This window comes from uncultured Fibrella sp. (assembly GCF_964250085.1).
In the GTDB taxonomy this organism is placed as follows: Bacteria; Bacteroidota; Bacteroidia; order Cytophagales; family Spirosomataceae; genus Fibrella.
This window is the reverse complement of record NZ_CAXUEC010000002.1, coordinates 576,715-807,400: the sequence shown is the minus strand read 5'-3', so window position 1 is coordinate 807,400 and position 230,686 is coordinate 576,715. Positions and strand designations below refer to the sequence as shown.

The window sequence follows — 230,686 nt, the reverse complement described above, 5'->3', positions numbered from 1 at the left end:
CAAGTGAATGTACGCTGAAGGATATACGACAGGAAATAGAGAATAAGCTGGCCGATACGACCTCACCCGGTACGATGCTCGGGCGGTAAAATCTGCAACGGGAACGTAGTGCTTGCAGGCTAGAATCAGGGTGCGGAGTGATACGTCAGCCCCTCTGAATCATAGGTATACAAATATAAAACAATCCGACAGATTAATCACGTAACAAGAAAAAAGTGAAAAGGTTTCCCTTATCCAACGGGACAGTGGGGCAATTTTATCAGGTACGTACATTTTTTATCCTGAAAAAAGAAAAGCGCAGGTTTTTCAACCTACGCCTTCCAAACTTACCTCACAACACAAGGTCTTATTTGACAGCCAGAATTTTAAACTCTGTCCGCCGGTTTTGCTGGTGCTCGCTTTCGGCGCAGTCTACACCGTCGGTGCAGCCATTCACAATTTCACTCTCGCCATAGCCGCGGGCAGTCAGTCGGCCTGGGTTGATGCCCCGTGAAGCAATGTAATCAACGGCGGCCCGCGCCCGGCTTTCCGAGAGGCGCATGTTATAGGCATCGCCCGACCGCGCATCGGTGTGCGACCGTAACTCGATTTTCATCGTTGGGTACTCTTTCAGGATCGCTACTACGTGATCAAGTTCGCGGGCCGCGTCGGGGCGGATGAAGAACTTGTTCAGGTCGTAATAAATGTTTTTGAGCTGAAAGATGTCGCCCTCACCATACAGGCCAAGCGAGTCGACTTCTGTGCGTTGTGTTTTCTTGCCTTTGATCACTTTACTCTGGGTACGTTTGGTGGCATACCGGTCTTTCTGGGCTGTAATTGTGAACGGCGAGTTGGGTTTGACCGCAAATTCGTAGCCACCATCGGGGCCGGTTACCACCGTTTTCTCCGATTTATCCTTCTCGTTGCGCAACGTCACCTTCACGCCTTCGGCTGGCTTCTGGTTTACTTCCGTTTTCACCACACCGCGAACAATGGTGTTTTCGCTCTTTTCCAGGTAAATCGACACGTTCATCTGCGGCTTGTTCGACTGTGTCAGGGTCGAGAAACGGATGCTGTTGGGCGCATAGCCATCTTTCACTGCCTTGAACTCATATTCGGTGTTTACATCAAGGCAAAGGTCTGTTTTACCTTCGTTGTTGGTCACCTTCAAATCCTGGTTTGAGCCATTGCGAACAATGCGAACGTCGGCAGCACTCAGCGGCGCCCCACTTTTGGCATCGAACACCAGGATGTTCAACTGCTTACACGACCGTCGGAATGAGTAAATATCGTCGTCGCTGATGCCCTTGCGCCGGTTGCTGCTGAAATAGCCCGAGGTACGTCCTTTGTCGGTAATCAGGCCAAAGTCATCCTTCTCCGAGTTGATTGGGTAACCTACGTTCTGTACATCGCGATACGGAACGCCATCCTTCATTTCGGCATAAAACACATCGAGCCCACCCAGCCCGGCGTGACCATCCGACGCGAAGTAGAGGTTGCCGGCCGAATCAACGTAGGGGAACATCTCATTTCCTTCGGTGTTCAACTCCTTACCCATGTTGACGGGGGTGCCCCATTCGCCGTTTTTGAACTCAACGACATACAGGTCCGTACCGCCATAACCGCCCGGCATGTCTGATACGAAATAAAGCCGTTGATCGTCGGGCGCGAAAGCAGGATGCCCTACCGAATATTCACTGCTGTTGAAGGGTAACTCCGTGATGTCGTGCCATTTGTTGCCCCGAAATACGGCCGAGTAAAGCTTCAGCTTACGCACACCGTCGCTGCTTTTCGCCGATTTACCTTTACTGCCGTTGTTGCGGGTAAACACAATGAAATTCTGGTCCTGCGTAAACGTGACTGGCCCTTCGTGGTATTTGCTATTCAGGGTGCGGCTAAACTTCTCTGATTTAGAAATCGGTTTGTTTTCGGCTTCGACCTCAACCGACTGATCGGCCGCTGGCCCGCCGCCACCCAAAACAGCCGTTGAGGCGGGTCTGGCTACCGGGTCGAAACCGGGAATACGAAGCTGGTTCGTATCGGGAAACGAATAAAGGTCGAGAAAAGGAGTCTGGTTCCAGGAGAAAACGCGTTTGATCACGCCGCCCTCATCGCGCGAGGAAACGAAGACAAGGCCCTTTTTATAGTACATCGGGCTGAAATCGGCCTGACGGGAGTTGATCGGTAGGTTCTGAATGCGATAAGATGAGGAGTCCAGATAGAAGCGACTAAGGTCCATGTACGTAATGGTACCGGTGCGGCCGCGCAAATCGTTACTCTGGCGCTGACCATACTGGCTATACATTTTCTGGGCTTCCCGGCTTTTTCCGTTCGAGGCGAGTGCCTGCGCATAATACAGGTAAACCTCGCTCTCCAGATCGGGGTAACTTGCAATCAATTCACCATAGACGCGTTCTGCATTCCGGGTATCCTGAAGTTTACGGTAGCTGAAACCGAGCTTGGTCATGGCTTCCCGGGCTTCGGTAGCATCAGCGGGTTTGCCGCGTAAAAACTCTTCATACAGTCGAACGGCGGCCAGGTAGCTGTAGTTATCGTACTGCTTATTAGCGGCCTTCAGTCGCCCGCTCTGCGCATGCAGGGTCAGCGACGTTATCAGCAGCCCCGCTATCAATAGCAGAACCCGTGTTGATCGGTTCATGAGGTAATCTGTTTAACTATGGGTTTCCCCAATCTCTATTAACAAAATAAGTGCCAAACTGAATGAAGGCACGGCGAGGAAACCTAAACAAACCATAGATCTGATGGTTGCGACGTGCCTTTATTACCCTAGTTGGTTATAGACTAAATCTCCCTGACTGCCAGTGCAGAACCGCAATACGGCGGGTCGCTCTGGTAATCCGGGAGGCCTGCGCCACGCGTAGACCGACCAGCCACATAATCTGACCATCTGCCTCCAGCACCCATACGCGTTCTCGCTGACGGATAGGTAGTTTGGCGTCGGCCAGCACATCGCTGATCAGCCTGGTGCCGGTCATACCTAATGGGCTGAAGCGATCCCCCTCCCGCCACGGGCGCAACACCCAGGGAAACGGTAGCGCATCGGCATCCAGCAGTGCCACCGACGAATCGGCGGGCCAGCGACCATCCCACTCATCGACGCTGATCACCTCAACAGATAAATCACCGGCTGTGCTAACCTTTAGAAGCGAAATGGGCCAATCGGTCAACTGCAGCGGCAAGTTTGGCACAGACTCACGGGGAAGCAGCCAGAGTTTGCCCCGGTCGTGCAACAGCCGGTGGGCGAGAGCCAGAAATACCTGCCCGTTACGGCCAGGTACGTTGCCGGCCCGTGAAACCGCCGCCCAGCATTGGGCCAGCACGTCGGGTGTAAACCCGAAAGGACGCAGCCACTCGCCCAGCCGGAACAGGGGTTCGGAATGGCGCATCAGGGCGTTAAGGTCGATAATAAATCCTTCATCGGTGGGTTTAGTACACTGATGAAATGAGGCGTCGAGGTCTTGTTGAAGAATGGCTTCGGCGGCCCGTAACTGACTCAGCGAACGGGGCAGCGTTTGCATAAGCCCGGGATTGATCGTTTCGAGCACAGGTACCACATGATGCCGAATCTGGTTACGGCTGTAGTTGTCCGATTCGTTGGAGGCGTCTTCCCGCCACTGAATGGCTTGTATCTGCGCGTATGCTTCGATGGCGGCGCGCGTGGCAAACCAGAGCGGACGAACCACCCGCGGTCTGGTGTCGGTAAGCTCCGATTGAATAGGCATCCCGCGCAAACCAGCCAGGCCTGTTCCCCGCGATAAATTTAGTAACACAGTTTCCAGTACGTCGTTCAGATGGTGGGCCGTTGTGAGAGCAACGTACCCATGCTGTAGCTGAAGGTGCCGAAACCACTCGTAGCGCAGTTGGCGGGCCGTTACCTGGATCGATTCCCGCCGATGGGCTGCCTCGGCAACGGTGTCGAATCGGGTCAGGTGGAACGGAACCCCGTACGAAAGGGCCATGTTCTGCACAAAGGCGGCATCAGCATCGGAAGCATCTTCGCGCAGGCCAAAGTTGACATGAGCCACTCCAAACGAGAACCCGCCCTGATGTAGTAACGCCGCCAGCACCATTGAGTCGAGGCCACCGCTGACGGCCACGAGCAACCGGTCTGTTTTGGTGAAGAGCTGGTGTTCGTTAATAAAAGCTAAAAAGCCGTCGGGTAGCACGCAGGTACGTTAGATTTGCATGTTGAAGGTACATGAACTTGATTACACAAAAATATACCCTTTCGCGGCCAATAGCCGTTTTTTTCGGATTCCTGACCCTACTATTCCTGTCAGGTACGTTGGCGTGGGCGCAGGTTGGCCGTCCGGCGGTGCCAGGTACGTCGTCGGGGACTACCGAGCAGGTTCAGATCTTAAACGCTGATAGCCTGGAGGTTAGTCAGGTGCCGGGTAGCGCCACAAGACGGCTGGTAGGCCATGTTCGGTTGAAGCACAAAGGGGCATTGATGTTCTGTGACCTGGCCATTCAGAACGCCAGTGCCAACGTGGTGGAAGCTTACGGAAACGTTCGCATTTTGCAGGGCGACACGATCACCGTGAAAGGGGATACCATGTATTACTACGGCAACACGCGTTCGTCTACATTGCTGAGTCGCGTTTCGCTGCGCGATACCAAAATGACGCTGACCACCTCGCGCCTGGATTACGACATGGCTAACGGCATTGCCCACTACCCCAGCAAAGGCCGTATTGTTGATAAAGACAATGTATTGACCAGCGAGGAGGGCTATTACGATACCCGTTTCAAACAGTTCACCTTCATCCGAAACGTTAAACTGGTGAACCCCAAAACAACGCTTACCGCCGATTCGCTGCTGTATAACAGTGCTACTAAGATGGCTACGTTTCAGGGACCGACCAAGATCGTGAACAAAGACGGTACGCTGGTAGCCCGTGAGGGTACGTATAATACGGTGACACGGGTCTCTAACTTTAGAAAGCGAGCGACTGCCTATGCCGAAAAATATACGCTCACCGGTGATACCCTCGACTTCGATAACCAGACCGAACTGGGCATTGCCAAGGGAAATGTGGTGCTGGTTGGCAAAGAAAATAACACCATCATTACCGGCGATAATGGGCGGTACAATGGCAAAGCCGGTATCTCGCGAGTGACCGGTAATGCGGTGGTGCGTTCGCTCGTCAGCAAAGACACGCTATATATGCGGGCCGACACACTTTTTTCGTACGATACACCTAGTGGTAGTACCGAAAAAAAACCGCGTAAACTGGTAGGTCAGAAAAATGTATGGGTCTATAAGTCTGACTTGCAAAGTCGTTGCGATTCGTTGGTTTATGCCGTATCGGATTCTACTATTTACTTCTACAAAAAACCAATTGTCTGGAGCGATGGCTATCAGATGGAGGCCGACACGCTGACGGCGAAATTGAAAAATAACCGGATCAATACGCTGCTTCTGCGTGGGCGATCTTTTGTTATTTCACAAGATTCACTCCAATATTTCAACCAGATAAAAGGCCGTTCGATCACCGCTTCGTTTAAGAACGTGCTGGATACAATTCGCCCAAAACCGGCTGCTACAGCCCGTACGCGTACAAAAACGGCCCGAACTGCTACTGCCAAGACTACAACTCCGCCGCGTACGACAACCGCCGTAGCCGGTCCGTTCAAGGTAGAAGATAAAACGGAATTGAATCGGGTGGTAGTAGAGGGCAACGGTCAGAGCATTTATTACGTAGTGGATGATAAGAATGTCTTTACGGGAATGAACCGCGTTGATTGCAGCAAAATGACCATCGATTTCAAGAAAGGCAGAGTGGGTAATATTCGGTTTTATGGCAGCCCGGATGGCGCATTGACACCACCTAAACTGATCACCGATGAGAAGAAAAAGCTGGACGGTTTTCGCTGGCGTGTTGCCGAAAAACCAACGAAAGAGCAGGTAATAAATGGCGCAAAAGCGGTGGGGAATAAGCCTGTAGCAACAACTTCATTGCCTCTGCCGGTAACAACAGTACCGGCTGCTACAACCGCCGTTTTAAAACAACAGCTTCTTTCAACGGGGTTAAACCCACCATTGGATAAAAGCGGCATTAAATTTGACGCTAATTTTAAACCAATACCCTCTAAACCGGGTCAGAAGAAGTAAATAGCAGCAGAATTAACAATTTTTTACTTTTTATCACGTTGACTTTGTCTTTCAACATACCTACGTTTGTGTTAGTCACAGTCAAAGCATTGATTTTCAGGAATGGGAAAATGTTTACATGTATATGGGTGTTTAATCGGCCTGCTGTTGGCCACTTCGGTTCAGGCACAGGTGCCTGGTCGGAGTCGGCTTGAGCTTGGTCGTAAAGCCACCCCATCAGCACCAGCGGTAACCAGCAGCAAGACCCAGCGGGTACTTCTGCCTGTGTCGCGGCCTATGTCGACGATGGATTATCTGCTGTCTCAAGGCAAAAACTCAGCCATGCGCGACTATTACCGGTCGTTGCTCATTGCCTCGCCTGTGTCGAGTACAAAAACGACCGCTACCCGTCCGGTGAGCGTAGTCGAAGGGTCGATTGGTAGCCTGTCAGCCGAGCGTTCTGCCGAGGAGACCATGCGAATCGATGAGCGGATGTATAGCAGCGACCGCCTGACTGTGTCCAACATCTATCCAAATCCGGCTCATGATGTGGCGGAGATCGATTACGTCATGAATAGCAACGTGGGTAATGCATCTATTACGTTGCTGAGCATACTGGGGGCACCCGTGGCCGAGTATACGTTGGACCGTAACGAGCGTAAGGTTCGGTTACAAACCCGCGACCTGCCTACTGGCTACTATTTCTATCAGCTATCTATTGAAGGCGTGAAAGTAGCGACCAAGAAACTGCTGGTGAAGCATCAGTAATAAGTCGGAAAAAGTTGACTTTCCCCGACTTTGTGTATAGACTCTTAAGATTTGTTAAGTGGCGCACCATATTGGCTACCTCCTCGTTTAAAGGGTGTAGCCATTATTTTTGTATATTTGCGACCTTATGCGAAACCGTCGTTTTTTTGCCTTAGTTGTTGGACTCCTTGTACTTGGGCTTTCGTCGTGTAGTGATTTTGCCAAACTTCAGAAAAGTGGCACCGACGACCAGAAATACAAAGCCGCCCTGAAGTACTTTGAAAAGAAAGACTGGTATCGGGCTGGCCTGCTGTTTGAAGAGATCATTCCTAAGTTGAAGGGTAGTTCTGAGCAGGAGATTTCGCAATTCAACTACGCCTATACGCAGTATAATCAAGGCTTATACGAGCCTGCCGCACAGCTCTTTAAGCGTTTCTACGAGACGTTTGCCCGGTCTGAATCTGCCCCTGAGGCCATGTACCTGTACGCGCTCTCGCTCTACAAAGCCACGCCCGGTTTTAACCTTGATCAGTCTAATACCATCACGGCTATGTCGGCTTTACAGGATTTTGTGAATACCAATCCCGACAGTGAGCATGTAAAAGATTGTACGGATCTGATTCTAAATCTGCGAAAAAAGCTGGAGCGGAAAGCCTATGAGCGTGCCAAGCAGTATTATAAAGTGAGTGGCTTCAGCATCGCCAACTACCGGTCATCGGTTGTAGCGATCAACAACTTTCAGCGCGAATTTCCTGACTCTGAGTTCAACGAAGAGTTGGCCTACCTTAAGGTAGACGCCGAGTACAATCTGGCCATGAATTCGATTGCCGAAAAGCAGAAGGAACGTTTTCAGGATGCTGTGGCGTTTTATAAGGCGTTTCAGGAGAAATTCCCGACCAGTAAATACGTAAAGCAGGCTGAAAAAATGTTTGATGGCAGCAAGAAAGAACTGGATCGCATCGCCAAAGAAGAAAAAGCCCGCGAAGAACTTAAAAAGCAACTACAGCCAAATCCCAACGCGCCAGCGAAGGTGACTTCGGCAAATTGATAAAACTATGGCATCAAATCCTTCGATTATCACGCGCGACACCGACAAAATCGCGGCAATGACCGGCAATCTGTACGAATCAGTTTCGATCATCTCGAAACGTGCCCGTCAGATTTCGACCAAGAATAAAGAAGAACTCAGCAACAAACTGTCAGAATTCGTTTCGGCGGTTGATAATCTGGAAGAGGTATTTGAGAACCGCGAGCAAATCGAAATCTCGAAGTTCTACGAGCGGATGCCCAAGCCTACGACGCTGGCAACCGACGAATTCCTGGCTGGTAAAGTCTATTTCCGGTACCCGGAAGAAGGCGAAGAGAAATAAGTCAACGCATTAATACATAATCCCACGTGAAGCCACGGAGGCACGGAGTTTAGACGAACTCTGTACATCTTTGCGTTTCACGTGGGATTTTTGCTGCTTATGGAGGCCCTTCGAGGTAAACGAATTATAGTGGGTGTATCGGGCAGTATCGCGGCGTATAAGTCGGCGTTGCTGGTTCGCTTGCTGGTGAAAGCTGGTGCCGATGTGCAGGTCATCATGACCGAGTCGGCCAAGGCATTCATCACCCCTTTGACGCTGGCTACGCTGGCTAAACGCCCCGCCCTGTCGACCTTTGTAGCCGATACGAACGGGGTTTGGCATAACCACGTCGAACTGGGTTTATGGGCCGATGCACTGGTTGTTGCGCCTGCCTCGGCGCGCACTCTGGCCCGCTGCGCTACTGCACTTTGCGACGATTTACTATCCGCAACGTACCTGTCGGCCAAATGCCCGGTTTTTTTTGCCCCCGCTATGGATCTGGACATGTACCGGCACCCAGCTACGCTCGAAAACCTGGATCGGCTGCGTCGGTTTGGGAACCACATCATTCAGGCAGAGCATGGTGAACTGGCGAGTGGTCTGGTAGGTGAGGGGCGGCTGGCCGAGCCCGAAACGATTGTCCAAACGCTCGAACGTCATTTCAGTCGGCAGGAGTTGCTGGTTGGTAAGTCGATCCTGATTACGGCCGGACCCACTCAGGAAGCGATCGACCCCGTGCGATACATCAGTAATCACTCGACCGGTAAAATGGGCTTTGCTATTGCCCGTGCTTTTGCGCTGGCTGGCGCCGACGTGACGCTGGTATGCGGACCAACGTACCTGGCCACGCCCGAGCCGACTATTAAACGGATAAACGTGCATTCGGCGCAGGACATGTATGAGGCAACGGCTCTGGCCTTCTCTACAGCCCACGTCACGATTCTAAACGCGGCCGTTGCTGATTATACGCCCGCACATCCGGCTACGGAAAAAATAAAAAAGAAAGAGCCTACGTTTGCCGTTGAACTTACAAAAACCGTTGATATTGCCGCCACGCTGGGAGCCCGGAAACGAACCGATCAGTTGATGATGGGCTTTGCGCTGGAAACAAATAACGAACGTGAAAACGCGTTGGGTAAGCTCCATCGGAAGAATCTGGACTGGATCGTGTTAAATTCACTACGCGATGCTGGCGCCGGGTTCGGGCACGACACCAATAAAATAACCGTTATAAACAGGCAGGAGGTGGTGACGGAATTTGACTTGAAAACCAAGGATGAGGTGGCCGCTGACCTGCTGTTGATCATCGCACAAAAACTATAAGTAACGCGCCCAAAGATGACACGTATATTGCTTTTGATCAGTTTGTTACTAGCTACGGTAGGGGGCACACAGGCGCAGGAACTGAACTGTACCGTTACACTGAATACCGATCAGTTGGCCGCTGCCCAGAAAGCTGATCTAACGTACTTCAACCAGTTGAAGGGGGTGATTTCCGATTTCATAAATAACCGACGCTGGTCGACGGATCAGTTTGCTCCGGCGGAGAAAATCAACTGCACGCTGACCATCAATCTGATTCAGTCAACGGCTATTGGCGTGTTTAAGGGAAACGCCCAGTTGAGTGTTACCCGCCCGGTGTATGGGTCAAACTACCAGACAACGACGCTCAGTTTTGTCGATCGTAATTTTGATTTCAGTTGGTTGCCCTCGCAACCATTTTTCTACCGCGAAAATCAGTATTCGGATGAGCTGACGCAATCACTGGCATTTTATGCCAACGTAATCCTGGCGATCGATTATGATTCATTTTCCCGGCAGGGCGGTAATGTCTACATTCAGCGGGCTTTCCAGATCGCAAACGTGGCCCAGACCGTATCGGATAATAGTGCCTGGTCGGCGCAGGACAACAGTCGACGCAATCGGTATTGGCTGGTTGAGAACCTTCAAAATCAACAGGTCACCCCATTTCGGGAGGGTTTCTACGCCTACCATCGGTTGGGCCTCGACGCGTTTTCGAGCAACCCTGTTCAGGCTCGAAAGTACACGATGGATTTGCTGACGAGCATTCGGCAGATTACCTTGCAAAAGCCCGGAGCCGTGTTGCTCAACTCGTTTTTCGATGCTAAATCTGACGAACTGCTGAATATAATGGCCGAAGGTACCCGCGACGAACGGAAGCGAGCCTTTGACTTACTCTCATTTTTAGATCCTGGGAAAACAGAGAATTACAGACGACTGTTGAATTGATGGGTACTGTTTTCAGACGACACACTGAAAACAGTACCCATCAAAATCTTTCTTCCCGGCTGATTGTTTCCTATTCGTATGCTATCGCACTTATTGATCAAGAATTACGCGCTTATTGACCAATTGGAAATGACCCCCGATCACGCCCTGAACATCATTACGGGCGAGACTGGAGCGGGTAAATCCATTATGCTTGGGGCCATTGGTCTGCTGTTGGGCAATCGGGCCGACACCCGCGTTTTGTATGACCCATCGGTGAAATGTATCATTGAAGGGTCTTTTGACGTGTCTGGGTACGTTATCGAAACCATTTTCGAGGAGGAAGAACTCGACTTTGCGCCAACGTGCATCGTTCGGCGCGAAATCAGCCCCGCTGGTAAATCGAGGGCCTTCGTGAACGATACACCCGTAAATCTGGAAACCATGCGGCGGGTTACAAGCCAGCTCATGGACATTCACTCGCAGCATGATTCTGTGTTGCTGGGTTCGAATGAGTACCAGTTACAAATTGTGGATACCTACGCTCAGGATGACGACCGGCTCAGAGCCTACCGGGCCGATTACCAGACATATCGGGAGCGGCAAACGGTTTACGACCATCTGATGAACGAGGCGGGTGCCATGCGCCGGGAGTTTGATTATAACAACTTTCTGTACGAAGAACTGGCCAAGGCCAACTTGCAGGCCGATGAGCAGGAGTCGCTGGAGCAGGAGTTGAACGTTCTGGAAAACGCAGGGGAGATCAAAGAACGCTTACAGATGGCGTCTGAATACCTTGATAACCCCGAGCAGTCGGTGGTGGCGTTGCTGAAAAGTGCGGTTGGCTGTCTTAATCAGGTGAGTAAAGTCGCTGATCAGTATCGGCCCTTGCAGGAACGGGCACAAAGTGCGCTGATCGAGTTACGCGACCTGTCGGATGAAATTTCTACGGAGCAGGAAGCCGTAGAGATGGACGATACCCGGACTGAGGCCGTGCGCGAACGATTGAATCTGATCTACCAGTTGCAGACCAAACACCAGGCGAAAGACGTGGCGACGTTGATTGCCTTGCGGAATGAACTGGAACAGAAAGTAAGCAAAGTGCTTAATCTTGACGAAGAGATCGACAAAGCGAAAGCCAAAGCCGACGCTGCTCAGAAGAAAATGAATGCCAGCGCCGAAGCATTATCGAAGAGTCGACTGGCGGCGCTGAAGCCAATCGAAAAAGAGATAAAAGGTTTGCTCAACGATTTGGGCATGCCAAATGCCTCTCTGCAGATTCACGCCGAGCGTGGCCGACCTACGCCCACGGGTATCGATACGGTTTCGTTCCTGTTCAGTGCCAATAAGGGTGTGAAGCCCCAACAACTCAAAAATGTAGCGTCGGGTGGTGAGTTTTCGCGTTTGATGATGGCGATCAAATACATCCTGGCCAGCAAACGATCATTGCCAACAATCATCTTTGATGAGATCGACACGGGCGTGTCGGGCGAGATTGCGATCAAAATGGGGCAGATGATGCGCGATATGGCGCATACGCACCAGCTTATCTCCATCACGCACCTGCCCCAGATTGCTGCACAGGGTATGGCTCATTATTTCGTCTATAAAGATCATTCGGCTGCCAAAACGGTGAGCCGGGTACGTAAGCTCACCTTTGAAGAGCGGGTGCAGGAAATTGCGCAGATGATTGGCGGTAAATCACCATCGCCGAGTGCCGTAAGCAGCGCTCGTGAAATCCTGGAACAGAACGCAGTTGCTTAAGCCTCCGTGCGGTAATGTAGCGGGTCAACCTGCTCGGTCTTTACATTGCCGCTAAAGCTAAAAAAGCTCATTAACTAGTTGATAATAAATTAAAAATCAATGAAATACGTAATACCCGCCATCGCATTAGCCTTAGCCCTCACTGCCTGCGGTACTAAAGAAAAAACGGGTCACGAAGGGCATGATATGTCCATGAGCGAAGCAAGTACGCCGATTGATAAAGCGGAGAAGGAAGTCTTTGCCGTACATGATGAGGTGATGCCCAGGATCGACAATATCATGAAGCTAAAGAAGGAACTGAACGGGAAACTGTCGGCTTTAGATAGTATGCAGGGTACACCCAGCGAGACCGTCCGGGTCGACGAGCAAAAAGCCCAGGTACGTCAGTTGGTTCGCCGCCTTACCGAGGCCGACAGCCTGATGATGGACTGGATGAGCCGTTATAATGGCGACACGCTGAAGAAACTGCCCGAAGCCGATGCCTTGCGGTATCTGGCTGAACAGAAGCAACTTATCAACAATGCAAAAGCAAAGATTAACCAGAGCATCGGGCAGGCGCAGACGTACCTCAAACAGTAGTCTTATCGCTCGTCTGGTCAGCTTGGCGCCAGCTATCATGCTGTTTTTCGGCATGGCTGGATGCACCCAAACGGACAAACTTCCCATCCTGGGCGAACGCGAAGCAGTAACGAAAGAGGTGGACGGTAAGACCGTAACTGATTCCGTCTATCATACCATTCCCGATTTCAAATTTGTTAGTCAGAATGGGGATACGGTAACAGCAGCAACGGTAAAGAACAAAATCTACGTGGCTGACTTTTTCTTTACCTCCTGCCCAACGATCTGCCCGAAAATGAAAACGCAGTTGAAGCGTGTTTACGAGCGTTTTAAGGCTAACCCAGACGTACTCTTGCTATCGCACACCATCGATCCTGCTCACGATTCGGTGCCGGTGCTGAAAGAGTTTGCGCAGGAACTGGGCGTAACCGGCAAAAACTGGTTGTTTGTCACCGGCGACCGTGATAAAATTTATGACATCGGTCAGAACAGCTATATGGTTACGGCCCAAGAAGACTCGTCGGCACCCGGCGGTGTAGTGCACAGTGGCGCGTTTATTCTCGTCGATAAAGACCGTCATATCCGTGGAATTTACGACGGTACGACCGAGACCGGCGTCGACAAACTAATGGCGGATATGGACAAGCTGTTGAATGAGAAATGAGTAATGGATCTGCGCCGCAGTTGACAAATTATGCCCCAATTTTATAAGAAACGAATAGTCTGTTACGCTGTATTCAGCTTATTTCTCGTGGTGGCTTTCTCTTCCTGCCAGAGCGATGAAGAGACAAAGCGGCAGAAATACATCACCGAAGGCATTTTGCTGTACCGGAAAAACTGCGCGAATTGCCATCAGGCCGACGGGGCTGGCCTGGCCGGTTTATACCCACCGTTAGTCAACTCCGACTACCTGCGAGCCAACAAGAATGCGGTGATCTGCTCGATTCGATACGGGCAACAGGGGCCAATTAAGGTAAACGGAAAGACCTATAACCGGGTGATGCCGCCGCAGTTGCAGTTGAGCAACCTGGAAGTAGCCGAAATCACGACCTACATTTATAGTCAATGGGGCAACGATAAACGGCTGATAACGGGTAAAGCAGCGGAAGCCTTACTAGCGAAATGCGCCGAATAGTTTAGTAACCAGTAACTAGATACCTCCTTCCAGGTTAAAGACACCGGTTGGTTTGCGGATTGAATAGCGCGAAAAATCCTGGTTCGCGTCGAGACCGAGGCCGTACAGTTTTTCGCCGGTTAGTTGGCTGGAAACGATAACCCGTCTGTCCGTAAATACCTTCTTGGTGTTGGGATTCCAGTTTAACAGGTTGGTTTGTAACTTCTCCTGTTTGGCCTTGTTGATGACGACTACGTGCCCCATCACCGTGTAGAGGTCTTTTGCCTTGTCGTACTTCCCTGAGTCGGAACGTAACGTAGTAACTACCTGTGATCCAGTCGGGTCGTAAAAATCGATGAAGACTTCTTTCGGGTATTTCCGGTCCTCGTTGATGAAACGCAACTGACGGGCCGTGGTCAGTTTCACGCGCATCAGTGCAGATTCACTGTATAACAGTTTTACATTATTGATCTCTTCGATGGGTCCCTTGTAGGCTACTGATTGAACAGGTTTCTTATCCTCTTCACAGGCCAGAAGCAGGGCCAGAAAAGGCAGTACAACACCAAGTTGAAGCAGACGTGGCGTCTGGGCGATTACAGAGCGCAGTTGGCTACACAACGGGTGGGGGAGGAGCGATGTCAGGGCGAAACCACGGTTCATGTTGGTACAAACAGCCTTACCTGTTTCCTAATCGATCACCGTTTTGCGGAACCACCAGTCATTGAGCGAGAAGCCGACGGCTACTTTAAAATAGCGTTCACGAATCTGGGCGCCTGTCAATACACCCCGCTGACCAGCTACGAAAGCCAGATTGATGTGGTTTACGAAATAGGCACCCACCGGAATGGAGAAACCAAGGCTCCCGTTTACATCTTTCAACTGAACGCCTTGAACCTGATAAGGCAGTTGATTGTATTGGAAACCAGCGCGGTAGGTAATCAGGTCGCGGTAGCGGGTCGAGGTGGGTTTGGGCGTGAATTCAACGCCAACCGATGAATGGAACGCATCGCGAAGGTTGCCCGGCTGATCGGTGATTGTTCTAAACTGGCTCCACGATTGCATACCAGCCTCTACGCCGATCGCCAATTGATTATTCTTTTCGAGCGTAATACCGAACTGGATATGCTGTGGAAGGGGCACACGGCCATCGCTGTTGGAACGAAGCGTATCACTGCCCGACACAACCGAGCCACCACTGGCCGTTAACTGTTGATACACATCGGTTTCAGTGCCACTCAGGTTTGATTTTGGGGCGAACGTAGCACCGATGTTCAATGCATAGTTCTTGCCGAGTGTCGGACGCCAGGCAGCCCCCAGGTTCCAGACAATGTCGCTGTAGTTTACCCGGTTTACCCGCGAGGTGACCAGGTCAGATGAGGAATTGATCAATACCTGTGCATCGGAGCTGGACGAGATATTGCCAAATATGAACGAAGCGTCGGCACCCAGATAAATGTTTTTACCTAGCCGGACTCCATTGCTGATCGAGGCACGGTTGAGAGCCCCTTTGCCTGAATAGTCGAACTGGGTTTCGTAGATCGTGCCCGGAATCTTGCCGTAGGTGCGTGTCTTATAGTCAACATAGCTGTAGGGCCGAAGACTAATCGCCGTATTCCAGCGCGATGACAGCGGAAAAGCCAGTGCCAGGTAGCTCAGGTTAGCCCCAAAGTCGCGCTGGGTCAGTGGCTCGTTCTGAACCAGTTGGCTGATGGTTTTCTGCTGACCCAGCAAGCCGATCTCGAAGATGGTGAAGCGGGTGCGGCGAGCCAGTAGCGCCGGGTTCTGACTGTTTAGGTAGAAAGGGCTGGCATAACTCACGCCAACGCCACCCATACCGATGTTGGCAACGTTTGTGGCAGGCAAAATTTCACCAAGGCCAAGGGCCGAATAAGGCGAGTTGCCAAGGCCCTGCGCCCGAAGTGTGGAGGTGGTCAGCAGACTAAGGCCAGCGGCCAGAAGAATTAAATTTTTCACAAAAAAACGTGTCAGATGCCGGTCGGTTTCGGTCAGATGATAAAAACGGCGGCATTACGGTTGCACATGAGTCAACAGAATGCGATTTAAGCCTTGCAATACCAACTCCGGTACTGCAAATATACCCGGTTTCAGGCGGTTTATGAACAATGAACTATCGCCTCCGCATACGATGACCCGAAGATTAGGATGAAGGTTGGTGTATTCGTCGATAATTCCCGCCAGTTCAAGCGCCATGCCGTTGAGCGCACCACTCAACATCGCCTCCTTCGTAGAGCGGGCGGTCAGCGGTGGCCAGGCGTCCTCGTCAGGTACGTTGTCGATCAGCGGCAGGCGGGCTGTAAAGGTGTGCATGGCCTGTAACCGCATGCGTAAACCGGGTGAAATAAGGCCACCCCGAAACGTGTTGTCGGCAGAGACAAAATCGGCGGTAATACACGTACCCAGGTCCAGGATCAGGCAATTCTGAGCGGGAAATAAAGCCGATGCCCCCACTGCCGCCGCCAGGCGATCGGCTCCCAGGGTGTGCGGCGTTCCGTACGCGTTTTGAATTGGAATAGCTAACAGGCTGCTCATTAACAGCCAGTTAGCACCACCGTCGAACGCATCCAGTAGCTGCCGAAGCTCATCGGCCGGGCGGCTGGTCGACGACGCGATAACGTACCTGGGCGGCGTTGCCAGCAGGGCCAGGCCCAATGCTTCGGCAGAGACGTACCTGGCCGTTTCAACCAGGCGATCTCCGGTGAACCAGCCCGCTTTAATGCGTGTATTTCCCCAGTCGATGACTAGATTCATAAGGGTGAAGATGATTTTTTCAGGCAGGATCAACAGGATAATAACGTGAGGCCAAAGGCGCAACGCATCTGCTTAAGACTAGACATCCTGTCAGAAAACTTAAACGGTTAGCGGCCGGTTCATGAGGGCGGACGATGTCGGTTACCGGCATTTTTAACAAACTTTGTGAAATCCTATGCCGACTCTTTACCTCATTCCAACGCCGCTGGCTCCCGATACGGCCGCAGCGGTGTTAACCTTGCCCATCACCGAGGCCATAGCTCGCCTCGATTGCTTCTTTGTGGAAGAAGTACGCACGGCCCGTCGGTTCATCAGTGGCCTGCGTACCGGTCGTGTCATCGACGAAACTACGTTTTTCGACCTGCATAAAGATACGCCTGAAGCCGACACCAAACGGCAACTGACCGACCTGCTGGCCCAAAACCGGGATGCGGGCGTGCTGTCGGAGGCGGGTTGCCCTGGTGTGGCCGACCCTGGTGCCGTGGCGGTCAGGCTGGCGCATCAGCTTGGCTTTCGGGTCGAGCCGCTGGTCGGTCCTTCATCCATTCTGCTGGCCTTGATGGCGTCGGGGATGAGTGGCCAATCGTTTGTGTTTCACGGGTATCTGCCCATCGAGAAGGCCGACCGAAGCCGGACGTTGAAGCAACTGGAGACCGATGCCCGAAAGCGACAGCAGACGCAGATTTTCATGGAAACGCCCTACCGGAATAATGCCCTGCTGGCCGACCTGCTGGCCATCGGGCTACCCGATACGCGCCTGTGCATTGCCGCCAACGTGACGGCTACCGATGCACTGATCCAGACGAAAACGATAAAGCAATGGAAAATAAGTCCACCTGATCTGCATAAAAAGCCTACTATCTTTTTGCTATTTTGAGATGAATTATTGTTTTCTGTCGCTCACTCATGCTTTTTCGACTCATTTGGGCAGTAGGCCTTTTAGTGATTACGTTGCCGCTTCAGGCCCAGACAACCCGGCAGGATTCGCTGCGAATTGTGAAAATCACCAAAGATTCGGCCCGAATTATGGAATTTGCCCGGCTTGGCCTGGTCATTATGTACGACCGGTCGGGTAAGTACAAAGAAGCCCTGCCGTATCTGGAACGGGCTGAAGCTGAAGTCCGCGAAACCAGGTCGCCACTCCTGATAAACCATGTGAGGCAAAAACGGGCCGAATTGGAATGGGTAGCCGGTCACTGGCCAAAGGCGCTGACGCTGTTTCTGGAAGCCGAACGTACCTACAGCCAGTTAGTGGCCGGTAAGACGCCCAACGCTGCGTCGTTACGGAATCATGTCTTACTGATGAAGCTTCGGATCGGTCAGGTCCAGACAGACAACATTGATTACGTTCATGCTCATTCGTCGCTGATGGGTGCGCTGCAATATGCCCGTGATCAGCAACTGACCGCCCCCAAAGAGCAGCGCCTAGTTGCCAATATTTACAACAGCTTATCGATTCTGGAGGGTAAGCTCAATCATCAGGAAAAATCGCTGGCCTATGCCGATACGGCGGCCTTACGTTCGCGGGCGGCAGGCGACGAATATGGCTACTTTTCGGCGTTGCTCAACACGGCCATCACCCGCAAGAATCTGAAGCAGTATGCCGCCTCGGTTCGGCAATACGAAGCCTGCGCCCGGTATTTTGCCAGTCAGCGCGACAGTTTTGCGCTGATGTTGGTGTATGATAACATTCCCCGCGCCCTGCTCGGCCTGAACCGGGTCGATGAGGGAATAACCTATGCCCGGAAAGCCCTGGCGATGTCGAATCAAACCTCTGACCGGATGGTACTTCAGGCAGACATCCACGACGCTCTGTCGACACTCTACGAAGCCAAAGGCAACACGCGGCTGGCGCTGGCCGAGTTTAAACTGGCGAAAGCACAGCAGGATACCCTCTTCAAGAAAGACAGGGAGAAACAGATGCAGGAACTGTCGGCGAAATATGAGGATGAAAAGAAAGAAGCGGCCATTCTGGAGTTGAGCCGGGAAAAGGAACAACGTACCCGGCAATTGACTGGTCTGGGCGGTGGGGCCGTGCTGTTATCGTTGCTGCTGGGCTTAAGCCTCCACCAGTCGAAGCGATTGCGGGCGGGGAGTAAACGCATTCAGCGACAGGCGGAACAGTTGCAGTTGCTGATGAAAGAACTGCACCACCGCGCCAAAAACAACCTGGCCATTGTGTCGGGTCTGCTTGAACTACAGGCCAACCGCACCCAGGATGTGCATACCCGGCAGGCGTTTCGCGAGGGGCAGCAGCGCATCCAGGCCATGTCGCTGATTCACCAGCGGCTGTACCAAACCAGTGAATTGACCGCCGTCGACCTTCGCGAATACATCAGTCACCTGGTGCAGTCGCTGATGAATACCTATGGCTACACAACCGATACGATCGAGCTGAGGCTATCGCTCTCCGCCGATGCCGTTGACGCCGATGTAGCCATTCCTTTAGGGTTGATTATCAACGAGGTATTGACCAATTCGTTTAAATATGCGTTTCAGGAAGCGCCAAATCCTACGCTAGGCGTAACGTTGAAAACTACGGCTGACACCCTGTTGCTGGAAATGGCAGACAACGGTCCGGGTATTGATCTGGCGGTGTGGGAGTCGGCCAGAGGGTCATTCGGCAAGCAATTGATTCGGAGCTTAAGCCAGCAACTGGACGCCGATCTGACCGTTGAGAACCGGCAGGGTACGTATGTGGGGCTTCGGGTGCCCATGAGTAACCCCAACCAGGAACTCGCTGCAGAGCGAAACAACAGAGAGGCTACGTTGCTCCGCCGCTAGGTAGTCAAGGTAGTTCGCAATTTCGTACTTTTGTACGCTCATTATGGTAAACTCATTCGTATTCTCGCCTTTCCAGGAAAACACCTACGTCATCGCCGACGACATAACCCGCGAAGCCGTAGTCATTGATCCCGGTTGCTACGAGCAGGCTGAGAAAGAACAGTTAGCTGCTTTTATCGCCAGTCAGAATCTGACAATCCGCTACCTGTTGCTCACCCACGCCCACCTCGACCACGTGTTTGGCGCCGCTTATGTGAAGCGGAAATACGGCGTCGAGATGTACCTCAACGAGAAGGATATCCCCATCCTCAACGACGTACCTACCCGCTGCCAGTTGTTTGGGCTGCGTGGGTACGAACACGCCGACCGTGACCATAACCTGGCCGAAGGAGACATTATTCGGTTCGGGAGCATAGAACTGGCCGTGGTGGAAACGCCGGGCCATGCACCGGGGCATGTGGCTTTTATCAACTATGCCGACAGGTACGTTATCGGCGGCGATGTGCTGTTTCAGAACAGCGTTGGCCGCACCGATCTGCCCTATGGCAACCATGCGATTTTGCTCCAGAGCATTCAGACCAAGTTTTACACCCTACCCGACGACTATATCGTGTATGCCGGTCATATGGAGCCAACCACCATTGGGCGGGAGAAACGCACGAACCCCTACACAAAGGAAATTACAAAGTAGCCGCTATGCTCAAACACGTACCCAACGCCATGACCTGCGGCAACCTGCTGTGCGGATGTATTGGTATTCTAATGGCTACCGAAGGTGATCTGGTAACAGCCGCCTGGTTGATTATTCTGGCGGGAGTACTCGACTTTGGCGATGGCTTTGTGGCTCGTATGGTTGGCGCATCCGGCCCGTTTGGCAAAGAACTTGACTCACTTGCCGATGTGGTGACGTTTGGCGTGTTGCCTTCTTTTATACTTCTTGAACTCCTTCGGGGAAATGCTTCACAAGCTAACGGGTTGCACACCGCATCATACGCGGCATTTGCTATTGCCGTTTTTGGTGCCCTGCGCCTGGCTCGTTTCAACATCGATACCCGCCAGACCGATCAATTTCTGGGGGTTCCTATTCCGGCCAATGCGCTGGTTGTTGCGTCGTTGCCGTTAATGGCCGCTTCGGCGGGAACCGTTGGAAAGCCACTCGCCGATTTTTTCCTGTCTGTCCCCTTTTTGTTCGGCTACATCCTGATTATGTCCTGGCTGATGGTGTCGGAATTGCCGTTAATGGCGTTCAAGTTCAAAAGCTTTAGCTGGCAGGCCAACCAGGTCAAATACAGCTTTCTGATCGCTTCGGTCGTGTTGCTGATTGTGTTGCAGTTCGCTGCCATTCCACTGATAATCCTGTTGTATATTCTTCTTTCCATCTTAACAAACCAGCGAAAGAACGAAAGCATGACCGAGTGAAAACGTTGCCTACTGTCCAGTAAGATCAGTTAGTCGTTCGTTTTAGTCGTTATCTCTTTTATTCTTACACTAATTATTCCCCATGAAGTACCTCGCCGAAATCGACATTATGCCCCAGAAGGAAATTCTGGACCCCCAGGGTAAAGCCGTGAAACTGGGCCTGCACAACCTCAATATGGATACCATCGACAATGTGCGGATTGGCAAGCATATTCGGCTGGAAGTAGAGGCCGAGAGCGAAGCACAGGCCCACGAAACCGTTGATGCCGCCTGCCGCCAGCTACTGGCCAATCTGATCATGGAAGAGTACAGCATTACGCTGAAGACGGCCTGGTCGAACGTTACTGGTTGACCATCAACGTTCATTCCTATTATGACACCAACTTATTCAACAATAACCGGACTGGGTTTCTACGTACCTGACAACATCGTGATGAACGATGATCTGAAACAGTATATGGAAACATCCGACACCTGGATTCAGGAACGAACGGGGATTAAGCAGCGCCGGTATTTTACCTACGGCAAAGATACCAATGCCAGTATGGGGGCTGCTGCCAGCCGGATGGCGCTTGAACGGGCTGGTGTTGCTACCGCCGATGTTGACCTGATTGTGTACGCCACTATTACGCCGGATTACTATTTTCCCGGCTCTGCTTTCTTGATGCAGCGCGAACTGGGCCTGGAAGGAACGGCCGTTATCGACGTACGGCAGCAGTGTTCAGGTTTTGTCTATGCGCTGTCGATCGCTGATCAGTTCATTAAAGGCGGTACTTACAAAACAGTGCTGGTGGTAGGGTCCGAAATTCAGTCGTCGCTCCTCAACAAGTCGACGGAGGGGCGTAATGTGGCCGTTATCTTTGGCGATGGGGCGGGGGCCGCCGTGGTGCAGGCCACGACCGATCCCGCCCATCGGATTCTGAGTACCCACCTTCATGCCGACGGCCGGTATGCCGAAGACCTAATGGTGAAAGACCCCGGTAGCAGCCGTGATGGCCGCTGGCTTACGGAAGAGACACTGGCGGCGGGCGATTACAACGTAGCCATGAATGGCAATGCGGTGTTCAAGCATGCCGTAGTGCGCTTTATGGAGGTTATCAACGAGGCGCTCGACGCCAATGGCTATTCGGCCAGCGACCTGGATCTGCTGGTGCCGCACCAGGCCAATATTCGCATTTCTGAATACGTCCGGCAGCAAATGAACTTGCCCACCGAAAAAGTTTACAGCAACATTGAGCGGTACGGCAATACAACGGCCGCCTCTATTCCGATTGCCATGACAGAAGCCTATGATGAAGGGCTCATCAAACCGGGCGATCTAATCTGCCTCGCCGCATTCGGCAGTGGATTCACCTGGGCCTCTGCCCTGATTCGCTGGTAGCTAAAGCGTAAAAGAGGTAAATAGTGAGCGAGTGAAAGGTTGTTTACGCCGGTTCTTTGCTCGGGCGTAAGCAACCTTTCACTCGCTCACTATTTACCTCTTTTACGCTTTAGCTCTGTCTAGTAATTTCCAATCGACAGCATAACCAGGGTGCACGCTTCGATTGGCTCTATCCCTTCCTGTTTAAGCTGCCGGGATAGGTCCGGGTTTTCAGCGCCGGGATTGAAAATAACCCGCCGCGGCTTCAATTGCTTCAGGTAGTCGACGTACCCAGCCTGATTACGAGCACCCACATACAGTGTTACCGTGTCAATATCGGTAAGTGCAGGCAAACCCGTCTGAATGGGATGGCCCTGAATTTGCCCGGTTCGTAAACCAACCAGCTCAATAGTATGACCGTGTTGCAGCAGACTGCGGGCTGCCCGGTTTGCGTACCGGTCTGTATTTTCTGAGGCACCGATCACTAAGGTCTTCATCTGTATAAACAATTATTGAGGCTCGATATAAGGACAAAATTGCCGGGCTTGTTGTTCATCTCCACGCTTTTTTCTAATTTACCTGTTTAGCTTAAGTTAAACAAAATGCCTCCGATCGGGTGAAGGGTGGGCGTGTGAAAATCTAAGTATTTCCTGTAATTGACTGATTACCACTAAAAAATTATATTGCATTGCCCTGATAAACGAGGCCTGTGTTTGTTTAACTTTAGCTATACAAGAGTTAACAGGGTTAGTCCAACAATCCACAAACAGCGTAAGCCATGACCAATAAAATACCAGCAACGTTCTGGAACGAGCAATGGGTGCCTATTGTGTTCAAGGATATTGATAATCCGCCTGTATATCAGGTTTCTAGCTATGGCCGACTGCGTAGTTTCCAGTCAGATAGCCAGGGAAGCATTATCAGAGGGTCTGTCATTCAGGGCTACCGGTCACTCAATATCCGTAAAAAAGGAAAGATAGTTAACCGGTATATACATAAACTGGTTGCTGAGTATTTTCTGGAAGCCGGCCGTCCTGATCAGACCTACGTTCTGCATCTCGACCACGATAAATTAAATAATCGGGTACAGAATCTGCGCTGGGCAACGCAGGAAGAAATGATCGAGCATAACCGTACCAATCCGAATGTACTGAACCGGCCGCTTCCTAAACGTACCCGTAATTATAAGCTGACGGAGAGTAAGGTGAGGATGATCAAGAAGCTGCTCAGAAATGAGAAAAATCGCCTGAAAACCATTGCCCGTCAGTTTGGCATCACGCATACGCAACTGAACCGGATTCGGTCTGGCGAGAACTGGAAACACGTTGTGTTGGAAGAGGATCAGCGTCACCAGATGCAACCCGCCATGACCTCCTATGCTATGTCATCTAACAATGGGTAGCCCGTAGAGGGCTACCTTTTTTATGGCAGCGTGGAGTGAATTAATTATTACCCGACCGGGCGGGGCCGGTTAGGGGCAAGGCAATGAAGAACGACGTACCTACATCGACCGATGTTTCGAACCAGATGCTTCCCCCGGCATGCTCGATTCCCCGTTTTGAGATAGCCAGGCCAATTCCCGTACCGCCCTGTTTGGTACTGAAATTGGGCAGGAATACTTTTGAGCGGATCGACTCCGCAATGCCAAGTCCATTGTCGTGAATCTCAATGTTGGCGTTACCGTCAGTGGTGAAAAGCCGAATATCAATGATTGGCTTCACTTCAGTAGACACAGACTGAATACCGTTGATAATCAGGTTCGTCATGATGCGCATGAGCAACTGACGGTCGCCCATAATCCAGACGGGGCCAGTTTCGATCTGACGGCGAATGGCTACCCGTTTGTCATCCGCGTACAGATCAGCCGCTTTATGCACCACGGAGGTAAGCTCGACCAGCTCATTCTGCGGCATTGGCATGTTGGCGAAATCAGAGAAAGACGTGGCAATGTCGCTGATGTTATCAATCTGGTCGAGCAACGAATCAAGGGTTCGGCTTACGGCTTTGTCGGTAACAGGGTTGGTGCCGGGCAACGTACGCTGTAATTGCTGCAACGTAAGTTTCATGGGCGTGAGGGGGTTCTTTATTTCGTGCGCAACCTGCTTGGCCATCTCCCGCCAGGCCGATTGTTTTTCGCTCTGCGCCAGCGAGAACTTACTCTCTTCCAGCTTGGTCAGCATCCGGTTATATTCTTTCACTAGTGCGCCAATCTCATCGTCTGAATGCCACTCGATTGTTTGGTTGAGCCGGTCGAGGCTAGTACGCCGAATCTTCTGAGTCATGATCCGAAGTGGCTTTGTAATGCTGCTGGAGGCAAAATAAGACAAGATCAGGAACAGCAGGAATAGCGCCGTGAAGACACTCAGCGCCGATGAAATCACCTCGAGCAACTGTCGGTCAAGTTCGGGGCGGGCATCGAAATAGGGTACGCTCAGGATGCCCATCAACTGCCCATTGAACGATTTGATGCCCGCATAAGCCGTACTGAACTGCTTCGTTCCCAGCGATTCGTTTAAGAGTACCTGGTTTTCTTTGTCTTCGGCAATGTGAATAAAAGCCGTGGGATTGATGTATGGCGACAGATGCCCGCTTTCGTACATCAACTTGCGGGTAGTGCTGTAGAGTCGGCCAGCCGTGTCAAACAGGTTAATGTCAATATCGGCGTCGCGGGCAATCGTTTCCAACTCCTGCTCCATCGCTTCTTTGCTGCGCACCTTCCGTACATGCTCATCGAGATAGGCCTGAAAGTTGGCCGCGATATTTTTCGTATTACTGACGTAGCTCGCTTCCTGGTTGCTGACGTAGTTGCCACTTATAACCCCCAGAATGATGACAACCACAAGCAAAAGGGGCAGAAAGAACGCCAGGTTCAATAAGATTTGAATACGGGTTGAGTAGTTGATGCTGAACCGCGAAAAGCCGTACTGAACCGAATAAAGAATGATGACTATAATGACCGACAGCACCAGAATAAGGTACAGAAAGGAGAAATTAGGGAATACGCTGCCATAGGTATAGGCTGGCGACGATACAACGAGTGTGCGCCCGTTAGTGCCCCGTATGCCTAAATGACTAAACCCTTCTTTGATAATGCCGGTCTCGTAAAGGATAGGGTTTGACAGATCACTGTTCGGCATTTTTCGCTCGTAGTTATACGCCCCGGTAATATGCGTCAACTGCGGAGCGCGTGAGCCAGAAGCCCGTTCATAGACCGCGTGGCTATATTGCTGCATCTTGGGCGACTGTACCAGTCGGTCATTGACCAGCAAGGCAGGATACACCGAACTAGGTGGTTCTTTCCGAAGCTTCAGATCCAGTACCACATAGCCTACAATGGTGCTATCAATATCACGGATATCAATAAAATCGACATATTCTTTGACAAACTTATTACCGACCTCATTGATGAAGAAGAGATTGTTATACTTCGTCTTAAACTTAGCTTGTTGGAAATTAGCTACATAGCCGCTTAGTGATGCCGGATTTTCACTGGCGTCGAGCGGCGTTCCCCCCAAGTCGAAGGAAGATACTTCGGTATCATATTTATCGAAATACTTGTCGAGATGAAGGTGCTTTATCCGTTCCTGAATTCGCTCACGACGAAATGGAAGCGTATTGGTTTGAAAGGCTCGCCGAATATCAGGATCATTATTAATGAACCCCTGGGCTTTATGGAGTAATAGTTCGCCGTACTCGTCGTTTTCGGCCAGCAGCGTTTTTCCCACCTCCTGTTTAGCGAGCAGGTCTTCGCGTATCTGTTGGCGATATACCACACTAGCTGCTGTGAAGGCGCAGACAAAGCTTCCAAGGAAAAAGTACAGCGATGTCTTGTAGCGAAATGTGTAGAGAAATCGGGGAAACCGGCTTAGGTAGAGGGCCAGAAAATAAACGCTATTCAACAGGTATAGCGGCTCAAATCTGGTATTGATGAAAACGGTGACCAGGCCAACACTCAGTAACGTGCCGACCAGGAATAAGATTACTCCGTACAAAAACCGCTGATTGAACCGGATAAAGAGGCTGGCCAAAATATGCTGAACCAGAAAATAGATCATCGACAGCGTGATGAAGAAAAACAGGCTCGCAATCTTCAACAGAGAAAACTCGATGCTTAAAGCCAGATCAAGGGTATACTGCGACTTTTCATACAGCGCATTCAACTGGCTGAAACAGGCAAAATAAACCGAGTGACTTAAAACAACCAGTATGATAGAGAGCACCGCCCAGGACCAGGCAGGCAGGTGAATGAGGCGGTTATAGGTCCGGGAACGGTAAAAATTGTTGACGATATAGAAGGCGACAATCAACAGGGCTATGCCATTGAGCATCAGGTCGCCGAGTGAGGGTGCTACTTCCGATGAGGCGTAATACTTGGCGCTGAAAAGGTCATTCTCAATGAATAGGTAAGGCACCCCTACGTAAAGCATTACGCCTCTAAGCAACAATAGGTAACCTGATAGCCACAGAAAGCCCACTTCGTACTGACGTACCCGAGCCGCCCACCTTAATCGACGAATCACATAAAGACCCAGAAACAGGACGGCAAGCGTGGCCAGAATTACCGTGTTAACTGGCGTTGACCGGTTCCGAAATGGATCTACTCTAGGCGGCGTGACCGAAAACAGGAAGACGGGTGTCGAATCGTATACGTTCTGGTACGCGGCTCCTTTTTTTGTGGTTAATGATAGCGGATCGAGTGAAAAAAGGCTGGGGTTGTAGCCCGATTGCAAAAACGGGTTCGTCGTGGTGTATTGCCGGTACACCATAATCAGCGAGAACACATCGAGGGTGTCGCGTTTTCGATACGTGCGCTCATGACTAACGATAAACCGACCCTGGTCAAAATCAACTAGCCTGGGATAACGAACAGCGGCAATTCGCGCATAATCAGGAATAAACCGGTTGTCGGCCCAGTACAGCAGGCGTTTATTCCTGAAGATAAAATAAGGATATTTCGTAGGCTGGCTTAGCGAATTAAAGGTATAATTTGGCGCATTTGCCACTCGTTCTTTAAGCTGGTTCAGCTCGTTGGCACTCTGTTTTGTTTCGCTTTTGATACGCTCCTGAATGGAGGTAACATATTGCTCGTCAGTAGCTCCAGGTGCATTGCTTTCCAGAAAAGTATAACACAAAACCGACGCGCAACAGGCGACGATCGCTAACAACAAAAAGATATGACGTTCTATAAAAACCACAGGCGCGTACGAAATCAAATAGGTACTTATCGGGCATTGTGACCTAAAATCGTGCCATTATTTAAGGTCACTGCCACGATCCACAACAAACCCGTTCCCCGCCTCTGTTTGTTCGAACCCAATGGTGGCGTCCAGAACGTACAGTAAATGACGTTTGTCGATGATTACACGGACTCCGTCAATGGCGTAAATCTCGTCGGTCGGGCCAGGCAAATCAAAGCCTAACAGCCACGATGCACCACAACCACCTCCCTTTACCCCGACTCGTAGACCATACTCAGCCGGAATTTTTTGCGTTGTAAGCGTGTCAATAATCCGGGCACGTGCTTCGGGAAGAATCTGAACAGGGGCAACTACCATAAATGGGTCGGCGAGCGGTGGCTCTGCCAGTTAATTAACGACTAAACTACGAAAAAATGACCGTCCTGAGCGATCTAATCAAACTTCTTGTCCCGGCAGCGCTGGTGTTATACGGTATGTATCTAACCGTTAAATTGCTGCTGGAGCGTGAGGCCGCCCGTCATCAGAATGAAGTGAAACAGCGATACAGCGAAAATGTAATTCCCATTCGCCTACAAGCCTACGAGCGAATGGTACTTTTCCTGGAACGCATCAGCCCGAATAACATGCTCCTGCGCCTCGGTGGTTCAGCCGACTCGGCCCTCGAACTGCAACAACTCCTCCTGCGCGATATTCGGGATGAATACAACCACAACCTCTCGCAGCAGGTATACATGAGCCAGACCGTCTGGGATCAGGTGCAAAACGCGATGAATGATGTGACAACGCTGATCAACCAGGCCAGCGGCGACATTCACCCCGACGCGCCCGCCATCGACCTGTCGAAGCGAATTTTTGAACGGATCATCCAGCGTGACCGCCAGCCAACAGCCGACGCGCTTCGGGCGGTGAAAGAAGAGATTCAGACTATGTTCATGTAAGCCGACATAATGCCTTGCTTCTTCCTGAATCAGGTAGGAAACGAGCCTACATGATGTCGCGGGATAGTTGGATCGCCCTCGAAAACGCCGCCATATCAAGTCCCGTTTCGATGCCCAACGTACCCAGTGTGGCCACAATCTCTTCCGTTGGCAGGTTTCCCGTCAGCGTATCAGCGGCCATCGGGCAGCCTCCCAGTCCGCCTATCGCGCCATCAAGTCGCTTCACTCCAGCCCGCACGGCTGCACGCACTTTAGCGGGTGCTTCGCCGGGAAGGGCGTGCAAATGAGCGCCGAATGAATACAACGGAAACGCATCAGCAAGCGAGTCGAACAGGAGCGTAATGGTCTCCGGGGTAGCCGTACCAACCGTGTCAGACGGAACGATGTGGCGGATGCCCAGATCGGCAAGTCGGCTGGTGAAGTCGATCACCAACTCGGGGCTATACAAATCACCGTAGGGATTGCCAAAGCCCATTGACAGGTAAACGACCAATTCTTTATCGGCCTGCTGGCAAAGAGCGTGTATCGCCGCCACATCGACAAGAGCTTCCTGAATCGATTTGTTGGTATTACGCTGCTGAAAGGTTTCGGACACCGACAGCGGGAAACCAACGTACCTGATGGCCTCGTAGCCTACGGCCTGCTCGGCCCCGCGCTGATTGGCAACGATCGCCAGCAGTTTCGTTTGGGTAGTGCTCAGGTCGAGCCCGGCCAGCACGTCGGCGGTGTCCTGCATTTGAGGAACCGCTTTAGGCGACACAAACGACCCAAAATCAAGCGTATCGAAGCCCACCTGCAGCAGGGCATTCAAATAGCGAATCTTGTCTGCCGTCGGAATAAAGTGCGTCAGTCCCTGCATCGCATCGCGCGGGCATTCGGTAAGGAGCATAGTAGGAAATGAGTGAAGGAGAGAATGCGTGAAAGAGTGAAAGGTTGCTTACGCCCGATCAAAAACCGGCGTAAGCAACCTTTCACTCTTTCACGCATTCTCTCTTTCACTCTTTAATTTTGGTTGAAACTCTTCATGATCCAGCCGCCGCCAACAACATCATCGCCTTCGTAGAAAACGGCGGCCTGACCCGGCGCAATCGCCGAAACACCTTCATCGAAACGCACTTCGATCTGATCGGTACCCGTTTGCGTAATCGTGGCCGACGTACCCGGGTCTTTGTAGCGAACCTTCGTCACGGTTTGTAGCGGCTCGTCGAGGGTGGCGTATTTTTGAAGGTTCAGTTTGCTCACCATCATGCCGTTGCGGTACAGGTCTTTATCCAACCCAAGAATCACTTCGTTGGTGTCTTTCCGAATCTCCGTCACGAACACCGGATGGCCCAGCGCAATGCCTAGTCCTTTCCGCTGCCCGATGGTATAGAACGGATAGCCTTCATGCTTGCCAACCACCTTGCCGGTACTTTCCATAATGAAATTACCACCCGCTACTTCGGCTTCCAGCGTGGGAACACGGCGTTTCAGGAAGCCCCGATAGTCATTGTCAGGCACAAAGCAAATCTCGTACGACTCCGACTTAGTAACAAGTTCTATGAACCCGCGGTCGGTTGCCATTTGCCGGATCTCCGATTTTTTCAGATTACCCAGCGGCAGTTTTGTCCGGGCAAGGCTCTCCTGCGAAACCCCCCAAAGGACATACGACTGATCTTTCAGCGTGTCAACTCCCTTCGAAATAACGTACCTGCCGTTCGATGCCCCTTCGGTCTGGTCTTGCCGGATGTGCGCATAGTGGCCCGTAGCAATGTGCTCACAGTCAAGGCGGTCGGCGCGGCGGAGCAGGGCGTCCCACTTGATGTGCGTGTTACAAAGAACACAGGGGTTCGGTGTCCGTCCTTCCAGGTATTCGCCCGTGAAATGGTCGATGACGGCATCGCCGAATTCGTTGCGGATATCGAGAATGTAGTGCGGGAAACCCAGGCTCACCGAGATGTTGCGGGCATCGTTGATCGAGTCGAGGCTACAGCAGCCGGTCTCTTTTTTGGTCCCGCCCGACGAGGCGTAGTCCCAGGTTTTCATGGTCATGCCGATGACCTCGTAGCCTTCTTCGTGCAGCATTACCGCTGCCAGCGAAGAGTCGATCCCGCCGCTCATCGCGACCAGGATTCGTCCGTGTTTGCTCATGGTATCTGACCGGGTTCAAAGCCCGGCGATGGTAACTGTTTAATGGGTGTCTGCCCGGTGAACGTCAGCCAGACAGATGATTACTGGTACAAAGTTAGGTAACGAGCCCGGAACCCCGAATAGTTTCGGTGCCGGGGTAGATGAGTATGTCAGCGCCGAATCGGACCTTTGCGAGTGAACTCAGTTGCATACGCCTCCTTTATTTACCCATGAGAATATACCGCACCGCCAACGGCATCGTCCTTGAATCGGAAGGGCAGTTTAAACAGATCCGTCCAACCGATTGGGACGCCTACATCAACCGGGATACCCTCTTTGAAGAAGCAACGGCCGATTTCAACAGCGACGATGCCGAACTGAAAAACACCGATTGGCTAACCAACATCCAGCCTATTCTGCCGCCCATCCAGAGTCAGGAAGTGTGGGCTTCGGGGGTAACGTACCTGCGCAGCCGCGACGCCCGCATGGACGAGTCGAAAGAATCGGGCGGGGATACCTTCTACGATAAAGTGTACGATGCCGAACGCCCGGAGCTATTTTTCAAAGCATCGGCGCAGCGCACGGTCGGTACCAACGACTCCGTCCGGATCCGGCGCGACTCCACCTGGGACGTACCTGAGCCTGAGTTGACGTTGTTTATCACCTCATCGGGTAAGATTGTGGGCTACACGGCGGGCAACGATATGAGTTCACGGAGTATTGAAGGCGAAAACCCGCTCTATCTGCCACAGGCGAAGAGCTACGACCGTTGTGCCAGCCTGGGGCCCTGCCTGTACGTACCTGGGCAACCCATCGCGCCCGAAACATGGATAAGCCTGCAAATCGAACGGGCGGGCGAAGTTGTTTTTTCGCAGCGTATCCAGCTTAATCAGATGAAGCGGAGCCATACTGAGCTGGTGTCGTTCCTGTTCCGGGAATGTAGTTTTCCGGCGGGTGTTTTCCTCATGACTGGTACGGGCATTGTTCCACCGAATACCTTTACACTTCAGTCGGCTGATCACATCACGATTGCCATCGAAGGAATTGGATCACTCGTCAACTGGGTCGAATAAACAAAACGTCATTTGTGGTCATTGTGTGGTCATTGGTAGTCATTTATTGTCTTACAACCAATGACCACCAATGACCACCAATGACAATGAATGACTAAGAAATATGCAACTTACTGGAAAACAATGGATTGGCGGTGAAAGCTCGTGGGAAGGCCTGGAGCAGTTTCAGGCATACACACCACATAACAACCAGCCCACGAGCACGGTGTTTTACGAGGCAACCGGGTCTGAAATTGAGCAGGCGGTTAAACTGGCCGACGAAGCATTCTGGACGTATCGCAAAACATCGGGCGCGCAACGGGCCGATTTCCTGGAAGCCATTGCCGAAGGTATCCTGGCATTGGGACCACAACTCATCGAGACCGCTTCGCAGGAGTCGGCCCTGCCAATTGCCCGCCTCGAAGGGGAGCGCGGCCGCACTGTGGGGCAACTTCGCCTATTCGCCGAGTTTATCCGCAACGACGCCTGGATTAACCCGATCAGCAGCCCATTGCAGGCGGTGAAGCAAGCGAACGGAGAGCCAGCCATGCTCCATCAGATGCAGATCGCGCTGGGGCCAGTGGCCGTTTTTGGGGCCAGTAATTTTCCGCTGGCGTTTTCCGTGGCCGGGGGCGATACCGTTTCGGCTCTGGCGGCGGGTTGCCCCGTAGTCTTCAAGGCACATCCGGCGCACCCCGCCACCTGCGAACTGGTTGGTCGTACGATTGCGGAAGCTTTGGAAAAATCGGGCTTGCCTGCCGGGGTTTTTTCGCTGTTGCAGGGAGCTACCCACCGCGTTGGCGAAAGTCTGGTGCAGCATCCGCTCATCAAAGCGGTTGGTTTCACCGGCTCGTATCGGGGCGGGAAAGCCCTGTATGATCTGGCCGTTCGTCGTCCCGAGCCGATTCCGGTATATGCCGAAATGGGCAGTACAAACCCCGTTTTCTTTCTGCCGGGTGCCCTCGAGCAGAACAAAACCGCGTTAGCCACTGGCTTTGCTGCTTCGGTGACGCAGGGAGTCGGGCAGTTTTGCACCAATCCCGGCCTGTTTGTACTGGAAAGCGGCCATACCGATTTTACGGATGAACTCGACCGTCAGTTGGCGGCTATTACCTGCGGAGCCATGCTGACGGAAGGCATCAAACAAGCCTATCAGAAAGGAATTACGCGCCTGAGGGCTATTGCGGGCACGCAGGCCACAGCCCAATGGACTGGCGACGGTGTACAACCGCATCTGCTGTTGACCAACGTACCCAGCGCCTTACAACATCCCGAACTATCAGAAGAAGTGTTTGGCCCGTCGACGGTGGGTGTTGTGGCTGAATCGAAGGCGGAGATACTGGCGTTTGCCCGAAATCTGCAAGGCCACCTCACCGCTACCATCCACGGCACCGAAGCCGACCTCGCCGAATACGCCGACCTGATCGACATACTGACGATGAAAGTAGGCCGACTGGTGTTCAACGGCTTTCCTACTGGTGTTGAAGTAAACCATGCGATGGTCCACGGCGGCCCATTCCCCGCCACCACCGACAGCCGGAGCACCTCGGTCGGGACCGGTGCAATTTACCGGTTCACGCGCCCCATCTGTTTCCAGGCCTTCCCCGAATCGGCCCTGCCAGGTACGTTGCTCAACGCCATGACCTCATAGTAAACACAGGATTTATTCGTGGACGCCCAATCTGTATTTCACTGAAACAGATACAGATTGGGCGTCCACGAATAAATCCTGTGTTTATGCAGCACGCTTACGGCTCTAGGGTCAGCGTTATTAGATCGTCGTCACCCTCACGAATGAAAAGGTCGACGCTTTTGTCGTGAATGTTATCAATTTTAGTACGCCAGTCCAGCAGCTTTTTAAAATCGGCTGTTTCTGACACGATAAGCTCGTTTGTCTTATCGTCTATTCTGTAGAAAAGTGCTGTGGGTTGAGCGTCGCCCAGTAGCTGAACCTCAAACCGGTTTTCGGGTAGAAACCGGAGCCATTCGACCTCCATATCAACCTCGCCAACCTGCTGAACACCGCGCTGGTAATACACGCTGTTATTTTGGCTGGCTTTGGCAACAACCCATTTGGGCTGGGCTGTTAACCACTGGCGTGCCTGACGTACCTGAGCGGTTTCGGTTGGAACCGTAGGGTCAACGGTAGTTTTGGTGCAGGCCGATAGGAGTGTAATCAGCGCGAAGCAGAAAGGAAGCAGCAACTTAGTCATGGCGTTGGTTTGGTTTAACGTTCAGGACAACGTGCAGCCAGGACCGCAAAAGGTTGGAATGCAGCTTAACTAATTCACAGACTAGCCGACCGGGACGCCGCGGGTAGGAGACGCCTCCTGAGCCGCTTTTACGTATCTTGCGTAGCGTATACTAAGGAGTAGTATGCTCACCTGATCTCGAACTTCATGCGTTTCTTGTTTTTCGCTGCCTGTCTGGCGGCAGGGTTAGCCGCTCACGCTCAGCGTCCTGTTCACCTCATTCCGAACCCTGTTTTGGTGCAGATACAGACGGGCCAGTTTGCACTGAATAAGGCCACGGTTATTACCTACACCAAACCCGAATCGGCCACGGTGGCGGCGCTGCTGGCGAACCAGTTAGCCGCGCAAACCAGCTTTTCATTGGTGAGTAAACCGGCGAAAAGTACGCCCGCCAATGTCATCGCCCTGGTGCTGAATACCTCGCCCGACGCAACGCTGGGCCGTGAAGGATACCGGCTCAGTAGCAGCCCCAGAGGCGTTGTAATCGCCGCCAATCAGCCAGCCGGGCTGTTTTATGGTACCCAAACGCTGTTGCAACTACTCCCGCTGGAACGTACCCAGCCAACCGCCGCGCCGCCCGCTCTACTACAGGTGCCAGCCGTACAGATTATGGATCGTCCGCGCTTTGGCTGGCGGGGGGTGATGCTCGACGTGAGCCGGTCATTCTTCACAAAAGAAGAGGTCATGCGCTACATCGATCAACTGGCGCAGTTCAAAATCAATACGTTACACTGGCACCTGACCGACGATAACGGCTGGCGCATCGAGATTAAGTCGTTACCCCGCCTGACCAGCGTTGGTGCCTGGCGCGTCCCGCGTGACGGGCATTACGGCGATCGGCCCAACCCAAAACCGGGCGAGCCAGCTACGTATGGTGGGTTCTACACGCAGGACGAGATTCGGGAGGTAGTACGCTATGCCCAGGACCGCCACGTTACGATCGTGCCCGAAATCGACGTACCTGGCCATAGCATGGCTATGCTGGCGGCTTATCCCGAACTGTCGTGTACCAAAGACACATCCATCCGTGTGAACCCCGGCACCCAGTTTTCAGAGTGGTACGGCAACGGGACGTTCAAGATGCTGGTCGACAATACATTGAATCCATCAGACGAAAAGGTATACGCTGTTTTGGATAAGGTATTTGGGGAAGTGGCTGCGTTATTTCCCGGTCAGTACATCCATGCGGGCGGTGACGAATGTTACCACGGTTACTGGGCAAAAGACGCTGGCTGTCAGGCGTTGATGCAGAAGGAAGGCATGACCAAAGTAGAGGAGTTGCAGGGCTATTTCATGAAGCGCATTGAGCAGATCATCAATGCCAAAGGCAAAAAGTTTCTGGGTTGGGACGAGATTCTGGAAGGTGGCGTGTCGCCGAGTGCGACCGTAATGAGCTGGCGCGGGATGAAAGGCGGCATCGAAGCGGCGAAAAATGGCCATGATGTTGTCATGACGCCAAGTACCTTCGCCTACCTCGATTACATGCAGAGCGACCCTACGCTGGAACCTCGCATCTACGCCAGCCTGCGCCTGAAAACCTGCTACAGCTTTGAACCCGTTCCCGCAGGCGTTGATTCTACCCGGATTCTGGGCGGGCAGGGAAACCTATGGAGCGAGCAGGCCCCCACGATGAGCCACATTGAGTACATGACGTACCCACGCGCCTGGGCATTGGCTGAAGTATTCTGGACGCCCCGCAATCGCCGCGACTGGGCAGGTTTTATTCCCCGGCTGGAGGCACAGATGGAACGCGCTGAACACGCCAATATCAATTATTCCCGCGCTGCCTACGACCCCATCGTAACCACCGCACTGGCCGACAATAAACTGACTGCCATGCTCGATAGTGAACTCCCCGGCACCGATACCTACTACTCGATCGACGATACCATGCCCGGCCGATATAGCCCCCGTTACACCAAACCGCTGCTGATTCCCGAGGGAAATGTGACCCTTCGCGTGATTACCTATCGCAATGGTAAACCCGCCGGTCGCCAACTGACGCTCAAGCGCGACGAACTGGTGAAGCGGGCACCGAAATGAGCGATTATGGGCTTTGATGAGTTGAAAAATACAACGTTAGCGTTTTTAAAATAGTCATAAATGATCATTGATAGACAGCCCGTCAACTGGGTGAATTGGCTTCGCGCTTGCCTGGTTCTGCTACTGCCGGGTACGTTGCCGACGCCATCGAGCGGGCAGGGGCGCGTACCACTCACCGCCGATTCCATTGCGCTCTATCAACGGCATATTGGCCAAACGCCGGGCGTATATCGGTATGAACGCCATTATGTGGGCGACGTGAACAACGATAAGCGGCCCGATGTGGTGCTGGTGGCGCAACGTACCCAGCATCAGCCCGGCGATCCGCCCGGTGGCCTTGCCCGGCGGGTCATTCTGCTTCTGTATCAACCAAACGGTCAACTGCGTAATGCGGTGTATAACGATCAGGTGCTGCGCTGCACAACCTGCGGCGGTGGTTCGCTCGTCGATCCGTTCGTTAAAGTGGTCTTCAACAGCAATCTGTTTTCGTTCGTAAGCACCTACGGCCTTGGCGAAAAAACGACACAGGTCATCACCTTCGAGTTCGACCCGAAACGGCCCGACTGGTGGTTACACACTATTTCGCTCCAGAAGTTTGATTATGATGCACCGGGGCAGGCTACCAAATTAAGGCCGTATAAACTATTGACTAAAAAGGAGTTAGGTGATGTTCGTTTTCAGGATTTTGCCAGTAAACTGATCCCGGCCAAATGAAGCTCTCGTTACTTCCCCGAATCGGATTGCGCCCCTTCGGCGGTGGCAACGTCTTCGGCAACTTTTGGCCGAAGCTTTTCCCAGTGAAAACGAAGTTTGTCGTTTTGGGCTGGCGTGCCACTTTTCTGTTCGCTCAGGTGTACCAGTGGCATGTCATTGTACAACGGGCGGGTTATGGCAACCACCTCGTCCCAGTACCGGAGGGCCAGTTTCAGGTGTTGAACTGCCGCCCGTTTTGAGGCTTCTTTGCCGGTAGTACGGTAGGTTTGCAGGGCTACGGCTCCCCGCAGTTTCTCGGCCAGATGCAGCCCCAGATTAGCCCACGCTTTCACGTCGGCCACTTCATACTGTAACGACCGGTTACCGGTTGTCTGGATAGGCTTCACCAGTTCCAATGCCTTGCGGCAATCGGCTTCCAGCTTGCCGGCCAGCAGGGGCGGGGTCATTTTTGTGTCTGCAAACGTGCCGTTGGCCAGCATCGCTTTCACGTAATCGATGACCGATACATAATCCGGGTCGAGCGTGGGTTGGGTAATCTGCTGGTTGACAGAGATATAAGAAACGTTCTTTGCCTCGTCGTGTGCCATCATACCTTCGCTGTAGAGCGAGAAATCCCAGGTGAAATCAAACGCCGAGGCCAGCCGCAGGGGCGTTGCCGAAGCCAGCGCGTAGGCTTCCAGCAACCGACTGGCCGACGGCCCGTACCGCCTGAGAAATTCGGCGTTAAAGACCGCATCGGGCGTTTCGGGATTGTAGAGTATTCGGCCCCAGAGCTTGTAAAACAGCCACTGCCGTTCAAAAGCGTATTTCCACGCGACCGGACCACCAGGTTTGGTGAAGTAATCTTTAGCAGGAATGTAGGTTTCGGATCCTAAAAAATACCCACCCACATATGCCTGATTATTGGTCATAATGTGCGTTCTGACAAAATCGGGAACGCCCCAGCGCAGGCAGAAAAAATCTTCGTTTCGAGCCGTCCACGTAATCTTGTAGGCAGTGGGGTTGGGGCTGAAATAGGTGTCGTACAATTTGCCGCCATGTACTTTCACCAGCGTAGGCGTAGAATGGGCGTGCGACCAGTTGTACTTCAAATCGGCCCAGACTGGCCCGTCGATAAAATCCAGGCCTCCTTCGCGTTCAATTGATTTCCGGGTCAGCTTTTCGGTATCGACGCTCGTAATCCCCAACGAACCCGTGGTGCTCGAAAACGGGATGCGGTGAATAAGTTTAGTTTTTCGATTTGCCAGCCGCATCCCTTCGATGATGGTGGCCGTCATCCAGTCTTCGCGTTGCTGGGGCGTCATGCCGCCCATGCCTTCGCCCAGCGTCAGCCCGAAACCGGTCAGGTCGGGGTATTCGTTGAGCACCTGCGTTACACATTCCCGCGTGTAGCGTTTGACAATGGCCGAGGTATCCCCATCGATAAAATGCCGGTGTTCCAGGTTGTTCACCGCCGGGTTGACGTTGTAGGCCTTCGAAAATTCAGGGCTGGTAAAAATATTGAACGGAATCAGGTACGTGTCGATCGCCCGTTCTTTCGCCATCCTGAAAATGCTTCTGAACAGCGTTTGCCACTCAGCCAGTTGCTGCTCATTGAACGGCGTGGCTGCTGGGAAATTCGTAGGCCTGATCATGAACGTGTACGGGTGTAGATTCCAGAGGCTCAGGGCGTTGAACCGGTTGGTGGCCATCATGTCCAGAAATGCTTTCCAGTATAGGGTATCCCGGCATGTGTCGTAGTGCAGATCCAGGGCGTAGCTATGGCGGTAGGTGTCCCACGGCAAATCGAACTTAATGGCCCTAAGCGCCAGATGGGGCCGCTCACGCCGGGCGGTAATCTTCTGGGGCGCAACGCCATTCTGAATGTCTTCGGCTACCGACAGGCTTCCATAGATCAGGCCACGAGCGTCGCCACCGGTGATGGTAAGCTGATTTTTTGCCACGTCGATGGTGTACGCTTCCGCACCCAACTGTGGGTTGACGGGGGCCAGTTGAATGACGAAATCGGCAGGTACGTTGGCCGTGGCCAGGGTGTAATGGCTACCGATCAGGGCGTTGGCAAGCTGTTTGCCCGCAAATTCGGTTTGTGGCGAACGCGCTGCCGTCTGGATAAGCACACGTTGGGCAGCAGCCATTTTACAAAGTCCCAGCAGAATCAGGAGCAGGCTCAGGCGGATCATCAAAGTGGCGGGTTTAAATCGGGTGTCAGGTAGTAGACAAGTGCTTCCCTCAAGAAGGCGATAACCAGCCGGGTCTCCTTGTTTCGGTCGGTGAACTCATAGAAAACGATTGGCTGCCTGTCCGAATCCCTTTTTACAGGCACAAAATGGCCTGGCTACGAGTTATCCATGCAGACCTGATTTTGTATGCTTGAACTGCTCACGGTGCTCTCTTTTACGGGCTACATCATTTACCTTAAGTACTACGCTGACCAGCGCAGCACTGCCGAAAAACAGGCTGATCAGCTCCGCGAAGGCATCACGCTGTTTGAAAACGACCAGTTTGCGGCGGCGCTGGCCTACTTTAATCACGCCATCGAATCGCAGCCAAAGTTGGGGGTAGCGTACCTCTACCGGGCCCGGATTTACCGCAAGCTGGGCGACACAGAGGCCGCCCTGACGAACCTGGACCTGGCGAAGAGCTATGATGATACAATTGCCGACCTGCATCTGGAAACGGGTCAGATTCACTATGAACGCGGCGATTATTCAACGGCTTTTCAGGACTTCGACAAAGCTATTTTCCACGGAGGCAGTGCCGAAGCCTATCACTGGCGCGGGCTAACCCGGCAACAAACCGGCCAACCTACCGAAGCGGAACAGGACCTGGCCAAGGCTGATTCGATGGTGGCGGCAGCGCAGGTGATGCTGGGTACGCCCGCGCCGGTTCAAACCGGGTTTGTCAATCGGTCGTCGCTGATCCATGCCGGGTTAACGCTTGTCAACGCGCTGGTACTTTTATACGTGATCAAACATAGTCCCGTTATTCACTGGCCCTACCTGCTGGCGGCGTTTTCGGCAGGGGCCATCGGCTTTGCCGAGCCGCGTAAAGGCTGGGTGCTGGCTATGTTGCAGGTCCTGCTGATCTGGATTGGCTATACCTTCGTGGTTGGCCCGGCCGAGTCGAGTGTGGATCGGGAAGTAGAAGCGTTTAGTCTGTATGGAACGCTGGGCCTGACTTTCGTGGGTAGCTTCCTGGGTAGTATACTGAAGCGGGCACAGGCGGGATGAGTCCACATTACCTAATTCCCCCAGTCTTCAATGACCCAATTTACAGCTACGTGTGCTACTTTCGCCCCTCCAAATTAAGTTAGCACAGGTACGTATGGCCCTTCAGACAACCGTCAAAATATCGAACATTACCAACCTCAGCGATGCCCGCTATTGCGCGGGCATGGGCGTCGATCTGCTTGGTTTCTCCATGGATAGCACCAGCCCTGATTATATCGAGCCGGCTCGGTTCAATGAAATCAGGGGGTGGGTGGCTGGTGTTCAGATTGTTGGCGAAACGGCGAGTGCCGATCCCGAACAGATCGAGCAACTGCTGGCTGAGTACCAACCCGATGTGTTGCAGGTGGATGAGGTAGCCCTGTTGCCCTATCTCAGCACAATGGGTAAACCCCTCATGTTACGTGTTGATCTGACAGGAATGTCGCTGGAGCAACTCGACGCGGTGGCTGGTACGGCCCTGCCCGGAATCGACTATCTGCTACTCGAAAGCCAGTCGATCATTCATATCGACGATGAGTTACAGGCTGCCCTCAAACAAGTGGCGAGCCGTCATGCGGTGCTGTTGGGCATTGGCTTTGAAGCTGCTACCATTCAGACGATCCTGGCCGAGTTGCCCATTGCGGGCATTGCGCTGGCTGGTGGAAACGAAGAACGCCCCGGAAGCCGTGACTTCGGGGCGTTGATGGATATTCTGGAGGTATTGGAAGTGGAGTAAGTGTCAAGTTTCAGGTCTGAGAGGTTTCAGACCTGAAACCTTTATTCCTCATCTACGCTACCACGATATCGCTTTTCCCGGCATCCCAGGTAACGCGCTTGCCCGTATGTAACGCCTTGGTCGCCATGATGTTGGCTACCGAGTGGTTGAAGCCGACGCGAGCAGGTGCATTTGGCTCTTTCCGACTGCGAACACATTCCATCCAATTCCGCATGTGAAACGACGTCATAGGGTCGCCGCCGGTATTGGCGCTGGTCTCGATTTTTGGGCCCTGCGATAGTGTCTGCGAGGCCAGTAAGTTTGGCTGCATCCCCATCTCTTTGGCAAAATTAGCCTGTAAACCGCCTTCCGAGGTGATTTTGTTGGTGTCGAGGTTAATCATGCCACCATTCGAGTAGTAGTACTCTTTAGTGCCACCTGCCTCGTTGTGCATCCTCGACGAATACATCACCTGGAAGCCCTTGTTCTTGTCGTTGTCCGGGCCGTAGTCGAATACTGCCGTGAACGTATCGGGGTTAACCCGGCCATCTTTCCAGACATATACACCACCATTGGCTACCACCGACCGGGGGTGATCCAATCCGCTGAACCAGTGAACGGTATCGATTTGGTGCGACATCCACTGACCCGGAATGCCCGACGAGTAGGGGTAGAATAACCGGTATTCCAGGTATTTACGTGGGTCCCACGCTTCGGCAGGTCGGTTTAACAGGAAGCGTTTCCAGTCGGTATCTTCCTGACGGATTTCTGATACCAATTTGGGCCGGCGCCAGCGACCCGGCTGATTTACATTCCAGGTCATCTCCACCATCGTTACATCACCGAATTTGCCGGATTTGATGAAGTCGTTGGCGGCATGGTAGTTCGGGGCTGACCGGCGCTGCGAACCAACCTGAACAATTTTCTTCGATTTTTCAACGGCTTTCAACGCTTTGCGCGCATCCTCCATCGATTCGGCAAAGGGTTTCTCCACGTATACATCCCGGCCCGATTCTACGGCATCGGCGCAGTGAATCGCGTGCTGGAAGTCGGCGGTACTGATGATAACAGCGTCGATATCTTTCCGATCGAGCAGTTCGTCATTGTTGCGGCACATGGCGAAGTTGTTGGCATCGGCCCAACCTTTACCGGTGAGGTACGCCTTGGCTTCGTCGCGGCGGCGGCTCCAGAGGTCAGAAACGCCAACAAAGGAGAAGTTAAGCTCTTTCGCATGGTCGGCAAAAGCGGGCGAAAGGGATTGACGGAACCGGTCTGAGAAGCCAATTACGCCAACGCGCACCCGCTCGTTTGAGCCAAGAATACGTGCGTAGCTGCTGGCTGAAAAGCTCGTGCCCAAGCCTGCCAAACCGACGGCTCCGGCTGATGTTTTAAGAAAATCGCGTCTGTTAGTCATACACTATGAACTAGTTTAAATCGGGAATTTGAGGGTCTGTGTGATGTATTCTTTATTGGTTTGTGCGCACTGTAAGGCGGTGCGGCCTGGGTCGGGTATGCCGTCTAATTCAATGATGCCCCATCCGTTAAACTTAATGGTTTTGAGGGCTTTAAACACCGCAGGTACGTTCACGTTGCCTCGGCCAAGTTCCACGAACTTATACGCGTTGGGCGTGCCTGGCCGATCGGACAGGGGCGACATGGTGTCTTTTAAGTGCAGCGAATGAAGGATATCCTGATACTGCACAATGGCCAGTTCGGGTTGCCCACCGCCCTGTTTGTAGTGAGCAATGTCTAAAAGCAGGCGAATGGCTTTCGGGTTCATGGCCTGAACAATCACATCGACTTCGGCGGGTGTTTCGCCCAACTGGTGCATATGGTTGTGGTAAACGGCCTGCACACCCAGATCAGCCGTTTGTTTGCCAATCTCATTCATCACCGTAGCCAGCCGTTTCAACTCGTCGGTGGTCGGAAGCCGGTCTTTAGGCCGGGCTGAGTTGGTAAGCTGAATGGCCGAACCGCCCAGTGCTTTCACAAAACTGGCGTGGGCCACGTGCTGATCGATCGTGCTCTGGAACTTGGCCGGATCGATTTCAACATTACCACTCGAAAACATGGCAAGTTGTAAACCGTGCTGGTCCAGCATGGCCTTCAATTCGGAGGGTTTTGCGCGGTAGGGGCCAAACGAATTGGCCCGTAACTGGATACCCTTGAAGCCCGTCGCGGCAATGTCGGTAATGGCCTGTGCATCGTTGCCGCCCCAGGTAATGGCTGAATAGGCAATGCGAAGCCCCGACTTTGGCGGAGCCCCGATACGAGCCATACTTTCGGCACCAGCCGCCAGCACGAGGGCCGACGCACCAGCCGCCTGAAGAAACTGCCTGCGGTTTATGGCCGTTTGCCCCTGAGAATCAGGAAGAGCGGCTGCCACACAGTCGTGCGACCGCTGGCGTGAAAGAATTGATACTAGCTGTTGCTTCATGTACAGCCAAAGAACCATTACCGGGGTTTCTACTAAATGCATTTCATTCAGTAACAGGACGGGCTATAAACAGACGTACCCGTTACTGCCGGGCAATAACGGGTACATGTAAAGGATCAGACGGCTATTTTGTGATAACCTTAACGTTAATTTTCTTCTGCGGCTGTTTGCCCAGTTCTCCCACTTTAACGCCCGTACCCAATCCAATAGCATCAACGCGCAGGTAATTAATGCCCGCGCCAACGAGTTGCTGTTTGATGGAGTTGACCCGTTTGAACGACAAAGCCTTATTGGTCAGTCCTGCTGCCGGGCCGGGGGCATCGTTGGCATAACCCTGCAACTGAATCTGTAGGGTAGGCCGTGCTTTCAGGAGGGTAATCAACTCATTAATCTGACCCTGCGAAGCCGAGGTCATACTGAGCGATGAAGGCTCGAACGTAACACCCGTTAGGGCAAACACACGGCCTTTCGGCTGGGCCGGGTCATTCAGGTACGTTGTTAAGGCCGTATTGAAGGCGGCATCGGTAGAGCCTGAGGTGGCTATTCCCGTAGCCGTGCTTGCTGACGAGGCAACTGCGGTGGTAGCCGTTGTTGGTGCAGGACGATTCGTCACCGTGTCAACCGGAACGGCCAGTGAACGGGCTACTGTATCAGACTGAGCCGAGTCGCTGATGGCCGACGAAACGGCGTCGGTTGACTCGGCCGAATCGGCCGAGAAGTTTTTGCTGTTCTGCCAAACGAAATAACCGCCTATACCGACCGCCGCCACGATGAGCGCCCCGATCAGCCACTTACCTACCGATCCGTTCGAATCGGTATCGGGGTCTGGCTCAAAAGAAACAGTTGACGGGGGAACAGGCCGGGTGGCGGTGCCGCTTGTGTTCCGGGGCGGGAGTGCCTGGGCAGTTCGTTTGGCCGGTGCCGCTACGCCAGCCACAATTTGCTGAATACCTACTTTTTCGACAAGCTGCGGAAAGAGGCTTTCCGGTACAGCATTGATAAACGCTTCACGCTGATCGAACAGCGACGCAGCCAGCCCATCGGCGTCTAACTTTTTCTCTTTCACCTGCCGCCCCAGCACATCGAGTACAACACCTGCGGTTAAGCCAAGGAGCGAAATTGCGGATGAGTTTCGGATGCCTGCATAGCTGGAAATCATGCCGGCGATGGAGCTTTTCATGGCCGGAAGCAGGCGGCTTATAGCCTCGTTTCCGGTTGTGATAACGGCATGCGTTTGGGTCGCGTCTTTCAGAACGCTGTTCAGATTGGAGGAAAGCGTACCATCGTAGCCACTTTTCTGGAGTTGGCTAAATAGTTGGTTTACACCAATTTCGGTAGTCGTCCGTTTCAGCAACCCGCCGAAAACGGTGTGGACTAAGCCTTCGACGGCCTTTGTGGTTTTCTCCGCAGGCTCATCCTCGTACAGGGCAATTTTGGCCAGTACCTCCGGGGTAAGCACTTCGTTGAACGCACCAAATAAAGTCATGATGATAGGTTAGTATACAGTTACTATAGAATGTCCGGTTGCCTTGGTCATTCCGCCAGTTTCGTAGTATCAGTGGATGGGTCACTCTCTGGATGCGACGACGTTGAATCGGCCCGGCTGGCCCGATTTGTTGCAGTCTGGTCTTTGCATCCTGTCCCAAAATTAAACACAGTTTTTCAATGCCAACCACTCAACCATTTATTAATGTTTGGCTACTGTCTTTTCTGCAATTGAATCAGGGCTTGTTGATAGTCTTCGTCGACTGCCCGTAGCCGTTGCTGGCAAAAAGCGATCAGTTCAGTAGCCTGCCGAATCCGGCCCGGCAATTCATCGAGTGGCACGGCTTCATTTTCTATCTCGTCAACGAGCGAAGTCAATTGTTCGTATGCTTCCTGATATGTCATAGGGAAAAGTTACTGGTTATTGGTTACTGGTTGTTAGTGGCTTCGCTCAGGTACGCTCATAAGATGAGCAACCAGTAACCGTTAACCAATACCTAATTACCAGTAACAGTTAGTTGAATAGTTCCGTCGGCAAACTGTGCCTCTACGGTGTCGCCGGGCTGAAAGGCATCGGCGCGGGTTAGAATCTGTCCGTTTCGGCTGAGCATGGCATACCCCCTACGGAGCACGTTGATCGGATCGAGGTGGCGGATAGTCGTGGTCTTGTCCGTTAACTCGATGTGACGGTTACGCAGGTACGTCTGCGTGCCATACCGGAACCGGTCGGTCAGGTTATCAATTTCTTCACGGGCACTCTGCATCGCTACCCGACTGGCTTCGGCCACGCGGTACGCCATTTGCAGGCAATTTTCTTCAAATAGCCGGTTATGTTCGATCAGAAAGACGGCTGCTTTGGTGGGCGTTTTTACGCTCTGATGACAAAGCATGTCGGTAATGCTGACGTTGCGGTCATGCCCGATACCGGCCAGAACAGGGTAGGGAAAACTGGCGATGGCCACGCCCATACGCAGGGTGTCGAACGCGCCAAAATCAAGCTGCGAGCCGCCACCGCGCACAATCACAACAGCGTCGTAGGGCACCTGGCAACGAATAATCTGTTCTAACTGGATGCAAATCGCTTTGTCGGCGCCCTGCCCCTGTACCTGGGTGAGGTACTCGTCGATGGCAAACTGGTAGCCCCACGCATTATTGGCCAACTCTTGTCGGAAATCGCGCCAACCGTCGGAATTCGGGGCGGTAATCAGCGCAATTCGCTGCCAGACGGCCGGCCGGTCCAGCATCTGGTTGCTGGTGATGTACTCGCCCTGATCCATCCAGACGTATTGGGAATGCTCGCGAACGAGGGTATCGAGCACGGCCTGCCGTTCCCGCTCAATATTGCCCAGCGTGTAGGCATGGTCGATCTGGTGAATCTCCAGCCGCATGCCGTAGATCGGGCTGTAGGTGACCGAAACAAGCATCAGTAGCTGAATATTCCGGGCAAAAGCAACACCCGTCGCGGCTTCAAACGCCCGCAGGATGGGGTAGTTTTTTCGCCAGATAACCGCATCGAGCTTGGCCACGGTCTGGTTGCCTTCCCGTTCTACAAGGCCCAGAAAGCAGTATTGCCGGTCAGGGTAGTTCTTGATGTCGCTCGTTTCGGCCAATACCCACATGGCTTTTCCACCGAAATTTTCTTCAAGAACGGCGTCAATTGTATAGGCAAGATCGGATAAGCGAATGGGAGACACTGGATTTGGAATTTAGGATTTGGGATTGTGGATTTGCACGGCTGTGCAATAAAAAGAGTTAGTAGTTTTAGCGGAGCAAATCCGCAATCCCGAATCCCAGATCAGTTTAGAGTCCTTCAAACTGCCGTAAGAAACGGACGTCGTTTTCGAAATAGAGGCGCAGGTCACGTACCTGGTATTTCAACATCGTGATGCGCTCGATGCCCATGCCAAAGGCGAAACCGGTGTATTCGTCGGGGTCGATGCCGCAATTTTCCAACACGTTCGGATCAACCATGCCCGAGCCCGCAATCTCGACCCAACCCGTGTGTTTGCACACGTTACAGCCGCTGCCGCCGCAGATCTGGCACGAAATATCGATTTCGGCGCTTGGCTCGGTAAAGGGGAAATAGGAGGGACGGAACCGGATCTTCGTATCTTTCGTAAATAGCTCTTTGACAAAGTGATAGAGCGTGTCTTTTAAATCTTTGAACCCCACGTTGCGGTCAATATAAATGCCTTCGACCTGATGAAACTGGCAGTGGGCCCGCGCCGAAATAGCCTCGTTGCGATACACCCGCCCCGGCATGATCGACCGGATCGGATGAAAGCCGGTTGGGCTGTTCCGCACATGTTCCATCAGCCGAATCTGCACATTCGACGTGTGGGTACGTAGCAACATATCGTCAGACACGGAACCGCCCGATTTGTCAACGAAAAACGTGTCCTGCATTTCGCGGGCCGGGTGATTGTCGGGGAAGTTCAGCGCCCCGAAATTGTACCAGTCCGATTCGATTTCCGGCCCGTCGGATACGTTGAAACCAATGCGTTCGAAGATCTGGATGATCCGCTGCCGAACCAGGCTTAGCGGATGCTGCGTGCCGGTCAGGTTCGGAATGACGGGCAGCGTTAGGTCGACGGTTGGTTGTGAACCGGCCTGCTGCTGTTGCGCGTCGACCTGCTCCTGAAAGGCCGTGAAGCGCTCCTGAGCCAGGTTTTTCAGGCCATTTAGCTGTTGGCCCAACGCCCGTCGCTCGTCGGCAGCGGCTGTTTTAAGGCCCTCGAACAGTTCGGTCACCGCTCCTTTTTTGCTCAGGTAGCGTAGCCGATATTGTTCAAGTTCCTCTTTATTCGATACGGTCGCCTGCTCAATTTCGGCGTATAGCTGGGCAATAGTTTCTGTCATGGAAAAAGGGGAAATAACTTTCAGGTATTTCTGTTGCTGTTCAGGGTCTAAAGGCCAATGTCTAACGTTCAACGTCCAAAGTCTAACGTAGCCCTGCTGATTTGCGAAGCAACTTTAGACTTTAAACCCTGGACTTTGAACAGCAACAAAAGCAAAGATAACTCAGGTACGTTAGCCGTTGAGCGGTAACCGAATAATGAAGGTAGTTTGTTCACCGGGGGTGGTTTCAACGGCGAGCGTACCGCCGTGGCCTTTCGTGATGATGTCGAAACTGAGACTCAGCCCCAGTCCGGTGCCTTCGCCGGTTGGTTTGGTGGTGAAAAACGGCTGAAAAATCTTGCGCTGCAACGCTTCGGGAATGCCATTGCCGTTATCCTGAATCCGCAGTTCGATCTCGTGTTCGTGCTGGCGGGTGATAAACCAAACGGTTGGGTAATAGCCCGTTGGGTTCGCCTTTGCTTTTTCGCGAACGGCATAGAACGCGTTGTTGAACAGATTCAGCAGCACACGCCCCACATCCTGACTCACCACGCTAACGTGCTCGAGCACGGGGTCCAGGCTGGTGTGTAGCGTGGCGTTGAAAGCCTTGTCTTTGGCCCTGAGCCCATGATAACTCAGCCGCAGATATTCGTCGCCCAGCGCATTGAGGTCGGTTTTTTCTTTGTCGCCGCTACTGGCGCGCGAATGTTGCAGCATGCCCCGAACGATACTGGCTGCCCGTTGCCCATGCTGGCTTATCTTGCTGATATTCTGATGGATGTCGCCCAGAAGTTCTGTTTCCAGTTCCGTATCGCGCTCGTCTGCCGGGCGGGTTTGCTCCTGTTTCAGTTCGTCGAGCAGTTCAGTCGATACCTCGGCGAAATTATTGACGAAGTTGAGCGGGTTCTGAATTTCGTGGGCAATACCAGCGGTTAACTCACCCAGCGACGCCATTTTTTCGCGCTGCACCAACTGGGTCTGGGTCTCGCGCAGGTTCTGCAACGACTGGTTCAGCTTGGCCGTGCGCCGGGCTACCTGTTGCTCCAGTAACTCTTTCTGTTGCGTCAGAATTGTTTCTTTTTCCGTCGATAGCTTCTCTACGTCAGCCAGCCGGTTTTGCAGGTCGCGGTTGGTCTGGTCATGCTCTTTGGCCAGCAATATGGCGAGCACCGCCGGAATGGAAATGGCCATTAGCGTAGGCAGAATGCCGTAGTCGGAATTGGCCAGTTTAAAATAATTCAACAGCCCGATAATGATGGTGCCCAGGACAGCGACGCCAAGTACAACAGAGCCGCTGATAAGTACCAGCACAGCGTTGTACTGCTTGTTGCGAATGGCGATCAGACTGATGCGAAAGCCGTCGAGGAAGAGCATTAACAACGAGAGGCCCCGCGCAAAATCCATTCCAAGCTCCATTGGGCGGTTAGATAATGAAATCCCCGTCAGTAACGCCACCAATAGCGTGAACCCGGCAATGAGGCCGAACAATAACCCCCGTTTTTGCTGAAGAAAACTGTAATAGGTAGCCAGCAGCATAACGGCAAACGCTGAATTGAACAACGTACCCAGGTAGTCGGACCAACTGGCAACCGCCAGATTCCGCACATAAAAAGGCAGGTCGTTGGCAATCGTTCCCAGACAGGAGAGCAGCATGGTGGTACCAAAAATCAGGTTGATCGTTCGGCGGCGGTAGGTGTAGTACAGAAAGTGAATCGACGCCAGCATCAGCGACAAGCCAACAATCAGATACTCTTCAAGCGTGCGGGTGTGCACCTCGTCGACCTGGGTCACCACAAAGTTGGTTGGGTGACTGATTTCAATATCGAATGTTCGTTTGCTTTCGATGTATTTGGGCACGAAGCCCGACGTTGGGTACGTGGCAAACCGCACCGCCAGCAGGTGCGGCCCGGCGGGAAGGGCGGGCAGCAGACACATATCGCCGCGCACCCGCTTGTGTTTGACGGTCGTTTCTTTGGATGAGCCAATGGTGCCGAAACTGGCCAGAAAACGCCCATCGACATACAATTCGGCGGCACCATTCATATGCACAAAGAGCGGAATGGGCTGATTGGCCACGGCCGAATCGAGCAGGAGGGTGAGGCGGAACCAGCAGTGGCCAGCTTTGGCTACCTGCGGCAGGCGGTTTATGTTCCGGTTGAGTCGGAGCGTGTCCCATCGATTATCGTCGAGCGTTGGGCTGGCCCAGGCCGGGTTGTCGCCGCCATGCCAGCGCCACAACAGCCGGGGAGATAGCCCTTCGGCAGGAATGCTGTCGATCCTGAACACCCCTGGTTGGGCAAGTGCAGGGCGGCAAAAGACCAGCAGGAGCAGGAGTACAAAAACGCGCATTGGAGGAGCCGGGGTGGTGGTAGGCTGCAAATTAATTGAAACAACCCGTTACATGGCCATTAACTGGTTTGATACCAGTTGCTCAAACGCCGTTACATCATCGTCGGTCAGGTCGAGGTGCGTAACGAAACGAACCAGTTGGGGGCCAAACGCCACCGCCAGAATGCCCTGTTCTTTCAATTTGGCGATGTACTCTGTATTCGTAAGGCCGTCGACCAGGCGGATGATCACGATGTTTGTTTCCACGGGCAGCACCTCGGCTACCTCTGGCTGATTGGCCAGAATCTGACCGATTTGCCGGGCACGGGCGTGGTCTACTTTCAGGCGCTCGATGTTGTGGTCGAGCGCGTAGAGGCCCGCCGCCGCCAGAAATCCCGCCTGCCGCCAGCCGCCGCCCATGAGCTTCCGAAACCGTTTTGCCTGCGTAATGAACGTACCTGAGCCCAGCAGCAGCGAGCCAACGGGGCACCCCAGGCCCTTGGAAAGGCAGATGCTGATCGAGTCGAACAGCCGACCGTATGCTTCGGGGGCATCGCCTGTTTCGACGAGTGCATTGAAGATCCGTGCGCCGTCGAGGTGAAGGGCCAGGCCGTGGGCATCGCAGAGCTGACGAATAGCGGCCAGTTCGGGCAGGGTATAGTAGCAGCCTCCGCCTTTGTTGACCGTGTTTTCGAGCGACACGAGCCGCGAGACAGGCCGGTGTACGTCGGCCGGATTATTGATGGCCGGGGCAATGAGTTCGGGCGTAATTTTACCCCGTTCGCCCGCCAGCAATGCCACCGACGCCAACGCATTGACCGCGATACCACCGCCTTCGTAGAGGTAGACGTGCGAAATCTGATCGCAGATCACCTCGTCGCCGGGCCGTACGTGGGTACGTATGGCCAACTGGTTTGTCATGGTGCCGGATGGGCAGAAAAGCGCGGCTTCCATTCCGAAAAGACGGGCGGCTTTTTCTTCAAGTGCATTGACGGTTGGGTCTTCGCCAAACACGTCGTCGCCAACGGGAGCGGCCATCATAGCGGCCAGCATGGCCGGCGTGGGACGGGTAACGGTATCGCTGCGGAGATCGATCATGGAACGTAACGCGGACTTGAGTCCGCATTGTTTAGTTGAAGTGCGGACTCAAGTCCGCGTTACTTAATGGCTCCGCTAAGTTAATCATCAGTCTCCGGGCGATCCATTATTCCCTGTTCATTAAAAAAGGAATTGACTTATTCGCTATAGAAACTATACTTTACAGGCGATTTCCTGGTTTAACGCACATGGCCGACGAATTCTACAATCTTCCGCTTCGACTGGACCTGATCACGAAGGGCCAAACGACCAAACAGGGGGCCGCCGCCCGGCAAATCACCTGCTCAATGGAGGAGTCGATCCGAAATAATCTGTACCTGATCACGACCACGCAGTATAACGAAGCCCGCTACGATGGCCGGTTCGGCTGCACGATCTGGGACGACGATTTCAGCGTCGGCAATGATTCGGTCTACATTCTCTGGACCGACCGCATCGAGAAATCACTGACCATAGCTATCCGACGTTACGAACCCCGGCTCGAGCGCATCAAGGTAGAGGTAAGTGTAGACCGGGAGGGGACCCCCGACGCGCATAAGCTAATCAGAATCAGGGTACTGGCCGAAATTGTCCCGTCGAACCGGCGCCCGTTTATGTTTCAGCGCGAGATCGCCGTTGCGCCATTCACGACCAAAATCAGATAACCGGTTACTGACCACACCCGCCCATGAACACCCTGAATCCTGCTGATTTTTCGCGCGAAGAAATTCGTAAACGCATGACGCAACATGCCGCGTCGATCTGGCAGATGCGCGGAAAAGACGTGGAAGCCGCCGACCCGCTGGTGAGCTACCTCATGGAAGCCTGCGCGTTTGAGTTGGAGAATACGGCCCAGGCCATTGAGCAAACGCGGGGACGGATCGTTGATCGGCTGGCCAGCGTCATGTGCCCCGATGTGGTGGATTTGCCCCGGCCTGCCCACGCCATTTTTCATGCCCGCCCGGAAGATTCGCTGGCCGACCTGGCGCAGTCCGTGCAGTTTTTCCACCGGCCGCCCTTGCGGGAAGGCAAACAGGACGATTATTTTTTCTCGCCAGCCGTGAAGAGCCGCGTGGTAAACGGCGACGTTCGGTTTGTGGTCAGTGAGCAGGGCATCGCCGAGTTCAGCGGTTCCGATCGCATGCAGTGGGATAAGCAGATAACGCCCAGCTTCTTCACTGACTATCAATCGGTTTGGCTGGGAATCGACCTCGATCAATACGTACCTGCCATTGGTGGCCTGCCCATTTATTTCGACTGGGAAACCGAATCGGTCCGGCAAAAGTCAGTATATTATCGCAAGCTACAAGACCAGTATCAGTCAAAATGGTACCTGAATGGTGAGCCGATTCCGGTTTATTCGGGCTTTGTCAGCCCCGACAGCCACGCGGCGCATCTTGGCCCCGAACTCGACGTGTTGCACCAACTGGAGCAGGAGGTGATGAGTCTGTATCACCGCAGTTTCATGACCCTGGGCAACGTACCTGAGCGCGCCGACTGGGGCGCGGCCCTGAGTACCCTACCGCCTGGCTTTCAGTTTACCGAGCAGCAACGGAAGGTGTTCGACAAGGAGGTGTTGTGGCTGGAGTTGCGCCTGAGCCGGGATTTTCCGATGCAGGCCGTAGCCACAATGGAGGTGCGGTTGAACTGTTTTCCGGTCATGAATCGGTTTCTGAACCGGTTGCAACAGCGGCTTTTTCAGACGCTGAACGTTTTTCCGCTCAAGTCGGAAGCCGAGTTTCTGTTCATTCGTCGGGTCTACGATGCCGACAGCAAAGAACTGTTCCGGTCGTCGCCCCTGCGCGATGTGAATCAACTGGAAGAGAATTCGTTTATGTGGCGGCCACATGATGTGGGGCGGTTCGATGAGCGCAATGCCCGCGACCTGCTTCAGCATGTGCAGCAACTGTTGCTCGACGAAAACCGGGCGTTCCGGGCGTTGGGGTCGGGCTGGTTCGTGAAGACGCTCGATGAGTTGAACCGAAACCTCGAAGACCTGCGCCAGCAGTTGCAGGCCATGCCCAATGAAGGCTTCAAAACAGGTAGTCCCTACGTATTCATTAAACCGAAGAAAACGGATAGCAACCTGTTTGTCGAGTTCTGGAGCACCAACGGGAAAGCCGCCAATTTCATCCCCGCAGGTACGTTCCTGGCCTATTACGGCGGCTACGACTCGATGCAGACCGACCGGACGGCCTTGTTTCTGGTGACGCAAACCGTGGGTGGTTATGACAAACCGACCACCGCCGAGAAGGAATACCAACTCCGGCAGACGTTGCTTTCCCGGCAGCGGCTGGTCACTATGGAAGACATTCAGGCCGAGTGTAAAGCGTATTTTTTTGCGCGCCTTGGTGGCGTTGCCGTAGACGTGCGCGTTGAAAAAGCCTTTGCCGAAAACCTGATCGAAGGGGCTGGGTACGTTCGCTGCCTCGACGTGACGGTCATTCCGCGTGGCCGTACCGAACTCACCGCCGCCGAGTGGGACGCCGAATGCGACCGCTGTCGGCAATATATGTCCGATCGGTCGGCCATGAATTTGCCGTATCGGGTCAGCATGCAGCCGATGACCAACGCCCTCCGCCCGTTATGACGCTTCAGCAATATGCCGATCAACTCGATCGGCTGACCAGTGACGTCAGGCTGGAAGTTATTCTTGCCGAACTCGCGCACGACGGATTAGACCCCCGCCACGAGCTGATCGTGCATTCGGCCGGGCTGTTTTCGCGCAGTTACCGCCACGACGTTGGCCGGGCAATCGTGGGCAACACTGATGCCTTCGGCGATGACTCGGCTTCCATCGATCCCACCCGACGCCAGTACCTGAACATAGAGGTGCACCGCGATGGCCTCTACGATTACCTGCCCGAGGGGCTGTTTCACCAGCCTACCAACCTTGGCCGCGATCAGGGCGAAGTGTTTGAAGACATTGACGAGCAGGCCCGGCGGCAGCGGGGTATCCGGCAGTTCTTTCAGCCTATCGAACAGGAGTTTTACTTGCAGGGGCTGTCGATGGAGCTCGAGGAGCGCAAGTATTTCGTTACCGAACAGAACCTGCGCCAGAACGACCAGGGCACGGTGCTGCGCCAGTTCTGGGGTATTCCGCCCGATTTGCTCGATATCCGGCAACTCAATAACCTGCTCCATCTGCTGCCCATTGCCCACCGGCTGGTACACAACACGCCGCTGGTAACGCAGGTATTTGAGTTGATGCTGGGCGTGCCGGTGCAGATCCGAACTATTCCTCCGCTGGTGCACTTCATCGAACTGGCCACGGGCGACGTACCCAGCCCCAACGATTTGTCGAAAGCGGAACTGGGCAATTTTTCGCTGGAAGGTGCTTATCAGGATACCATGCCTGCCTATGAAATACGGATTGGTCCGCTCAACGGCGAGCAACTGACCGACTATCTGGCCAATGGCCGAAGCCGGGCCATCATGAACCTGCTGACTGGCTATTTCATGCCCGCCGAAGCCGACGTGATCGACCATTTGCTGGTCAACGCGAATGAGCAATACCTCACCCTGACCGACGATGAAGCCGCCCCCGCCAGCGTGCTGGGTGTTGCCTCGTACATCTAGCCGTTACCGGATTGCTTCCATCATCGACACCACCAACTGGGCGGAGTTGCGGGCGGCGATACCCAGAAAAGTACGCATATCGGTGCGGGCCGAGCTGTTTGCTTTGTCGCTCAGGCTGCGGATCACCAGACACGGAATACCCTGCTGGAAACAGATTTGCGCCACCGCCGCGCCTTCCATCTCCGTGGCGTCGGCCTGATGATCGGCCCGAAGTTGATTCACGCGCTGTTCTGAATTGACAAATTCATCGCCCGTTACAATGCGCCCCGACACGGCGATGGGCGCGCGCGGCAAACCAGGAATTCGTTCCAGCGAAGCCGCTTTAGCCGTTCGCAGGGCAAGGGTCAGCAGGGTAGAATTGCCGGGAAAATAGCTGGGATTCAGCTCATTGGTGGTTGCATTTCTGGTCTGATTTGTCGGCTTATTATCCAACGTTGTCCAGCGGTAATCGTGGTAGCCTGTTTCGCGGCCAACCACCAGATCGCCGGGTTGCAGGTCCGGGCTCACCCCACCGGCAATACCCGTGAAGATCACTTGTTTGGGGCGGAAATAGGCGAGGGCGAAAGCCGTGGTCATGGCTGCATTCGTTTTGCCAATGCCCGTGAGTGCCACCACGACCTGCTGCGTACCTAGCCGACCCGTAACGAAGCGAATGCCGTTTTTTAGCACCACCACCGGATTTTGCAGGCGTTTTTCCACCAGTTCTACTTCCGGCCCGAACGCACCCAGCAACGCCGTAATCGGTTCAGTTTGGTAAGCCTGCGCCCGACCGGTATGCGAGAGAACGAAGAACGTAATTGCCAGTAAAAGACGCATGAAGCTGGGGGATTGGCGTAGCATATATTTGTGAGAGACTCTTCAGCGCAGAACGCTATGGTTGATTGTCAGTAACGAACCCGTCGAAATTATCACGGTGGATCACTGTTGTGTGGCCAGGCGAATAGGTTTCTATAAAAGGCTTGGCAAATCGTACTTTGGCGTTAGGATTCCATTTGAATTCCCAGGCATCAATGGCACCATCTTTCTCTTCCAGGTAATCGATTTCCTGTTGTTGGTGCGTTCGCCAGAAATAGGTTCTGGCCCATTGCCCTCCATAGTGTAATACCTTCTGCCGCTCGCTTATCAAGAAGTTCTCCCATAGTGCACCTATGTCTGTACGTAAAGCAACTGGTTTGAAATCAGCCAGGATAGCGTTCCGAATCCCATTGTCGTAAAAGTATATTTTACGACTGCTGCTGATTTCGTGCCGGAGGTTACGGCTGAATGGTTGTAGTCGGAAGACGATAAATGCTTTTTCGAGCAGACCAATATAGGTCTCGATCGTTGCTTTATCAATCTGAATGGTTCTGGCTAACTCGTTGTAAGACACTTCTGACCCAACCTGTAAGGCCAGCACTACTAATAGTTTGTCTAGTACTTCTGGCCGTCTGATGCCGCCAAATGTAAGCAGGTCTTTATACAAATAGCTGCTACTCAGTTGCTGTAAAATGGATCGCTCATCGCCAACGTTCGTTACTACATCCGGGTAAAAGCCGAAGAGCAACCGGGTTTCCAACTGTTGTTTCGCCGCTAGAAAACCGACGTTGCCAACCAGTTCCTGCCACGAAATAGGGTAGAGATGAAAATCGAACTTACGCCCGGTTAACGGTTCATTTATCTCGCTGGCCAGATCAAGGGCCGACGAACCACTAACCAACAGGCGTACATCGGGCATTTGGTCGGTAATAAGTTTGAGTGTCAGGCCAATATTACGAACGCGCTGTGCCTCATCGACAAAGACCGTCTTCTTTGAGCCGATAAGTTGGCGCAGGCGCGTTACACTCGTGTTCTCCAGGAGTGCCCGTACATCAGCTTCGTCGGCATTGAGCAACAGGTAATCGCCTTCCTCAACACAAAGCTTATGAAGTAACGTTGTTTTGCCTACCTGCCTCGGGCCGGTTACCACAAGCGCTTTGCCCGAATTCCAGCGGGAGCGAAGCTGTCTTTCCAGCAATCTTTCTATCATAAACCTATAATTTGGCGATCATAATCCCCAAATTTACTATAATTTGGGGATTATGATCGCCAAATTATAGGTTTATGGATTTTTCTAGTCGAACAGGAGCCAGTCGACGCCGAAGCCGAAACCGCGCTGAAGTTGCAGGAAACCTGGTGCTACGAAGTACCCCGGTTCGAGCAGGCCCTGATTCACATGGCTAAACTTCAGGAAGAAACGGACCCGGTTTACCCGCATATTGGCGAAGGCATCGGCCAGAATTGCGCCCTCCGTCAACTGTACGTCCTGCAAATAATACTGCTGGGTAACGGGCATATAGGCATCACCGTAGTAGGCCGACTTGTAGTGTAGTTCCAGGCCCGTTTGAATATGCAGCACCTTGGCGTAAATAAAATCATACTGCACCCGTCCGTTGATGAAAAACGTTGGGATGCGCAGCACATCGTTTCCCGCATTGAGGGGCGTGTAATAAATCTGCGTACTGGCTTTAAAACGGGCTTTGGTATAGGTGGCCCCCAACCCAACGCGGAACATCGTGAAGGCCGTGGCCAGTTGGGCCGGTTCGGCTTTCTGGTTGAAATAAACGTAGTTGTTGAGCAGCCAGAAATCGGCTCCCGGCGAAACCGTCCAGTCTTTATACTTCACATTCAGCAGGCCGTAGGCGTGTTGGGTGCCCCGCAGACCAAATTTATTCTGGTTGTTCCAGATAAAATGATTGCTGTTGAACCGCTGCGAGATCAGCGTGGGTTCGGCCAGCATCGTCGTGAAGCCAACGGTAAACAGGCGGCTTTCCAGTTGGCCGTTTAGCCGGAAGGCACCCGTTCCGACCAGGTATTCCCCCTCAGCCGTGAGCCGCGACAGGCTATCGGGGAAATAATAGCCCAGCCAGCCGCCAACATAGTTTTCAAAGCCCGACGCCGTATACGTGTTTAGGTTCTGCTGCGTTTCGCCACTAAGCGTGGTGGTCGAAGTCAGGTTATAATCGCTCTGTTGACTGAAGATCCGCTGCCGGTAAAAAAGGCGGTAGTTATAGGCCGATTTCCCCCGGTTATAAATGCCTTTTACACCAAATGTATTATCGATCGCGTGCCAGTACACATCCTGCTGGGTACGTGACGAATCGTATTTGATAGCCGGGTAAAACTTGCTGAACTGCTGATTCTCTACCAGGGCGTCGTCTTTATAATTATTAGTATGTATCTGATAATCAAGGCGGTGAAAGAGTTGAAGGCCGTCGGTTGGGACGTATTGGTGATAGAGGTGCAGGCTGGTGCGTCGTTCCCAGCCCAGGGTACTGGCCAGTCGTGCCTGCCCTTCATAGTCAAACGCCCGTATGGTCGAATCCTGGTTACGGCTAAACACGTTGCCCCCCTGTTCGGGCAGGCTATGGTTCATATGGTTGATATGCGCGAGCAACGTATACCGGTCGTTTTTGGTCCGGTAGTTACCATGCAGCAAAATGCCCCAGTCCTGAGCCAGCAGGCGCTCTGTCTGGCTGCGGGCCGCGCTGGTGCCAAACTGCCGTTCCGACGTGAATCGCTGCACATTAAAACCGACGTTGAGGCGCGGATTGATGTTCTGGTTAAAATCGAAGTTCAGGATGTTCTGATTACGCCCGCCAAGCACCAGATACATGTCGGTAAACGGCGATTTGGTATCGTAGTAACGTACCTGATTGGTCTGAAACGCATACGGTGAAAATACGTAATAGCCTTGCTGCTCACCGATTTGCGTGGGCGTTTCGTAGAAAACGGGGCGCAACGGCGTACCCAGGTTGCCCAGATCGGTATAGCGGTTGTCGTTACGTTTGGTAAACTCGAACTGGTGATTGCTGACCAGCGCCGTATCGGTCAGGTACAGTTTTTTTCGGTTGTTGAAGACGTCGGTTTCCAGGAAAAAACGGGCCGTTGTGGGGCCGTAAATCACCTTCGTTGAATCGTCGATGCCCACACCCACGCCAGTGCCGCCGGGCCGCCCGCCGCCGTTGGGGCTGGTGGTGCCGGGGAAACTACCAGGGTTGGTCGGAAACGTACCTGCGCTACCCGGAAGTTGTTGCGCCCACCCAACGGTGGATAGGCAAAGAAAAGAGGCCAGAAAAAGAAGTGCCGGAAACTGCATACGCAAAAATAGGCCAAATCTGATGCCGGGCCGCGCCAGCGTTGGTGGTTAACGATTTTTAAGGGCCGGGCCGCGCAGGCACTCACCAACCAAACGGGCCAGCGTAGCTGCGTCATCGTTCCGAAAAAAAGTCATGCTCATTGGCAGATAAGCCACGCGCCGCGTTTGCCGCTCAGAAACAGTAAGTAAGGGGGCTAGCTTCACTTCATCTTTCTGCGTTGTGAGCAGCCAGGTATCGGCAGGCGTCTGCGCCAGCAGTTGCTCCACATCCTGCCGACTGTAGGCGTGATGGTCGCCGAAATTGTCGTGCTCCCTGATGCCCCAGGTGCTGGTAACGTACCTGACAAGCGGCTCGGCATTGGCCAGGCCTGTGACCAAACGAACCGGCCCGTCGATAGACACGGGCGACTGGTCGGCAAACCGACGGGGCTGGTCGTAGGCTAGTCCCGCGAAGAGAATCGGTATTTCGATGTTGCCGCCTGATGGCTGTGTATAGCGCCGAATTTGATGTTCAATGGCCGCCCGTTCGGCAGGCGAGGGGGCGTGCGGGCATTTGGTGACAATGACCGCGTGCGCACGCCGGGCACCCGTTCGGTGTTCGCGTAGTCGCCCGCCCGGAAAGGGATCGTCTGTGTAAAACGGGCGGTTGTAGTCTGTAAGCAGGAGATTGAGGTGGGGTTGCACCGCCCGATGTTGGTAGGCGTCGTCCAGTACTACGGTCTGCACGTCGGGCCGTTGAATCGTTAATTGCCGGAGTGCCTCGGCGCGGCGTTCACCAACGGTAACACACACTCTGGGGGCGAAATTTCGGAAAAGCTGGAGGGGTTCATCACCGAGTGTAGCCGCAGTATCGACCGCTGTAGCGATCCGAAACCCCGTTGTTTTCCGGCCGTATCCCCGGCTGAGCGTTGCCAGGTTGCCGGTCAATGTGTCGTCGAGGGTCAGCAGGTGCCTCAGCAGGTATTCAACGGCGGGGGTTTTGCCTGTTCCGCCAACGGTCAGGTTGCCAACGGAGATGCACCGTTGAATAGGTATATAACTGGTTACAAACTGGTAGTCATAAAGCGCATTTCGCAGCGATAGAATACCCCCATACGCCAGAGACAGCGGTTTTAGCAGGTTTTTATACGTCACATTTCCGGTAATAATTTCGTAACATGTTTTTGCCGATGGGGCAAAAGTAGTAGTTTTAGCGGTTTGTTCCCCTCCGCCACCGTATCCATGAGTCTCCGGGTCAGCTACCTGAAATATACACTTGATTTCACCTTCGAGGCTGGCACCTCGCGGGGGACGCTTACCCAAAAAGACTCCTTCTTTCTTCGCTTAGTTGATACAGAACAACCAGAAATAGTTGGATACGGAGAATGCGGTCCCCTTCGTGGCCTGAGCCTCGACGATATTCCTGACTTTGAAGACCGGCTGGCCGAATACTGTCAGTACTTCAACCAGATTGATCTTCAGTTATTTGACTGGAATGTTACCGTTGTGCTGAATCAGCTCATCAGCCAGCAGCACCCCAGCATTCTGTTTGGCTTCGAAACGGCGATGCACGATTTCCTGTCGGGCGGCAATCGACTCATCCGGGATACTGAATTTGTGCACGGTCGGCGGGCCATTCCAATCAACGGCCTGGTCTGGATGGGCGCACACGAAGCCATGCGCACGCAGATCGACCAGAAAATAGCGGCGGGCTACACCACCGTCAAGCTGAAAATCGGTGCGATCGACTTCGATCAGGAGTGTTCCCTGCTGGCCTACATTCGTGAGCGGTACAGCCCCGAGCAGATTACCATTCGCGTAGATGCCAACGGCGCATTTCGACCCGAAGAGGCGCTGGCGAAACTGGAACGACTGGCTCAGTACCAACTGCATTCCATCGAGCAGCCCATTGCCGCCGGTCAGCATGAGCTGATGGCCGAATTGTGTCGGCAAACGCCCCTGCCTATTGCGCTCGATGAGGAGTTGATCGGGCATATGGAATACGTTGATAAATTCCGGTTGCTCAAACGAATTCAGCCTCAGTATATCATTCTGAAACCCACTTTGCTGGGTGGCCTGCGCCACTGCGATGAATGGATCGAACTGGCCAACCGACTGTCTATCGGCTGGTGGATTACTTCGGCGCTGGAATCGAATATTGGGCTGAATGCCATTGCGCAATACGCGTCGCAGTTCAAGAACCTGATGCCGCAGGGATTGGGGACGGGACAACTGTATCATAACAACATCAGTAGCCCGCTGCATATCGACTCAGGTACGTTGCTGTATGATCCGGCAACGCCCTGGCACCTTAACGGACTGCGTCCGTAGCCGTTTAGTCATCACGAACTTTCGTTTCATATTATGCCCCTGACTGCTTTTCTTCGCTCATTAGCTGGACTGCTGGCTATATCTCTATGCCTTACCGGTCTGCCTGTTTTTGGGCAACTCCTGGCCAATAAACAAGCCTATACCCACGGTGATACACTACGCGGTACTATCACCTCCGAACGTAGCTGGTGGGATTTGGCCCATTACCACCTTCAGATACGCGTGGTGCCCGATGACAGCACATTCAGTGGCCGTAATACCATTCAGTATCGGGTGCTGAAGAGCAGCCAGGTCATGCAGATCGACTTGCAGCAGCCGATGAAACTGATTCGGGCCGAGCAGGACGGCCAGCCGCTTACGGTGCGCTCGGATGGTAACGCCCACTTTGTTACCCTGACAAAACCGCAGCGCCCCGGCCGCACCGAAACCATTACGATCGAGTATGGCGGCAAGCCGCGCCGCGCCCGAAATGCACCCTGGGATGGTGGTGTGTCCTGGGCGCGTGATTCCACAAAAAGCTGGTTCATTGCCACGTCCTGCCAGGGGTTAGGAGCCAGTGTATGGTGGCCCTGCAAAGACCATATGTACGATGAGCCCGACTCCATGCTCATCAGCGTGACGGTGCCCGAACCCTACATGGATGTGTCGAACGGACAGCTTCGGCGGGTGGTGACCAACGCCGACCAGACACTTACCTACGACTGGGCGGTGGTAAACCCGATCAACAATTACGGCGTCAACGTCAACATCGCGAAGTACGTTACCTGGCATGAAACGTACCAGGGCGAGTCGGGGCCGCTGCTGTTGTCTTACTATGCGCTGCCCCAGAACGAAGCAGCAGCCCGGCAGCAGTTCCAGCAGGCCAAAACCATGTTGAACGTATTCGAAAACTGGTTTGGTCCGTACCCGTTCTATAAAGACGGCTACAAGCTGGTGCAGGTGCCTTACCTGGGCATGGAGCATCAGAGTTCGGTGACCTACGGCAATCGGTTCCGAAACGGTTATCTGGGGCGAGACCTGTCACGAACCGGCTGGGGCCTTCGCTGGGATTTTATCATCGTGCATGAGTCGGGCCACGAGTGGTTTGCCAACAACATCACCTACAAAGACATCGCCGATATGTGGATTCACGAGAGCTTCACGGCCTACTCGGAGAATCTGTTTACCGAAGCACTTTTTGGGAAAAATGCCGGAGCGCAATACGTGATCGGCACGCGCGTGGGAATTCGCAACGACCGGCCCATCATTGGTGACTATAACGTGAACAGCGAAGGGTCGGGTGATATGTATTACAAAGGGGCCAACATGCTTCATATGATTCGGCAAGGTGTAGGCGATGATGAAAAATGGCGGCAAATCCTGCGGGGCCTGAACAAGTCGTTCTACCACCAGACCGTAACTACCCAGCAGATCGAGACATTTCTGAGCAAACAGACCGGACTGCCCCTCAAGCCGCTGTTCGATCAATACCTGCGCGATGCCCGCGTTCCGGTGCTGGAATACAAAATCACGGCCGACGGTGTCGACTACCGCTTCACCAATTGCCGGAAAGCCTTCACTACACCCGTACGCATTTGCCTCAACGACGCTGGCCCCCGACGGGTTGTCACACCGTCGACCAACTGGCAATCGCTACGTCAGCCCAACGTCAAAGAAGTCACCGTCGACGCCGATTATTACGTCCTCACCAAGCTGGTAGGCATGTAGGGGCGACCCGTCGTGGTCGCCCGCTTTCGGGCGCGACAGCGACCGCCTACAGGTACGTATGTGCAGGCACCGTTGTCAGGAGAGCCATCGGTGCCTACAAATACGTATCTGCAGGCACCGTTGTCAGGAGAGTCATCACTGCCTACAGGTACGTATTTGTAGGCACCGTTGTCAGGAGAGCCAACCAGAGCGGTCGCTCTCGGGCGCGATAGCGGGTAGCCACGACCGATCCGGCGAGGGGCTACCCCTACATATCAACCCACTGGATCCCTTTCTGCAACCAGGTTAGGGTGTCGGCTTCGGGTGAGTTGGGTTCGGGATGGTAATCGTAGATCCAGTTGGCTTGCGGGGGCATACTCATCAGGATCGACTCAGTGCGTCCGTTGGTTTCCAGGCCAAATTTGGTGCCCCGGTCCCAGGCAAGGTTAAATTCAACGTACCTGCCGCGCCGTAGCCCCTGCCAGTGTTGCTCGCGGGGCGAGTAGGGCAGGTCACGGTTCTGCTGCATAAAGTGCGTGTAGATTGGCGCGAATGATTCGCCCACGGCCTGGTGAAAAGCGAATAAATCAGCTTTACTAACTGACCCGCTCTCTTTTAGATAATCAAAAAAAATACCGCCAATACCGCGCGTTTCCTGCCTGTGGGGAATGTAGAAGTACTCGTCGGCCCAGGTTTTAAAGCGGGGATAGTAGGCGGGGTCGTGCTGGTCACAAACGTTCTTCAACTGCTGATGAAACCAGCGGGCATCCTCGGGAACTACGTAGTGGGGCGTAAGGTCGATGCCACCGCCAAACCAATACGTGCCGGTGCTTAGCTCGAAATAGCGCACGTTCATGTGAATGATCGGTACCCGGGGGTTGCGCGGATGGATAACGATAGAGACGCCCGTTGCGTAGAAGTCAGCCGGTTCGGTCAGATTCAATTGCCGGAGCGTGGCCGCTGACGCTTCGCCTTCGACCGCCGAAAAGCCCACACCGCCTTTTTCAATTACGGCACCGTCGGCCATCACGCGCGACCGACCGCCGCCGCCACCGGGCCGTTGCCAGTGATCTTCACGGAACGTTCCGCGCCCATCGGCCACTTCGAGCGCACGACAAATTTGATCCTGAAGCCCTTGCAGGTACGTTGTTATTTGCTGTTTGTCGGGTTGTTGCATAAGAAGTGTAAAGATAATCCGTGTTACGGTATGGGTCGCGTAGAGGGCCGAATCAGGAGTTCAGCTTCCAGGTTTACCTGCGTGATACGGTTATTTTTCTGGATGATCTCGATCAGCAGCTTCGTCGCCATCTGCCCCATGTCGAGCAGGGGTTGCCGGATGCATGAGATGGGCGTGTAAAACAGATCATACGCTTCTGCTTCGTCGAAACTCAGCACGGCGACATCATCTGGCACCCGCACCGACAGGGCGTTGAGTTGCTTCAACCCGTGCAGGGCCAGCGCATTGGAAGCAAATAGAATGGCATCTACGGGCTGTTTACCAGCCCGCAATTCCTGAATGGCCTGAGCCATTTCGGCTTTGTACGTCACCTGACCAAGTGTTTTCAACCAGGTGTTGGCGAACGGTATCTGGTTTTCTGTGAGCGCAGCGCGGTAGCCCTTTACGCGCTCATTTATGTGAAACAGATCGGTATCGAAGCTGATCAGGCCAATTCGTCGGTAACCCGAATCAAGTAGATGTTGCACGCCCGTATAGATCGACTTGTAGTTATCGAGGGCGACGTAGTTTGTTTTCAGCTCCGGGAAGTAGCGGTCGATCAGTACAAAGGGAATGCGTTGCTGAAGGGTAATCAGTTGGGCCTCTGATCCTTCGGGTGCGGCAATGATCAGTCCATCGACTTGCCGGTTCAGGAGCGTATCGATCTGTTTTTGAAGGCGCTGCGGGTTTTCATCTGAACTGCCAAAGAGAACCGTATAGTTGTGTTTATCGGCTTCGTCTTCGATAATACGGGCCAGCGAAGACGAAAAAGGGTTCGAAATATCGGCTACGATCAGGCCAAGGGTGAAGCTTTTATTGGTCTTCAGACTTTTGGCGATCTGGTTTGTCTGGTAGTTCAGACGCCGGGCCGACTCGCGTATCTTCCGGGCAATCTCTTTGCCGATTCGATTCTCTTTTTTATTGTTCAGCACGTACGAAACCAGCGCAATCGACACGCCCACATCCTGGGCAATATCCTTCATCGATGTCTTTTTGACCATTAGAAAAAACCGGAAAAAGCCAATAAAATAGTTAATCGTTTAAACAAGAATATTGTTCGGTGCTTACGGTAATGAAGTGAACTGTCTTTATTAATTCATAAATAGGCCATTTTAATTGTATTATTCTACTGAATATGGATTGTGATATACAGAAAAATGCCCCATATGATGTGTTCTTGTTTAAACGTTTAAACCAATCTGAGAGCCCGGCCGTTTTTCAACTGAGGTTCCAGCGCAAAGCAGGAAACCCATAGAGCCGTTTTTGGATCGATTTGATGAACACGCACTCTAGACAACATGAACATGGAATTAACACATAGCTATACGAGTCAGGTTGCTTTTTCGCGCCTTCGCTCATCACTAAAACAGTCTATTACCCGGTTTGTCAATCAAAACCCGGACGTATTTGAAGCCATTAGCCGAACGGGCACCCCGTTTGGAGGGAGCACCCGGCCAGCCAGGCAGGCAACAGACGCTACGATCGGCCAGCCAACTCAGCAGGAACTGGCGCTGATGCAACGGCAACTGAATGAATTGACCGAACAGGTTGCTCAGTTAACCAGCAAACTCAACGCCTCGCAACCTGCTCTGCCCGAACGCTTGCTCGACGGAACGCGTAAGCCATCCATGGCCCCGGGTAAGCAAATCGGGATTGACCGATTCTGGGCTTTGCAGGAAAAAAAACAGACAATGGCGTAACTGAAACCAGGTACGTCTCTTCACTTGACAACAAACAACATGAAACGATATTCATTAGTATACCTGCTAAAAGACCAATATCAACACATTGGCTTTACAGACCGTACCGACGCAGAGGGCCTCTTACGTCAATTGTTAACTGATTCAAAACGAGTGCCTATCGGGATCTATGATGCCAAAACGGAACTGTTCGACTGGGCACCGTCCTACAAGGCACATTTCGATCAGGCAAGCACTGAAGAACAGGCTAGTCGCGGAAACAGCATCATCACCATTGCCCAGTCGCTGCGTCGTCGTGATTCGAGCTGGCACCCAGCCGATGGTTTCCGCAGGCCCAGCTTCTTTGCCTAGTATGTCCTTGCCGGTTGACCTGGTCTCAGGGTGGGCATCGGTTTGCTTTGGAGTTAAATAGGTTGTTACTTAAGCCCATAAACCCCAAAGATATGAATGCCAAACTCGCAAAACGCACCCTGTTTACTCTGTTTACCGTTGCCGTGACAACAATTAGTGCCCTGGCTCAGGGCGACAAAGCCAGCCGCCCCAGCCCACCAATGACTGCCTCCGGCACCGTCGGCGGTGCACACGTAACCATCACCTACGGAAGTCCTTCTGTAAAAGGGCGGCAGATTTGGGGGGGGCTCGTGCCTTACGACAAGGCGTGGCGGGCGGGCGCTAACGAGGCGACCGTCTTCGAAACGGACAAGGCGATCAAAGTGGCTGGAAAAGACCTGCCTGCCGGCAAATACAGCTTATTTGCTGTTCCCGGCGAAAAGGAGTGGCAGTTTATTTTCAATTCGCAGACGGGCCAATGGGGTATCAAGCGGGGAGGAGACGCCAATCATGATCCGGCTAGTGACGTGCTGACGGTGACCGCCAAGCCTGATAAATCGTCGATGAACGAGAAACTGGTTTACGAAGTCACCAACAAAGGCTTTGTGCTGAAATGGGAAAATCTGGAAGTACCCGTTGCCATTAAGTAGCGTAAAAAGTAGTCAACGTATTTTGTCAAAAGCGTCTGATTTCGATGAGTGATCATCGAAATCAGACGCTTTTTAATTTTATATAGCGACGCATAGCCATTATAGAGTAGGCGAAGCTGGAATAGGCAGGTATGAATGCGTGGTAGATATAGCAGTCCTGAAAGTCAGTAAACACGATATAGGCCGATAGTGAAAAATTATAACCAAAAAATATAATTTCTATTGGTATCGGCGTAGGCTTTTTGTCTTTAGTCAGCTAAGAACCAATTTCATAAGCATGGCAAGACGGCGCTACATTCTTCTCAGGCAAAAGTGCAGACTACGATGACAACTTAGTGAATCGTCTGATTGTCAACACCTACCCTTTTGTCCTTTAAATTCTTTTTCGTCTTATGGATAAGCCGAAATACGAGAAGTTACCAGATTCGGCTGTGCGTAAGCCTGGCCAACCTGATTCCCACTCAGCAGATTATCAACTGTGGCAACGGTTTCTGGCGGGAGACTCAGCCGCTTTCCAGACCTTGATGACCGATCATTTTCGGGTTTTGTTTCGGTATGGCACCCGGTTTTCCAGAGATAAGGAGTTTGTCAAAGACTGTATTCAGGACCTTTTTCTATACCTCTGGGAGCACCGGTCGGCGCTACGGGCAGAGGTGGCCATAAAGCCATACCTAATGGTATCGCTGCGCCGGTACATGCATCGGAACCTGCCGGATACCACGTTTTCGGACGAATATATGGACGAAAAGGTCAAGCCATTCGATACCAACTTCTCGGTTGAGGAGCAATATATTCAGGAAGAAACGATGGTAATTCGGATTAGACAGATGAATCAATTCATGGATATGCTACCGCCCCGCCAAAAAGAAGTGATTTACCTGAAGTTTTTCCAGGAGTTAGAGCGCGACCAGATTGCCGAGATCATGGGTATTGTTCCACAAACGGTCTCTAATCTGATTCAGTTGGCTATTAAGCAGTTACGGCAGTGCGCCAGTGTAGACTTGATCGTTCTTATTGGGTTCGTTTATATGATTAACCGGGTTTTCACGCTGCTGCCAGTTTAACAAACAGCTAGTCACTGCTTGCATTACCAAAAAAAAGGCAGGAGTTATTGGTATTAAAGCCGGGTTTTACGCTACTACTAGTCAAGAGGCAGAAATTCTGACATGAAAATGTATATCCACTATCGGGCCGAGGACTTTGCTTGGGATGAGTCATTCCGCCAATGGGTCTTATCGCCTACCCGCGAAAACGATCTCTACTGGCGGAACTGGCTGGTAACATATCCTGAAAAAGGGGAGCTTATTCGGCAGGCCCAGACTATGGTTCAGGCTCTTACGGTGGATGAACTCGAACTGAGCGACGAAGAGATCAAGTATACGGTTCAGCGAACCATGAATCGGCTCAAAAAGAACCAACTCGTGTCATCCAATGAGGCAGAGCCCGAAAATCGTGTATTGCCCCTCTATCGACGTACCTGGTTCAACCTGGCGGCAATGCTGGTCTTGCTTTCGGCAATCGGCATTGGCGTCTGGTCGGCGTGGCCGTTTGACCCGTTTGGCAACGTACCTGAGCTTGTTAGCTATGACGAGCTTATAGACAATAAAACGCTCAAAGAGGTAATCAATAATTCAGAAAAAGCGATGCCCGTGAAGTTGAGCGACGGATCGCTAATAATATTGAAGAAGGGCAGCCGCATCAGTTATTCGCCGTCGTTCAACGGAAGCAAACGCGAAGTATACCTATCGGGAGAAGGCTTTTTTGAAGTGGCTAAAAATCCGGCTAAACCGTTTTTAATCTATTCAAATGGGTTGGTTACAAAGGTGTTAGGTACCAGTTTTGTCATTAAAGCGTACCCGACGGATGAGGCCGTTACGGTCGAGGTAATGACCGGTCGGGTGGCCGTATTTACCCAGTCAGACCCCAAAGCCAAAGAAAAGACAAGTAACCGGGAACTGGAGGGAATGGTGCTGATGCCTAATCAGAAGATAGTCTACGTCCGCGACGAAGTACGCCTGGCGAAATCGCTGATCAACGATCCTCAACTGGTTGCTGAGTCAGCCGCTGAGCAGCGGTTCTCATTTGAAGATGAGCCGGTTACCAATGTATTCGCGGCTCTTGAGAAAGCGTATGAAGTTGACATTGTCTATGATGAGCAACTACTGGCCAACTGCCCGCTAACCGCCACCCTGGCCGATCAGTCTTTATTTGATAAACTGGATATTATCTGCCGGGTAATTGAAGCCCGCTACGAAGTGATGGACGGGCGCATTGTAATATATAGCCACGGCTGTAAACCGTAACGGTTGCTGCTGATAAAGTGAGAATTTGGCAAATACGGTGATAATGAAAAAATATAGTCAAAAAATGTAAATTTTGTTGGTATCTGTGCGGGCTTTCTGTCTATAGTCTATAGGAACCCTTCTTACTAGGATAGATGATAGAACACAGCTACATTCCTCTTGCATAAAAAATCGGCTATGCGTCAACATAGCCGATCTCTACTCTGAATCCCCACTAAAGCTGGCACCTTAGGACATCCCGAATTGGGTGAAGGGGATTGTTTTGTCCAATTTCCTCAATCCTACAAAACATATCAAAAGTATGACAACTCGTTTACAACGCAACCGTTTACTGATAAGGGCTATGCGGATTACTTGTTCACAACTCTTTTTTGCACTGGCTTTTGTGGGCGTGACATTTGCCTTTGATGGCAAATCACAGACCATTCTGGAGCAGAAAATAACGCTGCAGGTACAAGACCAGGAAGTTCTGCGTGTACTGCGCACCATTGAGAAACAGACCGATGCCCGGTTTGCATTCAGTTCGAAACTGATTCAAACAAACCGGAAAGTGACAATCAGTGCCACAAACGAGACGCTGGCGTCGGTACTGAATCGTATACTCAAACCGCTACAAATTGAGTATGAGGTTTCTAAAAGCATGATCATGCTTCGGCGCATTGCCAGTGCCAGTTTGAACGAACCGATCCCAACCACACCGGAGAAAACAACCGAGGCAATTGCCAAAACGGCTGATATTGTTATTAAGGGTAAAGTAACCGATGGCGAAAAGGGCGAGGCTATTCCGGGTGTCAGCATTATTATTAAAGGAGCAAGCAGGGGGACGAATACAGATGTCAACGGCAACTATTCCATCAACGTACCTGACGAGAATGCGGTACTGGTTTTCAGCTACGTAGGTTTCGAGAAAGAAGAAGTAGTTGTGGGTAATCGCAACCAGATCAACGTAGCCTTACGCAATGACCTGAAAGAACTGAACGAAGTAGTTGTCGTTGGTTTTGGTACGCAGAAAAAGATCAACGCAACGGGTGCTATTTCGTCTATTGGTACAAAAGAGCTGACCCAGTCACCGGTAGCCAACATCAGTAATTCACTCGTAGGCCGGATGCCTGGTTTGTTCGCAACGCAGTCGGGCGGTGAGCCGGGTAACGATGCGTCGAAAATCAGGATTAGAGGTGTTGGCACCTTTTCTGGTAACACCGATCCGCTCACCTTAGTCGATGGTATTCAGGTTGATAACTATAATAATATAGATCCCAATGAAATTGAGTCGGTAACTATTTTAAAAGATGCTTCCTCTACAGCCGTATACGGTATTAGGGGGGCTAATGGCGTATTAATTATCACGACAAAACGCGGTAAGCCAGGGCCGCCGAAAATCAGCTATACGTTTAATCAGGGGTTTAATTCATTTACCGACTTACGGCAAATGATGAACAGTGCCGATTATGCCACCCATTTTAATGACGCCATAAAAGCCGATGCCTACGTAACGGGTACGGTATACGTACCTAAGTACACCGATCAGGATATTGAACTGTATAAAAATGGCCAGGACCCCGTTTTTCACCCAAACGTAAACTGGTTCGACGTGATGTTCAAAAAGGTGTCGACCCAGTCTCAGCATAACCTGAACATCAGTGGCGGTCAGAATAAAGTAAGGTATTTTATTTCGGCCGGTTTTTTCAATCAACAGGGATTATTCAGAGACACAAAAGATGTTGTCGACGCGTTTTCGCCACAATCCACTTTTAGTCGATATAATGTACGTTCAAATTTCAATTTTGATATCACAAACCGGTTGAAGCTTACGCTTGATTTATCGTCACAAACAGAGGTAAGAAGCGGAAATAATAATTCAAGTACAGAACAGGTTGTGGGTGATATTGCTCGCGCCAGCCCATTAGAAACGCCGGGTGTTGTGGATGGTAAGGTCGTTAATATTTTTACAGGTGCCAGGAATAATCCGTATGTAAGTTTACTCTACCCAGGTTTGGCAGGCGGACTTAAACGATCATACAGAAATTACCTGAATGGAAATGTTCGGTTAGATTATGACCTCGGTTTCTTAACGGCCGGATTGTCGGCTCATGGTAACGTTGCCCTGCAGACGTACAATGATCAGCAAATCACGAATACTAAAACGCTTATAACGTACCTGGCCACCAGACTTCCCGATGGAACAATTAATTATGTGCCCTCTACTACTGAAGCTCAATTCAATTTTTCGCAGGTAGGTACGTATAACCGGAGAATTACGGCAGAATTTGGCTTTGATTATAAAAAGAGTTTTGGCGTTCATAATGTAACGGGGTTATTACTCTATAACCAACAAAAAACCTTTGACCCATCGCTGGCTTTTCTGGTGCCCAAGGGATATCAGAGTTTTGTTGGTCGAGCTACCTATGATTTCAACGGCCGTTATTTAGCAGAGGTAAACGTCGGTTATAATGGTACAGAAAATTTTGCGCCAGGGAAACGGTTTGGTCTTTTCCCTGCCTACTCATTGGGTTGGGTAGCGTCTCAGGAACCGTTTTTCCCGAAAGCAGGCTTCGTAACTTTTTTGAAAATCAGGGGATCGTATGGTGAGGTTGGTAATGATAATATTGGGGGAACGCGTTTCCTATACAGAAGCACAAGTTATTCGTCAGTTGGTAACACCTATTATTTTGGTAATGTGGGAGCCACATACAGCGGTTTCACAGGGATCAGGGAGGGCGCAACGGGCAACCCAGACGTTACATGGGAACGCGCTATAAAGCAAAATATCGGCCTGGAACTTTGGTTCTGGAAAGATAAAATCAAGTTTACAGGTGATATTTTTAGCGAGAGTAGGAGCGATATTCTGGCAACACCACAAACAATTTCGTCCATCGTAGGCCTTTCACAACCTGCCACTAATTTGGGCAAAATGGAGAATAAAGGATATGAAACTGAAATTACATATATCGACAAAGTTGGTGGCTTAGGCTATCGGGTTTCTGCTAACTTTAGTTTTGCTCGTAACAAAGTTATTTTCAGAGATGAAATACCCAATAAATATGCCTACCAGAACCGAACAGGGCAACGGTTAAATCAAAATTTTGGTCTTATTGCTGAAGGTATTTACAACACTTGGGAAGAGGTAAATGATCCCACTCGACCCGTTTATCAGTACTCTAATAACAAGATTCAGCCAGGTGATATCAAGTATAAAGATTACAATGGAGACGGTGTTGTCGATGATTTTGATGCCGTACCGATGGGTTTTTCAAACTTACCAGAACAAACGTTTGGCGCATCAATCGGCTTGACTTATAAAGGGTTCGACCTGTCTGTTCTCTTTCAGGGCGTAGGCAATGTATCGCATTACTACACCCGTTTTCAGCGGGGTACCGGCTTTGGTGGAGCGCCGCCCGAAGGGTCTGCCAGTTATATGAATGAAAGCTGGACACAGGAACGGTATGATGCGGGTTTACCAATCAATTATCCACGTTTTTCGGTGAATAGCAATCCCAATGGGGTAGGTTCTACATTCTGGTTGGCTGATGCGAGTTATGTCCGGCTAAAAAATACAGAGGTAGGCTATAAGTTTCAGGATACCATACTTAAAAAAGTGGGAGTAAGCTCGTGTCGGATCTATGTTAACGCGAATAATTTAATCACGTGGAAGCATACGTACCCAGGTATTGATCCTGAAAATACGTCAACCGGGAACACAAATACTGAGCCTTACCCACTTGTACGGACGATTAACGCCGGCATTAATCTAAACTTTTAACTACTAACACCATGAAAAAACTATATTTCATCTTGACAGTAGTATTCTGCTGCTTGATTACCTGGTCCTGTGACAAAAATTTTTTGGATAAAGCACCAGGTGTAGATTTAACGGAAGACAACGCATTTTTAAATAAAGCCAATTTAGAAACTTTTGTATCGACAATTTACCGCTACAGTGTCCATTCAAATTTCCGCTATAGAAATCAGGGTGATATTCCGTTTTCACAGGTAAACAATACCGATTGTATTCATCCAAGTTCAAGCATTAGTGATGAAGGGGATGCCTCGGAAGCCTCTTTTGTGCATTCGAACCGGTGGAATGAAGCAACTGTTCTGCCCGCTAATATTATTAACAACGAGGATTTTCGCTACTTCATTCGCTGGATTGCGATGCGTCAGATTAGTCTGGTACTGAAGCGAATTAACGACGTACCTGATGCCGACGAGACATATAAAAAACAGGTGATTGCTGAAGTTAAATCATTAAGAGCCATGAATTATCTAGAGATGATTAAGCGTTATGGTGGCGTTCCGATCATTGACAAGGTGTTCAGCCCTGGTGAAAAAGTTGTGATTCCCCGAAATACATTTGACGACTGTGTAAAATTCATACTGAAGGATATAGATGAGGCTATTCCAAATTTGCCCGCAGCTTATTCGGCGTCGCAAACCGGTAGAGTGACGGCCCTGACTGCACTAGCTATAAAATCGGAGGTATTGTTGTATGCCGCAAGTCCGCAATATAATACAGCGACACCCATACTGCCTATGGTAAATCCTGCCGATAATAACCTGATCTGTTACGGAAATTTTGACCCGAACCGGTGGAAACTTGCCGCTGATGCAGCCAAAGCCGCGCTTGATTATGCCCTGGCTAATGGGTATGGACTTATTGACGAACCAGCCAACCGGATTCCGAAAGAACTGGATAACGGTACAGTAGGGCCGTTGGGTAACTATAGGGTGTCGTGGGAAACGACAAACAACAAGGAGTTAATTTTTATGTATCAGGGCGGAGCAGCTACAGCAGGTGGCGTTACCAATATCGGTAATGCACCACTGACTTTCTGGAATGCAGCTTGTTATGGTTCATTCTGGAGTGGAATAACTGTCCCGTTAAACTTCGTAAAGAAGTATGAAAAACTTGACGGAACCCCACAAACCTGGGACGCTGCCGGTGGCACCGATCTCATGGCTAAATATGCTGAGTTGGACCCCCGATTTAAGCAAACCATGTCGTATACAAACGGCTACTATACGGCCAGAGATCCAATCTCGCAAATTTATAATGGCGGGAAAGATTATGTCAATTGTAAAGGTGGCGTGTGGCTTCGCAAATACATACCCAGAAATGCGACCAGTGCCAACTTTGTGATGAATGATGTACTGTTTCGCGTCAACGAACTGTACCTGAATTATGCCGAAGCCCTGAATGAATTCTCGGGTCCTGTGCAGCAGGCTTATGATGCTGTGAATGCAATAAGAACACGTTCTGGCATGCCCAATCTGCCAACAGGCCTTACGAAAGAGCAGTTCAGACAGCGGGTAAGAAATGAGATTGCCATCGAATTGGTGAATGACGATCACCGTTTTTGGGACATAAAACGCTGGCTGATTGCCGAAGAAGAAGGCGTCATGAAAGGCAATTTCGAGGGGCTACAGATTACGCGCACAGGTACGTCGCCTGCCTTCAAATATTCGTGGAAGCCGTATACGTTTGAGACGAGAACGTTCAACAAAAATATGTATCTGCACCCTTTTCCACAGGCTGAAGTGCTCAAGGGAAATTTGATTCAGAACCCCGGCTGGTAAGCAGCGTAGCTGTTACATATTGATTTGGATAAATACCGGAAGGTATTCAGGTTATCCTTTACCCCGTCCTTAAACTTATTATGAAACGACAATCTACAAGTAAAGGCTTTTTACTCGTTTTGTGCGTTGTGCTCGCCGGTCAATCGCTGGTTGCACAGCAGGTACAGAAAGCCCTTCCCCAAAACCCAGCAGTAGATACAGTACTAACCTACACAAAGCCTGGCAGCGTAGTAATCGGCTATGGCACACAACCGGTTGGGCAGGTCACAAGCGCGATCTCAACGGTATATGGTGTTGATCTGGAAAAGAACTTCAACCTGAATCTGGGTAATACACTATATGGTCGCCTACCTGGTTTATCCGTGACGCAGGGCGGTTCAGAGCCGGGAGCGGCCACGCCAAACCTCTTTATTCGTGGTGTTAACACTTTTGGCGGAGCCAGTACTGCGCCGCTCTATGTAATTGATGGCTACATCTCCAGTGGCGCAGGTACGTCCAATGCATTCATGCAATTGATGCCCGAAGAAGTAGAGTCGATTACGCTGCTGAAAGATGCCTCGGCTACGGCCATTTACGGGGCCCGTGGTGCCAATGGGGTAGTGCTGGTAACAACCAAGGGCAGCAAGGAAGGTCCATTGCGCATCTCGTTTACGACCAAACAAGGCTTCAATCAGGCGCAGTACCTACCTAAGTTCCTGAATGCCTATAACTATAGCACACTCTATAACGAAGCATTGGTGAACGACGGTTTGCCTGCCAAATACTCGGATGCCGACTTGCAGGCCTATAGAGACAGGACTGACCCGGTTTTTCACCCGGATGTCAACTGGTACGATCAGGTTCTACGCTCAACGTCACCTGTATCAAGCTATAACCTGACCTTTGGCGGTGGCGATAAATTTGTCAGGTATTTTGTCATGCTGAATGCGCTGACCAGTCAGGGGCTATTCAAAAATTTCGGTGATCAGAACGAAGAGAGTTCTAATTCGAAATACGCAAAGTATAACTTCCGTACGAATCTGGATATCTCACTGTCGGCACGATTATCGGCTGAGTTTAAGATAGCCGGCTCGGTTGAACAGACCGACAATCCAAACAACTACACAACCGGGTCAACCTTCAGTTTGCTGGCTACGTTGCCGCCCAATGCCTTTCCTGTGTATAACCCGAATGGCTCGTTTGGTGGCAATGCGCTTTACTCGAACCCAGTTGCCAACCTGCTATCGACGGGCTTTTACCGGAATAACTCCCGCACCATTCTAACATCGCTGAAATTAACCGAGCAATTGGATATGATTGCCAAGGGGCTAAGTGCATCGGCTGCGATTTCGATCAACAACTATTTTGAGTCAGGGTCGCGGAAAACGAAGCAGTATCCACGGTATTCTATTTCGAAAGGACTAGCGGGCGATACGCTCTATAGCCCGGCCATCGGTCAGTTAACGTCACTGGCTGGTACTGAAGAAACACTCGATCAGTATCGGAATTTAATTATTCAGGCATTTCTGAATTACAAGCGTACCGTTCGCCGGAGCGATATATCAGCCATGCTGATGTTTAACACAGATAATATCACCGTTTTTGGTCCCGCTTCTGACCCTGCGAACCCGACGGCAAACTCGACTGACCCTTATCGGCATAATAGTGCGGCGGGCCGGTTTACGTATGCCTACAGCAATAAATACATCGCTGAGTTTTCGATGGGTTATATGGGTAGCGATATTTTTCCGCCCGCGAAACGCTACGGTTTCTTTCCGGCGGGCTCTGTAGGATGGGTGGCGTCAAATGAAAAATTTCTTAAGGGTAATAGCGCCATTAATTTCCTGAAGCTCAGAGGGTCATATGGCCTGGTGGGCAACGATATTATTAACTCGCAGGGTTTATCTACCAGGTACGCGTTTACGCCCACATTTGGTGGTGGGGGTTACTTTTTTGGGACGGGTAACACCGCTGTCGGTGGGTTTGCTGAAAACGCAATTGCCAACCCGAATATTACCTGGGAAAAAGAAGAAACAACAAACGTGGGCGTAGATGCTACGTTGTTTAATTCGATCGATATATCGGTTGATTATTTCAATCGGAACCGGTACGATATTCTGGTGCCATCGAATAGCACAACACCGTTGATTTTAGGTGTAATTACGCCTAACATGAATCAGGGAAAAGCCAATAGTCGGGGTTTTGATTTCGCACTTCGCTACAGTAGTTCCAGGAAAAATGTACAGTTTTTTGTCGAAGCTAATCTGTCTTATTTCAAGAATAAGATTGTGTTTAATGCCGAAGCATTGCAGGCTAATACACAACTGTATGGAACTGGTCAGGCAATTGGGCAACCGCTTGGCTTGAAAGCTATTGGCTTCTATAGCGAGGCTGATATTGCGCAGCGTCAAATAGACCCGAAGAACGTACCTGGCGTGTTAACTGAAATCATCAAAGCGGGTGATATCAAGTATCAGGACATTGGTGGGCCAGATGGAAAACCGGATGGCATCATTGATGGTAATGATAGAATGCCAATTGGAAATACAGGCTTGCCTACCCTGACTGCTGGTATACATACAGGTCTGAGGTACAGAGGGTTCGATGTAGACTTTGTTCTCCAGGGTGTTACAGGGAGTACGGTGTATCTGGGTGGAAACTACTTCCAGGCTTTCCAGAGTAATGGCCAGGTTGCCCCTATTGCGCTCAACCGCTGGACACCCCAAACGGCTGAAACGGCTGACTATCCGCGCCTGTCATCAAAAGACAACCTGAATAACTATCAGTTCTCGTCTTTCTGGCAGCGGGATGGCAGTTTTATCAAGCTGCGGAGCGCCGAAATCGGCTATACGCTCCCGGCCGGTTTACTGGACGGAATCCGAATCCAGACGGCCCGGTTTTTTGTGAACGGAACCAATCTTTTCTCACTTGATCGAGTGCCATACGGTGATCCTGAATCGCTGACGGGATATCCTGTAATGAGAACGCTGACGTTAGGCGTGAAAATTCAGTTGTAATTCAGTTCAAACTAAGCTCGATAATGAAGAAGTATATTTATACACTACCTGTATTTGCAGCTTTAGCTTTAAGTGCCTGTCAGGACCTTGAACGTGAATTTGTAACAACGATTGGTCGCAACGAGATTGAACAGTCTTTTGGCAATGTTCAGGCTTTGCTGAATGGAATTTATACAGATATTCCGGATGGTACGCTCTATATTGGAGGAGCTGCCATGATGGCTTCTGCCACCGATGAATCTGAATTTACGTCGGAAACGAATGCAATTCAGAGCTTTAATACAGGTAGCTGGAATGCCATTAATAATCCCGACTTTGTTTGGGGTACTTATTATCGGAGCATCCGAAAAGTCAATCAGTTTTTATTGTCTACCGGTAAAATAAACCTTGATCCCTGGAAACTCGATCCATCACCATCAGCACAGCAGGTTTATAACACAAACCTGGCGTCTATTAAACGATGGACCTACGAAGCCAGATTCCTGCGTGCTTATTATTATTTTGAATTAGTGAAGCGGTATGGTGGTGTACCACTACTGACAAATGCGTTGGCGCTGGAGGATGATTTCTCGAAAATACCCCGTAATTCGCTGGCCGATTGTATTCAGTTTATTACGGCAGAATGTGATTCGGCGGCTGTTCAATTGCCACTCAATGCCTCAACGTTACCATATGTGGCTGCCAATGATTTGGGCCGGGTAACCAAACTGACGGCAATGGCGCTGAAAAGCCGGGTGCTGTTATATGCTGCCAGTGACTTATTCAATACGCCTTCGTGGGCCGGTGGCTACGCTAAACCCGAGCTTATAGCGTTGCCCGCTGGTGATCGAATGGCCCGCTGGAAAGCGGCTTCCGATGCGGCCAAAGCGGTGATCGATGTCGGCGGGGCTATTTCGCTGGGTGCTTATAAATCGCTCTTCAATACGTTCAACAACGCGGAAATAATTTTCACCAGAAGTAACGCAGCAAGTAATCAGTTTGAAAAAAATAACTCGCCGATTGGCTTTAACCTGGGATTGAGCGGTAACACACCTTCGCAAGACCTGGTGGACGCCTACGAAGTGAAAGTGAATGCCACAACGGCGGTGAAATTCGACTGGAACGACCCGGCCATGCGGGCCAACCCCTATGCAAACCGGGACCCGCGCCTGGGCTTTTCGATCGTAACGAATAATACGGCATTTGGTACGCCTAGCCGGAACGTGCAGTTATGGACGGGTGGTCTCGATGGGAAGCCGATTATCAATGCGTCGAAAACAGGGTATTACCTGAGAAAATATCAGATTGAAAGCTTAAACCTGATCAACGGGAATACAGGGGTTCATAGCTGGATCATCTTCCGGTTTCCTGAAATTTATCTCAACTATGCCGAGGCGTTGAACGAGTGGAGCCCCGGTAATCCAGATATCAAAAAGTATGTTGATCTGGTTAGAACGCGCACGGGTGTAGCCATGCCTCCACTACCGGCGGGATTGTCGCAGGCCGACATGCGCGAACGGATTCGGAATGAAAAGCGGGTGGAGTTTGCCTTTGAAGATCACCGGTTCTGGGATGTTCGCCGCTGGATGCAGGGCCCCACGTATTTTGGCAAGCCACTCAATGGGGTGAGTATCACTCGAAATGCTGATAATACATTCACCTACACGCCTGTAAAGGTTGAGGACCGGGCTTTTTCACCCAAGATGTACTTGTATCCCATTCCGCAGAGCGAGCTAAATATTGTGACCGGAATGATTCAGAATCCACTCTGGTAAGTTACCAGCGGCGTGTTGAGCACGCTTAAGAAGAGGTACTTCCAAATCGCTAGTGCCCGGATCAGTGCTTACCTGGCGAAGCACTGATCCAATTCCTGACACACCACAGAGCCAGGTACGTCCACGCCAGTCATCTAGTAGCTAAAGAGACCATTGAAACACATGTCAACGGTAGGGGTAATTATGCCTTATCGCCGACGGAATAGTTAGTTCAACACTCACGTATGCCTGATAAATTCACCCCCACGGAGCACACGTGCTTATGGGACAGGTTCCGCACCGGAAACCGGGACGCCTTTTCGCAACTCTATACGTCGTTTGCTTCCGATCTCTACAGTTATGGCTACAACCTGGTTCGTAACCGGCAATTGGTAGAAGACTGCCTGCACGAACTGTTCCTGTACATTCACGAAAACCGGGCAAGGCTGGGCGCTACGAACAACATTCGGTACTACTTGTACCGCGCCCTGCGGCGGCGCCTGATCGAGACGGTTGGCCAACTCAATAAATTGGAGTCTGACGCCTTCTTGCTAGACAAAGCCGCCTGGCTAAGTCATCCCTATGAAAGTCTGCTGATCAACGAGCAGTTGGTAGAGCACCAGCGGCGGGTACTGGAAACGGAACTCAATCGATTGCCCAGACGGCAGAAGGAAATTCTGTATCTGGTATATATGAAAGGGCTGACCTACAACCAGACTGCCGAGGCAATGAACCTGACCATAAAAAGCGTTTATAACACCGTCAATATTGCCTTGAAAACGTTGCGTGGACAAGTTGGCAAGTCATATAAAGTGTGCGAGTTGTATTGATACATGAACGTTAAACGAATGGCTTAAAAGGGGTATGAAAAACGGATATGGATTTGTATTGTCAGGTATGCTCTTTTTGAGCACGACGCTTATGGGCTGCGACCAGAAGGAGGTTGATAACATCGTGGCTCCGCCAAAGCCGCCGCCAACAGCCGGAGCAAAGCGGTACTACGTGTCGGATGCAACAGGGTCTGATGTCAACAATGGCACCTCTACCTCGACGCCGCTAAAAACGATAAATGCCGGACAGGTACTGGCTGTCCCTGGTGACACCGTTTTCATTATGAACGGTTCGTACATGCCAGCCTCCACGGTTCAACTATTGAAATCAGGTACGGCTGATAAGTATATCACCTACAAAGCGTACCCTGGCCACACACCAAAGTTTATCTTCTCGGGAAGCATATGGAATGCGGTAAGTATCAACGGTTCTTATGTTGTAGTGGAAGGCATCGAATTCCAGGGTAATAACCAAAACCTTACCTACGCCGATGCGCTGGCGTCGTTCAATGACAAGCTAGGTGGGGGAACAAACAATAACCTGTATGCCACCTACAACATGAACGGCGTTTCGATTGGCGGCCCTAACACGGAATCGAAATTTCCGCATCATATCGTTATTCGTAATTGCAAAATTCATGACTTTCCGGGAGGAGGACTTGGTGCCATTCAGACAGATTACATCACGTTTGAAGGAAACACCATCTACAATAATGCCTGGTACATGATGTATGGAGGCAGCGGTATCAGCATTCTCACTCCCTTTGACAGCGACGCGAATACAGGCTACAAAAACATCGTCAGAAGCAACATCTGCTATTCAAACAAAACGACCATTCCCTGGATTGGCATCACGCCGGCACGGCTTTCAGATGGCAATGGCATCATCATCGACGTGAACAAGCGACCATACGGGTCAAGCGCTACGGACAAACCTTATAAAGGCCGAACGTTGGTTGAGAATAACATCAGTTTCAATAATGGTGGATCGGGCATCCACGCGTTTGAGGCGGCGCATGTAGACATGATTAATAACACAACGTATAACAATGCCCAGATTATGGTCGACTATGCAGATATGTATGCCAATACGTGTGATGATGTGAAAATCATGAACAATATCGTCTATTCTAAACCCGGTGGGAAATGTAATTCGAACACCAGGAATACGAACGTTACCTACGATTACAACATCTATTTTGGTGGTGCTACGGCTGTGAAAGGGGCTAATGACAAAGTGATGGACCCTCAGTTTATAAACTTGTCAACAAATCCGGCAGTAGCTAACTTCTCGCCGGCTGGTGGGAGCCCCGCGATAAATTCGGGTACACAAAGTTTATTTGCGCCTAAAGATATAACGGGTGTTGCCCGTCCCAAAGGCGGCGCTATCGACTGCGGTGCTTACGAGGTGCAATAAGTAAAGGGGATTCTGAAGATGGTCGTTACCACCTAACGATCAGATTATAAACTGCCTGGCCTTGACCTAAAGAAGCCTGAGCCATGCCTGGTTCAGGCTTCTTTGTGGCAGGAACTTACAGGGGGAAGTTGTTTCAATCAACGTATTATTTTCTAACAAAAACAGCCACCTACAAGGAATGTAAGTGGCTGTTAGAGAGGTAATTAAGTGACCACGGGGAGACTCGAACTCCCACATCTTGCGAAACCACCCCCTCAAAGTGGCGTGTCTACCAATTTCACCACGTGGCCGTGTTTTATTGTGGATGCAAAAGTAGGCCAACAAGCCGATAATGTCAATGCAGTCGCTGAAAATCGGCCAAATTTTCGTAATTTAGAGGTATGAACCAGCCGGGACGTCAACGTACCTGATGGGCATTTCAAACCGAATCAACTAAGTATATGGCACTTGAATTAGTGGGCAAGCTGGTAAAAACGCTGCCGGAAGTGACGGGTCAGGGCAAAAATGGCACCTGGCAGAAGCAGGAGTTTGTGGTTGAGACTACAGATCAGTTTCCCAAAAAAGTATGTGTGTCGCTCTGGGGTGATAAGGTCAATGACCTGAAGCAATACGCACCCGGCGATATGCTGAAACTGAGCCTGAATCTTGAATCACGCGAATACAACGAGCGCTGGTACACAGAAGCACGTGTATGGCGCATCGAAGCGGCTGATGGATCGGAGGGAAGTTCAGCGGGTCAGGGCCAATCGGCTCCAGTTGCCAGCAAACCCCGTGCGGCTCAACCTACCGCTGTGCCCTTCAACTCGTCATTTGACGATGACAACAGCGGCGATTTGCCATTCTGAAAACAGAAAGCCACAACAAAAAAAGGGTTGGTAGCATGTCGCTACCAACCCTTTTTTTGTTGTGATCCGGCTGGGATTCGAACCCAGGACCCATACATTAAAAGTGTATTGCTCTACCAGCTGAGCTACCAGATCGGGCTACTTCAGCAGCAGATTAAATGACCGTTTCCTGAATCGCGATGCAAAATTATTGCGTAATTTGGCCCTATGCAAGCCTTCGTCGTAAAAATATTCCTATTTCTGGGGGTTTTGCGGATAGTGTTCTGGCCCTCAGCAGGATTCGCCCAATCTGTGCCAAAAGAGAATCCTGTGGGTCTGGCCGATTCGCTATACCGGGCAGGAAACTGGGTAGATGCCTCCCGGTACTACGAGTCGGCGATGGTTGCCGGGCAGCCCGCTACAGACCCTATGTTGCTAAAACTAGCCAACGCCTATGAGCAACAGGGCGATGTAGCCAAGGTGCTTTATTTTCTACAGGTCTACTTCAAACGCCACCCTGATGAGGCTGTACTGCGGAAGATGAACGATTTTGCCCGCGCTAATAACCTGACTGGATACGAGACGAGCGACCTCAACTATTTCTATCTGTTTTATCGACAATACGGCGTCTACTTACTGCTGGTCATGTTGCTGTTGGGCGTCTATGTCTTTAGCGTGCTGTTGATCAAGTCTATGCGGCGCGAACCAACATCAACTCAACTGAAGACGCTTATTCTGGTCTACTTCGTTGCGTTACTGATCTTCATTAATCTACCCGAAGGCTACGACGCCGGTATTACCAACACGAACCAGGTTTTTTTACGCTCCGAACCGTCGGCGGCGGCGCCCGTTGTGGTAACGCTTGGTCGGGGCAACAAGGTGAATATTCTGGGTAGCACCGATATCTGGTGGCGCGTATTCTGGAATAATAAGCTTTATTACGTTCGTAAAGACACTCTCTGGATCATCTGACTTCAGTATATATGAAGAATAATCCCCGCGTCATCCGCGCCTGGACCCTCTACGACTGGGCCAACTCGGTTCATTCATTAGTCATTGTATCCAGTATTTTTCCTGTTTACTTTTCCGCTACAGCACTGAATGATGCGGGTGGCCCAGTCATTAATTTCCTGGGCCTGAACATTAAAAATTCGGTCCTGTTTTCGTACACCGTGTCGGCGGCCATGTTGCTGGTAGCCATCGCCAGTCCGTTCACCACCGCCCTGGCCGATTATAGCGGCCGGAAAAAGGCGTTTATGAAGTTCTTCTGTTACACAGGGTCGATTGCCTGCGCGTTGCTGTATTTTTTTACGAAAGAGACCACCACGTTCGCCATTTTCTGTTTTGCCTGGAGCCTGGTTGGCTGGGCGGGGAGTATCGTTTTTTATAATTCCTACCTGCCCGATATTGCTACTGAAGATCAGTTTGACCGGGTGAGTGCGCGCGGGTTTTCGATGGGGTACATCGGCAGCGTGGCGCTGATGATTTTCAACTTGATGATGATCCTGAAGCCAGACTGGTTTGGAGGAATCTCCGGTGCGCTGGCCTCGCGCATTTCGTTTCTGACCGTTGGCCTGTGGTGGTTCGGTTTTGCGCAGATACCGTTCCGTGTTTTACCCGATGGCGTGCGTAAAGAGCGAACCGGGAACGATGGCAACTGGCTGTTCAACGGCTTTCATGAACTGAAGAAGGTGTTCAACGAGCTGAAGGAGCAAACGCTGACACAGCGGTTTCTCGTCGCGTTTTTTGTCTACAATATGGCGGTTCAAACCGTGATGTATGTGGCAACGTTGTTTGGGTCCAATGAACTGAAAATGGAAGGTAGTGCCCTGATCATCACCATTTTGTTGATTCAACTGGTTGCTATTCCCGGCGCATACGGATTTGCCCGCCTGTCGGCTGTAATTGGCAATACGTATGCTATCATGGTGGCTGTAGTTGTCTGGATCGGCATCTGTGTAGCGGCTTATTTTGTCACCACGCAAACGCAGTTTTTCATTGTTGCGGCGGTGGTTGGCCTCGTCATGGGGGGCATTCAGTCGCTGTCCCGCTCAACCTATTCGAAACTCCTGCCACCCACCACCGACACGGCCTCTTATTTTAGTTTCTATGATGTCTGCGAAAAGTTGTCTATTGTGCTGGGTACGTTCATTTACGGATACGTCGAGCAGGTGACGGGCAGCATGCGCAATAGTATTCTTGCCTTGTTGGTGCTGTTTATCATTGGGTTAGCGCTGCTGGCCCGAATTCCGTCGCAAAAAGTATACGGAGCACGTTTGGAAAAACCTGAAGTTGTGTAAGTTTGCAGCCCGTATTTCAGGTAAATAGACCTATCAGACGGACACAGGATGTTAGCTCAGTTGGTTCAGAGCGCCGCCTTGACAGGGCGGAGGTCAGCGGTTCGAGCCCGCTACGTCCTACTCGATTACACAAAGGCCCGCAAATCAACCTGATTTGCGGGCCTTTGTGTGTTAGCCCTTTCTCTGAACATTTTTTTCTGTATCAGCCGTTTTACTCACTCTGAGTTTTACAGACCCGACAGTGGGCAGAAGAACTAAAAATCGTAGTAAATGGATTCCCTGGCTAAGCCACCGTGGAGTACTAAATTTTCCGCTGTTGATGAACAATAACGAATTGAGCACAAAGCCGCATTATCAACTACTAGATGGACTGCGGGGGGTAGCAGCGATTATTGTAGTGCTCTTTCACCTGACCGAGCCTCTTGCCAGCAGCCACCTTGACAATATTATAAACCACGGCTACCTGGCAGTCGATTTTTTCTATCTCCTATCCGGCTTCGTCATTGGTTATGCGTACGACGACCGATGGGACAAATTAACCATTGGTGGCTTTCTTCGGCGCCGGTTTGAGCGGTTGCAACCGCTCGTTGTGTTGGGCATGACCCTCGGCGCCATAGGCTTTTACTTTACCGACTCAGCTATATGGCCGCTTATTCATACCGTTCCTCTATGGAAACTGATTGTTGTGATGCTGATCGGCTACACGCTTATACCCATACCACTTTCTATGGATATCCGAGGCTGGCAGGAAATGCATCCGCTCAATAGCGTTGGCTGGTCTTTATTTTTCGAGTATGTAGCCAATATTCTTTACGCACTGGGGTTGAGGAAATTGCCGAATAAAGCCTTGGCTTGTTTCGTCGTACTGGCAGGGGCAGTGCTGTTGCATTTTAGTGTCACTAACCCAAACGGAGACGTTACTGGTGGCTGGACACTAAATGCTGACCATATGCGCATTGGCATAACGCGCACCTTATTTCCATTTTTTGCGGGGTTGCTCTTGGTGCGGGTATCGCGGCCTGCCTATATCAAACATGCTTTTTTATGGTGTAGCCTGCTGGTTACGGTTGTTTTGCTTATGCCAAGAATAGGCGGTGCAGCTCATCTTTGGATGAATGGATTGTACGAAGCTTTTTGCATCATCCTTGTCTTTCCACTCCTTGTCTATATCGGTGCCAGTGGAGTTATGCATACGCAACGGGAAGCTAAAATCTGCCAGTTCCTGGGCCGCCTTTCTTATCCCTTATACATGACCCATTATGTGCTCGTCTATTTTTACGTGGCATGGGTGAGTAATCACAAGGGCGTTACAATATGGCAGGCTTTGCCATATGCGCTGCTGACCTTTTCAGGAGCTATCATGTTGGCTTATGCAAGCCTAACGTTGTATGATGAACCCGTAAGAGCCTGGTTGCGAACTAGACTGAAATAGCGCAAAACAAACTATATACTACTGAATCAGAATTCTGCTATCGTGTTTTAAGGACTCATACCGTTTTTGGCGTTTATGTCAGGTACGTCTATTTACTTTCATGCATAAAGGTTTTGCCAAAGTAACGATAATCAAAAGATCGTTTTGGAGCCGATAAACGGGTAACCGATGCCTCGCAGAGGTCAGGTGAGTTTCTACAGACAGGCTTACTAGCCGATTGCTGAAAAGCTGACTACCCATTGCCACCAGATGCCTTATCCTTGGTCTTGGGGTCAATCAACAACAACTGGGCGGTAGTGTAGTTATCTTCTTAATATATACAACCTACTAGTTACTGAACCAAGCTAATGGCAACTCAACCGGATAAAACAAAAAAAGGCTTTTTATCTAATGCCTGGCCTGTACTACGAGACGCTGGCAGCAGCTTTATGGACGATCGTGGTCTTAAGTTAAGTGCTGCTCTGGCCTATTACACCATCTTTTCGCTGGCACCCTTACTGGTCCTGATTATGTCGCTGGCCAGTATTTTTCTGGGAGAAGAGGCCATTCAGGGCCAGATTTTTGGCCAAATTAATGGGCTTGTTGGTAATGAAGCCGCCAAGCAGATTCAGGATATGATTAAGAACGTGGGGCTTTCGGGCAAAACCAATTCGGCCCTGTTCATCAGCATAGGTACGTTGTTAATTGGCGCTACCAGTATATTCGTCGAAATTCAGGACTCGATCAATCTGATCTGGCGAGTTAAAGCGAAACCCGAAAAGGGATGGCTCAAATTGATTAAAGACCGGCTTCTGTCTTCGTCGCTGGTGGTCAGCCTGGGCTTTCTGCTCCTGGTGTCTCTGGTGATTAATGGCCTTATTCTGGCACTGAGTGATCGGCTAAGCCGCTTTTTACCAGGTCTAAGCGTTTACCTGATTAGTGGCATCAATTTTCTGATCAGTACGGCTGTGGTGACGGTGTTGTTTGGCGTAATCTTTAAGGTCCTGCCCGACGCAAAAATTGGCTGGAAGGATGTACGTTGGGGCGCCATCTTCACGGCCCTGTTGTTTATGCTGGGCCGTTATGTTATTGGCCTCTACATCGACACAACCGGCACCAGTTCGTCATATGGGGCAGCAGGCTCGTTGATTGTTGTGCTGACCTGGATCTATTACACGGCCGCGATTCTGTATTTCGGAGCCGAGTTTACACAAGCCTATGCCAACAATTTTGGGATTAAGATAGAGCCAGCCGATCATGCCGTATATGTGGAGCAAACCGAACGCGAGCGTGACGTAGCCGTCATTCCAACGGCTGAAAAGGCTGAACAAGCGAAAGAGTAAGGACCGTATAACGCGGGCTTTAGTGCGTGATTGACCGCTAAAAAATGCGGACCGGGCGTTCCCGACCCACTGTAACTTTACCGTTGTGATACACCCGAAAACCGTTAAGGTAGGCGTTGTGCAGGCCACTCCTGCACTTTTCGATCTGGCAAAGAGTGTAGAACTAGTTATTTCCTGGATTGAAAAGGGAACTCAGGCGGGCTGTCAACTACTACTTTTTCCCGAAACATTCATTCCCTGTTATCCGCGCGGCCTACGATTCGATGCGGTGGTTGGTCGTCGCTCAGAGAAAGGACGAGCTATGTGGCTCGACTATTGGACGAACAGCATTGAAGTTGGTTCTCCAGAGATGAATCGCATCAGTGAAGCCATCAACAAAGCCGGTCTTTTTGTGGCGCTGGGCGTTACGGAACGCGAACCCGTTGGTGGGTCGCTTCACTGTAGTCTGCTTTATTTCGGTAAAGATGGCCAATTACTGGGTAAACATCGTAAACTGAAACCCACGGGCCTTGAACGGTTTATCTGGGGCCAAAGCGACGGCGACTCATTGGTTAGCTTTGATACTGAACTAGGAAAGATAGGCGGGCTGATCTGCTGGGAGAATTACATGCCGCTGGCCAGAACAGCCATGTATCAGAAAGGAATCGAGATATATCTGGCCCCCACCGCCGACGCTCGTCCGGCCTGGCAGTCTACCGTACAGCATATTGCCCTGGAGGGGCGGTGTTTCGTTCTGGCTGGCAATCAGTATGTTACGAAGGCCGATTACCCCGAACGGTATCAGAATGAACTGGCAGACGAACCTGCTGTTATGAGCCGGGGTGGAAGTGTGATTGTATCGCCGATGGGCGAAATACTGGCCGGACCACTCTGGGATCAGGAGGGGTTACTTACGGCCGAGCTGGATTTTGCGGAGCTGATTAAAAGTAAACTTGATTTTGATTGCGTAGGACATTACGCGCGCCCCGATGTGTTTCAACTGTTGGTAGTGAATCAGCCTGATATGGTCAGGGTATAGCTGGAGCGAACTCGTCTATAACTCGTCGATCCGAACAAACTGATAGGCTTTCTGGCGGAGGTTTATTAGCAAATCATCTAAGCGGTTGTATAATTTATCGGTGCGGCTGGGCGCGGTTCCAACGTGCATAAGCAGGATAAAGCCATTTAAACCACTCTTCTTATTCTGTTCATACGTGTAGATGGACGATAGAATGGCGTCGCTGCTGCGATAGTTCAGGTCGGTCGGGGTGGTGTAGTCGGCGTTGCTTAACGTACCTGGCGTGTAATTGATTAGCTGCACACCTTCGCCTTGCGTCCATGCCGCAATGCTGTCGTTGTACCATTCATAGGGTGGCAGAAAATAGCGCATACCCGGCTGGGTACGTTCAAAGGGCGTCAGGGCTGCGTAATTGGCGCGAAGGTCATTCGTAAACTGTGGTCGGCTAACCAGTAAGCTATCCCGCTTTTTCCAGTCGCAGTAGAGGAGATGCTGATCGGAGTGAGGGCCCAGATAATGGCCTTCCTGCTGTAGTTGCCTGATCAGAGAGGCAAAGGCGGGGTTTCTTAGAAAACGCCCGGTCAGGAAAAACGACGCCCGGACACGATGCTTCTGTAGTGTCTGGATAATGATCGGTCCGCCGTCGGCAAACTCATCGCCGGTAAACACCAGCGCGAGGCGGCGGGCAGTGGTATCACCCCTGATTTTAGCACCTTTGAAGTACATCGACTTTGAGGCCGGAAGAGGGTTTGCTATTTTCCTTAACGCAGGTTGTCGAGGTTTTCCGGTTGCTTTACTGGTTTGCCTAGCGGCTTCTGCGTGTTTGGCAGCCAATAGATAAACGAGCGAAGCTGTTCCATCCATAGTTGGTTCGTTGGTGCTATAGTCACCATAGTCGTCATGGTAGACAGCCACGTTGCTTTGGAACGAAGCGTACTCGTCGGGCTCGTGTAAGGTGATGCCAATCAGGTTTTTGTAGATGCTCCCCCGAACGGGGCCATCCACCAGGCCGCCATCAATGGGGTAGTTTTTAAGATGCGTAAAGGCCGAGTGCGGGTCGGCGGGCGTATCGGCGTTGGCAGGAAGACCATACACAAAGCTGGTTCCCCACGGATTACAGCCAAATAACCAGTCGAAATTGGCCTGTTCAAAGGCGGCAAACTGCTGATCCCCCGTTAGTTGGCGATACCACAGGCATTGGGTAGCGAACGAAGTGGTGAGATTGTTGCTGCACCAGGTAAAGGGAACGCCCCGATAAAAGGCATTCTGACGCGCCCGCTTCCAGACAGTTTCGATGCCCAGCTTATAAAACGATGTTATATTTTTTCGATTACCGGCAGTTACGTGTTTGGCCAGTTCGGCATGACCAATATTGACGAACGGATACCACTGGTAATGGCGTGCCGTATCATTAACCATCCAGGGAGTGACCGGCTCCTGATAGGCATAGTACAGGGCCGCCTTTTGCCAGTTGGTAGCTTGAGAGCCAGTGGCTCCTACTGCGTTAAGCTGTTCAACAGTAGCCAGTTCCATATCATCGGCGTAGTTGTCTTCTTCGTAGAAATAAGGAGCCCGGCCAGGGGCAGTCTGGCAGTTGCCCGGCCTCTGTAGGCCCAACCGATACGCCGACTTTGATCGAAGCCATAATTTATCGGCGTAAACAGGATCATCTTTACGAAGTAACTGATACCCCAGTGCCAGCGCACTACTGACTTTCCCTGCTGTAGAAGCCACGCCCGTTGCCCGATTTTTATACTTGAATAGTCCCTGGGGCTGACCCGTTGCGAAATAAACCGGCCGCTCGGCCCCCTTGCCGTACATACTATCCAGCCTGGGAATACGCATTGACGAATGGTCGCGGTCGTCGCCAAGCTGGTTGAAGAGCCAGGTGTCAGTGGGGTGCATTTTAAGAAGCCAGTCGAGGCCCCAACGCGCTTCGTCCAGCACATCGGGGCGGCCATTGGCACCGTCCAGACCAGTAGCCAGGTGGGTATCGGTAAATGCGGTTGGGAAGTCGCGGAAGGCGGCCAGCAGATGATAGGCAGCATTGGCCGATGTAGTTACGTATTGCAGGTAATCAGACGCGTCGTGCCAGCCCCCCGATACATCCAGGTGCGTACTGTCGGGCATGGGGCCGTACATCGTGTAGCCGTCGTGCGTGTGGCAGGAGTCTTTCAGAAAGGGATTATAACCGCTTCGTTGCTGGCGCATATAGCGTAAACAAAAGTCGGCCGCACCCTTATATACGTCTTCATCGACACGGAAAACGGGCGACTGGGCACCGTCATCAGCCCGCAGGTAATAGCGACCCGGCCTGTGAACTACTGAGAAATTTAACCGATAGGTTTGCTTAAAAGGCCCGTAGTTTCCGAATGCCTGTCCCGCCGGTAGCTCTTGCACAGGTTTCTCCGTCTGGGCATCGATCAGTTGAAACCGAGTGATAGAAACGTCTGTCAGGCTTCCCCAAACGGCTATTTTCGGACTGCCTGGCCGGTATCCGAGTAGGTTTATCCGAATCACGGAATCTGGTGAAGTAGGTCGCTGGGTTAACGAAGAGAGACCTATTACCAGCACGGTCAGTGCAACGAGGCGGCTAGTCATGGTAAGGGTAGAGTCATGTAACGCGGCCTTTAGTCGGGGACGCCCAGTCTGCATTTTTGGTAGTACACATGCGGACTGGGCGTCCCCGACTAAAGGCCGCGTTACGGTATAAACTGTTAATAAAAGCTTAATCGTTTTAGGAACCTGTTACGCTAGCTTTGGATTGCACAGGTACGTTACGCCGTTTACCTTGCACCTCTCAACGCACTAATTTATGAGCCGCTTTGGTTTTTCCTTCGTTGTTGCCTGCCTGTTGGTCGCAATAATCACGCTGACGCCCGCATACAGCTGGAATCGGGCCACGCACATGGCAACGGGGGCTATTGCCTACCGCGAAATGCAACGCACCGCGCCCCAGGCCGTTGCACGGATTGTAGCCATCCTGCGGCGGCATCCTGAATTTAAACAGCGATGGGCTGACAAAATCAACGATCCGGCTTTGTCGGAAGATGATCGTAATCAGTATCTCTTCATGCTGGCGGCCCGTTGGCCAGACGATATTCGCGGCAACGCTTACGATCACCCAACCTGGCATTACATCAATTATGTGTACGCTCCCCAGCAGGGAATGGCCCGTACGGATACAACCCTGGCCACTGGAGAAAATATACTGCAGGCCTTCGACCAAAACCGGCAGATTCTGCGGAGCAACGCCCCCGACAGCGCTAAAGCCATTGCCCTCTGCTGGCTCTTCCACCTGACTGGCGACGTACATCAGCCATTGCATGCTACGGCGCTGATCGACAACCAGTTCCCAACTGGCGATCGGGGTGGTAACCTCTTCAAGATCAAGGTGCAGATGAGTAGTCAGACCATCAACCTGCATTCATTCTGGGACGGTATGCTGCTGGGAGCCGATGATTTTCAATCGGCCAATAAGCTGGCTATTCAGGCGCGGCAGGCCGTTGGTCGGGAGCAGTTGCCACAACTGGGCAAGACAGACATTGGTAGCTGGTCGAAAGAAAGCTTCCAACTGGCTCAGGACAACGCCTACCGGAGCAATACCCTCACGCCCGGAACCGATCAGGAAGGAGCGGTGCTACCCCCTGATTATGTAGCTACGGTGAAGCCTATTGCCCAGCGGCAGATAGCGCTGGCAGGCTACCGGCTAGCCGATGAACTGACGGCCGATCTGGCCAATTAGGCGTTAATTCAGGTACGTTCACTTTCGCTTTTTGCGACGGATAACCAGTTCGCGGTAGCCAAAGGTTGGGTCGGGTTCGCGGGTGTACGTCACGGCGGGCAGTACGCCAATAACCAGTTCAACAGTCGTGTATATCTTATTACCGGTCATCAGATGCCCACCGATGGTTCGGCCGGTAGAGTCGGAAACAGACAGATGAACATGACTGCCATTGGTTGACAACGTACCTACGAGCGACACGATTTCGAAGTGTCCCAGGTACGTTGCTGCTTTCTCCTGGTTGGCCAGCCGGATTGAGGCATCGGTAAGGCTGCCTACACAGGTAAGCACCAGACCGGCATCAATTCGCTGGTCACGAACAAGCTTGTCCAATTCATCTTTCAAATCCTGGCCCGGCCGCAGGCGGACCGAGATCGTGTGCATGGGCGACTGTTCGCCGTAGGTAAAGCTGGGTTGGGCGGTAGCATCAGGAATCATAAATAATTGACTCAGCAGGGGAAACAATAAAAGAAAGCGCATCCGTGTTACTAGTTGTGTGATTGACTTGTGGTATGCGAAAATACACCCTCCCCGCCATTGTAGCCGCTTTTCTGTTAGCGGGCTCTACAGCATTGACTCCCAGCCCAGTACCCGGCTGGGCTAACCCGACCCACGTTGCTCCTCAAGATTATGAGGTGATCGATAACTACGCCAGACGGGCACCGGACGCTTATGCGAAAAGCCTTAAGTCGCTAAGCGAGTACCTGACGGCGCCCGCCCGGTCTGATCTGGCTAAAGCCCGTTCGGTTTACGCCTGGATTGTCACGCACGTTCGATACGATGGCGCCGTATATACGGGTGGTAGCTACTCGTCTGAAACCCAGTATGCAGGACGAATACTACAAACCAGACGGGCCGTTTGTTCTGGTTTTGCGCTGCTATACAAGCAGTTGCTAAGTCAGGCTGGGGTAGAGGTAACTACCGTGAAAGGGTTTGCCCGCTACACCGATGCACAGGCAGGCTTTTCAACCGGAGGCATCGACCATGAGTGGAATGCCGTTAAACTAGACGGTGAGTGGTATCTGGTAGACGTTACGTGGGCGAGCACTACGGCGCAGAATGGAGTGCCTAACGATTTTTATTTCCTGACAGACCCACTGGCATTTGTGTCTCAGCATCTTCCGGTCGACTCACGGTGGCAATTATTATCGCGGGCGGTGAGCAAATCTGATTTCGACCGGTTTCCAAAATACTACGACGCTTACTTTAATCTGGGTTTCGATCCTTACTTTCCGAAACAGGGCGTGTTGCGGGCAACTGATGGTGTAACCGTAAACCTTACGAATGAAGGAAACGTCGAGTTCTGGTGTGCGGCTGGCCCCAGGGGGGGAACGTCGCATTCAAAGGTGCAACACACGGTTACACGGAACGGAGACACCTACCAGCTTCAGGTAAAATTGCCGGGCAGGGGTACGCAAACACTGTACGTATTTGCCAAAGAGCGGGCGAGCAAAACGGAACGGTACAAACAGTACGCAGCTATCGCCTCATTTACGGTCATGTGACGCCACTGACTGCGCTTACCAGTAGTTCAGCTCTAATTCTCTGAAGGAAGCTACTGCTCCGCTGAACGGCTTAGGTGAGCGTAAGCAACAAGTTTCATGGCCAGTTATAAACGCAGAAAGCCGGATCAGACGATCCGGCTTTCTGCGTTTAATCTACTCGGTGAATTACTCTACCGACGACGCTTTGGCGTTGGGGCGGGCGGCGTGATGAGTTTTTCGTACTGCTGAGCGTTCAGTGGCTTCAGGTCAGTGATCGAGTATGTATTGTCGCTGATGATCGTGTTGAACTGACCAACAACCCGCTCTGGCTGACCGTTGCATGGGAGTTGCGTTACGCTAAACACAGCGCGGAAGTACTGTACTTGCGGACGTACCCGACGGTTTTTGTAGCGAATTGCTTTGCCGCTTTCGATCTGCGATTTCTCCTGTTGCAGCGTACGGGCCAAGTCGCCTGGCAGTTCGCGGATGTCGAGGATCAAGGCAGTTGAATCGAATTCGAATGGCTGAGAAGCCAGTTTGCGGTTCAGCGTACGGTAACGCAGACGGGTTGTGGTATCACCTACCGACGTAATCTGACCGTTACAGTAGCAGACATTAGCTACTTCACGTGTATACGGGTTGCGGTAATATACTTCCAGACGCTCTAACCGGTGACGGAATTCGCAAGGACCACCCACAGCCGCCAGCGGTACGGTTGGGCCGCTCAACACAGCGAAGCTGGTTGTGGCTACTTCGCTCATACACTCGCCACAGGCAGCCGTTTGATGGTTATGCACCGTAACGTAGTAGAAACCACGGGTTGGTTTGCCGTTTTGCAGGTACTGGGATGGGAAGGCCAGCGTAGTATCTTTTGTATCAACCACCTGCGCGATCACCTGATCACCGGCAGCAGCGCCGTTCGCTACGTCAGGACGATAGTATAGACGGGCCGTGAAGGTTTCGTTCTTCGGGTTGATAGTCGTGCTGCGCCAGCTAATCGTTGGAGCCGATACATTGTCTGGAATGCTGTCAGCAGCCAACGTCAGGCCATTGAGTGGCGTATTGCGGAATCGAACGGCCAAGGCTGGTACAGAATCGCAGGTTGGGCAGAAGGTTGGCGCTTTCGGGATCAGACGTTTCTGGATGAACCCTTTGCGAACAGCAACACCCGCTGTGAATCCACCGTGTAAGCGCTGGAATTCAAAAAGGTTATTAGCCTGTGGAGGTGTCGTGTTTCCACCGTCAATGATCAGGTAGTTGAGCTTAGTGTAATAGCCCTGGGCCTGGAAGCCTAAGTGCCAGTTGTTGCGCAATGGGAAGAAGATACCCAACGACGCATTACCACCAAGGTGTAGCAGTTTGTTGCTCGGTTCAACGATGCGAATGACCTGCTCAGCCGCTCCTGGACCTGATGGTATGCTTGCGCCCAGGAAAGCAGACTCCGTGCGGTACAAACCACCACGAATAGCCGCTTCGATGAACGTACCTGTAGTGATCGGGTTCTTACGACGACCAATTTCCCACGACAGCACCGGCCCTATGGTAAGGAAGAAATCTTCCTGAGGCTTGTTGCGTAGTGATACCCGATCTGCGGCGAACCCACGAACACCGGCAAGGTTGACAAAATCGGTCTTCCAATCGTCACGCGTGTAGAAATTCTGGTAACCCAAGGCAGCACTAAGTCCCAGTTTGAGTTTGCGCTCGGGCCGTGAGAAGAAATAGTCGGCATTAAACGTTGTGTTAATACCCGTACCGTTGTACAGGGAATTATCACGCTTGTTTGGGCCGAAGGTGGCGTCGAAGCTGCCGCAATAGGCGAAAGCGGGGCCAATGAAAGCACCGATCCGCCAGGGCGAGATACGACGTACAAGCGCAAAGGTCTGAAGGGTAGTATCACAATCCTGCAATTCGGTCAGGGTTGGGTACTGGCTTTTGAAGCTCGCCCGTTGGACTGTGTCTGTGTAACCTTTCTTTCCTAGGTCGAAGATACGCTCACGGGGTGCATAGCGGTCTGTGGGCTGGTTACGGCGCACAGTGTCGGCTTGCTGTGCATAGGTGGACGCAGTACCCGCATAGAGGAACGCAACGCCCGCCATAAGTCGGATAAGTCTGTGCATACGTACAGTTTATTTTTGTTTCGATGGCAAAATACAACTACACTAACTCAAATCAAGGTTTACTCTGTGAAAGATTTTAGGCAACGGTCTGATTGTTAAGCCGATTTTGGCTCCTAAGTAGTATCATAATAGGCTGGTAATGGGCTGGATACAGCTATATGTGTGGCTGGTGATATTTTTTCCAAACTAACAAAAACAACAGTAACCGAAAACTACACTCATCGGGTATTTGAAAATTTACGGCGGTCAGACCGATTCCAGTGAGTAATGGATGAGTTCGGTGACATTCCGTGATCAGTCTACTGACAGGGTGTTAGAATTAGCGAGCCGTCAAAAGTCACCTAATTCAATGGAAATTGCCGGTGAATAGGCACTGGCAACGTACCTGTAACATACTATACTTATTAAATGCTGGTTTGTTCGCGGCTAAGTTCAGCCGTTACGTCGGTCATGCTCCGATTTGTGTCGGCTGGTTGCTGAATAGCTTCCAGTTCCTGCTGAACAACCCGCAGTACGCGGGCGATGTACTCAGCATGCCAGCCTTGTCGTTGGGCTTCCTGTTCGGGCGTGGGGGCAAACGCCTCGATCTCTGACCGGGTCAGTATACCCTTACTTTCCAGGAGGCGTTCCAGCGTGTCGATTCGTTCGCGGGCTACGGCTAGTTCGCCCGCCACGGCCATTGTGATGTTCAACACCCGTTCAACCATCGGGTCGTCGAAGAAATAAGGGCGTTGTCCCTTTGCTTTATTGGAGGCAAGCAGCGTATTATGTATCATACTAATGTAGTTGACGATTGGGAAGTCGAGTGAACACGTGATTGATCTGCCCGATTCCCCGGTTATTTCCAGGCACCGAACGCGTTCCAGGCAATAGCTGGTGTGTAATCTTCCTGCTGATCAGGCTGCGTGAAATCATCGGTTTCAGCAATGGCCCCTGCGCTGAACTGAAGCAGCTTATCGGCGGTAAAGCCACCACTTATCATCCAGTTCTTCATGCCCATACCATACATAACGGCGCGAAAGGGCAGGTTCGTTAGTTGTGCCTTCCATTCGCGCATGCTCTGCTCAAACAGATGCACATCGGGCGTATATTGAGGCTGTTCGAGATGAAGCATCAGCCCGCCGGGTTTCAGCACCCGATATATCTCTTTGATGATGTTCTCAAGAGCTGCTTTAGACGTTTCATGCAGGAAAGCCGTTGTCTGGACCCAGTCAACCGATGCGTCGGCGTAGGGAAGCTGTTCGGCATTAGCCTGCAAAAAATCGACGTTAAGCACGTTCAACCCTACAGACCGGGCGTGGCTGTAGCGAAGCATGGCGGCACTTACGTCGATGCCGGTTATCTGAGCATCCGGGTAACCAATTGCAAGGGGTAAGGTATTGTTCCCCGTGCCACAGCCCAAATCCAGCACGCGTTCCGGCTGAAAGTCCGGGTAGTTTCGCTTCAACCAGGCAACCAGCGCTCTGCTGGGACCATCGGAGAGCCGACCTTCAGTGCCGGCGTGCTTTACAAAAAGGCCGGCATCGAAATTCGCCGCATTCGATACGTCGCCCGGTATATACGTTGCATAGTAGCCGCCTGGCATAGCGTGGTTGTCAACCGCCGTCAGGTACGTTAGTATGGTAACGGCTGGATCGAGATGGAGCGATTCGGGCCGTTGGTTGCCAAATGCTCCTGTTTTTGTCGCCAGGTCATCCAGTTGACGAAGGACCAGGGAGCGACCTGCCTGTTGATGCATTTCGGTAGCCGACCGATGCAAGGCGCTCCACAACTGGAAATTTGCGTCGTGTTGCATAGCCGTTTGTACTTCGTCGTGGGCCTCAAAGTCGCGCCCGATTTGTGCCATGAAGGCAGGTTTCACGCGCCGTTCAAATACAACCCGATTGCCCGGCTGCACAACCGTAGTAATATACTTGTTTAAACTCGACAGGAAATTGTACCGGGCCGATTCATCATGTGATACAACTGGAAAAACCGGGTGCTTCTCTACCTGATTATAAGCAGGAGGAAGCGTAGCGGAACTGTTCTTATTCATTTTACTCATACTGATCCATAGGTTTTATGGTATTATGGCCTAACTACCGACCTTCACCGGCTGTTTGGAAGTTGCAGGATCATTATAGCCAGTGGCGTTATAAGAGCCGGGTACGTTACCTGATTGTCAGCACAGGCATTTCTTCATTTGCCACATCCGGCGATACTCCGGTTTCATCTGAGGAAATGGCAGTATCGTTTCGCCGACCTGTTTAAAACCCCGTTTTTCGTAAAAAGCGAGCGAGTCAAGGCTGCTGTCCATGACATGCAACCAGATGTAATCGTTGCCCTGCTGGCGCGCAATGGCCTCGGCATGCTGAATCAGCAACGTACCCAGCCCTTTTCCGGCCGCTTCGCGTAAGAAGTAAATCCGTTCCAGCTCAAGGCCCCCGGGAGCCTGTGTGCCAGGCAGTGGTTTTGTCAGGTTAAGTTTCAGATAACCAACGCGCTGACCGCTCCAGACGGCCCAGAAATAGCGCACATTCGGGTCGTTGAGTTCCGTTTCCAGTTTGATACTGTTGTAGGAATGGTCTACATACCAGCTACCTCCGTCGTCCCAGAGGTACGTGAAATACTGCGGATAAATGCGCAAACAGAGGTCAGACAGGTCGCCAGCCTGTTCAGGTAAGACGGGCTCGATCACTAAACAAGTGGTCTGATTCATGTTTTATAGGTCGAATTAAGTACTGAACAAAATTGAATCGAGGGAGTTTTTTTGGTAGTACACTCTGTTGACTATCTATCAAATAGGGTGTGATTGCCTCTCATAACGTTATGAAAATCAATTACTTTGTATTTTACTTAGGATTTTTTGTCTTTTTGTTTGGTCAGGCTTTTGGTCAGAATCAACCCGATCTGGAGGGGCGGCAGGCGTATCTGACTGATTGTGTTCAGTATGCGCTGACGAACAATCCGCTGGTTCGGCAGCGGTTGATCGATCAGGAAGTGGCCGACCGCACAGTTCGCAGTTCGTTGGCGGCCTGGTACCCGCAGTTGAATAGCAGCTACAACTTGCTTCATTACTTAAAACTGCCAGTTACCCTGATTCCAGATGCCACTACAGGCGAACGACGGCCGGTAGCTTTGGGCGCGCAAAACACGTCGACGGTTTCGTTTTCGCTCTCGCAAAGTATTTTTAATCGAGATTTATTGTTGGCCAGCCGAACGGCCGATGCGTACCGATTGCAGGCGGCGCAAACGACGGTCAATGACAAAATCGACGTGGTGGTCAATGTGAGCAAGGCGTTTTATGACGTGATTCTGACCCAACGGCAGATCGAAATTCTGAACGAAGATATTACACGGCTGCAACGAAGCCTTCAGGATGCCACCAATCAATACCAGAGTGGCCTTGTTGATAAAACTGATCCACAACGGGCCAAAATTGCGCTGAACAACTCACTGGCGCAACGGAAGCAGTATCAGGAACTGGTTGGCTCAAAATCGCAGGCGCTCAAACAGTTAATGGGTTACCCGCCAACCGCCAAGCTTACACTGACCTACGACACGCTGCAACTAGCCAACGAGGTTACAATGGACACCACGTTGCTGGTCAATCCGAAATCGCGCATCGAATACCAACTGCTGCAAACGCAGGGCCAATTGCTGGAGGCTAATGTACGCTATAACAGGTGGTCGTACCTGCCTTCGGTTAATGCCAATGCCAACTATAACCTGCTGTATCAGAACAACGTTTTTCCCCAGTTGTACAACCAGAGTTTTCCTAACTCACTCATCGGCCTGTCGGTGATCTTTCCCATTTTTCAGGGTGGGCGACGAATCCAGCAAACCCGGATAGCTGAGTTGCAGGTCAGGCGATTGCAATGGGATTTGTCGGCGCTGACCAGTGCTGTGGACGCTGAATATGCCCAGGCGCTGGCTACGTATAAAGGGAACCTGGCCAACTATGAAGCACTGCGCGAAAATCAGGCGCTGGCGCAGGACGTTTACCGGATCATTGACCTGCAATACCGCTCCGGGATTCGAACGTACCTGGACGTGACCATCGCCGAAGCCGATCTGCAAACCGCACGCCTGAATGTGTTCAATGCGTTGTATGCTGTTATCATCAGCAAGCTAGACGTGCAACGAGCGTTGGGTTTGATTACATTTTAAGGTACAGGGACGGTATCGTCCGACGCTGTCGATAGTGAAGTAAAGGCCGAGAGCCAAGCAAATCCATCAAGATGAGAACGAGTATAAACACCATTGCCTTAATCGGAACCGTGTGTCTGCTTGCTGCCTGTGGCGGCAAAAAAGACGATAAAGCGCAGGCACCCCCACCGCCAACGGCTGTTACGGCCATCAAGGCCACCAAAGGAAACGCCACGTATTATGACGAATTTCCTGCTACAATAACAGCCCTGCTCGAAGTGGAGATTCAACCGCAGGTGGCGGGCAACATCACCGGCATCTTTTTCCGGGACGGGCAGGTTGTTCGCAAAGGCCAGAAACTGTACAGCATCGACCCGCAACAATACCGGGCCGGTTACGACCAGGCAGTGGCGAATCTGAATGTACAGAAAGCCAACCTGAACCGGGCGCAGAAAGACGCTAACCGGTACAACACGCTGGCCCAGCAAGACGCTATTGCCCGGCAGGTGGTAGACAATGCCACGGCCACACTCGAAGCCGCTCAGATGCAGGTGGCGGCGGCAGAGGCCAATATTCGGCAGGTAGCGACGAGCCTGAAATACACGACGATCTACTCGCCGCTGGACGGAACCATCGGCATTTCACAGGTACGTCTCGGCGCATCAGTTGCGCCGGGGTCAACACCACTGAACACTGTTTCGGCCGATAACCCGATTGCCGCCGACATTCAGGCCGACGAGGCTACGATTTCGCGGTTTTTGGCTCTGCAAAAACAGCCAAATACAGTGCGCGACTCAACCCTGATGTTTGTCTTGACCGACGGTACAGTGTATAAATATCCCGGCACCTTGCAAATCATCGACCGGGCCGTTGACCCGCAGACAGGTACGTTGCGGGTCCGTATTTCCTTCCCCAATCCCGGAAAGCAACTCAAAGTGGGTATTAACGGCAATGTTCGGGTAAGAAACAGCACCAATCAGCCGCAACTGCTGATTCCGTATCAGGCCGTGACCGAGCAGATGAGTGAATACTTCGTGTTTGTGGTGGGCGACAGCAGTAAGGTAACTCAGAAAAAACTGACGCTCGGTGCCCGCATCAATGATAAAGTGATCGTTAAGGCTGGCCTCAATGAAGGCGAACTCATTGTAACAGAGGGTACGCAGAAGATTCGGGAAGGGGCACGGGTGAAGGTTACTGTTAAATGATTTCGCCGGGCAGTGCCTAGTGAAAATCAGAGGTAGTTATAAAAATTATGTTCTCAGAAATATTCATAAATCGGCCGGTAACGGCCATTGTGGCATCCATCGTTATTGTGGCGCTGGGTGTGCTGGCGTTGCTTAGTTTGCCGGTCAGTCAATATCCAGACATCACGCCGCCGGTGGTGCAGGTGACAGGTACGTATACCGGTGCCGATGCCCAGACTGTGGAGCAGACCGTTGCCACACCAATCGAGACGCAGGTGAACGGTACGCCCGGCATGGATTACGTGCAGACCAACGCCACCAACGATGGACGAATGAGCATGAACGTGACCTTCAAAGTGGGCACCGACGTGAACATTGCCGCGCTCGACGTGCAAAACCGGGTGGGTATTGCCCAGCCACAGTTGCCACAGGAGGTAACCCGGCTTGGGGTGGTGGTTCGGAAGCGGAACCCATCGCTGTTTATGCTGGTGGCTATTTACTCGCCCAAGGGCACGCACAACGTTTCGTTCCTCGACAACTACACGAACATCTACATCCGTGATGCGCTGCTGCGGGTACCGGGTGTGGGTGACATCTTCAGTCGGGCCGATGATTTTTCGATGCGTATCTGGCTCAAGCCCGATCGGCTGGCCCAACTGGGCATGACGCCCGATCAGGTGGTGGCGGCCTTGCAGGAGCAAAACCTGCAAGTGGCGGGTGGTTCGGTTGGGGCGCCACCGCAACCCGGCTCACAGGCGTTCGAGTACTCGGTTTTCACTAACAGTCGTTTAAGTAAGGAAGAAGAATTTCGGCAGATCATCGTTCGCAGCGATCCCGCCACAGGATCACTAGTGCGGCTGGAAGATGTAGCTCGTGTTCAACTGGGTAAGTTCTCTTATGCCAGTAACTCGTTTGTCGATGGCAAGCGGGCCTCGTATCTGCTGGTGTATCAACTTCCCGGTAGTAACGCGCTGGCTACGGCCAAGGGAGTATACGCCGCGATGGATAAACTAAAGGAGACGTTCCCGAAAGACATCGAGTATGTAGTGCCGTTCGAGTCGGTGTCGGTGATTCAGGTATCTATTTCCGAAGTGGTTGAAACGCTGCTCGAGGCGTTGGTGCTGGTTATTCTGGTCGTGTTCCTGTTCCTGCAAAGCTGGCGGGCCACGCTCATTACCCTGTTAGCCATTCCGGTATCCATCGTGGGTACGTTCGCACTGTTTGTTCCGCTCGGGTTTACGATTAATACGCTAACGCTGTTCGCCTTTGTACTGGCTATCGGTATTGTGGTTGATGATGCCATTGTAGTAGTGGAAGCTGTGCAGGTGAATATCGACAAGGGTATGTCACCGAAAGACGCTACCATCGAGGCGATGCGCGAAATTTCGGCCCCGGTTATTGCCATTGCGCTTATTCTGGCGGCGGTGTTCGTGCCGGTGGGGTTCATCCCCGGCATCGTAGGGCGGTTGTATCAGCAGTTTGCCATCACCATTGCCGTTTCCGTGCTGATCTCGGCATTCGTGGCCCTGTCGCTGACGCCTGCGCTGTGTACGCTGCTGCTGAAACCGATGCATATCGACGAGAAGGCAACCGGCCTGAACAAGTTTTTCTACAAGTTCAATCAGTGGTTCGAGAAGGTGACCAACGCCTATTCCAACAGTGTAAATCGCCTGATCAAAGCCACTCCGCTGGTGATTGTAGCGTTGATCGTGGTTTATATTGGAACGGGGCTGCTTTTCCGCGCCAAGCCAACCGGGTTTATTCCAACGGAAGATGAAGGTCGACTGATTGTTACCTACGAAATACCGGAAGCGGCCTCGACAACGCGAAGTCTGCAAGTGCTCAACCAGATTATGGACATTCTGAAGAAGCAGCCTTACGTGAACCACTTCGCCGCGTTGGGCGGGTTGAACGCGGTTACATTTGCCTCAAAATCGAACAGTGGTACCGTGTTCATGCAGTTGAAGCCCTGGGACGAGCGAAAGGAACGAAATATGCAAGCCGATTCGCTGGTGGTGAAGCTGCAACAGGCTTTGTCGGTGCTGAACGATGCTCGACCGCAAGTGCTGCAACCGCCCGCCATTCCAGGTCTCGGGCAGTCGTCTGGCTTTACATTCGAGATTCAGCAGCGCGAGAGCAACGACGACGTGCGCGCCTTCGACAATGTGGTGCAGAACTTCCTGGCCGAGGCCAACAAACGCCCCGAAATTGGCCGTGCCTTTACCTACTTTACCGCTAAGTCGCCTGCTTACCGGGTCGATGTCGACCGGGATAAGTGTAAGAAGCTGGGCGTTTCGGTTAGTTCGGTCTATACTACCATGCAGACATTTCTGGGTAGCCAGTACGTCAACGACTTCATTATCTACGGCCGGAAATTCCGGGTGGTGGCGCAGGCCGACACCATGTACCGGACCGACGTGAAGAACCTGGGGCAGTATTACGTGCGCAACCAGAATAACCAACTGGTGCCCATTAGCGCACTCATCAAAACGAGCATCATCGAAAACGCCCCGCTGATTTCGCACTTCAACCTGTTCCGGTCTGTGGAGTTGAACGGGGCAGCTAAACCGGGTTTCAGCAGCAGTCAGGCCAACGACGCCCTGCGCGAAGTGGCGGCTAAGGTATTGCCAACCGGTTATTCGTACGATTTTGGGGGGCTGAGCCGCGAAGAGATCAACGCGGGGAGCAGCTCGATCTACATTTTCATGCTGTCGGTTGGGTTCGTGTTCCTATTTCTGGCGGCGTTGTACGAAAGCTGGTCGGTGCCATTCTCGGTACTGCTCTCTGTACCAATCGGTGCGCTGGGGGCCATTCTTGCGTTGACCCTCTTCCCGTATTTGACCAACAACGTCTACGCTCAGATCGGGCTGATTACGCTGATTGGTCTGGCCGCTAAAAACGCCATTCTAATCGTGGAGTTTGCTAAAGAGCGCGTAGATAAGGGCGAAGATCTGCTCGAATCGACCATCGAAGCGGTTCGGCTGCGGTTGCGGCCCATCCTGATGACGTCGCTGGCGTTTATTCTGGGGGTATTCCCGCTGGCGCTGGCGACAGGAGCAGGCGGGGTAGCCCGCGCCACCATCGGCCGCACGGTGCTCGGTGGGATGCTCGCCGCTACCTCGCTGGCTATCTTCGTCGTGCCCGTTCTCTACGTGGGTATCACCAAACTGGCGTATGGCAAAAAAGGTCTTGATGAACTGAAAAAACGGAACGAGAAGCCCGAAGAAAAGCTGGGCGACGATCCACAGGTAGCCAACGCGTAAGACGAACGTACCTGACATGACAACGCCCGGTCACTGATGAAACAGGACCGGGCGTTGTCATGTCAGGTACATAGATGGAACTGGATCTACCTGGTGAAGCCGACGATTACTACTTCACCTCGTACTCTTTTAGTTTTTAGCGCCGTACGGGTTCATAGACCTTGGAAAGTAGATGAACGTACCTCCGTTCTTGCTCAGTGGTATAAAGCCACTCTACTATGACATTGAGCCGGAGACGATTTACACATACACTCATGGCGGCTGGGGCTGCCTTACCTTTCGCGACTGTGCGCGGTTCGGTAAGAGAAGGTTATTCTCCCCGGAAAGAGGCAATCAAACTCAATCTTTTCTCGAAAGGGATGGAGTGGCTCGAGTACGACGCGTTTACCGATATTGTGCTGGCAACTGGTTGTCAGGGGATCGACATCACCGTGCGGGAAGGTGGCTACGTCCTGCCTGAAAACGTGGAGCGTGATCTGCCTAAGCTTGTGGAAATGGCGCATAAAAAGGGGTTAAAGACGCCCATGATGGTAACGTCGATCGTGTCTGCCAGTGATCCTCTAACTGAGCGCGTACTGAAAACGGCTGCTCAGTTGGGCCTTACGCACTACCGGATGGGGTATTTTCGGTACGACCCTAAGCGCGATATGAAAACTTATTTTCAGGAGTGCGCCACCAACCTGCAACGGCTAGCCGACCTAAACCAACGGCATGGTATACAGGCCGGTTACCAGAATCACCACGGCGCCTACCTTGGGGCACCGGTGCTGGATATCTGGCAGTTGCTTGGCCGGGTAGATCAACGGGCCGTCAGCTTTCAATATGATATCGCCCATGCGCAGGTGGAGGGCGTTTTCTCCTGGCCAATTGCGCTGCAACTCGTTAAAGACCGAATTGGATCACTGGCGCTGAAAGACTATCAGTGGGAGATAGCGAACCGAAAACTGCGGGTGAATCCGGTGCCTATTGGCGAAGGTGGTGTTGATTTTGGCGCGTTCTTCAAGATGGTGCAGGCCGAAAAAATACAGGCACCGTTTACGGTTCATATCGAATACCCAACCCTGACCGACACTGATAAAAAGCTGTCGATTTCTCAGAAGATGAATAAGCTCGTGCCAATCATAAAACGGGACGCCGACACAATTCTTGGAATCTGGCAGAACGCTTGAGTATGGCTTTGTGCGTTCGCCAATCCCTGCAACCACCTCTACCGCATTCAGCAATGACTCCTAAAGCTGCAACTACCTCGCTCGACCGGCGGGAATTTATTCAGTCGGCAAGTGCCCTGATGGCGGCTGGCCTCACTGGTTTCTCGCCGTCGACGCGCAGCAACGTACCTACAACCAGCTCGCTGGCCTCGATCCGGGTGAAGAACGTGGAATCGAATTTCGAACGTGAACCGCTTAATCCGTATCGATTCAAAGGCAGCGCCATTACCGAAAGCTGGCAGACGGCTTCGATGCTCGAAAGTGAATCGGGGGTTCGGAAAGTCGGGTTGTGTACGCAGGGTGTGCTTTGGTCGGATGCCACCGTGTTTGCGGCGCATTCCGAGCGGGTTGGCAACGCGCTGATGTACGCCATCACCGATCGGGCGTTGCACCTCATGAAAGGTAATTCTTTCACCGATCCGGTCTCGCTACTGGATGATCTGCTGCCGGAAGTCTACGCCTACGCCAAAAAAATCACGGGCAACCCCGACCTGCGAAAGACGTTCGCCCTGAATGCGCTGGTCAGCGTCGACAATGCGGCCTGGCTGCTGTTTGCACAGGAAAACAAGCTGACCTGTTTTGACGACATGATTCCGGCAAAGTACAGGCCCGGCCTGTCGTATCGGCACGATAAAGTAGCCAGTATTCCCTCGTTCAGCGTGGGCACAACCGCTGACAAGATCAAAGCCGCCGCCGATGAAGGATATTTCATTATGAAGCTGAAAACCGGTTCGTCGGGTACGCAGGCCGAGATGCTGGAGAAAGATATCGCGTTTCTGACGGCGGTACATAAAGCCATTGGTCGGTACGAGACGCCGTACACCAAAAGCGGCAAGATTCCGTATTACTTCGACGCCAATGGCCGCTACGAGAAAAAAGATACTCTGCTCCGGTTTCTTGATCACGCTAAAAAAATCGGAGCTTTTGACCAGATTGCGGTGATCGAAGAACCGTTTGATGAACGGAACGAAGAGTTTGTCGGTCAACTTGGCGTTCGCATTGCCGCCGACGAAAGCGCCCATACCGACAAAGACGCCGCCATCCGGATTGAGCAGGGGTACTCAGCCATTGCCGTGAAAGCCATTGCCAAGACGCTGAGCATGACCATGAAAATCACGCAGTTGGCTTACGAAAAAGGCGTCCCCTGCTTCTGCGCCGACCTGACCGTTAACCCGATTTTGGTCGACTGGAATAAGAATGTAGCTGCCCGGCTACCGCCATTTCCGGGCGTTACGACTGGCTTGCAGGAAACGAATGGCCATCAGTACTTTAAAAACTGGGAGAAGCTCATGACCTATCATCCCAAAGCGGGCGCCAGTTGGACCAAAACGCAGAAAGGCGTGTACCCCACCGATGCCTCTTTTTACACTGAAAGTGGCGGGATTTTACTTCCTTCCCCACATTACGACCAGCTTTTTGGGTAATGCATTTTCAAAGCTGTACCGTAGTCTATTCGGTCAGCAGGCGTAACAGCACGCCGTTTGTCCAGCCGAAGCCGTCCTGATTGGGGTACTCGCCCCCTTTGGCCGCGGCGGTGCTGACCACATCGTATTTCTCCACCATTTTCCCCGACGCTGTATACACCCGCAGGTTCTCCTTCACCCAGTTGGCCTTGATCCTGTCGGCCAGTGCGGTCTGTTTGTAGTTGCGCAGTCCCTGAATGGCCAGCCATTGCAGGGGTGCCCAGCCATTGGGCGAATCCCACTGCTCGCCGGTGCGAACGAGGGTAGTGGTGAGGCCACCGGGTTTCAAAAAGGATTGCTCCAGCTTGCGGGCCACGGCCGCCGCCTGCTGAGGTGTGGCTATGTTGACAAACAGCGGATACACGGCCGCCAGTGAATAAACGGGGGCCTGCTTCCGCGCTACAAAGTCATAATCGAAGAAAAACTGACTGCTAGCATTCCAGCAGTAACGCAGCAGGGCATCGCGCCGTTTCTGGGTACGTTGCCGAAACACAGCCGCCTTCGCCTGGTTGCCCTGTAGCGCGTAGCCGTCGGCTAGGGTACGTTCGAGGTTGAGAAGCAACGCATTCAGATCGACCGGGACAAAATCGGTGGTGTGGATCGTACGCAGGCTTTTTCCGTCGGCAAACCAGCGGCTGCTAAAATCCCAGCCCGACTCGGCCGCGGCGCGGAGGTGTCGGTAGAGCGTCGGCTTGTCACTGGCCGTTTGGGCCAGATTCACATCTTCCCGATACGATTCGGGGCGGGGCGTCGGCTTATCATCGTAATACCGGTTCAGGTAAACGCCCTCGGCCAGCCGGACTACCCGTCGGTAAGCTGGTCGCTGCGCCGTTGTCTGCGCCTGTCCATTCATCCAGAAATCATATTCTTTCTGAAGCTGAGGCAAGTACTTGACCACCGTTTGTTTCCCCTGGATGTCGCTCAGCAGGTTCACCATGAGCGAAAAGAACGGCGGTTGCGACCGACCCAGAAAGTACGTGCGGTTGCCGTTGGGAATGAACCCGAATGTCTGGATCAGGTACGCGAAATTGTCGATCATGTTCTGGATCTGCTCGGTTCGCCCGGCGGCGCGCAGACCCTGCATCGTGAAGTAGCTATCCCAGTAGTAGATCTCGCCAAAACGCCCGCCCGGCACCACGTAAGGCTTCGGTAACGGAATCAGCGAACCGGCCTGTGTGCCTGCTTTCAGGCCTGGCGTAGCTGGCCGGGTCAGCACCGGCCACAGGTCGTTGATGTGTTGTTGCGCCGATTGACTCGCTTTGCTGGTGTAGCCTGATGCCGGTTTGATGGGCAACGTAAAATGTTGGAGGACAAACGCTTTCAGATCAAAACCGCGTTGCTGGCTGGCCTTGCCGTAGTTGGCCAGGATGGTAGCCACCGGAAATTTCGGGGTGCAGTCGGCAAACGTTTTCGAGTCGGGGAAGACCGATTTCAACTGAACGTCTCTGAACAACACGCCAAGCTGCTCGTCGGGGCTGACGAGTGTCGCCTGGGCGGTTGCTTTTTTCTCAAGAACAGCCTGGCCCCGGTTTGGCGTCAGGCTGAACAGAAAGAACGTACCTGCGAGCAGGTGTTTGAACGAGTAATAATGCATTAGCTGTCGGAACCGGAGTGGTTTTGATGCGATGCCGCAGCGTGGGCTGCCTCCGATTCAGCCATAACACCGTCGACCACCTCATTTGTTAGGATCGACTGAATGATTTGGGCGGGGAGACGTACCCAGTCAGGGCGGTTGGTCAGTTCGTTGGTCAACCCGGCAACGGCGTTTTCGAGCAGGTACGTCTCCAGCATCATCTGAAGATCGTCGGGCTGCGTTGGGATGAAAGAACTGCCCTGCACCGTTTCCAGGTACGCTTTCATGAAGAAACCGCTCATGTAGTGCGCCCATAGTGCGGCGTAGGGGAGTAGCCTCGGTGCTTCTTCCGGCGTCACCTGGTCGTCTTGCCGGAATCCTTCGTAGGCCGCATAGTACAAGGAGTGAAGCAGGTCGGCCACGTCGCGCAGGGGTGACCGCTTCAGCCGCCGCTCGCTGTAGCTCCGGTTGGGGTCGCCGCCAAAATCCTGAATGGTGACGTCACGGCCGGTGAGCAGGATCTTATCGAGCCGCAGGTTACCGTGAATCCGGATCTTGGTCGTGTCCAGCTTCTTGCGATAGATTCGTTTCAGCGTCTTCAGCAGGTCATCTTTAGGCGGTAGCTGCGCCAGTGCCTGTTTTGCCTCGTCGGGAAGTTGTTGCCCGGTTCGTTTCTGAACCTGGTAATTCTCCCGCACCAGCGACTGTAGCCCGGAGAATAACGACCGCTGGTAATGGAGTGAAAACGGCTCGGGCGCAAACTCTTTCTGGCCCTTGTTGGTCGACAGTGCCAGGTGCATTTGCCCAATGCGAACGCCCAGCAGTTGAGCCTGTTCGGCCGCACGTTGACCCAGCAGTTCCTGCATCTCGGAAGGCAAGTCGCTGAACCCGATCGGCTGGCTGAGTGAACCGCGGGGAGCCGCTTCGGCCAGGCCCAACTGCTCTTTGTCACGCGCCAGAATTCGCTCGATGAAGTTGCCGATCCGCTCAAGCACGTAGCTCTTACCGTCGCCGTGAAACTCGTCCATCTGCTGCAACATACCCAGCATAACGGGGCTTCCTCCCGCCGCCAGTTCCAGCGAACCGGCAAACGCAGGTACGTTGGCAAAGCCTGCTTTCTCGCTCAAAAAACGAGTCAGTTCCAGATCGGGGTTGGTCGATAAGTCGACCTTCCGGTACAGTTTTAGCTGAAACCGGTTGTCGTAGCTTATTGACGCATAGCCAGCATTGGCTGTGCTGAGCTTGGGTTTAATGTTCCCGGAATCCCGAACATAGTCGCTAACCGTCGGCGTGGTCTGAAACACCAGATTGGCGAGCGAATCCGTGTTGTTGCCCGCCAGGTGTTGCAGCAGGGTCAACTGCACCTCAGCGAGATACAGCCCATCGCAGAGAACACCCGACTGATCGCCGATCTGCACCGTGGCCAGCACCGATTGCGGGCAGTTCTGCGTGAGTTTGGCCGATTCCTGATCGTCGGCGAAGGCCAGCGTCAACTGATACGTGTCGGGTAGGCCGCGTTCGTACGCCACTTCGATCAACACGATATAAGCCGGCCCTTCGGCCAGTGGCAGCACCGCCTGGCTGGTGATCGTTACGCCGTAGATGGCCTGCTTCCGGCTGGCAAACCAGTCGGTCTTGCGCAGGTACGTTGGCAGGATTTCCGTCTCCAGCCGTTCGCGGGTGCGGGCCTGCATCAGTTTGGTCCAGTCGTTGATGCGAAGCGCGGGTAGCTGGGCCAGATCGACCGCTTCGGTAGCGGCTTTCTCCAGCACAAACCACTGAAAATCATGAGCAGCCAGCGTGAAAAAATACGTGCCCTGCTGCGGAACGGCCGGAAATGAATTCTTACTGAACACCTCCACAGGTACGTACCCGCCGTAGCTGCTCAGGTCGATCTCGGCTGGTTGCGCGTATTTCGATAAATTGTTGATGATCAAGATAGTTTCATCCTCGAAGGTGCGGGTAAAGGCCAGCACTTTGGGGTTTTCAACGGGCAAAAACGTCATGTCGCCCCGCCCGAATGCCTTGTGTTTTTTGCGGAGGTAGATCATCCGTTTCATGAACCAGAACAGCGACGAGGTGTTGCGCCGCTGCGTCTCTACATTCACGGATTCGTAATGGTATTCGGGGTCGAGGATGGTGGGCAGGTACAGTTTTTGCGGGTTGGTGGCCGAGAAACCCGCGTTCCGGTCGGGCGACCATTGCATGGGCGTACGCACGCCGTCGCGGTCGCCCAGGTATACGTTGTCGCCCATGCCAATCTCGTCGCCGTAGTAGATCACGGGTGTTCCGGGTAACGAAAAGAGCAGGCTGTTGAGCAGGTCGATTTTCCGGCGGTTGTTGCCCATCAGCGGAGCCAGCCGGTGCCGGATGCCGAGGTTTATCTTGGCCCTGGGGTCCTGCGCGTAGGTTTTGTACATGTAGTCCCGCTCTTCGTCGGTCACCATTTCGAGGGTCAGTTCGTCGTGGTTTCGCAGGAAGATAGCCCACTGGCAATTGTCGGGAATGGCCGGTGTCTGGTCGAAGATATCGGTGATCGGGTAGCGGTCTTCCATCTGCAACGCCATGAACATGCGGGGCATGATGGGGAAATGGTAATTCATGTGGCACTCATCGCCGTCGCCGAAATACGAGGCCGAATCTTCGGGCCACATGTTGGCTTCGGCCAGAAAGACTACGCCCGGGAAATGATCGTCGATGTGTTTGCGAAGCTGTTTCAGGAACGCGTGCGTTTCGGGCAGGTTCTCGCCGTTGGTGCCTTCTCGCTCGAACAGATACGGCACCGCATCCAGCCGGAACCCGTCGACCCCCAGTTCGCACCAGTAGTCGATCATCCTGAAAATTTCGGCCTGCACCAGCGGGCTGTCATAGTTCAGGTCGGGCTGGTGGTGGAAGAACCGGTGCCAGTAGTACTGCTGCGCTTCGTGGTCCCAGGTCCAGTTGGAGGTTTCGAAATCCTGAAAAATGATCCGCACGTCCCGGTACTGGTCGGGGTTGTCGGTCCAGACGTAGTAATCGCGTTCGGGTGATCCTTTGGGTGCTTTCCTGGCTCGCTGAAACCAGGGATGCTGATCGGAGGTGTGGTTGATGACCAGTTCGGTAATCACGTTCAGGTTGCGCTGATGGGCTTCCTGAAGCAGTGTTTTAAACTCGCTGATGGTACCATACGACGGGTTAATCGAGTAGTAATCAGCAATATCGTAGCCATCGTCGCGCAGGGGGGAGGGGTAGAAGGGGAGCAGCCAGATAGCGGTTACGCCCAGTTCCTGCAAGTAGTCCAGCTTTTCGAGCAGCCCCTGAAAATCACCGATTCCATCGCCGTTGCCGTCGCGGAACGCCTTGATGTGTAGTTCATAAATGATGGCATCTTTATACCAGTACAGGTTATCCTGCACGTCTTCTTTACGTTGAGTCATGGTTACTCTGGTTTGCTATAGCTGCCTTGCTTTCAGTTGCCAAACAACCGGTTTAATGGGGCAAAAGTGATGAATGAGCAACATGCGGCGGTGAAGTAAAAATTTGCTTACAATACGCTTAGGAATTGCTTAGAGCAACTACAAACGCCACAGATTGCTTGAAGAAGTATGCATCCGGGTTCATAATCCGCATTCCAAGGAGATTCTAAGATTTGCTTAAGCCGCCTCTAAGTCAGTTGCGCCTCTTTTGCTGAACACACTGCCGTGTTGTCGATGGCCGAGCGGATGGGGCAACAACCAGGCGATGCCGCCAAGATTCACTGGGTGGGGCACGCCACCGCCAGTCTTCAGCAGGTAGACCGGTCGGCGTTTGAGAACGAGACATTTGTGGCCCATCCGGTATTCATGGACGAGGCCGTTCACAAAGGGTTTTACGAAGGGTTCAGTAATAACCTGCTCTGGCCGCTGTTCCATTATTTCCCGTCCTACGGCTCGTTCGACGAGGCCAATTTCAGTCATTATCAACAGGCTAATGCCCGCTTTCTGGCCGAAACCGCTGATCTGGTTGTTAGTAGCGGGCGGGATCGTTCTTTTCTGGAGAAGACCCTGACCGATATTCCAGTTTATCTGGTTGCTGAACACGGCGCTTTTTTGAAAAAACCAGCGCAACACCGGGAACGGCTCGACCTGTCGACCGATAACTGGCATGAGCCGGTCCGAGCCGTTATGCGTCAGTTGGTCGGGCAGTTTGCGGGGTCATTCGTGGAGGAAGAAAAGACGGCTATTGCCTGGCATTATCGCATGGCCGGGGTCGACGATGTAGAAGCCCATGCCGTTGAACTGGCTAATGGGCTGCGTGGAATTGCCTCGGCCGTGCCGCTGGCCGTTATTCAGGGAAACAAAGTAGTGGAGGTGAAGCCCACCCAGCACAGCAAAGGCACGGTGGCGCTGACTATTGTGGAGCAGAAAACGTATGATTTTATCGTCAGCATTGGCGACGATACTACCGGCGAAGATATGGTCAGGCTGTTGCCCAACTGGGCCTACACACTAAAAGTAGGGCCAGGTACGTCGTTTGCCCGCTACCGGCTGGCCCGACAGCACGATGTTGAGGCGCTCCTCCAGCAGATGAGCGATGTACTGACAGAGATGTAGGGTATTTTCTCGTTGAGCGGTGCAGTTAGGCCATATCTTGGAGAGATGGCCTAACTGCACCGCTCAACGAGAAAACTATTGATTCGGCTGTTTCTCGAGTTGTGGCTTGAGAAGGCCAGCTCCCAATCTAATCGCGTCAGCATAAAGCTGCTTAAGTTGGTGCTTGTTACCCATCATCTCCAGATCGAGCTGGAGTTGTTTGAAGAACAGATGTACCTCATCCGGTACCTCTACATTAACCTTTACCATCTTGATTTTCCAAACTAGTGATGTCACTCATCCTGCATTAGCGTCTGAAAATAATAGATTCTTTTTTCAAACAGTGAGAGCCACAGCGTTTTACCTATTCAACGGGTAAATCAGATAGCTAATGGATACTCACTACCGCATTCGATGAGAAGCACCTTTGCTAAATAAGGCCCTGTTAGTAAGCCAGCAATCGAGTCTGGAGGAAGTTATCTAATGGCGATGTGAGCTGGTTTTGCTGTTGTCGGGCACGTGCGTATAGCGGGGAGGCAGCAAGTCTGCCCCCGACGATCGGCAACCAAAGTGGGCGCTGGTATAATAGGCCGACAACCCGACCAGACCAATCAGAACCACTATAATTCCAGCTAGCAACATACGTACGCGGGGGTTATGATCAGTGGCGGTTCAATTGGCCAACTATTGGTCTGTGGGTATGATCTAAAGCTAGATGGCTAACATAAGAGGGTGCTTAGAGTATGCCTAGAATTTACTTGGAGGGATTGTTACTAGGTCTGTCTGCCCGATTCTAAGCAGATTCTAAGGAGTTTATCAGCGGTTACTAAGCCGCGTGCGCGAGCTTTGGCGTAGTATTCGTTGAACCTGTTAACGCCGTTTCAAGCATGATTTACGCTGCATCCCGATACTCATCGTACTTTTCTTCACTTGACCGGCCTACCCTGAACCGTGCCCGTTCGGAAAGTCAACTCAATCAGGCACCGCCTAAAAAACCTGACTGGTTGTTGATCCTCGTCAGTATTTTGTTCCTTATCACCTTACTCATCGCCTGGGCCGTCGACCTGCCTGCGTTTAACTGGTAACGTATCTGGCTGGGTCAGGTACGGTATGTTCCGGGCCGATGATGATCAGCGGGGATGTACCAGCAATACGTTGCTTACGGGCCGCTCACCCGTGTGAATCCACTGCTTACTGTCGGACGGGTAATTCACGACGCCATTTTCGGGTTGCCCGGCTAGCCAGAGCGTTGTGGAGCCGCCGCCGTCGAGGTTGATGGCGTCGCGGCAGCCGAGCCAGGTTAACACCGTCGCCAGTTCGGGCAGGCTGAAACCGGCCGCGTTCTTATGCCGGCCATCGGCGGTGAGCAGGAGCACATGCCGGTCTTTGGTCAGACAGAGGCAGGTGCGTGGATGCCGGTTGTCATTGAATGCGTTGGTTTTGAGCAGACTGCGTTTTCCCCCTTGTAAAAGGAGCGGCCCGGTTACCATCACGTTTGGTTCGGGGCGTCCGCTGGCCCAACGCGGGTTGGCCGCACCACCAAATACGATCGAGGCTTTTCCCCGGCGGTCAATAACAATGGCTGCCTGCCGATGCTCTTCCAGTTCCTTGCCGGGCGTGTAGCGAGTCGTATCGAGCACCCGTTTATCGATCTTGATATGATCGACTGAGCCGCCCTTAAAACTAAAAAACGTACCGTTGAGCGCCGCCGTGGCTCCATGCTGTCGGCCAAGTCGGCTGGTGGTCCAGAGGCTATCGCCAGCCGATGCAAAGGACAGCCGCCAGCGCCGGGGACGCACCCGCAGGATGTTGAGGTTCTGTGGCGAGCCAAACAGCGAATCGAACCGCATCGTTTGCCAGTCAAGGCCGCGTTTCAACTGAATGGCAGTGGGTTGGCTGGTCACGCGCACCGAATCGGCCAACGTACCTGGCACCGACTGGGCCGTTACCGAAACAGAAACAACCAGAAGCAGGGCGAAGAAACGCAGGCGAAAAGTGATGGTCATAGTGGGTTGAGATGGAGGTTCTGACGGGATAAAGCTACGGACCAGGTACGAAAGCCAGGTAGTAGCCAATTAAAATGAGCTGTTAAGTTTATGTGAAACAGGAGGATTGTTTTAGGGAATTGCGAAAGCCATTCTCATCCGAAACCTATCGGGTCGGCAAACCATTATACCTACATGATGACCAACGCGCAGAAGATCAAAGCAAAAGCCCTGGAACTGGGGTTTGACTTTTGTGGGATAGCAAAAGCCGATTTCCTGGCCGACGAAGCACCCCGGCTCGAGGCATGGCTGACGCGTAACATGCATGGGCAGATGGGCTACATGGCCAACCATTTCGACAAACGGCTCGATCCCCGGTTGCTGGTCGAGGATGCCAAGTCGGTGGTGTCGGTGCTGTTGAATTACTACCCTGGCGATGAGCATGAGAGCCGACTGCCAGAGGACGAGGAAGCGTTTAAAATTTCGAAATACGCCTACGGAACCGATTATCACTTTGTGTTGAAAGACAAGCTGAAAGAACTGCTTGCATTCATTCACACGGAGATTGGCGAGGTTGGTGGCCGGGCGTTTGTTGATTCGGCCCCGGTCATGGACAAAGCCTGGGCGGCCAAGTCTGGATTGGGCTGGGTAGGCAAACACAGCAATCTGCTCAACCGGAAGATGGGCAGCTTCTTCTTCATCGGCGAGTTGATCCTTGACCTTGCTCTGGAACCCGACGGCCCGACTACCGACCATTGCGGAACCTGCACCCGATGCATCGACGCGTGCCCTACCGATGCCATCGTTGCCCCGTATGTGGTCGACGGAAGCCGCTGTATCTCTTATTTCACCATCGAGTTGAAAGAGGCCATTCCGCAGGAGGTGAAGGGTAAGTTCGAGAACTGGCTGTTTGGCTGCGACATCTGCCAGGACGTTTGTCCGTGGAACCGGTTTGCCAAACCACACCAGACCGCCGAATTCAGGTTAAGCCCGGAACTGGCCAGCATGACCAACAACGATTGGGAAGACATTACCGACGATGTGTTCAGGGAACTGTTTAAACGATCGCCAATTAAACGCACCAAAAGGGAAGGTTTGCTGCGTAATGCCCGTTTTCTAACCAATTTATAGAATGTACCATCGTTCTGGTTATGTTTAGGCGGTGCCGATGCTGCGTTTATCCTGCATAAAGCCCGGTAACCCATTGGCTTTACCAATATGGTGCGCGACCGACTGAAAACTGAACAACGGCTCATTGATGCAGTCAATGAACTAATTACAGAAGGTGGATTCGACAACGTGCGAATCAACCGGCTGGCCCAGCGCGCCGGGGTAAACAAAATCCTGATCTATCGCTACTTTGGCAATCTCGATGGGCTGATTAAAGCCTATTACGAGAAATACAAGCCCATTGTTTCGGCGCCACTCATTGACCTGACCCAACTGGAAGGGGCCACCATCGATGAATTTTTTACCATTTGTGGAGACTACATACTCGCCGAGTTCCGGTTGTTGCGAGCCAATCCGCAAGCGCAGGAGATGATGCGTAATAACCTGATGGGCGGTCGGCCGGGTACGGCCTATCCCGTTGCTTCGCAAAAAGAAGAAAGGCTGCGGATAATGATCGAGCAACTGGGTAAACTCATTCAGAGTAATTACGGCCGTTCGTTTGCCGCCATTATCGTCAGCGGCATGACCATGCTCACGTTCATGGCCCACGATAAACGAACGACAATGGGAATCGATATAGATAGTAAAGAAGGGTGGGACGAGATTGAAGAGGCGATCCGGCGCATCTTCTACGCCGTTGCTCTGGCCACGAAAGAGCGCCTCGGCAACGACAGTATTCCGCACTCGTCAGCCGATAGTCAGGAGCCTGCGTAGCGCGTTGCCTACCTGCCATACCTCGTCGAATGTATTATAGAGTGGGGCAGGAGCCAGCCGGATGCAGTTGGGCTCCCGCCAATCGCCAATGATACCTTCCTCGGTCAGTTGGGTGAAAACAGTTTTACCGTTGGCAGGAATCAGAAGCGACAACTGACAGCCCCGCTGGCCTGGGTCGCCGGGCGTGATGATGTTGACCAGATCACTGACCAGAAAATGCAGATAGGCCGTTAGTCGCTCGCTTTTCAGGCGAAGGGTTGGTATACTGGCCCCGGCGGTGAGTTGCACAGCAGCATTATGTACAGCCATTGCCAGCACGGTGGGCGTGCTCACCTGCCAGCCATCGGCCCCGGGCATGGGCACAAACCCTTTTGTCATCTCGAACCGCCTCGCCTGATCGTAGCCCCACCAGCCCGCCAGTCTGGGTACGTCGTTGCGACTGTGGTGCTTCTCATGAACAAAAAGGCCCGCCACGCCGCCCGGTCCTGAGTTGAGGTACTTATAGGAACACCAGAAGGCAAAATCAACGCCCCAGTCGTGCAGGTGCAGCGGCACGTTCCCTACGGCATGCGCCAGATCGAACCCCACAGGTACGTTGTGTTGCTGCGCCAGACGGGCAATGGCGGCCATATCGAACAACTGGCCGGTGTAGTAATGAACGCCACTCAGCAATACCAGCGCCAGTTCGTCGCCATGCCGCTCGATCGCCGCCAGAAGGTCAACCATCTGCCACGTTTCTTCGCCCGCCCGCGGACTTACCTCAACCAGCACATGAGCAGGGTCGAGCCCCCGGCTTCTAATATGCGTTTCGAGCGCATACTGATCGGAGGGGAAATCGCCGCTGATGGTCAGGATCTTGCTTCGGTTTTGGGTGGGGTGGTAGAACGACGTCAGTAACAGGTGCATGTTGACCGTGAGGTTGTTCATGGCGCATACTTCCGTTTCCCGGCTGCCTGTAATGTGCGCGAGCGCCGGTTTGCTGCGCTCGTGAATGGCCAGCCAGGGCTCATGCTGTAAGGCGTTGTCCTGCTCGAACCAGCCTTCTACGGCCAGGTTCTGCCACACGGCCAGTTCACGGTCAAGGGCTGTTCGGGCGGCTTTGGGCTGGAGGCCCAGCGAGTTTCCGCAGAAGTAGATCAGCGGTTGTCCGTTCCGATGGGGAATATGAAACTGGGCGCGGTAGGAGCGGAGCGGATCGGTCTGATCGAGCTGGCGGGCAAAGTCGCGGTCGTTGATGAAGTTCATGCCGGAAAGTTAACGCAGAAATAAGGATGATCTTTGTAATTTGGCCCGTGAAGATTCCCCCCAACTACTACTGCCTCCTGATCCTAATCACGTATGTACAAAGCGCTCGCCTTACAGCTTACCTGCCAAACCGTAAATAGTGCCACCACCCGCGAAGAAGCCGAAGCCATCATGCTGGCTTCCATCGACCGTATCGACAAACAGATTGACGCATCGATCAACTTTGCCGGTCGTGACACCCTGCTGGTCGTTGTTCCCGAATATTTTCTGACGGGTTTTCCGATGGGCGAGAGTCTGGTTGAGTGGCGCGATAAAGCCGCCCTCGAACTCGACGGACGTATTTACGAAGCACTGGGCGCGATGGTACAGAAACACAAAATCTACTTTTCCGGCAACGCCTACGAGCAGGACCCGTTCTTCCCGGATCTATATTTCCAGACCAGCTTTATCCTCAGCCCAAGCGGCGATGTGATCCTTCGCTACCGTCGGCTGAATTCGATGTACAGCCCTACGCCCCACGACGTCTGGGCCTATTACCTGGAGGCTTACGGGTACGATGCAATTTTTCCGGTGGCCAAGACCAACATTGGTAACCTGGCCTGTATTGCCTCCGACGAAATCCTGTACCCGGAAGTGGCCCGCTGTTTAGCCATGCGCGGGGCCGAGATCTTTCTGCATTCGACCTCCGAGATTGGCAGCCCCATGCTGACGCAGAAGAACGTGGGCAAGATGGCTCGCGCCATCGAAAATATGGGGTACGTTGTGTCGGCCAATTCGGCGGGCATGTCGGGCATCTCTATCCCGTTCGGGTCAACCGATGCCGGGTCTAAAGTGGTTGATTACAAAGGGTTAGTACTTGCCGAGGCGGGCTACGGCGAAAGTATGGTCGCCAACGCCGATATTGATCTGAGCGCCCTGCGCCAGTACCGCCAGCGGACAGGACCGTCGAACCTGCTCTCGCGGCAACGCTTTGAACTGTATGCCGACAGCTACGCACAACACAGCTATTACCCGCCCAACACCCTCCTGGCTGAATCACCGGAGCGAGGCATCTTCATCAAAAACCAGCAGGACGTAATCCGGCGGTTGTATGAAATAAAGTAGTTCAATGTGCCAGGTCCAACGGTCAAAGTCGCTTCGCTTAACCCAAAAAGGTGAAATAGCGAAGCGACTTTGACCGTTGGACCTGGCACATTGAACTACTTTATTTCATCACCGCCAGCAGTTCGGCGATCATCATGGCGGTGGCTCCCCACACGCGGTGGCCCTGAATGTCGTAGTAAGGCGCATCAACGGTTACGCCGCGTACCTCGATCTGGCTGTCGCCGACGATGGTGGTGTCGAGTAGGGTAGTCAGGTTAACCTCGATCACCGCGTCTACTTCGCGCGGGTCCGGGTAAAAATCGGGGCGATAGGTGAGCATGCCCACCACGGGCTGTACGTAGAAATTACTCGGCGGAATAAACAGTTCGGTCAGTTGGCCAAGCACCGTTACATCCTGCACTTTGATGCCGATCTCTTCCTGCGCTTCGCGGAGGGCGGTTTGCGTCAGGTCGCGATCGGTTCGCTCAACTCGCCCGCCCGGAAAAGCCATTTGACCGGCATGCACTCCGTCGTATTGCGGGCGTAGGATCAGCGGCAGATAGATCTCGTTCTGATACGGATAGAACAGAATGAGTACGGCACTACGCCGGGTACGTTCATTGGGCTTGATACCAAGTCTGGTCCGTGCCGACGAGGCCATGATGCGGTGGGCAGCTTCGCCCGGCAATGGTTCCCGAAGGCGTTGTCGGAGGTGAGTAGTAAGTTCGGCGAAAGACTTGGTTACCATTTGTGGGGGTGGTGTGTCGCAGGTTTCAGGGCGTGTCAGACTCCCCATACCAGCCCAAATTTAGGAATAACTACTATACGCTAACGGTAAGCGGTAGCATTTCTGGTGAACAATGTTCACAAAATGTTGACAAGAAGTGGAAGAGCTATCCGCCGACTATGTGTTATCTGACATTACTACTGACTGGGTACGTTACCCATCCCCAACGCACACTATGTAGCCGGATGACTAGGGCGGCTGTCAGGTAATTTAATTTCAATATTTATTGAAAATACAAAAACCATGTATACATTTGGCATATGGAATTCGCAGAGGCAAAAGACAAATTCATTCAGACCTGGGGAACGCTGGCAACGCAATGGGGGATCAACCGGACGATGGCCCAGATTCACGCTTTGTTGATGATCTCACCCGAGTCGCTGGATACCGATACGATCATGGCCGAACTGCAAATCTCGCGCGGCAACGCCAACATGAATATCCGCGACCTGATGGACTGGGGGCTTGTGTTCAAGAAACTGAAAAGCGGTGAGCGACGTGAGTTCTTTTATGCCGAAAAAGACATCTGGAAGGTAGCCAGGCAGGTAGTGAAAGAGCGCCGTCGCCGCGAGATAGCCCCGGTACTTGACGTGCTCGATGAATTGAAATCAATCAATGTAGATTCCCCCGAAGCGGCTGAATTCACCAAAGTGATCGGTAACATCAGCCGGGTAGCCAGCTTTGCCGACGCCACGGCCGGCGCCGCATTAAAAGCCGAAGAAACCTGGCTCATGACCAATTTTCTAAAGCTATTCGCCTGAATAAGTCAACCCGATGAAGCGCAGACAGGCCACAAACAGGTGGCTTTTTTACGAAGAAAAAGTTTCAATTATTTCTGAAAATAAAATTAGTTGATCATTTTTATCATGAATAAGGTCCTGATTTACGATGCCGATTGCCCCCTGTGCAGGGCGTATACGAAGGGGTTGGTCGTTGCTGGTGCGTTACCGGCCAACGCCCGGAAGCCGAGTACGAGTGTAACCAGCGAAGCCCAGATCAAGCAACTCGATTCGGTACGGCGGCGGCACGAGATTCCATTGCTCGATCTGGAAACGGGCGAAACCCGGTATGGCGTCGATGCGGTGCTGACGATACTGGGTGAGTCGTGGCCCCGGTTCGCCCGGTTTGTTCGCGAAACGGTACTGTTCGACCTGGCTCGTCGCTTCTACGCCTTTATTTCCTATAATCGGCGCATCATCTTCCCCGTACCTGCCGAACGCTGGCACATTATGGACCTGACGCCCGATTTCAGCGCCGCCTACCGACTCGTTTTCCTGCTACTGCTTTACACAGCCCTACTCGTCAGTCACCTTGCGGCCGTTGCTCACCCCGATCCGTTGGCACTGGCTATGCTGGTTGGGCAAATCGGGGTTGCGCAGGTGTACATTGTCCGGCATTCTACCCAAACCCGCCTCGCCAATAGCCTCGACTACATGGGTCATTTGGGCATGAGTCTGTTGCTGGGCGGTTTTGTCAATGCAGTCGGTGCCGCTCTGAACGTACCTGAACTACTGCTGGTGGGTAATGCGATCATGGTCTGGCAGCATATAACCCGCCTGCGTGTCATGCAACTCCCCGACTACCTGAACCTGCCATTCGTTGCTTTTGCGCTGCTCAGTTGATGGAATACTCAGCCTTACAGTGTATCTACTCGCCTTTCCGGTGGTGTGTCTGCGGTAAAGTGCTGAGCCATCGGTACGTTGGTTAGTGTCGCATAAACTCAAGCAGCAATCGATTCACGGTGTGTGCTTCTTCATGTTGTACCCAATGCGTGGCCGTTTCAATGAAAACCAACCGGCCATCAACGCACAAATTGATACTGGGCTGAGCCATGTCGCGGATGAGAAACGCGTCCTGAGCGCCCCAGATCAAGAGTGTAGGAACGGTAATCTGCTCGTTGGCGGGTAGGGGAGGACGCTGCTGTGCAAAGGCCCGGTACCAGTTTACCATCGTGCGGAAGGCCGTGTCGCCGGTTGGCCCGGTCTGTGACCAGGCCTGCCGATAGCGCCTCAGATCAGCCTCGTTGAACGTACCTGGGCGGCTGGTTCGCCGCAGGGCGCGGGTCATCAGCCACCAGTTACCCCGCTCGGTGAGCCATTCGGGCAACCACGGAATCTGAAAAAAGCCCGCGTACCAACTGTGCAGCAGTTGGTGGGGACTACGGCGGAGAAAACGGAGCATGACGGCGTAATGCGGTACGTTCAGGCAAGCGAGTCTGGCGAGGCGTTGTGGGTACGTTGCCGCCAGCCACCAGGCCACCACGGCTCCCCAGTCGTGGCCGATCACCGTGGCTTTCTCCTGCCCCGCCGTGTCGATCAGCCCGATTATATCGGCGGTCAGCTTGTCGATGGTGTAGGCATGGATGCCAACGGGTTTGTCGCTCAGGTTATAGCCGCGCTGGTCGGGTGCCCACACCCGAAAACCAGCATCAGCGAGGGCGTCGATCTGCGCCCGCCATCCGTACCAGAATTCCGGGAAACCGTGTAGCAGAATAACTAGTGGGCCATCTGCGGGTCCTTTTTCCATGACGTGCAGCCGCAGGCCGTTGGTTTCGATAAAGCGGGAAAGCATGCTAAACGATTAAATGACACGTCCTGAATACAGATTTATTTTCACCACTACTCGTTAACGCTGATTCGCATGACACTTACTGAAGAATTATCAAAAAGTGACCAAAAGTGGCTGCTGCGCTGGGCGTTGTGGCCAGCCGGTTTATACCTGGCCGGGGCATTCCTGAGTATCTATTCAGTACTTTTTTTGCCGCTTACGTTAACAGTCGTACAGTATTATCTGCTGGACGACAAAGCGGGGAATCATCGTCCGGGCCTTTGGTTCTGTATGCCGTTGATGTACGGTCTGTGCTTTTGGTGCATCACTCTACTTCCTGGCTGGGCGAAACAACTGATAGGTGATCAGTTTTGGGTAGGCGATTTCTACATCAGTCAGTGTGCAGGCGAGTTGCTGCTTTTTTTTATATTCAACACCTGGCGATGGGGCTGGTACACCTTCTTCAACCTGTTCGCCTACAGCATCTGGCTGCTCGCCTTTAAACTGAGCGAAGGAAGCCCGTACCCACTCACGAGCGGTTTATGGCTCTACCTGCTTATTCCGATCATTGGCTTTTTTACCAATGCATTGACGGGCTACGGCTTGATCAAGGCCGTAGAAACTACTGATTAACGACGTGGCAAATGGCTGTATGTCTGGCGTTCTACAGCCTTAGACCACCGAAAAGTAAAGAGGCATATATACTGTCTGGTAAATGATCTACTTTTCGCTTCCAAATAACGAAAAATCATAGGATGAAGACAGTTACTCGTTTTTTTGCGCTTTTCCTGGCCCAACTCTTTTTCTTTCAAACCGTTTCCGCCCAGCAGTTTCTGCCGCCTATCGAGCGTTTTTCCGGTAGTAAACCGGGTTATCTGATCCTGAAAACAGGCGAACAAGTTGATTTTACGCTCGATGATCTTGACCGCAAGAAAGGGCTCATTATCCGTGTGGAGGGTAAATCACTTGATGGGAAGAAATTCAAATATGAAGCAGACCAGATTCAGGAACTGGGACTCAATCCCTCCGATTTTGCAAAATTTGCCTCTTTTTCGGAAAGTACCCGCTCAATCGCTAAAATCCAGCGCAACAAGGTCAATGAGACGGGCCGCAACCTGGTTCTATTCTATAACGAACGCCTCGACGATCAGAAACGGGAAGCACTGTTGCAACTGGTCAACCCTGGCTTCGACTCACAGATGCGGGTCTATGATGATCCGTTTGCGGCCGAAACAATGGGCGTTGGCTTTGGCGGAATGCAATTGACGGGCGGCATGGATAAATCATTCTACGTCAAAACAAACGGAAAAGTGATTCGCCTGAAAAAGAAAAATTACGATGAGCTATTCCGCCCGTTGTTCGACTCATGCCCGGCCGTAATGGACAAATACGGTAAAAGTTTCGCCTGGCGCGACTTCTGTTATCACGTATTCATGTTCGATCAGGAATGCGGCAGTATTTCAGTGAAATAAGAGTTACGCTTCGTGGTCACTGATTGTCAATCAGTGGTCGATAGGCTGCGCTGTGGTTCAATGGTCATTTATTGTACTCGAGCCATAACTACCAGCGCAGCCTATCACCGACCATCACTTACGCGTACAGCTTCGCCAGTTCGTCGGCGCAGCGTTCCCCATCCATGGCGGCAGACACGATACCGCCCGCATAACCCGCCCCTTCGCCGCAGGGAAACAGCCGACGTACCTGCACATGCTCACAGGTGTCGCGGTGGCGGGGAATGCGAACGGGCGACGAGGTGCGGCTTTCAATACCGATCAACTGGGCGTTGTTGCTAACGTACCCACGCATTTTCTGCCCAAAATCGCGAAGGCCTTGCCGTAGCGGCTGGGCAATATGAGCCGGTAAAACATCCTGCATATCCACAGAGACCAACCCTGGCTGGTACGATGTAGGTAACAGCGACGCCGATACACGGCCATCTACAAAATCGGTGACGCGCTGAGCCGGTGCGCGTTGCGAGAGCGAGCCGTCTGGTGCGCTGGCTAATTGGCAGGCGCGCTGCTCCACCGCCTGTTGCAACAGCAGTCCGGCTAGTGGGCCGTGCTGGGCGTAGGGCTTCAGATCAGTATCGGTAATGGCAACGACCAGACCGGAGTTGGCAAACTTCGAGTCGCGGCGGGAAGGCGACATGCCGTTGACAACCAGTTCGCCGGGCGATGTAGCCGACGGAACAATAAACCCACCGGGACACATGCAGAACGAAAAAACGCCCCGCTCAACGCCCCCGAATTTGGTCTGCGTTACCAGGCTGTACGATGCGGCCGGCAGGTAATCGCCCCGGCTGGGCGCATGGCCAAGATGGTATTGCAGGTTATCGATCAGCGCCTGCTGGTGCTCGATCCGAACGCCCATGGCAAAGGGTTTAGCTTCGATAAGTACGCCTTGCTTATAAAGCAGATGAAACATGTCGCGGGCTGAATGACCAGTTGCCAGAATCACGCCTAACCCGGTATACTCGCGGCCATCGGCTGTAACCACGCCGCGCATCTGATCTGCTCCGGTGATAAGGAGATCAACCACTTTAGTGTCGAAATGAACCTCGCCACCTGCACTCAGGATGCTTTCGCGCAGGGCCGTTACTACGCTGGGAAGCTTATTGGTGCCAATATGTGGATGGGCATCAACCAGAATCTGATCGGTAGCCCCATGAGCAACCAGAATCTCCAGAATCCGCCGGATGTCGCCGCGTTTGCTCGACCGCGTATAGAGTTTGCCGTCGGAATACGTACCGGCACCGCCTTCGCCAAAACAATAATTTGATTCTGGATTGACGATGTGGTCTTTGTTGATCGCTGCCAGGTCGCGCCGCCGCGCCCGTACGTCAGAGCCACGTTCGAGAACGATGGGTTTCAGGCCCAGTTCAATGAGCCGAAGCGCCGCAAATAAACCCGCTGGCCCAGCCCCAACGATCACAACCGACCTGGCCTGGCTAACATCCGGGTACGTCAGCCCATGCCGGAGCAGGGGCGGTGGCATTTCGCCCGCATACACGTCGGCGTCGATATGCACTTTGGTCTGTCGGCCCCGCGAATCGATTGACTGGCGGCGTTTACGCACTACCACATCGGGCGCATCGGGTAAGTGTAACTGGTGAAGAACGAAGGTGCGGAATGCCGCCTCGTCAAGTCCCTGTTCTGGTAACAGAGTCAGTGAAAGAGAATGAATCATGAAAAAGCTGGCCGGTTTTTATCCGGCAACGTACCTGCAAATTTACGAAAAAGGGGACAAACGAATCTACTGGATCATGGGATGTTTACTGTTTAATGGGGAAACATGCAGTTGGTTAATATGTATAAATTTTAATTAAAAGTGAACGTTGCAAATTAAACGATTGACCAGTGAGCGCTTCAAATGGTTAATAACTAATAAGTCATCGGGCGTAGTTGGTCAAGTGAGCTGAGTATGCCCGAACAGGTAAACGAAAACCGTTATGAAAACGCTGAAAGTCACATCGACAGCTCTTTGCTGTGGTTTTATGCTCCTTGGTTCACTAAGTAGCTGTGTGGTTCGTCCGGTAGCGAGTCGGCCTGCGCCGCCACCGCAACGGGTTGAAGTTATTCCTGCACCACCACGGGGCCGGTATGTCTGGTCGCCGGGTTACCACCGCTACCGCCGGAACGGATACGTCTGGGTACCTGGCCGGTACGTTCGGGTGCGGTGACCCGTTTGCCCAACGAAGCTGACCGAACAGTTTGCTGCTAAACTACCCGTGGCCTGGCAGGCTCTTACCATCCGCTGGGCCACGGGAAAAATTCGTTGCTAATTGGGTAATTGACGCCAAAAAACCAATTTGCGGTGTAACAAGCCCTCACTTTTGGCAGTTACCCCGGTATGCAAGCACAACCTGTTCCGACCTCGAACCGATTAAAGGCTGACTCCTTCGAGTCGCCCGATTTTTATTTAATCGACGATTTGCTCACGGCTGAACAAAAGCTGGTTCGTTCGGCAATGCGCGATTTTGTGAAACGCGAAATATCGCCCATCATCGACGATTATGCCCAACGGGGTGAATTTCCAGCCCATATGCTTCAGAAGTTTGCCCAGATTGGGGCTTTCGGTGCCACCATACCAACCCAGTACGGCGGTGGTGGATTGGACCATATTTCGTCGGGATTAATCTTGCAGGAAATTGAGCGGGGTGATTCGGGGATGCGGTCAACGGTGTCGGTACACAATTCGCTAACCATGTACCCCATCCTGACGTACGGGTCTGATGAGCAGAAACAGCGATACTTGCCCCGACTGGCGAAAGGCGAACTAATTGGTTGCTTTGGACTAACAGAAGCGAACTACGGCTCGAACCCCGGTGGCATGCAGACAAACTTCATCGAACGCAGCGATTATTACCTGCTAAACGGCTCTAAACTCTGGATCACCAATGGCCCCATTGCCGATCTGGCCGTGGTTTGGGCTAAAAATGAGCAGGGAAAAATAAAAGGGCTGTTGCTCGAAAAAGGCATGGACGGTTTCACGACCAACGAGATAGAGCGAAAATGGTCATTACGTGCCAGCCGGACGGGTGAACTGGTGTTTCAGGATGTGAAAGTGCCCAAAAACCAGATGTTGCCCGACGCCAGTGGTCTCAAAGCCCCACTTGACTGCCTCGATCAGGCGCGCTACGGCATTGCCTGGGGTGCTGTTGGTGCGGCCATGGACTGCTACGAAACGGCCCTGAAGTACGCTAAAGAGCGAATTCAGTTCGATAAACCTATTGCTGGCTTTCAGTTGGTTCAGAAAAAACTGGCCGAAATGCTGACCGATATAACCAAGGCGCAACTCGTTTGCTGGCGGCTGGGTACGTTGAAAAATGGCGGTTCGGCTACCACAGCCCAAATCTCGATGGCCAAGCGCGACAACGTGGCGATGGCGTTGCGCGTGGCCCGCGAGTGCCGGCAAATTCTGGGGGGCATGGGTATTGTGGGCGATTACCCAATCATGCGCCACATGATGAACCTCGAATCGGTGGTTACTTACGAGGGAACGCACGATATTCACCTGCTCATTATGGGCGCAGAGATCACCGGTATGTCGGCTTTCAAATAAGCAACAACTGGGTTCTATTGCGCCAATGTCGGTTCAAACACTGGTTTAGCCGACCGGTTGGGGAAGTGCTTGTCGCGAATGCCGAGGAAATAGCCTTCAATTGTGTTCGTCATCCAGAAACCGAGCGAAATGCTGATGGTCGTCGTCACAAAAAACAGCACGTACTGATTCATCGGTACATACTTTGTTAAGTGGTCGATAAACAGCATGTTAATGAATGGATGCACGATGTAAATCGAGTACGAGCAGTAGCCAATCTGGCTGATACCGTTCACAAGAAACGGCGTAAAGTACCGGTCGAGTTGCTGGTTTATTCGCTCATAAGTAATGAAAATAACCAGCAGCAGGCCAAACGTGCTGTATAGCAGGGTAAAGCCAACTGTTTTTACGAAGAATGAGAAGACAGGGTTAATAAACGGTGTCCAGATCAGACCTACGAGCATCAGCAACAGTAAACTACCCATGTTGAACCGCTTGATTGTCAAGAGCCTGTCTTTTCTGAATTGGTACAAATAGGAGATCAGCACCCCCATTAGTAGCGAGTCGATCCGAAGGTGGGTCATCGTAAAGTTTCTGGCTATTCGTAACTGGGTCATCGTTGAATCCCTGACTGATTCATCAGTAAGTTCAAGGTTACTGATCACACGAAGCAACAGGCAGCCTGCCATGATAGAGAGAACTATTTTCTCCATTTGGCTCATCCCAGCCTGGTTTTCTGCTATGTCCAGCGTAATCTTTTTGGTCTTTAATCCGACCCAGAGCAGTATAGATAGCCCGAAATAGAAGTGCTCTTCAACGGCCAACGACCAGCTTGCCTCAAAGGCATAGCCCCAGCCCGATACGTAATTTTGCACGAAGGTGAGGTCTCCGATAAGCCCGCTTATCGAAAGGTCTCTGGTTAGCAGCAACGGAACCAGGTAAAACGGATACATCAGATAATAGATCGGGTAAATTTTGAACCCCCGCCGAATAAGAAAGGTCTGCGGCTTGATGTTGCCGTATTTCTTGTATTCTCTGAACAGAAGGCCTGACACCAGAAAGCCGCTCAGGACGAAAAACAAATCGACACCAATCCACCCGATTCGGTCGGTGAAATCAAACAAATGGCAGTGCCTGAAGAGAACCAGGGAAATGGCAATTCCCCGCAAAAAGTCAATTTCTCTAAGCCTCTGAACGTTCATGACAATTGATTAATCCTACTTATCGGTTGGACCGGTAAAGGCACAAACCCCGCTGATAGTTGCTCGATCAAAGCTATCAACTACGGGTCAAAACTGATTATAATTTTTCTGAATGGGGCCTGATGTGCTGCCCTGGCCGAAGGATAGAGCTGCTCCACAGCCAGGCAGAAAAAGACGTCAAAGGTACTGCCAAAACACAGGTCGATAGGCTTTTTATAGCTTACCCGCCGCTGCCGCGTCGAGCCAGACATGGGCGCTGGGTTGTGTTTGGAAAATACTGGCCGGGCATTGTTCGGTGACGGGGCCGGTCAGCGCCTCTTTCATAATTGCAGCTTTGCGCGGGCCACTGGCCATCAGAATCACCTCGCGGGCTTCGGTCAGGTAGTGTAAGCCCAGCGTAATACCCTGGCGCAACGGCGTTGCTTTCGTAAAATACTTTTGCCCAACCGCTTTTGTCGACTCGGCCAGGTCAACTACGTGCGAACGAAGCCGAAAGGACGTACCTGGCTCGTTTAGCGCAATATGACCGTTCTCGCCTACACCCACGAGCAGCAGGTCCAGGCCGCCAAAACCGCTGATAACGTCATCGATACGCTGGCATTCGGCTTGGAGGTCAGTTGCTTTAGCATTGAAGTACGTAATCTGATCAGCCCGTAGTTGGGCAGGCGTAAACAGATCGCGGTACAGGAAGTAGGCACAGCCACCTACATCGTCCGGGCCAAAACCCACCCATTCGTCGAGGCCAATAAAGTGGCATTGGCTGAGGTTAAGCTTGCCCGCACGGACCTGCTCAGCCAGCAGACTGTATGTGCCTTCAGGGGTAGAACCAGAGGCGAAACAAACAACTGCATTTGGCTTCTGGCCAATGAAAGAAGCGATATATTGGGCAGCGTGGGCTGAAAGAGCCTTGTAATCGGGGAAAGTGCGCAGGTTCATAGCAGTAAAAGTACCGGCTATAAGCTGGCATCCGGTCGCGTAAGGTAATTAATCGTCTCGTCGGGTCGTACTTTTGTTGAACACGTAAACATGACTATATATGCTGACACACCTCACGCCCGAAGGCAACCCCGCCATGGTTGACGTAGGGGCCAAATCGGTTTCTAAACGCACGGCAAAGGCCCGGAGCATCGTTACGCTGGGCGCGGCCATTCTGCAACATCTCGAAGGAGGGGATATTCAAACCCGTAAAGGACCGGTATTTCAGACGGCGCGGATTGCCGGGACAATGGCTGCTAAACGGACCGACGACCTCATTCCGCTTTGCCATTCGCTGGGTCTCGACGGGTGTTCGTTCGCTATTCGCACCGAAGGCTCTGACGTGATCATTGAGTGCTCGGTATCGGTAGAAGGGAAGACGGGCGTTGAGATGGAAGCGCTGGTGGGGGCGTCGGTGGCCGCGCTAACTGTGTACGACATGTGCAAGGCCCTCTCGCACGACATTGTAATCCGTGAAACGCGCCTGCTTGATAAAACAGGCGGCAAACGCGATTTTCACCATGAAGGGTGACGCAAATTCCGCTGACAACGTACCTGCAAAAGCTGCCGCGCCGGTGTATGGACTGCTGTTGATGGGCGGGCAGAGTACACGCATGGGGCAGGACAAATCAGCGCTCGACTACCACGGAAAACCCCAGCGCGAACACCTGACCGAGATGCTGTCAACGCGCTGCGAATCAGTATACTGGTCTGTAAATACAGGTCAGTTCAACACGTTGACCTATAATCGGATGGTGCTCGATGCCTATTCTGAAACTGGACCACTTGGTGGGCTGCTTACCGCGCTGGAGGCCTTCCCCGATGTTGCCTGGCTCATCGTCCCCTGCGACCTGCCACAACTTGATTCAGGTACGTTGCAATACCTGCTTTCAAATCGTAATTCTGAGACATTGGTCACCGCTTTCTGGAACGCTGACCATACAGGTGCCGAGCCGTTGGTCAGCCTTTGGGAGCCGTCGGCCGGGCCGGTACTGCGTGCGTGGTTTCAGGCTGGTAACCGCAGTCCACGGCGTTTTCTGGCTACGCATCCCGTTACGCTCATCGACGTACCCGACGTTCGTGTGTTTGAAAACGTGAACGACTGGGTAGGGTATCTGACCCATAAGCACTCTACGCCTGCTTCATAAAACGACTCACTCTTCTTCTGCCTGCCGGACCAGGATTTTGTCGATACGGTTTTTGTCCATATCAATAATCTCGAACGTAAACGACTGCCAGCGGAAGGTTTCGCCCACTTTAGGAATATCCTTCAAAATATGCAGGGCAAAGCCACCAAGGGTATCGAAATCGGTAAAATCACGTCGGGCCTGTACCGATAAAGTAATGTCGAAATGCGACAGAAAATCATCGAACGGCAAAGACGCATCAATAAGATAGCTGCCATCTTCGCGCTGATGGATATCGTAATTGAACTCGCTCGTGTCGGAGATGTCGCCCACGAGTGCGTCCAGAATGTCGTTGAGTGTAACAATGCCGAGCACGCCGCCGTATTCATCCACGATGATTCCCACGTACTGCCGACGTTCGCGGAAGCGTTCGAGCACCTGATAGGCGCGGTTATTTTCGGGTAGAAACAGCACATCCCGTTTTAGATCGTTGAGGCGGGTTAGCTCCACATCCAGGTCGGTACCCAGGAAATCTTTTGAATGGATCAGCCCCACCACTTCGTCGACGCTCCCGTTTACGAGTGGATAAACGGCATGTCGGTACTGGAGAATCTGTGCTTTATTTTCGGCGGGCTCAGCGTCCAGATCCAGGTAAACGATGCTCTGCCGGTTGGTCATCAGCGAGGTAATCTTCCGATCACCAAGCTGGAAAACGTTCTGCACGATCTCGTGCTCAATCTCTTCAATGGCTCCGGCAGAGCTGCCTTCCTGCACCAGACTTTTTATTTCTTCTTCGGTAACAGCACTCTCGTTTGGCTTGATACCCAGAAGTTTAATGAGCAAATCGCTGGAGACAGTGAGTAGCGCAATAAACGGCGAAGTTGCTTTAGACAGCAATTCCATTGGGGCTGCCATGGCTTTGGCAATACCCTCCGGATTAGACAGGCCAATGCGTTTCGGCACCAGCTCGCCCAGCACCAGCGAAGTGTACGTCAACGCCAGCAGCACGCCCACAACGGCAATGCTGTGGGAATACGGGGCGAGTACATCGACCCGGGCAACCCAAGCCTGAAAATCGGTGGTAATCTTATCGCCCGAGAATATACCGAGCAAAATGCCGATCAGCGTGATGCCAATTTGAACAGTTGACAGAAAGCGATTGGGCGAGTTGGCCAGGTCGAGCGCCGTTTGGGCACGACGGTCACCGTTTTTGGCTGCGGTCTCCAATTTAGACCGGCGCGACGATACTAATGCGATTTCTGACATCGAAAAAATGCCGTTCAAAATCGTCAGCACCAGAATTATGAGTAGCTCCACGTAGTAGACAATTGTCCTGTTTGCAAAAATAGCAGAACAATCGGGGCCGCAAAAGGTGAAGGGTTCGCTATTTTTGCGTGATTTACGGGCTAATAGGCTCACTTTCGCTTTCCATGATCGTATTTATCGACGACCGCCCGGTGCGGCTCACAGGTTCAAAAAAGGGCGATAAACTCGCCCGGATAGCCGATTTCGACCGGGTGGTAGACGCCCGCTTAGAGTCACTGAAGGCTGAGTCGCTCAATGGCCATTTATTGCTGCTGAATGCCACACCAGCTACCGCCGAACGCCTGATTGGCCTGCTCGAGGAAGCTGATATCAGCGATCTACTGTCGGTAACGCTGCAATGTCTGGACAAAGATGCCGTAGAGTCTCGCATCAAAAGCCTCTACAAAGTAGTAAAAGCCGCTGGTGGCGTGGTAACGCACGAAGGGCGGATGCTTCTGATCTTCCGCCGGGGTGTATGGGATTTGCCGAAAGGAAAGCTCGACGACGGTGAATCGTCGAAAGACGGTGCCGTGCGGGAAGTGGAGGAAGAGACCGGGGCAATTGTCTCGCTGGGCGACAAAATCTGCACGACGTACCACACTTATACCCTCAACGGAAACCGAATTCTGAAGCGTACAAAATGGTACCACATGGCCCTTGTCGATGACACTAATCTGGCTCCGCAAGCTGAAGAAAATATCGAAAAAGTAGCCTTTATGGAGCCCAAACAGGCGAAGGTAGCGTTGGCAGGTTCATTCAGCTCTATCCGCCACGTGGTCGAACAGGCCCTGATGGCCAAGCAGCCAAAAGCATAACTCACGTTAACCAGTAAACAGGGCATATCAATCAGGGGTCTGACTACAAGCCAAACCTCTGATTGATTGTTACTTACCAGCCAGTGCCAGGCTTTGGAATACATCGACAAAGACACTGAAGTGGGTGTTCTGAGCTTTCAGAATGGCCGAGATGTAAATGATACCTTTGGAGTCGGCGATTTTGGCATCCAGCTTCAAAAACCCAAGCTGCATATCCCTGTAGTACCGATTTCGTTCACAGTTGTGAAATAATACGAGTTGTATTCATTGCCAACCGGGCGGAATTCGTACCTACTTTGGGGCGAATCGTTTAGCATTAATTTGTTTTAGTTCGGCAATTATGGCCTGCACTTCCGGGTCTGTTTTATAGCGTTCCTGGGCTTCCTGCTCTACCAGTTTTTTTACTTCCAGAAGCCGGTGTACCTTTTCGAGAGGTGTCATCTGTTTCGTTGTCGCTTCCATAACCTATCTGATGTTTAGGCAAATATACTTGTTTTCTGGTGACCTGTTACTCTCCGATAATCGCGGTAAACTCGATCTCGACCAGGAATTCGGGGCCAACTAACTGGCTAATGCCGTACATGCCGGTGGTTGGTTTTATTTGGCTGAAAAACTGGCCGTGTGCCCTGGCAATGTCGTCGAAACGGCGAATGTCAGTGGTGAAAATTCGGGTACGTATCACATTCGTCAGGTTGGCCCCGGCCTCTTCCAGCACTTTCCCAGTGCGCTCAATGATGTTCACGGTCTGGGCGTAGGCATCGTCGGCTTTCACGGTTACACCATCAACGATAGCCACCGTGCCGGACACCTCGATCAGGTTGCCTACGCGAACAGCCCGGCAGTAGCCAACTTTGTCTTCCCAAGGCGAACCCGAAAGAATGGTCTGTTTTGTCATGATTTACAGGGAGAAAGCACCAAAGATAAGGCGGCTTCGGGCTTCCCGGAACCCGACAGTTTGGTCAGGTACGTTGTTTCCATACCCGCAACCCGGAAAACTTCCCTATTTTTGAGCCAAACACCTGTTTGTCGTATGGCCAGTACTGCCCGACCCCTTTACCAACAACTCAGCCGTAACATCATCGCTTACCCGCCCGAAGAAGCACGGGAAATGGCGTTTATGCTCCTCGACCACTATTTCGGCCTCCGAAAAGCCGATGTGCTGGCCGACAAACCGCTGCCGCTGAACCGCACCGAACCCGACTGGTTCAGGATCATTGAACGCCTCAACCGGCAGGAGCCTATTCAACATGTGATCGGCACCACCATTTTCTGCGGCCTCGAATTTGAAGTATCCGCCGATGTGCTCATTCCCCGCCCGGAAACAGAAGATCTGGTTCGGCTGATCATGCACGATTTTGCCGACATGACCGAGCGGCCCGTGCGCGTCATCGACATCGGAACGGGGAGCGGCTGTCTGGCCGTAACGCTCGCCCGATTCCTGCCCCAATCGGACGTGACGGGCTGGGATGTGTCGGAAGAGGCGCTGAGTACCGCCCGTCGAAACGCCGAAACGCTTCAGGCCGGGGTGAATTTCGAAATTCAGGATATACTGAACGTACCTGAAAATAGCGTCGGCCTCTTCGATTGTGTGGTCAGCAACCCGCCCTACGTCACCCGCTCCGAAGCCGCCCTGATGGATCGGAACGTGTTGAACTACGAACCCGATGTAGCTTTGTTTGTCGACGATGAAGACCCGTTGATTTTCTATAAAGCAGTAGCCGATTTTGCGGCCAAACACCTGTCGGAATCGGGCATTTGTTACGTCGAAATAAACGAACGATTCGGTGAAGCGACCAAAGCCGTTTTCGACGAGCGGGGTTTCACCAGTGTGCAGGTGTACAAAGACATTCACGGCAAAGACCGCAGCGTGCGGGCAGCAAAAAAATAGACTTAGTTTAAGGGTTCAAAGTTTAAGGTTTAACGTTGCTCCGCTATTGAAACTAACGGTTCGACAGTCAAGCAACGTTAAACCTTAAACTTTGAACCCTTAAACATCCTCCCCATGTCCTACCATTCGCAAATCAATCAGGCGCGTATCGAGATCGGCAAAGTTGTTGTTGGTCAGGATCGACTTGTCAACCGGCTCCTGGTTGGTCTGTTTACGGGTGGCCATATTTTGCTGGAGGGCGTTCCCGGTCTGGCCAAGACGCTGACAATAAACACGCTGGCTAAGGTGTTGCAGCTTGATTTTCAGCGCATTCAATTCACGCCTGATTTGTTGCCCGCCGACCTGATTGGAACGATGATTTACAACCAGCGGACCTTTGAGTTTGAAGTAAAGCAAGGTCCCGTTTTTGCTAACCTGATTCTGGCCGATGAGATCAACCGGTCGCCCGCCAAGGTGCAGTCGGCATTGCTGGAGGCCATGCAGGAAAAGCAGGTAACCATTGGCGAAGAAACCTTCATTCTCGACCGGCCCTTTCTGGTGCTGGCCACGCAGAACCCGGTAGAGCAGGAGGGAACGTACCCACTGCCCGAGGCGCAGGTGGATCGGTTTATGATGAAGGTCTTTGTCGATTACCTGAGCCGCGAAGATGAACTGCTGGTGATGCGCCGGATGTCGAATATGAACTTTGACTACGAAGTGCAGCCGCTGTTGGATAAGGAAGACGTATTTGCGATTCGGGACGAAATAAACCGCGTCAATATCTCTGAATCATTGGAGCGATACATCATCGAACTGGTCTTTGCCACCCGCCGTCCGCTCGAATACGGCCTGCGCGACGAAGCCCGCTACATTCAGTATGGTGCCTCGCCACGAGCCAGCATACACCTGAACCTGGCGGCCAAAGCAGTCGCCTATTTCGATCAGCGCGATTATGTTCTTCCCGAAGATATCAAGGAAGTTTGCCCCGACGTGTTCAACCATCGGGTGTTGCTCAACTACGAAGCCGAAGCCGACGGGGTTACCTCGCTGCAAGTCATCGACTCGGTGCTGCGAAAGGTAGCCATTGGGTAAAGGGTTATGTCAGCCGTTTAAAAACGTTTCTCCCACACGGTTTTGGGCGATTCCTGCGCGCCGAGGTTGCGTTTGAACTGCATCAGGCTAGGTTTGGGCTGGCGCTGCTCATCCACCGAAACGCCCAGATCAAGCAACGTAATTCCTGCCTGCTGGCAGTACGAATACAGTCCCTGGGTAAGCAATACCGCTGGACTGTAGCTGCGGTAAGCCAGGTCGTCGGCGGGAAGAAAATTATAAAGAATATCGTGGCGGACGCGCACCGCTACGGTTAGGGCGGCAATGCTGGCTCCGTCGCGAACAACGAATACCTGATATTGATCGGGGAAATTCAAGAGCAGGTAAGCCAGTCGTTCAGGAGCAATGGTCAGCGGATAGTCAAGCTGCTGCCGACTACGTTGAATGAACTGTACCACCGTTTCGATAGGTGCATCGGTCCAGTGACTTACCTTAAAACCAGCCTTCAGGCATTTCGCCAGCCGCCGCCGCTCCGACAGATGCATCCGCGCGGGTAATGGCTCCGGCGTAATAGCAATATGAAAATTGGTTAACTCATCGACCTTGCGGTAGGCCCGTCGCAGCAATTCGCGCTGTAGCCGGTCAGACTGCTGGGGGGCGTAACAGTGGGGGTAGTTGGTGAGACGAAGAACGGGTAAGCCCATCCGGCCCACCTCGTTTTCCAGCGTATCGATCAGGTCAATCAGGGTGGTTTCGGGTAAGGCGCTTACAAATTCGACGGAACCAAATGGAGCTAGTTTGGGGCTGATAGCCAACTCATTGTCTACAAAAACGGCACACCGTGCATCTGCCTGGGCGGTGTGCGTATTGAGGGCCGTGAGCAGGTGGAACGAACCGCTATCCTGCTGGCGCAACTGGGCTTCTTCATTAAAGAAAAAACCGGGTTCGCTGAAGGCAGGGATGGAACGGACCCGGCCAGGATAATGGGTTTGAATCTGATACATATAGACGGATAGGCGGAACAAAGATAACCCGTTGCGGTGGGTTATGAGCATCAAATGTTAGCTGGAAGTTTTTAGTTACAGCGATACTTTATAGGACTGGTAGTCTACTATACATTTTGGCACGATTTTCGATTAGACCCTTTCCAGAACCTGTAAATGTATGATTTTATGATAACTGGACTAGCTGCTCCGGTCGGGTACGTTTGTGCCCTTCCCGGCGCAATAACCCGATCAATGGCTTCGCGTTCTGCACGTAGCTTGTTGGTAATCATGGGGTTGTTGTTGCTAGGTCATTCAGCGTCTGCCCAGATAACCGGCACTGTATACCGCGACTATAACCGGGATGGGCAGCAATCGAACACAGCGCCAACGGAACTGGGCGTACCGGCTATTCAGGTGAGCGCGTACGTAGCTGGTGTAACAGAGCCTTTTACTACAACCACTGCCACCGACGGGTCATTCACGTTCTCATCTGCCCTGATTACGCCCGGCAAGCAGGTCCGGCTTGAGTTTTCAGGCAGGCCGCTCTATACCTATGATTCGCCCGGAGCACTGGCTGGCAGCGACGTTCAATTCGTGCAGGCACCTGCCACCCTCACCTACGGACTCACTGACCCCGCCGAATATTGCCAGGCTGCACCGCTCCTGGTCACGCCGGTGTATCAAACCGGTGCCTTGAAGGCCTCAGGTACGTTGGTTACCTATCCGTTTACGGCCGAAGGACAGCCCCTGACCACTCAGGAAATGCCCGGCCAGCTTGCTGTTGGAGCGGATTTGGGGACTGTCTGGGCTACGGCATTACAACGCCAGAGCAATAAACTGATTAGCGTTGGCTTTTTGAAACGGCACGCTGCACTTGGGCCGCTTGGTCTGGGTGGTATCTACATTACCAACCCAACTGCGGCTACCTCTACGGCCTATATTGATGCCAGTCAGTACCTTACACTGGCCTCACCGACCGACCTGGCAACGCTGGCGGCACGAACGCTTCCTCAGTCATTTACTACTGCCAGTGTCGACGCCGCCGCTTTTCCACTGGTTGGTAAAGTGGGGCTGGGCGGGGCCACGTTCACACCCCGCGAAGACAAGCTTTGGGTGATAAATCTGTATGAAAAAAAGCTGGTGAGCGTGAATGTTGGTGCGCCCCTTCGGTCGGCTACCTCCCTGATTCCCGATGATTTTACGAGCTACACGATTCCGCAATCGTTCACCACGGGCGTAAACAGACCCTGGGCGGTTACCTATTACCATGGTAAACTGTATGTCGGTGCCGTCAACGACGCATCGGTTAGCCGGAATCGGGCCGACCTGAAAGCCTGCGTTTACGCCTTTGACCTGGCCACCAACACGTTCGATCAAACACCTGTTCTGGTTGTCCCCCTCGGCTACCGGAAAGGATGGGCCGTTGCCGATGCCACCTCATCGCTTGGTGAATACTGGGAGCCGTGGAGCGATACCTGGTCTGACTATCAGACCAACGTGCTGAACGCAGCTACATCGCCCCAGATTCTGCGGGTGGTTCGTCCCCAACCGATTCTGTCGTCGATTGGATTCGATGCGGAAGGAGCAATCCTGCTGGGCCTGATGGACCGTACCGGCCACCAGACATCCCGTAACCAGCTTGCCCCAACCGAGACCTCGCCAACGCCCACGACTGTATACAGTGGGTATACGGGCGGTGATTTACTGCGAGCTGCGCTGGTGAGCGGAACGTACCTGCTGGAGGCCGACGGCTCGTCGGGATCGAACTCCGGTTGTGGCGTGAATAATGGGCAGGGACCTGTTTACACCGCACCAAACAACACAACTATGGCGGGCGAGTTCTATTGCAACGAACAGTTTGGCATGTTGAATCAGGAAACGTTTGCCGGGTCATTACTCAGTAATCCCAGCCTGGACAACCTCTTCGTCAACGTGTTTAATCCCCTCGCAACCTGGTCGGGTGGAACGGCTTTTTTCGACATGCAGAACGGTGATCTGCTTCGCCGGTATGAGGTCTACCGCGATGCTATCAGCCCTGTCGTTACGGAGCCTCGTTCAACATTTGGTGCCTCCAATGGCCTTGGGCAGATCAACGCGTTATGCGAGGCCGCACCCGTTTCAATTGGTAACCGGGTTTGGGTGGATACAAATGGCGACGGCGTTCAGGACCCGGCAGAACTCCCTCTGGCGGGTGTTAAACTATCGCTCTATTCGGCTTCGGGTGTCAGGCTGGCCACCGCAACGAGTGATGCGCAGGGATTGTACCGATTCCAGTCGGGGCCAACGCTACAACTTAACTACAACGTACCTTATTTCGTGGTGATCGGCTCCGACCAGACAACGCAGCAATTCAATTCAACCAGTAAACAGTTGACAGTTAATGGGAAAGGGTATCAGCTTACTGGCTGGAATCAGGGAGCCGGGGCCAATGCAGCACAGAACGACTCCGACGCATTTTTGCTGGCCGGCTCCACGATTGCCCCAAATCTTAACGGGTTGCCTGTAATGCAGTTTCAACTCGATCTACCGGGACAGACCATCAATTCACTCGACGCTGGCCTTCAGGCAACAACTCCCTGCGAGACAACCTGTCTGACGATTACGGCTACCCGAATCCGGTAAGTCAAGGTACGTAGTTGACTGGCTTACTTGGCTAGTTGCTGGTAAACGACTTGTAGAATGCCATCTTTCAGCCCTAAATCAGGCACGGCAATATCGGTAGCACCGGCCCATTGCATGGCCGATATGTATATCTGGGCCGCCGGGACAATCACATCGGCACGGTCGGCGTTGAGGCGCAGTTTATTGATCCGATCGTCAAGGCTGAACCCGGCAATGTAGTCACGCATCCGAATAATCTCCGACAGCGTTGTGGTGGTGTCGCTTGTTTTAGAGACCAGATTGAACAGTTTACTGATGTTTCCGCCCGTACCAACAGCCACAATGGGTTGGCTATGGTCAACATTTTCGGCGATCCAGGCCTCTACTTTGGCCCAGGTACTGCGCATGTCTTTGCCTTCCAGCAACCGGACCGATCCGATTTTAAACGAGCGCGACGCCAGTTTTTTCCGATTTATGTATAGGTTCAGCTCTGTACTTCCGCCACCAACGTCGATGTGGAGCGTCTGCCGTTCGTCGAGGGCCAGTACCACCACGTTATTGATCAACTCCGCTTCTTTCTGCCCGTCGATGATCTGAATGGGTATACCCGACCGCAATTTGACCAGATCGGCCACTTCACGTCCGTTGGTTGCTTCGCGCATAGCCGACGTAGCGCAAGCCATAAACGCTTCAACCTCATGCAATTCCATCAATAATTTATAGGCCTGCATCAGTTTTACCGTCCGCTGAACGCTTTCTGGCGTCAGAGCGCCGTGCGTGAAAACATCGTGCCCAAGCCGGAGTGGAAAGCGGACATATTCGACCCGCTTAAAACTAATCACGTCATCATTGGTCAGCACTGTCGAAATTTGCATACGAGCGGCGTTGGAACCGATGTCAATAGCAGCCAGTTTCACTGTAGTGTATAAGTTTGAGGGTCAACCGAGTCTTGTGTAAACACGTAAACTCTGCGACGCGGCTAAAAAAATGGAGCGAGGAAAGAAAAATGCCTTGCTCTGTTGCGATAGGCGGCAAAACTACAGTGAATTTGTCATTGTTCGGACAATCCCCAATAAAGCGTATTTTTGTATTTTTCCGGGTCAAGGCCTTTTGCTATTGACTTATTTCACGAAAAAGTTGGCTTCCCTTGCAACACCTTTCTGACCTCCTCCAACAGCGAATTCTCGTCCTCGACGGTGCCATGGGCACTATGATTCAACGGTATGACCTCACCGAGGCCGATTACCGGGGCGAACGCTTCCGCGATTTTCCGCACGATGTGAAGGGTAATAATGACCTGCTGTCGATTACACGTCCTGACATTATCAGGGAAATCCATCGCCAGTATTTCGAAGCAGGCTCCGATATCGTTGAAACCAACACCTTCAGCGGCACCCGCATTGCCATGGCCGATTACCACATGGAGGAACTGGTGTATGAACTGAACTACGAATCAGCCCGGATTGCCCGCGAAGTGGCCGACGAGATCACGCGCGAAAACCCGGATAAACCACGGTTTGTGGCTGGTGCAATGGGTCCAACCAATCGTACCGCCAGCCTTTCGCCCGACGTAAATAATCCCGGTTACCGGGCCGTTACCTTCGACGAACTGGTGGATGCCTATTACGAACAGGTAGAAGGTCTGGTTGACGGAGGGGCTGATATTCTGCTGGTTGAAACAATTTTCGATACGCTCAACGCCAAAGCAGCGCTGTTTGCCATCGACAAATACTTCGCCGAACACCCCAGCCCCTCCCCGTTAGAGAGGGGGGTAAAGGCATTGCCGGAGGCTATGTCTGATGGATCGACCGAACCCATTGTTTACAACAATGCTCCCTTCTATCACACAGACGAGGCTCGTTGGAAACAGCTAAAAGAATTTGCGCGGGCAAATCGTAAAAGTTCGACAGAAGCTGAGGAAGCACTTTGGCAACAGATCAGAGGTGAGAAAATAGTAGGCGTGAAATTCAGGCGCCAACACGCCATTCAGGAGTTTATTGTCGATTTTGTCTCAATTGAATACCGGTTGGTTATTGAGGTTGATGGTGAAATCCACGACGAACAACGCGAGTATGATGAAATTAGAACGGAATATCTAAATGCGAACGGATTCGAAGTGATTCGCTTTACAAATGACGAAGTGCTTGATACGTTAGGAGCGGTTCTGAAACGAATTGAACAAGCTATATCGGATCAGAAGATAAAGCTAACAGCTACGACCGAGCGTACCCCCCTCCCTAACGGGGAGGGGACGGGGGTGGGGTGGCCTCTTCCCATCATGATCTCCGGTACGATCACCGATGCGTCGGGACGTACCCTGTCTGGTCAGACCACCGAGGCGTTCCTGTACTCGGTATCGCACCTGCCGCTGTTGAGCGTAGGCCTGAACTGCGCATTGGGGGCCGAACCCATGCGCCCCTACATTCAGACGCTGGCGAAGGAAGCACCCTTCTTTGTGTCGGCTTACCCGAACGCAGGCCTGCCCAACGAATTTGGTGAATACGATGAAACGCCGGAGATGATGGCTGCCCAGGTGGAGGGCTTCATGCGCGATGGTTTCATCAACATCATCGGTGGTTGCTGCGGCTCTACGCCCGATCATATCCGGGCCATTGCCAGCGCCGCCGCCCGTTTCCAGCCACGCCCGAAACCCACGCCCGAACCCTACCAGAAGCTGAGTGGACTGGAACCGTTGAAGATTACGGAGTTGACCAACTTCGTCAACATCGGCGAGCGGACGAATGTGACCGGGTCTAAAGCTTTTGCCCGGCTCATCAAAGCCGGTGATTACGAAGCGGCGTTGGCCGTTGCCCGTCAGCAGGTGGAAAATGGCGCGCAGGTGATCGACGTGAATATGGACGAAGGCATGCTCGATTCGGCTGAGGTGATGACAACGTACCTGAACCTGATCGCCGCCGAACCCGATATTGCCCGCGTACCCGTCATGATCGACTCCTCGAAGTGGGAAGTCATCGAAGCCGGGCTGAAATGCGTGCAGGGGAAAGCCATTGTCAATTCCATTTCGTTGAAAGAAGGGGAGGAAGCCTTCATTGAGCGCGCAAACCTGGTGAAACGCTACGGCGCGGCGGCAGTAGTCATGGCGTTTGATGAAGATGGCCAGGCCGACAGCTACGAACGGCGCATCGAAATCTGCGAACGGGCTTACCGCATCCTGGTCGATAAAGTCGATTTTGCCCCTCAGGACATCATTTTCGACCCGAATATCCTGACCGTTGCCACCGGTATTGAGGAGCATAACAACTACGCCGTTGACTTTATCAACGCTACCCGCTGGATCAAAGCGAATCTGCCACTGGCCAAAGTGAGCGGCGGTGTATCAAACATTTCATTCAGTTTCCGGGGCAACGAACCCGTCCGGGAAGCCTTCCACTCGGCCTTCCTGTACCACGCTATCCGGGCGGGCATGGACATGGGCATCGTGAACGCCGGTCAACTGGGTATCTACGATGATATTCCGAAAGACCTGCTCGAGCATGTTGAAGACGTATTGCTAAACCGCCGCGACGACGCCACCGAACGCATGGTGACCTTTGCCGAAACGGTAAAAGCCAAAGGCAAAGAAGTCGTTGTCGACGATGCCTGGCGGAGCGGTACCGTAGGCGAACGCCTGAAACACGCCCTGATCAAAGGCATCACCGAGTTTATTGATGCCGATGTGGAAGAAGCCCGCCAGCAGGCCGAACGTCCGCTGCACGTGATCGAAGGCCCGCTTATGGACGGCATGAACGTGGTGGGTGACCTCTTTGGCGAAGGCAAAATGTTTTTGCCGCAGGTGGTAAAATCGGCGCGGGTGATGAAAAAAGCCGTAGCGCATCTAACGCCTTATATCGAAGCCGAAAAGCAGGTTGGCGAAGCAGCCGGTGCGGGAAAAATTCTGCTGGCTACCGTAAAAGGCGACGTGCACGACATTGGTAAAAACATCGTGGGCGTGGTGCTGGGCTGTAACAACTATGAAATCATTGACCTGGGCGTGATGGTGCCCACCCAGAAAATTCTGGACGCGGCCCGCGAACACAACGTCGACATCATTGGCCTCAGCGGCCTGATTACGCCTTCCCTCGACGAGATGGTAGGCGTAGCCAAAGAGATGGAACGGCAGGGATTCACCATGCCGTTGCTCATCGGTGGTGCCACCACGTCGCGGATTCACACCGCCGTCAAGATCGATCCGCACTACTCGGGGCCGGTCATTCACGTGCTCGACGCGAGCCGGAGCGTACCTGTAGCGGGTCGCCTTACGAGCAACGAAGTGGAAACGCGCGACCTGATCTTCAACGACATCAAGGCCGAGTACGCTAAACTGCGGGAGGAGCACGCCAAACGGCAGAAAGAGAAAAACCTGCTGAGCATCGAAAAAGCCCGGCATAACCGCGTACCCATCGACTGGTCGAACTTTGAGCCAACCAAACCAACGTACCTGGGCAATCGCTACTTCGATGATTACCCGCTCGACGAGATCGCCAAATACATCGACTGGACACCCTTCTTCCAGACCTGGCAACTTAGTGGCAAGTACCCCGCCATTTTCGAGGATGCAGTAGTAGGCGTAGAAGCGAAAAAACTCTTCAACGATGCCAATGAACTCCTGAATCAGATCATCCGCGATAAGTCGCTGAGCGCGAAGGCGGTGGTTGGTTTTTACCCCGCCAATGCCACCGACGACGATGTGCTGATTCATGAGTATGAGACCATCACGCGCGACATTCCCTGCGAACGTCACGGTTCGCATCAGCATGTCGAGTACAAAATAAGCCGGGCCGCGAGCGGTGGTTTGCAATCGCAGGCCGAGGCAACACAAGTGGGAGAACTACTGTTCGACACCAAAACGGTGCTGCACTTCCTGCGGCAGCAGAATCAGAAAGCGGCGGGGTTGCCCAACCTGTGCCTCGCCGATTTTGTAGCTCCCCTCGACAGTGGTCGTCAGGATTACATCGGTGCCTTTGCCGTTACAGCGGGTATCGGCATCGAAAAGTTGATCGAGAAGTACGACCGCGAACATGACGACTATAACAGCATCATGGTGAAGGCCCTGGCTGACCGCCTGGCTGAAGCGTTTACGGAGCTTATGCACCAACGTACCCGGAAAGAGTTCTGGCCCTACGCCGCCACCGAGCAGTTGAGCAATGAAGAGCTGATCAAAGAAAAGTACCGGGGAATCCGGCCGGCGCCCGGCTACCCCGCTTGCCCCGACCATACCGAAAAAGCCACCCTATTCGACCTGCTCGACGCGGGCCGGGCGGGTATCGTGCTTACCGAAAGTTTCGCTATGTATCCGGCCTCGTCGGTCAGTGGGTTCTATTTCAGCCACCCCGAATCGAAATACTTCGCCACCGGAAAGCTAAACAAAGATCAGATCATCGACTACGCCCACCGTAAAGACATGCCGCTGGAAGACGTAGAGCGCTGGTTAGCCCCCGTGCTGGCGTATTGATGTTGCCAACCCCAAACCTATAAGGTCTCTTTACAGATCTTATAGGTTTATTGTAAGCTTAGTCGAACTACTACATTCGCCGCATGGATCATTTCATCGATCAGATCGAAATAAAAAACTTCAAATCCATCAGGGATTTGAAGCTAACTGGTTTTAAGCGAATCAATCTTTTTATTGGTCGACCTAATGTTGGAAAATCAAATATGCTGGAGGCACTGTCGTTATTTAGTCTTCCATATGTTTGGGGCGGTTCTAAGAAGTTTACAGATATCATCAGACTACAAAATCTGCGAGAACTGTTTCATAGTGGTGTAATCAATAAAGGATCTGGGATTAGACTTAGTCGTAAGGCTAGCCCCAATACTTTAGAATCATGTAATTTTTCTTTTGAAAGAGAAAGTGGCAGTATATCTATTATAACGGATATAGTGAAGAGAGGAAATGCTGAAGAAAAATCTACTCGTGACCATACTATTTACAGAGCATATACTAATATTGATTCGAAACTGAAAGTTTCAAAAACGTATGTCTCAGAGCAAGCAAGATTAAGAATTGTTGAAAAGCCAAGATTCGTAAGTATTAAGCCCTATATATTTAATCAATCAGTTAATTATAAAGAATATGACACCCCATTTTTGTACCCGCCATTAGGCAATAATTTACTATATATTCTTCAGTTAATGCCTGAGTTGCGCCAACTTTATGCTCGTTGGTTTAGAGATTATGGTCTTCGATTGGTATTAGACACGGTTAGCCAATCATTAAAAATTCAGAAGAATAGTAATAATGATGAAGTGTTTTTGCTGCCATACTCATCCGTAGCAGATACCTTGCAACGGATTATTTTTTACAAAACAGCGATTGCCTCTAACGAGAATTCAGTGCTTCTTTTTGAAGAGCCAGAAGCACATGCCTATCCGCCTTACATCAGTGAGTTTACGCAGGAAGTAATCGGGTCAAAAACTAACCAGACGTTTATAGTTACGCATAGTCCTTTGATTGTGAATGACATGCTTGATAATGCCATAGACGATCTGGCTATTTTTATGGTCGATTTTAAAGATGGGCAAACGGTGGCCAGACCACTCACGCATGATGAACTTCATGAGGTTCGTAAGTTTGGCGTAGATCTTTTTTTTAACGGCGAATCATATCCCGTCTGATGGCAGAGCAGTCGGATTTACACGTATTGCCAGAATGTTACATCGACACTAAGTTGATCAAAACATTGGTACCGCCCCGTGGAAAATACAACCATCAGAAAGGTACCAACGTCTTGAAACGAATGGACGAAAAGCTCAGTAATGAATTTGCTTTAGGCATCGTTGATGAAGATGTGCAGGATCGGCACTATGCCGAAGCGTTTGACGTAATTTATAATGTACCTGGCTCACTGCGTTTATTAAAACACCGACACCGTTTTCATTTTCTGATCTATATATGTCCCGCTGTAGAAAAGTGGATAATAATGGCCGCCGATGAGGTCACTATTTCACTGACTGACTATGGATTACCTCATGATTTCGATAAGCTTCGAAAACTCTCCAAAACATCGAAAAGCGAAAATACGGACCCTTTTTCTGAAAATTTTCAGCAATTGTTCAATGTTTTAAAAGCGAGAAAACCTTCATGCACTCGAGTACTGTCTTATTGGATAAAGTATTTAAAAGAAAATAAGTATACCGCTGATCTACTTCATATCATGGAAGAGACAGACCGCATAAGCAATCTGTAATCAATCATAGTAACTACGTCTTTCTACAACTGTATTTGTCAGGCGAGCATACCGATCAGGTTTTCGACCATGACGGGCGAGCCAATATAGAGCGGAACGCGCTGATGTAGGCTCGTCGGCTTGATGTCGAGTACCGCCTGGTGGCCTGTGGAAGCCAGACAGCCCGCTTTTTCGGCCAGAAACGCCAGCGGAAATGCTTCGTAGAGCAGACGAAGCTTGCCGTCGCGGTTTTTCTTCGTGGGCGGGTAGAGGTAAATGCCCCCCTTGAGCAGATTCCGGTGGAAATCGCCCACCAGCGAACCGATGTAGCGGGCGGTGTACTGCTTCGCCCGGCAGGCCGTCAGGTACTGGCGGACGCCGTCTTCGTAGCTGTCCAGGTTGCCGTCGTTGCAGGAATAAATCTGTCCATCCGCCGGACTGTGAATATCGGGGTGTGAGAGGATGAATTCACCGAGCGAGGCGTCGTAGGTAAACCCGTTGGCGCTGTGCCCGGTGGTGTATACCATGATCGTCGATGAACCGTACAGAATATATCCGGCGGCTACCTGCCGACGACCGCCCTGCAAAAAGTCGGCCATCGTGGGTTCGCTGCCTATCGGGGTTATACGTCGGTAGATCGAGAAGATCGTGCCGATGGATACGTTGACATCGATGTTAGACGACCCATCAAGTGGGTCGATGGCGACCACGTACTTGCCCTGCTTGTTACCCGTAAAAATGATGTCTTCATCTTCTTCGGAAATGATGGCGCAGGCTTCGCCGCCGTTTTTCAATGCCCGGCAAAACCGGATGTTGGCAATCATATCCAGCTTTTGTTGACTCTCGCCCTGCACATTCTGAACGCCCATACCGCCCGTCAAGTCAATCAGGCCCGCCCGGTTCACCTCCCGATGGATGATTTTTCCGGCCAGAGCTATGTCGCGCAGTAGTTGCGACAGATCACCAGTAGCATAGGGGAATGCCGTTTGCCGGTGCATGATGTACCGGTCAAGCGTAACCCCAACGGGCAGGGCCAGCGGGTGCGAGGCCGTAAGTTCCATTTGACTAACGTTCATACGTATATCGGAAAGATTGGTGCATAATAAAGTAAGCGGGCGTATTAAAAACGAACAAGTAACGTACCTGGCTCAGTCGCGATAAGCGGAGCAGGAATTGTACAAAACAGACTTTTTCTTGATGAAATGCAGATGGGGGATTCTGGCAATCAACACGTTGGCGACGTAAGGTTATACCGCCAATTTTATATACAGAAGTGTTTACCGCTTTTTATTCATGCAAACGTTCTCGGGAACGTTGCCATTTATCCAACGGGCTAAACTGGCAGGGAGAAAAGTAGCGGTCCCGTTACGGATTGGGGCAATCACAATTTTTTGTAACGCTGGCGCAACGTACCCACAACAGAGCTACCCAGGCGGCTACTAAGGCCGTTGAACAGGTCGCGGCGGGAGGGAGGAATGCCCGTAGCCATTAGCAACAGGTGGTCGTTCAATGCGCGTTTGTCGCCGGTAAATGTTTCCCACTGCGTTTGCCAGCCAGTGCTCTCATGATCGGAATCGGTCCAGATAATCCGGTTGGTTTTCAGGTCTATTGCCCGTAACTCGACCGACATGCTGGCCTCGATGAACTGGGTGTGCAGCGTCAGCGTGCCTTTCACCTTCTCCATGATGTCGACCACCGTTGAGTCGTTGATCCGCTTCGTTCCTACTTTATACAGCTTATCGCTCTCCACCGTGGTCGACGTTGCCGTGAAGCGCTTACTATACGGTTTGTAGTCACGAACGGCCACCTGCACTACTTCGTTGACCGGAAAGCCATCGTATAGCCTGTACGCGCCATCAACGGCAATTTCGGCCTGGTTCGGATCGAGCAGATGCACATAAGGCGAAGGCTTGTTGGCGGTCTGTAGGCTGGTGAAGATGGATTGGCCCAACTCTGTCGTTTCCGACGGATCAAGTTCCGGCGTCAGTACGGGCGGTTCCACGAGCACGCGGAGTATGGCGTAGGGGAGCGTCTCCAGCGATTTCCGGGCTGCTTCCCGGTAGTTGGGAACCCACGAAATGGCCTTCTGATACTGCTCATACGCGTCTCGGGCGGCCATGCGGTTCACTTCCCGGTAGGCATACGCCTCTTCGGCGATGGCGTATCGTTCTTCAGCCGCCAGTTGACGCGTTTCGGCCAGTTGGCGGCTATAATCGGCTGGGTACGTTGCCAGCCATTCGGCGCCGGATGCTGCCTGTCGGGCGTCGCTGGCCATTTTCTGGAGGATATCGTATTCCGCAAAAACGGTTTCCCACCGAAACGGCTTATTGGATTGAGCGGTGAGTTGGCGAATGATGGACTGGTGTTGCTCGTATCCCGCCACAAACGCCCGCTCAATAACCAATTCGGCCAGTTCGTGACCCCGGCGGCTCAGGCCTGGTTTCTGCTTCAGTCGCTGGCTGGCTTTTTGAACGGCCCCGGCATAATCGCCGCGTTTATAAGCCGTTTTACCACTGCTGCATGATAGATACAGCATACCGGAAAGCAGTAACAATGGAAGCAGGTAAGGTTTCATAACGTAACGCGGACTTTAGTCCGCATTTTAATTACAAAAAATGCGGACTAAAGTCCGCGTTACATGACTGTTCATTTAAGAGCGATATTTGCGGTTTGACGTTGTACAGGCAGTAAGGTTTAAGCACGAATTAATTGGCACGGCATCGCTATAAAGTTTCGAAAAAACCGGTAGGTACGTCGCCGGGTACGTTGACCTACGTCGGTCAGGAAATAAAGCACGCGACCCGGATCAAACGGGTCGAGTACAACGAAGAAGACTACCTGATCGACGAGTCGGGCAAGTTAAGTGCCTGTCAACTGCCTAAAGAACAGGTACCACACGTACTCTGGCTCGACATTGATGGCATTCATGAAGCGGCCGTGGTTGGGGCGCTGGGCACGCAGTTTCGGCTGCACCCGCTCCTGCTCGAAGATGTGATGAACACGGAGCAGAAGCCTAAAATTGACCTGTATGAAGACACATGAGCCAGTTCGCCGGTCGTGTTCGTTACCCTCAAAATGCTGCATCACAACGTGCGGACGCAGGAAATCGACGCGGAGCATGTGAGCCTGGTACTTGGGTCCAATTTTCTAATCTCGTTTCAGGAAGAGCGTACCGCCGATATTTTTGAGCCGGTGCTGGAGCGAATTAAACTGTCGGCCGGCAAAACCCGGCGCAATGGAGCCGATTACCTGCTCTACGCCGCTATGGACCTGGTGGTGGATCATTACTTTGTGGTCATGGAAGGCATGGCCGAAAAGCTGGACGATATCGAAGATCGCATCATCCGCGACGTTGCCGGCCGTGATACGCTGGCTCGCCTGTATGCTCTGAAGCGGGAAATGGCCCTCATGCGCCGTTACGTGCAACCCCTGCGCGACGTGATCGGTGTGTTGCTGCGGGGAGATTCGCCCCTGATTCACCCCACAACGGTGCCGTTCCTGCGCGACCTGCTCGACCACGTCAATCAGGTGGTGGAAACGCTCGATGCCTACCGCGAACTGATTCCCGGCCTGCTCGACGTGTACCTTTCAACGACCAGCAACCGGATGAACTCGGTGATGAAAACGCTGACCATTTTTTCGGCCATTTTTATGCCGTTGACATTCATTGCGGGTATTTACGGCATGAACTTCGACAACATGCCCGAACTTCACACCCGCACCGGCTACTTCTGGGCGCTGGGCGTCATGTTCGCTATCGGCATGGGCATGGTCATCTACTTCAGAAGGCGCGGCTGGATGTGACAAGTAGCCTGAAGCTCCAGCTTCGGGAGAAAATAACGTACACTTTTTTACTCCCGAAGCTGGAGCTTCAGGATACTTTTCGTACATGTCATTGACTCCTTTCTGGCTTACCGACTCGCGACAGGTTATTGTACCTGGGCCGGGTGTTTTCTTCGCAATCCGTGGCGACCACCACGACGGGCACGACTATATAGGTGAACTCTATCGTCGGGGCGTGCGGCAGTTTGTCGTCGAGCAGCTCGTGCCTGACCAGGAACAATATGCTGACGCTGAATTTATTAACGTACCCAGCACGGTAGCCTTCATGCAGGCGCAGGCGGCACAGTACCGGGCGTCATTTTCAATTCCGGTCATCGGTATTACGGGTAGTAACGGCAAAACCATCGTGAAAGAGTGGCTCGCCCAGTTGCTCACTGGTCCCGTAACCAGCCTGCCGTCGAGTACGCCCGGGTACGTTGTCGTACGCAGTCCGAAGAGTTATAATTCGCAGATCGGCGTGCCTCTGTCGGTTCGGCAACTGAACGAAACGCACACCCTGGCCATCTTCGAGGCCGGTATTTCCCGGCCCCACGAAATGGCGGCGCTGGAGGCGGTCATCAAGCCAACGATTGGCATTTTTACCAATATTGGTACGGCTCATGATGAAGGCTTTAAAACCAGAAAGCAGAAAATAGCCGAAAAACTGCGGTTGTTCACTGGTGTCGCCACGCTCGTGTATTCGCTTGATCAGGAAGAGGTAGCCGACGAGATTGGAATGCTGTTAACCGCCGTAAACCCCGGTTGCGAACTGGTAGCCTGGTCGCGCGAGGGGCGTACCGGCGCAACGTACCTGACCACTGTGCAGGGCGACGAACTGACGATTACGGCCACCGCCGACGAACGTATCTGGCGTATTCGTACGCCATTCACCGACCCGGCTTCGCTCGAAAACCTGACGCATTGCGTGGTGACAATGCTGACCCTGGGCATCAGCAACGAAACGGAGTTGAACCATCGGGTGTCCCGCCTGCGTCCCGTTTCGATGCGGCTTGAGCTGAAAGAAGGCATCAACAACTGCGTCTTGATCGACGATTCGTACAACAACGACGTGGCTGGTCTGCGGCTGGCCCTCGATTTTCAGAAGCAGCAAAGCAACCGGACCCACAAAACCGTAATCCTATCCGACGTGCTGCAGTCGGGGCAGGACGAGGGCGAACTGTACACGTTCATCGGGCAGTTGCTGGCCCGGCAGGGGGTATCACAGATCATTGGAATCGGCCCGGTGATAAGTCGGAATAAGGCTTCTTTCGCGGGAAATACCCTTTTCTATCCTGATACAGAAACGTTTCTGGATGCGTATTCAGCGCATCACCTTCGCAACGGGTTCCGCGACAGCGTGGTACTGATCAAAGGGGCACGGTCATTTGGTTTCGAGCGTATCGTTGATCGCCTCCAGCAAAAAGTACACGGAACGGTGCTCCATATCGACCTCGACGCGCTGACGCATAACCTGAACCAGTATCGCGAGCGGGTAGGGAGCCAAACGAAGATCATGGTGATGGTAAAAGCGTTTGCTTACGGAAGTGGTAGCGCCGAAGTAGCCCGGCTGCTTCAGTTTCACCGCGTCGACTGGCTAGCCGTTGCCTATGCCGACGAGGGCGTTTTTCTGCGGCAACAAGGCATCGCGTTACCCATCATGGTGATGAACCCGTCGCCCGAAACCTTCCAGACCCTGCTTGAAAACGGCCTCGAACCCGAATTATACAGCCTGCGCCTGCTCGAAGAATGGGCGGGTTTCATTGAACGGCAGCCCAGGTCCGATGCGCCCGGCCCGCTGCCCGCCTGCCACCTCAAAATCGACACGGGCATGCACCGGCTGGGCTTTCTGGAAGCAGAAATGCCGATGGTGATAACGTACCTGAACGCGCATCCGCTCATGCAGGTCGCTACCGTGTTCAGCCATTTGGCCGGGGCCGATGAGTCCCGGTTCAACGCTTTTTCGCAGGAGCAGTTCGAGACATTCAGCCGGGCCACGGCGACTCTGGAGGCTGGCATTGGCTACCAGCCTGTGCGCCATTTGCTGAATTCAGCAGGTATCGTTCGGTTCCCTGATTATAAACTCGATATGGTCCGGCTTGGCATTGGACTCTACGGCGTTGAAAGTAGCCAGACTGAGCCGTCGTTGCTGCGCCCCGTGGGTACGTTGACGACCACGATCAGCCAGATAAAAACCGTTCGGGCGGGCGAAACCGTCGGCTACAGTCGGCGCGGAGTAGTTGATCACGACGCCCGAATCGCCACCCTCGCGCTGGGCTACGCCGATGGCTACGACCGGCGACTGGGCAACGGGGTAGGCGAGGTGTGGGTAAACGGGGTACGTTGCCCCACCGTCGGAAGCATCTGCATGGACATGACCATGATCGACGTGACGAACGCCCCGGCCAGCGAAGGTGATTCGGTCGAACTATTTGGCCCGAACGTACCTGTCACTGAACTATCGCAACGCATGGGCACTATTCCCTACGAAGTGCTTACCGGCATCAGCGAACGGGTAAAACGTGTATTTTTTGCCGCTGGGTGAGGTTGTCGTATCTTGAATATCATTATCTGGCTCTCGCTAGGTAGGTTGCTGTCGCGCGGCCCTTCGACAGGCTCAGGGTGACAAGCCTACCCAGGTTCGTCATGTACATTTAGATGTGCGTTGTCACCCTGAGCCTGTCGAAGGGCCGCGCGACAGCAACCTACCTAGCGAGAGCCATAACCTGAATACAATGAACGAACAACTCATTCCGACACTCTACGCCTGGGCGGGTGAAAACGACCGGCTGGAACAACTGACGGCCCATTTCTATGCGAAAGTGGCGCAGGACGAGATACTGGCTCCGGTATTTCTGCACATGTCTACCGAACACGCACAGCATGTGGCCCACTTCATTGGTGAAGTGTTTGGCGGACCGAAGCGTTACACGGAGAATGATGGCGGCAGTCATGCCAGCATGATCGACCACCATATTGGCAAACACCTCACCGAAACGCAACGCCGCCGCTGGTTAGCCCTGCTACTCGACAGCGCCGACGAAGTAGGCCTGCCCGACGACCCGGAATTCCGCTCGGCGCTGGTTGGTTATCTGGAATGGGGCAGCCGCCTGGCCGTGCTGAATTCACAGATCGACGAAAACCCGATCACCGAAAGCGAACCCATTCCCAAATGGGGCTGGGGCGAAACCGGCGGACCGTATCAGCCTTAATTTATAGTAGCGTAACCCCCAACCCCCTAAAGGGGGCTAAAGCTCCGCGATTTAGATAGCAGCGCAGTAGCCCCCTTCAGGGGGTTGGGGGTTAGCCGATTCTACGAGAACTTCACCGCCCAGCTAATGAACTTCTTAACCCGATCAGTGTAGGGCGGAAAGAGGAAATTCATAGTGCCGAACTGGCGGCGAAGGATACCCCGGCGATGCGAAAGCTCCTGAAAACCAAAGTAGCCGTGGTAGCTGCCCAGACCGCTGTTATTGACGCCACCGAAGGGAAGTTCCGAATGCGTGAAGTGAATCATGGCGTCGTTGATGACCGTGTCGCCCGCTGAGGTGCGGTTGATCAGGTAATCGATATTCGCCTGCTTGTTGCTGTGGATATACAGAGCCAGCGGTTTTTCGCGGCTGTTGATATGGTCCAGCGCTTCATCCAGATTTTTTACGCTGACCACAGGTAACACTGGCCCGAAAATCTCCTCCTGCATCACCTGCATCTCGTCGGTCACGCCATCAATCATTGTCGGCTCCACATAATTGTCGGCTTCGTTGGTCCGGCCACCCATGAGTACCGTAGCCCCTTTCCGGGCGGCATCGTCGATCAGCCCTTTGACGCGCTGAAAATGACGTTGGTTCACAATCCGGGCATAACTGTCGGAGGCGGCGCGGGCGGCAGCATCAGTACCGTACATCCGATCGACCACCGCCTTTATCTCGTTCAGCAACGGCGTTTTTACCGCTTCATGTACCAGCAGGTAATCGGGCGCAATGCAGGTTTGGCCGTTGTTGAAATACTTGGCCCAGGCCAGAATCTCGGCCGTTTTCTTGATGTTGGCGGTTTCATCGACCACAAACGGCGACTTGCCGCCCAGTTCCAGTGTCACCGACGCCAGGTGTTTGGCCGCGGCGGCCATCACCACCTTGCCCAGTGCCGGACTACCCGTAAAAAAGATGTGGTTGAAAGGCAGGTCGAGCATGGCCTGTGCTGTATCGGCCGCGCCTTCGAACAACACCACTTCCTCGGGCGGGAACAAGTCGCTGACCATGCGTTTCAGCAGGGCCGCCGTGTTGGGTGTCAACTCCGACGGTTTCAGCATACACACATTCCCCGCCGCCAGGGCTGCAATCAGCGGACCAACCATCAGGTCGAACGGGTAGTTCCAGGGCGAAATGATCAGTACCACGCCTTTGGGTTCGTACTGCAGGTAGCCGCTCGTGCCCACCATCGACAGGGGTGTGGGAACCCGCTGCGGCTTCATCCATTGCTTCAGGTGGCGAATCGTATAGCGTAAATCGCCCATCAACCCCGTAAGCTCGCCCAGGTCTACTTCGGCCGATGGTTTGCGAAAATCGGCGTACATCGCCGCGTGGATGTCGGTTCTATGTGCTTCCACCCATGCTTTTATGCGCTTCAGACGCTCGATCCGTTCAGCCGCAGTGGTCAAGGTCATTGCGGCGGCGTGTTCGCGCAGTTGCCTGAAGGCCGCTTGAATAGGTGCTTTTAGGTCAGTGTCTGGAGATTGAGCGATCATAGCGGGTTAGGATTTTTTGATGAAACTACGTAAAAAAGGAATAGCCTTTATCAACTAACTGCTAGCGAAATCACCCGTATAATTCGGATGAACTGATTCACTGATTATGAAGCTGCGGTTAAAACCGGTTAATGCAGGAAGGAGTCAACCTATAAATCGCCTACCTTTAGCCTTCTCTGCTTTCACACTTCATCAGTCAGTACGGCTTGCTGTATTATTCATCGAAAAATCTGCCTTTTCCGATGAATATTCGGTGCGTCGATCGTTTTGCCGAATTTTCAACAAATTTGCGACGCTAATGCGCAGACAGAAGCATGCTTATCTGTTTGTTACGAATCTGTCAATAGCTACTCGATTTATCATCCTTTTGATTCTGTGAAAGACTATATCCGCCCGATCAACCGCCTGTTGGTTGCCAACCGGGGTGAAATTGCCATCCGCATTATGCGGGCCGCCACCGAACTTGGTATCACCACCGTAGCCGTTTACACCTATGAAGACCGCTATTCACTGCACCGCTATAAGGCCGACGAAGCCTATCAGATTGGGCGTGATGAAGATGCGCTGAAACCCTACCTGGATGTTGAAGGCATTATTCTGCTGGCAAAGAGCAAAAAAATCGACGCCATTCACCCTGGCTACGGCTTTCTGTCGGAAAACGTAAAACTGGCGCGGCGTTGCCGGGAAGAGAATATCATTTTCATCGGGCCAACCCCCGAGGCGATGGAAGCCCTCGGCGATAAGGTCCGGGCCAAGAATCTGGCTACCATTGCCAACGTACCCCTGATCCCTGATTCGCGGGAAGAAAACATGTCGGCCGAACGGGCGGGTGAAGAGGCCGCACGGATTGGTTTCCCCGTGATGGTGAAAGCCGCAGCGGGTGGCGGCGGTCGTGGTATGCGCGTGGTTCGTGAAGCCGACCAGTTTGAAAAAGCGTTCACGGAAGCCAAAAACGAAGCTAAAAACGCATTCGGCGACGACACGATCTTCCTGGAAAAATTTATTGAAGATCCAAAACATATTGAGGTTCAGCTACTCGGCGATACGCACGGTAACCTGATTCACCTCTACGAACGCGACTGCTCGGTACAACGCCGGTTCCAGAAAGTGGTGGAAGTAGCCCCGTCGTTCGGGCTAAAGCAGGAAACGCGCGAACAACTGTATGCCTACGCCCTGAAAATTGGTAAGGCGGCGGGCTACAGCAATGCCGGCACCGTCGAGTTCCTGGTCGATAAAGAAGAGAATATTTACTTCATCGAGGTGAACCCACGGATTCAGGTCGAGCATACGATTACCGAGGAAGTAACAGGCGTAGATATTGTTCGGTCGCAGATCCTGATCGCGATGGGCTACAAACTGTCCGACAACGGGATATACATCAACCATCAGGATGAGGTACCGCTTAATGGCTACGCCATTCAGTGCCGGATCACGACCGAAGACCCCGCCAACGGCTTTAAACCTGATTTTGGTACCATCATCGCCTACCGCAACGCCGCCGGTTTCGGCATCCGTCTGGATGAAGGCAGCAGTTATCCCGGCGTTAAAATCTCGCCCTACTTCGACTCCATGATCGTAAAGGTCTCGGCGCGGGGGCGTACCCTGAAGGGCGCTACCCAACGGCTACAACGTGCGCTGGTAGAGTTCAGGATTCGGGGTGTGAAAACCAACATCTCGTTCCTGATGAACGTAATTGCCCACCCGGTTTTTGAGCGGGGCGAGGCACGGGTGTCGTTCATCGAAACCCATCCCGAACTGTTCAAACTTCGTCAGCCGCAAGACCGCTCCACGAAGGTGCTGCGGTACCTCGGTGAGGTGATCGTGAACGGGAATCCCGAAGTAAAAAAGCGCGACGACAGCAAGGTGTTCCGCACGCCCGTTGTCCCGATTTACGACCAATACGGAACGTACCCGGCCGGCAACCGCGACCGCCTGACTGAACTGGGCCGCGAAGGATTTGCCAACTGGGTACGTGACCAGAAGCAGATTCTGTATACCGATACCACCTTCCGCGACGGCCACCAGTCGCTGCTGGCCACGCGGGTACGTACCCAGGATTTGCAGAAAGTAGCCGAAGGCTTCGCCAAGAATCATCCCGAACTATTCTCGATGGAAGTCTGGGGCGGCGCCACGTTCGACGTGTCGATGCGGTTCCTGTACGAAAGTCCGTGGAAGCGGCTGGCGGCCTTGCGCGAGGCTATGCCCAACATGCTGTTGCAGATGCTCTTCCGCGGCTCTAATGCCGTGGGCTACTCGGCTTACCCGGATAATCTGATCGAGAAATTCGTGGAGAAATCGGCCGAAACGGGCATCGACGTCTTCCGTATTTTCGATTCGCTGAACTGGGTCGAGGCCATGAAAGTGAGCATCCGCGCCGTGCGTGAGCGGACCAACGCCATTGCCGAAGCCGCCATCTGCTACAGCGGTATCGACGAGAAATACACGCTTCAGTATTACCTCGACATGGCCAAGCAACTCGAAGACGAAGGCTCGCACCTGTTGTGTATCAAAGACATGGCCGGTTTGCTGAAACCACTCGACGCGCAACTGCTGGTAGGCGAACTGAAGAAATCGCTGAGCATTCCCATTCATCTGCACACGCACGATACGGCAGGCATTCAGGCGGCAACGTACCTGAAAGCCATTGATGCGGGTGTCGATATTGTCGATTGTGCCCTGGGTGCGTTGTCGGGTCTGACGTCGCAACCGAATTTCAACTCGGTGGTGGCGATGATGCAGGGCCACGAGCGCGAATGTGCCGTTGATCTGCCGTCGCTGAATGCCTACTCGAACTATTGGGAAGACGTTCGGGAATACTATTATCCGTTCGAGAGCGGCATGAAAGCCGGTAGTGCTGAAGTGTACGAGAACGAAATTCCCGGCGGACAGTACTCAAACCTGAAACCGCAGGCCATCGCCACCGGACTAGGCGATAAGTTCGAGACGCTGAAAAAGAACTACTCTGTTGCCAATCAGCTTTTTGGTAATATCATCAAGGTGACGCCCTCTTCGAAAGTGGTGGGTGACATGGCGATCTTCATGACCGCCAACAACCTGACGGCCGAAGACGTACTGGAGCGTGGCGAGGCCTTGTCATTCCCCGAATCGGTGAAAGAACTGATGAAGGGTATTCTGGGTCAGCCCTACGGCGGTTTCCCGGAGAACATTCAGAAGGTAGTGCTGAAAGGGGAGGAGCCAATCACCGGTCGCCCCAACGAGCATCTGGCCCCGATCGATTTTGACGCTGACTTCACCAAATTCCAGGAGGCATTCCCCCGCAACGATGGCTTCCTTGACTACCTCTCGTACCAGATGTACCCGAAGGTATATGAGGAATATTACAAAGCCATTGACCAGTACGGCGACGTCAGCATCATTCCAACGCCCGCGTTCTTCTACGGTCTGAAGCCCAACGAAGAGATTCTGGTGCCAATCGCCGAAGGCAAGAACATCCTGGTTCGGCTTCTCTTCATGTCGGAGGCCGACGCATCGGGTATGCGGATGATCACGTTCGAGCTGAACGGACAGAGCCGTCAGGTTCAGGTACGTGACAAAGCCCAGAAAGTGGTGAAGGCGCAGAACCAGAAGGTAGGCAAACCAACCGACATAGGTTCGCCGCTGCAAGGTCGCCTGACGCGTATTCTGGTGAAGCCCGGCGACGAGGTGAAAAAGAATCAGCCGCTATTCGTGATTGAAGCCATGAAGATGGAAAGCATCGTAGCCGCCCAGCAGCCCGGCACCGTCAAGCAGGTGCTGCTCAAAGAAGGCACCGTCGTCGAGCAAGACGACTGGGTCATCGAAATGGCGTAACGTTATGTTAAGAAATCGCTAGTTTAATTGATCCGCTACAATAGAAATTTTCCAAAATAGAGAAGTAGAGTAAGCGTAACCAAGTGCAATAAAAGAGCCAACTGGATCATTTCTATAGAATGATTGGTTGGCTCTTTTATTGCACTTGCCACATAAGTCTAGACGTACAGTAAATTAGCTGTCAATGTTTGCTAGAGAAAGGAATTTTAACTTGGATGGCTAATTTCTACGTATTTATGATATGTCATATTTTTTAAAAACATTATACATCGAGTATTTGAAATATACTATAACAATATGTTGGAGTTAACAATTTATTCAGTTTGCAAATTAAATAAATATTCCTTTTATTTTATATTATATACAAAAAAGTGTGTAACATTTGCCATTCAATATAAATTGATTGAAGCAACTTATTATCCTATAGCTTATGTAGCTTTATCAATACAGTGTTAATCATTAATCTCATCGCATTAATAAATCCAAAAGCATGATCATACTTGCTATTTTTTTTCCTGGAGTTTACTTTTTAAGCAGAGGTAAAATAGTATCAGGATTTTTTGCAATTGTCTTACAAATAGTTGCTGTTTTCACTTTTTTACTATTCGGTTTAGGTTTTTTTATTTGGCTAGGTATTGCAATATGGGCTGTGATATCTTATAATAACGAAAAAGCAGAAAAACGCACAGAAGCTTTAATTAACGCAATGAAAAATAAGTTGCAGTAGAACGAATGCCTCAACTGACGTCTTCGCTAATGCCATCAAATTGTTAAATATTTTATCATGAAAAAATCCTTTCTGTTACTCTTGGTAGTATTAAGTTTTACTACTGCTTGTTTTTCGCAATTTGATAAGAAAATCGTTGGGCCAATAACGACAAATATAGGAATTGTCCTCAAAGAGAATGACACCTTATTGCTTGGTAAAGGTTCTGAATATAATGGCAGTTTCAAATACATCAAAACTGGTCTTATGGCGTCAAGCGCTCAGACTCCTCTTTCTCAGAGTCACAATAACACGCAAGTAACTATTAAAGGGTTCCGATCACAAGCAGTCGGGTCTGGAGTAAAACTATATGCGTCGTTAAAAGCGGGAGAGATTTACACCGCTTTTGCTGATTTAGATGATGCTCTGAAATCAAAAGAGATCATCGGGTTGAATGGCTATGAGATAGGCAAACCTCGGCCAATGCAGCAAAGCATGTCGACGTCATCAGATAATGAGGTGAAGGGGAAAGAAAACGAAGCTGCTTTGGAGCGCTTACAACAATTATATATCGATGGTGAGTTGTCCAAAGCTGACTACGCGAAGCGAAAAGCTAAGTTACAGGGTCAGGGTGACGGGGAGCAAATTCGTCAGACAAAACCTAAGAGTAAAAGTGATGGAACAACATACACTATAAAGCCTTTCACAGAAAATATTGAATTTAAGATACTGTCTGTAAATGGTTCCAAAAATCAGCAGAATGTTGTCGTCACTTACCAGCTAAAAACAAGTCTAGTAAATCAAAAAGTTGAAATAAACAATGGATACACTTGTAATTTTAGAAATTTAGAGCTTACAAGTGCATACGACTCTTTCGGAAAGCAGTATTCTTGCAACAGGTTTTCACTTGGTGATCAAACTGGTTCAAGTAGGGCAGAGAACAAGTTGCCTACAAATATTCTACTTAGAGGAAGTATTACATTTGCTAACGTACTACCACAGATTAGCAAATTTGAGTATATGAATATTTCAATGACACATAAAAATCTTGAAGGAGGGGACGATTGCGAATCTGGGACAATTGAGATACGAAATCTTACCATCTTTTGGAAATAAAAGTAAAACCAACTTATCATGAAACTGATAATATTCAGTACAGTTTATGTACTATTACTTGCCTGCTTGGTATCGTGCAACAGTAAAGAGTTAACGCGCGATAGGGCTTTTGATGTGATTGAAAAATATAAGTATGGTAAGTTACTCATTGATACAGTAAGAGCTGATATCACGGTTGATAATCCATACATTGCAGCACGCTATAAAGAATTAACCCTGGAAAAGGATGGATTTTGGAAATTAGATACTAATGTAAAAGCAAAACAAAATATTTTCTTTACTGAAAAGTCTAACCCGTATCTTATTGATGGAGTGAAGAAGCGTCGCGAAGGTTCCTACATACGAGGGTATACTGAGACTTCATACCAGAGGCTAGCGATTGGTATTGTTGAGGCTGATGAAGTCACAGGTATAGAACTGGAGCCAGGTGATAGAAAAGCTACTGTGGAACTGAAGTACAAGTTTACTGCCACTCCATTTATAAAGACAAATCCAAGAGTTGAGGCAGCTTTCTTAACGCCAAAGATTATAAAAATTTCAATGAGTTTGTACGATGACGGTTGGCGAATTGAGGATGTCTCATATCCTAAGTCTTTATTTTGATAGATGCTGATGAGCATGTAGTTATCATAGTTGAAATATCTTTACGGGTACGTACCTGGCTGGAAGGAAAACAGGAAATGTTAATCGAGGAATTTGTTCGTTTACAGACAATCCGATGAAAGGTTTACCACGCATAACGGAAATTATCAAAATTGAGCCGTTTAAAATCACGGTTCGCTGGACAACTAGTGAAATTCGGGTACTAGATTTCAACGACTTACTAACTAGTTGGGGCGTAGTGCGAACCGACAGTTCTGACTTATCGCGCCTGTTCGATTACGATACGTTTAAGCTTGTTTCCGTTTCTGAAAGTAAAACACTTCAATGGGCTCTCATCCTTGTGTCACATCTTGCCATTGATAAAAATGATAACCCAATTCGTGTGACTAGCCCGTTAATGCTCGATCCTGATGTTCTTTACGAAGCCAGTCGGTCAATTGAAGAATACCGACTAGTGCCAGTAGCTGGAGATCAGCTAGCCAACGCCGCCTGACCCGCATATTGGTGAAGTCCGGCGACGAGGTGAAGAAAAACCAGCCGCTGTTCGTCATCGAAGCCATGAAGATGGAAAGCATCGTGGCCGCCCAGCAGCCCGGCACCGTCAAGCAGGTGCTGCTCAAAGAAGGCACCGTCGTCGAGCAGGACGATTGGGTCATAGAAATGGCGTAACGCTGGATTGCTGTTCTAACATATGGAATGTACAAGCAAAGCCACTGAACTACACCAGTTCAGTGGCTTTGCTTGTAGCGGTTGAAATGAAGTGAAAGTATATGCATACAGCGACGGACTCCACTCACTAAGGCCCGTATAAACCCTTGGTTATAAGGGTATTTATCCTTTGGATGTTGTAGAAGGATGGCGTTTAACTTTGGCGGTAAGTCAAACGCTTATTCATATGAAGACTATTCCGCTATCCGTCATCTTCTGTTTAGTTATTATCAGTACCTGTCACGCTCAGACCGAGAGCCGGGCGGGTTCCTGGAAAACGTGGGTCATTCCGTCGGGCGAAGCATTTCGGTTGCCGCCACCGCCCACGGCTGTCGCCACACAGGCCGAAGAAAAGACACTGCTCAATGCTCAACGCCAGCGCGATTCATTGGCTAACTGGCTGATTGACTACTGGAATGCGGGCGCACCGGGTTATCGCTGGCAAGATGCTATTGAACAACTGTATGGTGGTTTTCCGCCCGCCTGGATACGGGGCAAGGCCCTCATGAATGTGGCCATTTATGACGCCACAATCGCCGCTTGGAATACCAAATACACCTACCGTCGTCCGCGCCCATCGGCTCACAATAAATCGCTGACGCCCTACCTGCCTGCCCCCGACAGCCCTTCGTATCCCTGCGAACGGTCGGTGGCGGCCGGTGCGGCGGCTACCATGCTGGCTTACCTGTTTCCACAGAAGGCCGACTCTATTCGTCGGGTAGCCGAGGGCGCGTGTCAGTCGCGGGTTTTGGCGGGCGTAGCTTATCCCAGCGATGTGAAGGCCGGTTTTGAGTTGGGTCAGCGGGTGGCGCAGGCCGTGATCGAACGGGCCAAAACCGACGGTGCCGATGCCGTTTGGGATGGAAAACGCCCAACCGGTGCAGGTACGTGGACGGACAAACGTCCGCCTGCCCAGCCGATGATGGGGTATTGTAAACCCTGGGTGCTTACGTCGGGAAATCAGTTCAGACCCGGACCGCCCCCTGACCCGGCTGCTGACATGAAGGAGTTGACCCAATTTAAAAAATCGCCCGCCGCCATCGCCCGCGCCTTTTACTGGGCCGCAACCGATTTCTGGGGTGATGCCGCCGATCAGAAATTATTCGAGCATAACCTGCATCTGAATGCGCCGCAGGCTGCCCGTGTGTATGCGCTGGTGAGCATCGCGGCTTTCGACGGGCAGGTAGCCTGCTGGGATGCCAAATACACGTACTGGTCTATCCGCCCCGATCAGTATGATACGACCTACACGCCGCTCCTGCTGTTCACGCCGCCTCATCCGAGCTATCCATCGGGCCACGCCACCATCTCTACGGCGCGGGCTACCGTTCTGGGTTATCTGTTTCCCGAAGACGCCACCTTTTTCATGAACAAAGCCAACGAAGCCGCCGAGTCACGATTCGAGGGGGGCGTTCACTTCCGCATCGATAACGTCGTCGGGATGGATATAGGCCAGAAAGTGGGCAGGCAGGTAGTGAAATGGGCTCAGCAGGATGGGTCTACTGCCTCGCATGTGCTCGTTCAGAAGTAACGTACCTACTCACCAGATTATCTGTAATCCTTCGCTGGCGTATTTTGACACGTTCTCGTCTTTACTAATAAGCTGAAAGTCACGTTGAAGGGCTTGCCAGATTAGCTTGATGATCAGACTGCTTCTAGACCTAAAAAATCGTCATCTGTTAGCTTGAAATCATCCGCTAAGTCTGCCCGGCCTTTATGTTGTAAAATGCCTAACTGACGTTTTGCAGGTGTACGAGCTTCTTTGGGGATAATGTAAGCAACTATTTCTTTCTTCTTGCCAAACGTCACCGCAACCTTCTCGCCTGATCTCACGACTTGAATCACTGCTGAAAAATTGGCTTTTAACTCACTGATTGTTAGTATTTTCATTGTGGCCTGAATACAGTTGTACCCAAATATAGCAACAAGCGAGTTCAACCCACTACCTTACTCTACGCATTGTTACGCTGCCGTCGAAGATCTGTTTCCACTGCCAGGAGACCTTGCCGTTGGTGCGTTGCAACACGAAAAATGGATCGTTGACCTTGACCCGGTCTTTGGCGTAGAAGGCTCCATCTGTCGCGGAACGGTAATAGACATTCAGGGTCGTGGGCGTTCCGGTTGCCATACATTCCAGTGTGTAGAAGGTTTGGATGCCCTCGGCATGCACGTCGCACAGGTTCATGCCTCTGTACTTGTCTTTGACTTTGATCGTGTAGGTGACGCCGTCTTTTGTTTCGCCCGACCACGTACCCAGCCAACTGTCTGTTTGCTGAAAACCCGACAGGATAGCCGCCACAAACCAGATACCCGCAATAGAAAATACCGTACGCATCTACATTCAGCTTTTAGGTGTTGTGTGAGCATTGACTACGCGTGGAGGAACCCGTACCACATCAGGCCAACCAGTATTGATTCGGCTATCCAGACGTGCAGGGTATTATTCCGGGCCGCCCGGCGAACAACATAGTGCAGTCCGAGTGCCCCGGCCGCGATGGGAATGCCGAATAGGAATTGCAGAATGTTGTTCTGCTGTTTCATATCAACGAATCCGTAGAGGATCATTATCACACCCATCACCGATAACAGGACGAGTGGGGTAATCAGGCTGGCTATTTTTGATAGATCCATCTGCGTGCCGAGTTAGCATTACGTTATTCTAACATGAATAAACGGGCATGTGTTTTGCGTTGCCGTTTCTGTTCTTGGTAAACGATTGCTTCGCTCATTGGTTGCTTCGCGGTGGGACTGCTTCGCGCGTTGTGCCCTTCGACAGGCTCAGGGTGACAGGACACAACTAGATGTTGATGACGACCTTGAGTGGGAGTGTCACCCTGAGCCTGTCGAAGGGCACGACGCGCGAAGCCCTTTGCTGCAAAAACAAAACTGCTTCCCGTTGCCATGCGTACACAGCGACAGGAAGCAGTCTAACTAACGAATCTAAGAAATGCCTACAAACCCACCGGCACGGCCACCATCGTGGTGTCCCAACCTACATACATCGTTGCGTTTTTGGCGTCTTTCTTGGCAAACTGGATTGAGAAGTTTTCAATCGCTGCTTCCGATTTCTGCACAGGTACGTTCACGCGGGCTATGTCCAGCGCCTGGTTGTAGCTGTACGCTCCCCACTGGTCCAGATCAGAACTGAGGATGATTGTCCACTCGGTTTCATTCGGGATCGTCAGCAGGGCGTAGCTGCCCGCCGGAATCTTTTTGCCGCCGATCGTCACGTCCTGATAAAACTTGATCTCCGGGGCTTCGTTGGCACCGGCCCGCCATACTTTGCCATAAGGAACCAGTTTTCCGAATACCTCCCGGCCATTCTTGGCGGGACGCGTATAGGTTACCCGCGCCACCAATTTATCGCTGCCGATTTTAGCGGGCGCAAATTTGCGGTCATGGGCGTAGTCATCCGGGTAGTAGGCCATGTCCATGGGCGATTTGTCGAGGCCCCGGAACGTTTGGGCGCTCGCTTTAGTGAACGCTCCGGTAAGAGCCAGAACTAGTAAACCGAGCAGTAAAGCAGTCTTTTTCATTATGTTTTTGGCGTATGCGTTAAGAACAGATTGGCGATATATACTGAGTAGTCAACTGTAAAAGTAGCCTGTTCGCCCACATCTGAGCTATACAAGGTGCATGAAAGTGGTTCGCTCCGCACCTGATCGACAGTTGGTTTGCTGGTTGAAAGTAGAATACGACCCAATGCTGGTTTTGAGCCTTTAGCAACACCGTTGGTTTGTACGTCGCTACCCGACCCACCAATCAACTTCGTATCCCGTCTTTCCCCAGCATGTTTCATATCAACCCGTCGCTTAAACCGGCTGACTTATCGGCAAAATTGCAGCGATTCTGGGCGCTTTCTGCGCAAAAAATCAGCCTCATCGAACACCAGTATGACCCAGCCAATGGGTCGCCTGTCTTCACCATACAAGGCCGATACACCACCCGCGGCTGGACCGAGTGGACCCAGGGATTTCAGTATGGCTCCGCTATTCTCCAGTTCGATGCTACCGGCGAGGATGACTTTCTGGAGTTGGGTCGCCAGAAAACGCTGGAAGTCATGGCCCCGCATATTAGTCATGTGGGTGTTCATGATCACGGGTTCAACAACGTCAGCACCTACGGGAACCTCCTGCGACTGATGCGCGAAGGAAAAATTCCGTACAACGAATGGGAGAAAAACTGCTACGAAATCGCCCTTAAAGTCTCAGGGGCTGTGCAGGCCAATCGCTGGACAGCTACCCGGCCAACCGCAGACGGTGATAAACCGGGCGGGTTTATTCATTCGTTCAACGGGCCGCATTCGCTCTTCGTCGATACTATTCGCTCTTGCAGGTCATTGGTTATCAGCTATTTACTTGGTCATACCTTTCAGGGTGAAGGCGATGTGCGGATCAATCTGCTGGAACGGGCGCTGCTCCATATCGAAGCAACCGCCCGGTTTTCGGTGTATTACGGCGAAGGGCGAGACGCGTACGACGTCTGGGGCCGTACCGCTCATGAAAGCGTTTTCAACGTCACCGACGGAAATTACCGCTGCCCGAATTCGCAGCAGGGCTATACTGGTTTCAGCACCTGGACGCGTGGCCTGGCCTGGGCGATGTGCGGATTCGCGGAAGAATTAGAAGCGCTGGCGACCATTCATGATGACGAACTAGCCGGCCTCGGCGGACGCGAGTCACTGGAAGCGATGATGCTCAGGGCGGCCCGCGCTACCTGCGATTTTTACATTGAGAACACGCCCACCGATGGCGTTCCGTACTGGGATACCGGCGCGCCGAACCTGCACAAACTGGGCGATTATCTGGCCCGCCCCGCTGATCCGTTCAATGCCCACGAACCGGTCGATAGCTCGGCCGCTGCCATTGCGGCGCAGGGCTTGCTGCGCCTGGGTAATTACCTGATGAACAAGCAACGTACCCAGGCTGGCATTGTTGAAGAAGTGGGGCTGTTGGAACAAACGCACTGGCAGGCCGGACAAACCTATTGGCAGGCCGGTTTAACGGTGCTGGGTACGTTGCTCAATGAACCGTATCTCAGCACAGACCCGCACCATCAGGGCTTGCTCCTGCACTCGATCTACCACCGGCCCAACGGCTGGGATTACGTACCGAAAGGCAGTGCTATTCCCTACGGCGAGTCGAGTATGTGGGGTGATTATCACATCCGGGAGGCGGCCTTATACGTACAGCGAGCCATTGACCAGGCTCCGTATTATCTGTTTTTCAACTGCGTCTAAGCTACTTTTCCTAAGATTTTTTTGACAGGATTCACAAGATGAATAGGATTTCCAGTTCGCTTCAGCCAAAAGAAAAAATCCTGTTCATCTTGTAAATCCTGTCAAAAAAGCCCTCACGAACCTACCTTTTAAGCATGAGTGGTAAATACAAACCGAAATACACCCGGATGGCCCAGATCAAAACGGCCCCGGAGTTAACAACGTACCTGCAAACGAACGGGGTTGATCTGGCCTTCGACGACACGCTGTTGCCACCTGCGGATAGCCCGTTCAATCGGCCCATTCAACTAAAATCGGGCAAAACAATCGGGAATAGCCTCTGCATTTTACCAATGGAAGGGTGGGACGGAACGCCGGATGGAAAGCCTACGGAGTTTACCCGCAAACGCTGGCTGAAATTTGCCGAAAGCGGGGCTAAACTGCTATTTGGCTGTGAGGCCGTAGCCGTGTGCCACGACGGGAAAGCTAATCCTAATCAGCTCGTAATCAATCCCGAAACGATTGGTGAGCTAACTGCCCTTCGGCAACTTATTGTCGATAAGCACACCGAGCAGTTCGGGCGTGCGGATGACCTGGTTATTGGGCTGCAACTCACCCACTCGGGACGTTTCTGTAAGCCAAATAGCCACACAAAATTTGAATCGAAAATCCTCTACGCGCACCCGTATCTGAACCAGAAATTCGGGATGGCTCCCGATTACCCGCCACTGACCGACGAAGCGATCGACGGCATCGTCCAGCACTACATCGACGCGGCAGTGCTGGCGCAACAGGCTGGTTTCGACTTTGTGGACATCAAACATTGCCACGGCTACCTGGGCCATGAGTTCCTGAGCGCCGTGGACAGAGCGGGCAACTACGGCGGTAGTTTCGAGAATCGGACCCGCTTTTTGCGGAACATTGTCGCGGGTATTCAGCAGGCCGCGCCCGGCCTGGAAATGGGTATCCGGCTGAGTGCGTTTGATCTGCTGCCGTTCAAAAAAGGACCGAATGAGGTGGGTGAACCCGAAAAAACGGATACGTACCCCTACGCGTTTGGTGGGCAGCAATCGGGCTTAACTGTCGACCTGGAGGAGCCGAAAGCCTTCCTGGCACTCGCGCAATCGCTTGGTGTTCAGATGATATGCATAACGGGTGGTAGTCCGTATTACAATCCGCACCTGATGCGCCCAGCCCTGTTCCCGCCGTCTGACGGGTATTTGCCACCCGAGGATCCGCTGCTGGGCGTAAAACGGCAGATCGACGTAACCTGCGAACTGAAAAAGGCGTTTCCTGAGCTGGTTATCATTGGGTCGGGCTATTCGTATTTGCAGGAATGGCTACCCAACGTGGCCCAATATGTGTTGCGCACCGGCATGGCCGATAGCGTTGGCTTTGGCCGAATGGTGCTTTCATACCCCACCATGCCCGCCGACATGGTGGCTGGCCGGTCGCTGGTCAGAAACCACATTTGCCGCACCTTTTCCGACTGCACCACGGCCCCCCGAAATGGACTCGTGTCGGGCTGTTACCCACTAGACCCGCTCTACAAGAAATTACCCGAAGCCGACCAGTTGAAAGCCATCAAGGAGACACTGTGACCAACGCTGAACGTATGAATGAACGTACCCAGCCAGTGGCTTTCATCACGGGCAGTAGCCGCGGAATCGGGTTGGGTATTGCCGAACACCTCGCCAAAAAAGGGTTTGATCTGGCCATCAATGGCATCCGGGACGAATCGGTCGTCATGGATGTGCTGGGTACGTTGCGGGTGCATGGAGGCGAGGTTATTTACTGCCAGGGAAGCGTTGCCGACGCCAACGACCGGCAGGCTATGCTCGCTAAAATCAGGGGGCATTTCGGGCGGCTGAATCTGCTGGTCAATAATGCGGGCGTAGCACCGCAGGTACGTGCCGATATACTGGAAGCCACCGAAGAAAGCTTCGATCGGCTGCTGAACACGAACCTGAAAGGTGCTTATTTTCTGACTCAGGCCGTGGCGAACTGGATGATTGAACAAAAAAAAGAACAGGCTGATTTTCAGGCGAGTATTATCACGGTGTCGTCTATTTCGGCCACGGTCGCCTCGGTGAATCGGGGCGATTACTGCATCTCGAAAGCCGGGTTGAGCATGGCAACGCAGTTGTTTGCGGTGCGGCTTGGGGAGTTCGGTATTCCGGTGTATGAAGTCCGGCCGGGGATTATCAAAACAGACATGACGGCGGGTGTATCGGCCAAATACGACGCCCTCATCGCCGACGGCCTGACGGTTCAACCCCGCTGGGGGCTACCCGACGATGTGGGCCGGGCCGTTGCTGCCATTGCCGAAGGTGGTTTCCTGTACTCGACCGGGCAGATATTCATGGTCGACGGCGGGCTCACACTGGCGCGATTGTAAAATTTAGCCGTTGGTACAGAGTAGTTTAAGGTCGATTTTTCTATTACGTATGGTGAGTTGCCTGGCCAGGCAACACGCCTGTTTACGCGTCTATTCCTAACAAAAATACTTTCAATTATGAAAAACGATTCTTTCTCCCGGCGTCGGTTTATCCAGACTGCGGCGGCTGGCACGGCTGTGCTGGGGTTGCCAACGATCATTCCGAGCAGTGCGTTTGGTGCCAATGATCGACTCCGTATAGCGGTCATCGGCCTGAATGGGCGCGGCAAAGACCATATTTCTGGTTTCTCGAAACTATATAACGTAGAAGTCGCCACCCTCTGCGATGTCGATGACGTGGTGCTTCGGAAATCGGCCTCGGAGTTTGAGGAGAAGTACAAAAAGAAGGTGAAAATGGAGCAGGACCTGCGGAAGGTCTATGACGACAAAGATATCGACGCCGTGAGTATCGCCACGCCCAATCACTGGCACGCGCTGGCCGCCATCTGGGCTTGTCAGGCCGGGAAAGACGTGTACGTGGAGAAACCGGGTTGCCATAACCTGTTCGAGGGCCGCAAGCTGATCGAAGCCGCCGCCAAGTACAACCGGATTGTGCAGCACGGTGTGCAGTTGCGCAGTTCGGTGGCGATTCAGGAGGCCATCAAGCACCTGCGCGACGGGCTGATCGGCAAGGTATACATGGCCCGTGGCACTGTCTATAAATGGCGGGCCGACATTGGCAATCTGGGCAATTCGCCCGTGCCCGAAGGGCTGAACTGGGATCTGTGGCAAGGTCCGGCGCAGGCGCGTGAGTTCAGCAAAAACTACGTACACTACAACTGGCACTGGTTCTGGGACTACGGCAACGGCGATATTGGTAACCAAGGTATTCACGAAACCGACCTCTGCATGTGGGGTCTGGACGTTGGCTTACCCGAAAAAATCACGTCGGCGGGCGGTAAATTCCTCTGGAACGATTGCAAGGAAACGCCCGAGGTATTGACGTCGACCTACCACTACCCAAAGCAGGGTAAGATCATCGAGTTTGAGGTACGTCCCTGGATGACCAACAAGGAAGACGGCGTTGAAGTTGGCAATATTTTCTACGGCGACAAGGGCTACATGGTCATCAACGGCTATAACGATTACAAGACGTACCTGGGCCGTAACCGAGAGCCCGGCCCCGCACGCAATGCGGGTGGCGATCACTACAAAAACTTCGCCGATGCGGCGCGGGCCAGAGACAAAAAGATGCTGAACGGACCCGTCGAAACGGCGCACCTGGCCTCGTCGCTGGCTCACCTCGGCAACATCGCCTACCGCCTGGGCCGAACGCTCGATTTCGATCCACAGAAGGAAATGTTCATCGGCGATAAGCAGGCCAATGCTATGCTTACCCGCAAATACAGAGCACCTTACGTCATTCCAACAAACGTGTAAGTTGATCAACTGTCATTCATTGTTATTACGCTTCGCTGTCATTAAGTGGTCATTCCTTGGCGCTGACTAAACAAACAAGGACTCTTAACGACAGCGAAGCATAATGACGCGCAGCAAATGACCTACTAATGACCATGATTTCAACACCTCCTTCGTCGCGTCAGTATCTATTTCAGCTTCCTGTTCTGGTGGCCGCACTGGGCTATTTTGTCGATATGTACGACATCTTTCTCTTTAGCGTGGTAAGGGTGCCTAGTCTGAAGGCGTTGGGCGTAACGGGCGATGACCTGCTGCATGAAGGCGTTTTTTTGCTCGATATGCAACTGTCGGGCCTCGTCATTGGGGGCGTATTGTGGGGCGTTTTGGGCGATAAACGAGGCCGATTATCGGTATTGTTTGGCTCGATTTTGCTGTACTCGGTCGCCAACATTGCCAACGGCCTGGTTGAGAACCTGACGCAATATGCGGTTTTGCGCTTCATTGCCGGGGTTGGGCTGGCGGGCGAACTGGGCGCGGGCATCACGCTGGTGGCCGAAATCCTGCCCAAGCAACTGCGCAGCTATGGCTCAATTCTGGTGGCTACGATGGGCGTTCTGGGGGCTATCACCGCCTATTTCGTAGCTGATCTATTCGCCTGGCGCATGTCATACTACGTCGGTGGAGGACTAGGCCTTCTGTTGCTTGTGTTGCGGGTGAACGTGTTCGAGTCGGGGCTATACGAAAAGCTCAAAATGCAGTCTGTTCAGCGGGGTAATTTTCTCCAATTATTCACCAACCCAAAAAGCCTGCGCAAGTACATTCTAGCCATTCTGATGGGCATACCGTTGTGGTTTGTGGTCGGCATCCTGATCACGTTTTCACCCGAATTTGGTCGGCATGCCGGTTTGGTTGAACCGATTGTGGCTGGCAAAGCGGTGATGCTTGCCTTTGCTGGTCAGTCGGTGGGCGACATTGTAAGTGGTTTGCTTAGTCAGCGGTTGCAGAGCCGAAAAAAAGCGATTCGCGTGTTCATCCTGCTGTCGTTTGCCATGATGCTGGTTTACCTGCTGGTCCCAATTCACGGCACCAGCCAATTCTACTTTTTCTGCGTCTGCCTGGGCTTTTGCAACGGCTACTGGACACTCTTTATCGTACTGGCCGCCGAACTCTTCGGCACCAACCTGCGCGCAACGGTAGCCACGTCGGTCCCGAATTTTGTACGGGGCGCTACCGTACCGCTCACCTGGCTGTTCGTGAACCTGAAACCGTCGCTCGGCTTAACGTATGGCCCGCTGCTCATCGGTGGCGTTGTGGTGCTGTTTTCCCTGTTTGCCCTGCATTTTTTGGAGGAGACATTCCTGAAAGACATGAACTATGTAGAGGAGTAGCCCGTGTATTTGCCACTTAATAAAGGAGTTCGTTTGTATTGGTTAGGAACGTGTACTTTGGTCTGATAATCTGCAAGTTGGGTGTATTCTTACTATCAGACTGTCTCGCTATACTAAACTACCTGCCTAACAATGAAACGGAGGCTCACCGCTGCTTTACTGATTACCATCTTCACTGCTGTCACCACGTATGGTCAGAGTGGTACTGACGTCAAAAAAATGAAAATGCTGATCCACATCACGTGTGGCCCCAATGATCCTACCCGTGCCGCACTGGGCTTTCTGGTGGCCAAAACAGCCCTGGCCGAAGGGCATACCGTCTCTCTTTTTCTGGCTGGAGATGCCGTCACCTTGCTTCGTGACGGAGAATTAAACAAAGTAGAAGGCCTCGGTACGGGTAAAATCCGCGAGCATTATGAGGCCATCATAAAAGCAGGCGGGCGATTTTACATGTCGGCCATGTCGTCTAAAGCGAGGGGCGTAACGGAGGCTGATCTACAGGGGAAATCGGCTGAATTTGCTCCGCCCACTACATTGGTCCGGCTGGCAGCCGAAAGCGACCGGATGTTCACATACTGATTTATTACCAACTCATCTAAACCATAAGTAACCATGAAAACGCTTAACTGCCGCGATGCGGGTTTCGATTGCGATGCCAAAATCCAGGCCGATACCGATGACGAAATTCTGGCACTGGCCGCTGACCACGCCAGCACCGTACATGGGGTGACAGTAACCCCCGAACTAGCGGCAGGGCTGACTTCACTGATCCACGAGGAAGCGTAAAAAACGGACCAAGTGGAGGCTTTCAACCACAAAAAAAGGGCGGAACCGAAAAGCCAAGCGAGTAGGAAGCCCTAAAAAGGCCCCATGCCTAAATATGTCATCGAACGGGAGATTCCCGGTGCCGGTAAGTTATCGGCCGAACAACTGAACGGTATTTCATAAACTTCGTGTGGCGTACTCACTACAATGGGGCCGCAAATTCAATGGTTGCAGAGTTACGTAACAGGCGACAAAATTTACTGCGTGTACATTGCTCCCAATGAAGAAATGGTTCGTGAGCATGCTAGTCAGGGCGGATTTCCTGCTAATTCTGTCAGTGAGGTAGCGGCTATTATTGACCCAACAACGGCCGAGTAGACATACAGGGCGATGAACAGGATGATGCACTATTTTCAGCATAGTGTAGAATTTATTCGGTCAATCAGGCGAAAGACGAAATAAACAAAGGCCGTAACCCGCCTGATTCGTTAATTTCTGAGAGGAAAGGCTATTTTTACCACACGACTCCATCGGTTGGCCCGACTCTTTATGCACTTTATTGCCCGTCTGCTTCATTGCCCATATTCCTTTTTATTTCTTCTGGGCGTCCACCTGCTCGGTGGTGCGCCCGTCTTGGCTCAGGCATCGGCAAAAAGCCCATCTCCCAACAAATTTGAACTGGTCGAAACAACGATCAGTTCGATTCACGGTGCTTTTCGGAACGGATCGCTGACGAGCGAACAACTGGTGAAGGCGTATCTGGACCGCATTCAGGCCTATGACCAGCCCACCAAACTGAACTCGATCATTCTTGTTAACCCGGAAGCCATCGCTACGGCCCGCGCATTGGATGCTGAATTTCGGAAAACCGGTAAGCTGCGCCCACTGCACGGTATTCCGGTGATTGTGAAAGATAATTTCAACACGAAGGGCCTGCAAACGACCGGTGGTTCTGTTGCGCTGAAAGGCTTTGTGCCTTCCGAAGATGCGTATCAGGTGCAGAAGCTGCGCGAGGCAGGGGCCATTGTGCTGGCCAAATCAAACATGGCCGAATGGGCTTTCACGCCCATGCATTCGCAGAGTTCAATGGCGGGCGAGACGCTGAACCCGTATAACCTGGCCTACGTACCTGCCGGGTCGAGTGGCGGAACGGCGGCGGCAGTAGCGGCTAATCTGGGCACCGTTGGGCTGGGTTCTGATACGGGCAACTCCATTCGCGGACCGGCATCGCACAACGCGCTGGTGGGTTTTCGTACCTCGCTGGGGCTGGTGAGCCGCTACGGAATTATTCCGCTGTATAGCCGCAACGACGTTGGCGGGCCAATGTGCCGTACGATCGAGGATGCGGTGCGGTTGCTCGACGTTACGGCGGGCTATGACCCCAACGATCCGATCACCAAACACAGTCAGGGGAACGTACCTGAAACCTACAGCCGGTTCCTGAAAAAAGACGGGCTGAAAGGCGCGCGAATCGGCGTGATGCGCCAACTGGTCGACAAAAATATTCACCCGGAGATCAAACAGCTTTTCGACAGGGCGATCGCCGATATGACGTCGGCCGGTGCGACGGTCGTCGACGTGACGATTCCCAATTTCGATTCCCTGCGCGCCAATCAATGGTGCGCTGAATTCAGGACCGACGTGGAGACGTACCTGCGGACATTCGTGAAGCGGGATACGCTCAAAACGCTGGAAGATATTATTCGCGTGGGTGGCTTTTCCGACCTTGTACGCGACCGTCTGATTTCCCAGCAGACGCATTCAGGTCGGCCTGTTCATCCCGAGATTCCGTGTGGTGATGCGTTCACCGACCCACTCCGCATCGCTTACCGCACCGCCGTTGAAGCTGAAATGAACCGGCTCAACGTCGACGCCCTGATTTACCCGAGCTGGAATTACCCGCCCGCCCTGGTTGGTGATGCCAAAGGCTACAAAGGCGATAACAGCCAGCTCATTGCGCCTGCTACGGGCCTGCCTGCGTTCACCATTCCGATGGGTTACACAACCGGCGACCTGCCCGCTGGCATCCAGTTTCTGGGCCGACTCTTCGCCGAACCAACGCTTATCCGACTGACCTACAGCTACGAACAGGCCACGCATCATCGCATGGCACCTAAACGATTCGTGGCGCTCGGTCAGTAGTTTTTCAGGTGCGTGGCTACCGGCAACATACCTGTGTATGGTGCACATTATCAACAGTTTACCATAACTACCCTTCAATGAATTGCTCTACAACGCGGTCGATGCGCTTAGTGATAGGCGTCCTTATTTTCTTGAGTTCAGCCACTGTAAACGGGCAGGCGTTTACTAAGATCGACGTTGCCCGCTGGCAGCAAAGGGCCAAACAGGTGACCATTACCCGCGATACCTGGGGCGTACCGCATATCTACGGAAAGACGGATGCTGACGTCGTATTTGGCCTGATGTTTACGCAGTGTGAAGACGATTTCGGGCGGGTGGAAGAAAACTACATCACCTCGATTGGGCGGCTGGCAGAGATAGAAGGTGAGTCGGCCCTGTACCACGACCTGCGGGCGCGGCTATTTATGGATTCTACCCAGGCGGCGGCGATCTACAAAAAAAGCCCCGTCTGGATGAAGCAACTGCTGGACGCCTTTGCCGACGGGATGAATTACTACCTCTTCACCCACCCGACGGTCAAGCCTAAATTGCTGACTCGTTTTCAGCCCTGGATGCCGTTGATGTTCAGCGAAGGTAGCATTGGCGGGAATATCAGCGTAGTATCGACCGAGCGGCTCAAGGCCTTTTACGAGCAGCGAAAATCGACCTCGTTGAACATCAATGTCGATCATTACGAACGTGAATCCATTGGGTCGAACGGGTTTGCCATTGCCCCGTCGAAGAGTGCTACCAAAAATGCGCTATTGCTGATCAATCCGCATACGTCGTTCTATTTCCGGTCGGAGGTGCACATGGTCAGTCAGGCGGGGCTGAATGCGTATGGAGCCGTAACCTGGGGGCAATTCTTTGTGTATCAGGGCTTCAACGAAAATTGCGGCTGGATGCATACCTCCAGCTACGCCGATTCGATGGACGAGTATCTGGAAACCATCGAGAAAAAAGGCAACGACCTGTTCTACAAATACGGCACGGCGCTCAAGCCGGTCAGGACGCAAAAAGTGCGGTTGCCGTATAAGTCGGGCAGTGGGATTCAGTACAAGGAGTTTACGATGTACTTCACGCAGCACGGCCCCGTTGCCGGTGAAAAAGACGGGAAATGGATCGCGATTGACATGATGAACACGCCGCTGAATGCCCTCTCACAGTCGTATCTGCGCACGAAAGCGACAGATTACGCCAGTTACAAAGAGGTGATGAAGCTGAACGGCAACGCATCGAACAATACCGTTTTTGCTGACCGGAACGGGACGATCGCGTATTGGCACGGCAATTTCATGCCCCGGCGCGACCCTAAATTCAACTGGGATCAGCCCGTCGATGGCAGCAACCCGGAGACAGAATGGAAAGGGCTGCATCCAATCGAAGACATTGTGCAGGTACGTAACCCGGCCGTTGGCTGGATTCAGAACTGCAACGCCACACCATTTACCGTATCGGGTAGCAGTAGCCCCGACCCCAAAAAATACCCTGCCTACATGGCCCCCGACGCCGAAAATTACCGGGGCATCAACGCCGTGCAGGTATTGAGCCGTAAATCGATCTTCACGCTCGACACCCTGATTGCGGCGGCCAACGATCCGCATCTGGCTGCTTTCGACGACCTGTTGCCGCCTCTGCTGTCGGCCTACCAAACTGTTTCCGGTGAGGCCGCCAATCAGTCGAAAGACCTGGCCGAGGCCGTTCAACTCCTGAAAGACTGGGATAAAGCGTACGGAAAAGCATCGGTTGCCCAGACACTGGCCATTATGTGGGGCGAAAAAATTCAGCGCCTGGCCCGTAGCCGGGCATCAGGCGATCAGCGAACCGATAACCTGAATCTCGCCGCCTTAACCATCAACAGCACAACACCACAAGAAAAAGTGACCGCGCTAGCCGACGTACTGAACGACCTGACCCGCGACTTTGGAACCTGGAAAATGCCCTGGGGCGAGATCAACCGGTACCAGCGGTTGACGGGCAAGACGCAGGAAACCTACGCCGATAACCAGCCGAGCATTCCCGTTGGCTTCACCTCGTCGGCCTGGGGTTCGCTGGCGGCGTTTGCGGCCCGAACGTACCCAGGCACGAAAAAGCGATATGGCAGCGTGGGCAACAGTTTCGTAGCCGTGGTGGAGTTTGGCAAACGGGTAAAGGCCCGCTCGGTGGTAACGGGTGGACAAAGCAGCAGACCCGGCGAAACGCACTTCACCGACCAGGCACCGCTCTACTGCGAAGGGAAATTCAAAGACGTGTTATTCTATCCTGAAGACATCCAAAAACACGTGGAGAAGACCTATCATCCGGGCGAAAAGTAACACGGACTGAAGTCCGTACAGGACGTGCACACCCCTATAGTAAAGCAGATGAACATAATATAAAATTACTTTGTTGCTCTAGGCCCTTCGACAGGCGTCAGCAACCTACCTCGAAAAATCATTTGAAAAACCAGGCAACCCATTAGCTTACAGCTCTTTACCGCTCCATCATTCATGAAAGCAGGCGCACCAACCCCCAAAACCATCGACGAGTACCTGTACGACTTCCCAGAGACGGTTCAATACATGCTGGAACATCTCCGGCAAGCGATCAGGGATGCGGCTCCAGAGGCGGTAGAAACGATCAGCTACCAGATGCCCGCGTTCATGCTGGCGGGAAAACTGGTTTATTTCGCCGGCTATAAAAACCACATCGGTTTCTACCCGACGCCCTCTGGCATCAGTGCTTTCAAAGACGAATTATCGGCCTATAACTGCGCCAAAGGCACGGTTCAGTTTCCGCTCGACAAACCGCTCCCTCTCGACCTGATTAGCCGCATTGTCAAGTTCAGGGTGGAAGAAAACCTGGCGAAAGCGAAAAAGAGTACGCGGGTCTGAATAAATCCGTTTCATCGCCCAATCCGCGTACCATCTAAACGTTAGCGAGTAATGGGTACGCCTTTCGTTTTCCGAACAACGAATGGTACACAGACATCTACCGGGCAGGTACAAATCGTTGGCGTCAGCACAACGGTTACGTCGGTAAAGCAACCGGCACTGTTGGTAACCCGAACCGTGTAGGCCTGCGCTGTTACCGGGTTAGTCAGTGTATTAGTAATGATTCCCGTAGCAGGAATTAGCTGCGGAGCCCCTGAGAGTGCGTTTGCGGAGTCGAAGGTGAGGCCAGCCGAGTACTGAAACGTGTATGTTGCGTTGAAACCACTCAGCCTGATTTGTCCATTGGAAAGCGCGCTGTTACTGATACAGGTTGCTGGAATGGCCACGGCCACAAAAACGGGCAGCGTATCGGCTTCCACGATGAACGGGCAGCAGGAAAAATTGGGACAGTTACTGCCAGCAGCATCAATACCCAGGCTATACGAGCCAGGTTCGCTAACGGTTAATTCGTTGGTTGTTTGGCCCACGATGAGTACGCCATCTTTAAACCAGCGATAACTGGCACTCCCCGCTGGCACAGACAACACATACTGATCACCAGGGCAAAGCTTGACGGGTACCGACGTACAAACCCGAAGCGTATCGCCGGGAATACTGGCTGTGTTATACAGAATACCCGACTGATCAACCAGCGTTTGAAAGGTCAACGTAAGGCTTTGTCCGGCACCAAGGCCTGGAATGAACCAGGTATTGGGCGTACCCGGCGTAAAGGTGGTGCCAGCCGGTACGGTGGCTGAATTGGCCACGTACGTCATGCCCGCCGATGTGGAGTCGCGCACAGTAAGGTTACTGGCCGGACCCGTTCCCGAGTTGGTTACGACAAGTGCATAGGTAAGTAACGTACCTGCTCTGGCAATCGATCGGTCGACAAACAGACCCAGCGTCAGTGTTGGCGTGAGGGCCCGGTAGCCAACGTCTACACCGGCCTTGTTCTCACCCGACGTCAGCGTCAACGGGCCGGTGATGTTGCCGGGGCTAGTCGCCGAATAGCCGGACGGTGCCGTAAAACTCAGTGAATAAGGTACGCCGGACGTCAGACCTGTAAAACTGTAGCTACCCGACGGGCCGGTCGTCGCTGAGCCAGCAACGGAACTAGTCGCATTCAATAAAGTGACCACAACGCCCGAAATGGGTGTGTCCCCCCCGTCACGAGTCCCATTTGTGTTGTTGTCGGTATAGGCGATGCCGCTGAGAGTGGCCGAAACAGGAGCCGAGGTAGTGCAGGATACGGGAGCATTGTACGTTGCCGAAGCTGAACTGCAACCCGGACCCGTAACGATAACCGTGTGAAGGCCAGTGCCCGACTGTAGCGATGGAAGGCTAAACCCAACCGACGCCTGTCCGCTCGTAACGGCTACGGTGGTTGTACTGCTTCCGTCGGAAATGGTCAACGTACCTGCCACTGCTGCCGTGAGCGAGACGCTCCCCGTGAGCGTGTACAAATTAGTAGCGGTGTTGCAGGTAGCGCCCGATGTGATTGCCACGGCCATTGTCTGGGCATAGGCCGTCACGATATTATCGCTGATCGAAATTGCCCCGGCGATAGACAGCCCCCGACCTTCGAGCGTTGCTCCCGATGCCAGACTGATCGCTCCGTTGGCCAGAATAGTGCCTCTGAAAAAAGAGTTCGTCCCCAGGTCGACAGCCCCGTTGACTTGAAAAAATACGTCGTTGATGCACGCCCCGTTCGTCAGGTTGATTGCGGAACCGGCGGCGGTAGTAAGTGCGCTATTTAACTTGATGATATACGTACCTGGCCCGTTCAACGTCAACGTACCTGTCAGTGACGAAGGGGCGGCCGTGGTTTGGCAATAGACGCCTGCCGTAAGTACCTGGCCGTTACCTAAAATCGGGCTGATCAGCGTGCCGCAGGCCACAGACGTCAATGAGTTGTAAGCTGTGGTTACATCAGTGGCTGCCTGAGTTGCCTGTGTGCTACCCGGCAACCGCGTTTGCCCAATGAGTGTACCAGGCGGAAAGGCGTTAAACGCGCCTACACTGGTGCCCACATCGCCTGTTACTACCGCCGCGCCCGTATTGTTAAACGCGCCACTTGCCGTAAACAGGGCAAATGTGGCCGTAGTACCAAGATTCGGTGCCTGCGCGAAAGCAGCGGTCGACCACGCCAGCACAAGAATACATAGTAGAAAAGGAAGTAATGATTTCTTCATGGCAACAAAAGTTGTAACGGAACAGACCTTTCACAGGCCGATTACAAGTCGAGTGGATACGTTGATTAACTAGGTTGACAAAATGAGTAGTTGAGGCATGCCCGCAGGAGAGCATGCGTAGAGAATTCCAAATAACCCTGCCTTCCTGTTTTGCAGTTGGTGGTCGTTAATTTGCAGGATGCGCTATCAGAGTAGCATTTTCTAGCTCTGGTAGCTTTTGAGTGATGGAAACCCGGTCTTTACGCGGTAGGTGGTAATCAATTGTAAAAATGCCGGGATGCTGATGTCAACAGATGTCAGTTAGAGAGCTGTTTATTCCTTTTAATCAACATGCTCTATTGGGTAGGAACAAACGGTATGCCGCATTAAACAAAAGGTAAGCCAGAGTCATTTAAGTTGAGCAAACGGTACTTATCTGGTCCGAAATAGGATATACCTATGTAAACAAGTTTATGTAATCGGTTTGCCTTTTGGCCTCTATTATTATGCCAGAGATGGTTTTGGGCTATAAAATGTTTACGAAAATCTAATAAACGTATATTGAATAAGTATAATTACTTATTGTAATTTTTCAACTGGATTGAGTAGTGAACGGGCGTAGACACGCTTACTTGCGCAACGCACCCTGGAGAGTTTGTCCTCTGAAAAGCCGCTGCCAAAGAAGGCAAAGCCACGAGATGGCTGTTACGGTTCACTGTTACTAACCAGTTTTTAACGATACGGCCGCTGGCAGACGTCAACAAAGTATAGTAATACTGGGTTTTAAGGGATGTGGTTTCATAAGTGCTCACCAGGTAGTTTGATAAGCCGATCTTCGGACGTCAACAACGTTCAGTAGTCGATACAGTTTACAGAATCAAGGTTAGTTAAGCCGCTATTGCAGCCGAAATACCTCATGGATAAGTCCCCAAAAAGCGAGAAAAAGCCTAGTAATCCGGCCGAACAGCATGTCGAGAATAAACCGATGAGCGGTGATCGACCCGGACAGGGCACAGAAATGACCAACGACCATTATGATCCACAGGGGAAACCCGACGCCGACAAGCGCAGCCCGGCAGCACCCGATAATGTGGGGGCCAAACACAGAAATCCCGTGCTGGCTCAACCGCCCGAAGCGTTTACGGGCTTGAAACTGGGTAAGCCCGCTACGGTTGCGGCCGGGGTAACGGCGGTGCTGAAATCGATGAAGTTCTCCTGGTCGGAAGCGGGCATGGGCCGGGGTACGCACGCGCTGCTGAAGCTCAACCAGAAAGACGGTTTCGACTGCTCGTCCTGTGCCTGGCCCGACCCGGATGACCACCGGTCGGTGGCTGAATTCTGCGAGAACGGGGCCAAAGCAACCGCCTCCGACGCCGATACCCGCCGCGCCGACCCCGATTTTTTTGCCAAACACAGTCTAGTCGATCTGTCGCGGATGACCGACCGTGACCTGAACAATGCGGGCCGGTTGACGCACCCGATGGTGCTTCGTCCCGGTGCTACGCACTACACACAGATCAATTGGCCCGAGGCGTTTCAGGTGGTGGCCGATGAACTGAACGCGCTGCCATCGCCCGACGGAGCGATCTTCTATACGTCGGGTAAAGTACCCAACGAACCGGCTTATCTGTATCAGCTTTTCGTGCGGGAGTTTGGCACCAATAACCTGCCCGATTGCTCGAACATGTGCCACGAAAGCAGCGGATCGGCGCTTAGCCCAACGCTGGGTCTTGGCAAAGGATCGGTGACGCTTAATGACGTACACGAGGCCGAAGTGATCCTGATTATGGGCCAGAATCCGGGGACGAATCACCCGCGCATGTTGACGGCACTACAGATTGCCAAACGGAACGGCGCGAAGATCATCGCCATAAATCCGCTGCACGAAACCGGGCTTAGTCACTTCAAAAATCCGCAGGATTTCATGAACCCGATCAAGGCCGTAGGTACGTTGCTGAGTGCGGGCACACCCATTGCCGATCTGCATTTGCAGGTGAAAATCAACGGTGATATGGCGGTGCTCCGGGGCATCATGAAACACCTGATCCGGGCCGAAGAACTAAATCCGGGGATGGTGATCGACCATGCGTTCATCAAGGAATACACGACCAAATACGATGAGTTTCTGCAAACGATCAAACAGACCAGTTGGGAAGACATTGAGGAGATGAGCGGCCTCACACGTGGGCAATTGCTCGAAGCCGCCAACCTGATTGCGCCTAAACAAAAGATCGTCACCTGCTGGGCAATGGGCCTCACGCAGCAGAAAAACGGCGTAATGAGCATTCAGGAGATCGTGAATCTGCACCTGATGAAAGGGGCGGTCGGTAAACCCGGCGCAGGTACGTGCCCCGTGCGCGGGCATTCGAACGTGCAGGGCGACCGGACAATGGGCATTTGGGAACGGCCACACAAGGAGTTTCTGGATGCGCTTCAGCAGGAATACGGTTTTGACCCTCCCCGCGAGCACGGGCACGATACGGTTGAGTCGATCAAGGCCATGCACGAAGGGAAAACAAAGGTGTTTGTTAGCCTCGGCGGCAATTTCCTGTCGGCGTCGCCAGATACTGAATTTGTGGCCGAAGCCCTCCGCAAACAAAACCTGACGGTGTTTGTGAGCACCAAACTGAATCGGGGCCACCTGGTTACCGGCAAAACGTCGCTGATCTTACCCTGTCTTACGCATGTTGACATCGACATGCAGAAGTCGGGTCAGCAGTTTACGTCCTGCGAGAATTCGATGGGGGTTGTGAGCCAGAGCAAAGGCGTGTTGCCGCCGCTGGAGGGCGAAATGCTGAGCGAAGTCGCCATTATTTCGGGCATTGCCATCACCACGCTCGGCGACAAATCGAAGGTCGACTGGGTGGGCTACACCGAAAACTACGACCGTATCCGTGACGCCGTTTCCCGCGTGATTCCGGGCTTCGACAAGTTTAACGAGAAGATCAGGATGCCGGGTGGTTTCTACCTGCCAAACGGCCCGCGCGAACGGAATTTTACCACCGAAAACGGCAAGGCTAATTTTACGGTGACCGACATGGTAAAACACGACATCGAGCCCGACCAACTGGTGATGATGTCGATTCGGAGCCACGACCAGTTCAACACCACAATCTATGACTACAACGACCGGTATCGGGGTGTGTATGGCGAGCGGCGGGTTATTTTCATGCATGCCGACGACATGAAAGAGCGTGGTATTCGGGAGCGCCAACTGGTCAACATCACCAGTCATTTCGAGGGTCAGCAACGGAAACTGGAACGGTTTATTGCTATTCCATACAACATCCCGAAAGGCAATACCGCGGCGTATTACCCCGAAGTAAACCCGCTTGTGCCGGTGGCGAGTGTAGCCTACATCAGCAACACCCCAACCTCGAAGTTCATCGTCGTTACCGTAGAACCCGTTGCCGAGGTGTTACCCGAAGGCAAAACCGAAGCCGTACCGCTTGAGTTGGCGGCGTAGGGTGCCGCGTACAACAGTACAGCGTCTGTTCTTAGCTATTGCGTTAGAAACAGCTAAGAACAGACGCTGTAAACGGCGAGTTAATCGTCGTCTTTTCTAGCCATCACCCGCACAAAAGCGCTTCTGCGTGGAGCGGGCACTACCGCTTCTTCGCCCCGGATGCCTTTCCATAGAATTTCATTGAACAGCTTGTTGTCAATCCGGTCTACGTCGGTGAAGTCAAGGCCTTCCGATTTGCGGGCACTGGGTGTATAGGCCGTGTTATGCGCGTCGAGGTCGATGTTGGCGGGCAGGGCTTTGTAGGGTGTTTTGTCGGGCTGGGTCGTAAAGCTCCTGAACATGGGCGTAGCACCCGCGTCGTACTGACTCATCGGCGGCAACCCCAGGATCAATTCCATCGTACGCAACATACCCGACGTTGAATAGAGCGTGTGGTCTACGAAATGCCGCTTTACGTGCGGGCCAACGACCAGCGCATTGGAGCGGTGTGCATCAACATGGTCGGGGCCGTTCTGGGCGTCGTCTTCCAGCACAAAAATCGCCGACTCGTTCCAGATCGGGCTTTGGCTGATGTGCTCAACCAGCATACCAACGGCCAAATCGTTATCCGCCACGCAGGCCATCGGGGTCATTTGCCCCACCGCCAGTCCGTGGGTGTGGTCGTTACCCAACCGGATCGTGCTGAACTGCGGTATCGCCTTCGCTACCAGCAGCGAATCGAAATCGTGCATCCACTGGTTCACCCGCGTGGTGTCTTTGGTTTTGTTGACGTAGAAGGTCGTGAAGTTTTTACACACGTGCTGCTCATCCAGCGCCGGAATGTTGCCTTTGTCTTTATCGACAAATACGCCGTAGCTGCGGTAGCTGACGCCCTGACGCTTACAGAAATCCCAGATGAAACCATCTTTATCGTTGGCAATGGCCCGGCGTCCCATCCCTTCGGTAACGCCCCCACGACGGCTGTAGCCCGCCACCCAGGTTTTCTCCAGGTAGTCGTTGGCGTGGGCAGCCATGCTCCAGTTATGGCCATCGGCACTCACTTCGGCGTCGACATAAAAATTATCGAGCAGCACATAGTCGCGGGCCAGTTTGTGCTGATTGGGCGTGATTTTTTCGCCAAACAGACAGAGCGTCGAGTCGCCGTTGCCTTCTTTTATATCGCCAAAGACCTGATCGTAGGTGCGGTTTTCTTTCAGCACGTAGAACACGTACCTGATCGGGCTTTTGTCGCCCACCTTCATCGGTATCGGGTTGCCCGGTTCGCCCTCGGCGTTGAGTTCGGTGGCTTTCCGGTACGGCGTGTTTTTATAGACTTTCTGCGAATACAGGCTCAGGGCCGCTTCGGTCGGCTCGTCGACGATGCTTACCGTACCTTTCATCAGGCCGCCGATGTACTGCAACCGGCTGTTGGGTGCTTCGCCGATATGGGTTTCCGAGCGCACATTGACCGAAACAGGCTGCGGACCCAGCGGGTTGGCAAATGAGGTGAAGCCTTTGCCGTTGGTGACGAAAATACGCTTCCCCACCATCCGTACGTTCGTGGGAAACCAGCCCACCGGGATAAACCCTTTCGAGACGCTTTTACCCCGCTCGCTGACGTCGAACACGGCCAGGCAATTATTATCGGCGTTGGCGATGTAGAGCGTTTTCTCTACTCCGTTACGCCCCGCCGACAGAGCCAGCCCGTTGGTGACCGAACCAACCGGCGAGTTGGGATACAGGGCCGCATCCAGCACTTCGATCACCTTGCGGGCTTTCACGTCGATCACCGACACGCTGTTATCCCCCGCGTTGGCTACGTAGAGGAGCGTACCTTTCTTATTAATAATCAACTCATTCGGATTGTACGACACCGGAATGGTAGCCAGTACTTTGCGGGCTTTGGTATCGAATACCGCCACCTTTTTGCCGCCCCAGAGCGAGATGTACAGTTCGCTTTTGTCGGGCGACAGCACGGCCGTGTAGCACTCGTGACCCAGTTGTTCCTGATGCACAATGGCTTTCGTGACCAGATCGAAAATATAGAGCGAGTTGCTTTCTTTGGTCACGACATACAGCAGGTTCCGGTCATCATCGATCTCGATACCAACGGGCGAGATTTTGACGGGCCAGGGTTTGCCCAGCATCAGGCTGTCGGTGAGCACCAGTTTCTGGTTGGCAACGGTATATTTCAGAATCTGGTTGTCGTTACCCGCCGAGGCGTAAAGCGCCTTCTCGTCGCGGCTGAACTTAAGGCCGTAAAACGATTTGGGAATCACCACACTGTGCAACACCTTTTCGCTAATTGCGTCGATGAGCTGAATGCTCTGCGTGCTCTGCCCGTTGTTGGTCACCGCCATCAGCTTTCCCGACGCCGAAACGGCCATATTGAGGGGCAGATCGCCCACTTCGAGGGAGCGACCAGCCGGGCTGAGGCTCCAGCCGTTGGGCAGCATGACCCGCCGGGCTTCAAGCGCCGCATCGAGTTGCTTCAGGTACGTTCCTTTTTTTTGCGCACTGGCGCAGAACGAAACAAGGCAGAATAGAAAAATAAGTCTGTTCATGATTGTTAATTAATAGTCATTGATGGCCATTAGTAGTCATTGGTTGTCATTAATTGTTTTGAGGGTGGCCCGTTTACAATTAATGACAACCAATGACTACTAATGGCCATCAATGACAGTTTCCTTATTTATCCCACCACACTTTCAGGACGGTATTGTCGCCTCCCATCGAGGCTACGCCGGTGGCCAGACCTTCGGGATTGAGTGATTGCAGGTACGTTGGATACGGAACCCGGTTTGGAAACTGATTTTCGGCCGGAATGCCCGCCCCGCGAGGGAGCACCGGGTAGCCCGTCCGTCGTTTTTCAAACCACATCTGGTAATCGACAAAGAAAGAGGCAATGTACTTCTGCATCATGATCTGCTCCAGTTGTTTGTCATCCGTGGCGCCCGTCGGGTAGGCTACCGTCGGCTGGGTAAGGTGGGTGGCGGGCATGGTAGCGCCCCACTGCACCATCGACGCCGTAATGCCCGCTTCGTAATGCTGCTTAGGCGTTTTGCCGGTGTTGTAGCCGCGTAAGGCCAGTTCGGCTTTGATAAATTCCGATTCGGCAAAGGGCATCATCACACCCAGTTGCGGCAGCGTTTTCAGCGCGTCGGTATAGCTTGAATTCTGCCCCACTACGTACTCTGTCGTAGTCGGGTAGCCGCTCTGAATACCCCGAAAAACCGACTGACCGCTTACGGTAACAGGAATCATCCAGATGGCCCGGCGCGGGTCATTGTCGGCGTTGAGGCGGTTCACGAAGAACTCAGCGAAATACGTGCCGTCGCGCCAGTCGAGGGTTCGGGCCTGGTAATACGGATTGAAGTAGGGGAACGTACCCGGGTAGCGGAAAATGGCGTCGTCGGCATTGGCGGTCATGGTCGGGAATTTAACCGGGTCGGCCAGGATAGCCGTAATCTGCTCTTTGGCGTTTACCTCGCCGTCGCGTTTCAGCACGCGCAGCAACAATCGGAGCCGTAGTGAATTGGTAAATTTTTTCCAGCGCTGGATGCCCACGTTCTTGCCGCTGGTCAGCGCCCCGGTCGCGTATACCTGATCACCGCCATAGGTTAGTATTTTGGTATCGTCGAAAAGGTCATTCGCCGTTTGCAGATCTTTCAGAATCTGACTGTAAATATCTTTCTGCTTATCGAAACTGGGTTTGGTGATGCCTTCCGTCGCTTTGGTGGCCTGCGAGTAGGGGATATCCCCGTACAGGTCGGTCAGTATCGAGTACGCCCAGGCTTTGTACACCAGCGCAATGGCTTTGTAGTTGTTTTCTTTCAACCCGTCGGCCAGCGTGTAAATATCTTGAATATCAGTCAGGTTGGTGTAGAGATTAGTCCAGATACCCGAGCCCGGACTGATCACGTAGCGATGCACACCACCCCCGCCCGCGCTCGACCGGGGCGCGTCTACCTGCATCAGTTCGTGGGTCAGGTTGCGGGCCGCCTGCATGGAACTGCTTACGATCCGGTACTGCATCTGACCCAGCATCACACCGGGGTTAATCTGTTGTGGCCGGTTCGGATCGGTGTTGATTTCCTTGAAATCGTTGGTACACGCCACGCTTCCCAGCCCGAACAGGACCAGGACAAGCAGGCATTTAGTGAGTTGGTTCATGGCTATATGTGTCTTCTCGAACACCAGTTGCGTCTGGCAACGCCAGTAGGGATGAGGCGTTGGCGGGCGTTATGATTTTAAAATTTGAAGGTCAGGTTGGCACCCATGGTGCGGGTCGATGGAAACTGGGTAAGCTCTACGCCGGGTGTCAGCGTGCCACTGTTGAGGTTACCGCCCTCCGGGTCGAAACCGGGGAATTTGGTGAAGTTGAACAGGTCACGTCCGAACAGTGCCACGCTCGTTTGCCGGATACCCAGTCGACCAAGCATAGTTTGAGGGAGGTTAAATTCAAGTCGCACTTCCCGGATTTTTACAAACGACGCGCTGAAAATATTTACCTCGGCATTACTGATCTGGTAGTAGTTGTCGTAGTACGAAGCCGCCGATACTTTCACCGTATTAGGCTTGTAGGATCCGTCGGGCTGAAGCACCACCCCATCGCCAATGATGCCGCCATCGCGGCCGGGCAGGGTCACGGTTGTTTTGCCGAGGGTATTGTTCTTGTGGTTCGTCTGCGAGTACATGCTGCCACCCATCTGGCCATCAATCAGCACGCTCAGCCGCAACCCGCGATACAGAAACTCGTTGAGCAGCGAGCCTTTCCAATCAGCGAAGGCATTTCCCCACTTCCTGGTCACGGGGTCGAGCGCCGCAGGCAGGCCCACCGATGAATAGATGATCTGCCCATCGGGCGACCGCTGAAATCCTTTTCCGTACAGATCACCCATCCGGCCCCCTTCGCGGGCTTCAATGGTCACGTTGCCGCTATGGCTGTAAATAACCTGATTGGTAATGCCAGGAGCCAGTTCGCGCACATAACTGCGGTTGAGCGACCAGATGGCGGTGCTGTTCCAGGTGAAGCGGGGCGTGCTGATCGGCTTACCGGTCAGTTTCACCTCCACTCCTTTGCTGTTGATTAACCCGGCATTGATGAGGGCATTCGAGTAGCCCGAGACGGGATCGAGCGGAACGGCCAGAATCTGGTTGCGGCTTCTGTTATCATACAGGGCCACATCGAGCCCAATTCGGTTCTGAAACAGACGGACGTCGAGCCCAACCTCGAAGCTCGACGTGATCTCGGGCTTCAGATCGGCGTTGAACAACGTACCTGAGTTGGTGAAGCTGTTGCCGTAGATCGAGTCGTAATACTTGGTTGTCTGATACGGCCGGGTGTCGTTGCCCACCTGCGCCCACGACCCGCGAATTTTGGCGAATGAAACCGCCTTGGGCAGGGTCAGCAGTTCATTCAGTAAAAAGCTGGTGCTCACCGAGGGATAGAAAAAGGAGTTATTCTGGAAAGGCAGCGTGCTCGACCAGTCATTACGCCCCGTTACATCCACGAATATTTTCTCATCGAGCGACAGTTGAGCAGCGGCGTACAGGCTGTTGATGGCCTTACGGGTTTTTAGCGGATCGGCCACGGCCTGGTTCAGGCTGTTGGAGATCTGGTAGATTCCCGGCTGCGACAACTGATCGGCGTAGAGACCCGCAAAATCGTAGGTCTGGCGCATGGCATTGCCCCCTCCCGACACGGTCAGTCCTATCTGCCGGGCAAACGTGTTTCGGTAGGTGAGCAAAAAGTCGGTGTTCGATTCGTAGCTGAAAACGTTCTGCTCGCGGTACATCCCCCGCGGAAATTTGGTCATGCTGAACGGCCGTTGCTGCGACCGAAATTCGAACGACATATCCAGCCCGGTACGTACCTGAAGATCGAGATTGTCGGTGATCTGGTAGTTGGCCGACACATTACCGATCAGCCCGTTCTTATTCATCTTGTTCAACATCTCATACATATCCAGATATGGATTGTCGGGGCCGGGGTTGAACGGGTTTTTCTGCTGTACGCCTTCCAGACCGGGCTGCCAGTAGGGCTTGTACCAGTTATGATCGATGTTGGGGGCGGTGCCGATAATCAGAAAATACATCAGCGACTGATTGTTGTAGCCGGTGGCGGGCAGGTTATCGCTGCGTTTGTTGGTGTAGTTGGCTTTACCACTGATTTTCAGGCGGCTCGACAGTTTCTGGCTGACCGACAACGCCGCGTTGATCCGCTCGAAGCCCGTATTGGGAATGATCCATTCGTTTTTCAGGTGGGTAAACGAAAAGCGCGCCGAGCCATTTTCGTTACCACCCTCCAGCGACAGGCTGTTGGAGAAAGTGCGGCCCGTCTGGAAAAACCCTTTGATGTAGTCGGGGTACGCCACCCACGGGGTACGTTCGGTTGGCTTCCCCAGTGGGTCGTTGGGGTTATACTGGTAGTACATTTGCCCGTTGAACTTGGGACCGAAAGCCCGGCCGGCCGCTGCCGTGGTACCAGTATTGATGCCGTCGGGGCTGTCCAGATACGAGTAATACAGGTCGGTCCGCCCTTCGCCGTATTCGTACTGGTAATCGGGCCAGCGGTTTACCTGGTCGATGCTAAAGTTGGTATTGTAGGTAACACCGATGCCTTTGTCTTTGCGTGCACCCGATTTGGTGGTGATGATGAGCGCTCCGCCCGCCGCGCGGCTGCCATACAGGGCGGTGGCACCGGCACCTTTTAGCACCGTGACCTTTTCAATATCGTCGGGGTTCAGGTCCGATACCGTCGAGCCATAATCGACCGGACTATCTGCCGATAGGTGGGAGGTATAGCCAGTGCCCGTGATGCGGCTGCTGACCGGTACCCCGTCGACTACGATCAGGGCCTGATTATTATCCAGATTAAGCGACGACTCGCCCCGAAGGGTGATGCGTGACGATCCCATTGGGCCTGCGCCCGCCCCCTGAATGTTCAGACCCGCCACTTTGCCGGTCAATGAATTGACCCAGTTGTTGGTTTTGGCATCTTTCACCGCGTTTTCACTGATTGTCGAGGCCGAATAGCCCAGCGATTTTTCTTCGCGCCGTATGCCAAGTGCCGTCACCACCACTTCATTAAGCGTCTGGTTATCGGCTTTCAGTGACAGATTAATGGTTGTTTGCCCTTTGAAGGGTACTTCCGTCGTCGTGAAGCCGATAAAGCTGAACACCAGCACATCCTGAGCCGTGAGCACTTTGGCAGGCGTCAGTGTGAAGGTACCGTCTGCGTTTGTGAGCGTCCCGACCGAGGTTCCCTTTATAACCACGTTGACCCCTGGTAACGGTTGGTTATTGTCATCGCTGACGGTCCCCTTGACTGATTGAGACTGGGCGAAACCAAGCCCTGACGACAGGAAAAAGAAAGCAAGAAGGAGCGAAAAGAAAGTAGACCTTTTAAGTGCCATAGCAGTAGCGGTTGGGTAAAACCAAGCCGAAATTACTCCGCTGCTACGCCGTGGTTAGTGTAGATTAGATTGCTAAATTATTAATTATCTGTATGTTAACTGGTATCTTATTAGAATTAACAATATGAAAACAGGGCCAGGTTTACCCAGGTGAATTAATCAGTAGCTTACGCCCGACTGCCGGCACAGGTCAACAATAAAAAAGCAAATGACATAGCCATTTGCTTTTTTATTGTTGACCTGTTTTTACTTTCCTTCACCGCCACCTTCGGCTTCTTCCTGTTCGCGCCATTGCTCAAACTCATCAGGTGAGGCAAACGTAACGGGGCGGCGCGAACGGCGTTCAACCGCTTTTACGTCCAGTTCCCGACTGACAGACTGACCGTTTTGTGTAAGCGTGACTTTATACTTGCCGGGGCGGATGTACAGCTTTTTGTTATCAGCCAGGGTCAGGTCAATGGCGGGAGCGTCTTTCTTTTTGCCTTCGTTCAGGTACGTCTGGTAAGCGGCCCGTTGCGTAGTGTCGACACTGTAATCGAAGGTCAGGTAGTTGAGGCCAGCTTCGGTTGTGTCGGTCAAGGTGCGGAGGATCAACCCTTTATCCGTCGTAATGGTGGCCTGGGTACGTCCCGCCTGTTTGGCCACGTAAGGAATCGTCATCGAATAGGTCGGTGTTTCTTCATACGGAATCTTGCGCCCCCAGGCCGTACTGGCGGTAACTGGCTTGAGCGCAAACAGGTGCAGCGGTTTCGTCAGGATCGAGTCGGTCAGTTGCTGAATGTGCTCCAGGTTAACGGTGTAGAGCGACCGACCGTGGGTACCCACCAGCAGATCGGCATCGCGCGGGTGAACCACCAGGTCGTGAACTGCCACGGCGGGGAGGCGGGTTTCGGCCCCTTTACCGCTTAAAGGCATAAAGGTCTGTCCCTTATCCAGCGAAATGTACAGGCCGTGATCCGTGCCGACGTACAGCAAGTTCGGGTTTTTGGGGTCTTCCTTGACCACGTTAACGGGTTCGGCGGGCAGGTTCTTGCCAATGGCTGTCCAGGTTTGGCCGTAGTCGGTCGAAGAAAAGACGTAGGCCGTAAAATGGTCGTTCCGGTAGCCGTTCAGCGAGGCATAAACGGTGCCTTCCTGATGGGCGGAAGCGGCTATGCGGGTCACCCACAGGTTTTCGGGCAGGCCGTTGGTGATACGTACCCAGGTGTTGCCGCCATCTTTCGAGACGTGAATCAGCCCGTCGTCGGAGCCTGTGTAAAGCAGGCCGAAACGGAGCGGTGACTCGTCGATGGTAGTCAGCGTGCCAAACGTAACGTCGCCTTCGCGGGGGCCTTTCGTCAGGTCGCCCGACAGGGTTTTGAACTCGTCGCCCCGGTTCAGGCTGCGGTGAAACCGGTTCGAGCCGAAGTAGATTACATCCTGGTTGTGCCGCGAGATCAGGATCGGTGCCTGCCAGTTCCAGCGTAGCTTGGCTTCGCCTATTTCGGTGGGAGGCACAACCAGCCGTTTCATTTCGCCGCTGACTTTGTTCACCCGAAAATAGTTACCGAACTGAAAACCAGAGTAAACCGTGTTGTTGTCGCGCCAGTCGACCTGTACCTGCATGCCGTCGCCGCCGATGAGCGAGCGATACGGGTACCGGCCACTCGCCTGCCAGTCGTAGTCGGCGCGGTAGGTGCTGGGGCCCGTCCAGACGCCGTTGTCCTGCAAGCCACCATACACGTTGTACGGTTTCGCCATGTCGACGGCCACGCCGTAGAATTGCCCCACGGCGGGCGTGTTGGCCTTGAACCAGCTTTTGCCCGAATCATAGGTGATGTTGATGCCGCCGTCGTTACCCAGAATCTGGTGCTTGTTATTGGTCGGGTTGATCCAGAGCGCGTGGTGATCGGAGTGGACATTGTCCTGATCCATAGACCGGTACGTTTTGCCGCCATCTTCTGAGCCAATGACCGGCACGCCCGCGATCACGATCTTGTCGGCGTTGTTGGGCGCCACCCATACATTGCCGAAATAGTAACCGTAGGTGTTGAATACGCCATCCAGAAAGTCGGCGTTGACTTTACGCCAGTTGGTGCCGCCGTTATCGGAACGGTACACTTCAGCGCCAATCACTTCGGCGTTGATCAGCCGCGAATTGGCATCGTCGGTATATTCCAGAATCGAAACGGGCTTGATCTTGTCGGCCAGAATCAGCTCTTTCAGCACTTTGGGCGTGTAGCGTTCGGGGAAGTTCTGCTCTTCCAGATACTCGGCAATGAAGGAGTCTTCGGCTTTCAGGAACTCGTCTTTCGAGATTACTTTCAAGCGTTCTTTGGTCAGCTTCCGGGCATCGACAACCGCTTTTTTATCGGTCGCTTTTTCCGGACGGTACGACTGGTTGTCGAGGATCAGGTAGAGCGTTTGGGTGTTACCGGGGAAGATCGTCAGGCCCATGCGTCCGGTCTTATCGTCCTGCGGAAGGCCGCTTTGTCCACCTGAGATCAACGTCCAGTTGTCGCCGCCGTTTGTGCTTTTGTATAGGCCCGACGTTTTGCCACTTTCTACAAAATCCCAGGCTTTGCGTTCTTTATGCCACATGGCCGCGTATAGCACCTGCGGATTAGTGGGGTCTACGTCTACATCAATGGCACCGGTCTGATTATCAATGAACAATGTCTTTTTCCAGGTACGTCCGCCGTCGGTTGTTTTGTAAATGCCCCGGTCGGCGTTGTCGGTGTAGAGATGCCCGACAGCCGCTACCCAGGCCGTGTTTGGGTCGGTAGGGTGGAGGGCAATTTTACCGATATGGTGGGTATCGTCCAGACCCGGCAGGAACTGCCAGGTACGTCCCTGATCGGTGCTTTTGTAGCAACCCATGCCCGCGTAGGATGAGCGGCTGGCGTTGGCTTCACCCGTTCCGAGCCAGATGGTGCCGGTTTTCCAGTCAACAGCCACCGCGCCGATCGTCATTACGGCTTCGTTTTGAAACAAAGGGCTAAATGAGATGCCGTTATTGTCGGTATGCCACAGCCCGCCGCTGGCGTAGGCGACGTAGAACTCGCTGGGGTTCTGCGGGTTCACGGCCAGGTCAACCACGCGTCCGCTCATCACCGTAGGCCCGATTGACCGGACAGGCACGTTCTGGAGCAGCGATGTCTGAGTAAGCTGGGTACGTTGTGTGGCGCCCGCTATTCGGTCGGTGGCGGGAGTGGCCATGATGCTGACAGGAGCAATAGCGGCTGTTTTCTTTGCTTTTTTCTGGGCAACCGCACTTGTCGCTACGGCGAAGGCACCCAGGTAAAGTAGTAGTTTGTTCATGATGATGGTCCGACGGTTGGATCGGATAAGCTACGAAGTTATGCTTTTTTATCCCGGTTGACCAGCCAGCCCATGAGGGTCATGGCTACGGCGCAGATGGCCAACCCGCCCGATTCGCGGGCCAGTTCGATGTTCACGGTCTTCATGCCGACCTCATTCAGCAGAAATCCCTCAAAAGCGGGCGGCCACTGATATACCGCGGCCACACCATAAATCAGGGCCATCAGCCCGAAAAACCAGACCTGCCCAATGCGGGCGAAAGCCATGATGCAGGCCATTGCCGCGAACCCGTAGATAGGTACCCAAACCTGCGGATCAGGGTCGTTGTATTGAACGGCCGCGAACAGAACGAACAGAAAAGCGAATACGAGGGCTAGCGTTTTACGCATGGGTTAGAAATGGGAGAAGTGACGATCCTGTGTTGAGTTTTTCGGTGCGTTGACCCCACCCCTAGCCCCTCCCCGTAAGGGAGGGGAACCGCATCAGCGTACTTCGAGCCTATTCCCCTCCCTTACGGGGAGGGGGCAGGGGAGGGGTCACTATCAATTACAGTAAGCGGCGATGGCGCTGGCAGCGTCGGGGTAGTTGAGCTTTTGTGCTTGTTTGAGGCTAAGGCAGGCGGCATCGCGTTGATTGGCAAGTACCTGCGTTAAGCCGAGGCCGTAAAACGCCTTGCCAAAGGTAGGGTCAACAGCCACGCAGGCCTGAAAGTCGGCGAGGGCGCCGGGAAGGTCTTTCTCGTTGAACCGCAGGTTACCCCGGTTGTAAAGCGCCAGCGCATTACGTGGATTCAGCTTGATCGACTGGTCGAAATCGGTCAGGGCGGGCTGGGTCTGGCCCTGGAGCGCAAACAACTGACCCCGGTTCAGGTACGTTTCCGACGTGGCCAATCGGGCTGTGTCGGGGGCCAAACGAATAGCTTCGGAGTAATCGTTCAGCGCTGCCTGGGCATCGCCCTGGGTCGTTTTCAGTAGAGCCCGATTATAATAGGGTCGGTAGAAATCGGGCTTCAACTTCAGCGCCTGTTCGTAATCGAGCAGGGCATTGCTGTATTCCTTCAACTCGAAATAAGCTACCCCCCGCGTGTTGAACGCATCGGCGTTGTCGGCATCGGCCTCCACGGCCTGATTCAGTGCCGTCAACGCTTCCCGCGATTTACCTTCCCGTAGTAAGGCTCGACCCTGTTCCAGGTAATCGTCGGAGGTGGTGCAGGCGAAGAGGATGTACAAAGTACAATGAATAATGAAGACTGGAAGCTTACGCATTGGTCAGTTTGTATACAGATGCCGAAAGAGGCATGCTACAAAAGTAATGCGTAGCGCTTGTTCCGGGTTCCGCAATGTAACGTGGACTTGAGGCGCAGAGTGTGCTTATCGCGACCGATAATCGTCGATGATGCCCTGCATCATCCAGTTGGCCAGTGCCAGCCGGTTCGAGGCCAATAAAAATCGCCGTTGGTCGAGGCTATTCTGAATATTGCCCAGTTCGATAAAGACCGTAGGCGGGTGACTATTTTTCACCACATACAGCGTATTACGGGTCGACACATTGCCGGAGTAAGGACGGTCGGGCTGGTGCCGTTTATAGTTCGCTTTAAATCGCTGGTGAATGTGTTTCGCCAGTCGTTTACCGACTTTACTATTACTGTGGTGATAAAAGAAAACGTCGATTGTCTGTCCCTGACTGCGGCTATCGACGTGGATAGTGATAAACCGCTGGTAAGCTGCTTTATGGCTGGCGTACAATTTGTTAACGGCGGTAGTGGTCTGGTCGAGTCGGGCCGTCTGGTTCAGTGGAATCGTCTGGTGAGGATACGCAACCTCATCCCGATCCAACTTCAGAACGGCGTCGTCCCGAATGCCATCGTTGGGGTCCTGTACCAGCATGAATACCGTGGCTCCCTGCCGTTTGAGTAAGTCTGCCAGCCGGATGGTCACGTCATAGGCATACTCGTCTTCGGGCAAGCGCTCACGACCATACTTCCCGATAGCACCCGGATCAGGTCCGCCGTGGCCTGAGGCCAGGTAGAAAATGGTGCCGCCGAGGGGTAGCCGAGTCAAAACAGCGGGCGAAACAGGCGTCAATTTCTTCCTCTTCACCGCGCTTTTTCTGGCTACAGTCGCTTTCTCGGGCTTCGCTTTCCGACGGTTGGCGGCTGGCTTCGGCGCCGATTTAACGACTACACGTCTGGCATGCGAAATGGGTTTGCTGCGAGGTTTAGGAGAACCGGCTGTCTGGCTGGTAAACAGCATTCCTATGAAAAACAGGCAGAAAAGTGAGCGGACGTAACGTGGCAAAGCGCTGGAAAACTATAAGTTGACTGGTTATTAACCACAGATAATGAGTTGGTTAACGGCGCAAAAATACGGCGAATTGACGTAGAGGCCAAGCCACTGCCTAAGGCAGCTCAAGTGTAGGTGGTAGTCAACTGCGTAGTCAAACCGGCAATCGTTTGCGGTAGGCCGTTGGCGTTTGTCCGGTAATTGCTTTGAATGTTTTATTGAAATGCGAGAGGTTTGTATACCCCACATCGGCTCCAATGGCAGCAATGGTCTGGTCGGTGTGTAATAAGCGTCGCGCCTGACTGATGCGGTATTCGTTGACGAAGTCAGAAAATGTCAGGTGAGTCATGCGCTTGAAATAGCGGCAGAATGCCGGAACGGTCAGATTCGCTAAATCAGCCACCGTTCTCAGGTCAATTGGCTCGGCATAATGGGCGGCCACGTAGCTATAGATTCGGTTTATGCGCTGCTCTTCTTTCGGGTCAACGGTAAACTGAATACCAGCGGCCTGAAGCGGCTGTACATCAGGGGCCTGTGCCAGTTTCTGAAAAATAGCCAATAAGGATAATAGCCTGTCAAAACCAGTTTGCCTGGGCATGTCCATGAGTAGCGGCCCTACTACCTGCTTTGTATCGGCCCCGAAAACCAGGCCCTGACCGGCCCGGTTGAAGAGCCGTTTTACGACCTCCATCTCGGGCTTCTGAAGAAATTCGCTGCCCATAAAATCGTCGCGCAGTTGAACCACTACCTCTTCATAATCGCCCTCTTTGTCGTAGCTAAAGTTCAGGTGAGGAATATTTGGACCGATGAATATGAGCTCGCCGTCTTCATAATTGGACACATGCTGTCCGACGTGCCGCCGCCCGTTCCCTTCAGGAATGTAAACGATTTCATATTCAGGATGGTAATGCCAGTACACCCAGCAAGTCTGCGGACTGGTGAGGTGTACCACTTTAAAGGAACTGTCTGGCTCTGGCTCTATTTTCTCGAATTGCAGGCGCATGGAATCACGAAGGTGTTGAGTTGCTTGGGTACGTTGCCTGATGCTCCACTAACGTACCTGGAACGAACTGCTATAGTGCTAAGTTAACGTATTTATAGTCAATTCTGGTCGTTTTCGGCAGTGAAAAGATCAATACAGCATCATAACCCGTAAATGAAAGAACATCGTTCGGGATTATACGGCCCTATCTTTGTGCCATGAATTCATCTGCTCAACCGATCCATTCCTTCACCCGGCACTTGTCTGTCTTCTTCAGCGACGTCCAGGCGCGTGCCGTTGGGCTGGTCTTTGCTACCGAGAGCCTGGTTTTTGGTAGCTGGGTGGCGCACATCCCGCACGTAAAAGAGGTGCTTCAACTATCGGAGGGGCAACTGGGCATGACGCTCTTTGCCATGCCCGCCGGGCTGATCACCATGAACCCGCTTACGGCCTGGATCGTGAGTAAACTGGGTCAGGCCAATGCCTGTTTCTGGGCGGCCATTGCGCTCTGCTGCAGCCTGCTCATTCCCGTCAATGCCACCAACGTACCCATGCTGGTGGTTGGCCTCTACCTGGTCGGACTGTGTAGTGCGCTGATCAATGTGGCCATGAATACACTGGCTACCGATGTTGAGAAAGCAAACAACATTGTCATCATGTCGTCCTGCCACGGCATGTGGAGTGTAGGCGGAATTCTAAGTTCGCTGGTGGCTGGTATCGCCATTGCCAATCATGTGCCGCCGGGCCTTCATGTAGCTGGTGTCGCCATTGCCGTGTTGCTGATTACGTTTCTTGTTCGCCCTGTTTTACTATCGATTCCGGTGGTACCGCCTGAAAAGTCGGCCTCGTTTGTGCGGCCCAACCTCGATCTGCTACTCATGATCTTTATCGGGCTTGCCGTAGCGATGGGTGAGGGACTGGCTTTCGACTGGAGTGCGGTCTACCTGCGCGATACACTGAAAACGACCAGCCAGGTGGCGGCATTGGGCTTTGGCGCCTTTTCGCTGACGATGACGCTGGGCCGGTTCATGGGCGACGCTATTATACCCCGAATTGGGGCCCGGCGCTGGTTGTTGCTGGGTGGACTTATAGGGGCGGCTGGTCTGGTGCTGGCCGTAGTTATTCCTACACCGGTTGCGGCCTTGATCGGGTTTGCGTTGCTTGGGGCGGGTAGTTCACTCGGCGCACCGATCCTGTATTCAGCAGCCTTGCGCATTCCCAATATCGCACCCGCTGCCGGACTGGCGACCTTCGCTACGTTTAGTTTCGTTGGGTTTCTGGCTGGCCCGCCAATTATTGGGTTCATTGCCGAAGGGTTTGGTTTGAACTGGGGTGTTCTGTTCGTGGCCTTCATGCTGCTCGGCTCAGCGCTCATCAGCCGATTTGTAAAGCTATTTTAACGTTTACCCCTAGACCATTCTCATGCTCAAAGCAGTGATCTTCGATATGGACGGCGTGATTGCCGACACTAACCCGCACCATCAGATTGCCTGGCGGAAATACTACGAACAACATGGCCGGACGCTCTCTGACGCGGAGTTTGTTGAGTATGTATCCGGCAAGCATAACCGGGCTATTCTCGGCCATCTGTTCCCCGATCAATCGGTTGATGTGGCTGATTTCGACCGGTTAGCCTATGAGAAAGAAGCACTTTTTCGCGAGCTTTATGCACCTGACATCATGGCCGTGCCGGGTCTGGTCGCCTTTCTGACCACGCTGAAAGAACACGGCATCAAAACGGCAGTGGCTACGTCGGCACCCGTCGAGAACCTGGACTTTGTGATGGACGCGCTGGAACTCCGCCCTTTTTTCGACGAGTTGCTACACGAAAAACTGGTTAGCCGTCCCAAACCCGACCCCGAGATCTACCTGAAAGCGATGGCCATGCTCGGCGTATCGTCAGAAGAATCAGTTGTCTTTGAAGATTCGATGACGGGTGTAAAAGCCGGTCGTGCTGCTGGTGCCCGCGTCATCGGTGTGGCAACAACGCATACCACTGATGAACTGGCCGAAGTGACCAACGACGTCATCACCGACTTCACCGAAATGACCTGGGACCGGCTGGTTAGGCCGCGATGATTTAGGTTCAACGTTTAAAGTCCAATCTCCAAAGAGGCGATGCTGCTTAGCAAAGCTACCTTGGAGATTGGACTTCAAACGTTGACTTCACACCAACTTCACCTCATCGCCAACACGTACCTGGCCGCCACTGATGACGCGGGCAGTAATGCCACCGTGGCCGCGCAGAGCGTTATAGCCGCCTTCGCCGAGGGCGGTTTCCATCTTTGAGCAGGGATGACACTCGCCGGTGTATTCAAGAATTACCTCGTTGCCAAGCCGGAACTGCTGGCCTTTCAACGCGAGCAGGTTCAGACCCGACACCACAATGTTGCGTCTTAGCAGAGACGGGTCTACTTCAGATAGTCCCACAAAAGCGGCGATAGCAGGCAGGTGTTCGGCCTGAATCAGCGTAATATGGCGCTTGCCGTTCTGGCCCGAATAGTGATCGCCCAGTAGGCCGTTCTGTTCGGAAATGGTCACTTGGTCTACCGGCTCCACAGGTACGTTCCGCTGGGGCCGAATACTAATCCAGTCCACTCGTCCCGGATGCGCGATAGTGGTAAAAAGCTCTTTTATGTTGACGGGCATGGGCGAAGATCATAAACCTGTAAGGTCTTTTTGGACCTTGTAGGTTTGGAAACCACTAAACGGACGGGGCGAACTCCAGATTAACATCCGTTTTTTGACCATCGACAGTTGTATTCTGGCGGATGATCAGTTTCGTTTTCGAGAGGTCGATAATGGGGAAGATACCAGCGAATCCGGTCACGTTTACGTCGAGAGCTGTGTTTTCCTGGACAAGATACCAGGTGCCGCCGTTGATAATCTGTTTGGTGCTGCGGTCGATGGCGCGGGCAACATTCTTATCGGTAAACTGAATATCGGCAAAGTTGAGGGCCAGCGCACCAACTCCGAGCCGATTTACCGCAATGACGCTGCCGTTGGTATCGGTGATGCGGGTCAGCCGCCAGTCGTTGGCTACCAGCAGGTCGGCGCGGGCGGCAATAGCCTGAGCCGGATCGTCTTTTTTGCAGGAAACCAGACCCGAAAAAGAAAGAAACAGGAGTAGCAGGGTTCTGGTGGCTAGTTGAGCGTAGTTCATAAGTGGCGATTAACTGAATTTTTTGCTAGTTTACTAACTCAATGAACAGAATTCAGGTTTCACATATACGCATTGCTTCTCAACAAGTTGTTCCGATGAAACGGCTCCTGCTTTTAACCGCCCTCTGCGGACTATTCGTAGCCTGCACAACCACCCGGCCAACCCCCGGCCATCAGCCAGCCGACGAAACGGAGTATTATGTGAAGGCCTCGCCAATAGAGGAACTGAACCGGCGTATTCTGCCTGATCCGATTGGTGGACTTGGCCACAGCAACGACGCGCAACTGAGCGTGACCGATATTCGTCTGACCGCAAAATATACCGTTCTCTACATGACCTTCGACCATGCCCGTGGTCAGTATGGCAGTAGTGCATCCACCCAGATTTCGATTGATCCGAAGGCTCAACTGATCAGCCCTGATGGGAAAGAAACCTTTGCGTTTGTGAAAGCGGAAGGTATACGGCTGACACCCGACCATATCGATGTTCAGGCAGGCGAAAAAGCAAAATTTGTCCTTTATTTCGAGCGACTTTCACCGGGCATCAACGAATTTGCGCTGTTTGAATGCAAAGATTCGCCGGGGTTGACCTGCTGGAATGTTACCGACATGCACATCGACAATCCATCAGCTCAATAACCTGCGGCCGGCTATTCATCTGTATCAGCGTCGCTAAAGCGCTCAGCGGCGGCAAAAATCTGCTTCGTCAGCGCAATCGCTTCCTCTTCGCCCAGTACGTCGGTAAACTTGGCCCAGTTGGCTTGCCAGGCATCGGTTACGGCCGGGGCCAGTTGAGCACCTGCTTCTGTGGCAAACACCATCGTATACTTGCCTACTGTCTCCCGACGGGCTAATCCTTTGCTCTCCAGTTTTTCAATTAACCGCGTGATGGTAGACGGCGTAAGAAACAACGTTTCGCTCAGGTACGTTGGTGTTGTCCCCGGATTCATGGCAATTTCGCTCAGCAGGTAAGCATGCGAGTAGGAGAGCCCCATCTTGGCAAACTCACCATCTCCCACTGCCGTTACGGACCGGGCCAGGGCATTCGCAGCAAAAAGCAGACAAGCCCCAAAGCGCGTTGGCGGGGCCGACACACTAGACTTGACTGGCTGTTTGCCGGGAAGAGGCAGGGTGGTTTGGTCTGTAACTGGTTCCATAATGGGGTAACACTGATGCCAGCAAATCCGTTTACCAGTTACTTGACCGGTAGATGTACTTCGGCCATCATGCAACGGGCCGACCCGCCACCGTTGGCCTCGATCGTAGCCAGATCAACGATTTGCAGGGAGGCATAGTCGTCCAGCACGTCGATCTGTTTTTCGGTGAGTGACTGATGGGCCTGCTTCGACATGATGAGCAGTTTCTGGCCGCGTGTCGTTTTCACCAGCAGCATATTCCCGGCGAAGGCATTCATTTGCTCGATGGTGATTTCAATGATCCGTTTGCCAAGCCGCTCCAACTCCTGACGAACCATCAGTCGTTCGTCAAGATCCTGAATAGCCTGTAGGCAAACTACCGCAAATGAGTCGCCGATGCACATCAACACATTGGTATGATAAACGGCCTTGCCCGTTTCATCGACGGCGTGAAAGGCGATCGTTTTGTAGCCTGTCTGCCGGCTGAATTCGGCCAGTACATCCGGGTGGGTACGGGGTGAGAGGCAGGCAAAGGCGACCCGGCTCATGCGGTCGAGCACCAGACTCCCCGTTCCTTCCAGGTACTTGCCCTGCTGCTCAAAGGACGTCAGGTCAACAACTTTTGAGACGTGAAACTGCTGTGCCAGATCATCGATAATGTCCTGACGACGTTCGAGGCGGCGATTTTCGGCCTGCATGGGGTAAAGCACAACCGTACCGCTAAAGTGAAACGACACCCAGTTGTTGGGGAAAATCGAATCGGGGGTGTGCGGGTCGGGGGTATCATTGTAGACCGTTACCTCTACGCCACTGGCCCGGAGTTGCCGAACCATCTCATCGAACTCACGCAGCGCGTCGGCCTGCGCCTGATCCATTGGCCGACCCGCCAGTGACGCATCCTGAAACGCGTTTGACTCTGCGGTTTGCTCGTTGAAGCTAAACCGGACAGGGCGGATCATTAAAATGCGCGACGTAGTTTGTGATTGCATAATTGGTCGTATGTGGCTGATTCGTAACTCGTAAGTGCGTTGCTTCGGGCAAACCCGTTACCCGGTGTTTCACCAGATGACCCTGCAAGATACACAGTACTTGACATCAGATGTTGGTTGGCGGGTATTAGATGCTCGATTGCCGCTTCTGACAAGCCACAATGCATCAACTTATCACGTAGCTTCCCACTTCCTGATAATCTGGGCCAGGGGTTTGAATTCGATCAGAAAGCCGTCGTGGCCGTAGAGCGAGTTGATCTCTTCATACAACGCATTGGGAATATGGCGGGCCAGAAACTGTTGCTCTGAAGGCGGAAACAGTACGTCGGAATGAATACCGACGACCAGCGTTTTGGCTTCGATAAGGCCGAGCGCGTTAGGAATACTGCCCCGGTTACGGCCCACGTTATGCGAATCCATAGCCTTGGTAAATAGCCAGTAGGTGAACGCATTGAAGCGACTAACGAGTTTTTCGCCCTGATACCGCTGGTAGCCGGCGGCCTTGTACTGATCGGTTTGCTCGTTGTTGTCGAGTGCCTGGGTAAAGGCGTATGTTTCGTAGTTTCGGTAGGAGAGGAGGGCAATCGACCGGGCGGCTTTCAGGCCAAGCTGTCCGGCTTCAGGTACGTTGTCGGCCCAGGTGGGGTCGGCTTCCAGCGCCATCCGCTGCGATTCGTTGAAGGCAATACCCCAGGGCGAAAACACGGCGTTGGTGGCGATCAAAATCAGATTTTTGATCAGCCTGGGTTGAACAATGGCCCATTCAACCGCCTGCTGCCCACCCACAGACCCGCCCACGCAAGTGTGAATCTGTTCGATGCCCAGTTCCTGCCGCAATAGATCGAGTGCCCCCACCATGTCGCGAATGGTGACGATGGGAAAGTCATGGCAAAACGGCTCGCCCGTAGCCGGGTTGACCGACAGCGGACCGGTTGAGCCGTAACAGCCGCCCAGTACATTGGCACAGATGATGAAATAGCGGGCCGGGTCGTAGTATTTGCCGGTGCCAACCAGACCGCTCCACCAGTCGCCGGGGTCGGCGTTTCCGGTAAGGGCGTGGCAAATCCAGATCACATTGCTGCCATCGGCATTGATTGTTCCACGGGTAGTGTAGGCCAGTCTGAAACCAGGCAATTCCTCCCCTAATTCAAGGGAGTACGAAAACTTATAGTCGAAGTAATGCAAGAGGGGAAAGAAGAAAGGGTTTGTGGTTTGTTGTGTGTGGTTTGTGGTTTGTGGTTGCTCCGCTCATTAGCAGCGCACCGCAGCGGCGGAGCAACCACAAACTACACACAACAAACCACAAACTAATTAAGAACAGCCTGTTCAATCTGGGCGAAAGCCTGCTCGAAATCGGCTTTGATATCGTTGATATGTTCAATGCCCAGCGATACGCGCAGTACGCCCGGCTCAACACCAGCGGCCGTCTGGTCGTTGGTCGATAACTGCGAGTGGGTCGTGCTGGCGGGGTGAATGATCAGCGTTTTGGCGTCGCCCACGTTGGCCAGATGGCTCACCATTTTCAGGGAGTTCACCACGGCATCACCCGCTTCACGACCGGCTTTCAGCTTGAACGCCAGCACACCACCAGCGCCACGGGTCAGGTACTTTTTGGACAGCGCGTTGTATTTGCTGCTCGCCAAACCCGGATAATTGACGTACTCGACCAGTTCGTGCTGCTCCAGCCACTGCGCCAGAGCCAGGGCGTTCTCGCAGGTACGTTCCACACGTAGCGATAGCGTTTCCAGCCCCTGTAGCAACAGCCAGCTATTGAACGGGCTCTGCGACGGACCCCAGTCGCGGAGGCCTTCCACGCGGGCACGGATGATGAACTGGATGTTGCCAAACGGGCCGCCAATGCCAAACACATCATTCATAACCAGGCCGTGATAACTCGGCGACGGCTCGGTAAACTGCGGATATTTACCATTGCCCCAGTTGAACGTACCTGCGTCGACGATGACGCCGCCCATCGTGGTGCCATGTCCGCCGATCCATTTTGTGGCCGACTCGACCAGTACGTGGGCACCGAGTTTGAGCGGCGCGCAGATAGCACCACCCGCGCCGAAGGTATTGTCGACGATCAGGGGCAGGTCGTATTTATTGGCCAGCGCCACGAACGCCTCGAAATCGGGGATGCTGAAACTGGGGTTACCGATGGTTTCGAGGTAGATGGCCTTCGTTTTGTCGTCGATCAGCGGCTCGAAACTGGCCGGATTATCGCCGTCGGCAAAACGCGCTTCGACCCCAATGTTGCGGAACGAGTTTTTAAACTGATTGTACGAGCCCCCGTAGAGAAACGACGTGGTAACAAAGTTGTCGCCAACGGTGGTGATGTTGTTGATGGCCAGAAATTGCGCCGAATGGCCCGACGCCGTTGCCAGAGCCGCCACGCCACCTTCAAGAGCCGCCACACGCTTTTCAAAGACGTCGGTGGTTGGGTTCATCAGGCGGGTGTAGATGTTGCCGAATTCCTGAAGGGCAAACAGGCGGGCACCCTGAGCCGAGTCGGTAAACTGATAGGCCGTTGTTTGGTAAATTGGTACGGCACGCGAGTGGGTCACGGCGTCGATTTCCTGCCCGGCATGGAGCTGGAGCGTCTCAAACTGAGGTTGATTAGCCATAAATAGAGTGGTGATAGCCAGAGGCTTTAAGTTAGGAATACAGGAAGAATAGGAATGCAGGGGAGGGCCAGAGTAGAACTGGCGGTGGTGACGTTAACAGCCCGAAACGGGCATACAGCGTCGGAAGCTTGTAGAGCGCATGTGGTCAATTTGGTTTATATGCCCCACGAACACCTTGTTGCGGGCAGGACGTAGCACCTTGCCAATGGGTAGGTTGCCTGAGGTTCGCAGAGCCTGGTCTCTCCCCTCATCTGTATAAATCAACGGGGGCTGTTGGTCCCTGGCGGGCAGCACCGTATTGACTTGATGGTGCAAGTATACAGCGCATCGGCCGTTTGCGCAACGATTTCGGTTAGCGACCCCTTCAGCCCGCTATGTCAACGGTAATGAATTTAGTTGTCGGCGCTGCTGTTTTCAAGGCATATACGCGTTAAAACCACCTGCTTGTTTATGGCTTCTTTTGGCAGTATTGGCCTTCTGCTCCTGGTAATTACCAGCCTGATCACGTTTAATGCCTTTCGGCGCGAGTCACTGATGGCTCGCTACATCTTTTCTGTCGAGGGCGTCCTGATTCATAACGAATACAGCCGCCTGATTTCGTCGGGCTTTGTGCACGCCGACTGGAAACACCTGCTTTTCAACATGTACTCGCTGATGGCCTTCGCCGGTACGCTGGAGCGCGTAGCGGGTCCCTGGCATGTGCTGATCATCTACTTTGCCAGCCTGCTCGGTGGTAATCTGCTGTCGCTGTTCATCAACCGCAACAACTACGGATACCGGGCTTCGGGCGCATCAGGTGCCATTGCCGGGGTCATTTTCGCCGTGATCGTGCTGTTCCCCGGCATTTCTATCAGTCCGCTGTTTATGCCGTTTCGGATTCCTGCGTGGCTGTACGGCCTGTTCTATATCCTGTTCTCGATCTACGGAATCAAGTCGCGGCTTGGTAACATTGGTCACGATGCCCATCTTGGCGGTGCCCTGGTCGGCGTGCTGAGTATGTGTGCTATCGAACCGGATGTACTGCGCATGAACTGGCCGATTGCGCTGCTGTTATCATTGCCAACCATCGCGTTTTTGTTGTTCCTGATCAACCGCCCCGACTGGTTGTACATCAGTGGTTTTTCGCTGAATGCGACGCCAGTCGAGACGAGGGACGAGCGATACAACGGCGCGAAATTTCAGCGGCAGCAAGAGATTGACCGTATTCTCGACAAGATCAACGAGCGGGGCATGGGTAGCCTCACCGACCATGAACGCGACGTGCTGGAGGGCCGATAGCATCCGGGCAACGTACCTGACGAGCGTCTAATTCACAAAATTTTAATACGGACACTGAAAGTCTATAAGCCAGTAGGTTAACTATAGTTGTGGTAATAATTCCACACTAGTGTAGAAGGTAATCAGCACAAAAAACCATCATTTGTTTGGTCATTCAGCCGAACAGGCATAGTTTAGCTGCTGTAACTACGACTTAACCTGTCCGTTTATGCTGAAGAAAGTGCTCCTGACAGCCTGTTTCGCTGTCTCGTTTGGCATCACCCAAGCCCAGACCAACGCCGAATTTGCGATGGTAACGGTTGACATGAAGCCGGTTGTTTCCGCTGACAAAGCTGCGCCAGCCAACACAGAATCCGCCTCTTTTTACGATCAGATTCCCATTGTCAGTGATGTTATCGGTTTTGCCAAGAAGCATCTTTCCATTCGCTACCGGTCTGGTGGCACCACGCCCAAGGGCTTCGACTGTTCGGGATTCACCCGGTTCTGCTTCAGTAAGTTTGGCATTGACCTGCCTCATTCAAGTGCCGCTCAGGGAAACGTTGGTCTGAAAGTTGAGCGTGAATTTGCACAGCCCGGCGATCTGATCTTCTTCAAAGGTCATTCATCGGGCGGAAGCCACATCGGACATGTGGGCATGATCACTGAAGTGGTTGGTAACCAGATAAAATTCATTCATTCGGCCTGGGGCGGCGGTATCCGTTTCGATTACCTGCACGCCGACTATTATCAAAATCGGTTTATGGGCATCCGTCGGGTAGCCCGTTTGATGGCCGAGAAGTAGCTTGCCTACCGTATATCTTGTAGGGTCGTTGCCAATCAGGCAGCGACCTTTTTTTGTCGTACACGGCTGGTTCCGTGTAGCAAGATGAAGTTTAACTAGATACTAGCTTAAATGGACAAATAGATATACCAAAAACAATTGAATATATTTAAAAATGTTTATTTAATCAACTATAAGATTATTTATTTATATTTTATCTTTTAAAAAATGGTTATTTATATTTGACACGAACCATTCTTAAAAAGATAAAAGATGAGAAAGCTATGCGTATCGCTGCTTACCAGTGCTCTATTCTTGTGTTCTCTTGCGCTCCCGTAAGGCAGGAAGCCATTAGCACGGCTGATGTGGTCGGTCTCGACGAGACACGCGCCTGGTTTGAGGCCTCCGTTGCAGTTGGTGGTGATGGAGAAGAACGGCGAGCGGTATGCCTTTTTGGTAGTGCCGCAGCCTGATGACCCGAAAAACTGGTGGAAAGACCCCCAAACGTTTACGGGCAAGGTACGGGTGCTGGATTGGGAAGGGCACCCGGTGAAAGGGTGGATCGTGAAGAACGGGGTGATAAAAGGCCGCATTTTTACGGGTGCTGCTACCGGTAACTCTAAGAACGGTCGTTCCTGCGTTGACTTCAATACGGCACTGTATATCTGAATCATGAAGCTCTAGGCTTGGCGACTAAAGAGTATGTTGCAGCAACAATCATTCATGAGTTAGTACATGGATATTACAATGAAACTAAAGGTAGGTCTCTGTATGAAGACGCACAGCATAATGATATGGCCGTCGAATATGTCAAACCAATGGCTGAGGCTTTAGTAGGCATATTTAGTGTAACTGCCCAAGATGCTATGGCTTTATCATGGGCTGGATTATACGGAACATCTGCTTGGGAAACACTAAAAAGCTTAGACCCAGCCAAAGCGACAACTATTAAACTGATAAGTGAAAACTACAAAAATGGCTACAAAGGAACGAAGTGTAACCACTAACTTACTAAGCCTATTTTGGCTCTTAGCTTCACTTTTATTCCCTTCAGAAGGGATTTCTCAAAAGGTAGTTCCACCAACGTTCAACTATGTAGAGCCGAGGTCAAAAAAAGTGGTTTCGATGGGCTTCTACCTGACTGATTGGCGGCAGAGAGAAAGACCGATGGGCCCTAAATGCTTACACAGCCTTAGTTCATATCGATTTCATCTTGCTCAAACGGGTAAGATTGATAGCGTGGCGTTTGCCGGCGAGTTACCAGGGCAAGTGATCGACTTCTTTAAAGAGGGCATTCGTGAAAGCGAGAAGTATTGGGAATGTAAAAATTGTGCCAAAATGAACGGACATTGGTTTACGATCCCAGTCATGGCCTCATTCACCCTTGACCTGCCCTGTCCCTCCAGTCAGTCGTTCAATCAGATGAGAGTCATGTGGGATAATCTTTTCGGCAAGGAACCCACAAGGCTGATCAGAGTGTCGCCCAACGAATGGTTACTGGAGCCTGTGTATGTCATAGAGATGCGCTAAGTGTCTGGCTTAACTGAGAGAAATGAAGCGTTATTGCGATTAGGAGTAAATTGATTATCAATTACAAGGTCACTACCGATGGAGTACGTTGCGAGTACATGGAAATGGTGGTTTACTGTAGGCCTGCTTTGGTGTTCCGATCTGGCCTTTTCGCAGACTGCCAACACCGCCAACAAGCCGCCAACGTTACGGGATGGCACAAGCTGGGAGGCGAAAATACGGCTGTGGTATCGTGAAGCGAATGACCACACATCCATTATCACCGTTCGTTTTCGAATCAGCAAAACGGGTTTATTGGATTCGCTTCAGATTGATGGCGGGCCTGCCGTTGAGAAAGATTCGATCCGTAGTCAGCTTGTGCGGCTCAATGGCAAATGGAAACCGCAGCTTAGTAAGGGCAAACCTGTACTGAGCAAATGGATGTGCTTTCGGTGGTATATCAGCGGCTTTTATGGGGCAGCAACTGGCTGTGAAGCAGCAGTCGGGAATGAAATAAAGGCTGCCTACGACCGGGAAGAAAGTCTATACCAATGCACGTCTTCCTGGGACAAGCCCTACACCTGCCGGACCTATTTTATCGAAGGCGCTGATTACTTCTGGTTTCCGCCCTTCTACAGTTATATACAGCGATGACCTAATCAGCATACGGTAGGTCGGTCAACCCGAACATACGTTTTACCTTTGCAGGTCGCTACGCCGAACGTAGCGACCTTTTTTTGCTGGTATGCCGCTGATCACCGCCTCTCCGTACCGCCCGCCCGCTTACTTGTGGACTGGTCATTTACAGACCATCGTTCCCTCGCTGTTTCGTAAAATTTCCGTCAGGTACGTTCGGCAGCGCATCGAAACGGCCGACGATGACTTTCTGGATCTGGACTGGAGCGAGGCACCCCGGCAGCAGCCGTCGGTGAAAAATCCGCTTGTCATTATCTCGCACGGCCTTGAAGGCGATACCACCCGGCAGTATGTGGCCGGTACGGTAAGGCTGCTCAATCAGTACGGGTTCGACTGCCTGGCCTGGCATTACCGCTCGTGTTCGGGCACGATGAACCGGCAGGCCCGTTTTTACCATATCGGCGAAACGGGCGATCTGCACACGGTCATTCAGCAGGCGTTGGCAGCGGGCTACCAAACCATCCATCTGGTTGGGTTCAGCGCGGGGGGAAACATCATGCTGAAATACCTGGGCGAGCAGCAGGAACAGCTTCATCCGGCTATAAAACGGGGCGTTGCAGTCTCGGTTCCGCTTGAGCTACTGACCACCGCCGATCGACTGGAAAAATGGGACAGTATGGTGTATAATCGTCGATTTCAGAAAACGCTGAAAGAAAAAGTAAAGCTGAAAGCAGGTACGTTACCCGATGCTATGCGCACGGTTGATCTGCGCCGGATTCGCTCGCTTCGGGAGTTCGATGATCTCATTACAGCACCGCTGCACGGTTTCGACGGGGTAGTCGACTACTACACCCGGAACAGCTCATTGTCCTTTTTGTCGAAAATAACGGTGCCTACATTGGTCCTGAATGCCCGGAATGACCCATTTTTGTCCCCTGAATGCTTCCCCGAGGCGTTGGCAAAGGAACTCACCTGTGTTTGGATGGAGTTTCCAGAGCAGGGCGGCCACTGTGGCTTCCCGTCGGCCAACGGTTTGCAGGCCCCTACCTACGCCGAAGAACGAGTGCTTCAATTTCTCACTCAAGCCATCGGATAACGTACCTACACTTCATCGCGAGAGTCAGTCTGGCACTGGCAACCAATTCATAACTGATTGATGTACAACAACCTGATTTATTAATCCTCTTGCAGATGACCACCCAACCGCCAACGTTCCAATCAACGGCATTGCCCACCGACCAGACCTATTACGTCATTGATTTCGACAGCACCTTTACGAAAGTAGAAGCGCTCGACATCCTGGGCGAAATATCGCTGGCTGGCCGTCCTGAACGGGATGATGTGCTCGACCAGATCAAAACGATCACCGACCGGGGCATGTCGGGCGAATTATCGCTGGCCCAATCCATTCACATGCGCCTGAAACTGCTGAACGCCCACCGCGATCAGCTTCCGGCCCTGATCGAGCGCCTGTCAACGATGGTGTCCGATTCGTTTCAGCGCAACCAGGCGTTTTTGACCGAACACGCCGATCAGATTTTTATCGTGTCGAGCGGCTTCAAAGAGTTCATCGTGCCTATCGTTACGGCGCTTGGCATCAAGGCAGAAAACGTGTATGCCAACACCTTCGAGTTTGACGATGAGGGCCGGATTATTGGCTGCGATGACACCAACCCGCTGTCGCAGGATCGGGGCAAGGTGAAACTGATTAAAGAACTGAATTTCGACGGCGATGTGTACGTCATCGGTGATGGGTATACCGACTACGAAATCCGGGAATCGGGGCTGGCCAACCGGTTTTATGCCTTTACAGAAAACGTTTCTCGTCCCAAAGTGGTGGCCAAAGCAGATCACATCGCGGCCTCACTCGACGAGTTTTTATTCGATAATAAATTGAGTCGCAGCCAATCGTACCCCAAAAGCCGGATCAAAGTACTCCTGCTCGAAAACGTGCATCCTATTGCCGTAGCGTTGCTCGAAAAAGAAGGGTTTAGCCTCGACGTTCGCAAAGGCGCACTCGACGAAGACGAACTGATCGAGGCATTGCAGGGCGTTCACATCCTCGGAATTCGCTCGAAAACCAACGTAACCCGCCGCGTAATCGAAAGCTCGCCCAAGCTGATGACCATCGGTGCGTTCTGCATCGGCACGAACCAGATCGACCTCGACGCGGCCACCGAGAAAGGCGTTGCCGTGTTCAACGCGCCGTATAGCAACACCCGGTCTGTAGTGGAACTGGCTGTTGGCGAGATGATTATGCTCATTCGCGGTATTGTTCCGAAGAGCAATAAAATGCACGCTGGTGTGTGGGACAAATCGGCGGTCAACAGCTTTGAAGTGCGGGGTAAGAAACTCGGATTGGTCGGTTACGGCAACATCGGCACCCAACTGTCGGTAGTGGCCGAGGCGCTGGGCATGGAGGTTTACTTCTACGACGGGGTGGATAAACTGGCGCTGGGCAATGCCCGTAAATGCCAGACCATTGACGATCTGCTGGCCGTGTCAGATGTGGTAAGCCTGCATACCGATGGTCGAAAAGAAAATAAAAACCTGATCGGAGCCCGCGAATTCGGGCTGATGAAACAGGGTGTTATTTTTATGAACCTGTCGCGGGGCCATGTGGTCGATATTCCGGCGCTGGTCGAGGCGATCAAATCCGGTAAAGTAGCCGGGGCTGGTATCGATGTGTTTCCGTACGAGCCCAAGACCAACAATGAAGAGTTTATCAACGAACTGCGCGGCCTGCCCAACGTAATCCTGACGCCGCACGTGGGTGGCAGCACGGAAGAAGCGCAGGCGAATATCGGTCAGTTTGTGCCGGGCAAATTACTCAGCTACATGAACAACGGAAGCACCTACGGCAGCGTAAACTTCCCGGAGTTGCAGTTGCCGCTGCTTCATGATTCGCACCGGCTGCTGCACATTCACGCCAACGTACCTGGGATTCTGGCGAAAATGAATAACATATTTGCCAAATATCATATTAACATTCAGGGCCAGTATCTGAAGACCAACGAAACCATTGGGTACGTTATCTCCGACATCTCGAAAGATTACGCCGACGAGGTTGTGCAGGAGCTGAAAGACATTGATAACACGATTCGATTCCGGTTGCTGTATTAACAAAACTGAACGTAGATGGAAAAGAAAGAAGATCCTCAAAAGGTGGTGTTCACCTGGAAAATGCTCCTGCTTTCTTTTTCTTTTCTGATTGGAATGACTCCAATATTGATTGGCGCTTTCTACCGGAATAGCCAGCGCAAGGCGATCCGGGAAGATCAGGCATTCACAACCGGTACGATTAGTAAGTTTGTCAAAACCGGTAACGGGAAACGCAGGTGGTACGATGCCTATGCCGATTACCGGGTTAACGATCGGGTGTATACCTGCATTGGGAAGGCCAAAAGTAGATTGACGGAAGCCCAGTGCAACTCCCTGATTGGCGTGCGGATGCCCGTGATCTATGAAAAAAAAGACCCTGCCAACGCTTATCTATTGACCAGTACGAAGGCATTCAATCGATTCAATTTTGATTTACCTGACAGCCTTGGCTGGACAGCGCAGTATTTTACGGATTAACCTATGACAAACACCTACTTTACTCCTGGTCCGGCGGAACTGTATCCGACCTTTGCCCAGCACCTGAGAACGGCGATGGATGAACAAATTGGGTCGATATCGCACCGAAGCCAGCGGTTCCGGGATATATACAGGTACACGGATGAGCAACTTCGCACGCTGTTAAACATTCCGGCTAGCCACGGAATCTATTTCACGGGTTCGGCCTCCGAAGTGTGGGAACGGATGTTGCTCAACTGCGTGGAGCACGAAAGTTTTCACATGGTAAACGGGTCGTTTTCCCGGAAATTCTACGACTATGCGTTGAGCCTGCACAAGTTTGCCCACATTAACGAAAAGCCATTCGGTCAGGGATTCGATGCCGCCGAAATTGACGTACCCGACTATGCCGAACTCGTAGCCATCACGCATAACGAAACCTCGTCGGGGGTGCAGTTTCGGCCAACGGAAATCCATAAATTGAAGCGGAAGTACAGCAAAAAACTGTTCTGCGTCGATATGGTCTCGTCGGCACCATACCCCGATCTGGACTTCGCGCTGGTGGATTCGGCCTTCTTTTCGGTGCAGAAAGCCTTTGGTATGCCCGCCGGTCTGGGCGTCTGGATTGCCAACGAAGCTTGCCTGGAAAAAGCTGAGCGGTTGCAACAATACGAGTCCATGACCATTGGTGCGCATAACACATTGCCAATGCTGCACAAACATTACCAGACGTTCGAGACGCCCGCTACGCCCAACGTGCTGTTTATTTACCTGTTGGGGAAAATCGCCGCTGATCTGAATAAAACCGGTATTGCGGCCATCCGTCGGCAAACCGAAGACCGGGCCAAACAGATTTATAAATTTCTGGAATCAAACGACGGGTTCACGCCCTTCGTGAAAGAAGATCGGCACCGGTCTCAGACGGTCATTGTGGCCGAAACCACACGCCCAGCGGCTGAAGTCATTGCGGCCGTGAAAGAAGCCGATATGATCGTAGGCAGCGGCTATGGTAAGTTTAAAGATGGGCAAATCCGCATCGCCAATTTTCCGGCTACCTCAGCCGAGCAGGTTGGCAAACTACTGGCCCGGTTGAGGGAAGTAGGGTAGCAATGTCTCAAGTTTCAGGTTTCCAGGGCCCCGCTTATCTACGATTTGGTAGTAGGCGGGGCTCTTTTTTGTTGAACTGTAGTAGGGTCTGTAGCACCTGATAGGCGAAACCTGAAACTCTTTTATGGTAAACCAAACAGAATCTACCTAGTTAGTAGAGAAATTGACATACTCAACTTAGCTATGAAAACGATTATCTACACTGCCGCTTTGATGGCGGCTTGCGCGGCAGGCGGATTTGCTCAGGACAGCCGATCGCAGCCCGATTCAGCATCCCGGCGCGAACGAATTAACCAGAAGACAGAGGAGGTAAAGCAGGATGTGAACGAGGCTACGGACCGGGCGAAAGTGAAATTTCGGGAAGAATACGAAGAGAGCCGGTCGTATCAGGAGCGTAACCAACTTACTTGGTTCCAGAAGGGTAGTATGATGGGCAGCGCGTCGCTAGGTTTTGGCACCGGGTCGGGCAGTGGCACGTACCTGGCTTTTGCGCCCCGCGTCGGTTATTTCCTCAACACCGGCCTGATGGCTGGCCTTCAGTTTAGCTTCGACAGTCGGTTGAACACCAGCTACCGGGCTAGTCAGACGGGTGTTTTCCTGCGCTATTATCCCTTCCGTACGCGAATCAGCGGTTTTGGTGGGTTTGGCTACAACTTTGGCAGCGAGAAGTCGAGCAACATTGGAGCCGACGAGAAGGCTCGCTACCAGAGTGTCAATTTGGAAATTGGTACCATGATTTGGATTCGTCCAAACCTCGGTGCTGAACTGGCCCTTGAAAGCAACTACTTCAATCAGGCCGATGCGCTGGCGGGTCGCAACAAAGGCGGCCGTTTCCGCTTCGGTGTAAACTACTTCTTCGGCAGACCGAATAAGCTTTAAAAAGTAATTACCATGTATGATGAACAATGAACAACGGCTTCGCTCAGGTACGTCCTCCAACAGTGACAATGTACATTGTTCATCATACATGGTACATTAAAAAACCAACGTTATGAATCAGAAAAAAGGAACCGGAAAGACAGCACTTATTACGGGTGCTTCGAGTGGAATTGGTCAGGAGTTGGCCAAATTGTTTGCCCAGGATGGGTTTAATCTTGTTTTGGTGGCCCGGAGCGAAGAAACCCTTCACCGCCTCAGCGAAGTATTCGAAATGAATTATGGCACCGAAAACGTGCTGGTGATCGGTAAGGATTTATCGGAAGAAAACGCCGCACAGGATGTCTACGATCAGGTGAAAGCCAAGGGTATCACCGTCGACGTGCTGGTAAATGACGCGGGCGTATCGACCTATGGCAAATTCGCCAACGAGACCGATTGGGAGACAGAGAAATCGCTCATTCACCTGAACGTGCTCACCACGACGCTGATGACCAAGCTGTTTTTGAAAGACATGGTGGCCCGCAACGAAGGAAAGATTCTGAATCTGGCTTCGCTTGTGTCAATCACTCCCTTCCCGCTTCAGGCTGTTTATGCCGCAACCAAATCGTACGTATGGAATTTGACGCAGTCGCTGGTGAATGAATTGAAAGACACCAATGTGACGATAACGGCACTGATGCCAAATGCAACCGATACCGATTTTTTCAACAAAGCAGGCGCCGCCGATACGCTGGCTACCGAAATCCTTGACGATGCAGCGATGGTGGCCAAAGATGGCTACGATGGGCTGATGGCCGGAAAGGCGAAGGTGGTGCCGGGTGGCATGAAGAACAAAGTGACCGAAGTGATGGCCTACGTGGCTCCTCAGCAAATGCTGGCTGGCCAGATGCGTACGCTCAATACACCGAAAGAACAGGTCGCCCAGGAAAGTAAAGAATCGGCCTGGACAATCGGCCTGAGCCTGGCGGCCGTCGCTGTAACGGGTATTGCATTGGCCGCACTGTATCGGAATGCACCACTGGCCGACAGACTGAACGCTCAGTATCAGTACGGTAAAGCCCGCTATAAAGTTGGTAAAGCGTTTGATCGGGCAAAAGAAGCGTTACCGGTTTAAAAAAAGTTTAACGTGTAAGGTCCAATGGTCAACGTTACTCTGCTGATCGCTAGATATGTGAGCTAGCCATCAGCAAAGCAACGCTGAACATTGGACTTTAAGCATCAAGTCCTTTATCTTACGGTTTACTTACCTTTACCATCGTACTCTTAACCTGACTTTATGGCAACTACATTACCCATTGCTTTTCAGCATCCATATGCGATTGATCCGCGTTTTTCTAAGTCGGTAGCTTACTTCTCGATGGAGTTTGCTGTGGATCAGGCATTGAAAACGTATTCGGGCGGGCTGGGTTTTCTGGCTGGGTCACATATGAAAAGTGCCTTCGACCTAAGGCAAAACCTGATTGGTATCGGAATGCTCTGGAAGCAGGGGTACTATGATCAGGTACGTATGCCGGATAATTCGATGGGGGTGCTCTTTCGCGAGAAGATCTATTCATTTTTGCAGGATACCGGCGCTTATTTTACCATCAATGTGTTTGATCGGCCAATCTGGGTACGTGCCTACTACCTCGATCCGGTCCATTTCAACACGGTGCCCATGTTCTTTCTTACCACTGATGTGGATGGAAACGACGAACAGGCCCGCTCTATCTCGTACCGGCTCTACGACAACGATCCCACCTTGAAAGTAGCGCAGTGTATGGTGCTGGGGCTCGGCGGTGCAAAATTTCTGGATGAGATCGATTACAGCCCGGACGTGTATCATTTCAACGAAGCGCATGCCTTGTCGGCGGCGTTTCACCTGTATCAGAAGTTCGATAAGTCGAAAGAAACGCTGCGGGAACGGCTGATCTTTACGACCCACACGCCGGAAGAGGCGGGTAACGAAAAGCATAATATCCATTTCCTGGATAACCTGAGCTTCTTCGGTGGCCTCCCGCTCAATGAGGTTCGCGAATTGACGGGTATTCACGAAGATGTGTTCAATCATTCGCTGGCGGCCTTGCGCATGGCCCGGCGTGCCAATGGCGTATCGAAGCTGCACGGCGAAGTAGCACGTAAAATGTGGGGGCAGTACCCCGACATCTGTGAAATAACGCACGTGACCAACGCGCAGAATTACCGCTACTGGGCCGATACGCAACTGGCTGATGCCTACCGGAGTAAAGACGCCTCAGCGATGAGCATCCGCAAACGGGCCATGAAACAACCGTTGCTGAATATCGTGGCCGATCAGGCAGGTAAACTGTTCGACCCCAACGTGTTGACGATTGTTTGGGCTCGTCGGTTTGCGGCCTACAAACGCCCTGACCTTCTACTGGCCGACGAGGAGCGCTTTGTAAAGCTGCTGTCCAATTCAACGTACCCAATTCAGATCATATGGGCGGGTAAACCCTATCCGTTTGATGAAGGAGCCAAGCAGAATTTCAACCGGCTGCATTACCGTAGCTACCTGCACCCCAACATGGCCGTGCTGACGGGGTACGAACTGGCCTTGTCGAAAGCGCTTAAAGACGGCGCCGATGTGTGGCTCAATACGCCCGTTGTACCCCGCGAAGCCTCAGGTACGTCTGGCATGACCGCCGCCATGAACGGAGCTATCAACCTATCAACGAACGACGGGTGGATTTGCGAATTTGCCAAACCGGGCGTGAACAGTTTCATCGTGCCCGAAGCCGACCCGCAGGCCACCGCCGATGTCCGGGACGCCCATGACCGCAACGGTATCTTCGACTTGCTGGAGCAGCATATCCTGCCCACCTACTACGACCGCCCAAACGACTGGCAGGCATTAGTGACGCAAAGCATGACCGACGTGCTGGCGTATTTCACCGCAGAACGAATGGCAACGGAATACTACGAGCGGGTGTATGTTTAACGTTTAATGTTCAAGGGCCAAAGTTGCTCTGCTAAGCCACGTATTCAGCCATTCGCAGAGCGACTTTGGCCCTTGAACATTAAACGTTAAACCAAAAGCTCCCTCGCGGTTTGCTCGTCTTTCTGAAGCTGCTCGACCAGGGCGGGCAGGCCGGTAAATTTCTGCTCGGGGCGTAGGAATGCGCGGAATTGCAAGGTCATGTGTTCGCCGTAGATGTCTCTGTCAAAATCGAAAATGTACGTTTCGATAGTCTGATGCTCACCGGCTACCGTTGGCCGAAAACCGATGTTCAGCATACCGCCGTACGTTTGCCCGCCTTGTATTACATCAACAGCGTAAACCCCGTTGGCCGGAATTAACTTTATGGCGTCGTCGACCTGCAAATTGGCCGTTGGAAAACCGATGGTACGCCCAAGCTGACGGCCTTTTACAATAGTACCGGTTACCGAATAGGGGCGACCCAGAAAGCGCGTGGCCGCGTCGATATTTCCCTCGTTCAACGCGGTGCGGATTTTCGAGGAACTGATGCCGATCGCTTCAATATCCTGCCGGGGGATCTCTTCGACCTCAAAACCGTAGTCGGTCTGGTGGGCCTGAATGTAGTCGAAGCCGCCTTCGCGATCCCGACCGAACCGGTGGTCATAGCCGATAACAAGTTTCTTTGTGCCTAATCCCTCCACGAGCACCTGCTGGATAAACTCTTCAGAGGTCAACTGCGAAAAAGCCCGTGTGAATGGAATCACCACCAGATGGTCGACGCCCGCTTGTTCGAGTAACTCGATCTTTTCATCCAGTGTACTCAGCAGCCGTAAATCCTGGCTGTCGTTAGAAACCACCGTCCGGGGGTGCGGCCAGTAGGTCATCACAACCGATTGCCCGTCGGCATGGCCACGAGCCACTTCGTTGAGTCGTTTCAGAATGGTTTGATGCCCCAGATGCACCCCGTCGAAGGTGCCGCTCGTTACAACGGCGTAGGGGATAGGCGATAAGCTGTCGATGCCGCGATGGACGATCATAGATTATAATGTCATTAGGTAGTCATTAGTTGTCATTAAGTGGTCATTCATTGTTCAGATTCCGGCAATGAATGACCACTTAATGACAACCAATGACTACCTAATGACCGTTTAAATACTGTTCAATAAAGCCCTCTACTGTATGGGCATCTTTTACGTCGAACTCGCCAATGCGGGTTCGGCGCAGGACCGACATGTAGGCACCATTGTTGAGCGAAAGGCCTAAATCGCGCACCAGACTGCGAATGTAGGTGCCTTTCGAGCACACAATACGGAAGTCGATGGTGGGGAAATCGTTGGTCATTACGTTGAACGTGGAGACCGTAACCGTCCGGCTTTTGATGCCTCCTTCCACCTGATCGGCAGTTTCGCCACGCCTTGCCCGTTCGTATAGCCGTTCGCCGTTTACCCGGATGGCCGAGTAGATAGGCGGTATCTGTTGCAGTTCACCGGTCAATTGCGCGGCGGCGGCACGTACCTGCTCGTGCGTAATACCCGACGTGTCGAACTCGCCGTCGAAGTCAGTTTCCAGATCGACCGAAGGGGTAGTTTTGCCCAGCACCAACGTACCTGTATACTCCTTTTCCTGCGCCTGATAGCTGTCGATCTGCTTGGTCATTTTTCCGGTGCACAGAATCAGTAAACCCGTTGCCAGCGGGTCGAGGGTACCGGCATGACCAATTTTCTTGATCTTGCAGGCGCGGCGTATCTTGTTTACCACGTCGAACGAGGTCCATTCGCGGGGCTTGTCGATCAGAATGAGTTGCCCCGGCTCGGGGGTAGGCTGGTTTGGGTCCATGCCAGAATTAGAGAATATCAATTTTTACTCCGGCGGCCAGCAGGCCCAGGATCGCCAGGCCAACGACGATGCGGTAATAGCCAAAGACCTTGAAACCGTATTTATTCAAAAAACCAACAAAGCCCCGAATCGCCAGTAGCCCGACCACAAACGCAATCGCGTTTCCGATTAGCAATGTTTGATAGTCAGCCGGTTGTAGCATCTTGTACGTCTTCAGCAACTTGTAGCCAGTAGCCGCAGCCATGGTAGGAACAGCCAGGAAGAACGAAAATTCAGCCGCCTGCTGACGGGTCAAGCCCTGCGTCATGCCGCCAATGATGGTTGCCGCTGAGCGCGACACGCCGGGAACCATGGCGATGCACTGGAAGAAACCAACTTTCAGTGCTTCAGGAAAGGTAATGTCATAATCCCGTTCCGCGTGTTTCTCGATGATCCGGTCGATGAAAACCAGGATAACGCCCCCCACAACCAGGGAAATGGCAACGACCGTCACGTTCTCTAACAGGCTGTCGATGAAGTCGTTGAGCAGAAAACCGATCACCGCAGCGGGTAGAAAGGCGACCAGTAGTTTCAGGTAAAAATCGAGCTGACCGGATACAGGGCTTACCAGCTTCTGTGCGAAACTGGGCAGGGCATTGTACCAGACCATATCGGCGCGGGTACGCGTGTCGCGCAGGAAACGGCGGTAATACAGAACCAGTACCGAAAGGATGCAACCGAACTGAATATCAACGGTATAGAGCTTGGTGAACTCGTCGCCGCTAATGCCTGCCAGCGACGAATAAATAATCATGTGGCCGGTAGACGATACGGGTAAAAACTCGGTCAGGCCCTCGATAATGGCCAGCATGATGGCATGAAACAGACTCATATAGATAGTATCAGTGAAACAGGTCCCAAAGCTACGATGAACAAGAACGGCTACCTACAAAAAAAGGGAACACAAAGCGAGTGGACCGTGAGGTAACCCGCTTTGTGTTCCCAAAATGACACCCGTTGACCAGTTAGCTAGCTGTTTCGGCTGGTTTTTTCAGGATGGCGAAAAACTCGATGATAAAGCCCGCTGTCACAACTAGGGGGCCGAGCGTAAGACCGAAGAAGCCAAAACCAAACGGTTCGGTGTCGATGGTCATGATGAAGAACCCAACCAGAATGGTCACGATACCCGCAATCATCAGTTGGAAGTTAGCCTTTCCGAAAGGCATCGCCGGTACATACGACGGCGTTGGCTTGGTCGACAACGGCGTTGGAATACCCGTAACTGGTGCAGTCTTGGGTGTTTTGGGGCGAACAGATTCCATATAATTCAATCGTTTTTAGGGGCCAACCGGTGGTTGGCAATGTCATCAATATAACTCGTCGAGCGAAAGGTCCAGGTAACGGTGAACAGCTTGTAGCGTACTTAGCAACCCGATAACCATACCCAGTACAATCAATCCGCCCGCCAGCATCAGCAATTGCAGGGGGTCGGTCAGCGTATTCAGTTCCGGCAGGCCCAGGATGGCGGCATACCAGGCAATGAACAGAATAGTAGCCGCAATAAGGCCCGCCATAAGCCCCTGGGTCAGCCCCCGCGTCAGGAATGGGCGGGTAATAAACCCATTCGTCGCGCCAACCAGTTGCATACTCCGAATCAGCAGCCGTTGCGAATACAACGCCAGGCGAATGGTGTTGTTCATCAACACAACGATAATAATAAGCAGCACCAGGGCAAAAACAGCCATCACCGCGTATATTTTGGTGATGTTCCGGTTGATGTTGTCGACCATATTTTCGGGGTAAACGACTTCAAACACGCCATCCATTTTTTCCAGACTGGCTTTTACTTCCTTTAACTTATCCTCCGCAAAATAGTCTTCGCGCAAGCGGATCCGGTAACTGGCATGCAGCGGATTATCGGCCAGGAACTGCGTAAAATCTTCTTTCGTTTCCGCAATAAATTCCTTCGCCGCATCATCTTTCGACACGTACCTGAGCTGTGCTTTGCCATCTGTCACGACCACGAATGGCTGATCGGCCAGCGTTTTCGCCAGCTTGAGCCGGTCTGTCGAGTCCAGGTCGTTATCCAGGAAAGCCCGTACTTCGTTGCCTTCCCGCACGTTGGTAACCAGCCGTTTCGACTGGATGGCCAGCAGGCCACAAGCGCCGATAAGCAACAGCGCCAGGGTCAGGCTAAACAGGATTCGACCGGTTGGGTAGGCACCCACATTTTTTTTCTTACGCGCCATTGAACAAAAATAGCCTTTTTCAACCAACGATCGCTTCTACGCAATCGTGTACGGCCGATGAATTAGGAAAAATTAACGGTAAATAGTAAGCTACTTATCCAGCGCCTGATACACCAGCACGCGGAATTTATCGTTTAGGTCGCCGTAAGAGTTTGGGTATTTCTGGGTCATGATCAGGCCAATAATGCCTTTTTGCGGATCAGCCCAGTAGTTGGTGCCGAAAAATCCACCCCACTCGAACATGCCGACCGAGACGGGGAGTTTGGCCGCCGCTTTTTCGGTGGAAATGCCAAAGCCAAGCCCAAATTTGTTGTCGCCCTGATTGAGCGCCCCAATCTGGTTCTGCGTCATCAGGTGGACCGTGGCAGGTGCCAGTAGTCGTTTTCCGCCATATTCGCCGCCGTTCAGCATCATTTGCAGAAAAATAGCGTAGTCGTAGGCCGTCGATGACAGACCAGCGCCACCTGAGTAATACGTACCTGGTTTGGCTGGGTAATCAGTCATACCAAACTGAGCAGGCATAGGTACCACGGCTTTCGTTCCCGGAGTTTCGGTATATAAGGTGGCGAGGCGGCCAGTTTTGCTGGCGGGCATGTAGAAATAAGTATCGTTCATGCCCAATGGCTCGAAAATACGGGTACGAAAAAACTGGTCGAGCGATTGGCCGGAGATGACTTCAACGAAGTAGCCAAGTACGTCGGTGCTGAGACTGTAGGTCCATTTTTCGCCCGGCTGGTTCACCAGTGGCAGCCTGGCCAACGCCGGAATCGTTGCCGACAGGCTGTACATGGGCGTGCCGATGCCGCTTGGAATACCACCTTTGGCGTAGATGGCCACGGCTTCCTTCGTGCCAATACCTGCGTAGCTTAACCCCGACGTGTGCGTCAGCAACTGCCGGATCGTGATTTCGCCTTTAGCTGGTTTGGTCGTGTAGGTGGTATCTTTTTCGTTGTAGGTGTCGAGCACGACGGGGCTCTTAAAAGCCGGAATGTACTTCGAAATAGGGTCGTCGAGCAGGAAACGGCCTTCTTCATACAGCATCATCACCGCCAGGCTGGTAATGGCTTTCGTTTGTGAGGCAATGCGCATAATGGCGTCGCGCTGAAGGGGCGCTTTGGTGGGGCTACCGTTTTCGCCAAACGCTTTATGGTACACAATCTGCCCGTTCCGCACGACCAACGCAATAATACCGGCCTGCTTGCCCTGATCGACGTATTCTTTCAGCACCCGGTCGATGCGTTGGAGCCGGTCGGCGCTTACGCCCACGGTTGCCGGTGATTTGGTGTCTGCGAGTTTATACGGCTGGGCAACCGCCGTAGTAAATGAAATAAAGAAGAGTAACAGGTTGATGGAGAAACGCATAGGGAGTTTGGTTAGGAATAGCACTACAATGAATGAAACATACTGCAAAAGTAGTTAACTACAATGCCGACAGAACTCACGCCGCTGCCCGTCTTAATCGATCGTTTATGGCACGGCCGAGGCCTTCGTCGGGCACTAGCTGGGCGTATAATTGCGTAACGGGTAGTGTATCCAACCGACGCAGGTACGCAAACAGATGGCGGGCTGCTTCCAGTACATCGCCATTGGGCGACAATACCAACTGATTGGCTTCGGGAATGCCGGGCAACGTACTTGAGAACACCAGCGCACCCACCGAATTGGCAAATTGCTCAGCGGGCAACGTACCCAGCGCCGCCGGAACCTCACCATCAGCCAGCAACGTCAGTGGCTTGCGGGGGGCGTAGTGCGAGGTAAGCATACCCGGTGCCTGCGGATGCGCCTGTTCCTGCGGATTTGAACTCGATGTTTGTACGCGAAGAGGACCCGTAATGGCTTCCAGTTGCTCCAGCGCCATGCCGCCAAGCCGGTACACCACCGCCCGACCAGCTTCGTCGAAACCAATAATGGTCGATTCAACGCCAACCGGGCAGGGGCCGCCATCGAGGATATACGGCACCTGATCGCCCAACTGGTCGGCTACGTGCTGCGCGGTGGTGGGACTGATATAGCCGAACGGATTGGCACTGGGAGCCGCCAGCGGAAAATCGAGCGACTTCAGCAGGGCCAACGTCAGCGGGTGATCGGGAATTCGGACCGCGACGGTATCCAGGCCGGAGGTGGTCAGGTCGGGTACGTGGTCGCGTTTGGGTAAGAGCAACGTAAGCGGACCCGGCCAGCAGGTACGTGCCAGTTGCTCGGCAACGGGTGGCAAGTCGCGAACCAGCCCGCGTATTTTGTCGAGTGAATCGGTGTGGACAATCAGCGGGTCGAAGGCGGGGCGGTTCTTTACCCGGAAGATCGTCAGCACCGCCTCGTCATTGAGGGCATTTCCGGCCAGGCCGTAGACGGTCTCGGTCGGAATACCAACTACGTTCCCTGCTTCGAGCCACTGCCGGGCAATGGTCAGGTCTGTGCCAATCATGCCAGATAAATCCCGTCTTCTTTCAGCACAACCTTCCGATCCTTGTACAGCGCACCAATGGCTTTTTTGAACGTCTTTTTGCTCATTTCCAGTAGCCTGTAAATGGCTTGCGGGTCAGACGAATCGGTTAGCGGCAGAAAACCATTCTGCGCCTTGAGCTTATCCAGAATCACCTGCGCGTTGGGTTCTACTTTGGCATAGCCAGCGGGCTGCAGGCTGAGGTCAACGCGCAGGTCTTCGCGGATGCGTTTTACATAGGCGTTAACTTTATCGCCAATCCGAAGCGGTTTAAACAACTCGTTGGCGTAGAATAGACCCCGAAACTGATCGTTCACTACGGCATTCAGCCCAAGGTCGGTGCGTTCGTAAACCAGGGCCGTTACTTCATCGCCTTCTTTGAGGCCTTCCGGCGCCTCATCATCAACGAGGGCATTGATTTTCGAGGAGCCGATCAGCCGGTCGGTGTCGGCATCGTAGCCACAGTACACCACATACCAGCGACCTTCCGACATGGGTTCTTCCTGCGCTTTGGTGGGTACCAGCAGGTCTTTCTCCAGTCCCCAGTCCATAAACGCACCAAACGACGAAATGGCGACGCATTTCAGCGCAGCGAACTGATTGCGCAACACAGCCGGGCGAAGGGTTGTGGCAATGGGGCGATCTTCCGAGTCGGTATAAACGAATACCTCGATCTCATCGTCTTCACGCAGATCATCGGGTACGTATTTGTTGGGTAACAGAATGTCGTTGTCGTCTTCGTCACCCAGGTACATGCCCACGCTTGTCATTCGCAGGGCCGTAAGCCGGTTATATTGGCCAATAGTAATCATAGGGCAAAGGTACGCGGATTATGTTGGCACACGGAAGAGTAATGGGTATGCGGGATTCATATAGGAACACGAATTGGGTAGATCAAACGGATGTACACAGATTTTTTGATTTTAAAGGGATGTACTCCGCTTAAATCGGAAAATCCGCTTGTTGGAGTAGCGCCCGCGCCATGGCCAGACCGGAGAGATACGCACCTTCGACGTTGCCCTGTCCAAAACCGTCGCCTCCGAATAGGAGCGGGACCTGCGTTGAGGCGGCCAGAAACGGTTCCTGGTAACGTACGGTTGCATTGCTGTACCGCCACCGATGAATCTGCTGACCAACGATCGTTCCGGGTGAAATGTAATCGGCTACGGCGGCTACAAGGTCTGGAATGAGCGCATTCAGATCAGGGTCGTCCAGATGTTGCTGGCTATAGCTGTGGGAGGCATGAATCGTTACAGTGGGTAAGTCGGGCGAAACGCCTTTCTGCTGATTATCAGCAATCCAGGATACGGGGCTGTCGGGAGGTAGTTTTAGTCCGCCGGGGGCAGGTACGTTGCTGGGCTGACTGAGCTGGAGCATCACTGCCAAACAGGGTTCGTAGTGAATCGATTCCAGCGCGGCCTGGTCATCGGGAGAAAGCGAAAGGCCCGATTCCTGCCAAAGCGCCAGTACCTGTGGCGCGGGTATCGTCACAAGCAGCGAGTCGGCACGGATCGTTTGGCCATCGTCGAAAGCCACCTGCCAGCCGTTGTCTATCTGGCTAACCTGCACTGCGCGTTTTTCGGTTTGCACCGTCAGGCCATTGGCCAGGTATTTGGCAATGCTGCTCATGCCTTCAGCGCCTACAAAGCGTGGATGCTGGAACGAAGCCGGGTCTGACTGCTCGATATGCCATTCATGCACAATGCCCGCCGTGAGCATCGTCTGCGTGAGCGCCTGGAACTCGGCAGACCGGGCCGAAAAGTATTGAGCCCCGTGGTCGGCGCGGCCGTTGGCAATGCGGCGGGTGGCTAGTCGACCGCCAACGCCCCGGCCTTTATCAACGATGATAACGTCGTGATTATGTTGAGTCAATTCGCGGGCGGCTGTCAGCCCGGCCAGTCCGGCGCCAAGTATAAGCGTAGTGGGCATAGTTGTCAATTATCAATTACCACTGATCAATTATTGGTCAAGCTACTGATGAAACCAGCAGATGACAGAAAGTTCTTACACTGGTTCAATGTATTGGGTGAAGGACACTACCTTACCGAAAAAGCCGCTCAACACTGAGCGGCTTTTTCGGTAAGGTAAATAAGGACGGGTAATTACTTGGTTGGCTTAGTGAAGATTTTCTCATCAACGGGGCCATTCACCGTTACTTTGTTGGTGTTGAAGGAGATGCTACCCATCTGCCCACCAACGATTTCCATCGTGTTAGGAAATTTAACGCCATTCACTTCTTTATAGTCCGACAGAAGAATTTCGCTTTCCTGTCCGTTAGTCATTGCTTTGATTTTGCTTACCAGGTACGTTGTCGCATCCACGTACTCATCAATTGCCGGACCGTCTTTCGGAGTCACTTTCAGGTGATACACGTCTTTCTTGTCAACCTGCTCTTTACCTACGAGCTCTACTTTAGTGCCATTCTCTTTGTAGTTGACCAGCGTGCCAAACGGATACAACTGGCTCATCGACTGTTTCAGGGCATCGGCAGGCATATCTTCGGGGTCACCGGTGCCACCCATCATGGCCGGGCGGATCATCCAGCCAGTAGTGCCATTCACTACTTGAACCATAGAGTTGCCCATAACAGTTGATTCCGAGCGCATTGCTTTTCCTACAACAACCGTAGTGACACTGGGAATTTCCATACCCTGTACGGCTAATGAACGATCAGTAACCACCGTTTTCACGGCGTTCAGTTTGTCCATACCGCCGAGGGCAGCTACGTGTTTACTAACGATCTCATCAACGGTTTGGGCATACGCTCCGAACGAGACGAAGGCGGCCAGGGTCGCGGCCAGGAATTTGTTGGTTTTCATTAGATAAGCTTTAGTTAAGTTGTTAGTTCTACTGCCGTGGAGCGCCGCCCGCCGGTGCACTGCCCCCACCAGTCGGGGCGCCGCCACCAGTACCGTCGCTCTTCACATCGTCGTTATTTACGCCTTTTGCTTTCTTGCGCGGTGCATCCATCGTCATCTTGCCAATCTTGTAGGTAAAGGTTAGACGGATACCCCGGTTGTAAAGATACACGTCGTTGACCTGACTGAATTGAGAAGAATTGAGAACGGTGTGAATATTGAATCGATCCGACAGGAAGTTCTCGGCGGCGAGGCCCACACTGCCTTTCTTGTTGGCAATGTCTTTTTTAACACCCACCGTGTAGAACCCGAATCCGCCCTGCTTGCCCTGCAACTGAATAGTGTTGCCTTGCATAAAGCCGAATGCCTGAACGCCCCAGCCGTGGCCAAACTGGGCCGAAGCCATTGTGCCACCACTGATCTGGAGGCCGCTGTTGGTCAATTGCTGCGATATGCCTTTTTCTCCGATCGCCTGACCCGTCAGGCTGGTGTAGAAGCCATTGAAGAATACGCCAATGTTGATTTTCGAGGTCAGCGCCACGTTGGCGAAAACGTTGGTGCCATAGGTACGTTGCCGACCGATGTTCTGATAGGTTGTTACGATAGCGCCCGGCAGCGAATCCGACGGCTGGCTAACCTGCGTAATGGCGTTGTCCGTTATCCGGCCGAAGAATGTGGCGGTAACAAACGTCTTCTTGATGGTGCGGCTCAGGCCCAGTTCAATATTGTCGGTCAATTCAGGGCGTAACGCCGGGTTACCAACGGTAATCACCTGTGGGTTGGCGGCGTTGAAGTTCGGGTTCAACTGCTGAAGACCAGGCCGCTGAATCCGGCGATTGTAACCCAGCTTGAACGTTGTACCACTGAACGTTTTCGAGGCATTGACGCTGGGAACCAATACACCATAGTCGCCAATACCAATCGGGCCGCCTTCTTTCGTGCTGGCGTCGATGAACGTGTGTTCATAACGCACGCCTCCTTTGAAGGTATACCGTTTTTTGGTGGTGTACGTATACGATGTGTAGCCTGCCGCAATGTTCTGATGGTACAGCAACGCGCCCAGCTTGTTGTTCGACTGCGTGGTCAACTCACCCGAGGCACCACCAAACAGGTAGCTGTAATCACTGTCTACCTGCCGGAAAATGGCTTTGCCGCCAAACTCAAGGAGTTGATTTTTCTTGACAGGTGTCTGGTAATCAGTTTGTAGTGTGAATTCCTGGTTCAGGTTCGAGTTCAGGTTTCGCTGGCGGCTGACCAGCGCGGCTGAATTGTTATACAGGTTGGCGTCGAAATTATTGGTCAGATCAGTCCGGCTATACAATGTTGAAATGCTCCATTCCTGCTGGGGTTTGAACGTGTGCAGGTAGTCGATGTTGGTATCAATGGTGCCCGACAGATTTTTGGCATCGACGTTCCGGTTAATGCTTGATCCGGGTATACCGTTGGTGAGTAGCTGAGTGACCAGATCCTGTTGCGTACTGAAATTACGAACGCCATACCGTACGCCGGCCGTAATGCTCTGGTCTTTAGCCAGATCATAATCAAAGCCCAGGTTGTACTGACCAAAAATACCTTCGCTTTTGCCCTTTCCGTTCTGCTGAGTAACGGTCGAAACACCGTTCGATCGGCTCGTTTGTTCGAGTTGAGTGTCGGTTTTGGTGTTGTAGATGCCACGACCAAAGCCGCCAAGCGTAAAACCAGCTTTTCCTTTTCGGTAGCTGCCGTTGAGCGACAGCGACGAGCCCCGGTTACCAATGCCCGAATCGACGTTCAGGTTCAGTCCCTGGAGGCTGTTCTTTTTTGTAATAATATTAATAATGCCGCCCGATCCTTCCGCATCATATTTTGCCGATGGACTGGTGATTACTTCCACCGTCTTGATCTGGTCGGCCGGGATTTGCTTGAGCGCATCAGACACGCTGCTGGCCACGATCGTACTGGGCTTATTGTTGATCAGCACCCGGATGTTACTGCTACCCCGAAGCGATACATTTCCGTCGAGGTCAACGGTGAGTAGCGGCACTTTACGGAGCACATCGGCCGCATCACCCCCTTTGGCCGTGATGTCTTTCTCGGCGTTGTACACCAGGCGATCTACCTTCTCTTCGATCAGTGCCGACTGGCCAACAACGGTCACTTCGTTCAGCATCTTCACGCTGGAACTGAGTTTGATAACGCCGATGTCGAGCGATTGGCCGTTGCTAACCGTCAGGCTATCAATGGTTTTGGTGCGGTAACCAACAAATGTGATCAGGGCTTTGTACTGGCCGGCTACTAGCTTGGCGAGGGTAAACTTACCTTTTTCATCGGCTACGGTTCCGTCTACGGCTTTTCCGGTTGCGGTATTATACAGGGCTATACTGGCAAACTCGACGGCTTTCGTCTGCGCTGAATCGACAACGTACCCAGTTATTTTGGCGGTTCCTTTGGGGCTATTATCACCTGCTGTGCCGGGCAGGGCTTTGGGTTGAGTAGCGCCGCCAACCATGCCCGGAAACTGGGCAAAAGCGGGTGCCGATAAACTGGCGGTAAGCAGGGCAGCACTGATAAGTAAAACGGTCGTCTTCATAATTAGTCGGTTGTACAATACAAAGATGTTGCTCGGCCAAAATGTGTGAAAACGAAAGGGGATAGACCCGGAATTAAACAGGATAGACAGCAGTTTCTGCCCGACGAACGGCGGACAGTACAAAAGTGGACTGGTCTTTATCGCCCTGAAATCGACCCAACGTAAAACTGTATGTTCGTTCTCGTCGTTGAGTGATTCATGCGTTGGCCTATCATCCGTTGGTTTGTTGCTTTACTGATTGCCCTGCCTCTTGGAACGTTCATCCTGTTTCCAACCTTGTGGCGATGCCTGACCATTGTCCACGCCAGCGATTTCCAGCCAGTAAAGGCGGGTGACCGAACACTCTACATCAGTACCGACGCTACGCCCCGGCAACGCGACCTATTATTCAGTCATGTACAGGTTGCGTCGGCCCGTATCCGGCAGTTCTGGGGGAGGCAACAGGGGAAAGCGACGATCATTTATTGCCCCACGCAGGATCAGTATGCCCAGTATTGTTCGGGCGGTGAAGGGGCTGGATGCAGCCTTGGTATGCCCTGGGGTGATTCGTTCCTGGTGCTGGGACCGGAAGGCAACAGC

At 52.6% G+C, this 230,686-nt stretch carries 192 protein-coding genes, 3 tRNA genes, 2 pseudogenes and 1 riboswitch (1 of these 198 cut by a window edge); of the genes and pseudogenes, 113 read left to right on the top strand and 84 right to left on the bottom strand.

Annotated elements, in window-relative coordinates; genetic code table 11:
* Positions 1-346: 346 nt before the first annotated feature.
* Positions 347-2,638 carry a carboxypeptidase regulatory-like domain-containing protein gene (locus ACFE8Q_RS08850; RefSeq protein WP_375445006.1) on the bottom strand — a complete coding sequence of 764 codons (2,292 nt, stop codon included), beginning with the start codon at positions 2,636-2,638 and terminating at the stop codon, positions 347-349.
* Positions 2,639-2,774: 136 nt separating this feature from the next.
* A complete protein-coding gene (gene tilS / locus ACFE8Q_RS08845; protein WP_375445005.1) occupies positions 2,775-4,166 on the bottom strand; it encodes a tRNA lysidine(34) synthetase TilS in 1,392 nt (463 codons plus the stop codon).
* Positions 4,167-4,198: 32 nt separating this feature from the next.
* Here tilS and ACFE8Q_RS08840 point away from each other — a divergent pair, with 32 nt between their 5' ends.
* The 10 genes from ACFE8Q_RS08840 (at position 4,199) to ACFE8Q_RS08795 (ending at position 13,876) form a co-directional block, all read left to right on the top strand.
* Positions 4,199-6,115 carry an OstA-like protein gene (locus ACFE8Q_RS08840; protein ID WP_375445004.1) on the top strand — a complete coding sequence of 639 codons (1,917 nt, stop codon included), beginning with the start codon at positions 4,199-4,201 and terminating at the stop codon, positions 6,113-6,115.
* A 147-nt stretch (positions 6,116-6,262) separates the two neighbouring features.
* On the top strand, positions 6,263-6,862 hold the full coding sequence (locus tag ACFE8Q_RS08835; protein ID WP_375445003.1) for a T9SS type A sorting domain-containing protein: 600 nt from the start codon (positions 6,263-6,265) through the stop codon (positions 6,860-6,862).
* Between the two features lie 127 nt (positions 6,863-6,989).
* Positions 6,990-7,889 (top strand): outer membrane protein assembly factor BamD, encoded by a 900-nt coding sequence (locus tag ACFE8Q_RS08830; protein ID WP_375445002.1) that lies wholly within the window; start codon positions 6,990-6,992, stop codon positions 7,887-7,889.
* 7 nt (positions 7,890-7,896) lie between these two features.
* On the top strand, positions 7,897-8,211 hold the full coding sequence (locus ACFE8Q_RS08825; protein WP_207329022.1) for a DNA-directed RNA polymerase subunit omega: 315 nt from the start codon (positions 7,897-7,899) through the stop codon (positions 8,209-8,211).
* 99 nt (positions 8,212-8,310) lie between these two features.
* Positions 8,311-9,513: a bifunctional phosphopantothenoylcysteine decarboxylase/phosphopantothenate--cysteine ligase CoaBC gene (coaBC, locus tag ACFE8Q_RS08820; RefSeq protein ID WP_375445001.1), complete on the top strand. Its 1,203-nt coding sequence runs from the start codon at positions 8,311-8,313 to the stop codon at positions 9,511-9,513.
* 15 nt (positions 9,514-9,528) lie between these two features.
* Positions 9,529-10,440, top strand: coding sequence for a DUF4835 family protein (locus ACFE8Q_RS08815; RefSeq protein WP_375445000.1), 912 nt, complete (start codon positions 9,529-9,531; stop codon positions 10,438-10,440).
* A 78-nt stretch (positions 10,441-10,518) separates the two neighbouring features.
* The gene (recN, locus tag ACFE8Q_RS08810; RefSeq protein ID WP_375444999.1) at positions 10,519-12,183 is read left to right on the top strand and encodes a DNA repair protein RecN; all 1,665 of its coding nucleotides are present in this window, start codon (positions 10,519-10,521) and stop codon (positions 12,181-12,183) included.
* Positions 12,184-12,282: 99 nt separating this feature from the next.
* A complete protein-coding gene (locus ACFE8Q_RS08805) occupies positions 12,283-12,762 on the top strand; it encodes a viral A-type inclusion protein (protein WP_375444998.1) in 480 nt (159 codons plus the stop codon).
* 37 nt (positions 12,763-12,799) lie between these two features.
* A complete protein-coding gene (locus ACFE8Q_RS08800; RefSeq protein ID WP_375444997.1) occupies positions 12,800-13,405 on the top strand; it encodes an SCO family protein in 606 nt (201 codons plus the stop codon).
* Positions 13,406-13,435: 30 nt separating this feature from the next.
* A complete protein-coding gene (locus ACFE8Q_RS08795) occupies positions 13,436-13,876 on the top strand; it encodes a c-type cytochrome (RefSeq protein ID WP_375444996.1) in 441 nt (146 codons plus the stop codon).
* Positions 13,877-13,891: 15 nt separating this feature from the next.
* On the opposite strand, the gene lptC is transcribed toward ACFE8Q_RS08795, so the two are convergent.
* Genes lptC through ACFE8Q_RS08780 form a run of 3 tightly spaced genes read right to left on the bottom strand, consistent with a single transcriptional unit; the run spans position 13,892 to position 16,624 of the window.
* Entirely contained in the window at positions 13,892-14,515 is a 624-nt protein-coding gene (lptC, locus tag ACFE8Q_RS08790; RefSeq protein WP_375444995.1) for an LPS export ABC transporter periplasmic protein LptC, read from the bottom strand.
* A gap of 27 nt (positions 14,516-14,542) precedes the next feature.
* Positions 14,543-15,829 (bottom strand): outer membrane protein transport protein, encoded by a 1,287-nt coding sequence (locus tag ACFE8Q_RS08785; protein WP_375444994.1) that lies wholly within the window; start codon positions 15,827-15,829, stop codon positions 14,543-14,545.
* 54 nt (positions 15,830-15,883) lie between these two features.
* On the bottom strand, positions 15,884-16,624 hold the full coding sequence (locus ACFE8Q_RS08780) for a type III pantothenate kinase (RefSeq protein WP_375444993.1): 741 nt from the start codon (positions 16,622-16,624) through the stop codon (positions 15,884-15,886).
* Positions 16,625-16,799: 175 nt separating this feature from the next.
* On the opposite strand from ACFE8Q_RS08780, the gene ACFE8Q_RS08775 reads away from it, so the two are divergent.
* From ACFE8Q_RS08775 to ACFE8Q_RS08750, 6 genes are all read left to right on the top strand, one after another.
* Positions 16,800-17,501: an SAM-dependent methyltransferase gene (locus tag ACFE8Q_RS08775; RefSeq protein WP_375444992.1), complete on the top strand. Its 702-nt coding sequence runs from the start codon at positions 16,800-16,802 to the stop codon at positions 17,499-17,501.
* A 29-nt stretch (positions 17,502-17,530) separates the two neighbouring features.
* The gene (locus ACFE8Q_RS08770; RefSeq protein WP_375444991.1) at positions 17,531-19,408 is read left to right on the top strand and encodes a sensor histidine kinase; all 1,878 of its coding nucleotides are present in this window, start codon (positions 17,531-17,533) and stop codon (positions 19,406-19,408) included.
* 43 nt (positions 19,409-19,451) lie between these two features.
* A complete protein-coding gene (locus ACFE8Q_RS08765) occupies positions 19,452-20,099 on the top strand; it encodes an MBL fold metallo-hydrolase (protein WP_375444990.1) in 648 nt (215 codons plus the stop codon).
* A 5-nt stretch (positions 20,100-20,104) separates the two neighbouring features.
* Entirely contained in the window at positions 20,105-20,827 is a 723-nt protein-coding gene (gene pssA / locus ACFE8Q_RS08760) for a CDP-diacylglycerol--serine O-phosphatidyltransferase (RefSeq protein WP_375444989.1), read from the top strand.
* An 82-nt stretch (positions 20,828-20,909) separates the two neighbouring features.
* On the top strand, positions 20,910-21,179 hold the full coding sequence (purS, locus tag ACFE8Q_RS08755) for a phosphoribosylformylglycinamidine synthase subunit PurS (RefSeq protein WP_375444988.1): 270 nt from the start codon (positions 20,910-20,912) through the stop codon (positions 21,177-21,179).
* A gap of 21 nt (positions 21,180-21,200) precedes the next feature.
* Positions 21,201-22,208: a 3-oxoacyl-ACP synthase III family protein gene (locus ACFE8Q_RS08750; protein WP_375444987.1), complete on the top strand. Its 1,008-nt coding sequence runs from the start codon at positions 21,201-21,203 to the stop codon at positions 22,206-22,208.
* A gap of 119 nt (positions 22,209-22,327) precedes the next feature.
* Here ACFE8Q_RS08750 and ACFE8Q_RS08745 read toward each other — a convergent pair whose 3' ends face one another.
* Positions 22,328-22,684 carry a CoA-binding protein gene (locus ACFE8Q_RS08745; protein WP_375444986.1) on the bottom strand — a complete coding sequence of 119 codons (357 nt, stop codon included), beginning with the start codon at positions 22,682-22,684 and terminating at the stop codon, positions 22,328-22,330.
* 281 nt (positions 22,685-22,965) lie between these two features.
* Here ACFE8Q_RS08745 and ACFE8Q_RS08740 point away from each other — a divergent pair, with 281 nt between their 5' ends.
* Complete coding sequence (locus ACFE8Q_RS08740) at positions 22,966-23,589, top strand: HNH endonuclease (RefSeq protein ID WP_375444985.1); 624 nt, start codon at positions 22,966-22,968, stop codon at positions 23,587-23,589.
* 40 nt (positions 23,590-23,629) lie between these two features.
* On the opposite strand, the gene ACFE8Q_RS08735 is transcribed toward ACFE8Q_RS08740, so the two are convergent.
* Both ACFE8Q_RS08735 and ACFE8Q_RS08730 read right to left on the bottom strand, forming a co-directional pair.
* Positions 23,630-27,319, bottom strand: coding sequence for an ATP-binding protein (locus ACFE8Q_RS08735; RefSeq protein WP_375444984.1), 3,690 nt, complete (start codon positions 27,317-27,319; stop codon positions 23,630-23,632).
* Positions 27,320-27,439: 120 nt separating this feature from the next.
* Positions 27,440-27,742, bottom strand: a complete 303-nt coding sequence (locus ACFE8Q_RS08730) for a HesB/IscA family protein (protein WP_375444983.1) — start codon at positions 27,740-27,742, stop codon at positions 27,440-27,442.
* Between the two features lie 56 nt (positions 27,743-27,798).
* Here ACFE8Q_RS08730 and ACFE8Q_RS08725 point away from each other — a divergent pair, with 56 nt between their 5' ends.
* Entirely contained in the window at positions 27,799-28,323 is a 525-nt protein-coding gene (locus ACFE8Q_RS08725; protein WP_375444982.1) for a hypothetical protein, read from the top strand.
* Between the two features lie 46 nt (positions 28,324-28,369).
* Here the strand turns inward: ACFE8Q_RS08725 and ACFE8Q_RS08720 are convergent, their stop codons facing one another.
* Positions 28,370-29,212: a hydroxymethylglutaryl-CoA lyase gene (locus ACFE8Q_RS08720; protein WP_375444981.1), complete on the bottom strand. Its 843-nt coding sequence runs from the start codon at positions 29,210-29,212 to the stop codon at positions 28,370-28,372.
* A 113-nt stretch (positions 29,213-29,325) separates the two neighbouring features.
* Positions 29,326-30,453 carry a tRNA 2-thiouridine(34) synthase MnmA gene (gene mnmA, locus ACFE8Q_RS08715; protein WP_375444980.1) on the bottom strand — a complete coding sequence of 376 codons (1,128 nt, stop codon included), beginning with the start codon at positions 30,451-30,453 and terminating at the stop codon, positions 29,326-29,328.
* A gap of 209 nt (positions 30,454-30,662) precedes the next feature.
* Between mnmA and ACFE8Q_RS08710 the strand changes: the two genes are divergently transcribed.
* Positions 30,663-31,505: a fumarylacetoacetate hydrolase family protein gene (locus tag ACFE8Q_RS08710; protein ID WP_375444979.1), complete on the top strand. Its 843-nt coding sequence runs from the start codon at positions 30,663-30,665 to the stop codon at positions 31,503-31,505.
* 103 nt (positions 31,506-31,608) lie between these two features.
* The gene (locus ACFE8Q_RS08705) at positions 31,609-33,135 is read left to right on the top strand and encodes an aldehyde dehydrogenase (NADP(+)) (RefSeq protein WP_375444978.1); all 1,527 of its coding nucleotides are present in this window, start codon (positions 31,609-31,611) and stop codon (positions 33,133-33,135) included.
* Between the two features lie 97 nt (positions 33,136-33,232).
* Here the strand turns inward: ACFE8Q_RS08705 and ACFE8Q_RS08700 are convergent, their stop codons facing one another.
* Positions 33,233-33,697 (bottom strand): hypothetical protein, encoded by a 465-nt coding sequence (locus tag ACFE8Q_RS08700; protein ID WP_375444977.1) that lies wholly within the window; start codon positions 33,695-33,697, stop codon positions 33,233-33,235.
* 186 nt (positions 33,698-33,883) lie between these two features.
* Here ACFE8Q_RS08700 and ACFE8Q_RS08695 point away from each other — a divergent pair, with 186 nt between their 5' ends.
* A complete protein-coding gene (locus tag ACFE8Q_RS08695) occupies positions 33,884-35,779 on the top strand; it encodes a beta-N-acetylhexosaminidase (protein WP_375444976.1) in 1,896 nt (631 codons plus the stop codon).
* A gap of 60 nt (positions 35,780-35,839) precedes the next feature.
* Entirely contained in the window at positions 35,840-36,493 is a 654-nt protein-coding gene (locus ACFE8Q_RS08690) for a hypothetical protein (RefSeq protein ID WP_375444975.1), read from the top strand.
* An 8-nt stretch (positions 36,494-36,501) separates the two neighbouring features.
* Here ACFE8Q_RS08690 and ACFE8Q_RS08685 read toward each other — a convergent pair whose 3' ends face one another.
* Positions 36,502-38,673 (bottom strand): glycoside hydrolase family 20 zincin-like fold domain-containing protein, encoded by a 2,172-nt coding sequence (locus tag ACFE8Q_RS08685; protein WP_375444974.1) that lies wholly within the window; start codon positions 38,671-38,673, stop codon positions 36,502-36,504.
* Positions 38,674-38,859: 186 nt separating this feature from the next.
* Here ACFE8Q_RS08685 and ACFE8Q_RS08680 point away from each other — a divergent pair, with 186 nt between their 5' ends.
* Both ACFE8Q_RS08680 and ACFE8Q_RS08675 read left to right on the top strand, forming a co-directional pair.
* Positions 38,860-39,723 (top strand): tetratricopeptide repeat protein, encoded by an 864-nt coding sequence (locus ACFE8Q_RS08680; protein ID WP_375444973.1) that lies wholly within the window; start codon positions 38,860-38,862, stop codon positions 39,721-39,723.
* 94 nt (positions 39,724-39,817) lie between these two features.
* Positions 39,818-40,438 (top strand): N-(5'-phosphoribosyl)anthranilate isomerase, encoded by a 621-nt coding sequence (locus ACFE8Q_RS08675; protein WP_375444972.1) that lies wholly within the window; start codon positions 39,818-39,820, stop codon positions 40,436-40,438.
* Between the two features lie 52 nt (positions 40,439-40,490).
* Here ACFE8Q_RS08675 and ACFE8Q_RS08670 read toward each other — a convergent pair whose 3' ends face one another.
* The 8 genes from ACFE8Q_RS08670 to ACFE8Q_RS08635 all read right to left on the bottom strand — a co-directional run bounded on the left by ACFE8Q_RS08670 (position 40,491) and on the right by ACFE8Q_RS08635 (position 50,603).
* Entirely contained in the window at positions 40,491-41,831 is a 1,341-nt protein-coding gene (locus ACFE8Q_RS08670; RefSeq protein WP_375444971.1) for a Gfo/Idh/MocA family oxidoreductase, read from the bottom strand.
* Positions 41,832-41,846: 15 nt separating this feature from the next.
* Positions 41,847-42,854 (bottom strand): sugar phosphate isomerase/epimerase family protein, encoded by a 1,008-nt coding sequence (locus ACFE8Q_RS08665; RefSeq protein WP_375444970.1) that lies wholly within the window; start codon positions 42,852-42,854, stop codon positions 41,847-41,849.
* A gap of 124 nt (positions 42,855-42,978) precedes the next feature.
* Positions 42,979-44,340 (bottom strand): DUF937 domain-containing protein, encoded by a 1,362-nt coding sequence (locus ACFE8Q_RS08660; protein ID WP_375444969.1) that lies wholly within the window; start codon positions 44,338-44,340, stop codon positions 42,979-42,981.
* Between the two features lie 212 nt (positions 44,341-44,552).
* Positions 44,553-44,744 (bottom strand): exodeoxyribonuclease VII small subunit, encoded by a 192-nt coding sequence (xseB, locus tag ACFE8Q_RS08655; RefSeq protein WP_370728345.1) that lies wholly within the window; start codon positions 44,742-44,744, stop codon positions 44,553-44,555.
* Positions 44,745-44,836: 92 nt separating this feature from the next.
* Complete coding sequence (locus tag ACFE8Q_RS08650; protein WP_375444968.1) at positions 44,837-46,033, bottom strand: exodeoxyribonuclease VII large subunit; 1,197 nt, start codon at positions 46,031-46,033, stop codon at positions 44,837-44,839.
* 106 nt (positions 46,034-46,139) lie between these two features.
* A complete protein-coding gene (pheS, locus tag ACFE8Q_RS08645; protein WP_375444967.1) occupies positions 46,140-47,198 on the bottom strand; it encodes a phenylalanine--tRNA ligase subunit alpha in 1,059 nt (352 codons plus the stop codon).
* A 171-nt stretch (positions 47,199-47,369) separates the two neighbouring features.
* Complete coding sequence (locus tag ACFE8Q_RS08640; protein ID WP_375444966.1) at positions 47,370-49,526, bottom strand: ATP-binding protein; 2,157 nt, start codon at positions 49,524-49,526, stop codon at positions 47,370-47,372.
* Between the two features lie 48 nt (positions 49,527-49,574).
* Positions 49,575-50,603, bottom strand: coding sequence for a threonine aldolase family protein (locus tag ACFE8Q_RS08635; protein ID WP_375444965.1), 1,029 nt, complete (start codon positions 50,601-50,603; stop codon positions 49,575-49,577).
* 188 nt (positions 50,604-50,791) lie between these two features.
* Between ACFE8Q_RS08635 and ACFE8Q_RS08630 the strand changes: the two genes are divergently transcribed.
* From ACFE8Q_RS08630 to ACFE8Q_RS08620, 3 genes are read left to right on the top strand one after another with little or no spacing between them, the layout of a single operon-like run.
* Complete coding sequence (locus tag ACFE8Q_RS08630; RefSeq protein ID WP_375444964.1) at positions 50,792-51,247, top strand: GPW/gp25 family protein; 456 nt, start codon at positions 50,792-50,794, stop codon at positions 51,245-51,247.
* A gap of 23 nt (positions 51,248-51,270) precedes the next feature.
* Positions 51,271-53,172 carry a type VI secretion system baseplate subunit TssF gene (locus tag ACFE8Q_RS08625; RefSeq protein WP_375444963.1) on the top strand — a complete coding sequence of 634 codons (1,902 nt, stop codon included), beginning with the start codon at positions 51,271-51,273 and terminating at the stop codon, positions 53,170-53,172.
* Positions 53,169-54,161, top strand: coding sequence for a hypothetical protein (locus ACFE8Q_RS08620; RefSeq protein WP_375444962.1), 993 nt, complete (start codon positions 53,169-53,171; stop codon positions 54,159-54,161). Before ACFE8Q_RS08625 ends, ACFE8Q_RS08620 begins: the two co-directional genes overlap by 4 nt.
* A 3-nt stretch (positions 54,162-54,164) precedes the next feature.
* Here the strand turns inward: ACFE8Q_RS08620 and ACFE8Q_RS08615 are convergent, their stop codons facing one another.
* The 4 genes from ACFE8Q_RS08615 to lpxK all read right to left on the bottom strand — a co-directional run bounded on the left by ACFE8Q_RS08615 (position 54,165) and on the right by lpxK (position 59,409).
* Positions 54,165-55,001: a 5'-methylthioadenosine/adenosylhomocysteine nucleosidase gene (locus tag ACFE8Q_RS08615; protein ID WP_375444961.1), complete on the bottom strand. Its 837-nt coding sequence runs from the start codon at positions 54,999-55,001 to the stop codon at positions 54,165-54,167.
* A 31-nt stretch (positions 55,002-55,032) separates the two neighbouring features.
* Positions 55,033-56,166, bottom strand: a complete 1,134-nt coding sequence (locus ACFE8Q_RS08610) for an ATP-binding protein (RefSeq protein WP_375444960.1) — start codon at positions 56,164-56,166, stop codon at positions 55,033-55,035.
* Between the two features lie 84 nt (positions 56,167-56,250).
* The gene (locus tag ACFE8Q_RS08605) at positions 56,251-58,275 is read right to left on the bottom strand and encodes a putative porin (RefSeq protein ID WP_375444959.1); all 2,025 of its coding nucleotides are present in this window, start codon (positions 58,273-58,275) and stop codon (positions 56,251-56,253) included.
* 48 nt (positions 58,276-58,323) lie between these two features.
* Positions 58,324-59,409, bottom strand: a complete 1,086-nt coding sequence (gene lpxK / locus ACFE8Q_RS08600) for a tetraacyldisaccharide 4'-kinase (RefSeq protein WP_375444958.1) — start codon at positions 59,407-59,409, stop codon at positions 58,324-58,326.
* Between the two features lie 87 nt (positions 59,410-59,496).
* Between lpxK and menC the strand changes: the two genes are divergently transcribed.
* Positions 59,497-60,585: an o-succinylbenzoate synthase gene (menC, locus tag ACFE8Q_RS08595; RefSeq protein ID WP_375444957.1), complete on the top strand. Its 1,089-nt coding sequence runs from the start codon at positions 59,497-59,499 to the stop codon at positions 60,583-60,585.
* A gap of 33 nt (positions 60,586-60,618) precedes the next feature.
* Positions 60,619-62,292 carry a M1 family metallopeptidase gene (locus tag ACFE8Q_RS08590; RefSeq protein WP_375444956.1) on the top strand — a complete coding sequence of 558 codons (1,674 nt, stop codon included), beginning with the start codon at positions 60,619-60,621 and terminating at the stop codon, positions 62,290-62,292.
* Between the two features lie 247 nt (positions 62,293-62,539).
* Here the strand turns inward: ACFE8Q_RS08590 and hemF are convergent, their stop codons facing one another.
* Entirely contained in the window at positions 62,540-63,448 is a 909-nt protein-coding gene (hemF, locus tag ACFE8Q_RS08585; protein ID WP_375444955.1) for an oxygen-dependent coproporphyrinogen oxidase, read from the bottom strand.
* A 23-nt stretch (positions 63,449-63,471) separates the two neighbouring features.
* Positions 63,472-64,488, bottom strand: coding sequence for a LacI family DNA-binding transcriptional regulator (locus tag ACFE8Q_RS08580; protein ID WP_375444954.1), 1,017 nt, complete (start codon positions 64,486-64,488; stop codon positions 63,472-63,474).
* Between the two features lie 303 nt (positions 64,489-64,791).
* Between ACFE8Q_RS08580 and ACFE8Q_RS08575 the strand changes: the two genes are divergently transcribed.
* From ACFE8Q_RS08575 to ACFE8Q_RS08525, 11 genes are all read left to right on the top strand, one after another.
* Positions 64,792-65,187 (top strand): hypothetical protein, encoded by a 396-nt coding sequence (locus ACFE8Q_RS08575; RefSeq protein WP_375444953.1) that lies wholly within the window; start codon positions 64,792-64,794, stop codon positions 65,185-65,187.
* Between the two features lie 39 nt (positions 65,188-65,226).
* Positions 65,227-65,538 carry a hypothetical protein gene (locus ACFE8Q_RS08570; RefSeq protein WP_375444952.1) on the top strand — a complete coding sequence of 104 codons (312 nt, stop codon included), beginning with the start codon at positions 65,227-65,229 and terminating at the stop codon, positions 65,536-65,538.
* 92 nt (positions 65,539-65,630) lie between these two features.
* Positions 65,631-66,167, top strand: coding sequence for a DUF2911 domain-containing protein (locus tag ACFE8Q_RS08565; RefSeq protein ID WP_375444951.1), 537 nt, complete (start codon positions 65,631-65,633; stop codon positions 66,165-66,167).
* Positions 66,168-66,559: 392 nt separating this feature from the next.
* Positions 66,560-67,231: an RNA polymerase sigma factor gene (locus ACFE8Q_RS08560; protein ID WP_375444950.1), complete on the top strand. Its 672-nt coding sequence runs from the start codon at positions 66,560-66,562 to the stop codon at positions 67,229-67,231.
* A gap of 108 nt (positions 67,232-67,339) precedes the next feature.
* Positions 67,340-68,470, top strand: a complete 1,131-nt coding sequence (locus ACFE8Q_RS08555; RefSeq protein ID WP_375444949.1) for a FecR family protein — start codon at positions 67,340-67,342, stop codon at positions 68,468-68,470.
* 301 nt (positions 68,471-68,771) lie between these two features.
* Complete coding sequence (locus ACFE8Q_RS08550; protein WP_375444948.1) at positions 68,772-72,230, top strand: TonB-dependent receptor; 3,459 nt, start codon at positions 68,772-68,774, stop codon at positions 72,228-72,230.
* 11 nt (positions 72,231-72,241) lie between these two features.
* On the top strand, positions 72,242-74,044 hold the full coding sequence (locus ACFE8Q_RS08545) for a RagB/SusD family nutrient uptake outer membrane protein (RefSeq protein WP_375444947.1): 1,803 nt from the start codon (positions 72,242-72,244) through the stop codon (positions 74,042-74,044).
* A gap of 80 nt (positions 74,045-74,124) precedes the next feature.
* Positions 74,125-77,040, top strand: a complete 2,916-nt coding sequence (locus tag ACFE8Q_RS08540) for a SusC/RagA family TonB-linked outer membrane protein (RefSeq protein ID WP_375444946.1) — start codon at positions 74,125-74,127, stop codon at positions 77,038-77,040.
* 23 nt (positions 77,041-77,063) lie between these two features.
* Positions 77,064-78,794, top strand: coding sequence for a RagB/SusD family nutrient uptake outer membrane protein (locus ACFE8Q_RS08535; RefSeq protein ID WP_375444945.1), 1,731 nt, complete (start codon positions 77,064-77,066; stop codon positions 78,792-78,794).
* A 224-nt stretch (positions 78,795-79,018) separates the two neighbouring features.
* Positions 79,019-79,603, top strand: a complete 585-nt coding sequence (locus tag ACFE8Q_RS08530) for an RNA polymerase sigma factor (RefSeq protein ID WP_375444944.1) — start codon at positions 79,019-79,021, stop codon at positions 79,601-79,603.
* A gap of 34 nt (positions 79,604-79,637) precedes the next feature.
* Positions 79,638-81,020: a choice-of-anchor Q domain-containing protein gene (locus ACFE8Q_RS08525; protein ID WP_375444943.1), complete on the top strand. Its 1,383-nt coding sequence runs from the start codon at positions 79,638-79,640 to the stop codon at positions 81,018-81,020.
* Between the two features lie 208 nt (positions 81,021-81,228).
* Here ACFE8Q_RS08525 and ACFE8Q_RS08520 read toward each other — a convergent pair.
* Positions 81,229-81,310, bottom strand: a tRNA-Leu gene (locus tag ACFE8Q_RS08520).
* A 150-nt stretch (positions 81,311-81,460) separates the two neighbouring features.
* On the opposite strand from ACFE8Q_RS08520, the gene ACFE8Q_RS08515 reads away from it, so the two are divergent.
* The gene (locus tag ACFE8Q_RS08515; RefSeq protein ID WP_375444942.1) at positions 81,461-81,865 is read left to right on the top strand and encodes a DUF3127 domain-containing protein; all 405 of its coding nucleotides are present in this window, start codon (positions 81,461-81,463) and stop codon (positions 81,863-81,865) included.
* A gap of 62 nt (positions 81,866-81,927) precedes the next feature.
* On the opposite strand, the gene ACFE8Q_RS08510 is transcribed toward ACFE8Q_RS08515, so the two are convergent.
* Positions 81,928-82,000: transfer RNA gene (locus ACFE8Q_RS08510), tRNA-Lys, on the bottom strand.
* Between the two features lie 156 nt (positions 82,001-82,156).
* Between ACFE8Q_RS08510 and ACFE8Q_RS08505 the strand changes: the two genes are divergently transcribed.
* The 6 genes from ACFE8Q_RS08505 (at position 82,157) to ACFE8Q_RS08480 (ending at position 87,916) form a co-directional block, all read left to right on the top strand.
* On the top strand, positions 82,157-82,816 hold the full coding sequence (locus ACFE8Q_RS08505) for an SH3 domain-containing protein (protein ID WP_375444941.1): 660 nt from the start codon (positions 82,157-82,159) through the stop codon (positions 82,814-82,816).
* Positions 82,817-82,827: 11 nt separating this feature from the next.
* Positions 82,828-84,144, top strand: coding sequence for an MFS transporter (locus tag ACFE8Q_RS08500; protein ID WP_375444940.1), 1,317 nt, complete (start codon positions 82,828-82,830; stop codon positions 84,142-84,144).
* 45 nt (positions 84,145-84,189) lie between these two features.
* Positions 84,190-84,264: transfer RNA gene (locus ACFE8Q_RS08495), tRNA-Val, on the top strand.
* Positions 84,265-84,463: 199 nt separating this feature from the next.
* Positions 84,464-85,576, top strand: coding sequence for an acyltransferase family protein (locus ACFE8Q_RS08490; RefSeq protein ID WP_375444939.1), 1,113 nt, complete (start codon positions 84,464-84,466; stop codon positions 85,574-85,576).
* Between the two features lie 347 nt (positions 85,577-85,923).
* Complete coding sequence (locus ACFE8Q_RS08485) at positions 85,924-86,898, top strand: YihY/virulence factor BrkB family protein (protein WP_375444938.1); 975 nt, start codon at positions 85,924-85,926, stop codon at positions 86,896-86,898.
* An 88-nt stretch (positions 86,899-86,986) separates the two neighbouring features.
* Positions 86,987-87,916 carry a carbon-nitrogen hydrolase family protein gene (locus tag ACFE8Q_RS08480; RefSeq protein WP_375445154.1) on the top strand — a complete coding sequence of 310 codons (930 nt, stop codon included), beginning with the start codon at positions 86,987-86,989 and terminating at the stop codon, positions 87,914-87,916.
* 15 nt (positions 87,917-87,931) lie between these two features.
* Here the strand turns inward: ACFE8Q_RS08480 and ACFE8Q_RS08475 are convergent, their stop codons facing one another.
* A complete protein-coding gene (locus tag ACFE8Q_RS08475; RefSeq protein WP_375444937.1) occupies positions 87,932-90,496 on the bottom strand; it encodes a glycoside hydrolase family 9 protein in 2,565 nt (854 codons plus the stop codon).
* Positions 90,497-90,710: 214 nt separating this feature from the next.
* Here ACFE8Q_RS08475 and ACFE8Q_RS08470 point away from each other — a divergent pair, with 214 nt between their 5' ends.
* Positions 90,711-91,640, top strand: coding sequence for a S1/P1 nuclease (locus ACFE8Q_RS08470; protein ID WP_375444936.1), 930 nt, complete (start codon positions 90,711-90,713; stop codon positions 91,638-91,640).
* 18 nt (positions 91,641-91,658) lie between these two features.
* On the opposite strand, the gene ACFE8Q_RS08465 is transcribed toward ACFE8Q_RS08470, so the two are convergent.
* The gene (locus ACFE8Q_RS08465) at positions 91,659-92,159 is read right to left on the bottom strand and encodes a PPC domain-containing DNA-binding protein (protein WP_375444935.1); all 501 of its coding nucleotides are present in this window, start codon (positions 92,157-92,159) and stop codon (positions 91,659-91,661) included.
* Positions 92,160-92,191: 32 nt separating this feature from the next.
* On the opposite strand from ACFE8Q_RS08465, the gene ACFE8Q_RS08460 reads away from it, so the two are divergent.
* Positions 92,192-93,184 (top strand): transglutaminase domain-containing protein, encoded by a 993-nt coding sequence (locus ACFE8Q_RS08460; protein WP_375444934.1) that lies wholly within the window; start codon positions 92,192-92,194, stop codon positions 93,182-93,184.
* A gap of 170 nt (positions 93,185-93,354) precedes the next feature.
* On the opposite strand, the gene ACFE8Q_RS08455 is transcribed toward ACFE8Q_RS08460, so the two are convergent.
* The 4 genes from ACFE8Q_RS08455 to ACFE8Q_RS08440 all read right to left on the bottom strand — a co-directional run bounded on the left by ACFE8Q_RS08455 (position 93,355) and on the right by ACFE8Q_RS08440 (position 97,978).
* Entirely contained in the window at positions 93,355-95,280 is a 1,926-nt protein-coding gene (locus ACFE8Q_RS08455; RefSeq protein WP_375444933.1) for a hypothetical protein, read from the bottom strand.
* Between the two features lie 404 nt (positions 95,281-95,684).
* Positions 95,685-96,056 (bottom strand): hypothetical protein, encoded by a 372-nt coding sequence (locus ACFE8Q_RS08450; protein WP_375444932.1) that lies wholly within the window; start codon positions 96,054-96,056, stop codon positions 95,685-95,687.
* 62 nt (positions 96,057-96,118) lie between these two features.
* Complete coding sequence (locus ACFE8Q_RS08445) at positions 96,119-97,324, bottom strand: class I SAM-dependent methyltransferase (protein ID WP_375444931.1); 1,206 nt, start codon at positions 97,322-97,324, stop codon at positions 96,119-96,121.
* A gap of 117 nt (positions 97,325-97,441) precedes the next feature.
* Entirely contained in the window at positions 97,442-97,978 is a 537-nt protein-coding gene (locus ACFE8Q_RS08440; RefSeq protein ID WP_375444930.1) for a GNAT family N-acetyltransferase, read from the bottom strand.
* Positions 97,979-98,088: 110 nt separating this feature from the next.
* Between ACFE8Q_RS08440 and ACFE8Q_RS08435 the strand changes: the two genes are divergently transcribed.
* From ACFE8Q_RS08435 to ACFE8Q_RS08415, 5 genes are all read left to right on the top strand, one after another.
* A complete protein-coding gene (locus ACFE8Q_RS08435) occupies positions 98,089-99,429 on the top strand; it encodes a TolC family protein (protein WP_375444929.1) in 1,341 nt (446 codons plus the stop codon).
* Positions 99,430-99,500: 71 nt separating this feature from the next.
* Complete coding sequence (locus ACFE8Q_RS08430; RefSeq protein WP_375444928.1) at positions 99,501-100,613, top strand: efflux RND transporter periplasmic adaptor subunit; 1,113 nt, start codon at positions 99,501-99,503, stop codon at positions 100,611-100,613.
* A gap of 47 nt (positions 100,614-100,660) precedes the next feature.
* The gene (locus tag ACFE8Q_RS08425; protein ID WP_375444927.1) at positions 100,661-103,855 is read left to right on the top strand and encodes an efflux RND transporter permease subunit; all 3,195 of its coding nucleotides are present in this window, start codon (positions 100,661-100,663) and stop codon (positions 103,853-103,855) included.
* A gap of 287 nt (positions 103,856-104,142) precedes the next feature.
* Positions 104,143-105,024 (top strand): sugar phosphate isomerase/epimerase family protein, encoded by an 882-nt coding sequence (locus ACFE8Q_RS08420; RefSeq protein ID WP_375444926.1) that lies wholly within the window; start codon positions 104,143-104,145, stop codon positions 105,022-105,024.
* Positions 105,025-105,077: 53 nt separating this feature from the next.
* Entirely contained in the window at positions 105,078-106,487 is a 1,410-nt protein-coding gene (locus tag ACFE8Q_RS08415) for an enolase C-terminal domain-like protein (protein WP_375444925.1), read from the top strand.
* A 25-nt stretch (positions 106,488-106,512) separates the two neighbouring features.
* On the opposite strand, the gene treF is transcribed toward ACFE8Q_RS08415, so the two are convergent.
* Positions 106,513-108,120: an alpha,alpha-trehalase TreF gene (gene treF, locus ACFE8Q_RS08410; RefSeq protein WP_375444924.1), complete on the bottom strand. Its 1,608-nt coding sequence runs from the start codon at positions 108,118-108,120 to the stop codon at positions 106,513-106,515.
* Positions 108,120-111,515 carry a maltose alpha-D-glucosyltransferase gene (gene treS / locus ACFE8Q_RS08405; protein WP_375444923.1) on the bottom strand — a complete coding sequence of 1,132 codons (3,396 nt, stop codon included), beginning with the start codon at positions 111,513-111,515 and terminating at the stop codon, positions 108,120-108,122. The genes treF and treS overlap by 1 nt, the downstream gene beginning before the upstream one ends.
* Positions 111,516-111,788: 273 nt before the next feature.
* On the opposite strand from treS, the gene otsB reads away from it, so the two are divergent.
* The gene (gene otsB, locus ACFE8Q_RS08400) at positions 111,789-112,670 is read left to right on the top strand and encodes a trehalose-phosphatase (RefSeq protein ID WP_375444922.1); all 882 of its coding nucleotides are present in this window, start codon (positions 111,789-111,791) and stop codon (positions 112,668-112,670) included.
* A 459-nt stretch (positions 112,671-113,129) separates the two neighbouring features.
* Here otsB and ACFE8Q_RS08395 read toward each other — a convergent pair whose 3' ends face one another.
* Positions 113,130-113,291: a hypothetical protein gene (locus tag ACFE8Q_RS08395; protein WP_375444921.1), complete on the bottom strand. Its 162-nt coding sequence runs from the start codon at positions 113,289-113,291 to the stop codon at positions 113,130-113,132.
* Positions 113,292-113,536: 245 nt separating this feature from the next.
* Here ACFE8Q_RS08395 and ACFE8Q_RS08390 point away from each other — a divergent pair, with 245 nt between their 5' ends.
* Entirely contained in the window at positions 113,537-113,734 is a 198-nt protein-coding gene (locus tag ACFE8Q_RS08390; protein WP_375444920.1) for a hypothetical protein, read from the top strand.
* A gap of 45 nt (positions 113,735-113,779) precedes the next feature.
* Here the strand turns inward: ACFE8Q_RS08390 and ACFE8Q_RS08385 are convergent, their stop codons facing one another.
* Positions 113,780-114,655: a phosphodiester glycosidase family protein gene (locus ACFE8Q_RS08385; RefSeq protein ID WP_375444919.1), complete on the bottom strand. Its 876-nt coding sequence runs from the start codon at positions 114,653-114,655 to the stop codon at positions 113,780-113,782.
* A gap of 174 nt (positions 114,656-114,829) precedes the next feature.
* Here ACFE8Q_RS08385 and queG point away from each other — a divergent pair, with 174 nt between their 5' ends.
* Both queG and ACFE8Q_RS08375 read left to right on the top strand, forming a co-directional pair.
* On the top strand, positions 114,830-115,765 hold the full coding sequence (gene queG, locus ACFE8Q_RS08380) for a tRNA epoxyqueuosine(34) reductase QueG (protein ID WP_375444918.1): 936 nt from the start codon (positions 114,830-114,832) through the stop codon (positions 115,763-115,765).
* A gap of 87 nt (positions 115,766-115,852) precedes the next feature.
* Complete coding sequence (locus ACFE8Q_RS08375) at positions 115,853-116,518, top strand: TetR/AcrR family transcriptional regulator (protein WP_375444917.1); 666 nt, start codon at positions 115,853-115,855, stop codon at positions 116,516-116,518.
* Here ACFE8Q_RS08375 and kynU read toward each other — a convergent pair.
* Entirely contained in the window at positions 116,492-117,763 is a 1,272-nt protein-coding gene (kynU, locus tag ACFE8Q_RS08370) for a kynureninase (protein WP_375444916.1), read from the bottom strand. The two genes, ACFE8Q_RS08375 and kynU, sit on opposite strands and share 27 nt — an antisense overlap.
* Positions 117,764-117,856: 93 nt before the next feature.
* On the opposite strand from kynU, the gene ACFE8Q_RS08365 reads away from it, so the two are divergent.
* Positions 117,857-118,867, top strand: coding sequence for a nitrilase-related carbon-nitrogen hydrolase (locus ACFE8Q_RS08365; protein ID WP_375444915.1), 1,011 nt, complete (start codon positions 117,857-117,859; stop codon positions 118,865-118,867).
* A 100-nt stretch (positions 118,868-118,967) separates the two neighbouring features.
* Here the strand turns inward: ACFE8Q_RS08365 and ACFE8Q_RS08360 are convergent, their stop codons facing one another.
* On the bottom strand, positions 118,968-119,594 hold the full coding sequence (locus ACFE8Q_RS08360) for an NUDIX hydrolase (protein WP_375444914.1): 627 nt from the start codon (positions 119,592-119,594) through the stop codon (positions 118,968-118,970).
* A 299-nt stretch (positions 119,595-119,893) separates the two neighbouring features.
* Here ACFE8Q_RS08360 and ACFE8Q_RS08355 point away from each other — a divergent pair, with 299 nt between their 5' ends.
* The gene (locus ACFE8Q_RS08355; protein ID WP_375444913.1) at positions 119,894-120,394 is read left to right on the top strand and encodes a GbsR/MarR family transcriptional regulator; all 501 of its coding nucleotides are present in this window, start codon (positions 119,894-119,896) and stop codon (positions 120,392-120,394) included.
* Positions 120,395-120,499: 105 nt separating this feature from the next.
* A complete protein-coding gene (locus tag ACFE8Q_RS08350; RefSeq protein WP_375444912.1) occupies positions 120,500-121,255 on the top strand; it encodes a hypothetical protein in 756 nt (251 codons plus the stop codon).
* A gap of 82 nt (positions 121,256-121,337) precedes the next feature.
* On the opposite strand, the gene ACFE8Q_RS08345 is transcribed toward ACFE8Q_RS08350, so the two are convergent.
* Entirely contained in the window at positions 121,338-122,204 is an 867-nt protein-coding gene (locus ACFE8Q_RS08345; RefSeq protein ID WP_375444911.1) for an alpha/beta fold hydrolase, read from the bottom strand.
* Between the two features lie 69 nt (positions 122,205-122,273).
* On the opposite strand from ACFE8Q_RS08345, the gene ACFE8Q_RS08340 reads away from it, so the two are divergent.
* Positions 122,274-122,813, top strand: a complete 540-nt coding sequence (locus tag ACFE8Q_RS08340) for a hypothetical protein (protein WP_375444910.1) — start codon at positions 122,274-122,276, stop codon at positions 122,811-122,813.
* Positions 122,814-122,935: 122 nt separating this feature from the next.
* Positions 122,936-123,652: a hypothetical protein gene (locus ACFE8Q_RS08335; RefSeq protein ID WP_375444909.1), complete on the top strand. Its 717-nt coding sequence runs from the start codon at positions 122,936-122,938 to the stop codon at positions 123,650-123,652.
* Between the two features lie 118 nt (positions 123,653-123,770).
* Here ACFE8Q_RS08335 and ACFE8Q_RS08330 read toward each other — a convergent pair whose 3' ends face one another.
* Complete coding sequence (locus tag ACFE8Q_RS08330) at positions 123,771-125,366, bottom strand: FAD-dependent protein (protein WP_375444908.1); 1,596 nt, start codon at positions 125,364-125,366, stop codon at positions 123,771-123,773.
* Between the two features lie 262 nt (positions 125,367-125,628).
* Here ACFE8Q_RS08330 and ACFE8Q_RS08325 point away from each other — a divergent pair, with 262 nt between their 5' ends.
* Both ACFE8Q_RS08325 and ACFE8Q_RS08320 read left to right on the top strand, forming a co-directional pair.
* On the top strand, positions 125,629-125,859 hold the full coding sequence (locus tag ACFE8Q_RS08325; protein ID WP_375444907.1) for a YXWGXW repeat-containing protein: 231 nt from the start codon (positions 125,629-125,631) through the stop codon (positions 125,857-125,859).
* A 170-nt stretch (positions 125,860-126,029) separates the two neighbouring features.
* The gene (locus tag ACFE8Q_RS08320; RefSeq protein ID WP_375444906.1) at positions 126,030-127,241 is read left to right on the top strand and encodes an acyl-CoA dehydrogenase family protein; all 1,212 of its coding nucleotides are present in this window, start codon (positions 126,030-126,032) and stop codon (positions 127,239-127,241) included.
* Positions 127,242-127,255: 14 nt separating this feature from the next.
* Here the strand turns inward: ACFE8Q_RS08320 and ACFE8Q_RS08315 are convergent, their stop codons facing one another.
* Both ACFE8Q_RS08315 and ACFE8Q_RS08310 read right to left on the bottom strand, forming a co-directional pair.
* The gene (locus ACFE8Q_RS08315) at positions 127,256-128,422 is read right to left on the bottom strand and encodes an acyltransferase family protein (RefSeq protein WP_375444905.1); all 1,167 of its coding nucleotides are present in this window, start codon (positions 128,420-128,422) and stop codon (positions 127,256-127,258) included.
* Between the two features lie 213 nt (positions 128,423-128,635).
* Complete coding sequence (locus ACFE8Q_RS08310) at positions 128,636-129,358, bottom strand: 6-phosphogluconolactonase (protein WP_375444904.1); 723 nt, start codon at positions 129,356-129,358, stop codon at positions 128,636-128,638.
* A 100-nt stretch (positions 129,359-129,458) separates the two neighbouring features.
* On the opposite strand from ACFE8Q_RS08310, the gene moaC reads away from it, so the two are divergent.
* Both moaC and ACFE8Q_RS08300 read left to right on the top strand, forming a co-directional pair.
* Positions 129,459-129,929, top strand: a complete 471-nt coding sequence (gene moaC / locus ACFE8Q_RS08305; RefSeq protein WP_375444903.1) for a cyclic pyranopterin monophosphate synthase MoaC — start codon at positions 129,459-129,461, stop codon at positions 129,927-129,929.
* Complete coding sequence (locus ACFE8Q_RS08300; protein ID WP_375444902.1) at positions 129,919-130,545, top strand: molybdenum cofactor guanylyltransferase; 627 nt, start codon at positions 129,919-129,921, stop codon at positions 130,543-130,545. Before moaC ends, ACFE8Q_RS08300 begins: the two co-directional genes overlap by 11 nt.
* Before the next feature lie 6 nt (positions 130,546-130,551).
* On the opposite strand, the gene ACFE8Q_RS08295 is transcribed toward ACFE8Q_RS08300, so the two are convergent.
* Positions 130,552-131,841, bottom strand: a complete 1,290-nt coding sequence (locus tag ACFE8Q_RS08295) for a hemolysin family protein (protein ID WP_375444901.1) — start codon at positions 131,839-131,841, stop codon at positions 130,552-130,554.
* A gap of 113 nt (positions 131,842-131,954) precedes the next feature.
* Between ACFE8Q_RS08295 and ACFE8Q_RS08290 the strand changes: the two genes are divergently transcribed.
* On the top strand, positions 131,955-132,644 hold the full coding sequence (locus ACFE8Q_RS08290) for an NUDIX hydrolase (protein ID WP_375444900.1): 690 nt from the start codon (positions 131,955-131,957) through the stop codon (positions 132,642-132,644).
* A 69-nt stretch (positions 132,645-132,713) separates the two neighbouring features.
* On the opposite strand, the gene ACFE8Q_RS08285 is transcribed toward ACFE8Q_RS08290, so the two are convergent.
* The 3 genes from ACFE8Q_RS08285 to ACFE8Q_RS08275 all read right to left on the bottom strand — a co-directional run bounded on the left by ACFE8Q_RS08285 (position 132,714) and on the right by ACFE8Q_RS08275 (position 133,539).
* Positions 132,714-132,857: a hypothetical protein gene (locus ACFE8Q_RS08285; RefSeq protein WP_375444899.1), complete on the bottom strand. Its 144-nt coding sequence runs from the start codon at positions 132,855-132,857 to the stop codon at positions 132,714-132,716.
* Between the two features lie 78 nt (positions 132,858-132,935).
* Positions 132,936-133,106, bottom strand: coding sequence for a hypothetical protein (locus tag ACFE8Q_RS08280; RefSeq protein WP_375444898.1), 171 nt, complete (start codon positions 133,104-133,106; stop codon positions 132,936-132,938).
* Positions 133,107-133,152: 46 nt separating this feature from the next.
* Positions 133,153-133,539, bottom strand: coding sequence for a RidA family protein (locus ACFE8Q_RS08275; protein WP_375444897.1), 387 nt, complete (start codon positions 133,537-133,539; stop codon positions 133,153-133,155).
* Between the two features lie 135 nt (positions 133,540-133,674).
* Here ACFE8Q_RS08275 and prmC point away from each other — a divergent pair, with 135 nt between their 5' ends.
* Both prmC and ACFE8Q_RS08265 read left to right on the top strand, forming a co-directional pair.
* Positions 133,675-134,532: a peptide chain release factor N(5)-glutamine methyltransferase gene (gene prmC, locus ACFE8Q_RS08270; protein ID WP_375444896.1), complete on the top strand. Its 858-nt coding sequence runs from the start codon at positions 133,675-133,677 to the stop codon at positions 134,530-134,532.
* Positions 134,533-134,646: 114 nt separating this feature from the next.
* Positions 134,647-135,603: an AAA family ATPase gene (locus ACFE8Q_RS08265; protein WP_375444895.1), complete on the top strand. Its 957-nt coding sequence runs from the start codon at positions 134,647-134,649 to the stop codon at positions 135,601-135,603.
* Between the two features lie 17 nt (positions 135,604-135,620).
* Here the strand turns inward: ACFE8Q_RS08265 and ACFE8Q_RS08260 are convergent, their stop codons facing one another.
* Positions 135,621-136,565, bottom strand: a complete 945-nt coding sequence (locus ACFE8Q_RS08260; protein ID WP_375444894.1) for a GNAT family N-acetyltransferase — start codon at positions 136,563-136,565, stop codon at positions 135,621-135,623.
* A gap of 168 nt (positions 136,566-136,733) precedes the next feature.
* On the opposite strand from ACFE8Q_RS08260, the gene ACFE8Q_RS08255 reads away from it, so the two are divergent.
* Positions 136,734-139,169 carry an SdrD B-like domain-containing protein gene (locus ACFE8Q_RS08255; protein WP_375444893.1) on the top strand — a complete coding sequence of 812 codons (2,436 nt, stop codon included), beginning with the start codon at positions 136,734-136,736 and terminating at the stop codon, positions 139,167-139,169.
* A 23-nt stretch (positions 139,170-139,192) separates the two neighbouring features.
* Here the strand turns inward: ACFE8Q_RS08255 and ACFE8Q_RS08250 are convergent, their stop codons facing one another.
* On the bottom strand, positions 139,193-140,065 hold the full coding sequence (locus ACFE8Q_RS08250) for a Ppx/GppA phosphatase family protein (RefSeq protein ID WP_375444892.1): 873 nt from the start codon (positions 140,063-140,065) through the stop codon (positions 139,193-139,195).
* A 230-nt stretch (positions 140,066-140,295) separates the two neighbouring features.
* On the opposite strand from ACFE8Q_RS08250, the gene metH reads away from it, so the two are divergent.
* The 3 genes from metH to ACFE8Q_RS08235 all read left to right on the top strand — a co-directional run bounded on the left by metH (position 140,296) and on the right by ACFE8Q_RS08235 (position 146,335).
* Positions 140,296-144,600, top strand: coding sequence for a methionine synthase (metH, locus tag ACFE8Q_RS08245; RefSeq protein WP_375444891.1), 4,305 nt, complete (start codon positions 140,296-140,298; stop codon positions 144,598-144,600).
* Between the two features lie 83 nt (positions 144,601-144,683).
* Positions 144,684-145,763: an AAA family ATPase gene (locus tag ACFE8Q_RS08240; protein WP_375444890.1), complete on the top strand. Its 1,080-nt coding sequence runs from the start codon at positions 144,684-144,686 to the stop codon at positions 145,761-145,763.
* Positions 145,763-146,335, top strand: coding sequence for a hypothetical protein (locus ACFE8Q_RS08235; RefSeq protein WP_375444889.1), 573 nt, complete (start codon positions 145,763-145,765; stop codon positions 146,333-146,335). Before ACFE8Q_RS08240 ends, ACFE8Q_RS08235 begins: the two co-directional genes overlap by 1 nt.
* A 38-nt stretch (positions 146,336-146,373) precedes the next feature.
* On the opposite strand, the gene fbp is transcribed toward ACFE8Q_RS08235, so the two are convergent.
* Both fbp and ACFE8Q_RS08225 read right to left on the bottom strand, forming a co-directional pair.
* Positions 146,374-147,375, bottom strand: a complete 1,002-nt coding sequence (gene fbp, locus ACFE8Q_RS08230; protein WP_375445153.1) for a class 1 fructose-bisphosphatase — start codon at positions 147,373-147,375, stop codon at positions 146,374-146,376.
* 320 nt (positions 147,376-147,695) lie between these two features.
* Positions 147,696-148,889 carry a hypothetical protein gene (locus ACFE8Q_RS08225; RefSeq protein ID WP_375444888.1) on the bottom strand — a complete coding sequence of 398 codons (1,194 nt, stop codon included), beginning with the start codon at positions 148,887-148,889 and terminating at the stop codon, positions 147,696-147,698.
* Positions 148,890-149,023: 134 nt separating this feature from the next.
* Here ACFE8Q_RS08225 and corA point away from each other — a divergent pair.
* The 3 genes and pseudogenes from corA to ACFE8Q_RS08210 all read left to right on the top strand — a co-directional run bounded on the left by corA (position 149,024) and on the right by ACFE8Q_RS08210 (position 153,345).
* Positions 149,024-150,118, top strand: a pseudogene (corA, locus tag ACFE8Q_RS08220) (magnesium/cobalt transporter CorA).
* A gap of 85 nt (positions 150,119-150,203) precedes the next feature.
* Complete coding sequence (locus ACFE8Q_RS08215) at positions 150,204-152,678, top strand: bifunctional UDP-N-acetylmuramoyl-tripeptide:D-alanyl-D-alanine ligase/alanine racemase (protein ID WP_375444887.1); 2,475 nt, start codon at positions 150,204-150,206, stop codon at positions 152,676-152,678.
* Between the two features lie 190 nt (positions 152,679-152,868).
* The gene (locus tag ACFE8Q_RS08210) at positions 152,869-153,345 is read left to right on the top strand and encodes a group II truncated hemoglobin (RefSeq protein ID WP_375444886.1); all 477 of its coding nucleotides are present in this window, start codon (positions 152,869-152,871) and stop codon (positions 153,343-153,345) included.
* Positions 153,346-153,446: 101 nt separating this feature from the next.
* Here ACFE8Q_RS08210 and ACFE8Q_RS08205 read toward each other — a convergent pair whose 3' ends face one another.
* Entirely contained in the window at positions 153,447-154,877 is a 1,431-nt protein-coding gene (locus ACFE8Q_RS08205) for an aldehyde dehydrogenase family protein (RefSeq protein WP_375444885.1), read from the bottom strand.
* 375 nt (positions 154,878-155,252) lie between these two features.
* Between ACFE8Q_RS08205 and ACFE8Q_RS08200 the strand changes: the two genes are divergently transcribed.
* The 7 genes from ACFE8Q_RS08200 to ACFE8Q_RS08170 all read left to right on the top strand — a co-directional run bounded on the left by ACFE8Q_RS08200 (position 155,253) and on the right by ACFE8Q_RS08170 (position 163,351).
* Positions 155,253-158,687, top strand: a complete 3,435-nt coding sequence (locus ACFE8Q_RS08200) for a pyruvate carboxylase (protein ID WP_375444884.1) — start codon at positions 155,253-155,255, stop codon at positions 158,685-158,687.
* A gap of 490 nt (positions 158,688-159,177) precedes the next feature.
* The gene (locus ACFE8Q_RS08195) at positions 159,178-159,414 is read left to right on the top strand and encodes a hypothetical protein (protein WP_375444883.1); all 237 of its coding nucleotides are present in this window, start codon (positions 159,178-159,180) and stop codon (positions 159,412-159,414) included.
* A gap of 57 nt (positions 159,415-159,471) precedes the next feature.
* Positions 159,472-160,509, top strand: a complete 1,038-nt coding sequence (locus ACFE8Q_RS08190; protein ID WP_375444882.1) for an SHOCT domain-containing protein — start codon at positions 159,472-159,474, stop codon at positions 160,507-160,509.
* An 18-nt stretch (positions 160,510-160,527) separates the two neighbouring features.
* Positions 160,528-161,112, top strand: coding sequence for a hypothetical protein (locus ACFE8Q_RS08185; RefSeq protein ID WP_375444881.1), 585 nt, complete (start codon positions 160,528-160,530; stop codon positions 161,110-161,112).
* A 115-nt stretch (positions 161,113-161,227) separates the two neighbouring features.
* Complete coding sequence (locus ACFE8Q_RS08180) at positions 161,228-161,605, top strand: hypothetical protein (protein WP_375444880.1); 378 nt, start codon at positions 161,228-161,230, stop codon at positions 161,603-161,605.
* Positions 161,606-161,616: 11 nt separating this feature from the next.
* On the top strand, positions 161,617-161,781 hold the full coding sequence (locus ACFE8Q_RS08175) for a biotin/lipoyl-containing protein (protein ID WP_375444879.1): 165 nt from the start codon (positions 161,617-161,619) through the stop codon (positions 161,779-161,781).
* 226 nt (positions 161,782-162,007) lie between these two features.
* Complete coding sequence (locus tag ACFE8Q_RS08170; protein ID WP_375444878.1) at positions 162,008-163,351, top strand: phosphatase PAP2 family protein; 1,344 nt, start codon at positions 162,008-162,010, stop codon at positions 163,349-163,351.
* A gap of 113 nt (positions 163,352-163,464) precedes the next feature.
* Here ACFE8Q_RS08170 and ACFE8Q_RS08165 read toward each other — a convergent pair whose 3' ends face one another.
* The 5 genes from ACFE8Q_RS08165 to ACFE8Q_RS08145 all read right to left on the bottom strand — a co-directional run bounded on the left by ACFE8Q_RS08165 (position 163,465) and on the right by ACFE8Q_RS08145 (position 165,619).
* On the bottom strand, positions 163,465-163,710 hold the full coding sequence (locus ACFE8Q_RS08165) for a type II toxin-antitoxin system Phd/YefM family antitoxin (RefSeq protein ID WP_375444877.1): 246 nt from the start codon (positions 163,708-163,710) through the stop codon (positions 163,465-163,467).
* Between the two features lie 52 nt (positions 163,711-163,762).
* Positions 163,763-164,155: a DUF5991 domain-containing protein gene (locus tag ACFE8Q_RS08160; protein ID WP_375444876.1), complete on the bottom strand. Its 393-nt coding sequence runs from the start codon at positions 164,153-164,155 to the stop codon at positions 163,763-163,765.
* Positions 164,156-164,190: 35 nt separating this feature from the next.
* Positions 164,191-164,451 (bottom strand): hypothetical protein, encoded by a 261-nt coding sequence (locus ACFE8Q_RS08155; protein ID WP_375444875.1) that lies wholly within the window; start codon positions 164,449-164,451, stop codon positions 164,191-164,193.
* Positions 164,452-164,771: 320 nt separating this feature from the next.
* Complete coding sequence (locus ACFE8Q_RS08150; protein WP_375444874.1) at positions 164,772-165,356, bottom strand: DUF2911 domain-containing protein; 585 nt, start codon at positions 165,354-165,356, stop codon at positions 164,772-164,774.
* On the bottom strand, positions 165,356-165,619 hold the full coding sequence (locus ACFE8Q_RS08145) for a hypothetical protein (RefSeq protein ID WP_375444873.1): 264 nt from the start codon (positions 165,617-165,619) through the stop codon (positions 165,356-165,358). Before ACFE8Q_RS08145 ends, ACFE8Q_RS08150 begins: the two co-directional genes overlap by 1 nt.
* Here ACFE8Q_RS08145 and ACFE8Q_RS08140 point away from each other — a divergent pair.
* The 11 genes and pseudogenes from ACFE8Q_RS08140 (at position 165,611) to ACFE8Q_RS08090 (ending at position 177,981) form a co-directional block, all read left to right on the top strand.
* Positions 165,611-167,059, top strand: a complete 1,449-nt coding sequence (locus ACFE8Q_RS08140; protein WP_375444872.1) for a glycosyl hydrolase — start codon at positions 165,611-165,613, stop codon at positions 167,057-167,059. The genes ACFE8Q_RS08145 and ACFE8Q_RS08140 overlap by 9 nt on opposite strands.
* A gap of 134 nt (positions 167,060-167,193) precedes the next feature.
* Positions 167,194-168,639 (top strand): NADH:flavin oxidoreductase, encoded by a 1,446-nt coding sequence (locus tag ACFE8Q_RS08135; protein WP_375444871.1) that lies wholly within the window; start codon positions 167,194-167,196, stop codon positions 168,637-168,639.
* Positions 168,640-168,653: 14 nt separating this feature from the next.
* Positions 168,654-169,436, top strand: coding sequence for a 3-ketoacyl-ACP reductase (locus tag ACFE8Q_RS08130; protein WP_375444870.1), 783 nt, complete (start codon positions 168,654-168,656; stop codon positions 169,434-169,436).
* A 117-nt stretch (positions 169,437-169,553) separates the two neighbouring features.
* The gene (locus ACFE8Q_RS08125) at positions 169,554-170,855 is read left to right on the top strand and encodes a Gfo/Idh/MocA family protein (RefSeq protein WP_375444869.1); all 1,302 of its coding nucleotides are present in this window, start codon (positions 169,554-169,556) and stop codon (positions 170,853-170,855) included.
* 134 nt (positions 170,856-170,989) lie between these two features.
* The gene (locus ACFE8Q_RS08120; RefSeq protein ID WP_375444868.1) at positions 170,990-172,222 is read left to right on the top strand and encodes an MFS transporter; all 1,233 of its coding nucleotides are present in this window, start codon (positions 170,990-170,992) and stop codon (positions 172,220-172,222) included.
* Between the two features lie 132 nt (positions 172,223-172,354).
* Positions 172,355-172,801, top strand: coding sequence for a DsrE family protein (locus ACFE8Q_RS08115; protein ID WP_375444867.1), 447 nt, complete (start codon positions 172,355-172,357; stop codon positions 172,799-172,801).
* 33 nt (positions 172,802-172,834) lie between these two features.
* Complete coding sequence (locus ACFE8Q_RS08110) at positions 172,835-173,008, top strand: DUF1059 domain-containing protein (RefSeq protein WP_375444866.1); 174 nt, start codon at positions 172,835-172,837, stop codon at positions 173,006-173,008.
* Positions 173,009-173,185: 177 nt separating this feature from the next.
* A pseudogene (locus tag ACFE8Q_RS08105) lies at positions 173,186-173,365 on the top strand (DUF4242 domain-containing protein); the annotation flags it as partial.
* 171 nt (positions 173,366-173,536) lie between these two features.
* Positions 173,537-175,129: an amidase gene (locus ACFE8Q_RS08100; protein ID WP_375444865.1), complete on the top strand. Its 1,593-nt coding sequence runs from the start codon at positions 173,537-173,539 to the stop codon at positions 175,127-175,129.
* A gap of 101 nt (positions 175,130-175,230) precedes the next feature.
* A complete protein-coding gene (locus tag ACFE8Q_RS08095; RefSeq protein WP_375445152.1) occupies positions 175,231-177,423 on the top strand; it encodes a penicillin acylase family protein in 2,193 nt (730 codons plus the stop codon).
* A 174-nt stretch (positions 177,424-177,597) separates the two neighbouring features.
* The gene (locus tag ACFE8Q_RS08090; RefSeq protein WP_375444864.1) at positions 177,598-177,981 is read left to right on the top strand and encodes an iron chaperone; all 384 of its coding nucleotides are present in this window, start codon (positions 177,598-177,600) and stop codon (positions 177,979-177,981) included.
* Between the two features lie 41 nt (positions 177,982-178,022).
* Here ACFE8Q_RS08090 and ACFE8Q_RS08085 read toward each other — a convergent pair whose 3' ends face one another.
* A complete protein-coding gene (locus ACFE8Q_RS08085; RefSeq protein ID WP_375444863.1) occupies positions 178,023-180,212 on the bottom strand; it encodes an ice-binding family protein in 2,190 nt (729 codons plus the stop codon).
* Between the two features lie 895 nt (positions 180,213-181,107).
* Here ACFE8Q_RS08085 and ACFE8Q_RS08080 point away from each other — a divergent pair.
* On the top strand, positions 181,108-183,657 hold the full coding sequence (locus tag ACFE8Q_RS08080; RefSeq protein WP_375444862.1) for an FdhF/YdeP family oxidoreductase: 2,550 nt from the start codon (positions 181,108-181,110) through the stop codon (positions 183,655-183,657).
* 80 nt (positions 183,658-183,737) lie between these two features.
* Here ACFE8Q_RS08080 and ACFE8Q_RS08075 read toward each other — a convergent pair whose 3' ends face one another.
* The 8 genes from ACFE8Q_RS08075 to ACFE8Q_RS08040 all read right to left on the bottom strand — a co-directional run bounded on the left by ACFE8Q_RS08075 (position 183,738) and on the right by ACFE8Q_RS08040 (position 197,639).
* Complete coding sequence (locus ACFE8Q_RS08075) at positions 183,738-186,200, bottom strand: bifunctional YncE family protein/alkaline phosphatase family protein (protein WP_375444861.1); 2,463 nt, start codon at positions 186,198-186,200, stop codon at positions 183,738-183,740.
* A gap of 124 nt (positions 186,201-186,324) precedes the next feature.
* On the bottom strand, positions 186,325-187,809 hold the full coding sequence (locus ACFE8Q_RS08070; RefSeq protein ID WP_375444860.1) for a SusD/RagB family nutrient-binding outer membrane lipoprotein: 1,485 nt from the start codon (positions 187,807-187,809) through the stop codon (positions 186,325-186,327).
* 77 nt (positions 187,810-187,886) lie between these two features.
* Positions 187,887-191,054: a SusC/RagA family TonB-linked outer membrane protein gene (locus ACFE8Q_RS08065; protein ID WP_375444859.1), complete on the bottom strand. Its 3,168-nt coding sequence runs from the start codon at positions 191,052-191,054 to the stop codon at positions 187,887-187,889.
* Between the two features lie 246 nt (positions 191,055-191,300).
* Positions 191,301-194,354: a WD40/YVTN/BNR-like repeat-containing protein gene (locus ACFE8Q_RS08060; protein ID WP_375444858.1), complete on the bottom strand. Its 3,054-nt coding sequence runs from the start codon at positions 194,352-194,354 to the stop codon at positions 191,301-191,303.
* A gap of 38 nt (positions 194,355-194,392) precedes the next feature.
* On the bottom strand, positions 194,393-194,743 hold the full coding sequence (locus tag ACFE8Q_RS08055; protein ID WP_375444857.1) for a transmembrane 220 family protein: 351 nt from the start codon (positions 194,741-194,743) through the stop codon (positions 194,393-194,395).
* 153 nt (positions 194,744-194,896) lie between these two features.
* Positions 194,897-195,583 (bottom strand): tetratricopeptide repeat protein, encoded by a 687-nt coding sequence (locus ACFE8Q_RS08050; RefSeq protein ID WP_375444856.1) that lies wholly within the window; start codon positions 195,581-195,583, stop codon positions 194,897-194,899.
* 141 nt (positions 195,584-195,724) lie between these two features.
* A complete protein-coding gene (locus tag ACFE8Q_RS08045) occupies positions 195,725-196,651 on the bottom strand; it encodes an N-acetylmuramoyl-L-alanine amidase (RefSeq protein WP_375444855.1) in 927 nt (308 codons plus the stop codon).
* Between the two features lie 139 nt (positions 196,652-196,790).
* Complete coding sequence (locus tag ACFE8Q_RS08040) at positions 196,791-197,639, bottom strand: helix-turn-helix domain-containing protein (RefSeq protein ID WP_375444854.1); 849 nt, start codon at positions 197,637-197,639, stop codon at positions 196,791-196,793.
* 197 nt (positions 197,640-197,836) lie between these two features.
* On the opposite strand from ACFE8Q_RS08040, the gene ACFE8Q_RS08035 reads away from it, so the two are divergent.
* Both ACFE8Q_RS08035 and ACFE8Q_RS08030 read left to right on the top strand, forming a co-directional pair.
* Positions 197,837-199,018, top strand: a complete 1,182-nt coding sequence (locus ACFE8Q_RS08035; protein ID WP_375444853.1) for an MFS transporter — start codon at positions 197,837-197,839, stop codon at positions 199,016-199,018.
* Between the two features lie 22 nt (positions 199,019-199,040).
* Positions 199,041-199,697 (top strand): HAD family hydrolase, encoded by a 657-nt coding sequence (locus ACFE8Q_RS08030; RefSeq protein ID WP_375444852.1) that lies wholly within the window; start codon positions 199,041-199,043, stop codon positions 199,695-199,697.
* 87 nt (positions 199,698-199,784) lie between these two features.
* Here ACFE8Q_RS08030 and ACFE8Q_RS08025 read toward each other — a convergent pair whose 3' ends face one another.
* Positions 199,785-200,267 carry an MOSC domain-containing protein gene (locus tag ACFE8Q_RS08025; RefSeq protein ID WP_375444851.1) on the bottom strand — a complete coding sequence of 161 codons (483 nt, stop codon included), beginning with the start codon at positions 200,265-200,267 and terminating at the stop codon, positions 199,785-199,787.
* Between the two features lie 55 nt (positions 200,268-200,322).
* Complete coding sequence (locus tag ACFE8Q_RS08020; protein WP_375444850.1) at positions 200,323-200,781, bottom strand: hypothetical protein; 459 nt, start codon at positions 200,779-200,781, stop codon at positions 200,323-200,325.
* Positions 200,782-200,876: 95 nt separating this feature from the next.
* On the opposite strand from ACFE8Q_RS08020, the gene ACFE8Q_RS08015 reads away from it, so the two are divergent.
* The gene (locus tag ACFE8Q_RS08015; protein ID WP_375444849.1) at positions 200,877-201,419 is read left to right on the top strand and encodes a hypothetical protein; all 543 of its coding nucleotides are present in this window, start codon (positions 200,877-200,879) and stop codon (positions 201,417-201,419) included.
* An 11-nt stretch (positions 201,420-201,430) separates the two neighbouring features.
* On the opposite strand, the gene ACFE8Q_RS08010 is transcribed toward ACFE8Q_RS08015, so the two are convergent.
* The 4 genes from ACFE8Q_RS08010 to ACFE8Q_RS07995 form a co-directional block, all read right to left on the bottom strand.
* On the bottom strand, positions 201,431-201,937 hold the full coding sequence (locus tag ACFE8Q_RS08010; protein WP_375444848.1) for a MarR family winged helix-turn-helix transcriptional regulator: 507 nt from the start codon (positions 201,935-201,937) through the stop codon (positions 201,431-201,433).
* 38 nt (positions 201,938-201,975) lie between these two features.
* Positions 201,976-202,905 carry a citrulline utilization hydrolase CtlX gene (ctlX, locus tag ACFE8Q_RS08005; RefSeq protein WP_375444847.1) on the bottom strand — a complete coding sequence of 310 codons (930 nt, stop codon included), beginning with the start codon at positions 202,903-202,905 and terminating at the stop codon, positions 201,976-201,978.
* A gap of 174 nt (positions 202,906-203,079) precedes the next feature.
* The gene (gene metX / locus ACFE8Q_RS08000; protein ID WP_375444846.1) at positions 203,080-204,090 is read right to left on the bottom strand and encodes a homoserine O-acetyltransferase; all 1,011 of its coding nucleotides are present in this window, start codon (positions 204,088-204,090) and stop codon (positions 203,080-203,082) included.
* A 122-nt stretch (positions 204,091-204,212) separates the two neighbouring features.
* The gene (locus tag ACFE8Q_RS07995) at positions 204,213-205,529 is read right to left on the bottom strand and encodes an O-acetylhomoserine aminocarboxypropyltransferase/cysteine synthase family protein (protein ID WP_375444845.1); all 1,317 of its coding nucleotides are present in this window, start codon (positions 205,527-205,529) and stop codon (positions 204,213-204,215) included.
* A 152-nt stretch (positions 205,530-205,681) separates the two neighbouring features.
* A riboswitch (SAM riboswitch) is annotated at positions 205,682-205,791 on the bottom strand.
* Between the two features lie 188 nt (positions 205,792-205,979).
* Between ACFE8Q_RS07995 and ACFE8Q_RS07990 the strand changes: the two genes are divergently transcribed.
* The 13 genes from ACFE8Q_RS07990 to glgP all read left to right on the top strand — a co-directional run bounded on the left by ACFE8Q_RS07990 (position 205,980) and on the right by glgP (position 218,194).
* Entirely contained in the window at positions 205,980-206,807 is an 828-nt protein-coding gene (locus ACFE8Q_RS07990) for a rhomboid family intramembrane serine protease (RefSeq protein WP_375444844.1), read from the top strand.
* 208 nt (positions 206,808-207,015) lie between these two features.
* Entirely contained in the window at positions 207,016-207,588 is a 573-nt protein-coding gene (locus tag ACFE8Q_RS07985) for a C40 family peptidase (protein WP_375444843.1), read from the top strand.
* 375 nt (positions 207,589-207,963) lie between these two features.
* Positions 207,964-208,236, top strand: a complete 273-nt coding sequence (locus ACFE8Q_RS07980; RefSeq protein ID WP_375444842.1) for a hypothetical protein — start codon at positions 207,964-207,966, stop codon at positions 208,234-208,236.
* A gap of 17 nt (positions 208,237-208,253) precedes the next feature.
* Positions 208,254-208,574, top strand: a complete 321-nt coding sequence (locus ACFE8Q_RS07975; RefSeq protein ID WP_375444841.1) for a hypothetical protein — start codon at positions 208,254-208,256, stop codon at positions 208,572-208,574.
* Positions 208,543-209,097, top strand: coding sequence for a hypothetical protein (locus ACFE8Q_RS07970; RefSeq protein ID WP_375444840.1), 555 nt, complete (start codon positions 208,543-208,545; stop codon positions 209,095-209,097). The genes ACFE8Q_RS07975 and ACFE8Q_RS07970 overlap by 32 nt, the downstream gene beginning before the upstream one ends.
* Positions 209,098-209,175: 78 nt before the next feature.
* Positions 209,176-209,730 carry a hypothetical protein gene (locus ACFE8Q_RS07965; protein ID WP_375444839.1) on the top strand — a complete coding sequence of 185 codons (555 nt, stop codon included), beginning with the start codon at positions 209,176-209,178 and terminating at the stop codon, positions 209,728-209,730.
* A 91-nt stretch (positions 209,731-209,821) separates the two neighbouring features.
* Positions 209,822-210,808 carry a YheT family hydrolase gene (locus ACFE8Q_RS07960; RefSeq protein WP_375444838.1) on the top strand — a complete coding sequence of 329 codons (987 nt, stop codon included), beginning with the start codon at positions 209,822-209,824 and terminating at the stop codon, positions 210,806-210,808.
* 95 nt (positions 210,809-210,903) lie between these two features.
* Positions 210,904-212,835 carry a phosphoglycerate dehydrogenase gene (gene serA, locus ACFE8Q_RS07955; RefSeq protein ID WP_375444837.1) on the top strand — a complete coding sequence of 644 codons (1,932 nt, stop codon included), beginning with the start codon at positions 210,904-210,906 and terminating at the stop codon, positions 212,833-212,835.
* A 15-nt stretch (positions 212,836-212,850) separates the two neighbouring features.
* Positions 212,851-213,291: a hypothetical protein gene (locus ACFE8Q_RS07950; RefSeq protein WP_375444836.1), complete on the top strand. Its 441-nt coding sequence runs from the start codon at positions 212,851-212,853 to the stop codon at positions 213,289-213,291.
* A gap of 3 nt (positions 213,292-213,294) precedes the next feature.
* Entirely contained in the window at positions 213,295-214,377 is a 1,083-nt protein-coding gene (locus tag ACFE8Q_RS07945) for an aminotransferase class V-fold PLP-dependent enzyme (protein ID WP_375444835.1), read from the top strand.
* 183 nt (positions 214,378-214,560) lie between these two features.
* Complete coding sequence (locus tag ACFE8Q_RS07940; protein ID WP_375444834.1) at positions 214,561-215,256, top strand: hypothetical protein; 696 nt, start codon at positions 214,561-214,563, stop codon at positions 215,254-215,256.
* 112 nt (positions 215,257-215,368) lie between these two features.
* Positions 215,369-216,370, top strand: coding sequence for an SDR family NAD(P)-dependent oxidoreductase (locus ACFE8Q_RS07935; RefSeq protein ID WP_375444833.1), 1,002 nt, complete (start codon positions 215,369-215,371; stop codon positions 216,368-216,370).
* Between the two features lie 162 nt (positions 216,371-216,532).
* Positions 216,533-218,194, top strand: a complete 1,662-nt coding sequence (gene glgP / locus ACFE8Q_RS07930) for an alpha-glucan family phosphorylase (protein ID WP_375444832.1) — start codon at positions 216,533-216,535, stop codon at positions 218,192-218,194.
* 86 nt (positions 218,195-218,280) lie between these two features.
* Here the strand turns inward: glgP and ACFE8Q_RS07925 are convergent, their stop codons facing one another.
* From ACFE8Q_RS07925 to ACFE8Q_RS07875, 11 genes are all read right to left on the bottom strand, one after another.
* A complete protein-coding gene (locus tag ACFE8Q_RS07925) occupies positions 218,281-219,210 on the bottom strand; it encodes a bifunctional riboflavin kinase/FAD synthetase (RefSeq protein WP_375444831.1) in 930 nt (309 codons plus the stop codon).
* Positions 219,211-219,310: 100 nt separating this feature from the next.
* Entirely contained in the window at positions 219,311-220,009 is a 699-nt protein-coding gene (truB, locus tag ACFE8Q_RS07920; RefSeq protein WP_375444830.1) for a tRNA pseudouridine(55) synthase TruB, read from the bottom strand.
* A gap of 7 nt (positions 220,010-220,016) precedes the next feature.
* Positions 220,017-220,880, bottom strand: coding sequence for an undecaprenyl-diphosphate phosphatase (locus ACFE8Q_RS07915; RefSeq protein ID WP_375444829.1), 864 nt, complete (start codon positions 220,878-220,880; stop codon positions 220,017-220,019).
* A 133-nt stretch (positions 220,881-221,013) separates the two neighbouring features.
* Positions 221,014-221,310, bottom strand: a complete 297-nt coding sequence (locus ACFE8Q_RS07910) for a DUF3098 domain-containing protein (protein WP_375444828.1) — start codon at positions 221,308-221,310, stop codon at positions 221,014-221,016.
* 45 nt (positions 221,311-221,355) lie between these two features.
* Positions 221,356-222,237 (bottom strand): cell division protein FtsX, encoded by an 882-nt coding sequence (locus ACFE8Q_RS07905; protein WP_375444827.1) that lies wholly within the window; start codon positions 222,235-222,237, stop codon positions 221,356-221,358.
* A gap of 90 nt (positions 222,238-222,327) precedes the next feature.
* Positions 222,328-223,599: a serine hydrolase domain-containing protein gene (locus tag ACFE8Q_RS07900; protein WP_375444826.1), complete on the bottom strand. Its 1,272-nt coding sequence runs from the start codon at positions 223,597-223,599 to the stop codon at positions 222,328-222,330.
* Between the two features lie 76 nt (positions 223,600-223,675).
* Entirely contained in the window at positions 223,676-224,662 is a 987-nt protein-coding gene (locus tag ACFE8Q_RS07895; RefSeq protein ID WP_375444825.1) for an L-threonylcarbamoyladenylate synthase, read from the bottom strand.
* On the bottom strand, positions 224,659-225,492 hold the full coding sequence (locus ACFE8Q_RS07890; RefSeq protein WP_375444824.1) for a S1 RNA-binding domain-containing protein: 834 nt from the start codon (positions 225,490-225,492) through the stop codon (positions 224,659-224,661). The genes ACFE8Q_RS07895 and ACFE8Q_RS07890 overlap by 4 nt, the downstream gene beginning before the upstream one ends.
* A gap of 130 nt (positions 225,493-225,622) precedes the next feature.
* A complete protein-coding gene (locus ACFE8Q_RS07885; RefSeq protein ID WP_375444823.1) occupies positions 225,623-226,609 on the bottom strand; it encodes an NAD(P)/FAD-dependent oxidoreductase in 987 nt (328 codons plus the stop codon).
* Positions 226,610-226,782: 173 nt separating this feature from the next.
* Positions 226,783-227,499, bottom strand: coding sequence for an outer membrane lipoprotein-sorting protein (locus ACFE8Q_RS07880; RefSeq protein WP_375444822.1), 717 nt, complete (start codon positions 227,497-227,499; stop codon positions 226,783-226,785).
* A gap of 28 nt (positions 227,500-227,527) precedes the next feature.
* Positions 227,528-230,107 carry a TonB-dependent receptor domain-containing protein gene (locus tag ACFE8Q_RS07875; RefSeq protein ID WP_375444821.1) on the bottom strand — a complete coding sequence of 860 codons (2,580 nt, stop codon included), beginning with the start codon at positions 230,105-230,107 and terminating at the stop codon, positions 227,528-227,530.
* A 198-nt stretch (positions 230,108-230,305) separates the two neighbouring features.
* Between ACFE8Q_RS07875 and ACFE8Q_RS07870 the strand changes: the two genes are divergently transcribed.
* Positions 230,306-230,686 carry the 5' portion of a hypothetical protein gene (locus ACFE8Q_RS07870; RefSeq protein WP_375444820.1) on the top strand. It continues 477 nt past the right edge of the window, so 381 of the gene's 858 nt are visible here — the first part of the coding sequence; the start codon lies at positions 230,306-230,308; its stop codon lies beyond the right edge, outside the window.

Bases quoted from the DNA above. Each gene is read 5' to 3' on its own strand.
- ACFE8Q_RS08850 (WP_375445006.1), bottom strand. From the start codon at position 2,638: ATGAACCGATCAACACGGGTTCTGCTATTGATAGCGGGGCTGCTGATA.
- ACFE8Q_RS08840 (WP_375445004.1), top strand. From the start codon at position 4,199: ATGAACTTGATTACACAAAAATATACCCTTTCGCGGCCAATAGCCGTT.
- ACFE8Q_RS08830 (WP_375445002.1), top strand. From the start codon at position 6,990: ATGCGAAACCGTCGTTTTTTTGCCTTAGTTGTTGGACTCCTTGTACTT.
- ACFE8Q_RS08825 (WP_207329022.1), top strand. From the start codon at position 7,897: ATGGCATCAAATCCTTCGATTATCACGCGCGACACCGACAAAATCGCG.
- coaBC (WP_375445001.1), top strand. From the start codon at position 8,311: ATGGAGGCCCTTCGAGGTAAACGAATTATAGTGGGTGTATCGGGCAGT.
- ACFE8Q_RS08815 (WP_375445000.1), top strand. From the start codon at position 9,529: ATGACACGTATATTGCTTTTGATCAGTTTGTTACTAGCTACGGTAGGG.
- recN (WP_375444999.1), top strand. From the start codon at position 10,519: ATGCTATCGCACTTATTGATCAAGAATTACGCGCTTATTGACCAATTG.
- ACFE8Q_RS08805 (WP_375444998.1), top strand. From the start codon at position 12,283: ATGAAATACGTAATACCCGCCATCGCATTAGCCTTAGCCCTCACTGCC.
- ACFE8Q_RS08800 (WP_375444997.1), top strand. From the start codon at position 12,800: ATGCTGTTTTTCGGCATGGCTGGATGCACCCAAACGGACAAACTTCCC.
- ACFE8Q_RS08795 (WP_375444996.1), top strand. From the start codon at position 13,436: ATGCCCCAATTTTATAAGAAACGAATAGTCTGTTACGCTGTATTCAGC.
- lptC (WP_375444995.1), bottom strand. From the start codon at position 14,515: ATGAACCGTGGTTTCGCCCTGACATCGCTCCTCCCCCACCCGTTGTGT.
- ACFE8Q_RS08780 (WP_375444993.1), bottom strand. From the start codon at position 16,624: ATGAATCTAGTCATCGACTGGGGAAATACACGCATTAAAGCGGGCTGG.
- ACFE8Q_RS08775 (WP_375444992.1), top strand. From the start codon at position 16,800: ATGCCGACTCTTTACCTCATTCCAACGCCGCTGGCTCCCGATACGGCC.
- ACFE8Q_RS08770 (WP_375444991.1), top strand. From the start codon at position 17,531: ATGCTTTTTCGACTCATTTGGGCAGTAGGCCTTTTAGTGATTACGTTG.
- ACFE8Q_RS08765 (WP_375444990.1), top strand. From the start codon at position 19,452: ATGGTAAACTCATTCGTATTCTCGCCTTTCCAGGAAAACACCTACGTC.
- pssA (WP_375444989.1), top strand. From the start codon at position 20,105: ATGCTCAAACACGTACCCAACGCCATGACCTGCGGCAACCTGCTGTGC.
- purS (WP_375444988.1), top strand. From the start codon at position 20,910: ATGAAGTACCTCGCCGAAATCGACATTATGCCCCAGAAGGAAATTCTG.
- ACFE8Q_RS08750 (WP_375444987.1), top strand. From the start codon at position 21,201: ATGACACCAACTTATTCAACAATAACCGGACTGGGTTTCTACGTACCT.
- ACFE8Q_RS08745 (WP_375444986.1), bottom strand. From the start codon at position 22,684: ATGAAGACCTTAGTGATCGGTGCCTCAGAAAATACAGACCGGTACGCA.
- ACFE8Q_RS08740 (WP_375444985.1), top strand. From the start codon at position 22,966: ATGACCAATAAAATACCAGCAACGTTCTGGAACGAGCAATGGGTGCCT.
- ACFE8Q_RS08730 (WP_375444983.1), bottom strand. From the start codon at position 27,742: ATGGTAGTTGCCCCTGTTCAGATTCTTCCCGAAGCACGTGCCCGGATT.
- ACFE8Q_RS08725 (WP_375444982.1), top strand. From the start codon at position 27,799: ATGACCGTCCTGAGCGATCTAATCAAACTTCTTGTCCCGGCAGCGCTG.
- ACFE8Q_RS08720 (WP_375444981.1), bottom strand. From the start codon at position 29,212: ATGCTCCTTACCGAATGCCCGCGCGATGCGATGCAGGGACTGACGCAC.
- mnmA (WP_375444980.1), bottom strand. From the start codon at position 30,453: ATGAGCAAACACGGACGAATCCTGGTCGCGATGAGCGGCGGGATCGAC.
- ACFE8Q_RS08710 (WP_375444979.1), top strand. From the start codon at position 30,663: ATGAGAATATACCGCACCGCCAACGGCATCGTCCTTGAATCGGAAGGG.
- ACFE8Q_RS08705 (WP_375444978.1), top strand. From the start codon at position 31,609: ATGCAACTTACTGGAAAACAATGGATTGGCGGTGAAAGCTCGTGGGAA.
- ACFE8Q_RS08700 (WP_375444977.1), bottom strand. From the start codon at position 33,697: ATGACTAAGTTGCTGCTTCCTTTCTGCTTCGCGCTGATTACACTCCTA.
- ACFE8Q_RS08695 (WP_375444976.1), top strand. From the start codon at position 33,884: ATGCGTTTCTTGTTTTTCGCTGCCTGTCTGGCGGCAGGGTTAGCCGCT.
- ACFE8Q_RS08690 (WP_375444975.1), top strand. From the start codon at position 35,840: ATGATCATTGATAGACAGCCCGTCAACTGGGTGAATTGGCTTCGCGCT.
- ACFE8Q_RS08685 (WP_375444974.1), bottom strand. From the start codon at position 38,673: ATGATCCGCCTGAGCCTGCTCCTGATTCTGCTGGGACTTTGTAAAATG.
- ACFE8Q_RS08680 (WP_375444973.1), top strand. From the start codon at position 38,860: ATGCTTGAACTGCTCACGGTGCTCTCTTTTACGGGCTACATCATTTAC.
- ACFE8Q_RS08675 (WP_375444972.1), top strand. From the start codon at position 39,818: ATGGCCCTTCAGACAACCGTCAAAATATCGAACATTACCAACCTCAGC.
- ACFE8Q_RS08670 (WP_375444971.1), bottom strand. From the start codon at position 41,831: ATGACTAACAGACGCGATTTTCTTAAAACATCAGCCGGAGCCGTCGGT.
- ACFE8Q_RS08665 (WP_375444970.1), bottom strand. From the start codon at position 42,854: ATGAAGCAACAGCTAGTATCAATTCTTTCACGCCAGCGGTCGCACGAC.
- ACFE8Q_RS08660 (WP_375444969.1), bottom strand. From the start codon at position 44,340: ATGACTTTATTTGGTGCGTTCAACGAAGTGCTTACCCCGGAGGTACTG.
- xseB (WP_370728345.1), bottom strand. From the start codon at position 44,744: ATGACATATCAGGAAGCATACGAACAATTGACTTCGCTCGTTGACGAG.
- pheS (WP_375444967.1), bottom strand. From the start codon at position 47,198: ATGACAGAAACTATTGCCCAGCTATACGCCGAAATTGAGCAGGCGACC.
- ACFE8Q_RS08640 (WP_375444966.1), bottom strand. From the start codon at position 49,526: ATGCGCGTTTTTGTACTCCTGCTCCTGCTGGTCTTTTGCCGCCCTGCA.
- ACFE8Q_RS08635 (WP_375444965.1), bottom strand. From the start codon at position 50,603: ATGATCGATCTCCGCAGCGATACCGTTACCCGTCCCACGCCGGCCATG.
- ACFE8Q_RS08630 (WP_375444964.1), top strand. From the start codon at position 50,792: ATGGCCGACGAATTCTACAATCTTCCGCTTCGACTGGACCTGATCACG.
- ACFE8Q_RS08625 (WP_375444963.1), top strand. From the start codon at position 51,271: ATGAACACCCTGAATCCTGCTGATTTTTCGCGCGAAGAAATTCGTAAA.
- ACFE8Q_RS08620 (WP_375444962.1), top strand. From the start codon at position 53,169: ATGACGCTTCAGCAATATGCCGATCAACTCGATCGGCTGACCAGTGAC.
- ACFE8Q_RS08615 (WP_375444961.1), bottom strand. From the start codon at position 55,001: ATGCTACGCCAATCCCCCAGCTTCATGCGTCTTTTACTGGCAATTACG.
- ACFE8Q_RS08610 (WP_375444960.1), bottom strand. From the start codon at position 56,166: ATGATAGAAAGATTGCTGGAAAGACAGCTTCGCTCCCGCTGGAATTCG.
- ACFE8Q_RS08605 (WP_375444959.1), bottom strand. From the start codon at position 58,275: ATGCAGTTTCCGGCACTTCTTTTTCTGGCCTCTTTTCTTTGCCTATCC.
- menC (WP_375444957.1), top strand. From the start codon at position 59,497: ATGAGTCTCCGGGTCAGCTACCTGAAATATACACTTGATTTCACCTTC.
- ACFE8Q_RS08590 (WP_375444956.1), top strand. From the start codon at position 60,619: ATGCCCCTGACTGCTTTTCTTCGCTCATTAGCTGGACTGCTGGCTATA.
- hemF (WP_375444955.1), bottom strand. From the start codon at position 63,448: ATGCAACAACCCGACAAACAGCAAATAACAACGTACCTGCAAGGGCTT.
- ACFE8Q_RS08580 (WP_375444954.1), bottom strand. From the start codon at position 64,488: ATGGTCAAAAAGACATCGATGAAGGATATTGCCCAGGATGTGGGCGTG.
- ACFE8Q_RS08575 (WP_375444953.1), top strand. From the start codon at position 64,792: ATGGAATTAACACATAGCTATACGAGTCAGGTTGCTTTTTCGCGCCTT.
- ACFE8Q_RS08570 (WP_375444952.1), top strand. From the start codon at position 65,227: ATGAAACGATATTCATTAGTATACCTGCTAAAAGACCAATATCAACAC.
- ACFE8Q_RS08565 (WP_375444951.1), top strand. From the start codon at position 65,631: ATGAATGCCAAACTCGCAAAACGCACCCTGTTTACTCTGTTTACCGTT.
- ACFE8Q_RS08560 (WP_375444950.1), top strand. From the start codon at position 66,560: ATGGATAAGCCGAAATACGAGAAGTTACCAGATTCGGCTGTGCGTAAG.
- ACFE8Q_RS08555 (WP_375444949.1), top strand. From the start codon at position 67,340: ATGTATATCCACTATCGGGCCGAGGACTTTGCTTGGGATGAGTCATTC.
- ACFE8Q_RS08550 (WP_375444948.1), top strand. From the start codon at position 68,772: ATGACAACTCGTTTACAACGCAACCGTTTACTGATAAGGGCTATGCGG.
- ACFE8Q_RS08545 (WP_375444947.1), top strand. From the start codon at position 72,242: ATGAAAAAACTATATTTCATCTTGACAGTAGTATTCTGCTGCTTGATT.
- ACFE8Q_RS08540 (WP_375444946.1), top strand. From the start codon at position 74,125: ATGAAACGACAATCTACAAGTAAAGGCTTTTTACTCGTTTTGTGCGTT.
- ACFE8Q_RS08535 (WP_375444945.1), top strand. From the start codon at position 77,064: ATGAAGAAGTATATTTATACACTACCTGTATTTGCAGCTTTAGCTTTA.
- ACFE8Q_RS08530 (WP_375444944.1), top strand. From the start codon at position 79,019: ATGCCTGATAAATTCACCCCCACGGAGCACACGTGCTTATGGGACAGG.
- ACFE8Q_RS08525 (WP_375444943.1), top strand. From the start codon at position 79,638: ATGAAAAACGGATATGGATTTGTATTGTCAGGTATGCTCTTTTTGAGC.
- ACFE8Q_RS08515 (WP_375444942.1), top strand. From the start codon at position 81,461: ATGGCACTTGAATTAGTGGGCAAGCTGGTAAAAACGCTGCCGGAAGTG.
- ACFE8Q_RS08500 (WP_375444940.1), top strand. From the start codon at position 82,828: ATGAAGAATAATCCCCGCGTCATCCGCGCCTGGACCCTCTACGACTGG.
- ACFE8Q_RS08490 (WP_375444939.1), top strand. From the start codon at position 84,464: ATGAACAATAACGAATTGAGCACAAAGCCGCATTATCAACTACTAGAT.
- ACFE8Q_RS08485 (WP_375444938.1), top strand. From the start codon at position 85,924: ATGGCAACTCAACCGGATAAAACAAAAAAAGGCTTTTTATCTAATGCC.
- ACFE8Q_RS08475 (WP_375444937.1), bottom strand. From the start codon at position 90,496: ATGACTAGCCGCCTCGTTGCACTGACCGTGCTGGTAATAGGTCTCTCT.
- ACFE8Q_RS08470 (WP_375444936.1), top strand. From the start codon at position 90,711: ATGAGCCGCTTTGGTTTTTCCTTCGTTGTTGCCTGCCTGTTGGTCGCA.
- ACFE8Q_RS08465 (WP_375444935.1), bottom strand. From the start codon at position 92,159: ATGCGCTTTCTTTTATTGTTTCCCCTGCTGAGTCAATTATTTATGATT.
- ACFE8Q_RS08460 (WP_375444934.1), top strand. From the start codon at position 92,192: ATGCGAAAATACACCCTCCCCGCCATTGTAGCCGCTTTTCTGTTAGCG.
- ACFE8Q_RS08455 (WP_375444933.1), bottom strand. From the start codon at position 95,280: ATGCACAGACTTATCCGACTTATGGCGGGCGTTGCGTTCCTCTATGCG.
- ACFE8Q_RS08450 (WP_375444932.1), bottom strand. From the start codon at position 96,056: ATGATACATAATACGCTGCTTGCCTCCAATAAAGCAAAGGGACAACGC.
- ACFE8Q_RS08445 (WP_375444931.1), bottom strand. From the start codon at position 97,324: ATGAGTAAAATGAATAAGAACAGTTCCGCTACGCTTCCTCCTGCTTAT.
- ACFE8Q_RS08440 (WP_375444930.1), bottom strand. From the start codon at position 97,978: ATGAATCAGACCACTTGTTTAGTGATCGAGCCCGTCTTACCTGAACAG.
- ACFE8Q_RS08435 (WP_375444929.1), top strand. From the start codon at position 98,089: ATGAAAATCAATTACTTTGTATTTTACTTAGGATTTTTTGTCTTTTTG.
- ACFE8Q_RS08430 (WP_375444928.1), top strand. From the start codon at position 99,501: ATGAGAACGAGTATAAACACCATTGCCTTAATCGGAACCGTGTGTCTG.
- ACFE8Q_RS08425 (WP_375444927.1), top strand. From the start codon at position 100,661: ATGTTCTCAGAAATATTCATAAATCGGCCGGTAACGGCCATTGTGGCA.
- ACFE8Q_RS08415 (WP_375444925.1), top strand. From the start codon at position 105,078: ATGACTCCTAAAGCTGCAACTACCTCGCTCGACCGGCGGGAATTTATT.
- treF (WP_375444924.1), bottom strand. From the start codon at position 108,120: ATGCATTATTACTCGTTCAAACACCTGCTCGCAGGTACGTTCTTTCTG.
- treS (WP_375444923.1), bottom strand. From the start codon at position 111,515: ATGACTCAACGTAAAGAAGACGTGCAGGATAACCTGTACTGGTATAAA.
- otsB (WP_375444922.1), top strand. From the start codon at position 111,789: ATGGCCGAGCGGATGGGGCAACAACCAGGCGATGCCGCCAAGATTCAC.
- ACFE8Q_RS08395 (WP_375444921.1), bottom strand. From the start codon at position 113,291: ATGTTGCTAGCTGGAATTATAGTGGTTCTGATTGGTCTGGTCGGGTTG.
- ACFE8Q_RS08390 (WP_375444920.1), top strand. From the start codon at position 113,537: ATGATTTACGCTGCATCCCGATACTCATCGTACTTTTCTTCACTTGAC.
- ACFE8Q_RS08385 (WP_375444919.1), bottom strand. From the start codon at position 114,655: ATGACCATCACTTTTCGCCTGCGTTTCTTCGCCCTGCTTCTGGTTGTT.
- queG (WP_375444918.1), top strand. From the start codon at position 114,830: ATGATGACCAACGCGCAGAAGATCAAAGCAAAAGCCCTGGAACTGGGG.
- ACFE8Q_RS08375 (WP_375444917.1), top strand. From the start codon at position 115,853: ATGGTGCGCGACCGACTGAAAACTGAACAACGGCTCATTGATGCAGTC.
- kynU (WP_375444916.1), bottom strand. From the start codon at position 117,763: ATGAACTTCATCAACGACCGCGACTTTGCCCGCCAGCTCGATCAGACC.
- ACFE8Q_RS08365 (WP_375444915.1), top strand. From the start codon at position 117,857: ATGTACAAAGCGCTCGCCTTACAGCTTACCTGCCAAACCGTAAATAGT.
- ACFE8Q_RS08360 (WP_375444914.1), bottom strand. From the start codon at position 119,594: ATGGTAACCAAGTCTTTCGCCGAACTTACTACTCACCTCCGACAACGC.
- ACFE8Q_RS08355 (WP_375444913.1), top strand. From the start codon at position 119,894: ATGGAATTCGCAGAGGCAAAAGACAAATTCATTCAGACCTGGGGAACG.
- ACFE8Q_RS08350 (WP_375444912.1), top strand. From the start codon at position 120,500: ATGAATAAGGTCCTGATTTACGATGCCGATTGCCCCCTGTGCAGGGCG.
- ACFE8Q_RS08345 (WP_375444911.1), bottom strand. From the start codon at position 122,204: ATGCTTTCCCGCTTTATCGAAACCAACGGCCTGCGGCTGCACGTCATG.
- ACFE8Q_RS08340 (WP_375444910.1), top strand. From the start codon at position 122,274: ATGACACTTACTGAAGAATTATCAAAAAGTGACCAAAAGTGGCTGCTG.
- ACFE8Q_RS08335 (WP_375444909.1), top strand. From the start codon at position 122,936: ATGAAGACAGTTACTCGTTTTTTTGCGCTTTTCCTGGCCCAACTCTTT.
- ACFE8Q_RS08330 (WP_375444908.1), bottom strand. From the start codon at position 125,366: ATGATTCATTCTCTTTCACTGACTCTGTTACCAGAACAGGGACTTGAC.
- ACFE8Q_RS08325 (WP_375444907.1), top strand. From the start codon at position 125,629: ATGAAAACGCTGAAAGTCACATCGACAGCTCTTTGCTGTGGTTTTATG.
- ACFE8Q_RS08320 (WP_375444906.1), top strand. From the start codon at position 126,030: ATGCAAGCACAACCTGTTCCGACCTCGAACCGATTAAAGGCTGACTCC.
- ACFE8Q_RS08315 (WP_375444905.1), bottom strand. From the start codon at position 128,422: ATGAACGTTCAGAGGCTTAGAGAAATTGACTTTTTGCGGGGAATTGCC.
- ACFE8Q_RS08310 (WP_375444904.1), bottom strand. From the start codon at position 129,358: ATGAACCTGCGCACTTTCCCCGATTACAAGGCTCTTTCAGCCCACGCT.
- moaC (WP_375444903.1), top strand. From the start codon at position 129,459: ATGCTGACACACCTCACGCCCGAAGGCAACCCCGCCATGGTTGACGTA.
- ACFE8Q_RS08300 (WP_375444902.1), top strand. From the start codon at position 129,919: ATGAAGGGTGACGCAAATTCCGCTGACAACGTACCTGCAAAAGCTGCC.
- ACFE8Q_RS08290 (WP_375444900.1), top strand. From the start codon at position 131,955: ATGATCGTATTTATCGACGACCGCCCGGTGCGGCTCACAGGTTCAAAA.
- ACFE8Q_RS08285 (WP_375444899.1), bottom strand. From the start codon at position 132,857: ATGCAGCTTGGGTTTTTGAAGCTGGATGCCAAAATCGCCGACTCCAAA.
- ACFE8Q_RS08280 (WP_375444898.1), bottom strand. From the start codon at position 133,106: ATGGAAGCGACAACGAAACAGATGACACCTCTCGAAAAGGTACACCGG.
- ACFE8Q_RS08275 (WP_375444897.1), bottom strand. From the start codon at position 133,539: ATGACAAAACAGACCATTCTTTCGGGTTCGCCTTGGGAAGACAAAGTT.
- prmC (WP_375444896.1), top strand. From the start codon at position 133,675: ATGGCCAGTACTGCCCGACCCCTTTACCAACAACTCAGCCGTAACATC.
- ACFE8Q_RS08265 (WP_375444895.1), top strand. From the start codon at position 134,647: ATGTCCTACCATTCGCAAATCAATCAGGCGCGTATCGAGATCGGCAAA.
- ACFE8Q_RS08260 (WP_375444894.1), bottom strand. From the start codon at position 136,565: ATGTATCAGATTCAAACCCATTATCCTGGCCGGGTCCGTTCCATCCCT.
- ACFE8Q_RS08255 (WP_375444893.1), top strand. From the start codon at position 136,734: ATGATAACTGGACTAGCTGCTCCGGTCGGGTACGTTTGTGCCCTTCCC.
- ACFE8Q_RS08240 (WP_375444890.1), top strand. From the start codon at position 144,684: ATGGATCATTTCATCGATCAGATCGAAATAAAAAACTTCAAATCCATC.
- ACFE8Q_RS08235 (WP_375444889.1), top strand. From the start codon at position 145,763: ATGGCAGAGCAGTCGGATTTACACGTATTGCCAGAATGTTACATCGAC.
- fbp (WP_375445153.1), bottom strand. From the start codon at position 147,375: ATGGAACTTACGGCCTCGCACCCGCTGGCCCTGCCCGTTGGGGTTACG.
- ACFE8Q_RS08225 (WP_375444888.1), bottom strand. From the start codon at position 148,889: ATGAAACCTTACCTGCTTCCATTGTTACTGCTTTCCGGTATGCTGTAT.
- ACFE8Q_RS08215 (WP_375444887.1), top strand. From the start codon at position 150,204: ATGTCATTGACTCCTTTCTGGCTTACCGACTCGCGACAGGTTATTGTA.
- ACFE8Q_RS08210 (WP_375444886.1), top strand. From the start codon at position 152,869: ATGAACGAACAACTCATTCCGACACTCTACGCCTGGGCGGGTGAAAAC.
- ACFE8Q_RS08205 (WP_375444885.1), bottom strand. From the start codon at position 154,877: ATGATCGCTCAATCTCCAGACACTGACCTAAAAGCACCTATTCAAGCG.
- ACFE8Q_RS08195 (WP_375444883.1), top strand. From the start codon at position 159,178: ATGATCATACTTGCTATTTTTTTTCCTGGAGTTTACTTTTTAAGCAGA.
- ACFE8Q_RS08190 (WP_375444882.1), top strand. From the start codon at position 159,472: ATGAAAAAATCCTTTCTGTTACTCTTGGTAGTATTAAGTTTTACTACT.
- ACFE8Q_RS08185 (WP_375444881.1), top strand. From the start codon at position 160,528: ATGAAACTGATAATATTCAGTACAGTTTATGTACTATTACTTGCCTGC.
- ACFE8Q_RS08180 (WP_375444880.1), top strand. From the start codon at position 161,228: ATGAAAGGTTTACCACGCATAACGGAAATTATCAAAATTGAGCCGTTT.
- ACFE8Q_RS08170 (WP_375444878.1), top strand. From the start codon at position 162,008: ATGAAGACTATTCCGCTATCCGTCATCTTCTGTTTAGTTATTATCAGT.
- ACFE8Q_RS08165 (WP_375444877.1), bottom strand. From the start codon at position 163,710: ATGAAAATACTAACAATCAGTGAGTTAAAAGCCAATTTTTCAGCAGTG.
- ACFE8Q_RS08160 (WP_375444876.1), bottom strand. From the start codon at position 164,155: ATGCGTACGGTATTTTCTATTGCGGGTATCTGGTTTGTGGCGGCTATC.
- ACFE8Q_RS08155 (WP_375444875.1), bottom strand. From the start codon at position 164,451: ATGGATCTATCAAAAATAGCCAGCCTGATTACCCCACTCGTCCTGTTA.
- ACFE8Q_RS08150 (WP_375444874.1), bottom strand. From the start codon at position 165,356: ATGAAAAAGACTGCTTTACTGCTCGGTTTACTAGTTCTGGCTCTTACC.
- ACFE8Q_RS08140 (WP_375444872.1), top strand. From the start codon at position 165,611: ATGTTTCATATCAACCCGTCGCTTAAACCGGCTGACTTATCGGCAAAA.
- ACFE8Q_RS08145 (WP_375444873.1), bottom strand. From the start codon at position 165,619: ATGAAACATGCTGGGGAAAGACGGGATACGAAGTTGATTGGTGGGTCG.
- ACFE8Q_RS08135 (WP_375444871.1), top strand. From the start codon at position 167,194: ATGAGTGGTAAATACAAACCGAAATACACCCGGATGGCCCAGATCAAA.
- ACFE8Q_RS08130 (WP_375444870.1), top strand. From the start codon at position 168,654: ATGAATGAACGTACCCAGCCAGTGGCTTTCATCACGGGCAGTAGCCGC.
- ACFE8Q_RS08125 (WP_375444869.1), top strand. From the start codon at position 169,554: ATGAAAAACGATTCTTTCTCCCGGCGTCGGTTTATCCAGACTGCGGCG.
- ACFE8Q_RS08120 (WP_375444868.1), top strand. From the start codon at position 170,990: ATGATTTCAACACCTCCTTCGTCGCGTCAGTATCTATTTCAGCTTCCT.
- ACFE8Q_RS08115 (WP_375444867.1), top strand. From the start codon at position 172,355: ATGAAACGGAGGCTCACCGCTGCTTTACTGATTACCATCTTCACTGCT.
- ACFE8Q_RS08110 (WP_375444866.1), top strand. From the start codon at position 172,835: ATGAAAACGCTTAACTGCCGCGATGCGGGTTTCGATTGCGATGCCAAA.
- ACFE8Q_RS08100 (WP_375444865.1), top strand. From the start codon at position 173,537: ATGCACTTTATTGCCCGTCTGCTTCATTGCCCATATTCCTTTTTATTT.
- ACFE8Q_RS08095 (WP_375445152.1), top strand. From the start codon at position 175,231: ATGCGCTTAGTGATAGGCGTCCTTATTTTCTTGAGTTCAGCCACTGTA.
- ACFE8Q_RS08090 (WP_375444864.1), top strand. From the start codon at position 177,598: ATGAAAGCAGGCGCACCAACCCCCAAAACCATCGACGAGTACCTGTAC.
- ACFE8Q_RS08085 (WP_375444863.1), bottom strand. From the start codon at position 180,212: ATGAAGAAATCATTACTTCCTTTTCTACTATGTATTCTTGTGCTGGCG.
- ACFE8Q_RS08080 (WP_375444862.1), top strand. From the start codon at position 181,108: ATGGATAAGTCCCCAAAAAGCGAGAAAAAGCCTAGTAATCCGGCCGAA.
- ACFE8Q_RS08075 (WP_375444861.1), bottom strand. From the start codon at position 186,200: ATGAACAGACTTATTTTTCTATTCTGCCTTGTTTCGTTCTGCGCCAGT.
- ACFE8Q_RS08070 (WP_375444860.1), bottom strand. From the start codon at position 187,809: ATGAACCAACTCACTAAATGCCTGCTTGTCCTGGTCCTGTTCGGGCTG.
- ACFE8Q_RS08065 (WP_375444859.1), bottom strand. From the start codon at position 191,054: ATGGCACTTAAAAGGTCTACTTTCTTTTCGCTCCTTCTTGCTTTCTTT.
- ACFE8Q_RS08060 (WP_375444858.1), bottom strand. From the start codon at position 194,354: ATGAACAAACTACTACTTTACCTGGGTGCCTTCGCCGTAGCGACAAGT.
- ACFE8Q_RS08055 (WP_375444857.1), bottom strand. From the start codon at position 194,743: ATGCGTAAAACGCTAGCCCTCGTATTCGCTTTTCTGTTCGTTCTGTTC.
- ACFE8Q_RS08040 (WP_375444854.1), bottom strand. From the start codon at position 197,639: ATGCGCCTGCAATTCGAGAAAATAGAGCCAGAGCCAGACAGTTCCTTT.
- ACFE8Q_RS08035 (WP_375444853.1), top strand. From the start codon at position 197,837: ATGAATTCATCTGCTCAACCGATCCATTCCTTCACCCGGCACTTGTCT.
- ACFE8Q_RS08030 (WP_375444852.1), top strand. From the start codon at position 199,041: ATGCTCAAAGCAGTGATCTTCGATATGGACGGCGTGATTGCCGACACT.
- ACFE8Q_RS08025 (WP_375444851.1), bottom strand. From the start codon at position 200,267: ATGCCCGTCAACATAAAAGAGCTTTTTACCACTATCGCGCATCCGGGA.
- ACFE8Q_RS08020 (WP_375444850.1), bottom strand. From the start codon at position 200,781: ATGAACTACGCTCAACTAGCCACCAGAACCCTGCTACTCCTGTTTCTT.
- ACFE8Q_RS08015 (WP_375444849.1), top strand. From the start codon at position 200,877: ATGAAACGGCTCCTGCTTTTAACCGCCCTCTGCGGACTATTCGTAGCC.
- ACFE8Q_RS08010 (WP_375444848.1), bottom strand. From the start codon at position 201,937: ATGGAACCAGTTACAGACCAAACCACCCTGCCTCTTCCCGGCAAACAG.
- ctlX (WP_375444847.1), bottom strand. From the start codon at position 202,905: ATGCAATCACAAACTACGTCGCGCATTTTAATGATCCGCCCTGTCCGG.
- ACFE8Q_RS07995 (WP_375444845.1), bottom strand. From the start codon at position 205,529: ATGGCTAATCAACCTCAGTTTGAGACGCTCCAGCTCCATGCCGGGCAG.
- ACFE8Q_RS07990 (WP_375444844.1), top strand. From the start codon at position 205,980: ATGGCTTCTTTTGGCAGTATTGGCCTTCTGCTCCTGGTAATTACCAGC.
- ACFE8Q_RS07985 (WP_375444843.1), top strand. From the start codon at position 207,016: ATGCTGAAGAAAGTGCTCCTGACAGCCTGTTTCGCTGTCTCGTTTGGC.
- ACFE8Q_RS07970 (WP_375444840.1), top strand. From the start codon at position 208,543: ATGGCTACAAAGGAACGAAGTGTAACCACTAACTTACTAAGCCTATTT.
- ACFE8Q_RS07965 (WP_375444839.1), top strand. From the start codon at position 209,176: ATGGAGTACGTTGCGAGTACATGGAAATGGTGGTTTACTGTAGGCCTG.
- ACFE8Q_RS07960 (WP_375444838.1), top strand. From the start codon at position 209,822: ATGCCGCTGATCACCGCCTCTCCGTACCGCCCGCCCGCTTACTTGTGG.
- serA (WP_375444837.1), top strand. From the start codon at position 210,904: ATGACCACCCAACCGCCAACGTTCCAATCAACGGCATTGCCCACCGAC.
- ACFE8Q_RS07950 (WP_375444836.1), top strand. From the start codon at position 212,851: ATGGAAAAGAAAGAAGATCCTCAAAAGGTGGTGTTCACCTGGAAAATG.
- ACFE8Q_RS07945 (WP_375444835.1), top strand. From the start codon at position 213,295: ATGACAAACACCTACTTTACTCCTGGTCCGGCGGAACTGTATCCGACC.
- ACFE8Q_RS07940 (WP_375444834.1), top strand. From the start codon at position 214,561: ATGAAAACGATTATCTACACTGCCGCTTTGATGGCGGCTTGCGCGGCA.
- ACFE8Q_RS07935 (WP_375444833.1), top strand. From the start codon at position 215,369: ATGAATCAGAAAAAAGGAACCGGAAAGACAGCACTTATTACGGGTGCT.
- glgP (WP_375444832.1), top strand. From the start codon at position 216,533: ATGGCAACTACATTACCCATTGCTTTTCAGCATCCATATGCGATTGAT.
- ACFE8Q_RS07925 (WP_375444831.1), bottom strand. From the start codon at position 219,210: ATGATCGTCCATCGCGGCATCGACAGCTTATCGCCTATCCCCTACGCC.
- truB (WP_375444830.1), bottom strand. From the start codon at position 220,009: ATGGACCCAAACCAGCCTACCCCCGAGCCGGGGCAACTCATTCTGATC.
- ACFE8Q_RS07915 (WP_375444829.1), bottom strand. From the start codon at position 220,880: ATGAGTCTGTTTCATGCCATCATGCTGGCCATTATCGAGGGCCTGACC.
- ACFE8Q_RS07910 (WP_375444828.1), bottom strand. From the start codon at position 221,310: ATGGAATCTGTTCGCCCCAAAACACCCAAGACTGCACCAGTTACGGGT.
- ACFE8Q_RS07905 (WP_375444827.1), bottom strand. From the start codon at position 222,237: ATGGCGCGTAAGAAAAAAAATGTGGGTGCCTACCCAACCGGTCGAATC.
- ACFE8Q_RS07900 (WP_375444826.1), bottom strand. From the start codon at position 223,599: ATGCGTTTCTCCATCAACCTGTTACTCTTCTTTATTTCATTTACTACG.
- ACFE8Q_RS07895 (WP_375444825.1), bottom strand. From the start codon at position 224,662: ATGATTGGCACAGACCTGACCATTGCCCGGCAGTGGCTCGAAGCAGGG.
- ACFE8Q_RS07890 (WP_375444824.1), bottom strand. From the start codon at position 225,492: ATGATTACTATTGGCCAATATAACCGGCTTACGGCCCTGCGAATGACA.
- ACFE8Q_RS07885 (WP_375444823.1), bottom strand. From the start codon at position 226,609: ATGCCCACTACGCTTATACTTGGCGCCGGACTGGCCGGGCTGACAGCC.
- ACFE8Q_RS07880 (WP_375444822.1), bottom strand. From the start codon at position 227,499: ATGAAAACCAACAAATTCCTGGCCGCGACCCTGGCCGCCTTCGTCTCG.
- ACFE8Q_RS07875 (WP_375444821.1), bottom strand. From the start codon at position 230,107: ATGAAGACGACCGTTTTACTTATCAGTGCTGCCCTGCTTACCGCCAGT.